General features: G+C 67.1%; 169 protein-coding genes, 1 tRNA gene and 3 pseudogenes. 59 read left to right on the forward strand and 114 right to left on the reverse strand.

The annotated features are described in order from the left end of the window. On the reverse strand, positions 1–701 hold a 701-nt coding region (locus VHD82_RS17460), incomplete at its 3' end, for a polyprenyl synthetase family protein (RefSeq protein WP_325704382.1). A 139-nt stretch (positions 702–840) separates the two neighbouring features. Between VHD82_RS17460 and VHD82_RS17465 the strand changes: the two genes are divergently transcribed. Beyond that, positions 841–2,766, forward strand: a complete 1,926-nt coding sequence (locus tag VHD82_RS17465) for an MDR family MFS transporter (RefSeq protein WP_414637537.1) — start codon at positions 841–843, stop codon at positions 2,764–2,766. 1,126 nt (positions 2,767–3,892) lie between these two features. On the opposite strand, the gene nuoN is transcribed toward VHD82_RS17465, so the two are convergent. From nuoN to VHD82_RS17550, 17 genes are all read right to left on the reverse strand, one after another. Further along, positions 3,893–5,455, reverse strand: a complete 1,563-nt coding sequence (nuoN, locus tag VHD82_RS17470) for an NADH-quinone oxidoreductase subunit NuoN (RefSeq protein WP_325704388.1) — start codon at positions 5,453–5,455, stop codon at positions 3,893–3,895. Next, positions 5,452–7,008, reverse strand: coding sequence for an NADH-quinone oxidoreductase subunit M (locus tag VHD82_RS17475; protein WP_325704390.1), 1,557 nt, complete (start codon positions 7,006–7,008; stop codon positions 5,452–5,454). Before VHD82_RS17475 ends, nuoN begins: the two co-directional genes overlap by 4 nt. Beyond that, positions 7,005–8,900 carry an NADH-quinone oxidoreductase subunit L gene (nuoL, locus tag VHD82_RS17480; RefSeq protein ID WP_325704393.1) on the reverse strand — a complete coding sequence of 632 codons (1,896 nt, stop codon included), beginning with the start codon at positions 8,898–8,900 and terminating at the stop codon, positions 7,005–7,007. The genes VHD82_RS17475 and nuoL overlap by 4 nt, the downstream gene beginning before the upstream one ends. A 67-nt stretch (positions 8,901–8,967) precedes the next feature. After that, positions 8,968–9,267 carry an NADH-quinone oxidoreductase subunit NuoK gene (gene nuoK, locus VHD82_RS17485; RefSeq protein ID WP_325704395.1) on the reverse strand — a complete coding sequence of 100 codons (300 nt, stop codon included), beginning with the start codon at positions 9,265–9,267 and terminating at the stop codon, positions 8,968–8,970. Then, positions 9,264–10,079 carry an NADH-quinone oxidoreductase subunit J gene (locus VHD82_RS17490; protein ID WP_325704398.1) on the reverse strand — a complete coding sequence of 272 codons (816 nt, stop codon included), beginning with the start codon at positions 10,077–10,079 and terminating at the stop codon, positions 9,264–9,266. The genes nuoK and VHD82_RS17490 overlap by 4 nt, the downstream gene beginning before the upstream one ends. After that, entirely contained in the window at positions 10,076–10,354 is a 279-nt protein-coding gene (locus tag VHD82_RS17495; protein WP_325704400.1) for a hypothetical protein, read from the reverse strand. The genes VHD82_RS17490 and VHD82_RS17495 overlap by 4 nt, the downstream gene beginning before the upstream one ends. Next, on the reverse strand, positions 10,351–10,917 hold the full coding sequence (nuoI, locus tag VHD82_RS17500) for an NADH-quinone oxidoreductase subunit NuoI (RefSeq protein WP_325704403.1): 567 nt from the start codon (positions 10,915–10,917) through the stop codon (positions 10,351–10,353). Before nuoI ends, VHD82_RS17495 begins: the two co-directional genes overlap by 4 nt. Next, a complete protein-coding gene (gene nuoH / locus VHD82_RS17505) occupies positions 10,904–12,235 on the reverse strand; it encodes an NADH-quinone oxidoreductase subunit NuoH (protein ID WP_325704405.1) in 1,332 nt (443 codons plus the stop codon). The genes nuoI and nuoH overlap by 14 nt, the downstream gene beginning before the upstream one ends. Further along, positions 12,232–14,706 (reverse strand): NADH-quinone oxidoreductase subunit G, encoded by a 2,475-nt coding sequence (locus VHD82_RS17510; RefSeq protein ID WP_325704408.1) that lies wholly within the window; start codon positions 14,704–14,706, stop codon positions 12,232–12,234. Before VHD82_RS17510 ends, nuoH begins: the two co-directional genes overlap by 4 nt. Beyond that, the gene (gene nuoF / locus VHD82_RS17515) at positions 14,703–15,983 is read right to left on the reverse strand and encodes an NADH-quinone oxidoreductase subunit NuoF (RefSeq protein WP_325704411.1); all 1,281 of its coding nucleotides are present in this window, start codon (positions 15,981–15,983) and stop codon (positions 14,703–14,705) included. The genes VHD82_RS17510 and nuoF overlap by 4 nt, the downstream gene beginning before the upstream one ends. Continuing rightward, entirely contained in the window at positions 15,980–16,696 is a 717-nt protein-coding gene (gene nuoE / locus VHD82_RS17520) for an NADH-quinone oxidoreductase subunit NuoE (protein WP_325704414.1), read from the reverse strand. Before nuoE ends, nuoF begins: the two co-directional genes overlap by 4 nt. Then, positions 16,693–18,006: an NADH-quinone oxidoreductase subunit D gene (locus tag VHD82_RS17525; protein ID WP_325704417.1), complete on the reverse strand. Its 1,314-nt coding sequence runs from the start codon at positions 18,004–18,006 to the stop codon at positions 16,693–16,695. Before VHD82_RS17525 ends, nuoE begins: the two co-directional genes overlap by 4 nt. Before the next feature lie 72 nt (positions 18,007–18,078). After that, a complete protein-coding gene (locus VHD82_RS17530) occupies positions 18,079–18,831 on the reverse strand; it encodes an NADH-quinone oxidoreductase subunit C (RefSeq protein WP_325704420.1) in 753 nt (250 codons plus the stop codon). Positions 18,832–18,837: 6 nt separating this feature from the next. Next, positions 18,838–19,380 (reverse strand): NADH-quinone oxidoreductase subunit B family protein, encoded by a 543-nt coding sequence (locus VHD82_RS17535; protein ID WP_325704423.1) that lies wholly within the window; start codon positions 19,378–19,380, stop codon positions 18,838–18,840. A 4-nt stretch (positions 19,381–19,384) separates the two neighbouring features. After that, the gene (locus VHD82_RS17540) at positions 19,385–19,777 is read right to left on the reverse strand and encodes an NADH-quinone oxidoreductase subunit A (protein ID WP_325704426.1); all 393 of its coding nucleotides are present in this window, start codon (positions 19,775–19,777) and stop codon (positions 19,385–19,387) included. Positions 19,778–20,041: 264 nt separating this feature from the next. Further along, a complete protein-coding gene (locus tag VHD82_RS17545; RefSeq protein ID WP_325704429.1) occupies positions 20,042–21,310 on the reverse strand; it encodes a geranylgeranyl reductase family protein in 1,269 nt (422 codons plus the stop codon). 5 nt (positions 21,311–21,315) lie between these two features. After that, on the reverse strand, positions 21,316–22,011 hold the full coding sequence (locus VHD82_RS17550) for a demethylmenaquinone methyltransferase (protein ID WP_325704432.1): 696 nt from the start codon (positions 22,009–22,011) through the stop codon (positions 21,316–21,318). A gap of 120 nt (positions 22,012–22,131) precedes the next feature. Here VHD82_RS17550 and VHD82_RS17555 point away from each other — a divergent pair, with 120 nt between their 5' ends. Continuing rightward, positions 22,132–23,061, forward strand: a complete 930-nt coding sequence (locus VHD82_RS17555; protein ID WP_325704434.1) for a glycoside hydrolase family 43 protein — start codon at positions 22,132–22,134, stop codon at positions 23,059–23,061. A gap of 123 nt (positions 23,062–23,184) precedes the next feature. Here VHD82_RS17555 and VHD82_RS17560 read toward each other — a convergent pair whose 3' ends face one another. Together VHD82_RS17560 and VHD82_RS17565 are read right to left on the reverse strand one after the other, a co-directional pair. Further along, positions 23,185–24,291 carry a glycosyltransferase gene (locus VHD82_RS17560; protein WP_325704438.1) on the reverse strand — a complete coding sequence of 369 codons (1,107 nt, stop codon included), beginning with the start codon at positions 24,289–24,291 and terminating at the stop codon, positions 23,185–23,187. A 4-nt stretch (positions 24,292–24,295) separates the two neighbouring features. Then, positions 24,296–25,417, reverse strand: coding sequence for a glycosyltransferase family 1 protein (locus VHD82_RS17565; protein WP_325704441.1), 1,122 nt, complete (start codon positions 25,415–25,417; stop codon positions 24,296–24,298). 164 nt (positions 25,418–25,581) lie between these two features. On the opposite strand from VHD82_RS17565, the gene VHD82_RS17570 reads away from it, so the two are divergent. After that, positions 25,582–26,418 (forward strand): inositol monophosphatase, encoded by an 837-nt coding sequence (locus VHD82_RS17570; protein WP_325704444.1) that lies wholly within the window; start codon positions 25,582–25,584, stop codon positions 26,416–26,418. 97 nt (positions 26,419–26,515) lie between these two features. Continuing rightward, positions 26,516–26,896, forward strand: coding sequence for a zinc-ribbon domain-containing protein (locus VHD82_RS17575; protein ID WP_325704447.1), 381 nt, complete (start codon positions 26,516–26,518; stop codon positions 26,894–26,896). A gap of 48 nt (positions 26,897–26,944) precedes the next feature. Here VHD82_RS17575 and VHD82_RS17580 read toward each other — a convergent pair whose 3' ends face one another. The 3 genes from VHD82_RS17580 to menD all read right to left on the reverse strand — a co-directional run bounded on the left by VHD82_RS17580 (position 26,945) and on the right by menD (position 30,695). Continuing rightward, positions 26,945–27,421 (reverse strand): DUF3592 domain-containing protein, encoded by a 477-nt coding sequence (locus VHD82_RS17580; protein WP_325704450.1) that lies wholly within the window; start codon positions 27,419–27,421, stop codon positions 26,945–26,947. 44 nt (positions 27,422–27,465) lie between these two features. Then, positions 27,466–28,971, reverse strand: a complete 1,506-nt coding sequence (locus tag VHD82_RS17585) for a M1 family metallopeptidase (RefSeq protein WP_325704453.1) — start codon at positions 28,969–28,971, stop codon at positions 27,466–27,468. Positions 28,972–29,039: 68 nt separating this feature from the next. Next, positions 29,040–30,695 carry a 2-succinyl-5-enolpyruvyl-6-hydroxy-3-cyclohexene-1-carboxylic-acid synthase gene (gene menD / locus VHD82_RS17590; RefSeq protein ID WP_325704456.1) on the reverse strand — a complete coding sequence of 552 codons (1,656 nt, stop codon included), beginning with the start codon at positions 30,693–30,695 and terminating at the stop codon, positions 29,040–29,042. 57 nt (positions 30,696–30,752) lie between these two features. Here menD and VHD82_RS17595 point away from each other — a divergent pair, with 57 nt between their 5' ends. The 5 genes from VHD82_RS17595 to VHD82_RS17615 all read left to right on the forward strand — a co-directional run bounded on the left by VHD82_RS17595 (position 30,753) and on the right by VHD82_RS17615 (position 34,805). Further along, positions 30,753–31,676: a 1,4-dihydroxy-2-naphthoyl-CoA synthase gene (locus tag VHD82_RS17595; RefSeq protein ID WP_325704459.1), complete on the forward strand. Its 924-nt coding sequence runs from the start codon at positions 30,753–30,755 to the stop codon at positions 31,674–31,676. Positions 31,677–31,683: 7 nt separating this feature from the next. Then, positions 31,684–32,817: an o-succinylbenzoate--CoA ligase gene (menE, locus tag VHD82_RS17600; protein WP_325704462.1), complete on the forward strand. Its 1,134-nt coding sequence runs from the start codon at positions 31,684–31,686 to the stop codon at positions 32,815–32,817. Positions 32,818–32,849: 32 nt separating this feature from the next. Continuing rightward, positions 32,850–32,984: a hypothetical protein gene (locus tag VHD82_RS17605; RefSeq protein WP_325704465.1), complete on the forward strand. Its 135-nt coding sequence runs from the start codon at positions 32,850–32,852 to the stop codon at positions 32,982–32,984. A 24-nt stretch (positions 32,985–33,008) separates the two neighbouring features. Beyond that, the gene (locus VHD82_RS17610) at positions 33,009–33,881 is read left to right on the forward strand and encodes a 1,4-dihydroxy-2-naphthoate polyprenyltransferase (RefSeq protein WP_325704468.1); all 873 of its coding nucleotides are present in this window, start codon (positions 33,009–33,011) and stop codon (positions 33,879–33,881) included. A gap of 63 nt (positions 33,882–33,944) precedes the next feature. Beyond that, positions 33,945–34,805, forward strand: coding sequence for a helix-turn-helix transcriptional regulator (locus VHD82_RS17615; RefSeq protein WP_325704471.1), 861 nt, complete (start codon positions 33,945–33,947; stop codon positions 34,803–34,805). Here the strand turns inward: VHD82_RS17615 and VHD82_RS17620 are convergent. The 3 genes from VHD82_RS17620 to VHD82_RS17630 are packed head-to-tail and all read right to left on the reverse strand — an operon-like array spanning position 34,798 to position 36,661. Beyond that, entirely contained in the window at positions 34,798–35,862 is a 1,065-nt protein-coding gene (locus VHD82_RS17620; protein ID WP_325704474.1) for a PLP-dependent cysteine synthase family protein, read from the reverse strand. The genes VHD82_RS17615 and VHD82_RS17620 overlap by 8 nt on opposite strands. After that, positions 35,859–36,176 carry a DUF4229 domain-containing protein gene (locus tag VHD82_RS17625; protein WP_325704477.1) on the reverse strand — a complete coding sequence of 106 codons (318 nt, stop codon included), beginning with the start codon at positions 36,174–36,176 and terminating at the stop codon, positions 35,859–35,861. The genes VHD82_RS17620 and VHD82_RS17625 overlap by 4 nt, the downstream gene beginning before the upstream one ends. A gap of 11 nt (positions 36,177–36,187) precedes the next feature. After that, on the reverse strand, positions 36,188–36,661 hold the full coding sequence (locus tag VHD82_RS17630; RefSeq protein ID WP_325704480.1) for an Lrp/AsnC family transcriptional regulator: 474 nt from the start codon (positions 36,659–36,661) through the stop codon (positions 36,188–36,190). Between the two features lie 166 nt (positions 36,662–36,827). On the opposite strand from VHD82_RS17630, the gene VHD82_RS17635 reads away from it, so the two are divergent. Then, positions 36,828–37,037, forward strand: a complete 210-nt coding sequence (locus VHD82_RS17635; RefSeq protein ID WP_139095352.1) for a BldC family transcriptional regulator — start codon at positions 36,828–36,830, stop codon at positions 37,035–37,037. A gap of 174 nt (positions 37,038–37,211) precedes the next feature. After that, entirely contained in the window at positions 37,212–37,388 is a 177-nt protein-coding gene (locus VHD82_RS17640; protein ID WP_325704484.1) for a hypothetical protein, read from the forward strand. Positions 37,389–37,392: 4 nt separating this feature from the next. Here the strand turns inward: VHD82_RS17640 and VHD82_RS17645 are convergent, their stop codons facing one another. From VHD82_RS17645 to VHD82_RS17730, 18 genes are all read right to left on the reverse strand, one after another. Continuing rightward, the gene (locus tag VHD82_RS17645; RefSeq protein WP_325704487.1) at positions 37,393–38,472 is read right to left on the reverse strand and encodes an AAA family ATPase; all 1,080 of its coding nucleotides are present in this window, start codon (positions 38,470–38,472) and stop codon (positions 37,393–37,395) included. Beyond that, a complete protein-coding gene (gene ccsB, locus VHD82_RS17650; RefSeq protein WP_325704490.1) occupies positions 38,472–39,452 on the reverse strand; it encodes a c-type cytochrome biogenesis protein CcsB in 981 nt (326 codons plus the stop codon). The genes VHD82_RS17645 and ccsB overlap by 1 nt, the downstream gene beginning before the upstream one ends. Beyond that, the gene (resB, locus tag VHD82_RS17655) at positions 39,439–41,058 is read right to left on the reverse strand and encodes a cytochrome c biogenesis protein ResB (RefSeq protein ID WP_325704493.1); all 1,620 of its coding nucleotides are present in this window, start codon (positions 41,056–41,058) and stop codon (positions 39,439–39,441) included. The genes ccsB and resB overlap by 14 nt, the downstream gene beginning before the upstream one ends. Further along, positions 41,055–41,828 (reverse strand): cytochrome c biogenesis CcdA family protein, encoded by a 774-nt coding sequence (locus VHD82_RS17660; RefSeq protein WP_325704496.1) that lies wholly within the window; start codon positions 41,826–41,828, stop codon positions 41,055–41,057. The genes resB and VHD82_RS17660 overlap by 4 nt, the downstream gene beginning before the upstream one ends. A 67-nt stretch (positions 41,829–41,895) precedes the next feature. Next, positions 41,896–42,468, reverse strand: coding sequence for a TlpA disulfide reductase family protein (locus VHD82_RS17665; RefSeq protein ID WP_325704499.1), 573 nt, complete (start codon positions 42,466–42,468; stop codon positions 41,896–41,898). After that, the gene (locus VHD82_RS17670) at positions 42,465–43,091 is read right to left on the reverse strand and encodes a histidine phosphatase family protein (RefSeq protein ID WP_325704502.1); all 627 of its coding nucleotides are present in this window, start codon (positions 43,089–43,091) and stop codon (positions 42,465–42,467) included. The genes VHD82_RS17665 and VHD82_RS17670 overlap by 4 nt, the downstream gene beginning before the upstream one ends. Beyond that, positions 43,088–44,389, reverse strand: coding sequence for a glutamate-1-semialdehyde 2,1-aminomutase (hemL, locus tag VHD82_RS17675; RefSeq protein WP_325704505.1), 1,302 nt, complete (start codon positions 44,387–44,389; stop codon positions 43,088–43,090). The genes VHD82_RS17670 and hemL overlap by 4 nt, the downstream gene beginning before the upstream one ends. A 25-nt stretch (positions 44,390–44,414) precedes the next feature. Next, complete coding sequence (locus VHD82_RS17680) at positions 44,415–44,777, reverse strand: hypothetical protein (protein ID WP_325704508.1); 363 nt, start codon at positions 44,775–44,777, stop codon at positions 44,415–44,417. A 13-nt stretch (positions 44,778–44,790) separates the two neighbouring features. Further along, positions 44,791–45,210, reverse strand: a complete 420-nt coding sequence (locus VHD82_RS17685) for a DUF3093 family protein (protein ID WP_325704510.1) — start codon at positions 45,208–45,210, stop codon at positions 44,791–44,793. Then, positions 45,207–45,746, reverse strand: coding sequence for a hypothetical protein (locus VHD82_RS17690; RefSeq protein ID WP_325704512.1), 540 nt, complete (start codon positions 45,744–45,746; stop codon positions 45,207–45,209). The genes VHD82_RS17685 and VHD82_RS17690 overlap by 4 nt, the downstream gene beginning before the upstream one ends. Positions 45,747–45,950: 204 nt before the next feature. Further along, complete coding sequence (gene hemB, locus VHD82_RS17695; protein WP_325704515.1) at positions 45,951–46,922, reverse strand: porphobilinogen synthase; 972 nt, start codon at positions 46,920–46,922, stop codon at positions 45,951–45,953. A gap of 64 nt (positions 46,923–46,986) precedes the next feature. After that, entirely contained in the window at positions 46,987–48,519 is a 1,533-nt protein-coding gene (locus VHD82_RS17700) for a bifunctional uroporphyrinogen-III C-methyltransferase/uroporphyrinogen-III synthase (protein WP_325704518.1), read from the reverse strand. Between the two features lie 28 nt (positions 48,520–48,547). Beyond that, a complete protein-coding gene (gene hemC / locus VHD82_RS17705; protein ID WP_325704521.1) occupies positions 48,548–49,507 on the reverse strand; it encodes a hydroxymethylbilane synthase in 960 nt (319 codons plus the stop codon). After that, positions 49,504–50,823 carry a glutamyl-tRNA reductase gene (locus tag VHD82_RS17710; RefSeq protein WP_325704524.1) on the reverse strand — a complete coding sequence of 440 codons (1,320 nt, stop codon included), beginning with the start codon at positions 50,821–50,823 and terminating at the stop codon, positions 49,504–49,506. Before VHD82_RS17710 ends, hemC begins: the two co-directional genes overlap by 4 nt. 3 nt (positions 50,824–50,826) lie before the next feature. Further along, positions 50,827–51,615, reverse strand: a complete 789-nt coding sequence (locus VHD82_RS17715; protein WP_325704825.1) for a redox-sensing transcriptional repressor Rex — start codon at positions 51,613–51,615, stop codon at positions 50,827–50,829. A 178-nt stretch (positions 51,616–51,793) separates the two neighbouring features. After that, entirely contained in the window at positions 51,794–53,323 is a 1,530-nt protein-coding gene (locus VHD82_RS17720; protein WP_325704527.1) for a molybdopterin-dependent oxidoreductase, read from the reverse strand. Positions 53,324–53,359: 36 nt separating this feature from the next. Then, entirely contained in the window at positions 53,360–53,584 is a 225-nt protein-coding gene (locus VHD82_RS17725; RefSeq protein WP_325704530.1) for a glutaredoxin family protein, read from the reverse strand. A 93-nt stretch (positions 53,585–53,677) separates the two neighbouring features. Beyond that, a complete protein-coding gene (locus tag VHD82_RS17730; protein WP_325704532.1) occupies positions 53,678–55,144 on the reverse strand; it encodes an AMP-binding protein in 1,467 nt (488 codons plus the stop codon). 190 nt (positions 55,145–55,334) lie between these two features. Between VHD82_RS17730 and VHD82_RS17735 the strand changes: the two genes are divergently transcribed. The 3 genes from VHD82_RS17735 to VHD82_RS17745 are packed head-to-tail and all read left to right on the forward strand — an operon-like array spanning position 55,335 to position 57,939. After that, positions 55,335–55,943 (forward strand): sigma-70 family RNA polymerase sigma factor, encoded by a 609-nt coding sequence (locus tag VHD82_RS17735; RefSeq protein ID WP_325704827.1) that lies wholly within the window; start codon positions 55,335–55,337, stop codon positions 55,941–55,943. 40 nt (positions 55,944–55,983) lie between these two features. Then, positions 55,984–56,985, forward strand: a complete 1,002-nt coding sequence (locus VHD82_RS17740) for a DUF5667 domain-containing protein (RefSeq protein ID WP_325704535.1) — start codon at positions 55,984–55,986, stop codon at positions 56,983–56,985. A 51-nt stretch (positions 56,986–57,036) separates the two neighbouring features. Further along, positions 57,037–57,939 carry an HAD-IB family hydrolase gene (locus tag VHD82_RS17745; RefSeq protein WP_325704537.1) on the forward strand — a complete coding sequence of 301 codons (903 nt, stop codon included), beginning with the start codon at positions 57,037–57,039 and terminating at the stop codon, positions 57,937–57,939. 161 nt (positions 57,940–58,100) lie between these two features. Here the strand turns inward: VHD82_RS17745 and VHD82_RS17750 are convergent, their stop codons facing one another. From VHD82_RS17750 to VHD82_RS17810, 13 genes are all read right to left on the reverse strand, one after another. Further along, complete coding sequence (locus VHD82_RS17750) at positions 58,101–59,075, reverse strand: lysophospholipid acyltransferase family protein (protein WP_325704539.1); 975 nt, start codon at positions 59,073–59,075, stop codon at positions 58,101–58,103. A 32-nt stretch (positions 59,076–59,107) separates the two neighbouring features. Continuing rightward, on the reverse strand, positions 59,108–60,151 hold the full coding sequence (locus VHD82_RS17755) for an NAD-dependent epimerase/dehydratase family protein (RefSeq protein WP_325704543.1): 1,044 nt from the start codon (positions 60,149–60,151) through the stop codon (positions 59,108–59,110). 185 nt (positions 60,152–60,336) lie between these two features. Continuing rightward, positions 60,337–60,438, reverse strand: coding sequence for a 30S ribosomal protein bS22 (locus VHD82_RS17760; protein WP_017986394.1), 102 nt, complete (start codon positions 60,436–60,438; stop codon positions 60,337–60,339). Between the two features lie 128 nt (positions 60,439–60,566). Beyond that, entirely contained in the window at positions 60,567–60,779 is a 213-nt protein-coding gene (locus VHD82_RS17765) for a helix-turn-helix domain-containing protein (RefSeq protein ID WP_144754305.1), read from the reverse strand. 191 nt (positions 60,780–60,970) lie between these two features. Then, entirely contained in the window at positions 60,971–61,768 is a 798-nt protein-coding gene (proC, locus tag VHD82_RS17770; protein ID WP_325704550.1) for a pyrroline-5-carboxylate reductase, read from the reverse strand. A 20-nt stretch (positions 61,769–61,788) separates the two neighbouring features. Then, positions 61,789–62,610, reverse strand: coding sequence for a thioesterase family protein (locus VHD82_RS17775; RefSeq protein ID WP_414637540.1), 822 nt, complete (start codon positions 62,608–62,610; stop codon positions 61,789–61,791). 5 nt (positions 62,611–62,615) lie between these two features. Beyond that, on the reverse strand, positions 62,616–63,542 hold the full coding sequence (locus VHD82_RS17780) for a proline dehydrogenase family protein (RefSeq protein WP_325704556.1): 927 nt from the start codon (positions 63,540–63,542) through the stop codon (positions 62,616–62,618). Positions 63,543–63,625: 83 nt separating this feature from the next. Continuing rightward, a complete protein-coding gene (locus VHD82_RS17785; RefSeq protein ID WP_325704559.1) occupies positions 63,626–64,417 on the reverse strand; it encodes a sugar phosphate isomerase/epimerase family protein in 792 nt (263 codons plus the stop codon). Next, positions 64,414–66,129, reverse strand: a complete 1,716-nt coding sequence (locus tag VHD82_RS17790) for a hypothetical protein (RefSeq protein WP_325704562.1) — start codon at positions 66,127–66,129, stop codon at positions 64,414–64,416. The genes VHD82_RS17785 and VHD82_RS17790 overlap by 4 nt, the downstream gene beginning before the upstream one ends. Before the next feature lie 156 nt (positions 66,130–66,285). Then, positions 66,286–67,332, reverse strand: a complete 1,047-nt coding sequence (locus VHD82_RS17795) for a Ppx/GppA phosphatase family protein (protein ID WP_325704565.1) — start codon at positions 67,330–67,332, stop codon at positions 66,286–66,288. A gap of 27 nt (positions 67,333–67,359) precedes the next feature. After that, positions 67,360–68,049, reverse strand: a complete 690-nt coding sequence (locus tag VHD82_RS17800) for a response regulator transcription factor (RefSeq protein WP_325704567.1) — start codon at positions 68,047–68,049, stop codon at positions 67,360–67,362. Then, the gene (locus VHD82_RS17805) at positions 68,046–69,245 is read right to left on the reverse strand and encodes a sensor histidine kinase (protein WP_414637538.1); all 1,200 of its coding nucleotides are present in this window, start codon (positions 69,243–69,245) and stop codon (positions 68,046–68,048) included. Before VHD82_RS17805 ends, VHD82_RS17800 begins: the two co-directional genes overlap by 4 nt. 151 nt (positions 69,246–69,396) lie before the next feature. Further along, positions 69,397–70,275 carry an oxidoreductase gene (locus VHD82_RS17810; RefSeq protein WP_325704570.1) on the reverse strand — a complete coding sequence of 293 codons (879 nt, stop codon included), beginning with the start codon at positions 70,273–70,275 and terminating at the stop codon, positions 69,397–69,399. Positions 70,276–70,341: 66 nt separating this feature from the next. Here VHD82_RS17810 and VHD82_RS17815 point away from each other — a divergent pair, with 66 nt between their 5' ends. After that, positions 70,342–70,983: a DNA-binding response regulator gene (locus tag VHD82_RS17815; protein WP_325704572.1), complete on the forward strand. Its 642-nt coding sequence runs from the start codon at positions 70,342–70,344 to the stop codon at positions 70,981–70,983. On the opposite strand, the gene VHD82_RS17820 is transcribed toward VHD82_RS17815, so the two are convergent. Further along, entirely contained in the window at positions 70,980–71,570 is a 591-nt protein-coding gene (locus VHD82_RS17820) for a TetR/AcrR family transcriptional regulator (protein ID WP_325704575.1), read from the reverse strand. The two genes, VHD82_RS17815 and VHD82_RS17820, sit on opposite strands and share 4 nt — an antisense overlap. 64 nt (positions 71,571–71,634) lie before the next feature. Between VHD82_RS17820 and VHD82_RS17825 the strand changes: the two genes are divergently transcribed. Further along, positions 71,635–71,820, forward strand: coding sequence for a hypothetical protein (locus tag VHD82_RS17825; protein ID WP_325704578.1), 186 nt, complete (start codon positions 71,635–71,637; stop codon positions 71,818–71,820). Then, positions 71,817–71,942 carry a hypothetical protein gene (locus VHD82_RS17830; RefSeq protein ID WP_325704581.1) on the forward strand — a complete coding sequence of 42 codons (126 nt, stop codon included), beginning with the start codon at positions 71,817–71,819 and terminating at the stop codon, positions 71,940–71,942. The genes VHD82_RS17825 and VHD82_RS17830 overlap by 4 nt, the downstream gene beginning before the upstream one ends. 54 nt (positions 71,943–71,996) lie before the next feature. On the opposite strand, the gene VHD82_RS17835 is transcribed toward VHD82_RS17830, so the two are convergent. From VHD82_RS17835 to VHD82_RS17860, 5 genes and pseudogenes are all read right to left on the reverse strand, one after another. After that, entirely contained in the window at positions 71,997–72,737 is a 741-nt protein-coding gene (locus VHD82_RS17835; RefSeq protein WP_325704584.1) for a phosphoglyceromutase, read from the reverse strand. 423 nt (positions 72,738–73,160) lie between these two features. Then, a pseudogene (locus VHD82_RS36820) lies at positions 73,161–74,025 on the reverse strand (DUF4349 domain-containing protein). A gap of 65 nt (positions 74,026–74,090) precedes the next feature. Next, entirely contained in the window at positions 74,091–74,606 is a 516-nt protein-coding gene (locus VHD82_RS17850; protein ID WP_325704592.1) for a YbjN domain-containing protein, read from the reverse strand. Next, on the reverse strand, positions 74,603–75,913 hold the full coding sequence (gene mshA, locus VHD82_RS17855; RefSeq protein WP_414637541.1) for a D-inositol-3-phosphate glycosyltransferase: 1,311 nt from the start codon (positions 75,911–75,913) through the stop codon (positions 74,603–74,605). The genes VHD82_RS17850 and mshA overlap by 4 nt, the downstream gene beginning before the upstream one ends. 103 nt (positions 75,914–76,016) lie before the next feature. Further along, on the reverse strand, positions 76,017–77,186 hold the full coding sequence (locus tag VHD82_RS17860) for a L,D-transpeptidase (RefSeq protein WP_325704598.1): 1,170 nt from the start codon (positions 77,184–77,186) through the stop codon (positions 76,017–76,019). 92 nt (positions 77,187–77,278) lie between these two features. Between VHD82_RS17860 and VHD82_RS17865 the strand changes: the two genes are divergently transcribed. Beyond that, positions 77,279–78,013: an SDR family oxidoreductase gene (locus VHD82_RS17865; protein ID WP_325704601.1), complete on the forward strand. Its 735-nt coding sequence runs from the start codon at positions 77,279–77,281 to the stop codon at positions 78,011–78,013. Here VHD82_RS17865 and VHD82_RS17870 read toward each other — a convergent pair. Further along, entirely contained in the window at positions 78,010–79,038 is a 1,029-nt protein-coding gene (locus tag VHD82_RS17870; protein ID WP_325704604.1) for a UDP-N-acetylmuramate dehydrogenase, read from the reverse strand. The two genes, VHD82_RS17865 and VHD82_RS17870, sit on opposite strands and share 4 nt — an antisense overlap. Before the next feature lie 26 nt (positions 79,039–79,064). Here VHD82_RS17870 and VHD82_RS17875 point away from each other — a divergent pair, with 26 nt between their 5' ends. From VHD82_RS17875 to purU, 7 genes and pseudogenes are all read left to right on the forward strand, one after another. Continuing rightward, positions 79,065–79,565: a DUF2505 domain-containing protein gene (locus VHD82_RS17875; RefSeq protein ID WP_325704607.1), complete on the forward strand. Its 501-nt coding sequence runs from the start codon at positions 79,065–79,067 to the stop codon at positions 79,563–79,565. Next, complete coding sequence (locus VHD82_RS17880; RefSeq protein ID WP_325704610.1) at positions 79,544–80,332, forward strand: class I SAM-dependent methyltransferase; 789 nt, start codon at positions 79,544–79,546, stop codon at positions 80,330–80,332. The genes VHD82_RS17875 and VHD82_RS17880 overlap by 22 nt, the downstream gene beginning before the upstream one ends. A gap of 116 nt (positions 80,333–80,448) precedes the next feature. Further along, a complete protein-coding gene (locus VHD82_RS17885) occupies positions 80,449–81,162 on the forward strand; it encodes a GNAT family N-acetyltransferase (RefSeq protein ID WP_325704613.1) in 714 nt (237 codons plus the stop codon). A gap of 77 nt (positions 81,163–81,239) precedes the next feature. Then, a complete protein-coding gene (locus tag VHD82_RS17890; RefSeq protein WP_325704616.1) occupies positions 81,240–81,947 on the forward strand; it encodes a lysophospholipid acyltransferase family protein in 708 nt (235 codons plus the stop codon). Continuing rightward, positions 81,940–82,740 (forward strand): annotated as a pseudogene (locus tag VHD82_RS17895) (DedA family protein); the annotation flags it as partial. The gene VHD82_RS17890 and the pseudogene VHD82_RS17895, both read left to right, overlap by 8 nt. Then, positions 82,628–83,257, forward strand: coding sequence for a maleylpyruvate isomerase family mycothiol-dependent enzyme (locus tag VHD82_RS17900; protein ID WP_414637539.1), 630 nt, complete (start codon positions 82,628–82,630; stop codon positions 83,255–83,257). The pseudogene VHD82_RS17895 and the gene VHD82_RS17900, both read left to right, overlap by 113 nt. Before the next feature lie 36 nt (positions 83,258–83,293). Continuing rightward, a complete protein-coding gene (gene purU, locus VHD82_RS17905) occupies positions 83,294–84,154 on the forward strand; it encodes a formyltetrahydrofolate deformylase (protein ID WP_325704622.1) in 861 nt (286 codons plus the stop codon). Between the two features lies 1 nt (position 84,155). Here purU and VHD82_RS17910 read toward each other — a convergent pair whose 3' ends face one another. Then, a complete protein-coding gene (locus VHD82_RS17910; protein ID WP_325704625.1) occupies positions 84,156–84,905 on the reverse strand; it encodes a hypothetical protein in 750 nt (249 codons plus the stop codon). Between the two features lie 162 nt (positions 84,906–85,067). On the opposite strand from VHD82_RS17910, the gene VHD82_RS17915 reads away from it, so the two are divergent. After that, complete coding sequence (locus tag VHD82_RS17915) at positions 85,068–86,093, forward strand: phosphatidylinositol-specific phospholipase C domain-containing protein (RefSeq protein ID WP_325704628.1); 1,026 nt, start codon at positions 85,068–85,070, stop codon at positions 86,091–86,093. Here the strand turns inward: VHD82_RS17915 and VHD82_RS17920 are convergent. The 3 genes from VHD82_RS17920 to VHD82_RS17930 form a co-directional block, all read right to left on the reverse strand. Next, positions 86,090–87,094 (reverse strand): NADP-dependent oxidoreductase, encoded by a 1,005-nt coding sequence (locus VHD82_RS17920; protein WP_325704631.1) that lies wholly within the window; start codon positions 87,092–87,094, stop codon positions 86,090–86,092. The genes VHD82_RS17915 and VHD82_RS17920 overlap by 4 nt on opposite strands. 86 nt (positions 87,095–87,180) lie before the next feature. Continuing rightward, positions 87,181–87,615, reverse strand: coding sequence for an SRPBCC family protein (locus VHD82_RS17925; protein WP_325704635.1), 435 nt, complete (start codon positions 87,613–87,615; stop codon positions 87,181–87,183). Between the two features lie 47 nt (positions 87,616–87,662). Continuing rightward, on the reverse strand, positions 87,663–88,577 hold the full coding sequence (locus VHD82_RS17930) for an ABC transporter substrate-binding protein (protein WP_325704637.1): 915 nt from the start codon (positions 88,575–88,577) through the stop codon (positions 87,663–87,665). Positions 88,578–88,681: 104 nt separating this feature from the next. On the opposite strand from VHD82_RS17930, the gene VHD82_RS17935 reads away from it, so the two are divergent. After that, positions 88,682–89,365: an ABC transporter permease gene (locus tag VHD82_RS17935; protein WP_325704638.1), complete on the forward strand. Its 684-nt coding sequence runs from the start codon at positions 88,682–88,684 to the stop codon at positions 89,363–89,365. After that, entirely contained in the window at positions 89,362–90,084 is a 723-nt protein-coding gene (locus tag VHD82_RS17940; protein ID WP_325704641.1) for an ABC transporter permease, read from the forward strand. Before VHD82_RS17935 ends, VHD82_RS17940 begins: the two co-directional genes overlap by 4 nt. Here VHD82_RS17940 and VHD82_RS17945 read toward each other — a convergent pair. The 5 genes from VHD82_RS17945 to VHD82_RS17965 all read right to left on the reverse strand — a co-directional run bounded on the left by VHD82_RS17945 (position 90,020) and on the right by VHD82_RS17965 (position 93,566). Beyond that, entirely contained in the window at positions 90,020–91,534 is a 1,515-nt protein-coding gene (locus VHD82_RS17945) for an aromatic amino acid lyase (RefSeq protein ID WP_325704644.1), read from the reverse strand. The genes VHD82_RS17940 and VHD82_RS17945 overlap by 65 nt on opposite strands. Beyond that, positions 91,531–92,082: a YbaK/EbsC family protein gene (locus VHD82_RS17950; protein WP_325704647.1), complete on the reverse strand. Its 552-nt coding sequence runs from the start codon at positions 92,080–92,082 to the stop codon at positions 91,531–91,533. The genes VHD82_RS17945 and VHD82_RS17950 overlap by 4 nt, the downstream gene beginning before the upstream one ends. Before the next feature lie 23 nt (positions 92,083–92,105). Continuing rightward, entirely contained in the window at positions 92,106–92,402 is a 297-nt protein-coding gene (locus tag VHD82_RS17955; RefSeq protein ID WP_325704650.1) for a DUF2516 family protein, read from the reverse strand. A 113-nt stretch (positions 92,403–92,515) separates the two neighbouring features. Beyond that, a complete protein-coding gene (locus tag VHD82_RS17960; protein WP_325704653.1) occupies positions 92,516–93,187 on the reverse strand; it encodes a hypothetical protein in 672 nt (223 codons plus the stop codon). Further along, complete coding sequence (locus VHD82_RS17965; protein WP_325704831.1) at positions 93,165–93,566, reverse strand: helix-turn-helix domain-containing protein; 402 nt, start codon at positions 93,564–93,566, stop codon at positions 93,165–93,167. Before VHD82_RS17965 ends, VHD82_RS17960 begins: the two co-directional genes overlap by 23 nt. Before the next feature lie 151 nt (positions 93,567–93,717). Between VHD82_RS17965 and tgmC the strand changes: the two genes are divergently transcribed. After that, entirely contained in the window at positions 93,718–94,869 is a 1,152-nt protein-coding gene (tgmC, locus tag VHD82_RS17970; RefSeq protein ID WP_325704656.1) for an ATP-grasp peptide maturase system methyltransferase, read from the forward strand. On the opposite strand, the gene VHD82_RS17975 is transcribed toward tgmC, so the two are convergent. Genes VHD82_RS17975 through VHD82_RS17985 form a run of 3 tightly spaced genes read right to left on the reverse strand, consistent with a single transcriptional unit; the run spans position 94,818 to position 96,269 of the window. Further along, positions 94,818–95,492, reverse strand: a complete 675-nt coding sequence (locus VHD82_RS17975) for an AAA family ATPase (RefSeq protein WP_325704659.1) — start codon at positions 95,490–95,492, stop codon at positions 94,818–94,820. The genes tgmC and VHD82_RS17975 overlap by 52 nt on opposite strands. A gap of 16 nt (positions 95,493–95,508) precedes the next feature. Next, the gene (locus VHD82_RS17980) at positions 95,509–95,895 is read right to left on the reverse strand and encodes a zf-TFIIB domain-containing protein (RefSeq protein ID WP_325704662.1); all 387 of its coding nucleotides are present in this window, start codon (positions 95,893–95,895) and stop codon (positions 95,509–95,511) included. An 8-nt stretch (positions 95,896–95,903) separates the two neighbouring features. Beyond that, on the reverse strand, positions 95,904–96,269 hold the full coding sequence (locus VHD82_RS17985; protein ID WP_325704665.1) for a VOC family protein: 366 nt from the start codon (positions 96,267–96,269) through the stop codon (positions 95,904–95,906). A 378-nt stretch (positions 96,270–96,647) separates the two neighbouring features. Between VHD82_RS17985 and VHD82_RS36825 the strand changes: the two genes are divergently transcribed. The 4 genes from VHD82_RS36825 (at position 96,648) to VHD82_RS18005 (ending at position 99,980) form a co-directional block, all read left to right on the forward strand. Beyond that, on the forward strand, positions 96,648–97,094 hold the full coding sequence (locus tag VHD82_RS36825; RefSeq protein ID WP_414637542.1) for a CGNR zinc finger domain-containing protein: 447 nt from the start codon (positions 96,648–96,650) through the stop codon (positions 97,092–97,094). Positions 97,095–97,548: 454 nt separating this feature from the next. Continuing rightward, complete coding sequence (locus VHD82_RS17995; RefSeq protein ID WP_325704668.1) at positions 97,549–98,157, forward strand: PASTA domain-containing protein; 609 nt, start codon at positions 97,549–97,551, stop codon at positions 98,155–98,157. 192 nt (positions 98,158–98,349) lie between these two features. Then, positions 98,350–99,228, forward strand: a complete 879-nt coding sequence (locus tag VHD82_RS18000) for an SMP-30/gluconolactonase/LRE family protein (protein WP_325704671.1) — start codon at positions 98,350–98,352, stop codon at positions 99,226–99,228. Beyond that, positions 99,228–99,980, forward strand: a complete 753-nt coding sequence (locus VHD82_RS18005) for an SDR family NAD(P)-dependent oxidoreductase (protein ID WP_325704674.1) — start codon at positions 99,228–99,230, stop codon at positions 99,978–99,980. Before VHD82_RS18000 ends, VHD82_RS18005 begins: the two co-directional genes overlap by 1 nt. Positions 99,981–99,990: 10 nt before the next feature. Here VHD82_RS18005 and VHD82_RS18010 read toward each other — a convergent pair whose 3' ends face one another. Beyond that, a complete protein-coding gene (locus VHD82_RS18010; RefSeq protein ID WP_325704677.1) occupies positions 99,991–101,274 on the reverse strand; it encodes a DUF445 domain-containing protein in 1,284 nt (427 codons plus the stop codon). A gap of 29 nt (positions 101,275–101,303) precedes the next feature. Between VHD82_RS18010 and VHD82_RS18015 the strand changes: the two genes are divergently transcribed. Next, positions 101,304–102,470: a pyridoxal phosphate-dependent aminotransferase gene (locus VHD82_RS18015; protein WP_325704680.1), complete on the forward strand. Its 1,167-nt coding sequence runs from the start codon at positions 101,304–101,306 to the stop codon at positions 102,468–102,470. Here VHD82_RS18015 and VHD82_RS18020 read toward each other — a convergent pair. Further along, positions 102,467–103,198 (reverse strand): helix-turn-helix domain-containing protein, encoded by a 732-nt coding sequence (locus tag VHD82_RS18020; protein WP_325704683.1) that lies wholly within the window; start codon positions 103,196–103,198, stop codon positions 102,467–102,469. The two genes, VHD82_RS18015 and VHD82_RS18020, sit on opposite strands and share 4 nt — an antisense overlap. 225 nt (positions 103,199–103,423) lie before the next feature. Between VHD82_RS18020 and VHD82_RS18025 the strand changes: the two genes are divergently transcribed. After that, positions 103,424–104,089: a DUF4097 family beta strand repeat-containing protein gene (locus VHD82_RS18025; RefSeq protein ID WP_325704685.1), complete on the forward strand. Its 666-nt coding sequence runs from the start codon at positions 103,424–103,426 to the stop codon at positions 104,087–104,089. Between the two features lie 28 nt (positions 104,090–104,117). Here VHD82_RS18025 and VHD82_RS18030 read toward each other — a convergent pair whose 3' ends face one another. Next, a complete protein-coding gene (locus tag VHD82_RS18030) occupies positions 104,118–104,669 on the reverse strand; it encodes a sigma-70 family RNA polymerase sigma factor (RefSeq protein ID WP_325704688.1) in 552 nt (183 codons plus the stop codon). A 331-nt stretch (positions 104,670–105,000) separates the two neighbouring features. Here VHD82_RS18030 and VHD82_RS18035 point away from each other — a divergent pair, with 331 nt between their 5' ends. After that, entirely contained in the window at positions 105,001–105,834 is an 834-nt protein-coding gene (locus VHD82_RS18035) for a hypothetical protein (protein ID WP_325704691.1), read from the forward strand. Between the two features lie 460 nt (positions 105,835–106,294). Here VHD82_RS18035 and VHD82_RS18040 read toward each other — a convergent pair whose 3' ends face one another. Further along, on the reverse strand, positions 106,295–107,719 hold the full coding sequence (locus VHD82_RS18040; protein WP_325704693.1) for a PLP-dependent aminotransferase family protein: 1,425 nt from the start codon (positions 107,717–107,719) through the stop codon (positions 106,295–106,297). A 60-nt stretch (positions 107,720–107,779) separates the two neighbouring features. Here VHD82_RS18040 and VHD82_RS18045 point away from each other — a divergent pair, with 60 nt between their 5' ends. Continuing rightward, entirely contained in the window at positions 107,780–108,403 is a 624-nt protein-coding gene (locus VHD82_RS18045) for a hypothetical protein (RefSeq protein ID WP_325704696.1), read from the forward strand. On the opposite strand, the gene VHD82_RS18050 is transcribed toward VHD82_RS18045, so the two are convergent. Further along, positions 108,400–108,921, reverse strand: a complete 522-nt coding sequence (locus VHD82_RS18050; RefSeq protein WP_325704699.1) for a Clp protease N-terminal domain-containing protein — start codon at positions 108,919–108,921, stop codon at positions 108,400–108,402. The genes VHD82_RS18045 and VHD82_RS18050 overlap by 4 nt on opposite strands. Beyond that, complete coding sequence (locus VHD82_RS18055) at positions 108,921–109,130, reverse strand: helix-turn-helix domain-containing protein (RefSeq protein WP_325704702.1); 210 nt, start codon at positions 109,128–109,130, stop codon at positions 108,921–108,923. Before VHD82_RS18055 ends, VHD82_RS18050 begins: the two co-directional genes overlap by 1 nt. 61 nt (positions 109,131–109,191) lie before the next feature. On the opposite strand from VHD82_RS18055, the gene VHD82_RS18060 reads away from it, so the two are divergent. The 5 genes and pseudogenes from VHD82_RS18060 (at position 109,192) to VHD82_RS36835 (ending at position 113,509) form a co-directional block, all read left to right on the forward strand. Then, entirely contained in the window at positions 109,192–109,941 is a 750-nt protein-coding gene (locus VHD82_RS18060) for a hypothetical protein (protein ID WP_325704705.1), read from the forward strand. A gap of 69 nt (positions 109,942–110,010) precedes the next feature. Beyond that, the gene (locus tag VHD82_RS18065) at positions 110,011–110,703 is read left to right on the forward strand and encodes a DUF998 domain-containing protein (protein WP_325704707.1); all 693 of its coding nucleotides are present in this window, start codon (positions 110,011–110,013) and stop codon (positions 110,701–110,703) included. Between the two features lie 43 nt (positions 110,704–110,746). After that, the gene (locus VHD82_RS18070) at positions 110,747–112,552 is read left to right on the forward strand and encodes a multicopper oxidase family protein (RefSeq protein WP_325704710.1); all 1,806 of its coding nucleotides are present in this window, start codon (positions 110,747–110,749) and stop codon (positions 112,550–112,552) included. 57 nt (positions 112,553–112,609) lie between these two features. Then, positions 112,610–112,929: pseudogene (locus tag VHD82_RS36830) on the forward strand (alpha/beta fold hydrolase); the annotation flags it as partial. 94 nt (positions 112,930–113,023) lie between these two features. Next, positions 113,024–113,509, forward strand: coding sequence for an alpha/beta fold hydrolase (locus tag VHD82_RS36835; protein WP_414637543.1), 486 nt, complete (start codon positions 113,024–113,026; stop codon positions 113,507–113,509). On the opposite strand, the gene VHD82_RS18080 is transcribed toward VHD82_RS36835, so the two are convergent. Continuing rightward, positions 113,499–113,933, reverse strand: coding sequence for a nitroreductase family deazaflavin-dependent oxidoreductase (locus VHD82_RS18080; protein WP_325704713.1), 435 nt, complete (start codon positions 113,931–113,933; stop codon positions 113,499–113,501). The genes VHD82_RS36835 and VHD82_RS18080 overlap by 11 nt on opposite strands. A 125-nt stretch (positions 113,934–114,058) precedes the next feature. On the opposite strand from VHD82_RS18080, the gene VHD82_RS18085 reads away from it, so the two are divergent. Then, positions 114,059–114,739, forward strand: coding sequence for a TetR/AcrR family transcriptional regulator (locus VHD82_RS18085; RefSeq protein WP_325704716.1), 681 nt, complete (start codon positions 114,059–114,061; stop codon positions 114,737–114,739). Positions 114,740–114,744: 5 nt separating this feature from the next. On the opposite strand, the gene VHD82_RS18090 is transcribed toward VHD82_RS18085, so the two are convergent. The 6 genes from VHD82_RS18090 to VHD82_RS18115 all read right to left on the reverse strand — a co-directional run bounded on the left by VHD82_RS18090 (position 114,745) and on the right by VHD82_RS18115 (position 120,586). Next, complete coding sequence (locus VHD82_RS18090; protein ID WP_325704719.1) at positions 114,745–115,374, reverse strand: phosphoribosyltransferase; 630 nt, start codon at positions 115,372–115,374, stop codon at positions 114,745–114,747. Beyond that, entirely contained in the window at positions 115,371–115,664 is a 294-nt protein-coding gene (locus tag VHD82_RS18095) for a hypothetical protein (protein ID WP_325704721.1), read from the reverse strand. Before VHD82_RS18095 ends, VHD82_RS18090 begins: the two co-directional genes overlap by 4 nt. 303 nt (positions 115,665–115,967) lie before the next feature. Continuing rightward, a complete protein-coding gene (gene tsrT, locus VHD82_RS18100; RefSeq protein WP_325704724.1) occupies positions 115,968–117,626 on the reverse strand; it encodes a tryptophan 2-C-methyltransferase in 1,659 nt (552 codons plus the stop codon). A gap of 84 nt (positions 117,627–117,710) precedes the next feature. Beyond that, complete coding sequence (locus tag VHD82_RS18105; RefSeq protein ID WP_325704727.1) at positions 117,711–118,010, reverse strand: helix-turn-helix domain-containing protein; 300 nt, start codon at positions 118,008–118,010, stop codon at positions 117,711–117,713. Positions 118,011–118,064: 54 nt separating this feature from the next. Then, positions 118,065–119,057, reverse strand: a complete 993-nt coding sequence (locus tag VHD82_RS18110) for an AraC family transcriptional regulator (RefSeq protein WP_325704729.1) — start codon at positions 119,055–119,057, stop codon at positions 118,065–118,067. A 161-nt stretch (positions 119,058–119,218) separates the two neighbouring features. Continuing rightward, entirely contained in the window at positions 119,219–120,586 is a 1,368-nt protein-coding gene (locus tag VHD82_RS18115) for a tryptophanase (RefSeq protein ID WP_325704733.1), read from the reverse strand. Positions 120,587–120,783: 197 nt separating this feature from the next. On the opposite strand from VHD82_RS18115, the gene VHD82_RS18120 reads away from it, so the two are divergent. The 3 genes from VHD82_RS18120 (at position 120,784) to VHD82_RS18130 (ending at position 123,852) form a co-directional block, all read left to right on the forward strand. Then, complete coding sequence (locus VHD82_RS18120) at positions 120,784–122,472, forward strand: GGDEF domain-containing protein (RefSeq protein WP_325704736.1); 1,689 nt, start codon at positions 120,784–120,786, stop codon at positions 122,470–122,472. Positions 122,473–122,615: 143 nt separating this feature from the next. After that, complete coding sequence (locus tag VHD82_RS18125; protein ID WP_325704739.1) at positions 122,616–122,876, forward strand: winged helix-turn-helix domain-containing protein; 261 nt, start codon at positions 122,616–122,618, stop codon at positions 122,874–122,876. A 322-nt stretch (positions 122,877–123,198) separates the two neighbouring features. Then, positions 123,199–123,852 carry a hypothetical protein gene (locus VHD82_RS18130; RefSeq protein WP_325704741.1) on the forward strand — a complete coding sequence of 218 codons (654 nt, stop codon included), beginning with the start codon at positions 123,199–123,201 and terminating at the stop codon, positions 123,850–123,852. A gap of 1 nt (position 123,853) precedes the next feature. On the opposite strand, the gene VHD82_RS18135 is transcribed toward VHD82_RS18130, so the two are convergent. From VHD82_RS18135 to VHD82_RS18175, 9 genes are all read right to left on the reverse strand, one after another. Further along, the gene (locus VHD82_RS18135) at positions 123,854–125,092 is read right to left on the reverse strand and encodes an alanine racemase (RefSeq protein WP_325704743.1); all 1,239 of its coding nucleotides are present in this window, start codon (positions 125,090–125,092) and stop codon (positions 123,854–123,856) included. A gap of 1 nt (position 125,093) precedes the next feature. Next, positions 125,094–126,053 carry a helix-turn-helix transcriptional regulator gene (locus tag VHD82_RS18140; protein WP_325704746.1) on the reverse strand — a complete coding sequence of 320 codons (960 nt, stop codon included), beginning with the start codon at positions 126,051–126,053 and terminating at the stop codon, positions 125,094–125,096. A 64-nt stretch (positions 126,054–126,117) separates the two neighbouring features. Beyond that, on the reverse strand, positions 126,118–127,086 hold the full coding sequence (locus VHD82_RS18145; protein ID WP_325704748.1) for an AraC family transcriptional regulator: 969 nt from the start codon (positions 127,084–127,086) through the stop codon (positions 126,118–126,120). A gap of 175 nt (positions 127,087–127,261) precedes the next feature. Then, on the reverse strand, positions 127,262–128,308 hold the full coding sequence (locus VHD82_RS18150; RefSeq protein ID WP_325704751.1) for a (Fe-S)-binding protein: 1,047 nt from the start codon (positions 128,306–128,308) through the stop codon (positions 127,262–127,264). Then, positions 128,305–129,687, reverse strand: coding sequence for an FAD-binding oxidoreductase (locus tag VHD82_RS18155; RefSeq protein ID WP_325704754.1), 1,383 nt, complete (start codon positions 129,685–129,687; stop codon positions 128,305–128,307). The genes VHD82_RS18150 and VHD82_RS18155 overlap by 4 nt, the downstream gene beginning before the upstream one ends. Further along, a complete protein-coding gene (locus VHD82_RS18160) occupies positions 129,687–130,535 on the reverse strand; it encodes a fumarylacetoacetate hydrolase family protein (protein ID WP_325704834.1) in 849 nt (282 codons plus the stop codon). Before VHD82_RS18160 ends, VHD82_RS18155 begins: the two co-directional genes overlap by 1 nt. A 2-nt stretch (positions 130,536–130,537) precedes the next feature. Continuing rightward, positions 130,538–132,025 carry a M81 family metallopeptidase gene (locus VHD82_RS18165; RefSeq protein ID WP_325704757.1) on the reverse strand — a complete coding sequence of 496 codons (1,488 nt, stop codon included), beginning with the start codon at positions 132,023–132,025 and terminating at the stop codon, positions 130,538–130,540. Then, entirely contained in the window at positions 132,022–132,411 is a 390-nt protein-coding gene (locus tag VHD82_RS18170; RefSeq protein WP_325704760.1) for a RidA family protein, read from the reverse strand. The genes VHD82_RS18165 and VHD82_RS18170 overlap by 4 nt, the downstream gene beginning before the upstream one ends. Further along, a complete protein-coding gene (locus VHD82_RS18175) occupies positions 132,396–133,676 on the reverse strand; it encodes an aspartate aminotransferase family protein (protein ID WP_325704763.1) in 1,281 nt (426 codons plus the stop codon). The genes VHD82_RS18170 and VHD82_RS18175 overlap by 16 nt, the downstream gene beginning before the upstream one ends. Positions 133,677–133,973: 297 nt before the next feature. Between VHD82_RS18175 and VHD82_RS18180 the strand changes: the two genes are divergently transcribed. Then, on the forward strand, positions 133,974–134,756 hold the full coding sequence (locus VHD82_RS18180) for an IclR family transcriptional regulator (protein ID WP_325704766.1): 783 nt from the start codon (positions 133,974–133,976) through the stop codon (positions 134,754–134,756). A gap of 6 nt (positions 134,757–134,762) precedes the next feature. On the opposite strand, the gene VHD82_RS18185 is transcribed toward VHD82_RS18180, so the two are convergent. From VHD82_RS18185 to VHD82_RS18195, 3 genes are all read right to left on the reverse strand, one after another. Then, the gene (locus tag VHD82_RS18185; RefSeq protein ID WP_325704769.1) at positions 134,763–136,781 is read right to left on the reverse strand and encodes a family 20 glycosylhydrolase; all 2,019 of its coding nucleotides are present in this window, start codon (positions 136,779–136,781) and stop codon (positions 134,763–134,765) included. A 610-nt stretch (positions 136,782–137,391) separates the two neighbouring features. Beyond that, positions 137,392–138,309 (reverse strand): DUF4432 family protein, encoded by a 918-nt coding sequence (locus VHD82_RS18190; RefSeq protein ID WP_325704772.1) that lies wholly within the window; start codon positions 138,307–138,309, stop codon positions 137,392–137,394. Between the two features lie 56 nt (positions 138,310–138,365). Further along, positions 138,366–139,466, reverse strand: a complete 1,101-nt coding sequence (locus VHD82_RS18195) for a Zn-dependent alcohol dehydrogenase (protein WP_325704775.1) — start codon at positions 139,464–139,466, stop codon at positions 138,366–138,368. Between the two features lie 1,067 nt (positions 139,467–140,533). On the opposite strand from VHD82_RS18195, the gene VHD82_RS18200 reads away from it, so the two are divergent. The 3 genes from VHD82_RS18200 to VHD82_RS18210 are packed head-to-tail and all read left to right on the forward strand — an operon-like array spanning position 140,534 to position 145,075. Beyond that, positions 140,534–141,541, forward strand: coding sequence for an NAD(P)-dependent oxidoreductase (locus VHD82_RS18200; RefSeq protein ID WP_325704778.1), 1,008 nt, complete (start codon positions 140,534–140,536; stop codon positions 141,539–141,541). Positions 141,542–141,587: 46 nt separating this feature from the next. Then, entirely contained in the window at positions 141,588–143,828 is a 2,241-nt protein-coding gene (locus VHD82_RS18205) for a N,N-dimethylformamidase beta subunit family domain-containing protein (RefSeq protein WP_325704781.1), read from the forward strand. A gap of 26 nt (positions 143,829–143,854) precedes the next feature. After that, complete coding sequence (locus VHD82_RS18210; RefSeq protein WP_325704783.1) at positions 143,855–145,075, forward strand: GNAT family N-acetyltransferase; 1,221 nt, start codon at positions 143,855–143,857, stop codon at positions 145,073–145,075. A gap of 61 nt (positions 145,076–145,136) precedes the next feature. Here the strand turns inward: VHD82_RS18210 and VHD82_RS18215 are convergent, their stop codons facing one another. From VHD82_RS18215 to VHD82_RS18265, 11 genes are all read right to left on the reverse strand, one after another. Continuing rightward, the gene (locus VHD82_RS18215; protein WP_325704786.1) at positions 145,137–146,735 is read right to left on the reverse strand and encodes a D-aminoacylase; all 1,599 of its coding nucleotides are present in this window, start codon (positions 146,733–146,735) and stop codon (positions 145,137–145,139) included. 742 nt (positions 146,736–147,477) lie between these two features. Further along, the gene (locus VHD82_RS18220) at positions 147,478–148,287 is read right to left on the reverse strand and encodes a dipeptide/oligopeptide/nickel ABC transporter ATP-binding protein (RefSeq protein ID WP_325704789.1); all 810 of its coding nucleotides are present in this window, start codon (positions 148,285–148,287) and stop codon (positions 147,478–147,480) included. A 10-nt stretch (positions 148,288–148,297) separates the two neighbouring features. Continuing rightward, on the reverse strand, positions 148,298–149,254 hold the full coding sequence (locus VHD82_RS18225) for an ABC transporter ATP-binding protein (protein ID WP_325704792.1): 957 nt from the start codon (positions 149,252–149,254) through the stop codon (positions 148,298–148,300). 3 nt (positions 149,255–149,257) lie between these two features. Next, on the reverse strand, positions 149,258–150,019 hold the full coding sequence (locus tag VHD82_RS18230; protein WP_325704794.1) for an ABC transporter permease: 762 nt from the start codon (positions 150,017–150,019) through the stop codon (positions 149,258–149,260). 107 nt (positions 150,020–150,126) lie between these two features. Continuing rightward, on the reverse strand, positions 150,127–151,050 hold the full coding sequence (locus VHD82_RS18235) for an ABC transporter permease (RefSeq protein WP_325704796.1): 924 nt from the start codon (positions 151,048–151,050) through the stop codon (positions 150,127–150,129). A 36-nt stretch (positions 151,051–151,086) separates the two neighbouring features. Further along, positions 151,087–152,694, reverse strand: coding sequence for an ABC transporter substrate-binding protein (locus tag VHD82_RS18240; RefSeq protein WP_325704798.1), 1,608 nt, complete (start codon positions 152,692–152,694; stop codon positions 151,087–151,089). Between the two features lie 1,191 nt (positions 152,695–153,885). Continuing rightward, the gene (neuC, locus tag VHD82_RS18245) at positions 153,886–155,121 is read right to left on the reverse strand and encodes a UDP-N-acetylglucosamine 2-epimerase (protein ID WP_325704800.1); all 1,236 of its coding nucleotides are present in this window, start codon (positions 155,119–155,121) and stop codon (positions 153,886–153,888) included. 323 nt (positions 155,122–155,444) lie between these two features. Then, entirely contained in the window at positions 155,445–156,881 is a 1,437-nt protein-coding gene (locus VHD82_RS18250) for an MFS transporter (protein WP_325704802.1), read from the reverse strand. Positions 156,882–156,948: 67 nt separating this feature from the next. After that, positions 156,949–158,091 carry a DegT/DnrJ/EryC1/StrS family aminotransferase gene (locus VHD82_RS18255; protein ID WP_325704804.1) on the reverse strand — a complete coding sequence of 381 codons (1,143 nt, stop codon included), beginning with the start codon at positions 158,089–158,091 and terminating at the stop codon, positions 156,949–156,951. Next, entirely contained in the window at positions 158,088–159,131 is a 1,044-nt protein-coding gene (locus tag VHD82_RS18260; protein WP_325704806.1) for an SDR family NAD(P)-dependent oxidoreductase, read from the reverse strand. Before VHD82_RS18260 ends, VHD82_RS18255 begins: the two co-directional genes overlap by 4 nt. 139 nt (positions 159,132–159,270) lie before the next feature. Continuing rightward, positions 159,271–160,335, reverse strand: a complete 1,065-nt coding sequence (locus tag VHD82_RS18265) for a nucleotidyltransferase family protein (RefSeq protein WP_325704808.1) — start codon at positions 160,333–160,335, stop codon at positions 159,271–159,273. 228 nt (positions 160,336–160,563) lie between these two features. Between VHD82_RS18265 and VHD82_RS18270 the strand changes: the two genes are divergently transcribed. The 9 genes from VHD82_RS18270 (at position 160,564) to VHD82_RS18310 (ending at position 167,610) form a co-directional block, all read left to right on the forward strand. Then, a complete protein-coding gene (locus VHD82_RS18270; RefSeq protein WP_325704809.1) occupies positions 160,564–161,946 on the forward strand; it encodes a helix-turn-helix transcriptional regulator in 1,383 nt (460 codons plus the stop codon). Positions 161,947–161,955: 9 nt separating this feature from the next. Then, positions 161,956–162,684, forward strand: a complete 729-nt coding sequence (locus VHD82_RS18275) for an esterase/lipase family protein (protein ID WP_325704811.1) — start codon at positions 161,956–161,958, stop codon at positions 162,682–162,684. A 137-nt stretch (positions 162,685–162,821) separates the two neighbouring features. Beyond that, entirely contained in the window at positions 162,822–163,076 is a 255-nt protein-coding gene (locus VHD82_RS18280) for a hypothetical protein (protein ID WP_325704813.1), read from the forward strand. A gap of 430 nt (positions 163,077–163,506) precedes the next feature. Next, positions 163,507–163,596: transfer RNA gene (locus VHD82_RS18285), tRNA-Ser, on the forward strand. 68 nt (positions 163,597–163,664) lie between these two features. Beyond that, positions 163,665–163,868 (forward strand): hypothetical protein, encoded by a 204-nt coding sequence (locus VHD82_RS18290; protein WP_325704842.1) that lies wholly within the window; start codon positions 163,665–163,667, stop codon positions 163,866–163,868. Positions 163,869–164,021: 153 nt separating this feature from the next. Then, complete coding sequence (locus VHD82_RS18295) at positions 164,022–164,282, forward strand: hypothetical protein (protein WP_236789917.1); 261 nt, start codon at positions 164,022–164,024, stop codon at positions 164,280–164,282. Beyond that, the gene (locus VHD82_RS18300) at positions 164,283–164,531 is read left to right on the forward strand and encodes a hypothetical protein (protein ID WP_325704818.1); all 249 of its coding nucleotides are present in this window, start codon (positions 164,283–164,285) and stop codon (positions 164,529–164,531) included. 53 nt (positions 164,532–164,584) lie between these two features. Next, positions 164,585–167,251: an FtsK/SpoIIIE domain-containing protein gene (locus VHD82_RS18305; protein WP_325704836.1), complete on the forward strand. Its 2,667-nt coding sequence runs from the start codon at positions 164,585–164,587 to the stop codon at positions 167,249–167,251. Then, positions 167,251–167,610: a hypothetical protein gene (locus tag VHD82_RS18310; RefSeq protein ID WP_325704821.1), complete on the forward strand. Its 360-nt coding sequence runs from the start codon at positions 167,251–167,253 to the stop codon at positions 167,608–167,610. The genes VHD82_RS18305 and VHD82_RS18310 overlap by 1 nt, the downstream gene beginning before the upstream one ends. Here VHD82_RS18310 and metK read toward each other — a convergent pair whose 3' ends face one another. After that, positions 167,611–168,810, reverse strand: a complete 1,200-nt coding sequence (metK, locus tag VHD82_RS18315) for a methionine adenosyltransferase (protein ID WP_325704823.1) — start codon at positions 168,808–168,810, stop codon at positions 167,611–167,613. Between the two features lie 146 nt (positions 168,811–168,956). Further along, a complete protein-coding gene (locus tag VHD82_RS18320) occupies positions 168,957–171,317 on the reverse strand; it encodes an endonuclease/exonuclease/phosphatase family protein (RefSeq protein WP_325704839.1) in 2,361 nt (786 codons plus the stop codon). Positions 171,318–171,320: the final 3 nt, after the last annotated feature.

The following is a 171,320-nucleotide window of genomic DNA, read 5'->3' on the forward strand; positions in this document are numbered from 1 at the left end:
TCGATGTCGATGATGTCGTCGGAGATCTGGAACGCGGTGCCGACGATGCCGCCGAGCCGGCTCAGCCGTTCGACCTGGTCCTCGGTGGCACCGGAGAACGTGGCGCCGAAACGGCCCGACGCGGAGATCAGGCAGGCGGTCTTCTCGTAGATCACCTTGAGGTAGTGGTCGACCGGATCGACGCCGGCGGTGTTGCCCTTGGTCTCGCGCATCTGGCCCGTCACCAGCTGGGCGAACGTCTCAGCGATGATCCGCACCGCGTCCGGGCCCAGCCGGCTCACCAGCCGCGACGCCGTCGCGAACAGGTAGTCGCCGGCCAGGATCGCGATGTTGTTGCCCCAGCGGGCGTTGGCACTGGGCGCCCCGCGGCGCATCTGCGCCTCGTCCATCACGTCGTCGTGGTACAGCGTGGCCAGATGCACCAGTTCGACCGCCGCCGCGGCGGTCACCACGCCCTGGTGATTGCCCTTGCCGAACTGCGCGGCCAGCAGCGTGAACAACGGCCGAAAACGTTTGCCACCCGCTTCGACCAGGTGGGACGCGGCGTCGTGCACCGCCTTGACCTCGCTGCGTGCGGTCTCCCGCAGGAGGTTCTCCACATCGGCGAGGCCGGCCGCCAGCGTGCGCAGCAGTTGCTCATCGGCGATCCGCAGACCCACGCTCGCGCGCAGATCCTCGATGGCGCCTCCCTGAACCGACACGTTCCCCTGCCCTCTCGCACTCCGTCACGGTCTTCACCAGCGTAATGGCAAGGCAGAGCGCCACCGAGGGGCGTTGGCCAAGGGCCTGGGTGACGAACACGACAAAGCTTCGCCCACCATCGGGTGAGGAACGCCCGGGATGGGGGCGCACGCGGTTAGCCTTCCGCCTGTGACCAGCAGGAAGACGCAGAACACCATCGTCGCCGCGATCATGCTCGGGATGCTGCTGGCAGCGCTCGACCAGACGATCGTGTCCACCGCGCTCCCGACGATCGTCGCCGATCTGGGCGGGGCGAACCACCTTTCGTGGGTCGTCACGTCGTACCTGCTGGCCGAAACGATCATGACGGTGCTGATCGGCAAGTTCGGCGACCTGTTCGGCCGCAAGAAGGCGTTCCTGGCCAGCGTGGTGTTGTTCCTGGTCGGCTCGTTCTTCTCCGGCTGGGCCGATTCGATGGTCTGGCTGATCGCATTCCGCGCCGTGCAAGGCCTCGGCGGTGGCGGGCTGATGGTCACGTCGTCCGCGGTGATCGCCGACGTGGTGCCGCTGCGGGAGCGCGGGAAGTACCAGGGCGCGATCGGCGCGATGTTCGGCGTCGCCACCGTGGTCGGCCCGTTGCTGGGCGGGCTGTTCGTCGATCATCTGAGTTGGCGGTGGGCGTTCTACGTCAACATCCCGCTCGGGGTGCTGGTGGTGGTGATCGCCGCGGCGGCGCTGCCGTCGGTCAAGAGCACTTTGAAACCGCGGATCGACTATCTGGGGATTTTGCTGATCGCTCTGGCGTCGACGGGCTTGACGCTGTTCACGAGCTGGGGTGGCACGGAGTACCCATGGGCTTCGCCGACGGTCATCGGGTTGGCCGTCGGCTCGGTGATACTGCTGGCGCTGTTCGTGCTGGTGGAACAGCGGGCGGCGGAGCCGATGCTGCCGATGCGGCTGTTCCGCGGCAGGGTGTTCACGGTCGCTGGCATCCTGAGTTTCGTCGTCGGCTTCGCAATGCTCGGCGGGATCACGTACCTGCCCACGTATCTGCAACGGGTGCAGGGCGCCAGCGCGACGGAGTCCGGGCTCCGGATGCTGCCGCTGATCATCGGACTGATGATCACCACGCTGTCCAGCGGTGTCGTGATCAGCCGCACCGGGCGGTACAAGATCTTCCCGCTGGCCGGCTCGCTGGTGATGGCGCTGGGTTTGTTTTTGCTGTCCAATTTGGACGTCAATACGAGTTTCTGGGTCGCCTCCGGGTACATGATCGTGCTCGGCCTCGGGCTCGGTTGTTGTATGCAGGTACCGACAATCGTCGTGCAGAACACCGCGGACTACGACGATCTGGGCGTGGCGACGTCGGGCGTGAGCTTCCTGCGGACGATGGGCAGCTCCTTCGGGGTGGCCGTGTTCGGCACGATCTTCACCAACCAGCTACCCGCGGTGCCCACTGTTCCGTCCTATGTGGACGCCATCCAGACGATGTTCCTGGTGGCCACACCGATCGGCATCCTGTCTTTCGTTGTGGCACTGTTCTTGAAGGAGGTTCCGCTCCGCGATTCGACGAAGGCCGTGGCTGCGGGCAGCACTGGTTTCTCGGAACCGGGCTCCGGGGATTCGCGGCAGGAACTGGAAAAAGTCGTGGCCGCGGTGTGGCGCAAGCGAAAGGCCGACCCGGGCCCGGCGATCCTCGCACGCTCGGGCGTACCACTGACTCACGCGCAGGGCTGGATGCTGGTGCAGGTGTACCGGCACAGCGTGGACGACGGCTCCGCGACGCTGCACGAACTGGCCGAGCGGACCGAGGTTCCGGCGGGCATTTTCGAGCCCACCGCACGGCAGTTGGTCGACATGGGCTACCTCGCGGAGGCCGAAGGGCACTTCCGTTTCACCGGTTTCGGCACGGAGACGTTCGGCCGCCTGGTGACGGCGTGGCGCGTGTGGCTGCTGGAGTCCCTGGCGAGCTGGGACGAGACCAAGGACCGTGATTTCACCGCCTGCATAGACGAAATCGCCGAGCAGCTGATCAGCAACAGCCGCGAACTCTCCGCCGCCAAACACGCCGCCGTTTCCGCGTAACCCCCTTCCTCACCGGGTCCCCGTCCGCCTTGGCGCGTCCGCCTCGGCGTCCGCCTTCGTGCGTCCGGCGTGACTGACGAGTTGTGGCGCGGTTGGGACCGCTGATTCCGTTGCCGCAGCCGCGTTTCCGGTACCCGGTCGCAAGCGTGGTGATGATCGGGCCGGCTTGGAGGGCATTCTGTATCTGCTGCGTACAGCGATCCGGGGGACCGGTTGCTGCCCACCAAGCTGCTCGATGCGCCGGGCGCGACGTGCTGGCGACGGTTGGCCGAGTGGCAGAAAGCCCAAGTGATCAGTTCAGTTTGAGTGGGTGGACGTGTCGGCCTCACTGGCCCGGCCGGAATGCTCGCAGCTCCGTCGCGCGTCGGCCGACCCTGACGCGTGTTTGCCACGCCAGGTCGCCGTTTTCACCGCATCCATCGCCTTTTCCTGCGCTACATCGGTGTTTTCTCCCCTCCAGTCCGCATGACAGCCGTTCCCGGTCGCATGTTTGTGACGCCAGTCGCCGTTTTGGCGACACCCGTCGATGTTTCTCCGTCTTGTTTCATCACTCCTCCAGTGTTTTGCCGCGCCTGTCGGCCTTTTCGCCGCACCCATCAGTGTTCTGCCACGCCCGTCGGCGCGTCGGTATTCCCCGGCGGGTGCCTGCCGCGCCGGTAGAGCTGTCAAGAACCCGCCGATGTCTCGGGCGCTCCAGCCAGCGTGTCGCCGCGCACGCCGCCGTAGCCCCAAAATCGCCGTATGACCGAACAAGTTGGTGCGTTCGCCGCTGACCTCGGCGCTCCTATCGTTCCGACGCGTGCTCGCCACCCGCGCCGGCCACCAACCCACTGTCAGTCCAAGTCGCGCGCGCCGTCAACCCCAAATCCCGGAAACGGCGAGGTTATCCACACCCACCCAGTTATCCCCAGAATCCAATTCTGTTTCCCACGTCCCGCCCCGAATCAGGCAGACTCGAAGCATGACTCCGAAAACCAAACCCAACCGCCGCGCGGCCAACAGCGAGATCCGCGGCATGTTCGAAGAAGCCCGCAGTCACGGCCTGGCGAGGCGGCACCTGCAAAAGCTGCGCCACCTCACCGAGACCGGCCGACTGCCGTTTCCCTTGGCAGAACTGGAAAAACCGTCAGAAGGCGAACGAGCCCGCCCCGGCCCAGCCGAGCGCGAACGAAGGCACCACACCGAGCAGCAGGGTGATGATCACCCCGAGCGTGATCGCCGCCGTTGTGAAGGCGCCCGGCACGGTCACGGTCGGCCCGTCGGCCGCCGGCTGCGAGAAGTACATCAGCACCACCACGCGCAGGTAGAAGAACGCCGCGACAGCGCTGAACACGAGCGCGATCACCACGAGCGGCGCCATCCCGTCCCGCAGCGCTGCCGAGAACACGACGAACTTCCCGACGAAGCCACTCGTCAACGGGATACCGGCGAGCGCGAGCAACAGGAAGGTGAACACGCCGGCCAGCACCGGAGATCGCTTGGCCAGCCCGGCCCACGCCGACAAATGTGTCGCCTCACCGGAAGAGTCCCGCACGAGCGAGACAACACCGAAGGCGGCCAGCGTGGTGAAACCGTAGGCCAGCAAATAGAACAGCGTGCCGGACAAGCCCTGCTCGGTCATCGCCAGCGTCCCGACGAGCAGGAAGCCGGCGTGCGCGATCGAGGAGTAGGCGATCATGCGCTTCACGTCGGTCTGCGTCAGCCCGAGCACGGCGCCGATCGCCATCGAAAGGATCGCGACGGCCCACAGCACCCCGCGCCATTCCCAGCTCGTCGATTCGAACCCGACGGTCAGCACCCGCAGGATCCCGCCGAACGCGGCCACCTTCGTGCAGGCGGCCATGAACGCGGTCACCGGAGTCGGCGCACCCTGGTAGACGTCCGGAGTCCAGGTGTGGAACGGCCCCACCGAACCCTTGAACAACAGCCCGACGACCAGCAAGCCCATCCCGGCGAACAGCAGCGCGTCGGAGCGGTCCGAGCCGGCGGCGGCGTGCGCGATGTCGGCGAGCTTCACCGAGTTCGCGTAGCCGTAGAGCAGCGCCAGCCCGTAAAGGAAGAACGCCGACGAGAAGGCACCGAGCAGGAAGTACTTGACGGCCGACTCCTGCGACAGCAGGCGCCGCCGCCGCGCGAGCCCACACATCAGGTAGAGCGGCAGGCTCAGCACTTCCAGCGCGATGAACATGGTCAGCAGGTCGTTCGCCGCGCAGAACGTCATCATGCCGCCGAGCGCGAACAGCGTCAGCGGAAACACCTCGGTCTGCATCCCGGTCGAGCCGACCTGGGCCCGGTCCTGGAACGTGCCGGGCCGGATCGATGCCTGTGCCACGAACGCGCCGCCGGGTTCGACGGAACGGTCCGCGATCAGCAGCACCGCGCCGAGTGCCAGTGCCAGCAGCGTGCCCCAGAGGAACAACGCCGGCTTGTCCACCGAGATCGCCCCGGCGAACGTGGTCAGTCCGGCCTTCGGCGAACTGCTCACGTAGATCACGAGCGAGACACCGGCGGCGACAACGGCCAGCAGGCTCAGCACAACCTGCCCCGGCCAGCGCATGTGCCGCGGCAGGAATGCCTCGAACAGCACGCTGACGCAGCCCGCCGCGAGCACGATCAGCACCGGCAACACAGCCGCGTACTCGATCTGCGGCGTCGCGATCTGCCCTTGCTGGGCCAGAACCTGGATCACTTCGCCTGTCCTCCCTGGATGGCCGAAAGGGTGGCGTCCACCGACGGTCCCACCGTGTCCAGCACCGGTTTCGGATAGAACCCGAGTCCGATGATCAGCACGACCATCGGGATCAGGATCGCCAGCTCCTTACCGCCGAGATCCTTGATTGCCTTGCGCGCGCCCAGTTCCGGCGCGATAGCCGTACCTGGGCCGCCACCGGCGCCGACAAGCGCGTCGCCCCGGACCGGCCCGGTCATGATCCGCTGGTACAGCCACAGCACGTAGGCCGCGGCGAGCACCATGCCCAAGGTCGCGAGGATCGCGTACACCGGCTGGGTCTCGAACGAACCCAGCAGTACCAGGAACTCACTCACGAAGGAGTTGGTCCCCGGCAAGGACAAAGTGGACAGTCCCGCGAGCAGCAACATCCCACCCAGCAGAGGAGTCACCTTGTACATACCGCCGTAATCCGAGATCCGCGTCGAGCCACCGCGCGCGATCACCAGGCCCAGCACCACGATCAGCATCCCGGTCGCGAGGCTGTGGTTGAGCATGTAGGTCACCGAGCCCACGGTGGCCTGCTGGGTGAACGCGAAGATGCCCAGCGCGATGAACCCGAAGTGAGCAATGGAAACGTAGGCCACGAACCGCTTCATATCCTGCTGGCCGGCCGCGAGGATCGAGCCGTAGAGCACACCGATCACGGCCAGCACCAGCACCAGCGGCGCGAGCGCCTTGCTCGCGGCGGGGAACATCGGCAGGCAGTAGCGCAGGAAGCCGAAGGTGCCCACCTTGTCGAGCACGCCGACGATCAGCACCGCCACGCCGATGGGTGCCTCGCCGGCCGCGTCCGGCAGCCAGGTGTGGAACGGCACCAGCGGTGCCTTGATGGCGAAGGCGAGGAAAAAGCCGAGGAACAGCCAGATCTGCGTGCCGGTCGGGGCATCCCGCACCACGGTGACGAGGGTGGCCCAGTCGAATGTGCCGTGCCCCAGCTTGTCCGCGGCGAGCGAGTACGCGCCGATCGCCGAGGCCAGCATGATCAGCCCGCCCAGAAAGGAGTACAGGAAGAACTTCACCGCCGCGTACTGCCGGTTCGCGCCGCCGTAGCCGCCGATCAGGAAGTACATCGGGATCAGCATGATCTCGAACAGCACGTAGAACACGAACACGTCGGTCGCGGCGAACACCGCGATGGTCAGCGCCTGCTGCACCAGGATCAACGCGAGGTACCCGCCGGCGCTGCGGCCTTCCGGCAGCTTGTCGGCGGTGCCCAGCGCACCGATCACGATGGGCACCAGGAAGGTGATCACCGCGATCATGATCAGCGCGATGCCGTCGACACCGAAGGAGATGTGGACACCGAAGCTCGGGATCCAGTCCATCGTCGTCGTCTGCTGCAGCCGGGCGCCGCTCGGGTGATAGCTCGCCCACGTCGGGATGATCAGCAGGAACTCGAGGATCGAAAAGACGAGCGCGACCGTCATCGCGGTCCGATCGTTCTTTCGCAGTCCACAAAGGACCAGTGCGCCGACCAGCGGCAGCAGGATGAGGGCCAGTACCCAGGTCATGAGAACCTCACCAACAACAGGGCCGCGACCAGTACGAACGAACCGGCCAGCATGGAAAGCGCGTAGGAACGGACGAAACCTGTCTGCAATCGGCGTAGTCGCCCGGAACCTCCGCCGAGCGCGGCGGCCAGTCCGTTGACAGCGCCGTCAACGCCCCGGCTGTCCAGGTAGACCGAGAACCGGGTCAGCCACATACCGGGCGTGGCGACGAGGGTTTCGTTGAGGGCGTTGCCGTACAGGTCCTTGCGTGCGGCCCGCACCACCGCGGATACGTTCTGCGGCCGCTCCACGGGGGTGTCCCGGCGGCCGACCACGAGCCAAGCGACAAGCACACCCAGTGCGGAAAGGAGAACTGTCAGCCACGGGATCAGCGAATGCGGCAGCACACTGTGCTCGGATTCGGTGAGCTCGCCCAGCGACGGAGTGAGCCAGGCCGAAAGCCGGTCGCCGAGTGAGAAGAACGCCCCGGCGCCGACGGAGCCGATCGCCAGCAAGATCATCGGCACCGTCATCACCGACGGGGACTCGTGCGGGTGGAAGTCGCGGCCGTCACTGGACTTGATGTCCTTCCACCGTTCCTTGCCGAAGAAGGTCATCAGCACCAGACGCGTCATGTAGAACGCGGTCAGCGCCGCGCCCAGCATCGCGGCGAGCCCGAACACCCAGCCGCGCCAGCCTTCCTGACCGAAGGCGGCCTCGATGATCGCGTCCTTGGAGAAATAACCCGACAGGAAGGGGAAACCGATGAGTGCGAGGTAACCGAGGCCGAACGTGACGAACGTGATCGGCATCCGCTTGTACAGCCCGCCGAACTTGCGCATGTCGACTTCGTCGTTCATCGCGTGCATGACCGAGCCGGCGCCGAGGAAGAGGCCCGCCTTGAAGAAACCGTGCGTCAGCAGGTGCATGATGCCCAGCGCGTAGCCGAGCGGGCCGAGCCCGACGGCCAGCATCATGTAGCCGATCTGGCTCACCGTCGAATAGGCGAGCACCTTCTTGATGTCGTCGTAGGCGCAGCCGATGATGCACCCGATCAGCAGCGTCACTGCACCGACCAGGGTGACGATCAGCCTGCCGCTCTCGGTCTCGTTGAAGATCGGGTTCGACCGGGCGACCAGGTACACCCCGGCGGTCACCATCGTCGCGGCGTGGATGAGGGCCGACACCGGGGTCGGACCTTCCATCGCGTCGGGCAGCCAGGCCTGCAACGGGAACTGGCCGGACTTACCGCAGGCGCCGAGCAGCAGCAGGATGGCGATCGCGGTGATCACGCCGGCCGGCGCGTGGCCGATGTTCGCGAACACGCCAGCGTAGGTCACGGTGCCGAGGTACTTGAACATCAGGAAGATCGCGAGCGCCAGGCCGACGTCGCCGACCCGGTTCATCAGGAAGGCCTTCTTCGCCGCGGTCGCGGCCGACGGCCGGTCCGTGTACCACCCGATGAGCAGGTACGAGGCGAGACCGACGCCCTCCCACCCGAGGTAGAGGGTGATGAAGTTGTTGCCCAGCACCAGAACCAGCATGGAGGCCACGAACAGGTTCAGATACCCGAAGAAACGGCGCCGGTTGACGTCCTCGGACATGTAGCCGATCGAATAGATGTGGATCAGCGAGCCGACCCCGGTGATCAGCAGGACGAAGACCAGCGACAGCGCGTCGATCCGGAAGCCGAAGTCCACGGTGAGGTTTCCGACCGGGAACCACGAGTAGAACTTCGTGTCGGCCGGTTTGCCGTCGCTGCCGAAGAACAGCACGAGACCGTAGACGAAGGAGGCGATGACGGTCGCACAGCCGAGCAGATGGCCCCAAGCGTCCGTGCGCTTCCCGCCCGCCAGCAGGATCAGCGCGCCCAGGGCCGGGAACGCGACCAGCAGCCACGATGATGCGATCACTTAGATCCTTTCTGCGGCGCGCAGCGCCTCCGCCACGGAAGTGGAGGGGAGCCGGCGGTGAAGCCTTTCAGTACTTGAGCAGGTTGGTGTCGTCGACCGAGGCCGAACGCCGGGTGCGGAAGATCGACATGATGATCGCCAGTCCGACCACGACCTCCGCGGCGGCGACGACCATCACGAAGAAGGCCATCACCTGGCCGTCGAGGGAGCCGTTGATCCGGGCGAACGTGACCAGGGACAGGTTCACCGCGTTGAGCATCAGCTCGATGCACATGAACACGACGATCGCGTTGCGCCGCACCAGTACGCCGACCGCGCCGATCGAGAACAGGAGGGCCGAAAGCAACAGGTAGTACGTCGGTGTCATTCCGTGGATCCCTTCAGCGCGTGCGCGTCCGGATGGGGTTCGGTGCCCTCGACCACCTTCCGCTCGGCCTCGAGCTGGGCCGTCGGGGTGGACTCGATGATCGCGGACAGCGAGTCCTTCGCCACCGTGCCGTCCGGCAGCAGTGCCGGGGTCATCACCGAATGGGAGGTCGCGAAAACACCGGGACCGGGCTTCGGCGACATGCGCTCGTACTCGCCGCGGAACCGGGCTTCGACGAGTTCCTTCTGCGTGCGACGGCTGCGTTTCTCGGTGAACGCCAGCACCATCGCGCCCAGCGCGGCGGTGATCAGCAGCGCGGAGGTGAGCTCGAACGGGAACAGGTAATCGGTGAAGATCAGGCGGCCGAGGCCGCCGGCGCCGCCGTTCGGCGGGGTGGCCGGTGGCACGTTGTCCAGTGCCCGGATCAGCGCGGTCGCGATCAGCCCGGCGATGCCGATACCGAGGATGCCGCCCCAGAGCCGTTGCCCGCGAAGGACTTCGACCACGGAGTCGGAGCTTTCCCTGCCGACCAGCATCAGCACGAACAGGAACAGCATCATGATCGCGCCGGTGTAGACGATGATCTGCGTGAAGCCGAGGAACGGCGCCTGCTGCACCATGTACAGCACGCCGAGGGAGAACATCGTCATCGCCAGGAAGAGCGCGGAGTGCATCGCGCTGCGGGCGAAGATCAGGCCGAGCGCGCCGAGCAGCGCGACCGGGCCGAGGATCCAGAACGCGACGGCCTCGCCGACCGAGGTGCTCTGGTTCACCGCCTGCGCGAGCACCAGCGTGCTCGTTGCCCCGATCATGAGGCCACCTCCACAATGGACACCGCCGCAATGGACACTGCCGCATAAGGCACCGCCGTTATGGACACCGCCGCATAAGGCACTGCCGCAACGGGCACCGCCGCATCAGACACTGCCGCATAAGGCACTGCCGCATCAGACACTGCCGCAATGGGCACCGCCGCCGACACCGTGGTCGACCGCCGCGGCGCGCGCAACGCCGGGAATGACGCGCGCACCGCCGGGAATGGCGCACGCCGCGCGAAGGCCTCGTCGGCGAGCATCGAGCCGGTCATGAGATCACCTGCTCGTGCGCGGTCTCGACCGTTTCGCCCGCCGGGACGCCGCGGCCTCGCGCGAGTTCGGGACCGTTGACGTAGTAGTCCTGCTCGTCGTCGCCGAGGCGCATCGGGTGCGGCGGCTGCTCCATACCCGGCAGGAGCGGGGCGAGCAGATCTTCCTTGGTGTAGATGAGCCGCTGCCGGTCGTCGTCGGCGATCTCGTAGAAGTTGATCATCGTCAGCGACCGAGTGGGACAGGCCTCGATGCACAACCCGCAGCCGATGCAGCGCAGGTAGTTGATCTGGTAGTCCGCGCCGTACCGCTCGCCCGGCGAATACCGCGCTTCCTCGGTGTTGTCCCCGCCTTCGACGAAGATCGCGTCCGCCGGGCAGGCCCACGCGCACAGCTCGCAGCCGACGCACTTCTCCAGCCCGTCCGGGTGCCGGTTGAGCTGGTGCCGCCCGTGGTAACGCGGCGCGGCAGGCGCTCCGGCCTCCGGGTACTCCTCGGTCGCCACCTTCTTGAACATCATCGAGAAGGTGACCCCGAAACCCTTGAGAGGATCAAACATTCCCATCGGAACTCCCAACCTGGGCGGGTTCGCCGGCAGCCTTGACCCGGCGACGGCCCTTCCTCTTCGCGGCGTTGCGGTCCGGCACCTGCGGCACCTTCAAATCCAGTGGCGGCAGCGGATATCCGCCACCGGTGATCGGTACCCGGTCGTCCTCCGGCGGGCGCCGGTCGGGCACCAGCAGCGCGACCGCGATCGCCACCACGGCCACGATCACCACGCCGATGACGATCTGCGAAGTCGACAGTCCGCCGTTCTGGTGCCGCAGCGCGCGGATCGCCGAGACGATCACGATCCACACCAGGTTGGCCGGCACCAGCACCTTCCAGCCCAGCTTCATGAACTGGTCGTAGCGGAATCGCGGCAGCGTGCCGCGCAGCCAGATGAACCCGAACAACAGCGCGAACAGCTTGATCGCGAACCAGATGATCGGCAGCCAGCCCTTGTTCAGCGGCGAGTCCAGCCCGACGAACGGGAACATCCAGCCGCCGAGGAACAGCGTCGTGCAGAACGCCGAGACGATCACCATGTTCACGTACTCGGCGAGGAAGAACATCGCGAACTTCATCGACGAGTACTCGGTGTGGAACCCGCCGACCAGCTCCGACTCCGCCTCTGGCAGGTCGAAAGGCGCGCGGTTGGTCTCGCCGACCATCGAGATCAGGTAGATCACGAAACTGGGCAGCAGCAGGTAGAAGTACCAGCCGCTCGACTGCGCCTGCACGATGTCACCGGTCGAGAGCGACTGCGCGTACAGCACCACCGCGACGATCGACAGGCCCATCGCGATCTCGTACGAGATCACCTGTGCCGCCGACCGCAGCCCGCCGAGCAGCGGGTACGGCGAGCCCGAGGACCAGCCGGCGAGCACGATCCCGTACACCCCCACCGACGAGCAGGCGAGGATCACCAGCACGCCGACCGGCAGATCCACCAGCTGCAGCACCGTGCGCTGCCCGAAGATCGACACCTCGGGCCCGAACGGGATCGCGGCGAGCGCGATCAGCGAGGGCACCACGGCGATCACCGGCGCGAGGAAGTACACCTTGCGGTCGGCGGTGTCCGGGATGATCTGCTCCTTGAACGGGAGCTTGATCGCATCCGCCAGCGACTGCAGGTACCCGCCGGGGCCGACCCGGTTGGGGCCCGGCCGGTTCTGCATCCGGCCGACGGCCTTGCGCTCCCAGACGATCAGGAAGATCGTCAGGATCGGCCCGATCAGCAGGATCACGACGGCCTTGAGCAGGATCAGCCACCACGGGTCGTCGGCGAGCAGTTCGGCCCTGGTCAGCTGCTCCGGCGCCTGCGCGAGGAATCCCGTCACCGCACACCTCCGCGGATCGACACCACAGACCCATGTCCCGCGCCGAGCGTCGCGCGCACGGCCGAGCCTTCGGAATTCGCGGGCAGCCAGACGACACCCTCGGGCACGTCCGCCACCTCGACCGGCAGCGTGATCTCACCGCTCTCGGTCGAAACCGTCACCGTGTCGCCCAGCCTTCTCGCCGCTTCCGCGGACACGCGCGCGACGACCTTGCGCGCGGTGCCTGCGAGGTGTGGCTCGTCGATCTGGAGCGAACCGTTGTCCAGCAGCTGCCGCCAGGTGGCCAGCCGGGCTTCGCCTGCGGCCGGCGGTGTCGCGGACACCTTGGTGGCCGGCGCGGTGAAGCCGCGACCAGGCGCAACCGAGCCGAGCCGGGCGAAGTCGCCGTACGCGGCGGCGGGCGTCTGGGTGAACAGGTCCGCGTCCATCTCCACGGCCAGCGTGTCCAGGACCCGGCCGTCTCCCAGCGCTCCGGTGTTTTCCAGCGTGATGTCGAAGGCGCGGCGGCGGCCTTCCCAGTTCAGGTAGCTGCCCGCCTTTTCGACATCGGGCGCGATCGGCAGGACCACGTCCGCGCGCTCGGTGACCTCGCTCGGCAGCAGCTCCAGGCTGACCACGAAATCGGCCGCCTCCAGGGCACGCCGCGCGAGCGCCGGGTCGGGCAGGTCGTTCGGATCGACACCGCCGACCACGAGGCCGCTCAGCGAGCCGTCGACCGCAGCGGCCAGAATGCCGCTGGTGTCGCGCCCTGGGGACGAAGAAATCGTTACACCCCAAGCGGATTCGACCTCCGCACGGGCGCCTTCGTCGGTGACCGGACGCCCGCCGGGCAACAACGTGGGCGCCGCGCCCGCTTCGAGCGCTCCGCGCTCACCCGCCCGGCGCGGGATCCACGCGACCTTCGCGCCGGTGCGCGTGGACAGTTTGTCCACCGCCGCGAACAGGCCCGGCACCTCGGCCGCCCGTTCGCCGACCAGGATCACCGCGCCTTCCGCGCCGAGCGCGCTGTGCAGATCCGGGGCGTGGTCCGCGAGCGCGTCGAGCGCTGACGGCTCCGTGCCTGGCGTGCAGGCAAGGAGTTCGCCATAGGTCTTGCGCACCGAGGAAGTGGTCCACTGTCCCAAGTGGACGATCTTGGCGCCGCGCTTCCGGGCCGCCTTGCGCAGCCGCAGGAAGACGATCGGCGCCTCCTCCTCCGGCTCGAACGCCACGGTCAGCACCGCCGGTGCGGCTTCCAACGCCGCGAAGGTGACACCGTTCTCCGGGGTGGTGCCGACGACGCGACCGGCGAGGAACGCCAGCTCCTCGTCCGAATGCGCCCGCGCCCGGAAGTCGATGTCGTTGGTACGCAAGGCAACTCGCGCGAACTTGCCGTACGCGTACGCGTCTTCGAATGTCAGCCGCCCGCCCGCGAGTACGCCGACACCGTGCGAGTCACGCGCCCGCTTCAGCCCTTCGGCCGCCGTCCGCAGCGCCTCTGTCCACGAGGCTTCCTGCAGCACGCCCGCGACGTCCCGGACCAACGGACGCCGGATCCGGCTCTCGGCCGCCGCGTACCGGAACGCGAAGCGGCCCTTGTCGCAGATCCACTCCTCGTTGACCTCGGGGTCGTTGCCCGCGAGCTTGCGCGTCACCTTGCCGCGCCGGAAGTCCGTGCGCTCCGCGCAGCCCGACGAGCAGTGCTCGCACACGCTCGGCGAGGACACGAGGTCGAACGGCCGGGACCGGAACCGGTACTGCGCCGACGTCAGCGCGCCCACCGGGCAGATCTGGATCGTGTTGCCGGAGAAGTACGACTGGAACGGCTGCCCGGAAGACGTGCGAGAAGCCAGATCCAGCACATCCGCTGTCTCAGCCGTACCGATCTGCTGATGCGCGCCGCGCTCCAGCAGGTCGATGAACGGGTCGCCGGCGATCTGCGCGGAGAACCGGGTGCAGCGCTGGCACAGCACGCAACGTTCGCGGTCGAGCAGCACCTGCGTCGAGATCGGCAGCGGCTTGGGGAACGTCCGCTTCTTGTCCACGAACCGCGATTCGGCCCGCCCGTGCGCCATCGCCTGGTTCTGCAGCGGGCATTCACCGCCCTTGTCGCAGATCGGGCAGTCCAGCGGGTGGTTGATCAGCAGCAGCTCCATCACGCCCTGCTGCGCCTTGTCCGCCACGGCCGAGGTCAGCTGCGTTTTGACGACCATCCCGTCGGCGACGGTCATCGTGCAGGAGGCCTGCGGCTTCGGCATCGGCCGCCCGCCCATCTCGACCTCGACGAGACACTGCCGGCAGGCACCGGCCGGGTCGAGCAGCGGGTGGTCACAGAACCGCGGGATCACGGTGCCCAGCCGTTCGGCGGTGCGGATCAGCAGCTCACCCTTCGGCGCGATGACCTCCTCGCCGTCGATCGTGAGCTTGACGTGCCCCTCCGGAACCGGATCGGACTTCGGCTCGGTGTCCTTCTGACTTGGCGCCATCGTCATGCCTGTGCTCCCACCAACTCGCGCTTGTTGCTCTCACACAGTGCGAGGAACTCGTCGCGGAAGTACTTGATGCCACTGGTGATCGGGTTGACCGCGCCGTCACCGAGCGCGCAGAACGAGCGGCCGAGGATGTTGTCGCAGACGTCGAGCAGGGTGTCGATGTCCGACTCCGTGCCGTGCCCCTCGACCATCCGCTCCAGGATCTGCGCCAGCCAGTACGTGCCCTCGCGGCACGGTGTGCACTTGCCGCAGGACTCGTGCTCGTAGAACTGCGTCCACTTCATCACGGCCCACGGCACCGACACGGTCTCGTTGAAGACCTGCACCGCCGTGGTGCCGAGCATCGACCCGGCCTCGGCCGCGCCCTCGAAGTCCAGCGGGATGTCGAGGTGCTCCGCGGTGAACATCGGCGTGGACGAACCACCCGGCGTCCAGAACTTCAGCGGGATGCCGTCCTTCATGCCCCCACACAGCTCGAGCAGCTCGCGCAGCGTGGTGCCCAGCGGGGCCTCGTACTGGCCGGGCAGCTCGACGTGCCCGGAGATCGAGTAGATCTTCGGGCCGGGCGACTTCTCGCGGCCCATCTTGCGGAACCAGTCCGAGCCCGCGTTCACGATGTACGGCGCGCTCGCGATGGTCTCGACGTTGTTCACCGTGGTCGGCGCGGCGTAGAGACCGGCCGCGGCCGGGAACGGCGGCTTGAGCCGCGGCTGGCCGCGGCGCCCCTCCAGCGAATCCAGCAGCGCTGTCTCCTCACCGCAGATGTACGCGCCCGCGCCGGCGTGCACCGTGATGTCGAGACCGAAGCCGGAGCCGAGGATGTTGTCGCCGAGGTACCCGGCACCGTACGCCTCGCGCACCGCCGCGTTCAGCCGGCGGATGCAGTGCAGCGCCTCGCCGCGCACGTAGATGAAGCAGTGGTGCGAGCGCATCGCGTACGAGGCGATGATGCAGCCCTCGATCAGCGAGTGCGGGTCCGCCATCATCAGCGGAATGTCCTTGCAGGTGCCCGGTTCGCCCTCGTCCGCGTTGATCACGAGGTAATGCGGTTTGTCCTCGTTCGGCGGCATGAACGACCATTTCACGCCTGCCGGGAAACCCGCGCCGCCGCGGCCGCGCAGGCCCGCGTCCTTGATCAGCTGGACGAGCTGCTCCGGGGTGCCCGCGAGCGCTTTCCGGATCGCCGTGTAGCCCTCGAGCTGCTCATAGGTCTCCAGCCGCCACGAGTTCGGCGAAAGCCAGCGCTTGGTGAGTACCGGCGTCAGTGGGTCTGTCATTTCTTCTCCACCTCCGGCAGTGCGACGTCCTCCATCACGGGAGCCGTCCAGCCGCGGTCGGCCGCGATCCGGGCCCCGCGCACGGTTTCCACCGCCTGCGACGGACCGTCCACATGGGACCGGTACGTTTCCTCGTCCTCCGGGAAGAACCCGGCGAGCTGCAGCTCCGCGCCCTTGAAGTCGGTCAGCGGCGCGCCCCGCGTCGGCGCGGGCTTTTCCCCGCGCTGCAAGGCTTCCACGAGTTCGAGGGCCGATTCCTCCGACTGGTTGTCGTAGTACTCGTAGTTGACCTGCAGCACCGGCCCGAGGTCGCACGCGGCAAGGCATTCCGCGTGTTCGAGGGTGATCGAGCCCGTCTCTCCCGGCTCGCCGGCGGTCTCCTCGTGGCCGACTCCCAGGTGCTCGCTCAGCTTCTTGTAGATCGCGTCCCCGCCGAGCGCGGCGCACAACGTGTTCGTGCAGACGCTCACCAGGTGCTCACCGCACGGGCGGCGCTTGTACATCGTGTAGAACGTGGCGACCGCGCTGACCTCGGCCTCGGACAGGTCGAGCTGCATGGCGCAGAACGCGATGCCCTCCTGGCTCACATATCCCTGCACCGACTGCACGAGGTGCAGCAGCGGCAGCAGCGCCGACCGCGACTGCGGGTACCGGCCGATCAGGTTCTCCGCCTTCGCCACGATGTCGGCGTCGAAGATCTCGGTTGTGGTCAACGGTCCACTCCCCCCATCACGGGGTCGATCGAGGCGACGGCGGCGATGACGTCCGCCACCAGCCCGCCTTCGGACATCGCCGGCATCGACTGCAGGTTCACGAAACTCGGTTCCCGCACGTGCACCCGCATCGGCCGGGTGCCACCGTCGGACACGACGTGGAAACCCAGCTCCCCGCGCGGCGACTCGACCGGCGCGTACACCTGCCCCGGCGGCACCTTGAAGCCCTCGGTCACCAGCTTGAAGTGGTGGATCAGCGATTCCATCGACTGGCCCATGATCTTCCTGACGTGCTCCAGCGAGTTGCCCATGCCGTCACTGGAGATCGACAGCTGCGCCGGCCACGCGATCTTCTTGTCCGCCACCATCACCGGGCCGGGCTCGGCGAGCCGCTTCGCCACCTGCTTGATGATCCGCAGCGACTGGTGCATCTCCTCGACGCGGCACAGGTACCGCGCCCAGCAGTCCGCTTCCGTCGAGGTGGGAATGTCGAACTCGAACTCGTCGTAGGACGAGTACGGCTCCACCTTGCGCAGGTCCCACGGCAGCCCGGCCGAGCGCAGGATCGGGCCGGTGACGCCGAGCGCCAGGCACGCGTCCACCGGCAGGTAGCCGACGCCCTTGAGCCGGTTGCGCCAGATCGGCTGACCGGTGAACAGCTTGTCGTACAAGGGAAGGCGCTTTTCCATCACCTTGACGAACTCGTCGATCTTCGTGAGCCCGTCGGTCGGCAGATCCTGCGCGACCCCGCCCGGGCGGATGAACGCGTGGTTCATCCGCAGCCCGGTGAGGAACTCCAGCAGGTGCAGCACTTCTTCGCGTTCCCGGAACCCGAGCGTCATCGCGGTGGTCGCGCCGAGTTCCATCCCGCCGGTGGCGATGTAGACCAGGTGTGAGCCGATCCGGTTGATCTCGCACAGCAGCACCCGGATCAACTGCGCCCGCTTGGGCACTTCCACGCCCAGCAGCTTTTCCACCGCCAGGCAGTAGCCCAGTTCGTTGAACAACGGCGACAGGTAGTCCATCCGCGTCACGAAGGTGACGCCCTGGGTCCAGGTGCGGTACTCGGTGTTCTTCTCGATCCCGGTGTGCAGGTAGCCGATCACCGACCGGAGCTGGGTGACGGTCTCGCCCTCCAGTTCCAGCACGAGCCGGAGCACGCCGTGCGTGGACGGGTGCTGCGGGCCCATGTTGATGACCATGCGCTCGTCGTGCTGGGCGTCGGTGAGCACGTCGTCCCAGTCGCCACCGCTGACGTGGTAGACCCGGCCTTCGGTGGTCTCCCGCGATTCCGCGTATTCGGTGCTCATCGCGCCTCCAGCGGTAAGGAGTGCTTCGGCGTGCTCATCGCGCCTCCAGCGGTGAAAAGTGCTTCGGCGTGCTCATGAATACGACCTCCGCTGATCGGGCGGTGGGATCTCCGCACCCTTGTACTCCACCGGGATCCCGCCGAGCGGGTAGTCCTTGCGCTGGGGGAAGCCGTCCCAGTCGTCCGGCATCAGGATCCGGGTGAGCGCTGGATGGCCGTCGTAGACGATGCCGAACATGTCGTAGGCCTCCCGTTCCTGCCAGTCGGCGGTCGGGTACACCTCGACCACCGAGGGCAGGTGCGGATCCTCGATGTCGAGGGTGACCTCGAGCCGGACGCGCCGGCGGTAGGTCATGGAAGTCAGGTGGTACACCGAATGCAGCCGCTGCGGCACGTCCGGGCCGTAGTCCACACCGGACACCGAGCTGCACAGTTCGAAGCGCAGCCCCGCGTCGTCGCGCAGGATCCGGCACGCCTGCACCAGATGCTCCCGGTCGATGTACAGCGTGATCTCGTCGCGGTCGACGGTGATCTGCTGGACCGCCTCGGCCGGGACGCCGTTTTCGCCCAGTGCGGCGAAAAACTGGTCCGCGAACTCGTCGAACCAGCCGCCGTAGGGCCGTTCGGCCGGGGGCGCGGTGTAGGCAGGCAGCCGGAGGCCGCCGTAGCCGGAGGTGTCCCCGCTGTCGTGGACACCGAACATCCCGGCCCGCGCCCGGCCCGCGACCACCGGCTGCGCCGGGCGCGCGCCCTGTGGCTCGAGCCCGCCTTCCGGACGATCGGCGCTGGACTGCTCGCCGCCGGGTACTGGTTTCTCTTCGGACATCCCGGATCACTTCTTCGCGTACTTGATCGACGAGGGCACCAGTTCGGTTCGCTGCCCGGCGCGGAGCGCGGCCCGCTGCGGGCCCATCGGCTCGTCCTGGATCTTGGCGTGCAGCTTGAGAATCGCGTCCAGCAGCATCTCCGGCCGCGGCGGGCAGCCGGGCAGGTACATGTCCACCGGCACGATGTGGTCCACGCCCTGAACCACCGCGTAGTTGTTGAACATGCCGCCGGAGGACGCGCACACGCCCATCGCCAGCACCCAGCGCGGCTCGGCCATCTGGTCGTAGATCTGGCGCAGCACCGGCGCCATCTTCTGGGTCACCCGGCCGGCGACGATCATCAGGTCCGCCTGCCGCGGCGTCGCGCTGAACCGCTCCATGCCGAAGCGCGCGATGTCGTAGCGAGAACCGCCGGTGGTCATCATCTCGATGGCGCAGCAGGCGAGCCCGAACGTGGCAGGCCACAGCGAGTTCTTGCGTGCCCAGTTGACCAGGCCTTCGAGGCTGGCCAAGAGGATTCCGTTGGGGAGCTTTTCTTCCAGACCCATTGCCCTAGTTCCAATCCAGTCCGCCGCGGCGCCAGACGTACGCGTAGGCGAACCCGACGGTGGCGATGAACAGCACGATCTCCACGAGGCCGAAGATGCCGAGCGAATCCGCGGACACCGCGAACGGGTAGAGGAACACCATCTCGATGTCGAACAGGATGAACAGCATCGCGGTGATGTAGTAGGCGACCGGCATCCGGCCGCCACCGACCAGCGGTTGCGGGGAAGGCTCGATCCCGCACTCGTAGGCCTGCAACTTGGCCTTGTTGTACCGGCTCGGCCCGACCAGTGGCCCGAGCAGTACCGAACCCACCGCGAACGCCGCGGCCAGCACGAACAACAGGACCAATGGCACGTACATCGCCGGGCTGGCAGAGGCGCTCTGCGCTACCAACATGTGTCCCACTCCTTCCGCCACACCGCGGTGCTTGTGAAATTGTTCACAAGCTTCCCGTCGAAGTTGTGAAGCGGTTCACAAAGCATGGGGGCAGTGTAGGACGTGCCTCACATTGTTGTCGCGGGGTCCTTCCGATAAGGCAGCCCTAACCTCGCGAAGGCAGAAAAAAGACCGGCAGACGCTAGACCTGGGACAAAAGGTTCAAGATCAGCTGCGGTGTCCGGTTGCACGGAGGGTCAATGTGACGTAACCCACGCGAGATGATCACGCACTGGGCGTAAGACGCGCCGCGAGCGCGATCATCCGGTCCACCGAGTCGCCGCCCTTGGCGTCGTAGCAACCGGAAAGACCCTTGTAGATCAACGGAATCAAGGGGTTGACACGAAGCCCATACTTCGTCGCGACCCGCATGACCTTCGGATGCCCGATGGCCTTGGCGAAAAGATTGCCGAGCCGGTAGTACCCGCCCATGAGCTCCTTCAGTGCCACTGGGTAACCACTGAGCGCCCGTTCGCGGGACGACCCTTCGGGGCGGGCGAGCGCCTGCACGACGAACTCCGACGCCAGCTGCGCCGACTCCATCGCCGACGAGATGCCCTCGCCGTTGAACGGGCTCACCATCCCGCCGGCGTCGCCGAGCAGAAGCAGTCCGTTGCGGTAGTGCGGAGTGCGGTTGAAGCCCATCGGCAGCCCGGCGCCGCCGATCTTGCCGACCGCGTTCTCCTCGCGGTAGCCCCACTCCTCGGGAGTGGAATCCAGCCACGAGCGCAGCAGCGCCCGATAGTCGGTGTTGCGGAAGGCTTTCGACGTGGAGAGCATGCCGAGCCCGACGTTCACCGTGCCGTCACCGAGCGGGAACGCCCAGCCGTAGCCCGGCAACAGCTTGGGGTCACGCGGATCCGAGCGGTCCCAGAGCTCCAGATGCCCCTCGATGAACGGGTCGTCGTGGCGCGGACTCTTGTAGTAGCGCCGCACGGCCACGCCCATCGGCCGTTTGTCATCGGTGTCGATGCCGACGGAGCGGGCCAGCTTCGCATTGACGCCGTCGCACGCGAGCACGAGCGGCGCGTAGTAGCTGACCGGCTTCCTCTCCGGACCCGTCTTGGCCTCGACACCGATCACGCGCCCGGTGCGCTCGTCGGTGATCGCGCCGGTGACCGTGGTGCGCTCCTGCAACCGCGCGCCCGCCTTCACCGCCGCCTTCGCCAGCAGATCGTCGAAGTCCTGCCGGGTGCGGGAAACCCCGTACGGCGGGTAGCTGGTGAGTTCGGGCCAGTCGAGCTCCAGCGTGAGATCGCCGGTGAGGATGCGCAGGCCACGGCTGTGCACCCAGCCCGCGTCGGTGCTCGTATCGATGCCCAGGTCGATCAGCTGCTTCACGCCGCGCGGGGTCAGGCCGTCACCGCACACCTTCTCGCGCGGGAAGACCGTCTTCTCCAGCAGCAGCACGTCGACCCCGGCGCGCGCCAGGTACGTGGCGACGGTCGACCCCGCCGGGCCGGCACCGACGACGATCACCTGGGCATCAGTCATGCCGTTCAGTCTAGAGGTGGCTTGATCGCGCGATGGATGGCGACGACGCCGAACGTGAGGTTCAGCCATTCCACGCTGCGCCAGCCCGCGGCCGCGATCGTCTCGGCGAGCCGACGCTGGTCGGGCCAGGCCGCCATCGATTCGGCCAGGTACGCGTAGGCCTCGGGGTTGGTCGAGGTGAACCGGCCGAGCAGGGTCATCGCGCGCAGCAGGAACTTGCGGTAGAGGAACCTGATCGGCGGGAACGGCGGGGTCGATGCCTCCAGGATCACCAGCCGGCCGCCCGGCCGCACCACGCGCAGAATCTCGACCAGCGCCTCCTTCGTATCGACGAAGTTGCGGATGCCGAAGCTGATCGTCGCGGCGTCGAAGGAGTCGTCGGCGAAGGGCAGGCGCAGCGCGTCGGCCGCGACCATCGGCACGCCGCGGTGCTTGCCGCTGCGCAACATGCCCAGCGAGAAGTCGGCGGCGAGGCACCACGCGCCACTGCGCGCGTACTCGCTTGTCGACACGCCTGTCCCGGCGGCGAGATCGAGCACCTTCTCCCCCGGGCGCGCGTCGAGCACGCGGGAGGTGGTGGTGCGCCAGCGGCGGTCGAACCCGAAGGTCATGAAGGAGTTGGCGCGGTCATAACCAGCCGCGACGCCGTCGAACATGGCGGCGACCTCGTGCGGGTCCTTGTCGAGGTCTGCTCGGGACATAGGTAAAACATAATCCGCAGCCCGCGGTCCGCTCCCCGAGGGCCAGCGCGGTGTGTAACCGGCGCCGGGAATGGCTACGTGAGGCGGGACAGCTCCGACCCCGACCTCGCGAGTGAGTTGATGACGAAGAAATCACTGCGTGCCCTGACCATCGCCGCGGCCGCGCTGCTGCCGCTGACCGGCACCCCCGCCGAAGCCGCAACAGCCCCGAAACTACTGCTCAATCAGGACTTCCCGGACCCCGGCGTGCTCGCCGGGCTCTGGGGTTACTACGCCTTCTCCACCGCCAGCCCGTCGGGACGCGTGCCGATGGCGCGGACGGACGGCGCCGAAAGCAATTGGTCGGTACAAGGCGACGCGCTGACCGGACCGCCCTCGTGGGCCGACCCGGCCAGTCAGTACTGGGCGCCGGACGTCTCGCGCGGACCCGACGGCCGGTACCTCATGTACTTCTCCACCCACACCGCTTCGACCGGGCAGATGTGCATCGGCACCGCGACCGGTGACAGCCCGCGCGGACCGTTCCAGCCGGACAGCGACGCGCCACTGGTCTGCGTCGGCGAGGACCGGTCCGACATCGACCCACAGTCCTTTATGGACATCGATGGGAAGCGTTATCTCCTCTACAAGAGCGACACCGACCCGACGACCATCTGGCTGCAGGAGGTCTCCCTCGACGGCCACGCCCTGCGCGGCGACCGGATTCCGTTGCTGCACGCCGACCGCCCGGAGGAACACGGCGTAGTGGAGGCGCCGTCCTTGGTCCGCTCCGGCTCGCAATACGTGCTGTTCTTTTCCGGCGACTACTTCACCAGCACCGGCTACCACACGTCCTACGCGACAGCACGGAACATCACCGGCCCCTACACGAAATCCGCCGACTCGTTTCTCACCACCGGAACCCTCGGCGGTGCCGTCGACGGGCCCGGCGGTGCGGACGTCGTCGGCGGGCACATCTTCTTCCACGGCTGGCTCTCCAAGGAACACCACGCCCGCGGGCTGTACTCACTGCCGATCCGATTCCATGGCGGCAAGCCGGAGATCGGCTGAATCCCTTGCCATACAGGCAGATGCGGGGCCCGCGCCGGTCCGACCACCGGCTTGCGGAACGGGGAACCCCCATTCGGCCGCCGGGAGGATGCCAGCGAAAGTCCAAAGCGCGACACAAGGCGGTCAGCCCGGAATGACGGAAAGCATTCCGCGCACGGAAGCGGGCCAGGTGAATTCCTCGGCGCGCGCCCGTGCGGCCGCCCGCCGGATCTCTTCCGGGCTTTTCAGTAATCCTGTCACCGCGGACGCGAATGCGAGCGGAAGATCGGCAACGGCCGCGCCGCATCCGGGGCGCACGATCTCACGCAATGCCGAAGAAGCGGAGACTACGACGGGCGTGCCCGACGCCAGCGCTTCCAGCGCCGCCAACCCGAATGTCTCGTGCGGACCGGGAGCGAGTGAAACGTCCGCGCTCGCGAGCAGCCGCGCCACGTCCCCACGATTGGACAGATAACCGAGAAACGTCACGGGTAGCCCACGGGCACGGCGTTCGAGCGCGCGTCTTCGCGGGCCGTCGCCGGCGATCACCAGCCGGACGTTGTCGCCGGACTCGGTCAGCTCGGCGATCGTGTCCACACTGCGTTCTACATGTTTCTCCGGCGACAATCGTCCACAGTGGACTATCAGTGCGTCGGCGCCGACGGCAAGCGAATGCCGCCAGCCGTCGTCGCGCATCCCGGGCGCGAACGCGGTCAGATCCACCCCCAGCGGAACCCGCTGTACGTTCGGCGCCCCGATGCGGTCGAATTCCTCGCGCGCGAACGCGGTCGTGCAGACGACCTTGTCGTAGCTCTCGGCCATCCGGCGGTTGGCCAGATCCGCGGCACGCCTGGCGACCGGACCGGGCACAAGGAACTGCTCGAGCAACCGGTCCAGGCGCTCATGTGAAATGACCATGCTCGGCACGCCTTCGCGTCGCGCCCACGCGCCCATCCCGCGTAGTGTCAACCGGTCCGACACCTCCAGCCGGTCGGGACGCAACACGCGCAACAGCGCGCGGACCCGGTACGGATCGACGGCGCGATAGCCCCCGGTGCCCGGAATCCTGGGCGCCGGCAAGGAAAATCGACGTACCCCGGTGGGCAGCCACTCCTCTGCATACCGGGTGCCGGGCACCACCAGGGTCACGTCGTGCCCGCTGGCGACGTAGCCGGCGCCGAGGTGATGCAGCGCCGTGCGTAGCCCGCCCGATTTCGGTCCGTAGAAATTGGCGAGCTGGACGATATGCATCGCCTCAGGCCGCGCGGGCGGCGCGGCCTGTCACGGCCTCGTAATGCCCGAGGAGTTCGTCGCACACCGCGGGCCAGGTCCGGCCCAGGACCACCTTGCGCGCCTTCTGCCCGAGCCGGGCACGCGGCGCCGGATCACGCAGTGCATCGACCTTGGCGACAAGTTCGGCCTCGAACCCCGGCCGGTCCGCGGGCAGCAGGTATCCGGTCCGGCCGGGCAGCACCAAATCGCGCGGGCCACCGGCGTCCGGCGCGAGCACCGGCAGGCCGGAGGCCATCGCTTCCTGCACCGCCTGGCAAAAAGTCTCGTAGGGACCGGTGTGCACGAACAGATCGAGGCTCGCATACGCCGTCGACAGCTCTTGGCCGTAGCGCGCGCCGAGGAAGGCCGCGCCCGGAATGCGTTCGCGGAGCAGATCCAACTCGGGGCCGTCGCCGACGATCACCGGGCGCACGCCCTGAAGGCCGCCGAGCGCGACGAGCCGGTCGACCTCCTTCTCGGGTGCCAGCCTGCCGACGAATCCGACCAGCAGCTCACCGTTCGGCGCCAGCTCCGCGCGCAACTTCGGATCAGCGTGCTTCGGCGAGAACTTCTCCACGTCCACGCCACGCCCCCACCTGTATACACGTGGTATACCGTGCGTACGCAGGTTGTCGACCGCGTCCGTCGACGGGGCCAGCGTCCGGTCGGCGCGGGAATGCAACCGCCGTACCCAGCGCCAGGCGGCGCGGGCGCCGAGGCCGAGCCCGTACGCGGTGGCGAAACCGGCGATGTCGGTCTGGTAGACCGCGACCGTGGGCACCCGCAGCCTGCGCGCGGCGGCGAGCCCGCGGGCACCGACCACGAACGGCGAGGCCAGGTGCACCACATCCGGGGCGAACGCGGTCATCGCGGTGAGCACGGTTCTGGTGGGCAGGCCGATCGGCAGGGAATTGACCACGGGCAGATCGACCGCCGGGATCCGGACCACCGGGGCGCCGTGGTACCGCGCGGGCCCGGCGAGACCGGGAGCGATGACGAGTACCTCGTGGCCGCGTTCATGCAGGTGTTCCACCACGCGCAGCACGGAGTTGGTCACGCCGTTCACCTGCGGGAGGAAGCTTTCGGTGACGATGGCGACTCGCACGAACCCAAGTTCGCACCCCGTCCGGTTCGTCCGGAGAAGCCCTCGTAACCAGCTTGCGAACGGTGCCGGAACTTCTCGAAGCTCGCTGCAGGTCGGTTTCCCGGGCCACACACTTCATCTCCGCGTAGCGTTCCGGACACTCGGCGCGGCCACACTAGACCGGCGTGACCCTTTTATCCGCACGCCCGTCCCAGCCGGTCGAACCCGGCCTGCTGTCACGAGCGCTCGAGGTCGCCGGACGGCTGGCCAACGAGGCCACCGACGTGATCACCGCTACCGCCGGCCGCGGTGCGCATCCCGGTATCAAGGACTCGCCCTTCGACTGGGTCACCGACACCGACCGGATCCTGGAGCGGCACACCCGCCGCGTGCTCACCGCCGAATTCCCCGGGATTCCGGTGGTCGGCGAGGAGTACGGCGCGGACATCGGCGCCGACGACGCCCCCTACCGCTGGGTGGTGGATCCGGTCGACGGCACCGCGAACTACGTGGCCGGAGTTCCTTGGTGCGCCTACAGTCTCGCGCTGATCGACGCGTCGGGGCCGGTGGTCGGCGTGGTCGCCGACCCGTACCGCGCGCAAATCTACGCCGCCGCCCGCGGGCGCGGCGCACGCGCGAACGGCAAACCCGTCAAGCTGCTGGACCGGACCGGGTTCGAGGGCGCGATCGTGTGCACCGAACTGGCCCGCAAGGGTCCGTGGCCGGGGATGGGACTGTTCATCGAACGCGCGGCCGCCGCGCATGCCGGGGTGCGGGTGCTGGGCTCGGCCGCATTGTCCATCGCGCAGGTCGCGCTCGGGCACGCCGTCGCCGCGGTGCTGCACAGCTATCACGAGTGGGATGTCGCGGGCTCCGTCGCGCTGGCGATCGAGGCCGGCGCCGTGGTGCTGGACCGGCGGGGTGCCGGCACGGCGCTGCCCGCCGACGGGTTGCTGGTCGCGGCACCGAGCGCGGCGGAGGAAGTGCTTTCGTGGTGGCAGGAGACGGCCGTAGTCGTGTGAGCACGGAAAGTCAGAAGGTTGACAGGGGATCTTCACTTGGGGTCGGTGCGTCTCAACGAGACCGGACCCCAATCCCCCGATACTGGAGCGAATTCTCATGATCATCTACGGCTGGCGGCGCAAGATCCTCGAACTGGCGACGGCCACATACCTGTGTGGACAGTGCCAGAACCCGACGGCGCACGCGCTCCGCCGTGCGGTCACGAAGCTCACCCTCTTCTGGATCCCGCTGTTCCCGATCTCGTCGAAGTACTTCACCGTCTGCACCTTCTGCGGAGCGACCAACAAGCTGACCAAGGCCGAGGCCGAGCAGGTCCAGGCGATGAACCAGCCGGCGCCGCAGGGCCCGGTCTCGCAGCAACAGCAGCAGTTCCCGCAGCAGCAACAGTTCCAGCAGCAGCCGCCGATGGGCCGGCAGCCGTACCCGCCGTCGCAGCCGTTCCCACAGCAGCAGCCCGGTCCTTACCAGTCGCGCTGAACCAGGGCACGAAAAACCGGCTGTCCGCCTTCGGGTGGGCAGCCGGTTTTACTTTCCGCTCATGGCCGGCGCTCTGGTCTGGACCTCCGGCGTGGCGTTGCGGCCGCGGTGCCGGATCCACCACAGCAGGCCGATCGCCACGGCCCAGGTGATCAGCGCTGTGCTGCCGAGCGGCAGCAGCGTCAACGTCGCCGTGCGGCCGGCGACGCGCGCGAGCTCCGGGTTCGCGACGTCGTACTCGACCCGCACCAGGTCACCGGCGACGAGACCGCCCGGGTAGAGCACGCCGTTGGCGGGGATGTGCACGATTCCGTCCGAGGTTTCGAACCGGATGATCGTACGGTCCCAGGACACCGAATCCACATGCGCGGTCGCTTCGCCCAGATTGCCGGAAATGGCCTGGTCGTTGCGAATGGCCGCGAGCAGCAGCCCGACGCAGAGCACGGTGATCAGCGACGCGACGGCAAGCACGACACGCCGCCCGATCAGCCGTCGCCGCTCGCTCTTCGTCACACTATCGAGCATAGAGCGCGGGGATGCGGCGGCGGCGGCGGATCGGTCGGAATACCTCAGTACTGCTGCTCGGCTGCCAGTTGCCGGTGGGTGGCGTGGATCTTCGCGAACGACTTCGGCTGGGCCTGCGCGGTGACGGTCGCGGTGCCGTTCGGCCCCGTCGCCGGCTTGCCCTTGGTGAACAGCCAGGTGTTGAACAGCTGGTGCAACGGTTTGCCGGACACCTGCTCGGCCAGGCCGATGAAGTCGTCGATCCGGGCGTCGCCGCCCTTGTGCTGGGCCACCCAGGTCTTGAGGATCGTGAAGAACGCGTCGTCCCCGACTGTCGTGCGTAGCGCCTGCAGTGTCAGCGCCCCGCGGTCGTACACGGCGTCGTCGAACTGGTTGGCCACACCCGGGTCGCCGGGCAGCACCTGCCAGAGCGCGTCGTCGGCCGGGTGCGAGTCGTAGACGTACTGTGCCAACTCGGCCGGTGTGCCTTCGCCCTCGTGCTCCGACCAGAGGTATTCGGCGTAGGAGGCGAAACCCTCGTTCAGCCAGATGTCGCTCCAGCGGCCGAGCGAAACCGCGTCCCCGAACCACTGGTGCGCGTTCTCGTGCGCGATGACCGAGGTGTTGCTGCCGGAGGCGAAGAACTTGCTGCTGTACACCGGCCGCGTCTGCGCTTCCAGCGCGAAGTTGAGCCCGGTCGACACGACGCCGCCCTGCGCCTCGAACGGGTAGGGCCCGAACTGCGTCGAGAGGAACGAGTCGATCTCCGGGGTCCGCTCGACGCTCGCCTTCGCCGCGTCGAGCGAGTCACCTGTCGCCGGGTCGTAGGCGGTGACGAACGGTTTGCCGTCCGGGGTGGTCGACTGGTTGACCTGGAACGCGCCGACCTCCAGCGTCGTGAGATACGTCGCCTGTGGCTGGGTGCTGCGCCAGTTCCACCGCGTCCAGCCCGCACGCTGTTTGGTGGTGCGCACCAAAGTTCCGTTGGAGAGGGCGGACACGTTGTCCGGCACCTCGACCGACACGTCGAAGGTGGCCTTGTCGGTCGGGTGGTCGTTGGCCGGGTACCACCACTGCGAGTTCTGCGGTTCGTCCACGGCCAGGGCGCCGTCGGGTGTCTTCTTCCACGCGGTATAGCCGTCGATGACGACCTTGGACGGGGTGTCGGCGTAGTTCACCACGACGGTGATCGTCTGGTTCTTCGCCAGCGGCTTCGCCGGGACGACCACCAGTTCGCCGTTTTCGTTCGGGTCGCTGTGGAAGGTGGCCGGACTGTTGTTCACCAGCACCGAATTGACGTGCAGCCCGAAGTCGAGGTCGAAGCTGGAGAGGTCCTGGGTGGTCTTGGCCAGGATCGTCGTGGTGCCGGCGAGCTGATCGGTGGCCGGCTGGTAGGTGAGCCGGATGTCGTAGTGCGCGACGTCGTAGCCGCCGTTGCCCGCGTACGGGTAGTACGGGTCGCCGACGCCGGACGCCCCGGCCGCCGGCGCGGCGCTCGCAGTTGCGGTGAGCAGTGTGGTCGCGATGCCAGTGGCGATTGCCCCCAGGCCCGCTCGGGTTCGCAGACGCATGGCCGTGAACGTAGACCGAAACCGACCAACCGGATACGGCAGAAAGAATGGTTCTTACCATTCGGGAGCTAGCGGAGTACGTCCGATACCGCCGCCCGGACGCGAGCATGCAGATCGCGGTGGCGCGAACGGTCCACTCGTACCTCCACGACTCGTAGGCCCGGGACCGGGCGCAGCGCATCGCGGAACTCGTCGAGGCTTTCGGCCAGCCGGTGCGGCACGTTGAAACCCGCGCACAGCGAACCGAGGTCGGCGCCGTGCGGGGTACCGAAAACCCGCTCGAAGGCATCGCTGTGCTCGGGCGCACCCTGTTCCAGGAGCGAGAAAATACCGCCGCCGTCGTCGTTGAGCACCACGATCGTCAGGTCCGGCCGGTCGCCGCCGAGCAGGCCGTTGACATCGTGCAGGAAAGTCAGATCCCCGAGCAGCGCGTACGAATGCCCGCGGTGCACGCTGGCCGCGCCGAGCGCGGTGGACACCGTGCCGTCGATCCCGGCCACCCCGCGATTGCGGTGCACCAGGACGTCCGGCCGCATCCGGCCGGCCAGCGCCACATCGCGCGCGGGGTTCGACGACCCGACCACGAGCAGCGCCTCCGAAGGCAGTGCGTCCACCAGCTCCGCCGCAACGCGCAGCCCGCTCGGCCACGGCTCCCGGCGCAGTGCGGCGCTCACCGCTGCCGTCGCGGCGCTGTCCGCGCGCTGCCAGCTCGCCAGCCACTCCGGGTCGGCCGGCTTGCTCGGCTCGTCGAACCACTGCCCCACCTGCCGGACGTTGTGCGCGGGCGCAGGCCAGTCCGAATCCGGCCGCACCAGCAGCACCTCGACGTCGGCGTCCGACAGCAACGCCTGCACCTGCCGGAAGACCGTCGGCCGGCCGAGGCACAGCACCTGCTCCGGCCGGTGCCGTGCGATGAACTCCTCCGCGCCCAGCAGCCAAACGCCGCTGGTGATCGCGCTCGATCCGGACAGCCCGAGACCGCCGGTCTCCGACACCACCGGCCAGCCGTGCTGCTCGGCCCATTCGCTGGCCGCGCCGACCCCGCTGTCGCAAGCGATCACCAGACCGCAGCGCGCCGAGGGCACCACGAACGACGGCAGCGCCCCGAAATCCGGCAATTCCGTCCAGCGCGCCCCACCCGGCCTGCCGTCCAGCGACTCGAACCACTCCGGGTCGCCGTCGGGCACCAGCGGCTCGCGGAACGGGATGTTGAGATGCACCGGGCCGCAGCGCCATTCGCCGTAGGCGGCGTTCCACGCGCGGCAGATCTGGCTGCGCCAGTAGGCGTTCTGGCCCGCCCGCCGCTCGGCGACCGCGAACTCGTCGAAGTAGCGCACCGCGTTGCCGTACAGCCGCTGCTGCTCGATCACCTGGTTCGCCCCCGCCGCGCGCAGCTCCGGCGGGCGGTCCGCGGTCAGCACGATCAGCGGGACCCCGGCGCGGTCGGCCTCCAGCACTGCCGGGTGGAAGTTCGCCGCCGCCGTGCCCGAGGTGCAGACCAGCGCGACCGGGCGCCCGGTGCGCGCCGCGATGCCGAGCGCGAGGAAGGCCGCGCCCCGTTCGTCGATGCGGACCCGCAGCTGAAGGCGGCCCGCCGTGGCGGCTTCGTGCAGCGCCAGCGACAGCGGCGCGTTGCGCGAACCGGGGCAGAGCACCACGTGGGAGACGGTGTTGCGGACCAGCTCGTCGACGATGACCTTCGCCTGCGCGGTAGACGGATTCACCGGGCGCCCCCCGGTGTGTCGTCCGTCATCATGGCCACACGTCCTATTCTCCCAAACGTGCATGACGCCCAGGTTTCCGAGCTATTCGACCCCGCAGCGTGGACCGAAGTCGAGGGCTTCGGGTTCACCGACATCACCTACCACCGATCCGCCGAGGCGCGCTCGGGCAAGCGCGTCGTCCGTGTCGCCTTCGACCGTCCCGAGGTCCGCAATGCCTTCCGGCCGCACACGGTGGACGAGCTCTACCGGGCGCTGGATCACGCCAGGATGAGCCCGGACGTCGGGTGCGTCCTGCTCACCGGGAACGGCCCGTCGCCGAAGGACGGCGGCTGGGCTTTTTGTTCCGGTGGTGACCAGCGTATTCGCGGTCGGTCCGGCTATCAGTACGCCGACGGCGAGACCTCCGACACGGTCGACCCCGCCCGCGCAGGCCGGCTGCACATTCTCGAGGTCCAGCGGTTGATCAGGTTCATGCCCAAGACGGTGATCTGCGTCGTACCGGGCTGGGCCGCCGGCGGCGGGCATTCGCTGCACGCGGTCTGCGACCTGACCCTGGCTTCCGCCGAACACGCCCGGTTCAAGCAGACCGACGCCGACGTCGGCTCGTTCGACGGCGGGTTCGGGTCGGCGTACCTGGCCAGGCAGGTCGGGCAGAAGTTCGCGCGCGAGATCTTCTTCCTCGGGCGCGAGTACACCGCCGAGCAGATGCACCAGATGGGCGCGGTGAACGCCGTGGTGCCACACGCCGAGCTGGAGGCCGAGGCGCTGCAGTGGGCATGGGAGATCAACGGCAAATCCCCCACCGCGCAGCGGATGCTCAAGTACGCGTTCAACGCGATCGACGACGGGCTGGTCGGCCAGCAGCTGTTCGCCGGCGAAACCACCCGGTTGGCCTACATGCAGGACGAGGCCGTGGAGGGCCGCGATGCCTTCCTGGAGAAGCGCTCGCCCGACTGGTCCGCTTTCCCGTACTACTACTGAGGTCCGCGTGCGTGAGGTCTGGGTCGACGGGTCCGTCGACGAACTGCGGAATGCGCTTGCCGAGGCACTTGACGGTGGCCCCGCGGTGTTGCCCCTGGCGCCCGGCTCGGCGGAGCTGCGGACGGCGATGGCACCCGGCGAGCCGGTCGAACCCGGCACGGCGGTGATCATCGCGACCTCCGGGTCCACCGGCCAACCCAAGGGTGTGCTGCTCTCGGCCGACGCGTTGCGCGCCTCGGCGACGGCGACGCACGAGCGGCTCGGCGGCCTCGGGCACTGGCTGCTGGCGACGCCGGCGCAGTACATCGGCGGTGTGCAGGTGATCGTCCGGGCTTTGCTGGCCGGCAGCACCCTCGCTTCGTTGCCGCCGGGCCGGTTCACAGGTGACCTGTTCGCCGAGGCGGCGGGCCCGGTGCTGGCCCAGGAGGGACCGCGGTACACGGCCCTAGTGCCGACCCAGCTCACCCGGATTCTCGACGCGGGCGGTCCGGGTCTCGCCGCGGCGCGCGCGTTCGACGCGATCATCATCGGTGCGGCGGCGACATCGGGCGGTCTGCGGGAGCAAGCGGCCGAAGCCGGGGTTTCGATCGTGCCCGCGTACGGGATGAGCGAGACAGCCAGCGGGTGCGTGTACGACGGCGTCCCGCTGGACGGGGTACGCGTGGATTTGGCTTCGGATGGCCGGATCCTGATCGCCGGGCCGGTGCTGACGCACGGCTACCGGCTCCGGCCGGATCTCACCGCCGAAGCCTTCGCCGACGGCTGGTTCCGCACCGGTGACCGTGGCGAGTTCGCCGGCGGCAGGCTGCAGGTACTCGGCCGGATCGACGACGTGATCAACACCGGCGGCGTCAAGGTGTCGGCGGCGGCGGTGGAGCGGGCGCTCGCGGGCTGCCCCGGGGTGCGGGATTCCTGCGTAGTGGGATTGCCCGATCCCGAGTGGGGCGAGCTGGTGGCCGCCGCCGTAGTGCCGGATGGGCCGCCGCCGGATGTCGCCGAGCTGCGCGCGGCGGTGCGGGAATCCGCTGGTGCGGCGGCTGTTCCGAAGCGGTTCGAGTTCGTCGAGGCACTCCCGCTGCGCGGCCCGGGAAAGATCGACCGGAACGCGGTGGCGACGCAAATTTTCCACCCGATTGGTTGACACCGTCCGAAAGTCCGATTTCACTCGCTTGCATGATCTCGCTGAAACGCGTCCTCCTCGCCGCGCTGGCGCTGCTGGCGTTGACGGCCTTCGCCGCGCCGGCGGCGTCCGCGGACGAGCCCGGCTCCGGCACCCTCACCTGGTCGGTCCCGCTCGACTCGGAGTGATGCCCGTCCACCACAATGGGTGACATGGCGACAGTCGCAGAGTGGATCGAGGGGGCCCGCCCACGGACCCTGCCCAATGCCGTGGCTCCCGTTGTGGCCGGGATCGGCCTGGCCATCCAGCTCGGCGCCTTCACCTGGTGGCAGTCGCTGCTCGCGCTGCTGGTGGCGCTGTCGCTGATCATCGGCGTGAACTTCGCCAACGACTACTCCGACGGCATCCGCGGTACCGACGAGAACCGGGTCGGCCCGCTGCGGCTGGTCGGTTCCGGTGTCGCCGCCCCGAAGCTCGTGCTGACCGCCGCGCTGGCCTGCCTCGGCCTCGCCGGGGTGCTCGGCCTGGTCCTGGTGATCGCGACCGGCCGCTGGTGGCTGCTGGTGATGGGCGCGGTGTGCATCCTCGGCGCCTGGTTCTACACCGGCGGCAAGAAGCCTTACGGCTACGTCGGCCTCGGCGAGATCGCGGTGTTCGTGTTCTTCGGGCTGGCCGCGGTGCTCGGCACCGTTTACGTGCAGGCAGGGAAGGTCAGCTGGGAGGCCGTCGGCACCGCCATCGCCGTCGGTTGTTTCTCCACCGGCGTGCTGACCGCGAACAACTTGCGTGACATCCCCACCGACCGCGAAGTGGGCAAGAAGACGCTCGCCGTGCGCCTCGGCGACTCCGGCACCCGGCGGTTCTACCTGTTGCTGATCACGGTGCCTTACGTGGTCAGCATCATCCTCGGCATCGCGCACCCGCTGGCGCTGATCGCACTGATCACCGCCGCCATGCTGATCACCCCGGTGAAGGCGATCACCAGCGGCGGGACCGGCCGCGGGCTGATCCCGGTGCTGCGCGACACCGGCCTGGTGATGCTGGCCTGGTCCGTGCTGACAGCGATCGCGCTGGCGCTCAGCTGACCCGGCGTTCCTGGGGATGACAGGACCAGTCACCGGCTGATCCGCGCGCCTAGCCTTGACGGTATGACCGAAGCGAACCCGCTGGGCGACTACCTGCGCGCCCGCCGCGAGCTGGTCACCCCGGAGTCGGTCGGGCTGCCCCACACCGGTCTCCGCCGCGTGCCCGGCCTGCGCCGCGAGGAAGTGGCGATGCTGGCCGGCATCAGCGCCGACTACTACCTGCGTCTGGAGCAGGGCCGCGACCGCAACCCGTCGGCTCAGGTGCTGGAGGCGCTGGCCCGGGTGCTGCAGCTGGACGCGCCCGCCACCGAGTACCTGCAAGGGCTCGGCGCGAGCCGGCCGCGTCGCCGAAAGCGCCGTCCACGGCCCGAGACCGTACCGGCGGGCATCCGGAAACTGCTGGCGACCGTGCCGCTGCCGGGTTTCGTCGAGGGCAGGTGCTTCGACGTCCTCGCGTCGAACGAGCTGGCCGTCGCGCTCTCGCCGCGGCTGGCCGAGGGCGGCAACAGGCTTCGAGACTTCTTCCTCGATCCGGCCGAACAGGCGCTGTTCGGCGACTGGGAAGAGGCTGCGGCCGCACTGATCGCCGGGTTCCGCGCCTCGGTCGGGACCGACATCGACGACCCGCGGTTCATCGAGCTTGTCGGCGAGCTTTCCTTGGCCAGCAACACCTTCCGGACGTTGTGGGCCCGCCACGACGTGGTGCGCCGGCAGGGCGGATCCGTGACGCTGCACCACCCCGAGGTCGGCGAACTCACGTTGTACCGGGAGAAACTCGCGATCACCGGCACCTCGGGCCAGGTCCTCGTCCTCTACCACCCCGAAGCCGGCACGGAGCACGCCGACAAACTCGCGCTCCTCGCGTCCTATGCGCTGCCGGCCCACGACGACGAGCCGGGCCGGATCACCCCGGACCTCAGCTGACCCAGCGGCCGGTGGCCAGGAACTCCCGCATCGTCGCCAGTTCCGGTTCGATGGCCAGCTCGTGCCCGGCAAGCCACTCGTCGTCGTAGTACGTGTGGGCGTAACGCTCGCCGCCGTCGCAGAGCAAAGTCACCACGCTGCCGTGCTGCCCGGCGGCGAGCATTCGTGAAATCAGCTGAAAGGCTCCGTAAAGGTTCGTCCCGGTCGAACCGCCCGCCCAGTGCCCGGTGCGTTCGCGCAACAGCCGGATTGCCGCCATCGAACCGGCGTCGGGCACCTGGATCATCTCGTCGATCACCTGCGGCACGAACGACGGCTCGACCCGCGGCCTGCCGATTCCCTCAATACGCGAAGGCATTCCGGTGCTGTAGTCCATCGCACCGGTCTCCCAGGCGCCGAAGAACGACGAATTCTCCGGGTCCACCACGCAGATCTTCGTGGTGTGCCGCCGGTAACGCACGTACCGGCCGAAGGTGGCGCTGGTGCCGCCGGTGCCCGCGCCGACGACGATCCACGACGGCACCGGATGCCGCTCCAGCTTCATCTGCGCGAACACCGACTCGGCGATGTTGTTGTTGCCACGCCAATCCGTGGCCCGCTCGGCGTAGGTGAACTGGTCGAGGTAGTACGCGTCAGGCGCCGCGCCCAGGCGCTCAGCCTCGGTGTACATCTCGGCCGGAATGTCGACGAAGTGGCAGCGACCGCCGTAGAACTCGATGAGCTGCACCTTCTCGCGGCTGGTCTTGCGCGGCATCACCGCGACGAACTCCAGGCCGAGCATCCGCGCGAAGTAGGCCTCGGACACCGCCGTCGAGCCACTCGACGCCTCGATCAACGTGGTTCCCGGCCCGATCTGGCCGTTGACCAGCGCGTACAGCAGCAACGAGCGGGCCAGCCGGTGCTTGAGCGAACCGGTGGGGTGCACCGACTCGTCCTTGAGGTACAGGTCGATGCCCCATTCCAGGGGCAGCGGGAAGACGTGCAGATGTGTGTCGGCGCTGCGGTTGGCGTCGGCCTCGATCAGCCGGACCGCCTCGCGAACCCAAGCTCGGTTCACTCCTGCTCGCTCGCCTGGGAGACCGGCTCCTCCTGCTCGGCGTCCGTCTCGGACTCGCCGCGCAACTGCGCGCGCAGCTTCGCGCGTTCACGCGCGCGGCGCTCGTTGCGGGCGGCCAGCCCGGCCGTGACCCGGACGTTCAGCTTGCGGAACGCGAGCAGCCCGACCGGCAGGCCCACCACGATGCCGACCGCGAGCGCGACCAGCAACGGAACCTTGACCAGCACCAGGACCAGGGCCACGACCACGATCAGGCCGAACCGGGCCAGCAGGTAAAGAGTCAGGTCACGGGCCAGGTGCTGTCGTTCGCTCACGGCAGTCAAGGCTACGCGCCGTCCTCCGGCGGATCTTCGAGACCGTTGTTGTTCGGCCTGCCCTCGAAGCGGGTGGACAGCACGACCGTGGTGCGCGTGCGGGCCACTCCGGCTATCCGGCGGAGCCTGCCGAGACACCGCTCCAACTCGTCCACTGTGGGCACCCGGACCTTGACCACGAATGCCTCGTCCCCCGCCACCGCGTAGCAGCTCTCGACCTCCGGGAGCTGGCCCAACGCCTCGGCGACGTCGTCGTCCTCGGCCACGTCGGTGGGCTGGATGCCGACCAGCGCGGTGACCCCGAGGCCGACCGTGCTGGGGTTCACGACCGCGTGGTAGCCGGTGATCACGCCGGCGGATTCGAGCTTGCCGACCCGCTCGTGCACGGAGGACGCGGACAGCCCCACCGTTCTCCCGAGCTCCGCGTAGGTCGCCCTGCCGTTGAGCCTCAGCGCCGCGATGATCTTGCGGTCCAGTGCGTCCACAATGGTCACCATAGCCCTGTCCAGGCTGGGCGATTTGTCCCTTACTACCTCTTTACTCTTCGACAACCGTTCGAGTACCTGCCGGGTGAGATGCAACGATTGCCGTGTTGATATGCGGGGGCGAATTGCCTCCGGTATAGCACTGAGGTCGTTAAGGAGGCGGAAAATGACCGCAACCGTCGGAGGGCGTCTGCTGACGCCCGGCGAGGTCGCCGCATTGTTCCGGGTGGACCCGAAAACCGTGACACGCTGGGCGACAGCGGGCCGCATCGGTTCCATCCGCACCCCCGGCGGGCACCGCCGGTTCCGGGAGTCCGAGGTCAACGAGCTGCTCGCCGAGCTGACCACGGACGCCAGCGAGCCGACTCGCGGCTGAGCGCCCGGCACAGCCAGACCCGCGGCCCGGCGTTCGGTGTCCTTTGCCGACACTGCCGGCAGCCGCGGGCCCAGGGGCTGCGGCGAGTTCCGGGGCCAGCCGCCGGGAACCCGACAAAAGGGTTACGCTCGCAGATGCAGTTCCCGCGCCTCAAGCACTCGGAAGGGAGCGAGCATGATCTACCTGCTCGCAGCGGTCGGAGCGCTCACCATCGCTGTCCTGTTGTGGCGTGCCTTCGGGCCGGAGCGCGTCGGCGTGGCCTCCCGCCAAGCCCCGATCGCCCCCGACGACGACCCTGATTTCCTGCGCAAACTCGGTGAACAGCAGCATCGTCCCGACGACGAAAGCTGAAGAACTACTTCCCTGGGAACGCGTCGGCCATCGCGGCGGCCAGTTCCAGCAACGCCATCCTGGTATCCGGCTCGAGGCGGTCGAGTTCGATCTCGGCGCCCTCTTCCAGATGCGGATCGAACGGGATCCGGCAGACAGCCCGCGCCCGCGCCTCGAAATGCGCGGCCAGCTTGTCGAGATCGACCGAGCCGGCCTTCGGGCGCACCGAGTTGATCGTCACGATCGAGCGTTTCACCAGGTCGCCGTAGCCATGCGCCTCCAGCCAGTCGATCGTGGCCGAGGCGCTGGTGGCACCGTCCACCGAACCCGACGAAACCACGACAAGCGCGTCCGCCGAATCCAGCACGCCCTTCATCGCCGAGTGCATCAGCCCAGTCCCGCAGTCGGTGAGCACGATGTTGTAGTAGTGCTCCAGCAGGCTAACCGTGCGCAGGTAGTCCACCTCGGAGAACGCCTCGGAAACCGCCGGATCCTGTTCACTGGCAAGGATTTCCAGCCTGCTCGCGCCCTGTGAGGTGTACGCCCGCACGTCGCTGTAGCGGGTCATCTTGTCCGCGTCGCGCAGTAGGTGGCGGACGGTGGCGGTGGTCTCGATCGGGATTTTCTGCGACAGCGTGCCGCGGTCGGGGTTGGCGTCCACCGCGATCACCCTGTCCCCGCGCAGCGACGCGAACGTGGCGCCCAGCGTGGTGGTGATGGTGGTTTTGCCCACCCCGCCCTTGAGGCTGAGCATCGCGATCTTGAACGAACCCCGCAGCGGCTGGTTGATCCGCGCGATCAGCTCCCGCTGCTTGCGCTCGCCCGGGCTCTCCCCCGGGTTCACCAGCTTCCCGCTGCCAAGGTAAAGAGCCTTGCGCCAACCCGACCGCGGAATGCGCTTGGGCGCCGGGACGTTCGGCCGCTCCGGCGGCCGGACCCGCGAGGGCTGCGGTAGCGGCGGATACGGCGACTGCGGCTGCAGCGGCGGCAGGTTGGGGTCGTACCCCTGCGGCTGCTGGTACTGCGGGCGCCGTGGCGGCTGGGCCGGATGCGGGGTGGAGTCCGTGCGCTCCTCCGAAAAGTAGGGTTCGCGCGGTTGGTTCATCAGCCAACCCCGGCGTAGGAATGCAAGCCCGTCGTGACCAGGTTGACGAAGAACAGGTTGAACACGGTGACCGCGAAGCCGAGCGTGTTGATCACCGCCGCGCGGGTGCCGCGCCAGCCTGCCGTCGCCCGCGAGTGCAGGTAGGCCGCGTAGACCACCCACGCGACGAACGCCGTGGTCTCCTTCGGGTCCCAGCCCCAGAACCGGCCCCACGCCGACTCCGCCCAGATCGCCCCGCACAGCACGCCGAAGGTGAACAGCGGGAACGCCAGGATGGTGGTGCGGTAGGCGACCCTGTCCAGCACGTCGGCGGCGGGCAGGCGCGAGGCGAAGCGGGCGAACTTGCCGTTGCGCTCGTACGCCGTGCGGAACAGGTAGAAGATGCTCGCCACGCCCGGCACCAGGAAGATCCCGGACGAGGTCGCGGCGGCGGACACGTGGATGACGAGCCAGTAGGACTGCAGCGCGGGCACCACCGGGGCGGCGACCGTGTAGAGCAGGGTGCCGCCGATGAACATCAGGATCACGATCGGCAGCAGCATGAACCCGGACAGGTGCCGCACGGTGAACTTGCGGATCACGAAAAGCCAGGTCACCACGGCGATGAACGTCACCGCCATGATGTATTCGTACATGTTGCCCCAGGGCACGCGGTGCGTCGCCAGCCCGCGGAGCAACAGCGCCGCGAAGTGCAGGAGCGCGCCGAGCACCATCAGCGAGGCGCCCATCCGGCCGATCCGCTCGGCACGGCCGCGGCGGCCGGACGGCGTGGCCGGGGCGGGTGGCTCCTCGACGACCTCCGTGGCCGAAGGGCCGCCGGCGCCGGCCAGCTCACGCACCCGGGTGCGTTCGGCCGCGCGCCTGCCCTTCACGCCGAACGACTGCTCGATCAGGAAGAACACCAGTGCCAGCACGTAGATCGCGGTCGCGGTGGTGTAGGACCAGTCGCTGTACTGCGACAACGTTTCATTGACCGGCATGCCTCGTCCTTCTCTTCCCGGTGACCAGCTCGTCCGCGATCCGGACGAACTCCTCGCCATAGCCCGCCTGGTCGGTGCGGGCCAGTCCACCCACCTGCACCACGGTACCGGCTTCGCCCTCGCTCGCAGGGCTGACCCGCAACCACACCCGACGTCGTTTGACCAGCAGTGAAGCGCCGAGCCCCAGCAGCATCGCGACCGCGAACACCAGCACGTAGTCCTGCGTGGGGTCGTGTGAGACCTGCAACGAAACCCACCGCTGCGCCCCGTCGAAGGTGATCTTCGTGCCGTCCGCCAGCGAGACCGACTGGCCGACACTCAGGTTCTGCCTGGCGACCCGCTTGAGCCGCCCGTCGTCGACCATCGACTGGTCGATCTCGAAGATCGACTGGCCCTGGCCTGAGTCGAGGCCGAGATCGCCCTGCATCACGTCGATCGCAACCATCGGGTTGGTCATCGAAGCCGAGGTCGAGGTGAGCACGCCCCCGTGCACCATCCCGGTCGGGGCGAACAGCCCGGTGATCGCGAGCTGCTTGGTGCGCCGCTCGGCCGCGTCGGTGACGCCCGGCGGGTCGAACTTCGTCGCGCCCTCGGACAACTGCGTGGTCGTGTCGGCCGGGCGCCACTGGGTCTTCTGGGTGCGGGTCTCGCCGTTGGGATAGGTCACCGTGAAGATCGGTGTGTACCCGTTGCCCAGCAGGTAGACGCGGTCGCCCGCGGTGCGCAGCGGCGAGTTCACCTCGAGCAGGTAGGGCTTCCAGGTGTTGCTTTCGAGATCAGCGCCGGACTGGTACTGGATGTTCGACTTGTAGGCCACCGGTTCGCCTGCCGCGGTGTAGTCGGCGGTGAAGTCGTTGACCTTGACGCAGAACGGGTCGAGCTGGGTGCCGTCCACGCGCAGCCCGGGGTTGAACGAGTCGTAGGCGTAGACCCCGGAGTTGCAGAACTGGGAACCGTCGGCCTGCACGATGACCTGGCCGTCGTAGCTGTACAGCTTGCCAAGCGCGAACGCGATGATCAGGCCCAGCATGGCGAAGTGGAAGATCAGGTTGCCGGTCTCACGCAGGTACCCGCGCTCGGCGCTGATCGTGCGGACACCGTCGGCCTCTTCCCGCTCGACCGTGCGCCAGCCCTTGAGCCGCCGCCGCGCGCCTGCCAAAACCTCGTCCTCGCTGCGCTCCACCGTGGCTTCGCGGAAGTGCGGCATCCGGGAGAGATTGCGCGGGGTGAGCACCGGCTTCGCCCGCATGGAGCGGAAATAGTCGAAGCTGCGCGGCAGCAGGCAGCCCACCAGCGAAACCATCAGCAGGAAGTAGATCGCCGAGAACCAGACGCTGGAATAGACCGTGAAGAACTGCAACCGGTCCAGCAGGGTGCCCCACCAGCCGTGATCGGTGATGTACTGCGCCGTCTTGTCCGGGTTCAGCGCCCGCTGCGGCAGCAGCGCGCCGGGCAGTGCGGCGAGCGCGAGCAGGAACAGCAGGATGAGCGCGGTGCGCATCGACGTGAGCCCGCGCCAGACGTTGCGCAGGAAGGCGAGCATGCGCTGCAGCGGCGTGACCTGGTACGGCCGCTTCGGCTCGGGCGGGGCCTCAGTCGCGGTCATAGCGGAAGCACCGTGTCCGTCACGAAAGCGTTGCGCAGCCAGCCCATCAGCTCTCCCCACAGGCCGGTGACGAGCAGGACACCGACCACCAGCAACAGTCCCCCGCCGAACAACTGCACGCGGCGGCCGTTGCGGCGCAACCAGTCCGTGGCCCGCACGGCCCAGCGCGCGCCGAGCGCGATCAGCAGGAACGGCAGGCCGAGCCCGAGGCAGTAGACGAGCACGAGCAGGAACCCGCGGGCACCCGCGCTCCCGCTGGCTGTGGCCATCGCCAGCACGCCGGACAGCGTCGGGCCGATGCACGGGGTCCAGCCGAGGCCGAACACCGCGCCCAGCAACGGCGCGCCGAGCAGCCCGCCGCGCGGCACGCGGTGGAACCGGACGTCCTTCTGCAGCGCCGGGATCAGGCCGAGGAACACCAGCGCCATCGCGATGGTGACCACCCCGCCGATGCGCTGCAGCAGATCCTGGTTGCCCAGTACCGCGTCGGCCAGCCACACCAGCGTGCCGAGGCCGGCGACGAACACCACGGTGAACCCGAGCACGAACAGCGCGGCCGCACCGACGACCGAGTAGCGGCCCTTCTTGCGCTCCTCGTCCGCGCTCACAGCCGGCGCGTCGGCGCCGACGAGCGCGGCCAGATAGGCCAGGTAACCGGGGACGAGCGGGACCACGCACGGCGAGGCGAACGAAATCGCGCCGGCGAGCAGTGCGACTCCGGCGGCGAGCAGCAGCGGCCCGGAGGTCGCCAGCTCAGTCACGGAGTTCACTCTGCTGAGGGTAAGCAGTGAGTTTGGCGTGAACTCTTCGGGGCCCTGCTCAGCTGGCCAAACACGGTCATTCCGCGGCCAGTTTCCGCACCAGCGGCTCGATGTCGCTCGCCAGCAGGCTGCGCAGGTAGACGGCGGCCACCCGCTGTTGTTTGTCGATCACGATCGTCGACGGCACGACGTTCACCGGATACCCGGACAGCCGCAGCAGGGACCGGCCCGGCGGGTCGTAGATCGAGGGGTACGTCAGGCCGCGGTCGCGTACGAAGTCCTGCGGGGCGGACTTGTCGTCGTCACGGACGTCGAGCCCGAGCACCTGGACCCCGGACGCCTGCGTTGCGTGGTAGAGCTTTTCCATCTCCGGCGATTCGGTGCGGCAAGGCGCACACCACTGGCCCCAGATGTTGAGCACCACGACCTTGCCCTTGAAGTCGGCCAGCGAGATCTGCTTGCCGTCGTTCATCAGGTCGTCGCCGGAGAGGTTCGGGATCGTCTTGCGGTCGGCGCCGTCGTAGGTGATGTCGGTCTTGCCGCCGGGCGAAACGAACTCGAAGGTACTGCCCTGGGAAACGGCGTCCTTGCCGGTGCTGCAGCCGGCCAGCGCCAGCACCGCGGCCAGTACGAGGACAACGCGTTTCATGCGCCGGTCACCTTCGGGTCGGTGCTGCCGGCCGGCTCGCTGTAGACGATGTCGACGAGTTCCTCGCCGTCGAACACCAGGCTGGTCAGCGAGGCCAGCGAGCACTGCCTGTGGCGCGGGTCGTGCCAGAGCGTTTTGCCTTCGAGGAACCGGCGCAGCGTCCAGATCGGCAACTGGTGTGACACGCACAACGCCTCGTGCCCCTCGGCCGCCGCGCGCGCCCGGTAGATCGCGCCCAGCATCCGGTGCGCGATCTCCAGGTACGGCTCGCCCCAGGACGGCCGGAACGGGTTGCGCAGCTTCGACCAGTGCTTCGGCTGGCGCAGCGCGCCGTCGCCGACCGCGACCCGCTGGCCTTCGAAATCGTTCGCGGCCTCGATCAGCCGCTCATCGGTCTGCACGTCGAGCCGGTGCGCTCCGGCTATCGGCGCCGCCGTCTCCTGCGCGCGCTGCAACGGCGACGCGACGACGTACGTGATGTCGTGCCCCGCAACGGCTTCGGCCACCGTGAGCGCCTGGCGCTGGCCGCGCTCGGAGAGCCGGAATCCGGGCAGGCGGCCGTAGAGGATGTGTTCCGGGTTGTGGACCTCACCGTGCCGGAGCATGTGCACGATCGTGGTCACCGGCTGGCCTCCGCGGCAGCGGCGGCGGCAGCGGGTAACGCGGCCTCGATGACCTCGAACACCGCGTCGTCCATCGCGGCGTTGACGAACCAGGCCTCGTACGGACTCGGTGGCCCGTACACGCCCCTGTCCAGCAAGGCGTGGAAGAACGCGGGAAATCGCCAGGTCTCGGAGTTGGTCGCGTCGTGGTAGTTGCGGACCGGCTCCTCGGTGAAGAACACCGTCACCAAGTTGCCCGCGTACGCGATGTGATGCGCGACGCCCGCGGCAGTGAGCGCTTCGGTGAACAGCGCGCCGAGGCGCTGCGAGTTCTGGTCCAGCGCGCGGTACACGTCGTCATCCGCCGCGCGCAGCGTGGCGAGCCCGGAAGCGACCGCCACCGGGTTCCCGGACAGCGTGCCCGCCTGGTAGACCGGGCCGCCCGGGGCAAGCTTGGCCATCACCTCGCTACGGCCACCGAAGGCCGCGGCCGGTAGCCCGCCGGACATGACCTTGCCGAACGTGTACAGGTCGCCGGCCACTCCGTCGAGGCCGAACCAGCCCGAGCGCGAAACCCGGAAACCGGTCAGCACTTCGTCCATGATCAGCAGCGCACCATGCTGGTGCGCCACCTCCAGCAGCCCGGCGTTGAAGCCCTGGACCGGTGGGACCGCGCCCATGTTGCAGGCCGCGCCCTCGGTGATGACCGCCGCGATCGAATCCGGATTGTCCGCAAAGGACTTTCGCACCGCGTCGATGTCGTTGTATGGCAAGACAATCGTGTCCGCCGCCTGCGCGCCGGTGACCCCAGGCGAGGTGGGCAGGCCGAGCGTGGCGACCCCGGAGCCGGCCTGCGCGAGCAGCGCGTCCACGTGCCCGTGGTAGCAGCCCGCGAACTTGATGATCTTGCTGCGGCCGGTGAACCCGCGCGCCAGCCGGATCGCGCTCATCGTGGCCTCGGTGCCCGAGTTGACCAGGCGGACCTGGTGCACCGGGTCGACGCGGGAGATGATCTCCTCCGCCAGCTCGACCTCACCGACGGTCGGGGTGCCGAACGAGAACCCGGCCGACGCGGCCTGCCGCACGGCGGCGACCACCTGTGGATGCGCGTGCCCCAGGATCATCGGGCCCCACGAAGAGACCAGGTCGACGTAGCGGTTCCCGTCGACGTCCCAGAGATAGGGGCCCTCACCGCGGGCCATGAACCGCGGGGTGCCACCGACCGAGTTGAACGCGCGCACCGGCGAGTTCACGCCGCCGGGCGTCGCGGCAGTTGCCCGCTCGAACCATGCCTTGGACTGATCGACTCCGTGCGTCACGACTGCCAGTCTCCCAAAGGCGGGGTCAGGCCTCGTTGAGGTGGGCTACGTAATCCTCGATGGTCTCGTCCGTCGGCTGCTTCTTCCGCTTCCTGCGATGCTTCGCGCGGATCGCCAGCAGGACTTCGCGCACGGCCTCGACCAGCAGGATCGCCGCCAGCGCGCCCAGGCCGATCGCGGCGGCCATCCAGTTGCCGAGGTAGCGGGTGGAGGTGAGCACCGTGCCGTCGCTGAGGTTGACCGTGAGCGTTTTCACGCCGGCGTGCCAGCAGCGGAAGGCGAACCACACCGCGACCGCGGCCAGGATCAGCTCGACGACCGCGATCAGCGCGCGCCACGGCCGGTGCAGTTTCGCGGGCGGCTGCTGCGGCAGCTGGACGTCGTTCACAGTGACCAGACTCTCACGTCCGCCGCAGCGCGTCGCGCAGTGCCGTCACGTCCTGCGCCCAGGCGAGCACCACGGTGTCGTCCTCGAGCCGGAGCGGCAGTTCGTCGTACTTGCGCGGGGTGCTCCAGCCGCCGCCGAGCACCCTGGCCCCGGTGGGCGCGCCGACGTCGTCCACCTCGGCGATTTGGCTCAGTGGCAAGGACTCACGGCCCTGCAGCAGTTCGGTGGTGGTGACGCGGACGGTCAGGAACCGGCGCCGCGCGTAGATCCACGGCGCCGTGATCGCGGCGAGCCCGATGCCGACCAGCACCCAGGCGACGGTGTGCGTCGCCCCCGTGGCCAGCTCCGCGAGGTAGCCGACGACAGCGAACAGCGGGCCGTAGAGCAGCGCCGTCCACTTCGCCCCGTACTCGACGAACCGCGTCTCGCTCACTTGGCCCTGCGGCTGACTTTCGGGAAGTAAGGGGTGACCTTGGGCAGGTACATGAGGATCAGCGCGACGAGCCCGATCAGGGTGGCCACCAGCGTGACGATGCTCGCGAACTGCACCAGCAGCTGGAACAGCAGGGTGATCACCATCAGCACGGTCAGCACCGTGCGGGCGGACCTCGTGCCCTGGCGCGCCTTCCAGGCGAACAGCACGTACAGCGCGGCGAACGAGACCGCGCCGACGAGCACCACCGCGAACACCACGGTCATCCCGGACCGGATCTGGTCCCCCGTGATCGAGGTGTTGGTGTTGCTGGTGACCAGCTGGTCGATCAGCCTGTCCCGGGCGAGGAACATCAGCAGGTAGCCGACGATGAAGACCACGCCGGACGCGACCCACAGCCAGAACGACACCTGTACCGGCTTGGGCGGGTCCACGACCGGGACCTCTTCGCCCGGCAGGCTCGGCGCGGGCGGCAGGCCCTTGCTGCGGCGCTCGTCGTCCGATTCCGGCTTTTCCGGCTCTTCAGGTGCGGTCACCCACGCAGGATACTGGCCGCCGTCAGAAGCGGCGGAGCCACTTGCGGTGGGCCGTCAGCCGGCACCGCTGCGGGTTCTCAGACGGCTTCTCGCGAGGACAGCGCCGAAGTGGTGAATCGGCATTCATGATGGGGCGATCCCGGAGTGAGAAGTCGTCTGAGGTTCCGCTACCCGCGCCGCCAAGCAAGCCGCACCGGCGAATTGTCAGTCCAGCCAGGCCGCGGCTTCGGTGGCCCAGTACGTGAGGATCAGGTCGGCGCCCGCGCGGCGGATGGACGTGAGGACCTCGAGGATGGTGCGCTCGCGGTCCAGCCAGCCGTTCGCGGCGGCGGCCTCGACCATCGCGTACTCGCCCGAGATGTTGTACGCCGCAACGGGAACGGGCGAAACCTCGGCCGCCGCGCGCAGGATGTCCAGGTACGACAGCGCCGGTTTGATCATGATCGCGTCGGCGCCCTCGGCGACGTCCAGCTCGATCTCGCGCAGCGCTTCCCGCGCGTTGCCCGGATCCTGCTGGTACGTCTTGCGGTCGCCCTTGAGCTGCGAGTCCACCGCTTCGCGGAAGGGGCCGTAGAAAGCGCTCGCGTACTTGGCCGAGTACGCGAGGATGACGGCGTCGGTGTGCCCGTGCTCGTCCAGCGCGGAGCGGATGGCGCCGACCTGGCCGTCCATCATCCCGCTCGGCCCCAGCACGTGCGCGCCCGCTTCGGCCTGCGCCACGGCCATGTCTGCATACACCCGCAGCGTCGCGTCGTTGTCCACGCCGCCGTGCTCGTCGAGCACGCCGCAGTGCCCGTGGTCGGTGAACTCGTCGAGACAGGTGTCGGCCATCAGCACGGTTTCGTCGCCGAGCTCGGCACGCAGGTCCCGCAGCGCGACGTTGAGGATGCCGTTCTCGTCCGTGGCGCCGGAGCCCACCGCGTCCCGGGTTTCGGGGATACCGAACAACATCAGCCCGCCGATGCCCGCACGCACCGCGTCCACCGCCGCCTTGCGCAGCGTGTCGCGAGTGTGCTGCACGACGCCCGGCATACTCGCGATCGGACGCGGCTGATCCGCCCCCTCGGCGACGAACATGGGCAGGATCAGCTGCCGCGGCCGCAGGGTGGTCTCACTTACCAAGCGCCGCATGGCGGGCGTGCCGCGCAGCCGACGGGGACGATGCTCGGGGAACACCCCAACGACGGTACTCCGGCCCGAAAAAGCCCTCCTTCCCAGGGGAAAGGAGGGCCTTCGCGACTCAGGAACGCCTGGTGCGCTTCGCCTTCCGGGGTGGTGGGAGGGCGCCTTCGGCACGCAGTTTCGCGGCGTGCGCGGCCAGCGCGTCGACCAGGTTCGGGATGTCCGCCTTCTCCGGCTGGACATCCACCCGCAGGCCGAACTCCACGGCGGTCTCCGCCGTCTTCGGGCCGATGCAGGCCACCAGGGTCCGGGTGTGCGGCTTGCCCGCGATCCCGACCAGGTTCCGCACGGTGGAGGACGAGGTGAAGCAGACCGCGTCGAACCCGCCGGTCTTGATCATCTCGCGGGTCTCGGCGGGCGGCGGCGCGGCGCGGACGGTGCGGTACGCCGTCACGTCGTCGACCTCCCAGCCGCGGTCGACCAGGCCGGCCGACAGGGTCTCGGTGGCGATGTCGGCACGCGGCAGCAGCACGCGGTTCACCGGGTCCAGGATGTCGTCGAACGGCGGGAACTCCGCCAGCAGGCCCTCGCTGGACTGCTCGTCCTTCGGGATCAGCTCGGGGTTGATGCCGAAGGCGCGCACCCGCTCCGCGGTGGCCTGGCCGACGCAGGCGATCTTCACGCCCGAGAAGGCACGTGCGTCGAGGCCGAACTCCTCGAACTTCTCCCACACCGCGCGCACCGCGTTCGCCGAGGTGAACACGATCCACTGGTAGCGGCCGTCGACGAGACCCTTGACCGAACGCTCCATCTGCGCCGGGCTCCGCGGCGGCTCGACCGAGATGGTCGGCACCTCGTGCGACGTGGCGCCGTGGCTGCGCAGCCTGTCCGCCATCTCACCAGCCTGCTCCTTGGTGCGCGGCACCAGGACCTTCCAGCCGTACAGCGCGCGGGACTCCCACCAGGACAGCTTCGAGCGCTGACCGGCCGCCTCGCCGATGGTCACCACCAGCGGGCCGACCAGCTCGCCCGCGTCCTGCGACAACGTGGCCAGCGAGCTGTCCAGGGTGCGCTGGGTGTTGATGGTGCCGTTGGACGTCACCGCGACCGGGGTGGTCGGCGCCAGGCCGTGCTCGACCAGCGCGCCGGCGGCTTCGGCCAGGTGGCTCGACGTCGCGTGCAGCACGATCGGCCCCGGCATGCCCGCCAGCCCGGACCAGTCCACGTCACTGCGGACGTCGACCTCGGCGTGCGAGCCGCCGAGCGCGATACCGGCATACGCGGGAACCGCGGAGCCGGGACTGACGCCGGGCACGATCTCGAACACGGCGCTGGTCTTGGCCACGGCCTGCACCTCGGCGACCACGGCGGGCAGCGTCAGCGGGTCACCGCCGACGAGCCGGAGTACGAGGCGGCCGGACTTGGCCTCGTTGGCCAGGTCCTTGGCGACCTCGCCTGGTTCGCCGACCGCGGGCCGGACCTCGGCGTCCGCGCTGGCTTGGGCGAGCACGCCGGCAGGCACGTCGGGGTCGGTCACCACGACCTCGGCCTTGGCGAGCAGTTCCTGGGCACGGACGGTCAACAGTCCGGCGTCGCCGGGGCCCGAGCCCACGAACGCGACGCGCCCAGCGGTATTCCGCGCGGGGGTCATCGTGTTTCTTTCTCCAGTGCGATCTTTGTCAACGTGAGTTGCGGCCAGGTCCGGACAACGCTCCGGCACCCAGGTCGAGCAGCTCCGCGGCCACCTCACGGCCGAGTCGCTCCGCTTCGCTCTTTTCGGCCAGCGCTGAGGCCTTGATCATTTCGACGGACTCCCCGTCGAGCCCGGCGGCGGCCGTACCCCGCAGCGAAACGCGCTCGATCACCGAGCCGTCCGCGTCGAGGTCCTCCACCACCTCGGCCAGCGCCCCGACGGGCGCGCTGCAGCCGGCTTCGAGCGCGGCCAGCATGGCGCGCTCGGCCGTCACCGCGACCCTCGTCGCTTCATCGTCCACAGTGGACCGAAGCAGGTGTTCGATGTCCACGTCGTCGACGCGGCATTCCACTGCCAGCGCACCCTGCGCGGGCGAGGGCAGCAGCTGGATCGGGTCCAGGGTCTCGGTGATCTTTTCGGCGAGGCCCAGGCGGACGATCCCGGCGCGGGCCAGTACAACCGCGTCCAGCTCACCGCTCGTGACCTTGCCCATCCGGGTTTCGATATTGCCGCGGATCGGCACGACGTCCAGGCCGAGCCCGAGCGCCCGCAGCTGCGCTGTCCGGCGCGCCGCGCCGGTGCCCACCTTCGACCCGGGCGGCAGCTCACCGAGCGTCAGGCCGTCGCGGGCGACCAGCGCGTCACGCGGGTCTTCCCGCTGCGGAACCGCGGCCAGCACGATGCCCGGTTCCGGCGCGGTGGGCAGGTCCTTGTACGAGTGCACGGCGACGTCGACCTGCTTGGTCAGCAAGGCTTCGCGCAGCGCCGAGGTGTACACCCCGACGCCGAGTTCGGTGACCGGCGTGCTCTTGTCGCGGTCACCGGCCGTGGAGACCTTGACGACCTCGACGTGCTCGCCGGCGGCGCGCAGGGCGTCCGCGACGATGCCGGCCTGGACCAGGGCGAGTGCACTGCCCCTGGTGCCGATCCTGATGGTTCGTGTCACTGGGTTTCACCGTCTGTCTTGGACTGGGGAGTGGGGCTGGCGACCACGGCGGGCGAAGCCGGGTCCAGCTCGAACAGCTCCCGCAGCGCGTTGGCGTAATCGGTGCCCTGCGCGTCCGCGGCGAGCTGCTTGACCCGCACCGTCGGCGCGTGCAGCAGCTTGTCCACGACGCGGCGGACGGTGCGTGCGAGTTCGTCACGCACGCCGGGCTCGAGCTCAGGCAGCCGGTGGTCCAGCCGCAGCAGCTCGGCGTCGACCACCTCGGCGGCCCGCTTGCGCAGCGCCGTCACGGTCGGGGTGACCGCAGCGCTGCGCTGGCCTGCCAGGTATTCGCGCACCTCGTCGAGCACGATTCCGGTGGCACGGGCGATCTGCTTCGCGGACGAAACGCCGCCCGTGTCGTCCATCCGGCGGCGGACCGTCTCCAGGTCCACCACCCGCACGTCAGGCACGTCCGCGACGGCCGGGTGCACGTCACGCGGCAGGCCGAGGTCGCAGATCACCAGCGACCGTCCCGCGCGCGGGAGAATGTGCCCAGCGGTCAGGACGACGTCCTGCGCGCCGGTGCAAGTGACCGCGAGATCGGCCTCGGCGAGCCGGGCCGCGAGCTCGTCCATCCCGGAGGCACGGGCCGGCACGCCCTGCTCCGTGATGTTGCTCGCCAGCCGCGCCGCGTTGTCGTAAGTGCGGTTGACCACCGTGATCCGGCCGATGCCGGCCTTGCGCAGCTGGCTCGCGGACAGCGCGCCCATCGAACCCGCGCCGACGACCACCGCGTGCTTGCCCGCGATGTCGGAGGTCTCGCCCAGCGCCTCGGAAACCACCGAAGCGCCCAGCGTGTCGAGGCCCGTCTCGGAGTGCACCCGCTTGCCGACCCGCAACGTGGTCTGGATCAGCTCGTGCAGGGTGCGCCCGACGGTGCCGGATTCCCTTGCCGTGGCATAGGAATTACGGACCTGGCCGAGGATCTGGGTCTCACCGACGACCATCGAGTCCAGGCCGGCGGCGACCGAGAAGATGTGCTCGACCGCAGCACCGGCGTAGTGCACATACAGGTTGTCGTAGAGGTCCGCGGCCGCGCATCCGGCGTGCTGCGCAAGCACCTCCGACACGTCGGCGAGCCCACCGTGGAACGTCTCCACGACGGCGTAGACCTCGATGCGGTTGCACGTGGACACGAGCATGGCCTCGTTCACATGCGCGCCCTGCTGCAGCTGGTGCAGCACCTTGTCCAGCTCATCCGCGCCGACCGCCACGCGCTCGAGCGTGCGCAGGTCCGCGGTGCGATAGGAAAGCCCGACGGCCAGGACAGACACTTGTTACCGCACCACCATTCCGTTGCCCACCGAGTGGGAGCCGTTCGCGTCGTCGGCGCGCCGGGCGACGTGGAAGGACAGGATCTGCAGCTCCACCGCCAGATCCACCTTTCGAACCTCGATGTGCTCCGGCACCTGGAGCACCACGGGCGCGAAGTTCAGGATGCACTGCACCCCGCCCGAAACCAGCCGGTCGCAGACCGACTGCGCCGCCGTGGGCGGGGTGGCGATCACGCCGATGGAGATCCCGCGCTCGGAGCAGACCTTGCGGATGTCGTCCAGGTGCGAGACCGGAATCCCGCCGACCGGCACACCGACCAGGTCCGCGTCCACGTCGAACAACGCTTCGACGGGAAAACCCCGGCCGGGGAACCCGCCATAATTCGCCAACGCATGACCGAGGTTTCCGATTCCCACCACGGCGACCTTGTGCTGGCGGGTCAGCCCGAGCGTCCGCTCGATCTGGCCGACGAGCACCCGCACCTCGTAGCCGACGCCACGTGTTCCGTAGGAACCCAGGTAGGACAAGTCTTTGCGGAGTTTCGCGGAGTTCACCCCGGCGGCGGCCGAAAGCTCTTCGCTGGCGACGGTGGTCGCGCCCTGCTCGGCCATCGCGGACAGCACCCGCAGGTAGACCGCCAGCCTGGCGACCGCGGCCTCCGGGATGGACTTGGGCCGGACCGGCTCGGAGCCGTTCACGCCGACGGCGGGCATTTCGGCGGTGGGCGCGTTGTCGGCATCGAGTTCGCGCGCGACAGCGGAGCCATTTCGCCGGCCACGCCGTGCCACCACGCTGGCCTCCTCTTCCGACACCGTCAACACCGCTCGCGAACTTTCCCCTTGACCCGGCGAACGAAGTCCGGTTTGATGCCGGGCCGCGCGGGGGGACTGGCAATACGGTAGCCATTTGTGAACGCAGGCACAAAGTCGCTGGTCGCAGGCATGACCAGAGACACACAGGGCACTACAGCTAGTTCGCGGAGAACGTGATGGTCTGCCAGCCGGTTGCCCCGTCCGGGACGACATCCGCGATCTGATCCGTCTGCGTGTAACCCGACTTGTCCGTGGCCCGAACGGTGACGGTGTGCGAGCCCTTCGAGGCGTCCAGCTGGGCCCACCACATCCGCCAGGAGTCGATGTTCACCTCAGTGGAAAGCATCGCGTCCTGCCAGGGCCCGCTGTCCACGCGCACCTCGACGCGGGAAATTCCGGTGTGCTGCGCGAACGCGATTCCGGCCACCCGCACCTTGCCGGGGGCGACGCCGCCGTTGGCGAGGTCGATCCGGGACTCGGTCTTGACCGGCCCCTGCTCCGACCAGCCGCGCTGCAGCCAGTAGGCCTGTTTCGCGTCCCACGTGGTCAGTTCGAGATCGGTCACCCACTTCGTCGCCGACACGTAGCCGTACAGGCCGGGCACCACCAGCCTGGCCGGGAAGCCGTGTTCGATCGGCAACGGCTCGCCGTTCATGCCGATCGCGAGCATCGCGCCGCGGCCGTTCTCCAGCACCGTCGACACCGGCGTGCCCGCGCTGAACCCGTCCGAACTGGTCGAGAACAGCTGCTCGGCGCCCGGCCGGACCCCGGCCTCGTTCAGCAGCCCGGCGAGATCGACGCCGATGAACCGCGCGGTCGAGATGTACTGGCCGCCGACGGGGTTCGACACGCAGCAAAGCGTGATGATCCGCTCGACCAGCGGCCGGTTGCGGATGTCGTCGTAGGAGTAGGTGATCTCCTTGTCCACCATGCCGTGGATGCGCAGACTCCAGTCCTCGGTACGCACCTGCGGCACCACGAGCGCGGTGTCGATCCGGTAGAAATCGCTGTTCGGCGTGATGAACGTCGGGGTGCCGAACTTGGCGAAATCGGCGCCGGCCGGCACCGCGGGCGCGGGTTCGGCGGGCACCAGCGGCCCGACGGCGGCGCGGGAACTGCCCGCGTCCTTACGCGTCCCGACCCATTGCCCGATCACCCCGACCACGGCCGCGCCGGCCGCGGTGATCAGGAAGCTCCGCCTGCTCGCGGAGGTGTCCCCGCGCAACGCGACCTTGTGCAGGATCCGGAAGACGGTGACGCCGGTGAGCAGGCTCATCGCGGGGGCGAAAAGGGCGGCCTGGCCGAGATCCGGCCGGAAGTAGACGGCCACGATGCCGACCACGCCGAAGGCACCGATCAGGAGCTGGCCCGGCAGCGGACGCTGGCGGGAGATCAGCCCGGCGACGATCGCGAGCACGATCATCACCACGGCCATTCCGCTCAACAGCACCGTTTTGTCGGCGGTGCCGAAGGCGCTGACCGCGAAGTTCTTCAGCCAGGTCGGGGTGAGATCGATGGCCGCGTTGCCGACCGCGAGGTACGGCGAGGCGTTGAACCCGACGAACGCGGCCACCACGTGTCCGGCGGCCAGCGCGGCGACGAGCGACAGCACGCCGATCAGCCCGGCGACCGGCGCCGGTAGTTTCGGCGCCGCCTGGATCGGCGCGTCGTGCAGGTCGGTGCTCACGTGTTCATTCTTCGCCCGCCGCCTGCGAAATCACCGTCAGGAAGGGCTTACGAGTGCCTTACGAAGCCGGTCCTCTTCGACTTTCCAGTACCCGTGCTCGACGTCGTCGATCAGGATCACCGGCACCCGGTCGCCGTACTCGGCGCGCCATTCCGGATCCGAGTCCACATCGGCGGTGTTCCACTCGACACCCAGCTCACCGCAGATCCGCTCGATATCGGCCTCAGCCACCTCACACGCATGGCAGCCGACGCGGCTCATGACCGTCACTCGTGTTTTTGCGGGGTTCCGCACCCGTCCGGTCCTCCTCCGCGGCGGATTCCTGCGTCACGCCGCCTCGTGTGGTCCTCGAGCCTATGACCGCAAACGTACGCGCCGCAGTTTCCCGGTGGGCGAATGCGGCAGCGACTCCGCGAACTCGATGGTGCGCGGCACCTTGTACCCCGCCAGCTTCGACCCGCAGTACTCGACGACCTGCTGTTCCGACAACGACGCCCCTTCCGCGGGCACGACCACGGCCTTCACCGACTCGCCGCTGCGCTCGTCGATCACCCCGACCACCGCGACCTCGGCCACCTCCGGCAGCTCGCCGATGACCTCCTCGACCTCCTTCGGGAACACGTTGAACCCGTTCACGATGATCAGGTCGTTGGCGCGGTCCACCAGGTGCAGATCGCCGTCCACGTCGAGGTAGCCGACGTCGCCGGTGCGGAACCAGCCCTCTTCGTCGGGTCCGTGCGAGCCGTCGGGCCAGTATCCGGAGAACAGGTTCGCGCCGCGGATGGAAACCATCCCGGTGCCCGCGTCGTCCTCGACGAACGCGTCGTCGAGGTCGTCCGGGTCCAGTGGCACCTCCTCGGCGAGCCCGTCCGGACCGACCAGCCGCAGCTCGACCCCCGGCACCGGGCGGCCAACCGATCCGGGCTTGGCGTAGCCGGTGACCAACGTGGACGTGACCACCGGCGCCGTCTCGGTGAGGCCGTAGCCCTCGAACACGGCCAGCCCGGTCTTCTCGCGGATCGTGGCCAGCACCTTCGGATGCAACGGCGCGGCGCCGGAGTTGAGCAGCCGGACCGTGCCAAGGCCGGCGCGCAGTTCCTCCGTCGGCAGCGCGGCGAACTCGTTGTACATCGCGGGCACGCCGCCGATCACCGTCACCCGCTGCGCCGCGCACACCTCCAGTGCCTTGACCACGTCGAACCGTTCCGCGAGCACCGCCGTCGCGCCCACCGCGGTGGCGTGTAGGAGGCCGGGGCCGAGGCCGTAGACGTGGAAGAGCGGGATGGCGATGAACACCCTGTCCCGGTGTTTCAGCGTGTCCGGGACCGCGCTGAGCTGCTCGAGATTCGCCAGCAACGCGCGGTGCGAGAGCATCACGCCACGTGCCGGGCCGGTCGTGCCGGAGGTGTAGGACAGCACGGCGATGTCCTCGTCGCCGCCGACGGATTCCAGTGATTCCTCGGACTCCGCCGAGGGCAACACACCTTCCTCGGCGTCACGGCTGAGCACGAGCTTCGCGCCGCTGTGCTGCAGGGTCGTGTCCAGTTCGGGCTTGGGCGCCAAGGGGGAAATCGGCACCGCGATCGCGCCGAGCCGCGCCACGGCGAACAGCGCGGTCGCGAAATCGGCCGACGTGGGCAGCCGCAGCGCCACCCGGTCACCGCGCCCGATGCCCTTCGCGGCCAGTTCCCCGGCCAGGCCGTTGACCGCGGAATCGAGCTGTGACCAGCTGAAGGCCGTACCGGCGGTGGTGTCGACGAGAGCCACGGAGCCGGGCCACTCGGTGGCGGCACTGGCGAGCAGATCGGCGATGTTGCCCATGTCCCCAAGTGTCTCCCTTCCTCCCCCGTCATGGGGAAGCCCGCGGATCGTCGCATTTCCGCAACCGACACCACTACCTACTTCCGGGTAACAACACGTATGCTGCTCAACGCGCCGGAGTGGTGGTGCTCACTCGGGCCGGGACAGAGGAGTCGCCGTGACGAACTGGCTGGTAGCACGCCCACTTGGGCTGCATGTCGGCACGCTCGGGCGCCCGGCGGACGAGCAGCCGGCGGCGTGGGACCTGGTGCACGCGGCGCAGGAAGGCGATACGGCGGCCTTCGGTTCGTTGTACGACCGATACGTCGACGTCGTGTACCGCTACGTCTACTTCCGCCTCGGCGACCGGGAACTGGCCGAGGACATCACCAGCGAAACCTTCCTCCGCGCGCTGCGCCGGATCACGTCGGTCAGCTACCAGGGCCGCGACGTCGGCGCGTGGTTCATCACCATCGCCCGCAACATCGTGCTCGACCACGTGAAGTCCAGCCGGTACAAGCTCGAACTGGTCACCGACGAGGTCTCGGAGTCCGGTTCCGCCCCGTTCGCCGGGCAGAGCTTCGCCGACGGCGCCGGCCCGGAGCAGCAGGCGGTGTCGAGCGCGACGCGGGACGCGCTGTTGAAGTGCATCGCCGCGCTCGGCGAGGACCAGCGCGAATGCATCGTGCTGCGGTTCATCCAGGGGCTTTCGCTGACCGAAACCGCGCAGATCATGAAGCGCAACGAGGGCGCGATCAAGGCGCTGCAGCACCGCGCCGTACGCAAGCTGGCGCAATTGTTACCACCCACCTGGCGTTGAATTCCGTAACACACCCAGGGTCCGACTCGTTTCAGACGACGTGAACGTGCCCGGGTGGTCGGCGCGCGAACTGGAAGTCATTTCCGATTTGCGCGCACTCGGTGACGCGACCCCTGACGCAGCGGCACGGGAACGGATCCGCACCGGAATCGTGAACCGGCTCGCCGACGGGGAGCGCCCACCGAGCAGGCGAAGGCGTGTGCTGGCCGAAGTGCTGGCCGCCGCCGTCGCCCTGATCATCGCGCTCGGCGGGATCGGGCTGCTGCTGTCGCGCAACGCGCTGCCCGGCGACCCGCTCTACGGCGTCAAACGCGCCGGGGAGTCCGCCGAACTCGGGCTGTCGTTCGGGGACAAAGCCAAGGCACAGAAGCACCTGGAGTTCGCGGCGAACCGGCTGGACGAGGCAGGCTCGCTGGCGCACGGAGACACCACGGGCTACCAGGCGACGCTGGCGGATTTCCGGCGTGAGGCCGCCACGGGCACGTCGATGTTCACCGTGCAGGCGATGCAGGCAGGCGGGCCGTCGCTGGACGAGCTGCGCACTTGGGCCGCGCAGCAGAGCGCGAAACTGGCGGCTTTGCGCCCCTCGGTGCCCGAAGCCGCCACCAGCGCGTACACCTCTTCGGCTGAACTCGTCACCCAGATCGGGCTCCGCGCGCAGGGCCTGCTCGACCGGCTCAACTGTTTCGAGATCACCACCGGGGTGCCGGACGGCCTCGGCGCCGTCCCCGCGACGAGCCCGTGCCAGCCCGCCACCGACGCTCTCAACGGCAATCAGCCGCCGTTGCCGCTGCCCGCGCCGGTAGCCCCGTCGTCGGTTTCGGTCGAGCCCGTCCGCACGACTACCCAGCCCACGGCCACGTCGCAGGCCCAACCGACCGGAAAACTGCCGCCCGCGAGCGGCGGCGTGGCGCCCACCGCCGTCAACCCGCCCATCACGGCGCCGACCAGTCCGGCGCTGCCGACGACGGTCCCGACGTTCCCGCCGCTGCTGTCGATTCCGCCCCTGCTCCCGGGCCTTCCCGGGGTGGGGATCGGCTGAGGCCGATCGCTACCCTTTCCACGGAGACAACCGATTCAGGAGGCGGTCTGCGTGTGGCGCGGCAGGGGCAAAGGCCAGGAACTGGAACGACTCGCCACGCTCGCCGGGGAGGCCTCGGCGGATGCCGCGGTGGCGATGGAATCGGTGCGCCTGGAAGGGGTCGAGCCGGTCACGCCACCCGCTCCCCCGGACCTGACCGCGGCTGCTTTTTTCGACGTGGACAACACCATGATGATGGGGGCGTCGATCTTCCACTTCGCCCGCGGGCTGGCCGCCCGCAAGTACTTCACCACCTCGGATCTGGCCGGGTTCGCCTGGCAGCAGGTCAAGTTCCGGATCGGCGGCAGGGAGACCAAGGACAGCGTCAAGTCCAGCCGTGAACAGGCACTGTCCTTTGTGGCCGGTAAGACGGTGCGTGAGATGACGGAGGTCGGCGAGGAGATCTACGACGAGCTGATGGCGGACAAGATCTGGTCCGGCACCCGCGCGCTCGCGCAGATGCACCTCGACGCCGGGCAGCGGGTTTGGCTCGTCACCGCCACCCCGGTCGAACTCGCCGCGATCATCTCGCGGCGGCTCGGGCTGACCGGCGCGCTGGGCACGGTGGCCGAGCACGTGGACGGCGTCTACACCGGCCGGCTGGTCGGGGATCTGTTGCACGGCAGGGCAAAAGCCCACGCGGTGCGGGCGCTGGCGTCCCGTGAGGGGCTGAATCTCCGGCGCTGCACGGCGTACTCGGACTCCTCCAACGACGTGCCGATGCTTTCGGTGGTGGGCACGGCCGTGGCGGTCAACCCCGACGCCGGGCTGCGCGAGATCGCCCGCGCCCGTGGCTGGGAGATCCGCGACTTCCGCACCGGCCGCAAGGCGGCCAAGATCGGCGTGCCGTCGGTGCTCGGCGCGGGCGCGGTGGCCGGCGCCGTCGCGGCGGGGATGGCGTACCGCCGCCGCTGACCTCAGAGCGGGGCGTGGCACGGCAACGTAGCGTTCGAAGGCGAGCCGGTAATACCCTTCCGCCGCGGCGAGTTCGCCCGCCGGCAAGTACGCCCCGGTGAGCGCCTTGCTCGACCCGGCCGTCTCCGGCCTGCTCCTTGACGGGCTGCGGCCGCCCGCGGTCAGCCCTTGAAAACGCTCGCCCGCTGCGAAAGGCGGCGGTAGAGCGACTGCTGGATCGACTCGCGCACCTGGTCGGTGATGCCGAAGACCAGCATCGGATCGTCCACGTCCTCGGGCTCGTAGTCGTCGGTGCGGATCGGCTCGCCGAACTCGATGGTCCACTTGGTCGGCAACGGGATCGCGCCCAGCGGGCCGAGCAGCGGGAACAGCGGCGTGACCGGGAAGTACGGCAGCCCGAGCAGGCGGGCCAACGGCTTGAGGTCACCGATCTTCGGGTAGATCTCCTCCGCACCGACGATCGAACACGGGATGATCGGCACACCCGTGCGCAGCGCCGCCGAGACGAAACCGCCACGGCCGAAGCGCTGCAGGCGGTACCGCGAGGAGTACGGCTTCCCGATCCCCTTGAAACCCTCCGGCCACACGCCGACGAGCTCGCCGGAGTTCAGCAGCCGCTCGGCATCGGGGTTGCACGCCAAGGTCTGCCCGGACTTGCGGGCGAGCGCGCCCAGCAACGGGGTACGGAACACCAGGTCCGCGCCCAGCATCCGCAGATGCCGGTGCGCCGGGTGCTCGTCGTGCACCGCCACGGCCGTCATCACCGCGTCCAGCGGGAGCGTGCCGGAGTGGTTGCACACGATGAGCGCCCCGCCCTCCTTGGGCAGGTTGTCCACCCCGACCGTGGTCACGCGGAACCACTTCTCGTAAAGCATTCGCAACGGCGGCAGCAGCAGGGTGTCGGTCAACTCGGCGTCGAAACCGAACTCGTCCACCGCGTATTCGCCGGTCAGCCGGTTGCGGAGGAAGGTCAGCGTCCGGGTGATCGCGTCGGGCTCGAGCGCGGTCGGCGCCGCCGGGGCATGAGGCAGGTTCACCACCGGCGCCTCGGCCTGACCGGCCGGCTGCGTTCTGGTCGGCTTTCTGTCCTGCGCCCGCCGCAGGGGGATCACCTGGGCTTGCACGCTGCTCGTCACTGGTCCGGCCCCGTTTCCTGTCGTTTCCGGGTTCATCGGGTCTGGCCGGTCGCGGCGGCTGTGAGGACCTTGCCCGCCGCCTCGGCCAGCTGTTGTCCGTCGACGACCGGGCGCAGTCCCGCGCCGCGCACGTAGTCGTCGAATGCCGCCGGCGTCGTCCATCGCGGCCGGTAACCGAACTCCTGCTTGAGCCGGGTGGTGTCCACGACGCGGCCGTAGTTCAGCAGACGCACCTGGTCCGGGGAGAAATCGACCACACGCGCGCCGCGCAGCATCTTGGCGACCGACGGAATGACCGCACGCGGGACTGGTAGCTCAACCCGCCCTGCGCGCCGGATCGCCTGTGACAGGGCGAGTACCCCGTCCGACGCCACGTTGAACACGCCCGGCCGGTCTTCCAGGGTGGCTTTTTCCAATACTGCCAAGGCATCGGCCGAATGGAGTAGCTGGATACGCGCGTCGTACCCGAGCACCGTCGGCACCACCGGGAGCGCGAAATACCGCGCCAGCACGGTGTCCACGTCCGGCCCGATCAGGTTCGCGAAGCGCGCGGTGGTGACGGTGATGTCCGGCCTGCGCCGGGCCAGGCCCCGCACGTAGCCCTCCATCTCGACCGCGTCCTTGGCGTAGCCACTCGTGGACGCCGGGATCAGCTCCGAGTCCTCGGTGAACACGGCCGGCGAACGCGCGCCCGCGCCGTACACGGCGGCCGTGGACTTCACCACGAGCTTGCGCACCCAGGCCGAACGCTGGCACGCGGCGAGCAGCCGCATCGTGCCGATGACGTTGATCTCCTTGATCGCGCCGCGGCGGGCCGGGCCCGCGGGATGGCAGGTGGTCGCGGCGTGCACCACGGTGTCGACCTTCGCGTCGGCGATCACCCTGGCGATCAGCGGGTTGCGGATGTCGGCACGCACGAACTCGGCGTGCCCGAGGCGGCGCCGCAGCTGTTTGCCCGGCGGCGTGGTGTCGACCCCGATGACGCGTTCGACCTCGGGATTGTTCCCGAGACGGGAGAGAAGCCTGCCACCGAGCTCGCCTCCGACCCCGGTGACGAGCACGACTTTGGACGGCATGGAACCCCCTGGCGAAAGGGCTGGTTTCGGCGGCGACGCAGATATTACCCCGGGAACGTGGGCCCAGTCAGCGCCGCTAACACGCTATTAACCCAGGTCACGGGCTGTGTGCGGGCCTCACCCAAATGGCCGCGACCCGCTCGGGTAACCGAGCGGGTCGCGGAGAGAAGCAGTTCGCCTGAGCGTCACTTACCCTGCTTGCGGCGCTGCATCCGAGTGCGGCGCAGCAACTTCCGGTGCTTCTTCTTGGACATGCGCTTGCGGCGCTTCTTGATCACCGAGCCCACAGGGTGCTCCTTCGCGGTTGGTGCTTATTTGACGCTGCCCGGCGCAGCGTCCAGCGGATGGAGCGCAACAGGCGCGAGCGGTTTACCAGGTTACCCGTCGCGCCTGGGGGCGGAGCGCACGCCCCTACCTAACCGACGTCGAAATAGGCGCCTTCCAGGTACTCGTGGACAGCTTTCTCGGGCACCCGGAACGACTTGCCGACGCGAACGGCCGGCAGCTCGCCCGAGTGCACGAGACGGTAAACGGTCATCTTGGAGACCCGCATCAGCGTGGCCACCTCGGCGACCGTCAGGAACTGGACCTGCCCGACAGCGGGCACGTCCTTCTTGTTCGACGGCATAGTCACCGTGCCCTTCGACACGTGCCGTGCCGCGCGGCTTCCCCACCGGCGGTACAGACACGCACGTGCTTTACCTCTGAGAGTAGCGGGACTGCTGGGACCAGTGCGACGCCTGGCGCGAAGATTGGTCCAACCGGGCACCCGAGCCGGGCGAAACGTCGGATTTTCGCCCCCGGCCCGGCCCGCCGGACCTACTTCCCGAGTTCGACCGAGCGGTCCCTGGCGGCCTCGATGGCGGCCAGCAGCGCGGCCCGCACGCCGTGCTTCTCCAGCTCGCGGATCGCGTTGATCGTGGTGCCCGCGGGCGAGGTGACCGCCTCGCGCAGGATCACCGGGTGCTCGTCGGTCTCGGCCAGCATCTTCGCCGCGCCGACCGCCGACTGGATGATCAGCTTCTCCGCGACCGCGCGCGGCAGGCCGAGCAGGATCCCGGCGTCGATCATGGCCTCGACGAGGAAGAAGAAGTACGCCGGGCCGGAGCCGGACAGCGCCGTGACCGCGTCCTGCTGCGACTCGGGCACCTCGATGACCTGCCCGACCGACGAGAGCATCTCCTTGACCAGCGCGACGTGCTCCGGAGTCGCGTGCGTGCCCGGGGAGACGGCGCTCATCGCCTCGTTCACCACCATCGGGGTGTTCGGCATCACCCGGACGACAGGCACGCCTGCGGGCAGCCGGCGCTCGTACAGCGACGTCGGCAGGCCCGCGCACAGCGACACGATCAGCGAATCCGAGCTGACCAGCGGGGCCAGCTCGTCCAGCACCGGCCCGATGTCCTGCGGCTTGACGGCCACCACCAGCACGTCGGCGCGCTTGGCCGCCTCGGCCACCCCGACCCCGGCGACGCCGTACTGCTCGGTCAGCTCGGCCGCGCGCTCCGGATGCCGTTCGGTGAACAGCAGATCCGCCGGCCGACGCCCACTGTGCAGCAGCCCCGACAGCAACGCTTCACCGATCTTTCCCGCACCCAGTACCGCAATCGTCGTCATGTCTGGAGGGTAAGCGGCGACTAGGGAGGCGCCGGAGCGAGGGCGAGCTGCCTCGCCTGACAGACCAGCCGTCCCGCCGAGTCGATCACCGTGGCGTCGGAGTCGAACCAGGATTCCTGCACCGAACGGCAGTCGACCTGGACCCGCAGCCAGCCCGGCGCCGGGCGGGTCCGCAGCAACGCCGTCAGCTGCGCCGTGGGCGCCCAGCCGAAACGGCCCAGGTTGAACACCACCGGCGGGTTCACGTCACCCGCGAGCAGCACGAAGTACGGGTCGGGCAGGCTGTGCCGCGGCCGCACCCACAGCCGGATCCGCGGCGGATCCCCCGCGCGGCCGGCCAGATACCCCACGGTGGCCGGGTCCAGCCGGACATCGCAACCCTTGGCCAGGTTGAACGTGCCCTCCGCGCTGTCCCCGCCGAGCTGGATCGCCCGCGGCGGCGGTTCGGCCGGCATCGGCGGCAGATCGGCCCATTCCGGCCGCCGGACCGGCAACCGCCCGGCGGTGACCGTCGCCTCGACACAGCTGCGCCCCCGCTGCTCCAGCCGCACGGAGACGACCGTGGCGCGGCGGCCGATCTTGCGCAGGTCGGTGCGCAACAGCACCGGCCCGATCGCGGGCGGGCGCAGGAACTCCGCGCTCACCACGAGCGGCTCGGCCGACGGGTCGCCGCGCTCGGCGATCACGGCCGTCGCGGCCTTGGCGATGAGCGCCAGCAGGAACCCGCCGTGTGGGTGACTGCCAATGGCCCATTCGGGGCGCAGGTCCGAGGTGAACGTTCCGTCTCCCAGCGAGCGCACCGCGCAGGCCACCTCGAAGGCCGCGGGGTCGTGGGCTTCCAGTGTGCTCACGAACGGCTGACCAGCGCGCGCAGGAAGAAGGCCAGGTTCGCGGGCCGCTCGGCCAGCCGGCGCATCAGGTAGCCGTACCACTGTTCACCGAACGGTACGTAAACGCGCACGAGCTCGCCCTCGGCGGTCAGCCTGGCCTGCTCACCGGGCCGGACGCCGTACAGCATCTGGTACTCGTACGAGCCCGGTTTGCGCCCGTGCCAACGGATCCGCTCGCCCAGGATGTCGATCAGCCGTGGATCGTGAGTGGCGAACATCGGATAGCCGGCACCGGCCAGCAGGATGTTCGCCGCCCGCACGTACGCCAGGTCGGCCTGGTGCCTGCTGCGCCACGCGACCTCGCGCGGCTCGGCGTACGCGCCCTTGCAGAGCCGCACTCGCGAGTCGGGCACCGCCAGCGTCACGGCGTCGTTTTCCGTGCGGTTGAGCGAAGACTGGAGCACCGCCCCGACCCACGGCCAGGTGTGCCGCAGCTCGTCGAGCGCACGCAGGGTGGCGTCGGTGGTGCGGTGGTCCTCCATGTCGAGGGTCACCGTGGTGGCGCACTGCTCGGCCGCGGCGCAGATGCGCCACACGTTGTCCAGCGCCAGCTTCTCGTCCAGGCACAGGCCGACGGCGGACAGCTTGACGCTGACCTCCGCACGCGCGGCCAGCCCTTCGTCGTAGAGCCGGTCGAGCAGCGTGAGGTAGGTCTGGACGGTCCTCTCGGCCTGGCCAGGGTCGCGCACGTCCTCACCCAGGTAGTCCAGGGTGACGTAGCGACCGTTGTCGACCAGGTCACCCACCACGGTCACGGCGTCGGCCACGGTCTCACCGGCGACGAATCGCTCCACCAGGCCCCGCGTCGCGGGGATGGTGGCCACGGCACGGCGTATCGAGTCGTTGCCTCCGGCGGCCAGGATCAACGAGCGCAGCGGGTTCACGACCGAAACTTTACGTGTTCGTATATCGGAAGCCCATGCTGTCGGACCCAAGAGCGAACGTGAAGTTGATCTTCTTTTCGGACTCAGTGCCCGAGGTGGAACCGGGCGAACAACAGGGCCTCGGCGAGATCCTTCATCCGGTGCGCCGAACTGGCCGCGCGCCGGGTGTTGATCTCCAGCACGACCTGCCCGCCGAAGCCGCCCATCGCCAGCTTCTCCAGCACCTCCGCGCACGGCTGGCTACCGCGGCCGGGCACCAGGTGCTCGTCCTTGGGCACCCCGGTGCCGTCGGCGAGGTGCAGATGCGTCAGCCCGGCGCCCATCCGGTCCACCAGCGCCAGCGCGTCCATCCGCGCGGCGGCCGAATGGGACAGATCCAGCGTGTAGTGCGGATAACCCACGTCCGTGGGGTCGATCGAGGGGCGGAACGCCGACATCCGGGCGTCCCGCTTCCCGCCAGGCGGCCGGACCTTGAACATGTTCTCGACCGCGATCTCGATCCCGCTTTCGGCCTCGAGCTCCGCGATCAGGTCACCGAACGCGTCCCCGTAGCGGCGCTGCCAGCGGAACGGCGGATGCACCACGACTGTGCGCGCCTCCAGGTCCAGCGCCGCCTCGACGCTGCGGCGCAACCGGATCTCCGGATCCGGCGACCACACCCGCTGCGTGATCAACAGCGACGGCGAGTGCACGGACAGCACCGGCATCCCGGTGCGCCGCGACCACCGGCGCAGCTCCGGCACGTTCTGGCTGACCGGGTCGACCCAGACCATCACTTCGACCCCGTCGTAGCCGAGGTCGGCGGCCAGTTCGAAGCCTGTACCCGCGCGCAGCGGCCACACCGACGCGGTGGAAAGCCCGACCGGTGGCGTCAACGCGACAGCAGCAGCAACGCGGCAGGCGACACGGTGACCACGAGGCCGACCAACACCGCCAGCACCATCGTCTGGATGTCGTCCGCGCGGCGGATCTTGCGCACGATCCACACCAGCCCGACGATCACCACGAGCGCGGCGACCAGCGCGGCCGCGGGGATCTGACCCCACAACCAGTTGAAGCCCAGCCAGACGGCCGCACCGCCGAGCACACCCAGCGCGAGCTGGGCGGCCATCGACAGCCACTGCTTCGCCGGCGAAGCCTCGGCGCGCGGCTCGTCGTCCGCGTCCTCATCGTCGTCGACGGGTTCGGCGTCGGACTCGTAGTCGTCGTAGCCGCCGAGCCGTTCCGGCTCCGCTTCGCCGAAGTCGCCGAACTCGTCGACCTCTTCGTCGTCCTCGGCGAACGGGTCGTGGAAGCCGGTGGCCTCCATCGCCTGGTCGTCGAGCCGCGGTGCGGGCGTGAACGCCGAGGGATGACCCTCGGGCAGCACCGGCGGGTTGTACGCCGACGGGTGCCCTTCCGGCAGCACCGGCATGACACCGACTTCGGTGTCCTCCGAGCTGACGTGCTCGCGCTGACGACGCCAGCGCGACAGGCCGGCGGGCGGCGAGTCCGGTGGCACGGCGGCCTCCGGCGGCTTGTCGGCCACCGCTTCGAACTGCTCGGTGTGCGGCTCGGGCTCCGGGCGCTGCCGGGCGGGCGGCCTGCGCGGGCGGCGCGGCGGTGCCGGGAAGGCACCGCTGGCCATGCCCCCTGGCGGGCCGGGGTCCGGCGTGTCCTCCGGGGCGGGCGCGTCGAGCCCGTCGAGCCGTGCGGACAACGAGTTCTGCTGCGGGGCCGGGCGCAACGGCGGCACCTGGCGGGTTTCTTCGGCCTTCGCCGGCTGCTCCGGCTCGGGCGGACGGCCCGGCGGACGCTGGCGCCGCGGCGGCAACGGGAACGCACCCGACTCGGGCGCGGGCGGACGCGGGAAACCACCTGAATCCGGGCCCTTCGGGCGCTGGAACGCACCGGACTCCGGCGCCCCGTTCACCGGGCCGTTGCCGTTGGCAGGCCTGGGAAAAGTGCCGGATTCCGGCGGGCGCTGGAACGCGCCCGACTCCTGCGGGGGCGCGCCGTTGCGCGGGAACCCACCCGGCTCGGGCGGACGCTGGTAGCCGGTACCGGACTCCGGCGCGGGCGGACGCGGGAAACCACCCGAATCCGGGCCCTTCGGGCGCTGGAACGGGCCGGAGTCCTGCGGCGGACGCTGGAAAGCACCCGACTCCTGCTGAGGTGCGCCGTTGGGCCTGCCGAACGCACCCGGCTCGGGCGGCACCGCGCCGTTCGGGCGCTGCGGCTCCGGCGGCACCGCGCCGTTCGGGCGCGGGAAGGCGCCGGAAGGCTGCTGGTTCCCGTTCGGCCGGGCCGGCGGAGGCGGCTGCGGCGGGGCGGGCGGGGCTTCGTTGTCCGGCTTGCGCCGGCGGCCCGAGGGCGGCGGGGCCTGCGCGTCGCCGCCGCGGACCCGGTCGATGATCGCCTGCGGCCCGGTGTCGGAGACGCCGTGGCCACGCCGCGGCGGCTCCTGCTCCCCGCCCGCGGGCGGCGCCTCTTCCGGCTCGTCCGCCGCACGACGGTGGCGGCGCTTGCCCTCGACCTGCCCGCCGTGCAAGGCGAGCAGCTCGGCCACCGTCTTCTGCGAGCGATCCTGTCCGCTCTCTCGACTCATCAGCGTTTCATCCCCACCGCGCGTCCGTGCCTGTGCGGGACACCCGCACCCGATCGGTCCTCCTCCGCGAGCCTCTCCTGCGTCATGCTCGCGTCGTGCGGTCCTCGGTGATCGCGTACCCTGCCCCGGACACGGCTACGGACACGGAACCTTGCTTCACGCATCCCTGCCACCTTTCCACCGTGCCCCGAGGGCTTCGCTCCCGTCCACCGAGCTGCTGTCACCGGTCCTATTCGGCGATGAACTGCGCCATGCTCCCGGAGCAGTGTCGTCGCTACCGTTCGAATGGTCCAGTCGCCGCAGGATCAGACCCTCTCGCAGCGCCCAGGGACAGATCTCCAGTTCTGCCAGCGACAGCGCCCGCATGGCGGCCTGGGCCACCAACGCGCCGCCGACCAGCTGGTGCGCCCGGCTCGAGCTGACACCTTCCAGTTCGGCCAGGTCCGCCGCCGTCATCCGGGAGACGAAGGCGATGAGCTGCCGCAGTGCGGTTTCGGACAGGGTACGGCGTACCCGGGGACCCGCACCGGACGGCGCCGCGCCGGTGAGCCTGGCCAGCGAGCGGAAGGTTTTCGAGGTGGCAACGACCCGGTCCGGCTGCCCGACCTTCGCGACCTTCCTGGTCAGCGGGGTGAGCTGTTCGTCCAGCCACGCCGAGGTGGCGACCAGCTCCGAACGGCTGGGCGGGTCGTGGGAGAACCGCGTGCGAGTGATCCGGCCGGCACCGAGCGGCACGGATTCGGCGAGCTCCGGCTCCTCGTCGATGCCCATCGCCACCTCCAGCGAACCACCGCCGATGTCGAGCACCAGCAGCCGACCGGCCGACCAACCGAACCAGCGGCGCACCGCGAGGAACGTCAGCCGGGCCTCGTCGACACCGGAAAGCGCTCTCAGCTCGACGCCCGTTTCGTCCCTGACTTTCCGCAGTACCTTCCCGGAGTTGGTCGCCTCGCGTACCGCCGAAGTGGCGAAGGCCATGACCTCTTCGCAGCCGAGCCTCGCCGCGGACGTCTTGGCCGAGTGCACGGCCGAGACCAGCGCGTCGGCGCCCGCTTTGGTCAGCTCGCCGGAGTTGTTGATCTGCTCCGCGAGCCGCAGCACCGTCTTCTCCGAGTGCATCGGCGTCGGGTGCGCGCCACGATGGGCGTCCACCACGAGCAGGTGGACAGTGTTGGACCCGACATCGAGTACCCCTAGGCGCACAAAGCCCTACGGTACCCGGCCAGGTGGTTACGTCTCGAACTTGTAACCAAGACCGCGAACCGTCACCAGGTGCCGCGGCGAGCCGGGGTCCGGCTCGATCTTGGACCGCAATCGTTTGACGTGCACATCCAGGGTTTTGGTGTCCCCGACGTAGTCCGCTCCCCACACGCGGTCGATCAGCTGGCCGCGGGTGAGCACCCGGCCCACGTTGCGCAGCAGGTACTCGAGCAGGTCGAACTCCTTGAGCGGCAGCGAGACCTCGCCGCCCTCGACGGTGACCACGTGCCGCTCGACATCCATCCGCACCGGGCCCGCGGCCAGCACGAGCGGCGCCAGTTCGCCCTCGGCCCCGGCCTCGCCGCCGCGGCGCAGCACCGCGCGCACCCGCGCGATCAGCTCGCGGGCCGAATAGGGCTTGGTCACGTAGTCATCGGCGCCGAGCTCCAGCCCGACCACCTTGTCGATCTCACTGTCCCGCGCGGTCACCATGATCACCGGCACCGTGGAGCGCTGCCGCAGCTGCTTGCAGACGTCCGTGCCGCTCATCCCTGGCAGCATCAGGTCCAGCAGCACGATGTCGGCGCCGTTGCGGTCGAACTCCTCCAGCGCCTGCTGGCCGGTGATCGCCACCGCCGCCGTGAAGCCCTCCTTGCGCAACAGGAAGGCCAACGGGTCGGCGAACGACTCCTCGTCCTCGACGATGAGCACCCTCGTCACTGTTTTCCTCCCTGGTCTCGACTGGTCACGACGAGCGGGGTTATCCGCTCGGGGTTCTCGGCGGGCGCGCTGCCGTTGCCGGTCGAACGCTGGTACACCGGCAGCCGCAGGGTGAACGTCGATCCGGTGCCCTGCAAGCTCCACAGCTTCACCTCGCCGCCGTGGTTCGCGGCGACGTGCTTGACGATCGCGAGGCCGAGCCCGGTGCCGCCGGTGGCACGCGAGCGCGCCTTGTCCGCGCGGTAGAAGCGCTCGAACACCCGTTTCTGGTCCTCTTCGGCGATGCCGATGCCGCGGTCGGTCACCGCGATCTCGACCATGCCCTCGTTGAGCCGCCGGCTGACCGACACCGGGCTGCCCGGCGCCGAGTACGCGACGGCGTTCTCCAGCAGGTTGGACAGCGCGGTGACGAGCAGGGTGCGGTCGCCCTCGATGAGCAGTCCGCTCGGCGCGTCGGCGGTGACGTCGATGTCGGCCGACTCGGCGGAGAGCTTGGTCCGCCCGAGCGCCTCCCGGACGACGGCGTCGACCTCGACCACGTTCAGATCGGGCAGCCGCTCGGCGCCCTGCAGCCGGGACAACGCGATCAGCTCGGTGACCAGCGTGCCGAGCCGGGTGGACTCGTGCAGGATCTTGCCGCCGAAACGGCGCACCTCGTCCACGTCTTCGGCGGCGTCGAGCACGGCCTCGGTGAGCAGCGCTATCGCCCCGACCGGGGTTTTCAGCTCGTGACTGACGTTGGCGACGAAATCGCGGCGGACCGCCTCCAGGCGCGCGGCCTCGGAGTGGTCGACGGCTTCGATGACGGTGAACCCGTCCCCGAGCGGGCGCACCTCACCGAGCACCGCGGCCGGCTGCCTGCCGCGCGCCTCCAGCGGGGAGAGGTCGATCTCGAGCTCCTCGTCGGTCTCCACGACCTGCTCCGCCGCCGTGCGGGCGCGCGGGTCGGCGCGGTTGTCCTTGATCAGGCCGAGGATCTCGGCCCGCCGGTTGTGCAACACCATGTCGCCGAAGCGATTGAGCACGAGTACGCCGTTGTTGGACGACCGGACGAGCCGGAGCAACAGTTCGGCGACGGTCGGCCCGACGGGCCTTCGCGTCTCTCGGCGCCGTCTCGACCGGGAAACGAGGAAACCGAGCAGCACGCCTACCAGCAACGAGCCGGCGGCCAGGGCGAGTCCGGCACTCACGCTCACGGCTGAATCGTAAGCATGAAGATGTCCATTTGACCTAGTCTTGGCGGCCTTCTCGTGACGCCTGCGACACCTTCAGCGGCTTTGTTCGCTCCGCATTCAGCCCCCGTTCACCCCCGTGGTGCCGCGCCGTGACACCCGCCCCGATCGGGGCTCACTGGATCGAGTTCAACCGGGCAATCTCCTCTTCGGACAGTCGCAACGCCGCGGCGGCGATGTTCTCCTCGACGTGGCTCGGGTTTCCGGTGCCCGGAATCGCCAGCACGTTGGGCCCCTGATGCAAGGTCCAGGCCAATCGGACCTGCGCGGGCGAGGCGCCGTGCGCCTGCGCGATTTCGGCGACCGCCGGGTGCTCGCCGCCGCCGGCGATGGCGAAGAACGGCACGAACGCCACGCCCTCTTCGGCGCACAGCTTGATGAATTCGTCGTCCTCGCGGCGCGCGGTGAGGCCGTACTGGTTCTGCACGCAGACGACGGGCGCGATCGCCTGCGCCTCGCGGAGGTGCTCCGGGCTCACGTTCGAGATCCCCAGGTGCCGGATCAGGCCCTTCTCCCGCAGTTCGGCGAGCACGCCGAACCGGTCGCCCAGCGAGCCGGTGCCGCGGTCGAGTCCACCGCCGATGCGCAGGTTGACCACGTCGAGGTGATCGCGGCCCAGCTCGCGCAGGTTCTGCTCGACCTGCGAACGCAGGTACTCGGGCCCGTACGCGGTGATCTGGCCGCTGACCGGGTCGAGGCCGGGGCCGACCTTGGTGGTGATGACCAGGTCCTCGGGGTACGGGTCACCGAGCGCGCTGCTGATCAGCGCGTTGGAGGAGTGGATCCCGCGTGCGTAGAACGCGGCGGTGTCGATGTGGTTGACGCCGAGTTCGACGGCGCGGCGCAGCACGGAGATGGCGCGCTCACGCTCGGCGAGGGTGTTCTCGGGCTCGAAGCCCATCAGGCGCATCGCGCCGAAGCCCAGCCGGTTGACGGTGCGGTCGCCGAGCTGCCAGGTGCCCGCCGCGGTGGCGGTGATCGTGTTCGCTGTCATGCCTCCAGCCTCCGGCGGAGATACATTCCACGCCCCCGATTGGCAGTTTGCTGCCAAACTTGACTCATGGAGCTGACGCGGGAAGCCGCGGTCGTCCGTGGCGAGGCCGAGCTGTTCGCCCGCACGACACACCTGTTCGCGACCGCCGACGAGGTCGCCTGCGCGGCCAACGACCTGCACACCTTCGCGGTGTCGCAGCTGCCGGAGGAGGCGCACCGGCACACCGGCGCCGGGCGGATCCGCAAGATGTACCGGCCGGCCGTGCTGCTGGATCCCGACATGGCCGGGCACCTGGAGCACGTGCGGAAGGTGGGCGCACAGGTGCGGATCACCACCGACGAGATCAACGAGACGATCATCCTCGACCAGCGGGTCGCGATCATGGCGGGCGACCGGACGGGCGGCGAGCGCAGCTACGGCGTGATCACCCAGCCCGAGGTCGTGCAAAGTGTCATGTCGCTGTTCAACGCGGCGTGGCGCGCGGCGACGGAGATCGAGGCCTACGACGCGGACTTCGCCGAGGTGCGCGCACTCGCGCCGCAGATACTGGAAGTGCTGGCTTCGGGCTGCAAGGACGAGACGGCCGCCCGCACGCTCGGGCTCGGCCTGCGCACGTACCGCCGCCGGGTCGCCGAGCTGATGTCGGCGCTCGGCGCCACGTCCCGGTTCCAGGCCGGGATGCGCGCGAGGGAGATCGGGCTGATCTAGAGTCGGGCGAGATGTGCCCGCACCACGGCCTCGATCTGGCGCGGTGTAAGGGCTTCCGGGTGTAGCACGCCGTCGAAGCTCAGCCCGTCGAGCAACGCGATCAGCCTGCGGACCTCGAGTTCGAGATCGTCCACTTCGGACCGTTGCAGCACGTGGCGCACCAGGGCGCGGGTGCCTTCGGCGGCCTCACGGGCCAGGTCGGTGAGCGCCGGATCGGTGCGCGCGGCGGTGACGAACTCCACGAAGACGGTGACCTCCGCGCGGCGCTTTTCGTCCAGCGGCAGGAGTTCGCCGAGCAGCCCGACGACGCGCTCCCGCCGCTCGCTCGCGGAAAGCCCTGTGGCAGCAACGAGTTCGTCGGCTCGCTGCCGGATCCGGGCGGCCACCCTGTCGATCATCGAACGCATCGCGAAGCGCATCAGCTCCGCCTGGTTGTCGAAGTAATGCCGCACCGAGCCCACGTTCAGCGCCGCTTCCGCGGCCACCGTCCGCAGCGAAACCCGATGCAGCCCTTCCCGCGCGGCGAGGCGGAACAGCGCGTCGGCAACCTCCGCACGCCTGCTCTCCGGATCCACGATCTTCGGCATGGTTTCTTTTTATCACAACTGTGCTATCTTCTATTTATCACAGGTGAGATACCAAGGGGGTTCCATGGAAACCGTGCTCACGCTCCTGCTGATCCGGTTCGGCATCATCGCCGCCGGCCTCGTCGTGGCCGGGCTGGCACTGTTCGGTGTCGTGCTCCTGCTGCGCCGGTACGGCCGGGGCGAGCAGGCCAGGCAGCTGACCGAGTTCGCCGCCCGGCAAGTGCTCCAGGCGCGCCGGCGGCGGCGATGACGGGCGGCGAGCTGGTCCACCACCTGCTCACCGACCTGCTCGTCAAGGGCGCGATCGGGCTCGCCGCACTGCTCGCCTTCGCGCTCGGCGCACTGCTGCTGTGGCGCAAGCTGGGCCGCTGAGCGCGCGAAAAAGCCCGGCTCCCTTGGGGGTGAGCCGGGCTTTCCCGGTTCGCGTCAGCGGCCCTGCGCGGCGACCGCGGCGGCGGCCTCCTCGGCGGCGGCCGGGTCGAGGTACGTCCCGCCGGCGGTGACCGGCTTGAGGTCCTCGGTCAGGTCGTAGCGCAGCGGGATGCCGGTGGGGATGTTCAGCGCGGCGATCGCTTCGTCCGAAATCCCGTCGAGGTGCTTGACCAGCGCGCGCAGCGAGTTGCCGTGCGCCGCCACCAGCACCGTCTTGCCCGCCCGCAGGTCCGGCACGATCGCGGACTCCCAGTACGGCAGCAGCCGCGCGACCACGTCCTTGAGGCATTCGGTCAGCGGCGCATCGGCCGCGTAGCGAGGGTCGGCGTCCTGGCTGAACTCGTCGCCGCGCTCGATCGGAGGCGGCGGCACGTCGTAGGAGCGACGCCAGAGCATGAACTGCTCCTCGCCGAACTCGTCGCGGACCTGCTTCTTGTTCTTGCCCTGCAGCGCGCCGTAGTGCCGCTCGTTGAGCCGCCAGTCGCGTCGCACGTCGATCCAGTGCCGGTCGGCGACGTCGAGCGCGATGTTCGCGGTCGAGATCGCGCGGCGCAGCAGGGAGGTGTGCACCACGTCGGGCAGCACGCCCTGTGCCGCGAGCAGTTCGCCACCCTTGCGCGCCTCGCCCTGCCCCTGTTCGGACAGGGGCACGTCGACCCAGCCGGTGAACAGGTTCTCCGCGTTCCAGGTGCTCTGCCCATGCCGGAGCAACACCAAGGTCCCTAGTTCGGCCATACTCCGAATCTAAACCGCGACCGGAAGGGTCCCCGCCGCGGGTGGCAGCCTCTACGCACAGTGCGTTACCGCTCGGTAACACGCCCCTTGGGGCAACAAAACGGGTAGTGGATCATGACCGCGCTAAGTGACACTTGCTGCGTTGAGTTAACAGACGTTATGAAGTTCACTCGAATGGAGTAACCAGTAGTCTTGTGATTACTGGTGGACATCTGACAAGTTGACTACGTCCCGCGCCGCTGGATTCCACGCACTCCCCAGCGGCAGCGGGGTACGACCGCAGCTCGTCTCCCCCCTGCCGAGCTGCGGCCCCGCCGGCCCCGTTGGCACTCCCCCTCGCCACCGGGTCCACAGCGGCGGGAGCGTCAGCGGGGCGGCTCGAGTTCGCGACTCCCCCTCCCTCGAGCCGTCCCGCCTGCACCGCTAGGGGGCGGGCTTCGCCCGAACCCGGAACCACCGGCGCCGCAGCGCGAACCACGCCAGCAGCCCGAGCGGAATCCCCAGCACCACCAGGAACGGCAGCACGGCGCCGACCACGTTCAGCGCCCCGCGCCCGAAGCCGAGGAACCCGTGCCAGCCCGACGAAAGCCCGGCGACGAAACCGGACTCGGCCACGGGCGGCGGCGGCACCGGCGACGGCGTGACGGTGATCATGATTGTCGACATGGCGACACTGTTGGCGAGCGCGTTCTGCCTGGCCTGCAAGGACTCCAGATCCGCCTCCCGCGTGCTCACCTCCGACTCCAGCGACGTCAGGTCACTGATGCTCTTCGCCTGGGCGAACAGCGCGCACGCGGTCGAGGCTGCGCTGCGCGGAGTCGATCCGCGAAGCGACATCCACGCTCTGATCCGTCACGTCCTGCACGTTCTGCCGGACGTTGGTCACCTCACCGAGCCTGCTCACCTGATCCACCACGGCGTCGAGCCGGTCACTGGGCACGACAAGGTTCAATGTGGACGAACCCGCGTCCGTGTTCTCCGAGCCCGAGTAACCGCCCGCGGCGACGGCAGCCTGCCGCGCCCGGTCGGCGAACCCGCGCACGTCCGGCGCGACGATCGACAGCTCGGCCGTGCGCACGAGCTGCCGGTCGGTGCCCGAGATCGGCACGGTCGCCTGACCCGGCGCACCTGGCGCGACCTGCTTCTGTGCTCCGCTGTCCGGCGCCGCCTTCGTCGGCGCGATCGCGGGGACACCCGAAGCGCTCTCCGAACCCGCGGAATTCGAGGTGCACCCCGCGGCCAGCGCCAGCACGGCGATCGCCGCCGCCAGCGCGAAGTTCGTTCTCATCCTGTTCTCCCTCCAGCTGTGGCGGGAAGACGGGACGGACGATCAGCCCGGTTGCACCCGATCGGTCACGAATCGGTCAGCGAGCCCGGCTCGTGCGGCCGCGCTGGCTCCACCAGGTGTTTGAAGGCCTGCAGGTTGGCCAGCGACTCGCCACGCGAGACGCGCCAGTCCCATTCGCGCTTGATCGACGTGGCGAAGCCGATCTCCAGGATCGTGTTGAAATCCCCGTCGGCGGCCTCCAGCACCTGGCCGAGGATCTTGTCCAGCTCGTCTTCGGTGACCGACTCCAGGCCAAGCCGCCCAACCAGATAGATGTCGCCGAGGGCGTCGACGGTGTAGTGCACGCCGTAGAGCTTTGCGTTGCGGCGCAACAGAAAACGGTAGACCTCTTCGTGCGCCTCGTCGGGATGGCGGCAGACGAAGGCCTCCACAGCGAAGGCATGCGCCTGCACGATCAGCCAGCAGTTCGTCTGCAGCTTCTTCACCCCGGGCAGGGTGACGAAGTACCGGCCCTCGCCCTTTTTGTCGTACTTGAGGTCTGCACTGTCCAATGTGGACTGGATGACCTTGTCGAGACTCACACCGCCACCTCCCGACGAATCGCGGCGTGGAAGGAATTCGCCGCTGCGCCATAGGTTGCCAGCAATGCGTCCGTCGTGCGCGCCCAGGAGAACCGCTGTGCGTGCTGCACGGCGTTGTCCGCCAGTTCGGCGCGCCTGTCCGGCCGCAGTGCCACGCTGCCCAGCGCACCGGCCCAGTCGGCCGCCGTGTGTGTGGGCACCAGCAAACCCGACACGCCGTGCGCGACGGCGACCGGCAGCCCGCCGACCTCAGCGGCGACCACCGGCGTGCCGCAGGCCTGCGCTTCCAGCGCCACCAGCCCGAACGACTCGTTGTAGCTCGGGACCGCGACCACGTCCGCGGCCCGGTAGACCTCGGCGAGCAGGTCCGAGTTCTGCGGCGGCAGGAACACGGTCTGGCGCTCGATGCCCAGCTGCACAGCCAGTTCCTTCAACGCCTGCGGCTGTTCGAGCCCCGAGCCGGACGGCCCGCCGACCACCAGCACGACCAGCCGCTCACGCAGTTCCGGCCGGTGCTCCAGCAGGTGGGCGGCGGCGTGCAGCAGCACGTCCGGCGCCTTGAGCGGCTGGATCCGGCCGGCGAAGGCGAGCACCACGGCGTCGTGCCGGAGGCCGAGCTTGTGCCGGGCCTGCGACTGCGACCCTGGCGTGAAGCGCCCGAGATCCACGCCCGGCTCGACGGTGTGCACCGCATGCGGGTCCGCGTCGTACAGGCCGACCAGCTGCCGCGCCTCCACCGGCGTGTTCGCGACCAGGCAGTCGGCCTCGGCCACCACCTGCTCCTCACCGATCACGCGGGTGCGCGGCTCCGGGCTGTCGCCCTCGGCGAGCGCGGCGTTCTTGACCTTGGCCAGCGTGTGCGCAGTGTGCACCAGCGGCACGCCCCAACGGTCCCGCGCCAGCCAGCCGACCTGCCCGGACAGCCAGTAGTGCGAGTGCACGAGGTCGTAGTAACCGGGCTCGTGGAAGGCCTCGGTGCGCAGCACGCCCGAGGTGAACGCGCACAGCTGCGCGGGCAGCTCGTCCTTGCCCAGCGGCTCGAACGGGCCTGCCGGGATGTGCCGCACCAGCACGCCCGGCGCCAGCTCGGCAACCGGCGGCTGCTCCGACGACGTCGCCCTGGTGAACACCTCGACGCTGATCCCGCGCCGCGCCATCTCGACTGCCGTGTGGGTGATGTAGACGTTCATCCCGCCGGCGTCCCCGGTCCCCGGCTGCTCCAGCGGCGAGGTGTGCACGGACAGCACCGCGACCCTGCGCGGCCAAATCGTCGAGGTCTTCCGTGATCCGCGCAGCGAGATCGTCACCCTGTTCACTCCCGTGTGTTGCCTGCGTCCGCGCAAAGGCGGAGGAACCGCCTCCAACAACAACCAGGCGGCCCCTCGACATCTTCCCCAACCGGGTTGCGGACTACAGCGCGGACTTCCCCTGCCAGGCCGACCAGCTGACGAACCAGTCCGCCACGTCCGAATTGACCGGACTGCCCAGCCGGGAGCCGGTGATCTCGACCGGATCGCCGATCAGCGCCGAGTCGAAGAAGCTCTTCGCGTCGGCCTCCAGCAGGTTGACGCAGCCGTGCGAGTTGTTGGTCTTGCCGATCGCGGCCGCGTTGTCCTGGTTCTCGTGGATGAACTCGCCGTGGTTGGAGATCCGGCAGGCCCACTTCTTGTTGACGTTGGTGTAGCCGTAGCGCGCGTTGTCGAAGATCGCGTGCGGCTCTCTCGTCATCACGATGAACGTGCCGTTGGGCGTGTTGCGGTTCACGTCGGAGTCCAGCCCGTTGCTGCACGGGAAGCTCTTGGCCAGCGAGCCGTTGCGGTAGACGTTCATCACGTGGTCCGGGGTGTGGATCTTGACCACCTGGTTGCGGCCGATCTTGAATTCGCTGGTCACGTCCGCCCGCGCGTACGCGCCACCGCCGAGATCGATTCCGTACAGCTTCGCGCCGACGGTGACCTTGGTACCGGCGGGCCAGTACTCCTTCGGCCGCCAGTCCACCTGCCGATCCGACAGCCAGCCCCACGAACCCTGCACGGTCTTGTCGGTCTCCAGCGTCAGCGCCTTCTCCACCTCGGCCTTGTTCTTGACGTCGGTGGTGAACTTCACGCTCACCGGCATCCCGACGCCCACTTCGGCATCGTCACCCGGGTTGACCGTGACCCGGACCTGGTTCGCCGGCGACAACGTGGCGAAGCTGCCGGCGAGCTGCACGGGCTTGTTGTCGCTGCCTGTGGCGCTCGCGGCGTACGTGTACGTCTTGCCGTAGCCGAGGGTCTCGCTACTGGTCCAGACCGTGCGGTCGGCGTTGAACGAACCCGCGACCGCCTTGCCGTCGGCGTTGGTGAGCTTCACATCGGTCAGCGAGCCCCCAGTGACCTTGACCGTCACGGGCTGCAGCACCGGGACGTCCTTCGCGTCGATCGCCGGTTCCGCCGTGAGTTTCGCCACCGGCTGCGCGGGCGTGGTCTGCCCGCCGTCGCCGGTCACGCCCCCGCTGCCCCCACCACTCGAGCACGCCGCCGCGACCGCCCCCGCGCCCGCGACCAGCACGCCTTTGACCAGCGTCCGCCTTTCCAACACGAAAACCTCCGCACTCCGTCGTTCCCCGACAGCCTCACCGGTGCCGGGGCTCCCCGCGTTACCGACGCTCCCCCGCTGGGAGTATGGGTGGCATGAGCAAGCGAACCGCAGTGATCACCGGGGCCAGTGCGGGAATCGGCGAAGCCACCGCCCGCGCGCTGGCGGAAGCCGGTTTCCACGTCGTGCTCGGCGCACGCCGACAGGACCGCCTGGAGAAGTTGGCAGCCGATTTGTCCGGTACCGCACATGTACTGGACGTGAGTGACCCCGCGTCGGTTGCCGCTTTTGTCCAGCAGATCCCAGAATGCCATGTTCTGGTCAACAACGCGGGCGGCGCTCGCGGCCTCGAACGGGTTGTCGACGCGGACGAAGACCACTGGCGCTGGATGTGGGAGGTCAACGTCCTCGGCACGCTCCGGATGACGAAGGCCCTGCTGCCGAAGCTCATCGCGTCGGGCGACGGGCACGTCATCAGCGTCACGTCGATCGCCGCGCACGAGTTGTACGAGGGCGGCGCCGGCTACACCTCGGCCAAGCACGCCCAATCCGCCCTGCACCGCACGCTGCGCGCGGAGCACCTCGGCGAGCCGGTGCGGATCACGGAGATCATCCCGGGCATGGTCGAGACCGAGTTCTCGGCCAACCGCTTCGACGGAGACACCGAGCGCGCCGCGAAGGTCTACCAGGGCATCACGCCGCTGACGGCGGACGACGTCGCCGAGGTGATCGCCTTCGCCGCCACCCGGCCTTCACACGTGAACCTGGATTCGATCGTGCTCAAACCGCGCGCCCAGCTCGACGGCACCCGGTCACACCGGGACAGCTAGATCGCGCAGTTGATCAGCAGGGGCTCGGGGTGGAGCGTGACGCCGAAGCGTTCGCGGACGCCGTCGCGCACCTCACGGGCCAGCGTGAGCAGGTCCTCCGTCGTTGCGCCGCCGCGGTTCGTCAACGCCAGAGTGTGCTTGGCGGACAAGGAAACCCGGCCGCCCGGCCCGGGGTAACCCTTGTCGAAACCGGCGTGCTGGATCAGCCAGGCGGCGGACAGCTTCACGCCGCCGTCCGCCGGGTAGCGCGGCGCGCCCTCGCCGAGGCGCGCCAGGACCGGGGCCGCTTCGGCGTCCGGGATGATCGGGTTGGTGAAGAAGGATCCGGCGCTCCAGGTGTCGTGGTCGGCCGGGTCGAGCACCATCCCCTTGCCCCGGCGCAGCTCCAGCACGGCCTTTCGCGCGTCGGCGGCGGGCACCCGGTCGCCCAGTTCCACGTCCAGCGCGCGGGCAAGTTCGGCGTAGCGGATCGGCGCCGACAAGCCGTCCGTGCGCAGGGTGAACCGCACGCTGAGCACGATCCCGGCGTCGGTGCCCTTCAGCACGCTGGTCCGGTAGGCGAAGCCGAGTTCGGCCGCGGTCATCGTGCGGACCTCGTCCGTGCGCCGGTCGTACAACTCCACCGAGGTCAGCAGGTCGGCGACCTCGCAGCCATACGCGCCGACGTTCTGGATCGGCGTCGCGCCCACCGAGCCGGGGATCCCGGACAGGCATTCGAGCCCGCCGAGCCCGGCCTCGACCACGGCCGCGACGAACTCGTCCCAGTTCTGCCCCGCGGCGACCTCGACCGAATCGCCGTCGACCCGCCAGCCGCCGGTGGCGATCTTGATGACGGTGCCGTCGAACCCGGCGTCACCGATCACGAGGTTCGAGCCGCCGCCGAGCAGCAACACCGGTGCACCGGCGCCGCGCACGGCCGCGAGCAGCTCATCTGTGGTCTCGGCGACGACGAAACCGCGCGCCGGGCCACCGAGGCGCAGTGTCGTGTACTCGGCGAGGACGTTCTGGGTTTCGACTGGTGCCACGGGTCCAAACGGTACTGTGTCGTGATATGCCATCCCGTATCGAGCACCGCGCCGAGTTCACGCAGAGCGTGTCCGAGGTGTTCGCCGCCCAGTCCAGTGAACCGGCGCTGCGCGCCCGGCTGAACGAGATCGGCGGCGACAACGCGGCCTTGCTCGACTACGCCGAGATCCCCGGCGGGGTGCGCTTCCAGCTGCGCCAAGGCGTCGGCGCGGAAAAGCTGCCCTCGGCGGTGCGGAGCCTGCACCGCGGCGATCTGTTCGTCGACAGGCAGGAAAGCTGGACCCTGAACGGCGAGACGGCCGTCGGCACGGCCAAGGCCACGGTCAGCGGGGTGCCCGGCGAGATCACCGCGCGCACCGCGCTCAGCTCCGAGAACGGCAAGACGGTGCTGCGCATCACCGGCGAAGTGAAGATCCGCATCCCGATCGTCGGGGGCAAGCTCGAGGGCTTCGTCGCTGATCAGATCACCAAGCTGCTCGCCCGCGAAGCCGAGTACTCGGCCCAGTGGCTCGCCGAGCGCCACTAGGAACGCCGACCCGAGGAACCACCAACCCGAACCGCCTGCGCCGCGTCGATCGCTGGCTGGCGGGCGCGCCGCAAGTGTCCACAGTGCTGCGTCGCGCCACGGATCCGCTGGTGGTGGACCTGGGGTACGGCGCGTCCGGGATCACCGCTTTCGAACTCGCACAGCGGCTGCGTGCGGGGCACCCGCGCGTGCGCGTGCTCGGGCTGGAGCTGGACCCCGATCGCGTGGCCGCCGCGATGCCGCTCGCGCAGCCGCCGTGGCTGGAGTTCCGGCGCGGCGGATTCGAACTGGCCGGCACCCGGCCGGTGCTGGTGCGCGCCTTCAACGTCTTGCGGCAGTACGCGGAGGACGAGGTCGCCGGGGCGTGGCAGACGATCGTCGACCGGCTCGCGCCGGGCGGCCTGCTCGTCGAAGGCACGTGTGACGAGATCGGGCGGTTGTGTTCGTGGGTCACGGTTTCCGCAGCGGGTCCGCACCGGCTTACGTTGTCCTACAAGCTGAGCACCCTGGACCGGCCGTCCACTGTGGCCGAACGACTACCGAAAGCGCTCATCCACCGGAACGTTCCCGGCGAGCCCGTGCACGAGTTTCTGTCCATATTGGACTCCTGCTGGGCGGCGGCCGCACCGCACAGCGCGTTCGGCATTCGGTTCCGTTGGCTGGAGACAGTGCGTATGCTCACCACTCGCTGGCCGGTGCTCGACGGCACGCGCCGCTGGCGGCTCGGCGAGCTGAGCGTTCCGTGGCACACCGTCGCACCACTGTGAATGGGGATAGCCCCACTATCGAAGCAGGGCGCCCCGGTACGGGTGATCCCGGAGTTCTCCCCGATATAGCACGAAACCTCTGTTGAACAGCCGTTCTCGCGGGCCACGATCACCGCATGACAACCTTCGTCGAAACCGAGAAACAGTACCGGGCGGTGATCACCCGGGACCCGGGAATCGTCCGCGAATGCCAGGAACTGCGGCAGCGCGTCTTCTCCACCGAATTCGCCGCGGAATCCGACGCCGACGAATTCGACGAGGTCTGCGAGCACCTCGCGGTCCTGAACGAGGGTGAAGTCGTTGGCACGTATCGGATGTTGTTGCCCGGCAGCAGTAATCGACTGTATTCGGAGGGCGAGTTCACCCTCGACGCACTGGCCCCGCTGCGGCCGGAGCTGGTCGAGACCGGCCGCTCCTGCGTGCATCCGGAGCACCGGTCGGGCGCGGTGATCAACCTGATGTGGTCGACGATGGGCAGGTACGTGCGGGCCGCGGGGTACCGGCATCTGGCCGGCTGCGCCTCGGTCTCCCTCGCCGACGGCGGTGCCGCGGCGGGCACCACCTGGCGGTTGACCCGGGAAAAGCACTTCGCGCCGGCCGAACTCCGCGTGGCCCCGCGGCAGCCGTGGATCCCGCGTCAGCGCACCGACGGGCGCACGACGTATGCCGGGATTCCGCCGCTGCTGCGCGGGTACCTCCGGCTCGGCGCCTGGGTTTGCGGGCCGCCTTCGCACGATCCCGAGTTCGACTGTGCGGACTTCTTCACGCTGTTGTCCTTCGACCAGGTCGGGCCGCGCTACCGGCGTTACTTCTTCGGAGACGGCGAATGAACACGTGGGCCATCTATTCACCGTGTACACCGCACTGCGTCACCCAGCCGCGACCTTCGGTCACGACAATTCGATCCGTGCGCAGATGGCAGGCGGTGACCTCGGTGCTGGCCGGGACTTCCGCCGCCGTACGCCGGCGAGAGCTCGGCGCGCAGGCCCGGCGGCTGCTTTCGGAGCTGGACATCGACCTGTCGGCGAACACGGACCGCCTCAGCGTGCCGGGTGAGCGCGGCACGCTGCTGGTCGCGAACCACGTGTCCTGGCTGGACATCGTCGCGGCGCTGGCGATCGAGCCCGTCGGTTTCCTTGCCAAGCGGGAAATGCGCGAGTGGCCGGTGCTCGGTGGGGTCGCGGTCCGCTGCGGCACCACATTCATCGACCGGGACGAACTGCGGGGGCTCCCCTTCGTCGTTTCGGATCTGACGTCGCTGTTGCTGTCCGGGCGGTCGGTGCTGGTGTTCCCGGAGGGCACGACGTGGTGCGGCCACTGCCGGTCGGCGGACGGGCTGCCCGGCGGGGTCTTCCGGCGCGCGGCTTTCCAAGCGGCGATCGACGCGAGCGCGCTGATCCGGCCGGTCACCTTCGAGTACCACCAGGGCGGGGAACCCAGCACGGTGGCGTCATTCGTCGGCACCGACACGTTGTTCACCTCGCTGCGCCGGGTCGTGCGGGCGGACGGGCTGGGTGTCCGGGTCACGGCGCAGCCGGCATTCGCCCCGGACGGCGACCGCCGGGCACTCGCGGCACGGGCGCGGATGGACGTCCACCAGGTCGCGCATGTTTGAGTTCCTGGAGAGGATCACCGGCCTACTGCAGGAAACCCTGGATTCACCGTGGCTGTGGCTGATCGTCTTCCTGGTGGCGGCGCTGGACGCGCTGCTGCCGTTCATGCCGAGCGAGACCACGGTGGTCACGGTCGCCGTGCTGCTCGGGGCAGACTGGCCGAAGCTGGCGCTGCTGGTGGTGGTCGCGGCGGCCGGCGCATTTGCCGGTGACTGCCTGTCGCACTGGATCGGACGCCGGGCCGGGCCGCCGGTGATCGCGCGGCTGCAGCGGGGCGAAGCGGGCCGAGCGCGCTACGCGTGGGCGCGCACGCAAGTGGATCGCCACGGCGCGCTGTTGATCGTGGCCGGCCGCTACCTGCCCGGTGGCCGGGTCGCCAGCGGACTGGCAACCGGGAGTATGGGTGTGCCGTGGGCCCGATTCGCCGGACTGGACGCGCTGGGCGCTGGTATATGGGCTGTATACAGCGTGTTCATCGGTTGTGTGGGAGGCGTGGGCTTCGCGCACGAACCGGCCAAGGGGCTGCTGTTGTCGTTCGGGCTCGGCCTGCTGGTGGTGGGCCTGATCGAGGTCGGCCGCCGGTTACGCTCGCGGCATGCAGCACGAGGAATTCGTCGCAGTGATCAGGGAACAGTCGAGCGCGTTGAAGACGGCGGCCGTCGCGGCCGGGCCGGACGCCCCGGTGCCCACCTGCCCAAGGTGGACTGTGCGCCGGCTCGTCGGTCACCTCGGGCGCGTGCAGTCGTGGGTACGGTCGGCGCTCGCCGACCCGAGCGGGACCGGCGTGGAACGCGGCCGTCCGCCTGAGGACTGGGAAACCCTGCTGGCCTGGTTCGACGAGCAGTGCACGGAGATGACCGCGGCGATGGCCGACCCGGACGCGCCGGCCTGGCTGCCGTTCGACCGGTACCCGAAGGTCGCGGCGTCGTGGGCGCGGCGACAGGCGCACGAGGCGGCGATCCACCGGCTCGATGCCGAGCACGCACTGGCCGCGGAACCGTCGATGGTCTACGACGCGGAGCTGGCCTCCGACGGGGTCGACGAGCTGATCAACTGGATGGTGCCGAGCCGGGCGGACTGGTCGAAGTCCACCGCCAGCGGCACGATCGCGTTGTATGCAACCGATACACAACGTGCATGGCGGGTCGAACTGACGCGTGGCGCCCCGCCCCGGGTGGAACCCACCGAAGGCACCGGTGATCTCACCATCACGGGCACCGCGGACGCCCTGTACCGCCGGGTGTGGTCCCGACCCAGCAACGCCACGGTCACCGGCGACACCGGGCTGCTGGAGCCGATCGCCTCCCCCTGACGCAAGCACAGCGGCACTACCAGGGAAGATGTCCTGGTGTCCGAACGACGTTATGTGATCACCTTCGGCTGTCCCGACCGCACCGGCATTGTCGCGCGCGTGTCTTCGTTCCTCGCGGACGCGGGCGGCTGGATCGTCGAGGCGGCCTACCACACGGACCCGGACACCGGCTGGTTCTTCACCCGCCAGGAGGTCCGGGCCGATTCCCTGCCGTACGACGTGGACGAGTTGCGTACACGGTTCGCCGAGGTCGCGAGCACCCTGTCGGCGGAGTCGAACTGGCGCGTCGAGGACACCGGGGTGCGCCGCCGCGCCGTGCTGCTCGTGTCGAAGGAAGGGCACTGCCTGTACGACCTGCTCGGCCGGGTCGCGTCCGGGGAGCTGGACGTGGACGTGCGCGCGGTGATCGGGAACCACGATTCGCTGGCCGGAATCACCCGCGCGCACGGAATTCCCTTCCACCACGTGCCTTTCCCGTCCGGGGACAAGGCGGCGGCCTTCGCCGAGGTGCGCAAGCTCGTCGAGGAACACGATCCGCACGCCATCGTGCTCGCGCGGTTCATGCAGATCCTGCCGCCGGATCTGTGCGCCGCCTGGTCCGGCCGTGCATTGAACATCCACCACAGCTTCCTGCCGTCGTTCGTCGGTGCGCGGCCGTACCACCAGGCGCACCGTCGCGGCGTGAAGCTGATCGGCGCCACCTGCCACTACGTCACGGCCGACCTCGACGCCGGGCCGATCATCGAGCAGGACGTGATCCGCGTCGACCACGGCGACACCGTGCCCGACCTGGTGCGCAAGGGCCGGGACATCGAGAAGATCGCACTGGCCCGCGGGCTGCGCTGGCATCTGGAGAGCCGTGTTCTCGTGCACGGCAACCGGACCGTCGTCTTCTGAGTCAGCCGAAGACCAGCCAGGTACCGGCGACGAGCACCGCGTATACCGCCACGGCGGCCCAGACGATCCTGGTGCGCCGGCGTTCCGGCCAAGGGGTGAAACGCAGCAGCCAGGCGAGCGCGGGCAACACCAGGATTCCGTGCATGGCAACGAAATGCACGGGCTTGAGCGCCCCGGCCGTGGTGTAGGCGAGTTGTGGCTGTCCGCCGCGGGAAAGACTCACCCCGTCGGCGATCATGATCGCGCCGACTCCCAGTGAGACGACCAGAACGACCAGCCCGGCACGCAGGGCCAGCAGCATGCTCGGCGTGAGCCCGCTGCTCGACCGCAACGCGACCACAGTGAACCCGAGCACGGTCGCGAGGATCACGCCGCCGCCCAGCGCGAGCATCATCGAGACCGCCGAGTCGAACCCGCTCTCGAAGTTGAAATGCGACGGCACCCGGCGCCACACCTGCATGGTCACCAGCGTCACTTCCACCACGCTGACCGCGGTGAACAGCCCGAGCAGCACCGTGCGGGTCCGCGACCGCATGGTCAGGAACGACGTCGCCCACGCCAAAGTCGCCAGCGTGAGCCCGAACGAAAGCCCGAAGGTCATCGCCTTCCGGTAGGACAGCGGCCCTTCCCAGGTCGTGCCCGACGCGATGAGCACGACCAGGTGCACGAGCCCGCTCGCGAAGAGGACAGCGGCAACGGCATATGCGACCCGCTCCACCCGACGGCCGCGGCGCACTTCCTGAACAGTCATGCGGAAATCGTCCGCGCGAACGCGTCGCGCGTCGTCCGTCGAGGATCGGCTTTCCGGCCTACGTCCGGTTCCGTACCGGCGCGGTCCATACCACGGCCAGATGTGAATCATTTTCTGGTAATACTGCGCGACCAGAGTGTTTCCGACGGAAGGAGAATCCCGATGAGGTTCGTCCGAGCACTGACGCTCTCGCTGGCCGCGCTGCTGCTCGTCGCCCCGCAGGCGACGGCGGCCGATACCGGCTCGCTGAAACTGTCCCAGGCCACCACGGTCGGTGTGCACAACACGTATACACAGGATGCCTACCCGTATCTCGCGCAGGCGCTCGACGCCGGCACGTCGATGGTCGAACTCGACGTATGGGACAACATCCTCACGAAGACCTGGCAGGTCAGCCACGAAAACCCGGTCGGGAACGACAACAACTGCGTCTCGGCGTCCAACGGTTCGAACCTCTACACCGGCGACCGGAACCAGGCGCTCGGGGCGTGCCTGTCCGACATCCGCTGGTGGCTGGCCGCGCATCCGGACGCCGGCCCGGTCGTGGTGAAGGTCGAGCTCAAACTCGGGTTCGACGACCGCGACGGCATGGGCCCGGACGAGTTCGACTCCTACGTCAAGGCCAACGCCGGAGACGCCCTGTTCACCCCGGCCGGCCTGCTCGGCTCATACTCCACTTTGGACGATGCGGCGAAGGCGAACGCTTGGCCCACGCGTGCCGCGCTGGCGGGGAAGATGATCCTCGAAGTCATCCCCGGCACCGTCGAGCTGGCGAACCCGACGGACACGCTGCATACCGACGTCGAATACGCCACGTATCTCAAGAACCTGCACGCAAGCGGCAATCTGGCCAAGGCGACCGCGTTCGCGAGCGTGCTCGGCGCGTCCTCGGGCGACCCGCGCACGCAGTACGCGGACGCCTCGATCCGGCCGTGGTTCGTGTTCTTCGACGGCGACGCGAGCAAGTACGTCGACGGCGGTATCGACACCTCCTGGTACGACACCAACCACTATTTCCTGATCATGACGGACGCGCAGAACGTCGCACCGGCCATCGACGGCACGAACCCGACCATCCAGGAGGCGACAGACCGGGTCACGCTGCTCGCTTCGAAACACGCGAGCGTCGTCAGCTCGGACTGGCGGAACCTGACCACCGTGCTCCCGCTGGTGCTGCCGCGGGGTTAGACGCGGACGAGCATCTTGCCCGTGTTCGCCCCATCGAGAAGGTCGAGGAAGGCTTGCGGCGCATTGCGCAGGCCTTCCACGATCGTCTCCTCGTACCGCAGCTTGCCGTCGCGCACCAGCGGGGCGACCTCGGCGATGAACTGCTTCTGCAGGTCGAAATGGTCACCGACGAGGAATCCTCGAATGGTGAGCCGTTTGCCGACGATCTTCGTCAGATTCCGCGGCGCGGCAGGCGGCTCGGTCGCGTTGTAGAGGGAAATCATCCCGCAAACGGCGAACCTGGCGTGCGGTTTGGCCGATTCGATGGCGGCCTCCAGATGCTCGCCGCCGACGTTGTCGAAGTACACGTCGATGCCGTCGGGCGCCGCTGCCGCCAGCTGCTCGGCGACCGGAGCGTCCTTGTAGTTGAAGGCTGCGTCGAAGCCCAGGTCGTCGATCAGGTGCTTGACCTTGGCGGACGAACCGGCGCTGCCGACGACCCGTTTGGCACCCTTGAGCTTGGCGAGCTGACCCACCACCGAGCCGACCGCCCCGGCCGCGCCCGACACGAAAACCGTGTCATCAGACCGGAACTCCGCCACTTCGAGCAGACCGGCGTACGCGGTCAGGCCCGTCATGCCAAGCACCCCGAGGTACGTGGTCACCGGCGCCGCGTCCGGATCCACCTTCGATACGCGCTGGGCGTCGACCACCGCGTGCGAACGCCAGCCGAGACCATGCAGCACGGTGTCACCCGGCCGGAGTTCGTCCACAGTGGATTCGAGCACCTCGCCGATCGCGCCACCGAGCATGGCCTTGCCGACCTCGTACGGCTCCACATAGGACTTTGCCGCGCTCATCCGGCCGCGCATGTACGGGTCGACACTGATGAACAGGTTCCGCACCAGCACCTCGCCCGGAGCCGGGCTGGGCAGTTCGGTGTCCACAATGGAAAAGTTCTCCGGCGTCGGCCGCCCCGTGGGGCGGGAGGCGAGCCGGATCTCGGTCGCGGTGGTGCTCACCGTGGAACTCCCTACGTCGATGGCGTATGGGGTGATACCCACACGCCATCGACCCTAAGCGAGTTCCACGGCAGTCGCGTGGCGGCTCAAGCGAGCTCGGCCAGCTTGCCAAGCACGCCGTCGTAGATGCGCTTGAGACCGCCGGGCGCGAACGTCTTCTCGAAGAAGCCGCCGATCCCGCCGGCACCCTGCCAGCTGGTCTCGATCCGCACGACACTGCGGTCACCCGACGGGCGGACCGTCCAGGTGGTGACCATGGTGGAGTTGGCGTCGGTCTCCACCAGCGTGCCGGGCTCCGGCTCGGACACGGTGGCCGCCACGTCGCGCACCCGCTTCGAGGTGGCCTGCAACTTCCAGCGCGCCTTCGTGCCCGCACCGGTGCCGCCTTCGGTGACCTCGTAATCCCGGTACTGCTCGGTCAGGATCTTGGGCCGGGTGTCGGCGTAGTCGGCGACCAGCGCGCGCACCTTCTCCGCCGATGCGTCGATCGTCCGTTCCGCGACCGCCGTGACCTTTGCCATCTTCACTCCCCGATTCGTCTTGGTCGTTTCGACCGCGACTCTAGTAATCAGGCGAGGCCCTGTTTGCTCAGCCAGTCCTTCGCGACGTCGGCGACGGCGTCACCGTCCGAATCGACCTGCTTGTTCAGATCGCGCAGCTCGTCGGTGGTGAGCTTGGCGCTGACCGCGTTGACCGCGGCCTTGAAGTCGTCACCACGCGCGTCGAGCACCTTCTTGTTCACCGCGGGCACGATGTTCTCGGTGGCCACGATGCCCAGGTCGTCCTGCAGCACGGTGTACGACGGGTCATCGGCCAGCGGGCTCACCGAGTCGACCGGGATGACGGTGACCGCGCCCGAGTCCAGCTGGGAGCGGCGGGGGCCGGCTTCCTGGATGCTTGAGAAGGTGACGTTGAGCTTGTAGGCGTCACGGAAGCCGATGAAGCAGTTCGACCTGGTCTCGCACTCCGGCGGGCCGCCGAGCACGACCTTGTCCAGCTTCTTCAGGTCACTGATCTTGGTCAGGCCCTGGGACTTGGCCAGGTCGGCCTTCACGATGTAGGTGTTCTTGTTCTCCGCCGGGGCGTAGTTGAGCAGCTCGACGCCCGAGGGCGCGAGCAACTCGGCGAGCTTGGCGTGCTCGGAGTCGGCGTCCTTCGGGGCGTCCTGGTTGAACCCGGAGCTGATCGCCGCGCCCTGGTACTCGGGGATGAACTGCAGCTCGCCCGACTTGAGCGACGGGTACACCAGCTCGCGGGAGCCGATGTTGAACTGGCGTTTGACCGGGTAGCCCTTCGCCTCCAGCGCCTGCGAGTACAGCTCGGCGAGGATCTGGCTGTCGGTGAAGTTGAACGACGCCACGACGATCGGGTCGCCACCCTTGCTGGGCGCCGCGGACTGGCCGCTGCCACCACCACAGGCGGCGAGACCGAGCATCGCGGCAGCGGCGACTCCCGCGATCTTCAGGCTCCGGGTCCAGCGCATGGGTTCTTCCTCCCGTTCGAAACGACATGGAGGACCCTAGCGGCGATCACCGACAGAAACCACATACTGAGAAATCCACCATCGCGCGGCCCTATGCTTCCCGGGTGGGTGCATACGTGCTGGCCGAATCGTCGCGGCCGCTGTTCGAGTGGCGGTGGGTGGAGCGCAACGCCGACAACATCGTCCAGCGATTGGGCGAACACCTCGCGCTGACGGCGACCGCGCTGGGCGTCGGGCTCATCGTTTCGATCGCGCTGGCGGTGCTGTCCCTGCGCTGGCGGTGGTTCTACCCGGTGGCGCTGTCCACGGCGGGCGCGCTGTACGTGATCCCGAGCCTCGGCGCGTTCGCGTTGCTGGTGCCGTTCTTCGGGCTGTCGTTCACCACGGCGGTGATCCCACTCGCGACGTACACGCTGCTGATCCTGCTGCGCAACATCGTGACCGGCATCCAGCAGGTGCCCGGCGACGTGCGTGAAGCGGCAGTCGGAATGGGCTTCACGCGGGCGAAACTGTTGATGCGGGTGGAACTTCCGCTCGCACTGCCGGTGGTGATCGCCGGGCTGCGGGTGGCGGCGGTGACCACCATCGGGCTGGTCACGGTCACGTCGATGCTGGGCATGGGCGGGCTCGGGTACTTCATCCGCCAGGGCATCCAGACCGCGACGCCGAACCCGACCGCGATCATCGTCGGCATCGGCTTGTCGATCGTGCTGGCCGTGGTGGTGGACTTCCTGCTGTGGCTGTCCGAACGGGCGCTGGCCCCGTGGGCCAGGAAGGGGCGCGCGTGAGCAACATCTTCGCCGAGGCGTGGGATTGGCTGGGCGAGCCGAACCGGTGGAGCTGGTCGGACCCGGCCGGCATCCCCTACCGCACCCTGGAGCACCTCGGATTTTCCGCGCTCTCGCTCGTGGTGGCGGCCGCTCTGACGATTCCGCCTGCGCTGTGGCTGGCGCACTACCGGCGAGCCGCCTTCCTGGCCAGCAGCGTGGTGAACATCGGCAGGGCGATCCCGAGCTTCGGGCTGATCATCCTGTTCTGGTACCTGGCGAGCCGGTGGGAGCTGGACACGTCGTTCTGGCCGCTGCTGATCGCGCTGGTCGCGCTCGCGATGCCACCGTTGTTCACCAACACCTACGCCGGGGTGATCTCGGTCGACTCGGATGCCGTCGACGCCGCGCGCGGCACCGGCTACCGGGAACGGCAGATCATGTTCGGCATCGAGCTGCCGCTGGCGCTGCCGGTGATCCTGGCCGGCGCGCGGGTCGCGTTTCTGCAACTGGTCGCCACGGTGGCGATCGGCGCGATCGTCAACAACGGCGGTGGGCTCGGCCGGTACATCGTGGACGGGTTCGCGCAGGGCGTCGGCGGTTACGGCGAGATCCTCGCGGGCGGCGTGGCGGTGATCGTGCTGGCGCTGCTGTGCGAGGGCGCGTTCAGTCTCCTCACGCGTTGGGCCGTGCCGCGGGGTCTGCGGCTGGAGACTGCGCGGCAGGCGCAGGTGTTGTGAGCTCCGGCAGCGCCGCGACGAGGCGTTCGAGCTCCGGACCCAACGGCCGGTCCGCCACGACCGGCGGCACGATCCCGCCGATCCAGCGATAGGTGTCGGCGAGCCCGGGCGCGGGCGTCGTTATACGCATTGTATGCGCCTGGTATGCGGTGATCAGCTCACAAGCGGTGATCACGTCGAGGTGCACAAGCGTTGTATGCAACTGGTATGCAGCGGCGGAGGCGAAGACCTGGACGTCTTCCTGCCCAGCCGACGTATCAAGCGAACCGAGCGATGCGGGCGCGATTTGTATACGCATCGAATGCAGCTCGCCCACCGCGCGTTTGTGCAGCGGTGCGAGGCCGGCATTCGGCCCCGGCTCGGGCGTCAGCTGCGCGGGCAGCCCGCTGAAACGTTCGTCGAGCATCCGGTGCATGCGTTGCACGCTCACCTCGGCCACATGCATGAGCGCAGCCTTCACGGCGTCCATCCGCAGGCCCAGCTCCGCGGCGTGAAAGCCGGCTGTCGAGACGAACTCGCCGGCCAGGAAAGCGGGAGAATCCATTGGCGCGCCAAGGAAGCGCAGCGTCGCATCCTCCAACTCGGCGAGCGTCCGGCTGGCGTAGGCGATGGCCTGTGGTCCGACACGAACAGACACCGGCGCCTGCACGACATCGTCCCGCCGCACTCCGCCGTCGGTCGGATCCCGGACGCGCGCGAGCACATCCGCCAGCACCTGGTCGTTCCCGGCCAGCTCGGGCCGGTAGATCCCGCGCGGCGCACCCAGCGCGTCGACGGCCAACGCCGTGCATACAAGTTGTCTACCGACGGCTTCCGAGGCTTGGGCACCCAGCAGAACCGCCTGCGCGACGGCGAGCGGCGAGCCCTGGATGAAGCTCACGCCTTCCTTGGGCCCGGGGCGATACGGCTCGACGCCTCGATCGGCCAGTGCCTTGCTCGCCTGCACTTCCCGCCCGTTCTCCAGCACCGTGCCGACGCCGAGGACCGTCTGAAAAGCGTGGGACAACGCGAGAATCTCGCCGGCCGACCCGAGACCGGTGGCCGGCACGGCCGGCACGAAATCGTCGTTCAGCCTGGCGACGAGGAACCGCGCGGCGTCCGCGCTCGCCGCTGTCTCCGGGGCCAGAAAACCGCGTAACCGCACGGCGAACAGCGCCCGCACTGCCTCCGGCGAAAGCCACGGCGGCCCGCCGACCGCACGGCCGACGAGCAACCTCGCCTGGTGCTCGGCCTGTTCCTCCGCGGTGAGCGAGGTACCGGCCAGGCGTCCCATCCCGGTATTCACGCCGTATACAGGTTGTGTACGGCCGTTCAGCGCGGCGAGCATCGCCTGCCGGCGGGCAGCGACGCTCTCCAGCAGACTCTCGTCGAGACTTACCCGCGCGCCCCGGGCGATCTTCCGGATCGCCGCCGGATCCAGGTCCTCCGGACCGCGGACGAAGATCGTCACCCGACCGGCTTGGCCAGGTTTTCGATGACCTCCGCGCTCGGCAGCGAGGCCAGCGCGGAACCGGTGATCAACAGCTTGCTGCCGCGGATCCCGCTGCCGATGACCAGCTGCGGCGCGTCGGCCACGGCCTTGTCGATCAGGATCGGCCAGTCGGCGGGCAGGCCGACGGGCGTGATCCCGCCGTACGCCATCCCGGTCAGCTCGACTGCCTCGTCCATCGGGGCGAAGGAAGCCTTGCGCACGTCCAGCCTGCGCTTGATCACGCCGTTCACATCCGCGCGCGTCGTGGCCAGCACGAGCGCCGCCGCGAATCGCACCTCGCCCGCCCGTTTCCCGGCGACGACGACACAGTTCGCGGAGGCCGACAGCGGCGACGAGTAGGCCTCACAGAATGCGGCGGTGTCCGCCAGTTCGGGATCGATCTCCACGACGGCGACTTCCGATTCGTCCAGCGATCCGAGCGCCTTGGCCACAGGTTCGGCCAGCAGATCGGCCCGCTCGGACACCGGCTCGACGGTCAGCGTGCCGGCGATGGTCCAGTTCGTCATGCCACGAGGTTAGCGGCGGTGTGCTACCAGTTCTTCCCGCGCCGCTGCACTTCGATCAGCTTCGGCCGGACGTCGACCATGTACACGAGCACGGCGACGATCCCGGCCAGCCAGAAGATGGTGCCCGCGCCGCCGAACCCGAACAGGCCCATCGCGACGGTGCCCGCGCCGGTGATCGCCAGCCAGATCGGCTTCGTCTTGCGTTCGGCGGCCGTGAACGCGTCGGAACGCTGCAGGAGCGCATGGAAGAAGGCGACGAGCCCCACCAGGGTCCCGGCCCAACCGATGATCAGCATGATCCACTGCGCGATTAACGGCACTGTTCCAGCCTACGTCCCTTCACCCCCACGAACCCGCACACCTGTGACCAGAATGCCACGAAAGGCCCGTCCGGCACACAGCGTGTGCCGGACGGGCCTGCCGGTGAAACGGGTTACTTCGCGGTCTTCGGGCCGGTGGTGCCGCCGTTCGCGGGCTTCTTCGCGGTGGCGGTGGTGCGCCGCGTGGTGCTCGCCGGCTTGGCGGCCGGAGTGGTCTTGGGAGTGGTCTTCTCCTCCACGACGACCTCGGCGTCGACGATCTTGTCCGCGACGTCGTCACTGGCCTCGGCGACTCCCTCGGCGACCTTCCTGCCGCTTTCGCGGGTCTTCTTCTCGGCCAGGCCGAGCAGCTCCTCGACTCGCTCACGGGCCTCGGCGCCGACCTCACCGACACGACCCTGCGCCTGGTGCAGCGCCTCTTCGACCTGCTCCAGCACGCTCTTCACGCGCGGCTCGGCCACGAACTTGTCCCAGGCCTGCTCGCCGTTCTCGGCCAGCTTGCCGTACAGCTTCAGCGCGGCCTCGGTGTACTCGTCGATGAGCTTGCGCAGCTCGGCCGGGTCCAGCTTCTCGCGCAGCGAGGTGACCTCGGTCGGCAGCTCCTCGATGTTCTTGCGGGCCGCCTCGCCGCCCTCGGTGACGCGGGTGCGCGCCTTCTCGACGGCGTCGGCGAGCGCCTGGCTCGCCAGGCTGCCGGCGCCCAGCGCGGCGAGCAACGGGGTGCGAAGCTGCTCGACTGCGGTGTTCACGGCCTTGCGGACGTCATCGGTCCTCGTGCTCGGCATGATCTTCACTCTCCTTTTCCGGGAGATCAGGTGTGTGGTTGTTCTCGCGCCGGAACGACTCGTAGACATCGAGCAACACCTGTTTCTGCCGCTCGGTGAGCTCGGTGTCGGCGCGGATCGCGTCGGTCACCGGCCCGCCGTCGGGCAGATCGAGGATTCCGGCTTGCACGTACAGGGCCTCTGCGGAGATCCGCAGGCCCCGGGCGATCTGCTGGAGGATCTCCGCGCTGGGTTTGCGAACCCCGCGCTCGATCTGACTCAGGTACGGGTTGGACACTCCGGCGAGCTTCGACAGCTGGCGCAGCGAAATCTTCGCGGTGTTGCGCTGCTGGCGGATGTACTCGCCGATGTCGGAGGCGATGTGACCGACCTTCTCCATCGGCCCAGCCTGCGCGTTTTCGAGGTCTCCCTCGTCCGGCATCTGGCTCATCTCCTCGCGACACCTCCAAGCTATACTTAAGTGCTAGCTATTGCAAGCACCCTGCTTGCAACCTTAGGGGGTGACTTGAGTCACCGACTAAAGTGGGTGGATGGAAAGCGCCGTACGGGCACGCCGACGGCTCACCGGCGCCCTTCGCCGTGCGGGCGCGCTGTCCGACCCCGCCTGGATCGACGCGTTCCGGCAGGTCCCCAGGCACGCTTTCGTGCCACGCTTCTTCGTCACCGAGGGCCGCGAATGGGTCGCGGTGGACAGGTACGACCCGGGCTGGCTTCGCGCGGTGTATTCCGACCGGGTGCTGGTCACCCAGCTCGACGAGGATCCCGGCGCCTGGCAGGCCGCGCGCCGCTCCGGGCCGATGGCCGGAGTGCCGACCTGTTCGTCCAGCATGCCGTCGATCATGGCGATCATGTTGGAGGAACTCCTTGTGAGTTCCGGGAATCGGGTGTTGGAGGTGGGCACCGGGACGGGGTACAACGCGGCCTTGCTGACCCACCGGCTCGGGTCCGCCCAGGTGTCCACAGTGGACGTGGACGGTGAGCTGGTGCGTTTGGCCCGCGACCGGCTCGCGAGTTGCGGCTACCGGCCCCGGTGCGAGATTCGTGATGGCGCGCAAGGATTTCCGGAGCAGGGCCCCTACGACAGGGTGGTGTGCACCTGTTCGGTGTCGACGATCCCCCAGGCCTGGCTCGATCAGACGAAGCCCGGCGGGCTCGTGGTGACCACGTTGAACCGGCCCATCGGCGCCGGCCTCGTGCGGATCACTGTCGCCGAAGACGGCACGGGCTGTGGACAAGTACTCGCCCGCGACGGCCGGTTCATGCCGCTGCGAGCGCACCGGCTCACCGAACCCGGGTGGCTGCTGCGGAAAGTGCAGCCCAACGGCGACGCTCCCCGGACGACACCCCTTTCGGTGCGCGCCACGCTCAATCCGTCCAGCAGGTTCGAGTTCTTCGCCGGCCTGGCGTTACCCGAGGTCTCCCCCGCCCTCTATCCCGCTTTCCCGGACGCCACGTTCCTTGTGCACGCGGACGGTTCGTGGGCCCGGCATTTCACCACCAACGGCCGTTATCTGGTTACCCAGGGCGGTCCGCGTCGCTTGTGGGATCTGCTCGAATACGCCTACGCCGACTGGCAGGAACTGGGCGAGCCGTCCCGCGACCGTTTCGGCGTCACGATCACGCCGGAACGTCAGGAACTCTGGCTGGACGACCCGGCGTCGAAACACGTGTGGCCGTTGTAGGGGTGACTGTGGATTCCTTTGCGGAACCACAATTCGGTGTGCTCGGCGGCCGTGTCGAGATCGGCGTCGGTGGTGTCGAACAGCTGCACCGGCGGGTCGAAAGTGTTGCTGCGCAACCATTCGCTGAATTCCAGCGTTTCGGCGATGCGGGGCTCGTCCCACTCCCGCCAGGCCGGCCGAGCCCGTAATCGTCGCGCAAGCGCCTCCGGTGACGCGACGAGCGCGAGGTAGTGAATCTCGGTGAAGAGCACGCGCTCAGGCAGTCGTTCGAACTCCGGCGGGACGACCGTTCCGCACAGCACCACCGGTTTGCCGTTCTGATGGATCATCGCAGCCATCCGCAGCCAGGCGGCACGGAAGGCTGGGTGCCCGTCCACATCGTCGCGCAGCCCGGCTGTCCACAACACGTCCTGTTCAAGAACGACCGCGGCACCGGCCAACCGCTCGGCGAGCAGAGGTCCGACCGTGGATTTCCCGCCTCCGCTTGGCCCGGTCAGCGCGAACAGCGGCAGTCGGTGGAATGGCCAGCGGCGACCGCACCGGACGCAATGCCGCGTGGCGCCCTCGACGAACGGCACGTCGGCGCGGTCACCGCAGGCGGGACAGATCCGTGGATCGAGCATCGGGTGGGTCGAGCGCTCAGTCGAAGAGGTTTTCGAGGAAGCTTCGCTTGCGCTGCCCCCGATACGGCCGGGGCGAATCGCCATACCCGCCGCGGTACGGACGTGGGGAGTCGGCATGTTCGCGATAAGGCGATGGCGAATCCCGGTGCCCGCGATAGGGCTGCGGCGAATCCGCGCGGTAGTGCGGCTGATGCCCCGGGGTCGGCCGATACGACGGGCCTCGACCGTAGGCCGGGTCGCCGTCGTAGGGCGGCGGCGCGCCGTAGTAAGCGCTTTCCGCACCCGCGATCTGCTCCAGCTCACCGCGGTCGAGGAAGATGCCGCGGCAGCCTTCACACTGCTCGATGTGCACGCCGTTCTTGTCGACGGTCCGCATTACGTTCTGACATTTCGGACAAATCACACCGAACTCTAGCAAGCGCAGAGGCAGAACGGGTGCCCGATGGGATCCGCGAACACCCGGAAGGTCTCGGGCTTGTTGTCGAGCAGCTTGGCGCCGAGCGCGAGCGCGCGCTTCTCGCCCGCGTCGAGGTCGTCGATGCCGAAGTCCACGTGCAGCTGTTGCGGAACGTCCTGACCTGGCCATTCCGGGGGCCGGTAGCCCTCGACGCGCTGGAACGCGAGCTGGACACCGTTCGGGCCGGTGACCGTCACCCATTCGCCGTCGTCCTCGGTCTCGGGTTCGGGCCATTCGAGCAACGCCGCGTAGAACGCCGCCAGGGCCTGCGGATCCGGGCAGTCGAACGCAACGCAACGGAACGTGGGCACGGCCGTCATGAGACGACTCCCTTCGGGTAACCGGTGAAGACATTATGGAGGTTAGGTCAGCGAGGAGCAACCGCTGTTCTGCCTACACTGGTTACCGTGACTGCTCTGTCCACAGACGCCAAACTCGTCGTCGACTTCCTCAATACCCTCGATGTGGAAGAAGCAACCGATGTGCTCGACCTTGCGTCGAGCTGGCGGCGGTGGACAGCGGACCGCCGCCTCGCGCCGGACGCGCTCCCCGCCGCAAGAGCCGCCCGCGCCGCCCTTCGCGCCGCCGTGGGCGATGTCGCGGGAGATGGTGCCGGAGCTGGGACGGTAGATATCGCGGGGACTGCGGCCGGCAACGAGACGGGGGCTGCCGAGGGAGCTGCGGTTGGCGATGGAACGGTGGCCACGGGAGCTTCGGTGCGCGTTGGGACGCTAGATATCGCGGGAGCTGCGGGCGTCGGAGGTGGGACGGGAGACCCTGCGGGAACTGCCGGTAGAAACGAGGCGGGGGCTGCGGACGTTTCCGGAGCTGCGACCGGAGACAAGATGGGGGGCGCGGTAGCGAGCGCCGAGCACACGCCGTTCCCCTTCGCGGCTGCCGTGCGGATCGAACTGGGAGCCACCGGCCCCGAACTGGTCACGGCGAGTGCCGTCGCCGAAGTACTGGCAGCCGCCACGAGACTCGCCGTACTGGGCGACTGGCCCCGCCTGAAAATCTGCCCCGCCGACGATTGCCGGTGGGCCTTCTACGACCGGTCGCGGAACCGGTCCCGGACCTGGTGCTCGATGCAGGTTTGCGGGAACCGCGAAAAGGCCCGCGCCTGGCGCGAGCGGGCGGGGCAGTAGCGGCGGGGTGCTGGCCAGGCGGCGGCTGAGCGAAAGTAGCGCGCGGCGGGGGCCGCGGCGATGGCTGAGCAGCGCGGATGGCGAGAGTTGCGCGGCGGACCGGGGCGGCAGTCTTATTGACGATCGCGGAATGGCGCGGCGTGACGCGGCGATAGTGGCATGGCGAGGCGGGGCTGGGCGCAACAGTCGCGGCAAAAGCTGCGCGACGCTCGTAGGACGGCTGCGGAACGGCGGCGAGCAAGCCGCGCGAAGCGCGCAGGGCGGTATGGCCACTACAGGCGGTGTGGCGGTGTGGCGGTGTGGCGGTGTGGCGGTGTGGCGCAGCCATGCCAGTGTGACGCAGCAAGGCAGTGTGACGCAGCGTTGCAGTGTGGCGCAGCGTTGCAGTGTGGCGCGGCGTTGCAGTGTGGCGCGGCGACGCAGTGTGGCGCGGCGACGCAGTGTGGCGGAAGCTATGCAGAGCGGCGCAGCAAGGCAGCAGCGAGAACCCAACGCAGGCCGGCAGCGCAGCAAGCTAAAGGGGGAAGCGGTGCGCACACGCTTGGCAAAGATCGCAATCGCAGCGGCGGGGCTCGTGAGGGTGGGGCACCGGAAGACTCGCGGCGCGGACTGCGCCGAAGGCGGGCGGACCGCTGTGGCCGGTGCCGAACAAAAGCCGCAGTCGGGGCTCGCGACGTTCAGGCTCGGGCTTGCCGGCGTTGTCGGCCTCGTCGCCGTTGGGCTTGTCGGGTGTGGGGCCGCCGGGGGTCCGGCGCCGGCATCCACAACGTCGCGTGTGGACACGGCGGTTTCCGCCGGTACATCCACGCCGACGGCCACACAGACGGGCGCCGAGAAGTTGATAACTGTGCCGGACGTGTCCGGGATGAACCATCAGCAAGCCCAGGACACGATGCAGGCCGCGGGGCTCTACAACCTGCGCGAAGTGGACGGAAAGGGCCTCGGCCGGGCATTGGTCGTCGACCGCAACTGGGTGCAGGTCGCTCAGGATCCACCGGCGGGCACCCGAGTGCCGGGCGACGCCGTGATCACCTTGACGGCGGTGAAGTACACCGACAGGTGATCAAGCCCGAACGAGTTACCCACAGATGGTGCTGTGGATAACCCCGTCTTCTGTGGATAACCTCGGGAACCGCTGGTCAAAGGCCTCGGTGGAATTCACAGCCGGGGTCGATTTTCGACGGGTGTGGATTGATCTTCTGTTCTGTTAGCCTGAAACGACGATTTCATTGAGAAAACCGACCACGGTGGTGACATGGGCGGAATCTCTGCTTCCGAAGCTTCCGAAGTTGTCGTACAGGCCGAACCGGTACTCGACGTCGTGGCCGAACTGGGCGAATCCCCGCTCTGGGATCCGGCCATCGGGCTGCGCTGGCTCGATATTCCCCAACGAAACCTGCACACACTGACCCTGACGGGAAAGCATCACGTCACGAGGTTGTCCACAAGAGTGACGGCGGTGAAACGCGGCCCCGGCACGCGGCTACTCGCGGTGACAGCCAACGGTTTCGGGCTCCTCGATCCGGAGTCCGGCGCCGCCGAAGAACTCGCGCACGTTGTGGATGCCCCGGTCTCGATGAACGACGGCGCGATCGATCCACAGGGCCGCGGTTGGGCAGGCTCTGCCGTCCGCGACGGCAGCGGCCGGGGTGCGCTCTACCGGTTCGACGGCCGGACGGCGAGCGCGCAGCTCGGCCGGATCGCCATGTCGAACGGCCTCGACTTCTCCCCGGACGGATCGGTGCTCTACCACGTGGACAGCACCGCCGGAACGCTCAAGGCCTGGGAGTTCGACCAGGGTTCGGGAGAGCTCGGCGATTCCCGGCTGCTCCGGAAAGTCCCGGCGGAAGTGGGGCTGCCGGACGGGTTGACCGTCGACGCGGACGGGGCGGTCTGGCTAGCGGTCTGGGGCGCGGCCCAGGTGTGGCGGATCGATCCGGTCACCGGCGAGACGACGGCCACCGTCGAGGTGCCCACGCCATGTGCGACCAGTTGCGTCTTCGGCGGCCCCGAGCTGACCACCCTCTACGTCACCACAGCGAATCATGAGGCCCCGCCCGGCGGCGGTCTCCTCTACGCCGCGGATGTGCCCGCACGCGGCCGCCTTTCCCATCGTTTCTCCGGAGGTGCCTGATGAAGGTCGCACTGATAACCGGCGCTTCGCGCGGAATCGGCGCCGCCGCCGCCCGGCGGCTCGCGGCGGACGGGCTGGCCGTCGCCATCAACAGCTATCCGGACGAAACCCTGATCACGGCGGCGAAACAGCTCGCGGACGACATCCAGGACGCGGGCGGAGAAGCGATCGTGCTGCCCGCCGACATCACGGACTCCCACGCTGTGGACAAAATGTTCACAGCCTGCGAAGAGCAGCTCGGCGAAGTCAGTGCGCTCGTGCTCAACGCGGCGGCAACCGGACGCCAGCCGTGGGATTCGATCACGGAATCGGCCTGGGACAACGTTTCCGCGGTCAACCTCCGCGGCGCTTTCCTGTGCTCCCGGCGGGCCTTCGGCGACGGGCAAGGCCCCGACAGCGGCACCGTCGTCGTCATCAGCAGTGTGCTCGCGAAGCTCGGCGCGCCGCAGTCTTTGCATTACGCGACAACGAAAGCAGGCCTGCTCGGGTTCACCCGCTCGCTCGCGAAGGAGCTCGGGCCACGCGGGATCCGGGTCAACGCCGTGCTGCCCGGCGCCATCCAGACCGAGGAAGAACTGGAGAGCTTCCCCGACCAGGAGGCCGTCCGCCAGGACGCGCTTTCCCGCCAGTTCCTCCAGCGCCGCGGCCTCGCCGTCGACGTCGCGGGCACCATCAGCTTCCTCGTCGGGCCGGACAGCGGGTTCATGACCGGCCAGACGCTCAGCGTCGACGGCGGCTGGGTGCTGCTCTGACCGCCGAAACTCAGAACAGCAGCTCGGCGATCGTGTAGATCACGAGGCCGGCAAGTGCGCCGACGACGGTGCCGTTGATGCGAATGAACTGCAGGTCACGGCCGACCTGCAGTTCGATTTTCCGGGACGTCTCCTCGGCGTCCCAGCGTTCCACGGTATCGGTGATGATCGTGGTGATCTCGCGCGAATAGTTGGTCACCAGGTACGCCGCGGCACCCTCGACCCAACCGTCCACTTTGGACCTCAAGCCGTCGTCGGTGACGAGGCGGCCGCCGAGGGCCGCCAGGCCTTCCCGCACCCGCAGCCGCAGCTCGCTCGACGGATCCTCGGCCGCTGTCAGCAGCATCCCCTTGGCCGTCGTCCATGCCGAACCGATCAGCTTCTGCACATCCGGGTGGTCCAGGATCTGCTGCTTGACCTGCTCGGCCCTCGCCATCGTGTCCGGGTCCTGCTGCAGGTCCTGTGCGAACTCGTTGAGGAACTTGTCCAGCGCCAGCCGCATCGGGTGGTTCACGTCGGTCTTCACCGACCAGGCGAACGAGAGCACCTCGCCGTACACCTTGTCGGCGAGCATCGAGTCCACGAACTTCGGCGACCAGCTCGGCGCCCGGTCGGACACGACGCGCAGCACGGTCTCGTGGTTGTCCCGCACCCATTCGTACGACCTGTCGCACATCAGATCGACCAGCTTGTAGTGCGCCCCGTCGGTGAACACCTGCGCGAGCAGCTTCCCCAGCGGCGGCCCCCACGGCTTCTCCACCACACGCCGCACGACGGCCTGCTCCAGTACCGCCTGCACGTCCTCGTCGCGCAGCACCTTCACCGCGCCGCGAACCACCGTCGCCAGTTCGGAGGTTACGCGCTCCGCGTTGGCCGGTTCGGCCAGCCATTCCCCGAGCCGCCTGGCTATTTCGGCGCGGCCGAGCTTGTCCCGGACCACCTGTTCGGACAGGAAGTTCGCGCCGACGAAGTCGCCGAGGCTGCTGCCCAGCGCGTCCTTCTTGTTCGGGATGATCGCGGTGTGCGGGATCGGCAACCGCATGGGATGCCGGAACAGGGCGGTCACCGCGAACCAGTCCGCGAGCGCGCCGACCATGCCCGCTTCGGCCGCGGCGCGCACGTAGCCGACCCAGCCGGACCAGCCGGCGGCCTGTGCCCAGCTCGTGAGCGCGAACACGACGGTGGCGCCCAGCAGGAAGGCCAGCGCGACCAGCTTCATCTTGCGCAGACCGCGCCGCTTGACCTCCTCGTTGGCGAGGCCACCCGGCGGATCGGCAGGTGTCAGTTGCTCCACACCGCCATTGTCCGTGAGGATCGGGGATTATGCGTGCACCAGCTCTCGTTCCCCGGCTCCGGCCGTTCACCTCGACCATTTTCGCCGAGATGACGGCGCTCGCCGTCCGCACCGGGGCGATCAACCTCGGCCAGGGCTTCCCGGACACGGACGGCCCCGCCGGGATGCTCGACGCGGCGAAGGAAGCGCTGTACGGCGGCGCCAACCAGTACCCGCCGGGCCCGGGGCGGCCCGAGCTGAGGGTGGCGATCGCCAAGCACCGGCAGCGCTACGGGCTGGAGTACGACCCGGAGACGGAGATCCTCGTCACGGCGGGCGCCACCGAGGCCATCACGGCCGCGCTCCTCGCGCTCACCGAGGCCGGTGACGAGGTGATCGTGATCGAGCCCTACTACGACTCCTACGCCGCGGCGGTCGCGATGGCCGGGGCGACGCGCAATGTCGTCCCGCTGAAGGAGAGCCAGGACGGCCCGTTCGTGCTCGACGTGGACGCGCTGCGCTCGGCCGTCACACCGAAGACGCGGGCGATCCTGGTGAACTCGCCGCACAACCCGACGGGCACCGTGTTCACCGAGGCCGAGCTGAGCGCGATCGCGGATCTGTGCGTGCGCAACGACCTCGTCGCGATCACCGACGAGGTGTACGAGCACCTGGTGTTCGACGAGGGCACCCACCGGCCGTTGGCCACCTTCCCGGGAATGCGCACCCGGACGGTCTCGATCTCCAGTGCGGGCAAGACGTTCAACTGCACGGGCTGGAAGATCGGCTGGGTGTGTTCGACGCCGGAACTCGTCGGCGCGGTCAAGGCGGCCAAGCAGTTCATGACTTTCGTGTCCGGCGGCCCGTTGCAGCCGGCCGTCGCGTACGCACTGGAGCACGAGCTGCCGTGGGCCGAGGAGCTGCGCACGTCGCTTGCGGGCAAACGGGACAAGCTCTCGGCCGGGCTCGCCGAAGCGGGCTTCGACGTGCATCCGAGCTTCGGCACGTACTTCGTGTGCGCCGACGTGCGGCCGCTGGGCTTCGACGACGCGGCCGAACTCGCCTGGCAACTGCCCGAACGGATCGGCGTCGCCGCCGTGCCGGTGAACGTGTTCGCCGACCATCCGGAGGACTGGAAACACTTGCTGCGCTTCGCGTTCTGCAAGAAGGACGAGGTGCTCGACGAGGCGATCGCGAGGCTGCACAAGCTCGGTTAGGGCTTGTCCTCCGGGGCTTCGGCTTTCGTATAGAGGATTTCGCGAGCCTGCTCCGCGGCGCGGGCGATGCTCTCGGCGACGAAGTCGACGAAGCGGGCGATGTTTTCGAGGCGGACGGCGGCCGGGGTGCCGGAGCCGAGGACGTGGACGCCCTGCCGCGCCGTCTCGGCGAACTGGGCGTTGGACCGGGCGCCGGCGATCATCGACTGGTACCAGACGTCGTCGTCGACGACGTAGCGCTCGCGGCGGCCTTCCTCGCGGTCCCGGCGGATGAGGCCCTGGCTTTCCAGGAATGCCACCGCTTTCGAGATCGACGCCGGGCTGACCTGCAGGTGCCGGACGAGTTCGGGCGCGGTGAGGCTGCCCGTGTCGGTGATGTAGAGGCAGGTCAGCACGCGGGCCGTCATCTTGGGCAGGCCCGATTGCATGAGGTACGTCGTCAACGTTTCCTCGTACTCGCGCACGGTCTCGGCGTCGCGGCCGTGGGCCTGCGGACGCGCCTGCTGCCCGCGAGGCGCCGCCTGCCGACGCCGATGCGCGCGGCGTTCGGTGGCGCGATGGGCCAGGTCGGCGCGGTAGCCGGTGGGGCCACCGTTACGCATGACCTCACGCGTGATCGTCGAGGTGGGCCTGTCGAGACGCCTGGCTATCTCCGCATACGCGAGGCTGTCGGCCAGGCCCAGCGCGATCTGCTGACGTTCCTGCTGGGTGAGCCTGCCTCCGGGCATTGCGATCTCCTCCGTGCTCTCTCGGTGCCACCAGCATAGCGTTCACATCCATCTCATTGCAACGATCAGATCTTTCGTCGTTGCGTTAGATTCGAATCCATTGCAACAATTTGGGCTCCTTGAACTGCTGAAACGCTACTTATATGCAACGATCTTGTTGTCAGATTCTCGAACGCAACGTAGCGTTTCCACTATCAGAAACAACGAGCACAGGAGCTGAGCACAATGCAGAACTTCACCACCTCCGCCCCGATCACCACCGTCCTCGATATCCCCGCCGGGCGCGTCCAGTTCATCGCCGCCGACCGGGCCGACGCCACCGTCGAGGTGCGGCCGGCGGACGCTTCGAAGAGCCGCGACGTGAAGATGGCTGAGCAGACCGCGGTCGAATTCGCCGACGGCGTCCTGCACATCGAGGCCTCGCCGAAGAACCAGATCCTCGGCGCCGCCGGCTCCATCGAGGTGACGGTCCAGCTGCCCGCTGGTTCCCGCGTCGAAGCGAAGGCGGCCAGCGCCGAGCTTCGGGGCGTCGGACGGCTCGGCGACGTCACCTACGAGGGCGCGCAGGGCGAGGTCAAGATCGACGAAGCCGCGAGCGTCCGGCTCACCAGCCACGCCGGTGACGTCTCTGTCGGTCGCCTCAACGGCCCCGCCGAGATCACCACCGGCAAGGGCGACATCCGGATCGCCGAAGCGACGAGCGGCAAGCTGGTACTGCGGACCGAGGCAGGCGACGTGGTTGTCGACGCCGCCGCCGGGGTTTCCGCCGCGCTGGACGCCGGCACCTCCTACGGCCGGATCCACAACTCGCTGAAGAACTCCGACGGCACGGCGGGCCTGCACATCCACGCGACCACGTCGTACGGCGACATCACCGCCCGCAGCCTGTGACGAGCGGGCGTCCACAGTGGACGCCCCGCTAGGCATGGTCGTAGCCCTGCGCCGCGAGCAGGCGGCGCAGGCGATCCAGCACGCGACGGCGCAACGGGCCGACGCTGCCGACCGGAATTCCCAGCTGCACGGCGATTTCCGCGTGGCTGGCGGGCGGGGTCCGGGCCAGCAGGTGCACCAGTTCACGATGCCGCTCCGGCAGCCGTTCGACCGCCTGCCAAAGTGCCCGGTCCCGCTCGGCGGACAACAGGGACAGCTCGGGCGACGGCCCGGCGGCGGGGCTTTCCCTGTCCGGGCAAGGGATCTCCCGCTCGCGGGCCCGCAATACCCGCAACGCCTGCCGTCTCGCCGTGGTGGCCAGCCAGCCAGGCAGCTTCGCCGGATCACGCAGCCCGGCCGGCAGCTGCGCCAACGACAGCCAGGTGTTCTGGCAAACGTCGAACGCGTCCGCTTCGCCGAGGCGGTACGACTTCGCGACGGCGACGACGAGCGCGGACAATCCGCGGACCAGTAGTCGCCATGCCGCTTCGTCTCCGCCGAGGGCGCGGGCGAGCAACTCGCCGGGATCGGCTTCGGGCACGACCTCGTCTCCTGTCTCCCCAGTCGGTCACTGTGCGAAGTTCAGACGCGACACTGCGCGTGACGGCTCCCGGAATGACGAGGTCAGCTACGGGTTGAGTAGTCCTACTCACGGCCTCGGGCAACATCCAGGGCGCAAAAAGCGATACCCAGAGTGATCAAGTTCTGGTTAGATGCACGCAAGCCGGTAAGTCTTTTCGGCCGTCTGGGGTGGATCGAAACCTTTCGAGGTGAAACACTCGCCAGCGATGCTAGAAAGAGGCCGGTTTCCCGAGATCAACAACCTGGTCTGAAGAAACTTCAGCAGTGTCGGTTCGAGGTGCGCTCGGATCGTGGCCCGGACGGTGGTGATGGCGGTGACGGACGCGGGAATCGCGCACCGCGCCGTGCCGCTGTGGGCAAAACTGCTACTGGCCACCGGATTCGCCGTCGCCGGCTGGTTGCTCAGCGCGATGCTGGGCGGGTACACGGCTTCGGCCGACGAGGCCACCACCAACACCGACGACACCGCCGTCCAGCCTGCCGCTCAGCAGGGCCTGCTCGGGTTGCTGAACACGACGGTCACCACGCTCACGAACACGGTGCACTCCACCGTGTCCACCACGGTGACCACGCTGACCAGCACCGTGAACCAGGTGACCGCAGCCGTCACGACCACGACCAGCGCCGTGGTCACCCCCGTCACCACCGCGCTGTCCACACCGGTGGCCACGACCACCAAGAAAACGAGCACGGCGGATGAGCCCGCCACGAAGGTCCAGACCAAGGCCGACACGACCACCGAGCAGGTGGCCGCGGCCTCGGCGCACGCCGCAACCGAAGCACCGGCACCCGCCGCAGCGCCAGTCCACGCGGCTCCGGCGCAACCGCAGACGGTGAAGCAGCGGGAGCCCGTGGCACGGCAGGTCGTGCACGCGCCCGTGTCGGCTACCGTCGTCACCGTCCAGCCACGCGACGACTCGCCGGCGCCCGCGCCGGCGTCACCGGCCGGCCAGGTCTGCGGAATCAGCACCGCACACGACGGTGGCAACCACAGCAAGCATCCGTTCGCGATTCTCGGCGCCTGCACCGGCACCGCACCGCTGGCGGCCATCGGCGCACCGCGCCGGGACGCCTGTGAGGAGAACAGCCGCGACGCGGCGCTCCCCACCACCTCTCCCGACTGATCCCACCCCGGTCCCACAGGCGAACCGCGTCCAAAACAAGATCAACTTTGCGCGTTTTCCTTGTTTTCAGGGGTTTCTCATGCACGACACCATGCTTCCCGACCGGCCTCTCGCGCCTGGCCGGTTCGGGCTCCGGTCCCGGTTCCGCGGTGCCCTGGTGGCGCCGGGACCGACTCCGGGTACGCGCCGGGCGTTCCTGCTCACCGCGCCGAGCAGGAACAACCTCCCGGTGCGCGCCTAGTCACGGGTGCGCGGCCGGCACGTCGAGGGGCGGTGCCGGCCGCAATCCCGTGGCACTCCCCGCCCTACCGGGCGGGGCCCGCAGCCGGTGCGCTGGACGAGTCGACCGCGACAACTCTTCCCTGGGAGTGGCGGTCCTCTCCAGCGCACCGGCTGTTCTCTTGTTGGCGGACAGATTAGCCCGAACGGACGCGGCACGTGAGCCGTTCAGTGGAATTTCTCAGCGCACCTGGATTTCGCCGCCCACGGATTTCCCTCGAACGGCCGCCTCGGCCAGCGCCAATCGGCGGACTGCCTCGCGAAGTCGTTCGGGCGGCTGCGAAAACGGCAGTCTGATCCAGCGCTCCAAGCCCCCGTGCGCGCCGAAACGCGAGCCGGGCGCCAGCTGCAGACCGTGCCCGGCGGCGGCCACCGCGAGCCTGGTGCTCATCGGCTCGGGCAGCGCGCACCACAACCAGAACCCGCCGGACGGCAGCCGGAATGTCCACTCTGGACAGTGCTCGCGCACGGCCGCGGCGAGCACGTCCCGTTGCGACCGGACCTCCTCGCGCCGCAGCCGCAGCGGTTCGGGGTCCGCGAGCAGTTCGGCCAGCACGAGCTGCTCGAACACCGGGGAGCCGAGATCGAGGCCGAACCGCGCGGACGACAGCCGGGCCAGCAGATCCTCCGACGCCCGGATCCAGCCGATCCGTAAGCCGCCCCAGTAGGCCTTCGACGACGTGCCGACGAGGATCGCCCAGTCACCGGCGGCGAACGGCCGCGGCGCGGGGCCGCCGTCGAGATCGAGTTCGACCAGTGTTTCGTCGATCACGGCCGGGGTCCGGGACGCCGTGAGCATCGCGGCGAGCCGTTCGCGGCCCTCGTCGTCCAGCCGCAGCCCGGTCGGATTGTGGAAGTCCACGATCAGGTACGCCAGCCTCGGGCCGGCCTGCCGGAGCGTGGCCTCGATCCCGTCGAGGTCCCAGCCGTCGCGGTCGAGCGCGACCGGCACCGGAATGGCGTGCGCGGCGCGGATGGCCTCGAGCGCGTTGGCGTAGGTGGGTTGTTCGACGAGCACGCGGTCGCCAGGGCCGGCGAGCATCCGCAGCGCGAGCACGAACGCGTGGTGCGCGCCGTTGGTGATCATGATCTGCGACGGCGACGTGGGCAGCCCGCGTTCGGTGTAGCGGGCCGCGATGCGTTCGCGCAGGATCGGTAACCCGCGATCGCCGTAGCCCGGGCTGACCAGTTCGTCGGCGAGGAGCACGCGCGCAGCGTCGAAGGCCCGCGTCATCCCCGAAGCCGCGGACGGCGAGGCGCAGACGAAGTCGATCAAGTCGGTGCTGTCCGACGAAGCGGGGTTGATGCCACGATGGCGCTGGGGCGAGGTGATCCACGAACCGGAACCTCGACGGCTCTCGACGAGACCGCCCTCGCGCAGCCGGTCGAGGGCGGAGCCGATCAGCGTGCGGCTCGCGCCGAGCGCGTCGGCGAGCTCACGTTCGGCGGGCAACTGGGTGCCGACCGGGAGATGACCGTCGAGCACCTGGAGTTCGATGGCCGAGGCGAGGTCCGTCGCGCCGCGCCGGGAACGGCGCCAGTCGCCCAGCAGGGCGGCCAATCGGTGCCCCGAGATCCGGCCACCGAGGACAGACGCGGAGTTCATAAGACCAATTCTTGCATATTGGCTCTGTCAAATCAGGCCAATCTCCAGCATTCTCAGCAGGTGGCTTCAATAGATCTCGGTCCGGTGAGCGTGGCGGTCAGCCCCCTCCGGCGGCTGCCCCAGCTCGTGGGCGGGCTGGCGCTCTACGGGTTCAGCATGGCGATGATGACAAGGGCCGGGCTCGGCCTCGACCCGTGGGACGTGCTGCACGAAGGGATCATGAAGCGCACCTCGCTGACGTTCGGCACGGTGGTCGCGATCGCGTCCGTCGGGGTGCTGGTGCTGTGGATCCCGCTGCGGCAGCGGCCCGGGATCGGCACGGTGCTCAACGTCATCGTGGTCTCGGTGACCGTCGACCTCGGCCGGGCGGTGCTGCCGCAGCAGACCGAGCCGGCCTGGCAGATCGTGGTGCTCATCGGCGGGATCGTGTTCAACGGGCTGGCCACGGCGGCTTACGTCGGCACACGGCTGGGCCCTGGCCCGCGAGACGGGCTGATGACCGGACTGTCGGCGCGGACCGGGCGTTCGGTCCGCCTGGTCCGCACCGGGATCGAGGTGGCCGTGCTCGCGGTCGGCTGGCTGCTCGGCGGCACGGTGGGCGTGGGCACTGTGCTGTACGCGCTGGCGATCGGCCCGCTGGCGCAGGCCTTTTTGCCGCTCGTCGTTTACCGCGCACGAAGCTAGGTAAGCGCTTCCCGCAGCTTCGCGGTGTCGACGTCGAAGCGCGCGAGCACGTCGGCAGCGGGACCGCGCTGGAGGGTGAGCGCGATCAGGATGTGCTCGGAGCCAAGGTGTTTGCCACCCGCCCTGATCACCTCCTTCAGGCACAGTTCCAGGGTTTTCTTGGAGTCGTCGGCGAACGGCAGATGCCCCTTGGCGCTGAACCGTTGCGCGAACGCTCCCGGGCCGTGCGCTTCTTCGACGCGTTCGATGATCCGGTCGACGTCGATGCCGAGTTCGCCGAGTGCCTGCGCGTCGGCGTCGGTGATGCCGCCGCGTCGCCGCACCCGTTCGATCTCGTCGGTGACGTCGGCGGCCGGCACGTTCAGACGGCCGAGCAGCTGCACCGCACGGCTTTCGGGCGCGCCGACCAGCGCGGCGAGGACGTGCAGCGTGTCGACCGCCGCGGCATGCTGCTCGATCGCGCTGTGATGCGCCTTGGTGACCACTGCGCGGGCGTCGTCGGTGAACCTCTCGAACATCAGTTCCTCCCGTACTTCTTGTGCACTGCCTGCCGGCTCACCCCGAGCTCGGCGGCGATGTCCTGCCAGGACCAGCCGTGCACGCGTGCGCTGCGCACCTGCACGGCCTCGAGCTGCTCCAGCAGCCGGCGCAGGGCGGCGACGGCCCGCAATCCCACCCGGGGATCACGGTCGCCCGCGCGGGCGGCCAGGTCGGTTGCCTCAGTCATGCTGTCAACGTACGTTGACAGCTGGCGCGTGTCAACTGAAGTTGACAGTTAGGGTCGGGGAATGCCTACGATCAAGGTCGCCGAACAGGCGGGCGTCGGCACGGACGGCAGACCGCGCCCCAGCGAGGATCACGTGGTGTTGCTGGAGAACGCCGTCGTGTTGCTCGACGGAGCCACCGCCCTGAGCTCGGACGAACTGTCCGGCGGCTGGTACGCCGGGCTGCTGGCCAAGCAACTGACCGATGAGCTGCGCGCCCACCCGGATGACGAGCTGCGCACGGTGCTCGCGCGCGCGATCAGCACCGTCGCCGAGGCGCACCGGTTGCGGCCAGGGTTCTCCCCGTCGAGCACGGTCGCGATGGTGCGCTGGCGGGGCGACCAGGTGGACGGGCTCGTGCTCGCCGACAGCCCGATCGTCGCTTTTGGACGGTCCGGAGCCGAGGTGCTCGCGGACGACCGGCTGGTTTCGTTGCGTAGACAGGGAAAACTGGTCACCGGCGCTGACGTCCGGGAACAGCGGAACAACGGGTTCTGGGTGGCTGAGGCGGATCCGCTGGCGGCGTCGCAGGCTTACTGTCGCGCCTGGACGGGACTCGACGCGGTACTGCTGGCCACCGACGGCGTCTCCGTCGGGGTCGACGACTACCACCTCTTCGACTGGCCCGAGGTGCTGGAACTCGTTCGTGCGCAAGGACTGCAGGCCGCACTCGACACCGTTCGCGCCGCCGAGGCCGCCGATCCCGACGGCACGAGGTGGCCGCGCGCCAAACGCCACGACGACCAGGCTCTTGTACTGGTGGAGTTCCCTTAGTCGGCTCAGGGTAAAGATCAGGGAGTTCTCCTGATCACCTGGACGTGCGGCCGGGCCAGGCTGTTCGGCATGGGGATCGCAACCGAACCGGGGGACAGAACCAGGCCTTGGCTGATCACCGCGGGTGCGGCGATCGCCTGGGCCGGTTTCACGTGCGTCGTCCTGCACCTGGTCAGCGGGCGCAATCCCGTCACCGACACGCTCTCCAGTTACGCCTACGCCAACGGCGGCGAGATGCTCGGCGCCAGCATGCTCGCGCTCGCCGTCGGATCGCTGGCCCTGCTGGGCGCGTTGTGCGCCGCGCGTGCGGCCGGCGGGCTGACCCGTCTGCTGTTCGGCACGTGGTCTGCCGGGCTCGCCACCGCCGCCGTCTTCCGCGCGAGCTACCCCGAACACTCGAACCCGCTCAGCGGGCAGATCCACCTTTACTCCTGCATGCTCGCGTTCGTCAGCCTGCCCGCGGCCGGTTTCTCTTTGCTGGACAGGTTTTCCGGCGCCGCGCGGAAACAGCTGGCCCGGCTGACCGGATTCGCAACCGCGGCGCTGGCCCTGTTCGGCGTCACCTACGCGCTCCCCTGGCTCATCCCCATCGGCCTGGTCCAGCGCACCGCGCTCGCCACTGATCTAGCGCTGCTGTGCGGGATTCTCGTGCTGATCGCGAAGAACGCCTGTATCCAAGCCGCCACCACCCCCTCTTTAATCGACGAGGCCGGACTCTCCGACGACCGGCCTGCTGGGGGCGGGGGAGTCGTCGTGCGCTGAGTGACCGCGCGCCCTCCCCTGCGCAAAACACGGGAGGAACTCGATGACCGAAGTCATCACCGAACGAGAAACCCTTGTCACCGCACCGAATTTCGGGCTCACCAAGTTTCTCGACCCGCTACGGGTGCCGCCGGTGCTGCGGCCGCACCTGTGGTGGAAGCAGGACGATCTCACCGTCACCATGCGCCGCACCGCCGTCCAGCTGCACTCGCAGCTGCCGGAGACGGAAGTCTGGGCCTACGACGGGCATTTCCCCGGCCCGACCATCGAAGTGCGCAGCGGGAAACGGCTCCGGGTGTCCTGGACCAACGAGATCGAGGGCAAAATGCCGCTCGTCGCGGTGCAGGGCCCGATCGCGCAGGCACCGGGCAACGGGCCCGGCGGATACCGGGACGCGGACGGGAATCTGTTGCCCGGCTTCGAAATCATCGACGGGGTGCCCGACCTGCCCGCGTGGACGGTGGTGCACCTGCACGGCGCGATGACCAACGCGGGCAACGACGGCTGGGCGCACAACGCCGTCCTCAAGGGATTTTCCCAGCTCACCGAATATCCGAACGGCCAGCAGGCGACCACCATGTGGTACCACGACCACGCGATGGCGGTGACCAGGTTCAACGTGCACACCGGGCTCGCCGGGATGTACCTGATCCGGGACGCCGAGGAGGACGGGCTGGAACTGCCGCACGGCAGGCACGAGATCCCACTCCTGCTCACCGACCGCAATCTCGACACCGACGCGGACGGCGCGCTCACCGGGCAGCTGCTGTTCAAGATCCCGGTCGCGCCCAGCGGTGCGCCGATCCCGTTCACCGGCCCGTTCAACCTGGTCAACGGCACCATCTGGCCGTATCTGGACGTCGAACCGCGCTGGTACCGCTTCCGCGTGCTCAACGCATGCAACTCGCGGTTCTACCGGCTGAACCTGGTCGACGAAACCGGGGCGGTGCACAACGACGCGGTGCGGATCATCGGCACAGACGGCGGCCTGCTGCCCGCGCCCGCGGAACTGCCGACGCCCGGGCTGACGCTGGCGCCGGCGGAGCGGGCGGATCTGCTGATCGACTTCAGCAAGTTCCCCGGGCAGTCGCTGCGGCTGACCGACACGAGCGTCACCGGTCCGACCGAACCGGACCTGATGCAGTTCCGGATCGAGGACAGCCACCGGCACGATTCGTTCGTACTGCCGGAAAAACTGTCCCGCTCGTACGTGCGACTGGTGCACGGCACCACCGTGCCCGAGGATCACGGCCACGTGTTCGTCGGCCTGGTGCCGCCCGGCACGGCGGGTGAGCCGCATCCGCAGATGTGGGAGCTACAGGAAGTGGAGGAACCACCGACGACGTTGCCCGCGGCGGGTTTCATCCAGCTCACCGACCCGTCGACCGGCGCGGTGCGCACGTTCCAGAAGGTGGCGCAGCTGTTCGACGACACCACGACGTTCTTCATCGACCATGGCCGGTGGGCGGTGTGGAACCTGGTGCACCTCGGCGGGCCGACGCATCCGATCCACATCCACATGTCGCAGTTCCAGGTGCTGACGCGCAAGCAGCTCGACACGCAGGGTTTCGACACCATTGTGGGCGGTACGAGCGTCCCGCTGCCCGCACCGGCGGACGGCAGGCCGATCGAGAAGTACGAAGAGGGCTGGAAGGACACTTTCCAGGTGCAGGCGGGCGAATGGGTCACCGTCGCCGGGCGGTTCCTCGGCGCCACCGGAGAGTTCATGTACCACTGCCATCTGCTGGACCACGAGGACAACGGGATGATGCGGCCCTTCGTGGTGCATCCGCCGGAGGTCGCGAAGTTCCACCTGCATCCTGGCGGCGGCGGGCATCACGGGCACTGATCCTGCGGTAAGAACGGCGTGATGGACTCTTTCGTGGCGACCGTGAACGGAATCCGGATGCACTACCGGCGGGCCGGGGAGGGTCCGCCGGTAGTGCTGCTGCACGGCTGGCCGCAGACTTCGGCGTGCTGGCACAAGATCGCCGACGAGCTGGCGGCCGAGTACCCGGTGCTCGCGCCGGATCTCCGTGGCTACGGCCGGACAAACCGGTGGGCGGCTACGACAAGCGGACGATGGCCGCCGACATCTCGGAACTGGTGCGGGGCCTGGGTTTCGAGCGGGTCAGCGTGGTCGGGCACGATCGTGGGGCCAGGGTGGCGCACCGATGGGCGCTCGACCGGCCGGACGAGGTGGCCCGGCTCGCCGTGCTGGACATCATCCCGACCAGGGCGATGTGGCAGCCGATGGACGTGGTGATCGGGCGGGGTTACCAATCCGGCCAAAAGCAGGCGGACACTGTCCGCAGCCGAAATGCTGGTAGAAACCCATTTCCGCGTGGCTGTGGTCGGCTTGGTAACGACCGGCACAGTACTGGCACTGTTTGTTTCATCTGCAGCCGGAACTGCTGGCGGGCCGGGACATCGCCAGGTATCTGAACTACTTCTTCGAACGCTGGACCTATCAGCGGCACGGCCTGGAAAACGTCGAGGAGTACCTCCGCGCCTTCTCCGCGCCTTCTCCGCGCCGGGTGCGCTGCGGGCAGGGTTCGACGACTACCGCGCGTCCTTCCCCACCGACGCCGAGCACGACGAAACCGGCGCGGGGCGGAAACTGGCGATGCCGGTGCTCGCGTCGCGGGGCGACACGGGGTTGCCGGCCAAGCTGCCCACGCTCGACATCTGGGGCGAGTATGCGGCCGATGTGACTGGGGTCGAACTCGCTGAGTGCGGGCACTTTCTCGCGGAGGAACAGCCGCGCGCGGTGCTCGACCACCTCCGCGCCTTCCTCACGCGATGATCCGGAAGATCGGATGGTTCGGGGCGATCTCGCGCAGCTTCTCCTCCGGCGCCTTCGCGTCCACGCCGTTGAAGAACATGCCGACCTCGAACTTCCAGCGCTTGAGGTAGGCGCGCAACAGGGCGGGCTTCTCGTCGTCGGGGAGCTCGGCCGCACGGAAGGTCTCGATCCGCCTGCCGACCCGCAGCTGGCCTTCACCCGCTACCCGCAGGTTGCGCACCCACTGCGTCTGCCCGCGCGGCGCCACCAGGTAGCGCTCGCCTTCGAAGGTCAGCAGGTTGACCGGGTTCGACCGCAGTTCACCGCTTTTGCGGCCGCGGACCGACAGTACGCGGCTGCCCAGCAGGCTCACGCCGCGCTCGGTCAGCCACTGGACGGTGTTGTGCATGAACTGCTCGCCGGTGCCGCGCTTGATCTCGTTCATCGGATCTCCTCAGATCTTCGAGAGCGGTGCTCTCTGTTGAGATCAGTGAACACCGCACAGTCTGTCGTGTCAAGAGCAGTGCTCTCGAATTTGTTCGTCGCTCTCAGAGGTGGCACACTGAGCGCATGACAGCCATCCGGACCGCCCGGGACCGCGCCCGGGCCGAGCTGACCCAGGAAATCAAGGACGAGGCACGGCGCCAACTCGGGGAAGTCGGCGCGCACGGGCTTTCGCTGCGCGCCGTGGCCCGGGAGCTCGGCATGGTCTCGTCCGCGCTCTACCGGTACTTCCCGAGCCGCGATCACCTGCTCACCGCGCTGATCGTGGATGCCTACAACGCGATCGGCGAAGCGGCCGAAGCAGCCGAAGACAACGGCCGGACGCCGGTCGAACGCTGGTGCGCGATCTGGGACGCGACCCGCGCCTGGGCGAAGGCACATCCGCACGAGTACGCGTTGATCTACGGCTCGCCGATCCCCGGCTACCAGGCGCCGCAGGACACCACGGCGCCCGCGGCCCGCGTCGCACTCGCATTGGTGCGCGTGATCAAGTCGACCGAGCTGAAGGTGCCCCGCGAAGGACCGAGGCTGAGTGCGGAATTGAGTCGCCAGGCGAAGGCGCTGACCGAGGCGCTCGAGGCCGACCTGGCACCGGGCGAGGTCGGCCGCCTGGTAATCGCCTGGACCCAGCTCTTCGGACTGATCAGCTTCGAGCTGTTCGGTCAGTACGTCGGCTCATTTGACCCGGCGGATGAGTTTTTCGCTTACACCGCAAGGCAAATGGCACAGTTCGCCGGAATGTCCTGAGCGGCTCAGCGCACGGTCACGCCGAGCAGGGCGAGGACCTCGTCATCGGATGTCGGGCGGAAATCGGCGTACCACTCGCCGACGGCCCGGAAATTGGCCGGTTGTACCACGGAAATGACCTCGTCGACCTCGCCGGCGTCGGCGTCCTTCGCGGTGACCGGCGCCGCGAACACCAGCCGACGCGGCCCTTCCCGGCGGATCGACCGGGCCGCGGCACGTGCCGTGACGCCTGTCGCGAGCCCGTCGTCGACCAACAGCACGTCACATCCGCCACAGGCCAGCGGGTTTCGCCCACCGAGGTAAACGTTTTCTCGCCGCCGCGCTTCGGCCTGTTCGGCACCACGCGTTTCCCGCAATGCTTCCGGCGTCAGCCCGAGCGCCCGCAGGGCGTGGCCCTCGTAGACAGTGTCACCGGACGCGGTCACGGCACCGACCCCGAACTCGGGATGCCCCGGCGCACCAATCTTCCTGGCCACGACGACCTCCCACGGCGCGTGAAGCACCTCCGCGACGGCTTGAGCCACCACAACCCCACCGCGTGCGATGCCGAGTACGACCGGCTCGTGCCATTCGCGCCGCGACAGCTGCTCCCCCAGGCGGAGCCCGGCGGCGCGACGGTCCGGGAACCTCGTCATGACTGTCGGCGATACCCGGTCCTCCCGAGGGAGAAACCTCGTACCACCAGCACGAAATCCAGCAGACAGCCGACGGCGACGATGGACAGCACGCCGGAAAGCACCCACAGATCGAAGACACCGAACAGGACCGCGACCGCCAGGCACAACACGACGGCCGACAAAGCGAGCGCGAGACGGGTGCTGTTCGCCCTGATCGCCGCGGCGTCTTCGCCCGCCGGATGCGACTTGCCGGACTTCGCACGCGCCTCGAACTCCGCGCGCGTCAGGGCCATCTCTCGCAACATCATGCCGCGCGGGGTACCCGGCTCGGGCCTTTCGCACACCTCGCGCCCACTGTCCTAAGTGGACGAAATGGCGACTACCTGCGAAAACTCCGTTGCAGGGGACCGAAAAGCCGGATGCGCCGGCCGGCCACTTCGACGCTGAAGTGGCCAACCGGCACACCCGGACCGAGACCGCCAGAGGCGGCACGTTCGACTTGCCAGGACCTCGTCGTCCGGCAACCTCGGCAGAGTTTACATAAAACTTGCGTTCTGACTTGTTCCTGTATTCAAATCGAGACCCCTTGGCTGTATACGAGCTGTATACAGTCAGGCCGCACCGTGCATGATCTCGTGCCGTTGCGGCCAGTGCGACCAGAACGCCCCGGTGTAGCCGAGCTGGATCAACCGCAGCAGGAAGGGGTTGTCGGCGTAGTTGTTGTCGTCCTCCGTGATCCCGGGCAGGGTCGGCAGCATGACCCGGTGCAGCTCGGACTCGGGCACCATCTGCCACAACAGTTCCACTGACTTCTCCCAGCGCCCGTTGGGCCGGGCGAAGGTCGCCGGGTCCTCCGGCAGCTCCGGCGAGAGGAAGTAGACCGGGCGGAACCGGCCTGCTTCGTCGAACACGAACTGCCGCTCGTACTCGACCACGCTCGCGCACTGGGTACGCGGTTTGAGCACGATCGGCGCGAGCGCGGAATCCGACTGCAGCCCTGGCACCGTGCGCACGCCGTCACACTGCGCGGCGAGCTGGATACCAAGCGGTGAATAGGGAAACGCGCGAATCCCGAGGCTGTACCCGGCCACCGTCACGTCCAGTGCGAGGGTCTGCTCGACGGCGTCCCGCATCGTCTCCAGTGTTTCGCCCGGCATCCCGAGCAGCACCTCGACCATCACCGGCAGGTTGTATTCCTTGGTGCGGGCCACGAGTTTCTCCACATCGGAGAAGTCGTAGTACCGCCGCCCACCGCCGGTGACCTTCCAGTCGTCGAGCATCTCCTCGCGGACATGGTCCGGCGCGAGGTTGATCCCCGCACAGCCGGCCTGGACCAGCAGTTCGAGCAGCTCGTCGTCGAACGGCGTCGGCTGGGCGTAGATCCACAACCGAAGCTGCCGCAACGGGGTGTGCGGATCGGTCTCCCGGCGCCGGACCACCTCGCGCAGCACGTTCTTGCTGTGCGCCACGGCCAGGTTGAACTCACTATCGGTGGTATGCAGATCGTATACACCTTGTGCACACAGTGCTTCCATCTCGTCCACCACCGCGTCCACCGCGCGCCGGGTGAAGTGCGTGCCCTTTGCGTCCGGTTCCACACAGTGTGCGCACGAGTAGGCACACCCGTTCTTGGTCAGGATGTTGCCGAGCCCGCCGCCGCGGTAGTAGCGCAGGTTGTCCACCTTCAACGCCGTCCCGGACCTGCGGGTATACGAGGTCGCGGTGTTGAGCGGGGAGAAACCCGCCTTGCTCCGGCGGCTCGCGGCGTTGATCGGCACCTGCACCACCCGGCCGCCACCGCGGTTGAGCAGCAGGCCGGGCACGGTCTCCGGCGCTTCCCCTTGGTAGAGCGAATCCGCCAGCCGCACCAAAGTGTTCTCGCCCGGCCCCTTCACGCCGAACGGGATGTCGAAGAAGTCGACCAGCGCGAACGGCATGGACGAGAAGCCCACTCCGCCGGCGACGATCGGCGCGGCCGTGTTCGCCTTGATCTCCTCGAAGATCGCCAGGTGGTCTTCGAGGAAGACCCGTTGCTGCTGGGCATAGATCGTGTCGGTGTTGCGCACCGTCACACCGACCAGCATCGGCTGCCTTGTCGCGAAGTACTCACGCAGGACGAGCCACCAGTCATCACGGCGGAAGGTCAGGTCGACGACCTCCACCTCGTAGTCGGCGGACTCCAGGGAAGTGGTCAGGATGTCCAGTGCGTACGGAGTGATCGGGGGGTGGACGAGGTTCGGGTTTACCAGGGTGATCAACGATTTGGCCATACGGACTCCCACTCCAAAAATGAAACAGGTTTCCCCGCTGGCGAAATTGTGCCTTGTATGAGACGGGAAGTCAGGGGGCCATTTCTACCGCTGCCACCTGAGCTCTTTGGCCAGTCGCGCGGAGTCGCGAAGCTGCTCGGGGGCCAGGTCGAGGACGACGCCGAGCCAGCGTTGCCAGTACGGCCCCGGTACACGTTTGCCGCGCTCCCAGCGTGACACTTCATCCCGCCCCAGGCTCTCGTTCCCGGAAGCGGCGGCCAGTGCGTCCGCGAGGTCGTACTGGGTGAGGCCACGCTCAAGGCGAGCCGACCGGATCAAATGGCCGATCGGCAGGCAATCGCCAGGTCTGGTTCGAGAACCCACGGCAATCTCGCGGGTCAACATGCGTTTGACGTTAGGGTGCGGACCTGAGGCGAACGATCCGCGGGACGAACACTCTTATCCCTTTCGCGCATGCTGCCGACTCAGTGTCTGCTTTGGCGATTCGCCGAAACGCTCCCGGTAAACGGCCGCGAACCGACCGTGATGAGCGAGCCCCCACTTGCTGGCGATCTCACCGACCGTCGTCGTGTCGCTCTGCGCCGCACACAGTTCGTCGTGCACCCGCTGCAGCCGTACACCGCGCAGGTACTCGCTCGGCGACGAGTCCAGCTGTTCCCGGAACGCCTTCTGCAGTGCGCGCACGCTGACGCCGGCGGAACGTGCGAGGCTGGCCGGCGTGTGCGACCACTCCGGGTGACCTTCCATCAGGTCGACCGCGATGCCCAGCAGCCGGGAGGGCACCGGCCGGTCGTCCCCGTTGAGCATGGCCGTGTAGTTGTGCGGCTGCGCCAGCAGCAGGCCGGTGATCAGGTTCTGCTCGAACTGTTCCATCGCAAGCGGATGCGCGAGCATACTGTCCGGCCGGTCGAGGTCGGCAACGCTGTAGGACAGCGCGTCATACCAGGTGCGCGCGTATCCCCTGGTGACGTCCATGCCGAGCTGGAACCGGATCGGCTCGCGCAGCGCGCCGTCGATCATTTCCGACAGCCGCGCCTCCACCGCCGCGCGCTCCACCCGGAGCACGAGATTCCCGCAATCGGCGGACAAGCGCATGCTCAGCGGTTCCGTCGGCGAAGCGACACAAATTCTGTCACGCGATGCTTGAACCTGTTCGAAACCGCTCTGAAAAGTGCCCTTTCCTGTTTGCGGGGCCAGTACGGCGAAGAAACTTTCGAGCTCTCCCGGATTGACCCGGACATCCCAGCCATAGGCCACATAGGTGACCGCGATATTGCGCAGTCGCCGACAGTGCATGAAGGCATTGAGCCGGGCGTTCGGGCCGACCGTGTCCATTCGATGCGGACAGAAGATCTTCGTGACCTGCGCACGGGTGTCGTCAAGGTCGCCGGACTCGAAGAGCCGGTATCTCTCCAGCGGTAACAGCGTCATCGTCCCGGGCAGTCGTGTCGATCAAGTTCAGGCGAGGTCGACTCCCACACACCTCCAGTCTCTTACTCTCCGACTTTTCCGGCAAAAAAAGTACCGACGAACGGGTGTAGGTTTGCCGACTGCAACTTGCAGCCCGTTAGAAGATCCATACGGTGCGGTTATCAGAGTGGCGCGAGTACAGCCGTGAACTGCCGTAATGCCCCACCCTGCCGCTCAATTCGATAACCGCGCAGCTGCGCACTCTTTGCGCACACTTCCTCCGTCGCGTCGACGACGTACTCCAGATGGCTCGCGGTGTAGACGCGGCGTGGCAATGCGAAACGAACCAGTTCGCGCGGGGCCGGGATGTCGGGGCCGCCGTCGGGGTTGCGCCGGCCGAAAACGAGCGTGCCCAGTTCGCAGACCCGCACCGCACCGGCGAGATACAGCTCGTTGGCGAAGGCGGTCGCGGGCAGTTGTTGCGGCGGGATGTGGTCCAGCAACAGGCCCGCGTCCACATACACGGCGTGACAACCGGTCGGCTGCAACACCGGCAGACCGGCCAGCCCGAGCTGCTCGCCGAACCAGCGCGCCGTGTCCGCCCGGTACCGCAGGTAGTCGGGCTCGGTCACTTCGAGCAGGCCCTGTGCAAGCGCTTCCAGGTCGCGGCCGGCGAGCCCGCCATAGGTCGGGAAACCCTCGAACGCGATCAGCTGCTCGCAACATCGCGAAGCCAGCTCCGCGTCGCGCAGCGCGATCAGCCCGCCGATGTTCGCGATACCGTCCTTCTTGAGGCTCGCCCAGCAGCCGTCGGCGAGGTCGAACATCATCCGCGCGATCTCCCGCGGGGAGCGCTCCGCGTAACCGGTCTCGCGCTCGGTGATCAGGTAAGCGTTTTCCGCGAACCTGGAGGCGTCCAGATACAAGGGAATACCGTGCTTGTCGCAGAGCTTCCGGGCGCCTTCGATGTTGAGCAGCGACACCGGCTGCCCGCCGTTCGCGTTGTTCGTCACCGTCATGACCACACAGCGGATCCGGTGCCCGGACCGGCCCGCGAGCAGTTCGGTGAGCGCGTCGAGATCCAGATCCCCGCCGAACTGGTTCACCACTCCTTCGTAGGCGGGCACCGGCAGGTCGACCGCTTCGGCCCCGGCGGCCTCGACACTGGCTTTGGTGCTGTCGAAATGGGTGTTGCTGACCGAGATGTCGCCCAGCCGCAGCACGTTGCCGAGCACGATCCGTTCGGCGGCGCGGCCCTGGTGCACCGGCAGCACTTCCGGATAGCCGGTCAGGTCGCGCACGACGGATTCGAACCTTTCGAAGGAGCGCGCTCCGGCATAGGATTCGTCGCCGGACAACATGGCGGACCACTGCGCCGCGGACATGGCAGCGGTTCCGGAATCGGTGAGCAGATCTATCGTGATGGTCCGCGCGGGCACCTTGAACAGGTTGTAGCCGGCGGCCGCGAGCGCGGCGCGGCGTTGCTCGGGAGTGGGGAACGGGATCGGCTCGACGGCCTTGATGCGGAACGGCTCCATAAAGGACGGCATACGTGAACTCCTAGCGCCGGTGCGGCCCAACTACTCCAGAGTGACCGCCCGACTACCGATTAGGTAGGGGCCAGTTCGCCGTTGGACAATCACCAAAAACGTGACACGAGCCACATTCTTTATCTGAACGTTATTCGCATGTAACCATTGAGGCACGGTTTCCCGGAAGGCCGATCCGGAAGGGCGAAAATCTGAACGTGAAGGCTTCCGTCGAGCAGGTCCGGTTCGCGTTACAGCCGCTGTACAGCCTGCAAACAGGTGGAATCGTGGGCGTGGAGGCGCTGGCGAGGCCGGTCCGCGGAAACATCGGCGAACTGCTCCGGCATGCGCAGCGAAAAGGCCGGCTCGTCGCCGTCGACGTCGGTTTGGCCACACAGGCCGTTATGTCCGAAGCGTCGCATGAAACGCTCCTTCCGCTGCATTTGAACCTGACCGCCGCTTCCGTGGCCGCGCCGCAACTGGTTCTCGAACCGTTGCTGGAGACGCTCGGCCGCGCCGGCAGGCGCACCCGCGAAGTGGTGCTCGAGGTCGGCACGCCGTTCCACGGGGTTCCCGCCAATGCCCTGCTGGTAGGAGCGCGCCGGTTCACGGAGCTGGGTTTCCGGCTCGCCTTCGACAATCTGGGCCACGGCGACCTGCCGCTCAACCTGCTCGCCGACGCCCGGCCGGACATGCTCAAACTGGACCGCGTCACGCTGGACCGGCTGCGGTCGGACACCCCGACGATCGCGCTCGTCGAGGCGCTCGCGCTGTTCGCCGCGCGCACGGACATTCGCCTCGTGGCAACCGGAATCGAGACCGAAGAAGAACTCTCGGCGGTGCAGCAGCTCGGAATCCTTACCGTACAAGGAAATCTCTTCGCTCCGGCAAGCGAACACGGCGTCCCGACCGGCTTGACCACCCAGCCTGCGCCCCCGCCAGCGCCGAAAATACCGTCGAGCGGGCCGAAGGTGGATGACTTCATGCATGACGCGACGACGGTGTCGGCCGATTCGACGTGCGAAGAAGTGCGGCGCGTACTGCTGGATCAGGACGCGGTGAACGGGCTCGTCGGCCTGGACGAGCGCGGGCGGCCGCGCTGGTCCATCGACCGCACCCGGTTCCTGCTCGAACTCACCGGCCCGTTCGGACATGCCCTGCACGCGCGACGCCCGGCGGCCCGGCTCGCCGATCAGCCCCGCACCATCCGTACCGGCGCCGGCGCGCTCGAACTCCTCGATCTGGTGGCGGAGAACGACATCGGGCGCAGCAACGACGACATCGTGGTGGTCGACGGGCAGGGTCGCTGCCTCGGCGTGGTGCTGGTGCACGAAATCGTGCGCGGGGTCGCCGAGGTCAAAATCGAGCAGGCGGCGGCGCTCAACCCGTTGACCAGACTGCCCGGCAGCGACACCGTGGCCCGCGAAGTGGACCGGCGCCTCGAGCTCGGCGAGCCGACAGTCGTCGCCTGGCTGGACGTAGATTCGTTCAAGGCGGTCAACGACAACGAGGGGTTCGCGGCAGGCGACGACCTGATCCGCGCGCTCGGCCGGACGCTCACGAAGCTCAGCACGGAACTGCGCAGTGTCACGGTGAGCCATGTCGGCGGCGACGACTTCCTCATCGCCTGCGATATCGACGAAATCACCGCTGTGGCGGAAGCATTGGTCGACCAGCCGTGGTCCGCGGAGGACAGGGCCGTCACGGTTTCGCTCGCGACGATCGTCTGCGCCGGCGACGTGACGCGAGGCTATCGGGAAGTGTCACGGTTGTTGGCGCCGTTGAAGCAGCGCGCGAAAAAGGTGCGCGGTTCCAGCTGGGTGAACGGCTGGCCGGGAGCACCCCGGCCGGAAGTCCTGCGCGGCCGCGGCAAACACGCGAAAGCCGAGCCGGTACCCGCCCATTAGAGTGAAGGCGGATAATCGGTAAACGAATCCACAGTCGATACCCTTTGCGTTTCACCGCGGTCTACCGCGCGGGTGCAGCGATACGCCGTTGAAGGGCGCACCCTCGGAAAAAGCGCAGTTCAGGCGGTTCTAGCGTTGTTCCCGTGAACGTGCCCAAATTCGAGCCGGGCGACACTCCCGGCTACGTTTACGAAATGATGGCGAACCATCTCGCGGCCCGGATCGAGGCCGGTGATTTGGCGCCGAACACACCGCTGCCGTCCGAGCGGCGACTGGCCGAGGAATACGGGGTATCGCTGGGCACTGCCCGGCACGCCACCAGGCTGCTGCGCTTTCGCGGCCTGGTGGTCACGATCAGGTCCAAGGGGTCCTATATCGCCGACCGGCGTCCACGCGAATGGTGAAAGAATCATGGAGACAGCGCGACTACCACCCAATCGGGTTAATTCGTGGAGTGGCGCGGACACGCGGCGCGACCACCATCCTCGCGGCCGAACGCGAGTGATCATGCAAATCCCCAGCATGTTGTGGCAGCGGACCGGACGACTTCTGGAATATTTCACTTCCGCTGCTATTCTGAGAGAGATGCTGTACGGAACGTGGTCATTGACTAACACCGCGAATTTCACTACAACGGTGCGGGTGCCATCAATCGGAGATCATCTGCCCACTTCCACCTGGTCGTGCAGATGCACGTGCAATCAGAATCGGGGCCGGTGAGCGACCGTGATTCCCGATCTCCCCGCCAATCCCCTTTCCATCGAACTCACGATCTCGCACCGTCGCTTCTGGTGGCAGATCGACGATGAGGACGAACAACCGGAGCAATGGCATGTGTCCGCGGATGTCACCGCACTCGACATGTGCCCGGACGAACTACGCCACGTCGGCGACATCTCGCTGGTGATCGCGGATCTCACCAAGGAACGCAATCTGCTCGATTCCGTGGTGCTCGGCGAATGGGCGCTGGAGTTCATCGCGGAGACGGTGATCGACCCCGACCAGGGCAGGCTACATCCGGAGCTGGACGCGGAAATCGCGCCCGGGCCGCCGCGAATGGTGATCCTGCGCCGGATCGAACTCCTGGAAGCCTGGCGCGGGCATGGTCTAGGTGCCTCTCTGATAGCCAGCGCGCTGCGTATTCTCGCGCCGGACGCGCGAATCGGCGCCTGCCGCGTTTCCCCCTTGGATTTCCCGTGCCCCGGCGACCGCGTTTCGGCCGAACTCGCCAGCGTGCGCGCCGGCACGATGCTCGAACGGATCGGTTTCCACCGCTGGCGCGGGGTGCACGTGATCGACCTGCGCAACCCGGCCCTGCTCGACGCGCGAATGGATCTACTCGACCAGTGGTGGCCGGAATCCGACAGCGGCGACCGGTGACTCAGAACAACGTCTGCGCGGTGCCGAGTACGCGGTAGTCCTTGTCCACAACGGGAAACAGCCGCCATTTGTCGAACGTCGTGCACGGATGCGAAATCCCGAAGCCGACCCGGTCCCCCACCTCGAGCAAGCCCCGGAAATACGCGTGCTGGTCGTTGCAGGCGAAAATCTCCCCCGGCGGCGCCGGTTCGATTTCCGTGCAGCCTCTCCGCAATCGGTGCAGCGGCACCGGAAACCCGGAATCCAGTCCCGTGTCGCGTTTTCCGAAGTCCAAAATGGCCAGTCCCGGCTCGGGGCTGGACAACACACTCGCCCACAGTTCCAGGCTCGGCCGCAGCGGCAGCGCCTCGTATTCGGTGCCGATCAGGCTACGAAGCCGCTGGTACGCCAGGGAATCGTGCGTCACGTAGCAACCACTGCGGAGCACCACGCGAATCGGGCGCCCGGCCTGCCATTCCGGGCCGAGCACGTCCGCGACCAGCTCGATGAACGCGCTCCCGCCGACCGTCACGATGAACTCGCCCCGTGCGGGCAGCATCCCGTCGGCGAGATCCCGCAGCCGGCGCAGGTACGTGCGGACGCGTTCGAGCAGGTGGGCGTCCGGCTCCCCGCCGATCACGCCCTCGAACCCGCCCACCCCGGCCAGCTCCAGCACCGGCGACGCCGCCACTCGCTCGGCAAGCGCGAGCGCTTGGGCGGCGTTCCTGGTACCTGTCCGGCCACCGGCAATCCCGAACTCGATCAGCACCGGAAACGGGCGAGCGCGCCCGTCGAGCCGCTTCTCCAAAATATCGATGCCTTCGGTGGAGTCGACGTAGCAATAACCGGCGAAGCCCGGATCCGCCGACATTTCTTCGGCGAGCCAGTCGATCGCGTGCGGTTCGACAAGCTCGTTCGCGAGCAGGATCCGCTCCGCGCCGAGATCGCGCAGCGCTATCGCCTGACTCGGCGTGGCCACGGTCAACGCCCAGGCGCCGTGCTCGATCTGCGCGTTCACGATCTCCGGCGACATAGTCGTTTTCACGTGCGGGGCGAGCGAAATTCCGCGTTGCGCGCAGAACTCCCGCAAGGTGGCAAGATTGTGCCGAAGGGCGTCGTGGTCGAGCATCAACAGCGGGGTCAGGAAGTTGAGTACGCCGGACCGGCCTGCCACGCCGGCGCCGGGTAGCCCGATCATCGACGGCGGGAAACCCTTGTGCTGAGCCGAGATCCTGGTCTCTGGAAACCGCAGTGGGCGCACTCTAGTCCTTTCCGGTGCGGCGCAGCGTATCTGCGGGCCACTCCCCGAATCGCTTGCGGTACCAGCTGCGGAATTCGGTCCCGTTCCGGAAGCCGTGCTTGCGCGCCACGGTCGCCACGTCCATTTCGCCCGCCCGCGCTCCTTGCAACACGCCATGCACCATGTCGAGCCGGACGCCGCGGAGATACATGTGCGGGAACTGGCCATTCGCCCACTGGAATGCGCGGATCAGTTCGGGGTAGGTTACGCCGGCCTGCACCGCGTAGCTTTCCATCGAGTCCTTTCCCAGCGGGTTCGTGTCCATGAGCAGTTTGACGAAGTCGACGATCGCACGTGACTTCTCCGCCGACGGGACCGCGCTCAACGCGTCGGTGTACTGGTGCGGAAGCTGCCGCAGCAGCCAGTCGACGAGCCTTTCCTCGACGAACCGGTCCAGCCGTTGCGCATTCTGGTGACCGAGGTAGCGCGCTACGTGCCTGGTCACCGGCGCGTTGTTGTCGGCGACGAACGCGGGCACCGCGCCGAAGGTGAGCAGGCCGACCGCGTCGCGGCCGAGTAACGCGAGGGCGCGCGCCCGGACCAGCCACAGCGGTAACCGGACCACCCGGACGACACAGTCACCGGAGAGGCAGATGGCGAATTCCTGCTGGGGCCCGGCCGCGAGCACGGCACGCCGGTTGAGCTCCAGACAGCTGCCGTCGAGCTGGCCGACCGCGTGCCCCGTCAGCACCAGCACCGCCGTGTAGTCCTCACGCAGACCTTCGAGGTGGACCTGCGCCGCGCAGCGGTAACCAAGGAACCCGGCGGTGCTCGCGAACCCCTTTTCCGCGCGCATCCACATGTCCAAGGTGCCCTGCGTGATCCGCAGGTCATGGTTGCCGAGCACCGTCGAGGCCATCGCGCGGGCGTGCTCTGCGTCCGGGGTACGTCCGTAGGAAAAAGCCGGATCCACCGTGATCACCAGTTTTCGGTAAACAAAATCAGGATTTCATAGGGGGTCAGGCTAACCGCGTGGGATGCACTCGTCAACGGAACAGTGTCTGTTGTGGATGCTCGTGGTAGATCGCGCGATAGAGCCTGGTGAAACCGGGATCGGCGAAGCCCCATCGCGTCGCGATCTCCTGCACCGTGACCTCACCGGGATACGCCCAGCGAAGATCGAGATAGGCCCGGTGCAACCGGGCCAGGACAAGCTGCTCCGAAATAGAGCTGTCGATATACTGCCGGAATGCTTCCTGCAACGCGCGCACGCTCACGTCGAATCGCGCCGCGATACTCGATTCGGTATGCGGTTCTTCCGGCACGGACTCGATGAGATCGAGAGCTTCCCGGAACATGCGCGGCGAAACGGGGCACGGCCGCGCGGCCAGGATCTCGGTATAAGTGTTGCCCTGCAGGTAGATCAGGTCCGAGACCAGGCGTTCCTCCAGCCACGGCAGGCTCATCGAATTCGGGAACCAGACCTCCGGACGGGCCACCGACGACATGAACTCCATCAGCATGCGATGCCAGCCGCGGGCGCGTTTCGAGGTCACGTCCAGCGCGAGGCGGAACGAAATCCGCCACGGAATCTCCATGCCGAGCAGGCTCCCCATCGTGCGCTGGACGAACGCCCAGTCGATGCGGGCGAGGACCAGCTCGGTGTTCCTCGACAGTTCCATGTACAGCGGCTCGTGGGGATCGGTGACGACCATCAGCCCTGGCGTGGAGACCACGGCGCGGTTACCGTTCCGCACCAGCGCGCGGCCGCGGAGCGGGATCTGGAGAGCGGTGAAGGTCCGCGTGCAGCCGGGATCCACGTTGACCGGCGGGCCGTACCGGACGAAGTTGAACACGAAGTGCCGAGACCCGCGGGAGTTGATGATCGCGTCGAGCGGCTCCGCACCACCTGCCAGCGACAGCCCGTGCCTGCACATGATCCGGCTCAGCTGATCCCGCATCTCGTCGAGGTCGTGCGACCTGAGCACATTGAACCGAGCAAGTGGGTGTTCCATCACTCGTCCCTTTGCGACAGTATGTTGCGCTGCTAAGGAAATTACGTCGACGGCCTCGGGCAAAGCTCGGCGCGAAACCGAAATGGACATTTTACACAGCCAAACCCATTCGGGCTGCTGAGTTTACCCCATATTGGCGATCCGGCAAGTAGTGACAACGACAGAGAGTAGAAGATCAATTTCGCGCGTCCGCCAGTAACTCGGCCAGCGGCACCGCTCGCACTTTCGATCGTCGTTTTCGCAGGCCTTGGCGCAATTGACGCAGGCAGCCCGGGTTCACGGCCACCACGAAATCGATCTCCGCCGCCTCGATCGCGTCGAGTTTCGTGGCGAGCACGCGGCGACTGTCCTTGGGGCGCAACAGGGAATACGTCCCCGCGGCACCACAGCAATCGCCGGCACCGGGAAGTTCCACGTAGTCAGCGACAGCCGCGAGCAGTTTGCGGGGTTCCGCCGTGACACCGAGCGCGTTGCGCAGATGACAGGAATCCTGCAGCCCGACGCGGGCACGGCGGCCACGCACCCGCACTTCGCCGTCCGGGCGATAGCCGACCTCGACCAGCCATTCACCGAATTCCCGCACCCTGTCCCTGCCGAGCCGCGCAGCCAGGTGCGCGGCACAGCCACCCGCCGTGGTGATGATCGTGCCGGGCAGCTGTTTTCCCAGTGCCACAGCCATTTCCGCACCCTTTTCGGAGTCACCGTTGTGCGCGTGCAGTGCCCCGCAACAACCTTGTCCGCCGGGCACCGAGATTCCCGGCGCGAGCCGCCGCACGGCGCGGCTCACCGCCGGGTACAGACCTCGTTCCACACAACCGAGCATCAATGAATGCACCTCGCCCCCGTTACCGCGCGCATGCCGACGAACCATGCCCTGTAATCGAAGCACCCATTCGCGGGACACGACGGCCATCAGCGCCCGTGCGAGCAGGGGGCGATTTCCGCCCTGCCACTGGACATCCCGCCACTGTTCGAGCAGATCGCCATACTGCACACCGGCGGGGCAGACCGGCTCGCACGCCCGGCAGCCGAGGCAGAACGACGACTGTTCGGCCAGGGTCGGATCGGTCGTGTCCAGCTCTCCCGTCTCGAGCGCGCGCATCAACGTGATCCGCCCACGCGGCGACGACGCCTCCTCGCCGGTCAGCCGGTACGTCGGGCACGCGGGCAAGCAGTAGCCGCAGGAAATGCAGCGATCCAGCAGTTCCTTGTCGAAGATCACGAGCCGACCTTCCCGGGATTGAGAATGCCTGCCGGGTCGAAGGCGGTCTTGATCCGGCGCAGCAGCCGGACCTGTGCCACCCCGAGTCGTTCGGTGAGATACGGCAGTTTCGCCGCTCCGACACCGTGTTCGCCGGTGATGGTGCCGTCCAACCGCAGCGCGGTCGAGAAGATTTCGGCGAACGCCTTGTGCGCCCGCTCCACCGCGTCGTTGTCGTCGGGGTCGAGCACGCAGGTGGGATGGAGGTTCCCGTCGCCGGCGTGCCCGAAGGTGGCGATCAGCAGACCGAACCGCTGGGCGATCTCGTCGATGCGGTCGACCATCTCCGCCAACCGCGGCCGCGGCACCGTGACGTCCTCCAGGATCGTCAGGGAACCGAGGCGGGACAGCGCGGGCAGCGAACAACGGCGTGCAGCGAGCAACGCGTCCGAGCGGGCGACGTCCTCGGCCAGCGTCACCTCCAGCGCACCGGAATCCGCGCAGATCTTCCGCAGCCGCACCAGGTTCCCGGCGACCACTTCGATCGGCCCGTCGTCACCGAACAGCAGCAGCGCACCCGCGTCGGTGCGCAGGCCGAGTTTCGCGTAGTCCTCCACCGCGCCGATGCACTTCTGGTCCAGGAATTCCAGCGTGGCAGGCACTATCCCGGCGGAGATGATCGCGGCCACCGCGCGGCAGGCGTCGGACAACGTCTCGAAGTACGCGATCCCCGTGCCGACTTCCGCGGGTTTCGGCAGCAACGCCACGATGATCTCGGTGAGCACGGCCAGCGTGCCCTCCGAGCCGGTGAGCAACCTGGTGAGGTCGTAGCCGGCGACGTCCTTCCACAGCCGGCCGCCGGTGTGGATGACCTCGCCGGTCGGCAACACGGCCTCCAGCCCGAGCACGTAGTTCCGGGTGACCCCGTACTTCAGCCCGCGCAACCCGCCCGCGCAGGTGGCCACGTTGCCGCCGACAGTGGAGGTGACCCGGCTACCGGGATCGGGGACGTACAACAGATCCTGCGCCGCGGCGGCGTCCGCGAGCCGGGCCGTGGTGACGCCCGGCTGCACACGCGCGAGCAGCTCGTCACCGCTCACCTCCAGGATCCGCGTCATCCTGGTCAACGCCAGCACGATCCCGCCCGCCAACGGCACCGCTGCCGCGCACAGATTGGACCCGGCCCCGCGCGGAACCACCGGAATCCGGTGCGCAGTGGCCAGTTTCAGTACCTCGGCGACCTGTTCAGTGGTGCGCGGGAACACCACGACATCGGGCACCGCGCGGAACAACGGCGTGGCGTCACGCGCGTACGCCGCCAGCTCCCCCGGGGCCCGGCGCACGCCATCGGCGCCGACGATCTCCGTCAGGGCTTCGAGCACGCCGGCGGAAAGTTCCATCAGGCCTGGTCACACTCCGTACGCTGGCGGCCGAGCCCGGCCACCTCGACCTCGATGACGTCGCCCGCGCGCAGGTACTCGAACCGGCCCGACAACGCGACGCCTTCCGGCGTCCCGGTGTTGATCAGGTCGCCCGGTTCGAGCACGAGGAACTGGGACAGGTTCCAGATGATCTCGTCCACGGAGAAGATCATGTCCGTCGTTTTCGAGTCCTGGCGCGGCTCCCCGTTCACCCACGAACGCAGCTCCAGGGCCTGCGGGTCGGGCAGCTCGAACCCCGGCACGAACCAGGGCCCGACCGGGTTGAACGTCTCGCAGGACTTCCCCTTGGACCACTGGCCGCCCGGCCTGCCGAGCTGGAACTCCCGCTCGGACACGTCGTTCGTCGTCACGTACCCGGCAACGCACGCCCGCGCCTCGGCCAGCGTTTCCAGGTAGCGCGCGGGTTTCCCGATCACCACGCCGAGCTCGACCTCCCAGTCGGTCCGGGTGGAACCGCGCGGGATCAGCACGTCGTCGTACGGGCCGACCACGGTATTCGGCGACTTGTGGAACAGGATCGGCTCGCCCGGCGGTTCCGCGCCCGATTCCGCCGCGTGCGCCGCGTAGTTCTGTCCGATACACAGGACCGCGCCGGGGCGCGAGATCGGCGCACCGACCCGCAGCCCGCTGACGTCCAGTACGGGCAGCTCGCCCGAATCCAGCGCCACCCGCGCCCGTCGCGGCCCGTCCCCGGCGAGGAACCGGCCGTCGATGTCAGCGGCCAGCGGGGTCAGGTCGTAATGGCGTTCGTCCTCGCACACGACCGGCCGCTCCGCGCCGGGCGGGCCGACCCGCATGAACCTCATCGTCATGATTGCTCCGGAAACTCCGCATCTTCGAAGGGGTACAACGGTTTCGCCCGGTTTTGGTAGGTGAAGCGGTCCAGGCCCATCGCGGTCACCCCGTCGGTGTCCACGACCACGAGCCGCTTCGCGATCGGCCCGTACGCGGCCCGCGGCGAGTTGACCCCTTTGGCCACCACGATCCGGTAGCCCGCCGGGTCGACACCGACGCTCAGCAGCTGCTGCAGGCTGGAGTTGATCACCGCTTTCGAGTTCAGCACGAGCGTGTGGCCATGGGTGGTCTCGAAAACCGCCGTCGGACCGGCATCGAAGAACCGGAATCCGGAATGGGTCGGCGTCGGCTCCTCGAAACGTCCGTCCGACACCGCCCGAACGTGGCCGACGACGCTGACCGGCCGGCCTGCGGAATGCGTGTGCTTCGCGCCGACTTCGAGCCGGAGCCGCGCACCGACGCCCGCCTCGATGCACCGTTGGGCGGACTCGGGATCCCACAGCGTCTGCACCAGTGAATCCATCCCGCGTTTCACCGCGGCCGCGAGGATCTCCGTGGAATCCCCCGGCGCGCCACCGCCGATGTTGTCCCCGACGTCCAGCAGAACGACCGGCCCGTCGGGCGTCTCGGCGACGATGTCCAGCGCTTGGTGCACGGTGATTCCCTTGGCCTGCAAGGAAACTCGCTGCTCCCATATCGAGCGGGCCAGCTCTCTCGCGGCGGCTTCGGCCTTCGCCCGGTCGCCGTCGTGGATGGCGATGCAGGACATCCCCATTTCCGCCACGTCCGCGTAAGGGAAGCCTTCCACGACGCTCGCCGACAACATGCCGGGCCGGGCCGCGAGTTCACGCGCCTTCGCCACCAGATCCGCCATCGGCTGCTCGGCGGTGTCCTGCCGGGCGATGTTCACCACCAGCGGCAGCCGGACGAGCGCCTGCTCGGGCCGTATTTCCCTGCGCGCGGCCGCCGCCACGAGCTTCGTACAGTCGACCGCGCGAGCACCGGGGTCGACGTGGGGATTGGTCTGGTAGACGAGCGTGACCGTGAGCTCGTCGATCAGCTCCTGGGAAACGTTGGCGTGCATGTCGAGCACCGCGCCGACCGGCACGTCCGGGCCGACCACCGAACGCACCCGCGCGGCGATTTCCGCGTCGGCGTCGGGAAAATGCTCGGCGACCGCGGCCCCGTGCACGTTCAGCAGCACCCCGTCCCACGGGCCCTGGCGCACCAGCCGCTCGATCATCTCGCCGACGAGCGATTCGAAGGCCTCGCGGGTGATCGAACCGGTGGGCGTGACGAACGCGGCGAGCAGCGGCACCAGTTCGATGTCCAGCTGCTCGCAGGCGACGAGATACCCGCCGTACGTCGTGGCAGAGCCGGCGTACTGCTCGACGATCTCCTTGCCCCGGAACACTCCGCCGTCCTCGAACAGGCGCAGGTCCGCAGGCAGCGGGGCGAAGGTGTTGGCCTCGTGGAAAAGCCCGAGTGTGGCGAATCTCAACTCGGTCCGCCTCCCGAGAATGCCACGACGTCGATCTCGAACTTCACCACGTCGCCGAGGCAACTGGTGAGCGTGGTGCGCGCGGGCAGCGGCTCGGCGAAGTACTCGCGGTAGATCCGGTTGTACTCCACGAGATCCGCCGGGTCCTGCACGTATGCGCCGACCTTGACCACATCGGACAGTCGCAGGCCGAGCCCGCCGAGTATGCTTCGCACGTTCTCGATCGAGCGGCGCATTTCCTCTTCGAACGTGCCCGGCACGATGCGGCCGTCCTCGTCGACCGCGGCCTGCCCGGACAGGAAGACGAAGTCACCGGCGCAGTAGTACGGCGAGAAACTCGTGCCGCTGCGGGCTGCGCTGACCGGCCGCGTCATCGGCTGGTCCATGAGGCCAGCGCCTTGTCGAACCGGGTGAGCGCCGCGTCGAGCTCGCGCTGCCCGTGCGCGGCCGAGACGTACCAGACGCCGCGGCCGGCGACCCACAGGCCGTGGTCGACCAGCGTGCTCGCGAGTTTCTCGTAGCGCGCGAGGTCGAGCTGTTGCAGTGTGCGGTAATCCGTCACTTCCGCGTCGCCGAAGGAAACGTGGAACGCCTGCGGGAGGCCCGCCACGCGCAGCGGCAGTTCGTATCCCGTGCCGATGTCCAGCAGGCCGTCCATCAACGCCTTGCCGTGCTGGGCGACGCGTTCGTACGGCGGGTCGTCGATCAGGCTGGAGACCGAAGCGACGACGGCGGCCGTGGCCATCACCGAGGAGTTGAAGGTGCCGGAGTGGTTGACCTCGCCGGTGCCGAAGCGGTCCATCAGGTCCTCGCGGCCGACCAGCGCCGCGACCGGGAACCCGCCGGCGATCGCCTTGCCGTACGTGGCGAGGTCGGGGGTCACACCGTAGCGCCCGGTCGCGCCGTCGATCCCGAGGCGGAAACCTGAGATCACCTCGTCGAAGATCAGCACGATGCCGTACTGGTCGCAGAGCCTGCGGACCCCTTCGAGGAAGCCGGGTTTCGGCTCGATCACGCCCGCGTTGATCATGAGCGGCTCCATGACGACCGCGGCGATTTCCTCGCCTTGGCGCGCGAGCGCGTCGGCGACCAGGTCGAGGTCGTTCCACGGCAGCAGCACGAAATCGTCGAGGTGGCCGGGGAGCTGGCCCTTGCTGGCGGTGCCCCAGCGCCCGTCCCGGTTGGCGAGCAGCACGTTGTCCAGCCAGCCGTGGTAGTGCCCCTCGAAGCGGATGATCTTCGTGCGCCCCGTCGCCGCGCGCGCGAGCCGGAACGCCGCCTGCACCGCTTCGGTGCCCGTCATGCTGAAGCGGATCTTGTCCGCCCAGCCGACCGCTTCGCAGACCAGTTCCGCCGCGCGGACTTCCAGTTCGTGCTGGCCGCCGAAGATGACGCCGTCGCGGCAGGCGCGGAAGACGGCGTCCACCACCTGGCGGGGCGCGTGGCCGAGGAAGTTCGGGCCCTGGCCGAGGAGGTAGTCGACGTAGTCGCGGCCGTCCACGCTGTAGAGCCAGGCGCCCTGTGCGGAACGGATGAACTCGCGCGAGCCCGCGAGCCGGACGTTGGAGTGCACGCCGCCGGGCGTCCTCTTGAGCGCGCGCTCGCGAAGCTCGTTGGACTGCTTGGGCTCCTGCGGCTCGTCGTTGTCCATCGAACGTCCCTTCGACACCTGTCGCACTCCCGATCCGTCAGGACCGGGACTCCTGGAGTTTCATCTAGTGAAACGGCAGATCTGCCAGATGTGTTCACGGTAGGACTGGGGGTGGTTCGCGTCAAGGGGGCCACCAGGACCACCCGGACCCGGTGATTGAATCTCCGGACGGGCCGAAAAGTGTCTTCTGGCCCCCTGACGCAGGGGTTCCGGTGGCGGTAGCATCTGAAACGCAAACGTTGACGCCCGAAACGAGGTAACAAAGTGGCCCGGCGCAGGAAGCAAGATCCCGATGAGATGACCACTGGAGAACACGAGGCGCCAGAGGAGGAACGCGATTACTCCGTTCGCGCCGTGGAACGTGTCTGCCTGATCTTGAACCTGCTGCAGGAATCGGTCGACGGGATCACGCTGAACGAGGTTGCCCAGACCACCGGCCTGCCGAAGTCGTCGGCCTTCCGTTACCTGTGGACGCTGGAAAACCACCGTTATGTGGAGCGCGATGAGGACGGCGGCCTGTTCCGGCTGGGCCTCGGCTTCGTCGGCATGCAGTCCCGGCACCTGGAGATCCTGCGCGAGCGCGCGCGGCCGTCCCTGGAGCGCCTGCGCGACGAGTTCGACGAGACAGCGAACCTGGGGCTGCTCGATGGGGACCACATTATTTATCTGGACATCGCGGAGAGCCGGCGGGGCGTGCGCCTGGCCGCGTCGAGGGGCGACCGCGACCCGATCCACTGCACGGCCCTCGGCAAGGCGATCGCGGCGCAGCTGCCCGAGGACCGGGTGCGGGATCTGCTGCGGGATGCCGGCCTGCCGAAGCGGACGGGCAACACGATCACCGCGGAAGAGGCCTATTTCGAGGAGCTGACAAAGGTCCGCCGCCTCGGCTACGCCGTCGACGACCGCGAAAACGAGGACGACGGCCGTTGCGTCGCCGCCCCGCTGCTCGGCACCCACCTTCCGGTGGCCATCAGCGTGAGCGGCCCGTCCTCCCGCTTCAGCCTCGCCGAGGCGAAGAAGGTGGCCAAGACACTGATCGAAGTCGCTTCAGGCATCGCGACGAATCCGGTCACGGCGTAAGGGGAATCAGATCAGCCACGGATACCAAGGGGCGGATTCCAGCAGGTCTTTCTGTTCGCGCAACCTCCGTATCGCAGGCTTGATCTCGCGGACGAACACCCAAAGTTCGCGTAGCACGATCGGCACTAGGTGCGCTGGCTTGCCGCTCGCGACCGAACGCAGCAGCGAGTCAGCGCTTTCGAAAAGCCGAGTGAGTTCGCTCTCATCCGGCTCAGTGGGTTGCCGGACCACCGCTAGAACATCAAGGAACAGTTGCAACGTGGCGGCTGTGCGAAGCATCTCTTGACGCCAGACGTCGACGGGATTCCCCCACAACGAGTCGTCACGCCCTGTAGGCATCCGCGCGACGGCCTCTTGGAGGGTATCTGCCGTCTGCCGGACGACCTCGACCAACGGTAACGCCGTCAGAGCCACAGCACGGAACTGATCATCCGGATACGAGGAATCTCTCGAATTCGCACTGGAGAAGAATGGCAATATTTGCTGAATGACGTACATCATTAGCGGATAGCAGGCCGTGATAGTGCCGGCCAATGACAGCGCGGACTCGGCCTCATCGACGGCACCAGGACAAATTCTGGCAGCCCAACGCTGCCGGAACCCAGTCATCCCGCGTGAACCTTCGAAGTTCCACGACAGATCGGCAAGCCCTGCGTAGTTCTCACAGTCCGCCGGATCTCCAGAGCCGTAGGCCAGCACACCGGTAGCTCCGCCAGCGATCCCGCGACGCAGCATCGAGTCGATATTCGAAAGAAAGTCCTGATGAAAAAGGAATGGTGCAAGTCCAGTTGTCGGGCAACACCAACCCTCGGCCCGCTCCGTCCGCGGGCGTGGGACCGGATCATTGTATTTCCACCATGCAATGACGGGGCTCGGAAGTCTCTCCGCTTCGAGACGGTCGAGGTATTTGTCCAACACACCTTCGCGCACCAGCGAGTCCTGCCAATGGATCATCTTGACGTCGAACTCCGCCAGCACCTGACCGACCTGCACGAAGTACTCGATGAGCATCTCGCCGGCCGTGAGGTCACTGCATCCGGGGCACGAACAATACGGGGTGACCAGCCTATCCCGGTCCAATGGATCCACGTTCTTCACGGGATAGTATTCATCGCCGGCGACGTGTAGCTTACGAATTCCGTTCGGCACCAAGTGTCGGATGGTGAGACCGCGCACGAGGCAACGCAAGGAATTTCTGGCCGCTTCCTGCGACACGCAGTATCCATAACCGGTTCGTTTCCCTGCAGTGTCGCGTGCAGACAGGTCTGGAACCACCCGAGGGATGAGCGATGAATGCCCCGGCCCGCCGAGGTGCGGAATTACCTCGACGCCAAGCTCTCTCGCATGATTCACGACTTCACCGAAGAAGTCCTCACTGAACATGCGAGGCACATAGTTGTGTTCGACCTCGTCACCAGTGGCCGGATCCCAAGAAAGCAGATGCTGCGGGGAAACCGCCTCGGGGAATTCAGTCAACGGGGTGAACAAATACTCGCTTCGGTCACCACCGTGATGAATGTCCCAGCAACCGTATATCGAAACTCCCACCGTGTTGAACTTGAACCGCGCCACCCGGTCGAGGAGCGCTTTCCAGTCGTCCAGTCCCATCAGATCGGTTCCGCCAAACGACTCGATGAACACGCCGCGAGTCGACAAAGTCGGACAGTCATCGATCTGCAGCGCTGGGAGAGCGCCGCCGCCAGCACCGTCCCAGAGGTCGACAATGGTCCGCATCGCTTGGAGGGCACCCAGCGATGAACTCGCACCCACCTGAATGCCACCGGACCCTACAGACAGGTGATACCCCTCGGCCACGACGTCGGAATCGACGAAGGTCAGCGGCAGCATCCTCCCCCCGGCAGAGCCTGCCATCAAAGATGCCAGCCGGATAATTTCCCGCCGATAGCGCCCCAGCCCAACCGGGAGTCGAGCAATCGACAATTTTCGCACCGCAATGTCAGGTCCGTCACGAACCAATATCCGCGGTTGCGGAATCACACCATATTCCAACGAGTTTTTGTCCACCAGTATCCCATTCATTGTGCCAAAACCACATCGCAGAATGCGATACTAGCGAAAGTCCCCCATAATTCAACGGGGCCGATTTGCGCTACGCCGGCCCAGCGCGACGGAGACACCGCTTCACCAAATCGTCCATCCATCATCTACGATGACTTCGACGCCGGTCATGAAGCTCACCTTCGCCCGCTCCGAGAGTAGTTTGTCGGCGTACCTGTCGACTTGATCAATCCTGGAGAAACTGTGTTGACACGCACGCCGAGCTTGGCCGTGGCGACCCCAAGCGCGAACACTGAGGGCTCGCCCTCTTCCGAAGCCATACCAGCATCAACGACGAGAGTCTCCCTGGACCGTCATACAGCGCGCCATCCGACGAGTACACAACGCGCGTCCGGATTCGCTGAGCGGTGAAATCGCACGGTCAATACTTGTCCCCGCTCCAGTGACGACGACCAGGCTCGCAGTCGTTGATGTCATTGCAGCCCTCCTGAAAGAACGAGGAATCGGGCAGATCTCGTACCTGGGAACTCCGGCAGCTCCGCGAGGCGTGCCCAAGCGGTTGGCCATGGGACGCCGACCTCAGTCAGCCTCGGCCGACGTCCCATGCATGGCCACCTCATTGCTCGTGCGCCCGGAGCGTCAGGGCTATCTCGGTTCGATCACCCGGCTTCAGGTGAAGCGAGCTGTCCTCGTTGGCATGAGCTTTTAACATCGGTACTGTCGATGGCTCCACTGCGAGCACGCCACGGTTTGACGCTCCCGGATACACCCATATATGCAGGTACCGCAGTACCGTGGATTCCCAGCTCAACTCCAGCACCGTGCCTGAAGCGGGTGTTCTCAGCTCAATCGCGATCGTGCTGTTCTTCTGGATCTCCAGCTCGATCGTTTCTTCAACACCACCCAAATCGTCTGTCACCATCTCTCCGTCGAGCAGCACTTCAGGTGGCCGACCATTCCGAAAAGGGAAATTGAAGTGGTATAGCAACTCGAGCGGTTCCCGCACTTCACCACTGTTCGTCACCACGTCGCGCACTTCGACTGCTCCCGTGCCGGCGCGGGTGCTGACTGTCCGTTCGAGCTCGAGCAAGCAGCCGAACGAGCCCGGCTCGGATATACGTGCGGTCGCGGCCACGGCCGGCACTCCGTCTAACGAGGTCTCCCAGCGACCGAGCACTTCGGCACGCTGGTGGGAAAAACGACCGTGCAGCCCGTGCCCGTTTCGCGGTTGACCGACGTGGCGCAGACCACAGGTGGTGAGTAGCCCACCAGCGAAACTTCGCAACCATTCAACCCCGCTGACGTTGGGCGTCGGCAGCGCTTCTCTACTCGGATCCGACCACGCGATCGGAACACCCCGCCACCACGCCTGTGCTATGTCAAAGCCACGGTCCGGAGAAATCCGCAGATCGATACCACCCTCAACACGCATTTCCACCTGACGGGCACCGGTCGCCGGACCGTTGGTAAGCACGCTCTCTCGCACCTCACAACCAGGCAGGTGGCCGCGTACAGTCACCTCCTGGCCCATCATCGACATATCCTTCCGACGCCGCGGCATGCGTCCCACCAGCCTGTCCGGCCAAACGATCAGATCCTGTCGAAGACAAGCAGCCCACGAAGATCGAGACCCTCAGCCAACGCCGTCGATGCCTCGTTCACCTGGTCGACCGGGTAGCGACGACTGATCAGTTCGTCCAATTTGAGCTTGCCGGCGAGGTACAGGTCGACGAGCTGTGGAAACGCCACGTGCGGATTCGACGATCCGTAACGCGAGCCCACGACTCGGCGTTCACCTGTCAGCAGGTGGAACGGGTCGACGGCGACGGACTCTCCGACACGCGGCCCTCCCACGAACACGCAGGTACCGGACTTCCCCAGTGCAGCGATGGCCTGCTCCATCACGGTCGTGGATCCCACAGCGACGATGGTGTAGTCGGCACCTCCACCGGTGAGATCACGGACTGTGTCGACAACATCCGCCTGATCGGCTCGGATCGTCTCCGTGGCACCCAGTCGCCGTGCCATCTCCAGCTTGTGGTCCACGACATCGACCGCTATCACCGGGTTGGCCCCAACCAAAGCAGCACCTTGGACGGCGCTCTGGCCGACGCCGCCACATCCGAACACGACGACACTGTTGCCCGGCCGCACGCCGGCGGTGTTCGTCACAGCGCCGAGCCCGGTCGTGACAGCACACCCAATGAGCGCTGCCTTGTCCAGCGGCATATCCCTCCGGATCGAAACCGCTGCACTCTCGTCGACGACGATGTACGGGCTGTAGGTGGACGGCCCCATGTGAAACACAGGGTCGCCGTTCATCCGAAACCGCGGTGTGCCGTCACTCATGCAACCCGGAACGAGTATTCTCTCGCATAAACCTGGCCTGCCCGAGGTGCAGAAACGGCACCGACCACAGCTCGGGGCCCACGAGACGATGACATGGTCACCTGGCCGCAGCACGGAACCACCGGGTCCAACGGCGTCGACAACCCCGGCGCCCTCGTCGCCGAGGATCGTGGGAAGTGGAACATCCCCGAAGGATCCGTCCGCATGGCTGAGACAGCTGTGACAGATTCCAGCGGCAGCCATGCGGACACGAACCTCACCCTGCTTGGGCTCTTCGAGAACCACTTCCTCCATAGTCTGTTCACCCTTGACCCGGTGAAGGACAGGCGCCAGGAACTCCATCAAATGCGTTTCCTTCCTGATCAGTGCGATGTTGGGACCGAGATCGACTCGCTTCAGCTACGAGGCATGTATCGGTGGTGTCGGCCGGGAGCCACTCATTTCCTGGAGAACTTGGCCGACCCTGCACCGCAAGGAAGGCTCAGCGTGCGGGGAACAGGAATGGGCGCGGCGGTTACAGCGCGCCCACGCCCAGCAGACTGAGGCCCTCGGCCTCGCGTCCACGAGAATTTCCGGTCTGACGACATGAGGCAACGCGCTAATGACGGACGGAACTGAAATCATACGGAACCAGCAGCATGTCCCGCGGGATTCCTGCAACGTCCGGAGCGTCTCGACACGTAAACGGCACTGAGTGCCACGGACGATTCGTCTCCCATCAGCCGCCGCAGCGAGGCCGACCCCGATCAACATCATTTCGTTAGGGAAATCATCTATTTCAATGTAGAAGAGCAGGTTACCTGCGCTGGTCGTACGAGACAAGCCAACAAGCCCGAATCCCAGCCGCGTCCACCCATCCGTCATCCCTCGTCGCCCCGATGCTTTCGCGAGCAAGTCACCCGAACGGGAACGGCTTCGTCCTCGACAAGGAAGACCTCCTCGGCTGTCTGGCAGTCACGTACCGCGAGCTGCCTCGCCCGCATCCCCAGCCGACCAAGGAAGAGCATCCACGACCCTAACCAACGGGCGTCACCCCACCAGAAGAAAACCCACGTACGGAAGCGAACGACCAGTCGTCGAAGCGGTGGGGGTAACGAGTGGGACCCCGCTCCCCTGGTACTTCTGCCGGCGTCAGCCCGTGGTCGGCGGTTGAACTCGCTGCCTGCTTCACAAGGACGGCACTCAATAGCCTTGTTCGAGGAATCGGAAAACTCGCGATTCGCAGCCCCAACGGTTGCCCAAATACGCTTCGAATCCAACAGAATGGGTCGCCGAAACCCTGACAATACTTACATCGGAAAACCGCGAAAAGCCTTCCGAAGTACGGATCACGTCAAGATACGATTCTTATGTCTTGGCGGGCTTTCAACTGAGCACTTACCGATCGAAAATGAAAAAAGAGGAAACAGATGACCACTTTCTGCGTGACCGGCGCCAACGGCCGCATCGGCCGGGTTCTGATTGAAGAACTGACCGACGCGAGCGAGCATCGGGTTCGTTGCATGGTTCGCCCCGGCGACCCTTTTGCCGACCGATTGGGCACCAGCGTGGAGGTGGTGGAGGCATCGCTGACCGATGGTGACGCCATCTCCCATGCCGTGTCGGACGCGGACGTGGTGGTGCACTTGGCGGCTCAGATGGCCTTGGCGGACACGCCGATCGAGCAGTACTACGACATCAACGTGATGGGGACATTACGCGTACTCGAGGCGGCCGTGGACCGAGCACATCCCGCCAGGCGCTTCGTGTACGCGAGTACGGACGCCACTTACGGCCCGATGCGCCCAGCTTTCACACCGATCACGGAGGACCACCCACAAATCCCGGGGGACTATTACGGGACATCGAAGTTGCTGTGCGAACAGTTGGTGCGCAACTACGGCACACTTCACGACCTTCCTTACACGATTTTGCGTTTTGGCACAGCCCTGGCACCGCACGAGTCCGTGTCCTGGTTCCGCCTCGATTGGTTGCGCGCATTACTGAGTTCGCAGATCTCCATCGGCAGGCGAAGCAACATCTGGCAGTTGTTCGACGAGGTTGATGACGTCATGGGATCGCTGGAGCGACAGGTCGGTGGACGTACGGACAATCCTGCGGTAGTGGTTGTGGGCCCGAGTGGCGAACCGTGGTCAATGCAGATGTCAGATGTGCGCGACACAGTCGCGGGAACGTTGCTGTCATTGGAACATGATCGTGCGGTAAATGAAGATTTCAACATCGTTGGGCCAGGTACGACGACATTTTCAGAAGGCGCAGCCGTCGTGGCAGATCAGTACGATTTGGACACGGTCACAGTGGAAATGCCGATGACGATGGCATTCGAATTGTCAATTGACAAAGCGAGTCGCCTGCTAGGATACAAACCGCAACATGACTTTGCTTCGATGGTCAAAACTGGCGCTCAGAACGGTTAGCGACATCCAATGAACAGGACGCGATTCATCCTTTCGGACTCGTGACATGGAAGACTATCTCGTTGGTTATACCGACCGTTTCTCGGTTCGCCCGGGTCAGTCGCTGGCTTGCATGGTTTCGACCACTTCTGCTCGTTATGTCGCGGAAATCGTGGGGCCCTTACCTCGACCCGGAGCTCCCGATGTCTGGACATACGACGATCTGACCGCTGTTGAAGGTGTATCGAAAATCGAGGGGGCAGGACGACAGCAACACACGCAAGGCGGCTCATTCGCACATGTCGCAGGCCTGGGAAACGATCTGCGCGAACTCCGCCGCCTACGAGTCTCGCTGTGGTGCCAGCCGACCCTGCTCCCAGCACGCTCGGACCAAGTAGTACTCGGCAACATCGATCCGGAATCTCACACAGGCTGGGAACTCACCTTGACCACCACCTCGTACGCGGCGGTGCGAGCCGTGGGCACGGCCCGGGCTGTCGAGGTGTCTGTTCCATTGAAGGACGACGCTGCCCGCTGGTATCATTTGGAATTCGACTATGACTCGACATCCAGGCAGCTGATATTGACATTGATAGGGCCTGGCCGCTCCGAGCCGATCTCGGCCTCTGTCGTGTGCGAGCCGGATTTCCTCCGCCAGTGCGCTGACGACTTGGTCGTCGCCGCACGTCGCACGTCCGATCGCGACTCGGATGTCCGGGTGTCTGCAAACTTCACCGGCAAGATCGACAGCCTTCATGTTTACGGATTGGACTCGAAGGCTGCGGACTGCCAGGATTTGCTTCTGTCGCACTGGCGCTTCGGTGAAACGCTGACCACCGAATGGGTCGCCGACACCGGTCCGATGTCGCGTGATGCGCGGCTTGTCAATTTTCCGACTCGCGCGGTGCGCGGCCATCTCTGGGATGGTTCGTGCACCAGGTTTGCTGATGCGCCCGAACAGTACAGTGCGGTGTATTTCCACGCGGACGACCTAGGCGGCGCGGGCTGGGACCGCGACCTCGAAATCCAGATCCCAGCAGACCTGCGCACCGGGGTCTACGGCGTGCGGTGCACCAACGAGAGTGCCGGCGACCTTCTGCCGTTCGTCGTGCTGCCCGGATCCGACGACCGGCGCCCAGCCACCGTCGTCGTGCTGCCATGGCTCACCTATTTGGCGTACGGAAACAGCCGTAAGGGATTCGCGCAGGAATTTCTGGACTCGGCTGGACTCGAACCCATAGCCGACCTCGTGCCTGAGGTCATGCTGCAACATCCCGAATGGGGTAAGTCGCTCTATGATGTGCATGAGGATGGCAGCGGCGTGGTGTACGCGTCATGGCAGAGACCGCTGCTCGATGTCAGGCCCTACTACCGGAACTGGTTAACCGGCGGTCCACGGAATTTCAGCAGTGACATGTACATCTTGTGGTGGCTCGACCACCTCGGCGTTCCGGTCGATGTCATCACCGATCGCGAGCTGGACGCAGACGGTGCGGCCGCTCTCGTTGATTACGAAGTCGTCTTGACCGGGAGCCATCCCGAGTACGTGACCCAAGGGATGCTCGACGCCTTGTGCCACTACACGGAGACGGGTGGAAACCTGATGTATCTGGGTGGCAACGGCTTCTACTGGGTGACGTCGATACATCCGAGCCGGGCCGACGTGATCGAGGTCCGACGGGGCTACGCGGGCACGCGGGCATGGACCTCTCATCCCGGCGAGACCTACCACGCAACGACCGGCGAACAAGGTGGTCTCTGGCGCCATCGAGGGCGCCCACCGAACGAGCTCGTCGGTGTCGGTTTCAGTGCGCAGGGTTGGGACAAGAAAGCGGCTTTCTACCGCCGCACCGCAATTTCGTTCGACCCTGCCTACGACTGGGTGTTCCGGGATGTCGACGACGAGCGTATCGGCGACTTCGGCCTAGTCATGGATGGCGCCGGAGGTGATGAGATCGACCGGTACGACGCGATGCTCGGTGGGGCAGACGCCGCAGTGTTGGCCTCGGCGTGCGGTAACTCCGATCGTTACTGCCTGGCTGTCGAAGACGTCATGGAGTCGACTACGGAGATCACGGCGTCAACGAACGAGAAAGTTCGCGCTGACATGGTTCTGATGCGGACCTCAGGTGGCTCCGTGTTTTCCGTCGGTTCTATGGGATGGGTCCCGGCGCTTCCCGTCAACGGATTCAAGAACAACGTAGCAACGGTGACCGAGAACGTCCTCAGAGCTTTTCTAGATAATCAGGGCGGAGCTGGAACGACCTCGGCGGCACGAGACACCACAATCCGAAGGAAGCGTTCATGAAAATATCGTTACCCACCGGTTGTGAAATGGTCGAAGTGACATCGGCGGACTACCCTGAGTGGCTGGACCAGGTCTTCCTCGGCTTCGGACACGAACCCCCACGGGACCCCCAGATCCTCGATTACCTTATGTCCGCCCGTCGCCACGACCACGCGGTAACCGTGACCAAGAACAACGCATGTGTAGCCACCGTAGGCGCGTTCGCTTTCGACATGGTCATGCCAGGAGCGCAGACGATTCCGGTCGGTGCAGTCGCCAGCGGGACAGTCGTTCCCGCCATGCGGCGGCAGGGACTGCTCGCCGCAATGATGGTCGACCTGCACAACTGGTGCAGGGAAACAGATCTGGCAGCCGCGGTCGGCGTGGTGGCCGAGTGGCCGCTGCATGCGAGGCGCGGATATGGGCCTGCGGCGTGGCACGAGTCATTGGCGATCGATGTCCCAGGCGCAGGCTGGCGCACAGACCTCGATAACGGCGCAACTGCCTCCTACGACCTTCCCCGTGCCAAGGCACCTCTGTTCGCACGTCGTCTCTTCGAAGCCGGGGCACGGTCTACCCCCGGGCAGGTCATTCCCACGCCCAGCTACTGGGAGCGCTTCGACCTGGCTGAGGACGATTCGCTGCTGGATGCCTTGCTTGGGTTGGCTGACGAGAACGCAGGTGTCCAGCGATGCGCCGCCGCAGGCGAAGACGGGCTGGTCGTCTACCGGGAATCGGCAGGGACCGGTGGTCAGGTGCTGCACGTAACCGATTTCCTGGCGACGACCGCGTCCTCGTCCGCGACACTGTGGCGGCACTTGCTGTCTCTTCCTGATGTCAAAGAGATCCGAGTCTCCCGGCATCCGGTGGACGACCCATTGCGCTGGTGGGTCGTCGACGCTCGGCGGCTTCGTCCAGATCGCCAGGACGGGCTCTGGCTTCGCCCGTTCGACGTCCCGAAGCTGCTCAACACGCGGTCCTGGTTCGGGAACGGCAACTTGGTCCTGTCGGTGCACGATCGTGAAGGCTACGCGGAAGGAACTTTCCGGCTCGAGGTCGTGGCCGGCCGAGGCAGCTGTTCGCGCAGCGAATCCCACCCTGACCTGGAGATGGACGTGTCCGCTTTGGGCGCGATCATGCTTGGCGGGGTTTCAGCCACGAGCCTCACACGGAGCGGCCGGATCGCGGCTCACCGAATGTCATCCGCTCAACTCTGGGATTCGCTGGCGAAGTCCGAACGAGAACCCTTTCTCGCTTACGGTTTCTGAATGTGGTTGGCGTGCCCGACTTGACGGAGGTGGGCCACGATGCGGACGTGGTGCGACGCCGTCACCCTGCCCGTCGCAGAAACCTGCCTGGCCGGGACTGAGTCTGCCGGCCGTCCTCGACCACGAACTCGCCGTTGACCAAGACATGGACGACACCTATGGGCGGGAGGGTCGGATCGAAGAATGTAGCCTGATCGACGATCCTTACGGGATCGAACACCGCGAGGTCCGCGAAGGCGCCTTCCTCGACGCGACCGCGATCAGCAATCTTCAGCCGGTCAGCGACAACTCCGGTCATCTTGTGGACAGCATCGCCGAGACCGAGGGTCTGCTTGTCCCGCACATAGCGGCCGAGGATCCGGGGGTACGTGCCGAACGACCGGGGATGTGGCTTCCGCCCTTGCTGCTCGAAGGGGAATGCCATCCCGTCGGAGCCGATGGCCGCCAGTCGGTGCGCCAGGAAGACCGACATGTCCTCTTCGGTCCGATAGAACAGAACGATGTCGACGCTGTTGCCGTGCCTGAGACACAGATCCAGTACCACCGCGGCCGGATCCACCCCGAGCTCATCAGCGATCCGCTCGATGCTCAACCCGGTGCACCACGTGTCAGGTGCACCCGCCCTGCTGACAACAACCCGGTCCCAGATCCAGGGAATGCCGCCGAAAAAGCCTGTACTGAGTTCGGCCTCGGCACGGGCCCTGGTCGATGCGGAAGACATACGTTCACGCAATTCTTCGGTTCCGCCTTCCTGAACCCAACCAGGAAGGTACTGGACCAATGGTGATGAGGACGCGGCATAGGGATACACGTCGAACCCCACGTCCAAGCCTTTGCTCTCGGCATCTTCGAAGAGTGCGACCACACGATCCGCCTGTCCCCAGCGAGCTGGTTCGTTGATCGCCAGATGAGAGAACTGCAGACGTACGCCGGCCGCGGTCGCGGTCGAGAGGGCGTCCCGGATGTCTGGGAAGTCCTCGCCGACCGGTGAACGCGAATGTGTTGCGTACAGCGCGTCGCGGCCTGCTACAACTTTGGCCAGTTCGCACACTTCGTCAGGAGAGCCGAACGACGACGGGACGATCGTGAGTCCGGTCGACATGCCAAAAGCACCTTGGTCGAGGCTCTCGGCCAGGAGCGAGCACATAGCCGCGAGCTCTGCGGCAGTCGCAGATCTCTGGTCAAACCCCATCGCTGCGATCCTGATGGCGCCGTGACCGACAAGCGGCGCGACATTGAGGGCCGGTGCTCCGCCGTTCGAAAACTGATCGGCATATCCGTCCAGGTCTCGCCAGTCCAGATCCAGGCCTGCGGTGTCGCCGATCCAATCCAGATGATCTCGGTGCAGGGACAGGCGTTCCGACGCGAACGGAAACGCCGAGATGCTGCAGTTCCCGGTCACTTCAGTGGTGACGCCTTGCAGCACCTTGCTCGCACCCGCTCGGTCGTGCAGCAGGGTCAGGTCGGAATGGGTGTGGATGTCGATGAATCCGGGGCAGAGCACCAAGCCTTGAAGATCGCACTCCCTGGCGGCCGGCAGATCCGGCAGGATCCCGACTGCAACGATGCGATCGGACCGAATGGCCACATCCGCCAGAGTCGGAGGCGCGCCGGTGCCGTCAACGAGGGTGGCCCCACGCAACAGGAGATCAACATCCATCGGATCCTCCAACAACGGGCAGTCACGGTGACCCGGTGCGCCGAACAGCGGCAACCGCCTGGGCCAAGATACCGAGAATCGCGCCCAGGCCCGCCGCGCGGCCAGGTGGGATCGGACTTGGCATCAACTCTCTAAGTGTATGCATGTAAGTAAGCACGCCGGCCGTCGTGAGGCAAGTGATCACCAACGCCGTGGGTTCCGGTGCAGGACCCGGGTCCGGACACTGGTTCGCGCACAGCCGCGGGTACAGAAGCGATTCACGGGCTTCGACGCCCAGCCGTGCGCTTTACTTCGCGGCGAGACCTCTTGGTCAATTTTCACTGAGTAAGTCGAACATTCAGCTTGGCGAATCACCCGGCTCGAACCCCGGCAGTCGTGTCTCGGTCGCCACTCCCACGCTTCCAGGCCCGCGCGATCACGGTGTCGCACCTGTCAGTTGGAGCACGAGCAGAGCCATGGCAAGCGACTTCTCCGCGCCCGGTGGCTTGCCGGTCCCGGACCATGCCCAGGAACGGGTTCGTCATGGCAGCCATCGCACCGGATTCGTCACGGACTTCCCTGTGGCGTGAACCGTCAGACCGTCGAACAATCGCCTGCTCCGAAGGACCGAGGTTTGCCAATATGCTATCGAGCGAGGCCGTCGTGAACAGGCGAACCTTCGGATCCCATCAGCGTCCGATCCAAGCGGCTTGTCCACGAAGGCCGACAGGCCGACTCGCAACATCAGTGCAGCCCACTGGAATCAAGCCGTCCTGGACACCGCAACAGGGACAGCGAGGTCACAATCTTGAGTCGATTGCACCAAGTCATTGACATAGGAATCGCGAGACTCATCCGGCATAAGTAGCTGGTCCATTGACCCTGAGAAAAGAACTTCGCCCTTCCGCAGTACCACGACGTCGTCGGCGAGAATTTTCGCCACCGCCAGATCATGTGTGACCAGAACAGCGGCAAACCCGCTTTTCCGTTGGAGGTCGAGGAGCAAATTGATGATCTGCGCCTGAATAGACACATCCAGCGCCGCAGTAGGCTCATCGCAGAGAATCACCTGCGGGCTTGGGGCGAGCGCACGTGCAATAACGATTCGCTGGAGCTGGCCGCCGGAGAACTGCGCAGGACGTTCGCCTGCCCGCCTCGCACTGATGCCCACCAGCGTCAGCAACTCCTCCACGCGCGCCTTTCGACCGGCTCGCGACATACCCCGCAGCGGCTCGGCGATACTTGACCCGATCGTCCGCATCGGATCAAGGGCGTCTCGCGGATTCTGGAAGACCATCTGAACCGGGTTCGTTTTCCCGTGGCGCAGCTTCAACGGCCGCCCGTCGACGCGGATCGTGCCAGAGGTAGGTTCTTCGAGTCCTGCGACACAGCGGACAATAGTCGTCTTGCCCGCACCGCTCTCGCCAACCACGGCAAGGGTTTTACCAGGTTCAACCGCGAACGACACTGCCGAGACCGCCAGGTGGGCGGACCCGCCCCGTCGACCCGAAAAAGCCTTACAAAGATCGACAACCTCTATCGCCAATCCGCCAGATACGTGCGTCTCGCTCACGACAGTCCTCCTATCCCGGAAAATGGCAGGCGACTTCACGGCGCCCAATTTCCATGAGCGCCGGCCCTTCCGCCGCACACTTCTCGGTAGCGCGTCCACAACGCGGATGAAAATGGCAACCCGATGGCCATTCGCCTGCCAGCGGAGGTTCACCAAAAACCGTTGGCAACTTCTGCCGCTTGCCACGATCAAGACTCAACGAGCACGAGAGGAGGGTTGCGGTGTACGGATGAGCTGGCGCACCGAGCACGTCCGTGGTTACTCCCTGCTCTGCCACCCGTCCGGCATACATCACCACAAGGCGGTCACAGAACCGACTCACCAGATTCAGGTCGTGAGATATGAGCAGGATGCCAACGTCGTGGTCTCTCGCGATCCTCTGCAACAGTCGTAGCGCCGCAACTCGGTTCTGACCATCGAGGGCCGACGTCGGCTCGTCTATCACCAGAAGACGGAGTTCCGGCATCAAAGTCAGGGCAAGGGCCGCCCGCTGGCACATACCGCCGGACAACTCATGCGGGTAACGACGGAAGAGCGTATCCCCGTTGCCCAACCCAAGGTCTTCGCACAACATACGAGCCCTGACCTCTGCCGCCGTCTTCGACATCAAGCCGTTGCTTACGACCGCTTCCACGAGCTGTGCGCCAATGCGCTGCAACGGGTCGAACATTCCGACCGGGTTCTGGAACATCAGACCCGCGGTCGTGCCAAGGCGACGAGCGAGCTGCTCTGAATCAGATACGTCGAGTATCGCTCCATCACTGTATTGCAATTGACCCGACCCCTGCAGTCCGCGAGGCAGGAGGCCGAGCGCCGCGCGCGCCGTGAGAGTCTTTCCCGCGCCGGTTTCACCCACAAGTCCCAGCAGTTGGCCTTGGTACAGAGTCAAGTCAACGCCGGAAATCAATTCCGCGGAACGGGCTGTAGTGACGGTCAGGTTCTCGACTTTCAAAGCAATGTCAGTCATGCGTCACCCCGTCACATTCACTCGAAGTCGGTCTCGTAAGCCGTCTCCGACCAGGTTGGCCGCAACAACTAGAAAAACCACAAAGAAGCCTGGCACAGTTGCGACCCACCAGGCACTGCCGAGCTGATCACGGCCTTGTGAAATCATGTACCCCAAACTGACAGTTGGCGGAGTCAAGCCTAATCCCAAGAACGATAGCGCCGCCTCGGACAGAATTACAAATCCTATGTGCAATGAAGCAAAGACAACGATCGGGGTTGCCGACGCCGGCACAAGGTGGCCGAACAAAATACCAGTCCTGCGAGCGCCGGCCAGCCGTGCGGCTGCAATGTACCCCCGTTGCCGTTCCACCAGGACCGTAGCCCTGACCAACCGCGCATAGGGAACCCAGCTGACTGACGCCAATAAGACGATCATGCCGACCATAGTCGCGTGGATGACCATCGACGCAGCCAGGAATATCACAAGTGGTGGCACTGCGAGTTGAAGGTCGACAAGCCGCATCAGCACGGCATCGATCCAACCTCCCGAGTAGCCTGCCCAGGCGCCGACAAGGACCCCAACAAACGCACTTACGAAAACTACTGCACAGCCGATTATCAAGGATGTCACGACGCCACGTGCACACCACGCGAGCAAGTCACGTCCGAGCACATCCGTGCCAAGCAGGTGCCCCTCGGATAATGGCGGAACAGCACCGACCGATAGATCCTGCTCATTCGGATCACCTTGAGTGAAATATGTGACGAAAACGAGGAAGGCCAAGAGTCCGAAAACTATGATTCCCGAGCGCAGGGACGCGACCCCTGGCTTAGCCCGCTCTTGCGCGGACCGCTTCTCAATCCTGGTGACGCGACCGGATAACAGCATCCTCAGCCTCCCGCCCGAACTCGCGGATCATTGGCGAACATGATTACGTCCGCAATCAAGTTCAGCAAGACGTAGAACAGCGCAACAACTATTATTATTGCCTGAACCACTACGAAGTCTCGAGCAAGTACCGCGGAAACCACCAGGTTGCCGATGCCTGGCCAGGAAAATATTGTTTCCACAATAATACTTCCGGAAATAAGGTAGCCAAGCTGTAGCGCAATATAGTTACTTGCAGGACCCAAAATTCCTCGAAGTGCATGTCGGAACATTATTCTGTTTGTCGATATCGCCCGGGAATGCATTGCCTCGACGAATTCACTGGACAATACCTCGAGCAACTGGCCCCTGAACAATCGATACATGATCGGAATAACCGGCAGGGCCAGCGTCGCAGCCGGGAGCACGATCGAACTTGGTCCGTAGAAACCGAAGCTTGGAAGCTTACCCAACTTTACGGAGAACAGCAGAATCAGCATCAGGCCGAGCCAGAAGTCTGGAACCCCCTGGAGCACGCCAATGGTACGGCGAACCACGCGGTCGCCAAGCATGTCCGGGCGACGAGCGCCGAGCATCGCCAGCGCGAGACCCACGAATACGGCGACCACTATGGCGACAAGTACAAGAATCAGAGTGTTTGGAAGCGCGGTAAGGACACTTGATATGGCCCCCTGATTTGTCCTATAGGACACACCGAAGTCGCCGACGAAGATCCTCGAAATATAATGCATAAATCGATAGAAAAGTGGCCGATCGTAACCAAGTTGAACATTCAAAGCGGCCCGTTGGTCGGCGGTTAGGAACGGGCCACCGATCACGTCGGAAGGCTTCCCGATAACATTCGTCAAAAGGAAACTGATGAGGACGGCACCCAGAACGACAACCAGCCCCTGCAGTATCCTCGTCACAAAGTAGCGAAGTGTCACAGGACCCCTCCCTCGGCACGTCGTACGAGATCAGCTTTACAAGAATAAAACTCCATAATTCGGCGCGAATCCGTCCTGTGGAGTTTTGTACCCGTGGACGGACGACTTATGCGCGTCTATGGCCATGACTGTGTACAAGGGAATAGCCGGTAGCTCCTGAGCATATTTCTCTTGTATCTGCGCGATTACGGCAGATCGCTCAGGGCCATCAGCCATGTTCGACATCTGTTCGACCAGATCATCGGCCGCCTTGAACCCAGAAATTGCCTGAATTCGCTGGGTTTCGAAAACAAACGGTCCACCGTTCACCCAGCCCAAATCACCGCATATGGCATGGTATTTGATATGCGCAGGATCAGCCAACTCTTTGGAAACCTGACCTATCGGTTCTTGGGTAACCGTCAGGTTGATGCCGATCTTTTGAACCATGCCGCTAATCGCCTCTTCGACTCGGTCCAAGTTCGCACCGAGTCCTGGCGCCCAGACAATTTCCATATTGATCGGTGTGGGCAGGCCGCTTTCGTTGATCAGTTGCTTGGCCCGATCGAGGTCCACGGGGTACTGCGTCGACGGCGCCTTATATCCGTACAAGCCTGGCGGCATGATGCTGTCGGCTGCCTGGGCGACACCACCGAGGATCGATTTCACGATCGCATTCCTGTCGATCGCGAAAGATATGGCCTGCCTGACTTTGATGTTACTAGCAGGACCGGTACCACTCAAAAAGAAGATCAACTGATCCTGAGTCCAGGCCAGTTTCTGACTGACGACAAGGCTGGGGTCAGACTTCAAGCTGGCCGAATCAGACGGTGTCATGCCCAGCACCAGGTCGACGCTGCCGGATTTCAGTGCCGCCGCTCGCGCCGAAGCATCGGGAATGATTTGAAATCGGATCTGTTCCAGATATGGCCCCGGGCCACGGTACTCGGTGTTCGCTGAGAGCACGACGTTCTGTGCCACGGTATAGCTGATGAATTTGTAAGGGCCAGTCCCCGTTGGAGTCTTTTTCACTGCGTCCGGTCCCGCATCGAGGAGCTTAGGCGAAATGATCCTTATAAAAGTCGAATTGCGCCCTAGATCCGGCATAGGGCTTTGACTCGTGATGCGTATGACGTTCGGGTCCGAGTCGTCATATTTTGCATTCTTGGGAACAAGATTTGCCCAAGTGGCTTCGGTTCTTCCATAGTACTCATAGGATTTTCGAACGGCAGTAGAAGTCAAAGGTTCGCCATCGTGGAACTTTACCCCTGGATTCAGGGTGAACGTCCATTCACGAGCGTCCGGCGAAGACTCGAACTTGGCAGCAAGGCTTCCTTCGATATCACTCGTGTCCCCACTGAAACGTGTGAGACCCTCATAAACGCTGTTCGCGATGATCCCAAGATCTTGTCTGTCCGCGGCGACGGTCGGGTCGAGACTCAACGGCTCGCCGTTGCCCGCGATATTGAGGATTCCTATCGGACGTGCAGGAGGCACATCATTTCCGGACGATGCCTGCTCTGGGCTTCCGAGAGAGCACGCGGCCAGGCCCTGTGCACCGACAGCGCCGATCGTCGAGAACATCAGTATCTTGAGCACATCGCGACGCGTCGCGCCCGCAGCGGACGGCGGAAAATCGACATCACGGGCTAATTTGTCGGCCATAACTTCCTCACAGTGATTTCAGTTAACAGCGCATGGACTACTAAACCTCACCCCTGAAGAGGAATACGTTCTAGAATCGGATTGTGGCGCACCCGATTTGGCCACGGAGGCGAAATTATGTTCTGGCGTGTGCTCCAGCAACCGACCGCGTAATCCGGAAGCGACTCCGATGCCATGATCATTGGCGCGTCGGCCTTCGCCCCCTCCAACGCAGGCCAGTCAACCGACGTATCAGTCGAACCGACCCAGCCTGCTGCACGAGCAATCAGCACCGTAGGCACTCGAGCACCTCACATTCGGAGTAGACCGGCAAACGGCCAGACGGCGCTTTCGGCGTGTCCCTGCTGACGCCCACACCCTCGTCAATGCGAGTACCACTCACCTGTCGTCAATATGAAATACTAGTCTCACTGGTCGAAATCAAGAGTGAATGGTGGACGACGTCATGTCAAGGGGAGGCCCCTCCGGCGAGTCGAGACTCGGCCTGACCACGGGTGCTCCCTCAGCCGCCCGTCACTGCGGCGACATCGTCACGTGCTGGACAGCGCTTGCTCCAGGAATACGCTGTGTGCTTACTTACATACCTACAACCACTGCGCCTGGACCGCCAAGCATCTGACGTACGGCAACTTCGACGTCCCGTGTCACCGCACCCCGGCTACTACTGCGGTGGCGGCGGCCGTTGTCATAGGAGACCCAGACCGATGTCGATCTTCTTTCCGCGTTGGCGCGACGGGCGAGATCGGTGGAAGGCCACCGACATCGTCGGCTCGTAGTGATCACCTGGCCGCCGTCGGATCGTTACACGCCCCTGGCTTCGTGGACAAGACACTCATTCCGATATCGGCCTGTTGCTGATGCAGGCAGCGAGAGCAGGGCCGTCGGTACATCACCGAGTTGGCAGACGCTTCGCGTTACCTCAAGCACCAACGCACCGTCCTCTACGCCGAGCCGTCTCGATCTGGCAAGGCGATATCATCGATCACGGCCTGACCTCGTGAAAGTCCGGTGGTTGCGCGGCAACCTCAGGCCGAGGACTCGCTGGCGGCACCTTCGCCTGACAAACGTGCCAGGCCACACCAGCACATCAAGCCGCGAGTATTGACTCGCCAATCTTCCGGACCGCGACACCAGAGATGCCCGACCGGCCTAAACGACTCATCCTTAGGCACTCCCATTACGCTGCCAAAATCAACAAGCCTCAGTCTCGGCAATCTTATTGAATGACTTTGCCAAAACTTTTCTGCCCCTCAGATTTTTCAAGGTTTCAAGGATAACGTCATTGTCGTCATCCGGGTCCACAAAACAGGGATTACGTGGATTACTCTTCCCAATAGAGAGTGCGCGCTTAATTCCCGAAGTTATTTCGGTCGCGTCACACGCCACGTCGACCACCGAGCTCGCGCGGCGGCGACCGGCCTGTCGTGATCCGACATTCACGCTTGGTACGTGTAGTCCTGGCGCTTCGATAATCCCGCTCGAGGAGTTCCCGATCACGGCGTCGCTGTAACTCAACAGACTCATGTAGCGCCGCCGCCCAAGCGATGATATGAAGGCAGCACGATGCGCCGTCCGCGAGACGTAATCCTTGATCGCCGAGGAAATGTAGCTTGAACCTATGTCAACATTTGGCGATGTGAAAATAAGGGTAGAATTCGTGAATGACTCGAGGCCTGACAGAAGCTCCTCTATGCCAGTTCGCGTCTCCGCTTCATCAGCCGTAACCGGATGAAAAGTCACCGTGAAGACGGGCGGACGAAGTGGCAGCCCGACCACTCGTTCAACCTCCTGCCGTGACAGGAGATCACCGATCGCAAGCCTCGCGCCGACAACATGCACCATTGCCGGATCCTCGCCCATCTGGACCACTCGCTCTCGGTCAGCGGAGTCAAGAACGAAGTGGACATGGGCCAATTTCGAGATGGCGTGACGGGCGCGTTCATCGATCGACCCATAGGTCAACTGCCCACCACCAATGTGGGCGATCACCACCGGGTGGGGCAATGCGGCCACCGCAGCGGCCAGTGTTTCGTACCGGTCACCGACAACCAGTAGCACGTCCGGCCGCAGCCGCGAAAAGGCTTCCGTGTAACCAATTATGGCCAAGCCGAGGGACTTTCCGACTCCAGTCGGTGTCTCGCTCGCCAACACCATCTCAATCCGCTCGTCTACAGGCACGCCGTCCTGTTCAATCTCATGCACAGTCATTCCTTGGCTGTCCACGAGGTGACCGCCTGAAGCCAAGACATGCAGCTGGATATCCGGGTCGTCGTGCAGACGCCGTAAGACGCCGGATAGATGGCTGTAGTCAGCTCGCGAACCGGTGAACGCACACACGCGGATCTGCCTTGTGACAGACAACTGCAACTCCCAGTCGTTGCGGTGAGGCAACAAGCCCTGCTCACCGAGGATATGGCATTCGCGCACTCACTCCGGCCAGGCATGACTTTATTAAACGGCTAAAAACCATTGCAGACAGCGAGTTCAACCGCCGGACTCACAACTGCCGGAAAATACTAATTCTCACCTCGCTATCCGTATCGGCCGGCACCGGGTGCCTAAATAAATTCTCTATCTCGCACACGAAATACCAGTGCTCGCGAAGGGTTATCAGGCGAGATATCGACCGCGCCCCGGAATCAGATCGTGCACCCAGTCGGCGTGATCGCACCGACGAGTTCGCTGCGCGGCACGACTAATGAAATCTTACTCACTGGCGTCGTTTAGCCACTCCGATCAAAGCAGGAGTGTCAAAGGCCTGGAGTAAGCTTCTTTGCTCTTTTCCTCCGTCCAATCACCAGCACCGCGATCCCCAACAGCGCGACTACGGCCGCACACCAGACCGATGCTACGGAGAATCCCCTTGCCGTCTCGGCTCGATCGCCGGTCGAACCGTTTGCAGTGACACTTGCAGCGATAGTGCTGAATAGAGCACTTCCCAATGTCGCCCCGACAAGCTGCGATGCTGTGACCAGACCCGACGCGGCGCCGGCATTCCCGAGCCCTACGCGCCGAGTCGCGGTGTCCATTACTGCAGGCATCGCGATGCCGACTCCCGCACCGATGAGCAATTCCGCAGGAAGGATGAGGACCAAGTAGGACGCAGAATCCGTCAGGTGCCCCAGGAAGAACATCGCGATCGCCACAAATAACAGGCCGCTGAGCATCCTTGATCTGGGCGCGACTTGTTGCCGCAAACACCGGAACGCAAATGTCGATATTACAATGTTTGCTGCTAGGATCGGCACCAACGCGAGCCCGGTGTTCAACGCACTGAGACTCAATACTGTCTGGAGATAGTAGGTCACAAAAAGAAGCATTCCGTACAAGCCGAAGCTGACCGCTCCTCCCGCGACAAACGCAGCGATCCGGGCGCTGCTCGCAATGACCTGGCGAGGAAGAAGAACGTCGTGCCCGCGTACATGTCTTACCGTATAGGATCCCAGCAAGACAACACCCATGGCCAGCGATCCGACTCCACTCGGCAGTCGCCATCCGTACGCCGCCACGTCGGTCAATGAATAGATGATCAACGCTATTCCGCCACCGCTCAGCAGGGCTCCCAGCCAATCAAGATCGACACTATGGCGCAATTCATCGACGTTCAACACGATCCAGGCGGCCAACGTCGAAAGCACGGCTATCGGAATATTAATATAGAGGCACCATCGCCAGTCGAGAAACTCTGTCAACGTTCCGCCGAGCACGGTCCCCAGTGCGGCACCACCGGCAATCAGGGCGTTGAAGATACTGAACGCTCTTGCTCGATCTGCGCCTGCCGGATATGACACAGACAGTACCGACAGGGCAGCAGGGGCAAGAGTGCCAGCGAGCGTGCCTTGCGCTACGCGCGCAACGATGAACATCCACGTCTCACCCGCGGCACCGCCGAACGCCGAGGCTGCCGCGAATCCGAGAACACTTGTGATAAGCATTCGCTTACGACCGAATCTGTCGGCGAACCGGCCGCCGAGCAACAACGTCGCACCAAACGGTAGCGTGTACGCGCTAATCGCCCATTGCCTTGTCATGTCCGACATGCCGAGATCACGTTGCAGTGTGGGCATCGCGACGCTGACCACGGTCACGTCGATATTTACCATCAGATGGGAGATGCCGACCACCCAGAGCGCGATCCACTTCCTTCGCGCGGTCACCGACTCGATTTCAACCTGCTCGGTAGTCATGAGATATCTTCAACTGTCCCGATTCTTGTCATAAAATTCAGTGACCAGTTCTCGAATGGCTGGCAGATCATCTCAATGAATCAATTAGGTTTACGGCCACTCTTCGTATTTCGTCGGCTGTCAAGTCGACAGAACTCGGGAGCGACAGGCCCCGATCGTAGATACTGTCTGCCACTCCTGCGCCCAAGCGTGCGACTGTGCTGTATGGCTTCTGCTGATGTACAGGCGGCCATAGCTTCCTGGCCTCAATTCCTTGTTCACGTAACCTGTCAGCGACAACAGACGGCCCGAAGCAATTAAGATCCAGAAGGATCGAGTGCAACCAATAAGAGGGGTTCGCCCAGTCAGCCACAGGCGCGCATTTCAATGGCAACCCGGCCAGCAGCTGACGATAAATGGCTGCATTATGCCGTTTGATGTCCAGCACTTTGGACAGTCGTTCCAACTGGGCGAGCCCGAGCGCGGCTGCGATATTGGTCAGCCTGTAATTGTACCCGATCTCATCGTGGCGATAGTCGCCATCGGATTCTTTCGCCTGGGTTGTCAAATATTTCGCCTTAGCCGCCGATGGCTCGTCGTTACTCACGATCATCCCGCCGCCGCCGCTGGTGATTATTTTGTTACCGTTGAACGAGAAACATCCAAAATCACCTACGGTGCCGACTTGACGGCCGGCGGCTGGCCCTCCTGTCCAGGAGGCACCCAGCGATTCCGCGGCATCTTCGACAATCCGGATTCCGAATCTCTCGCGCAGGTCTAGTAGAGGCTCTATGTCAGCCGGGTGGCCAAGGACATGCACCACTTCGATCACATCTGGTATCCGGGCTCCGGCAGCCGAGCGCCGCACGACTTCATCATGCAGAAGCGCTGTATTCATATTCCAAGTTTCAGGTTCGCTATCGACCAGCATAAGATCGGCACCGGTGTAGGAAGCCGCGTTGGCCGACGCTATGAACGTGAAGTCCGAAACCGCCACCAGACGACTCGGCGCCGCCCCAGCCAGACGCAAGGCCACGTGCAGAGCGGCTGTGCCGCTCGCGCAGGCCACTGCGTGCCCAACGCCGACCGCTGCAGCGAACTTCTGCTCGAATCGACTCACGAACGCGCCCACGGACGATACGAATCCGCTGCGGACACACTCGTTCAAGTACTCCGCCTCGTTGCCCGCAAGAACAGGCACGGCCAACGGTATCTTGCGATAGGCAGTCACCGTTGGTACCTCGAAGCGCGGATCCGATCGACACGTGTGCGTAGCCAATCAGCCGTCAGTTTCAGTCCACTGCGCAGGTCTGTACGCGGGCTCCACCCGAGCAATTCAGCAGCTCGCGCGGGCTCGGAGAGCAGCACTTGCACTTCGCTGTTGTCGGGCCGGATCCGCGCCTTGTCGTCAACGGCCTTCGCATCAGAGTCAGTGACCTCGCAGCACAAGTCGAACAACTCGCCTATCGATACTGCATGCCCAGTCCCGAGTTGGATCAGCGATCCGGGCTTGTCAGCTGAATTGGCCATCCGCACAAAGCCGTCAACAGTATCATCTACAAAAGTGAAGTCACGCTTGGGCGAAAGACTTCCGAGACGCACCTCCCGACATCCCGTCAACAGTTGGCCAAGGATCGTTGGGATTACGGCCCGCGCTGATTGCCTCGGGCCGAAAGTATTAAATGGGCGCAAGGTAACGACATTGACGTCGAAGGAACGCGCATATGCCTCACAAAGTTGGTCGGCGGCGATTTTTGACGCGGCATATGGCGACTGGCCGCACAACCTGTGACGCTCATTGATCGGGACTGAATGTGGAGTTCCGTATACCTCGCTCGTCGAGGTGTGCACCACCCGGGTCGAACCATTGTCCCTGGAGGCTTCAAGCACGTTTAGTGTCCCGTTGACGTTGGTTTCAATAAACGAGGAAGGCGCCTGGTAGCTATAGGGAATCGCAATCAACGCGGCCAGGTGGAAAACCGTCTCAACTCCGCGTGCCGCCTCTCGGACGGAGCGTGCATCACGGATGTCACCAAGGCGGATGTCGATTTGATCCACAGCATTCTGATCTAATTCATCGAGCCAGCCGTAGGACCCGTTGGAGTTGTAAACACAGAAGGCACGTACATTTGCACCTTCCCTGATCAGCCGTTCCACCAGATGGCTTCCGATGAAGCCATCTGCGCCGGTAACAAGGACACGTTTGCCTGAAAAACCATTCACAGACTTTTTCCGTTCATTGATGTTCTTCGTCCGGGCGCCAATGGCCATCGATGACCGGTGGTACGTTGTTGCCTGCCGGCTCGACTGCAATGGGCTTAGTCTCAAATATAGACACAGCGAAATATGCCGGGGAGGAGTCCGGTTCAAGCGGGTTCTCGCATCTTCGGATATCGGCTTCAAGTGTCAGTTACACCTGACCACGCGCCTGAGCAAGCTCGGCTGGCCGGCCGATATCCTGCCAGTCTTCCTGCAGCGACCAAAGGCCTACCTTGTCTCCAGCTACCAGGCATTGGTCGAAAAGCTTGGTGATGGGAAACAGTTCGGCGCGCGGAATCCGCGAAAGAAGTCGGGGTTCGATTACGTATATGCCGGCATTGACAGCCCACGAGCGCGTCGGCTTCTCAACGATCCGCACGAGCTGGCCGCCAGCGGACTCGAGTACGCCGAATGGAACCTGGTGTTCGTACTCGCTTACTGCGATCGTGGCCGCAGCCCTCAGTTGCCGGTGCGCCTCCAGGAAAGAATCAACCGAGAAGCTGGTAATCAAGTCGCCGTTCATCACAAGAATTGGCGCTTGCGGGGTATAACCCAGGTCTTCGAGCAACCGGAGCGGTCCTCCGGTGCCGAGTGGGGTATCCGTCTCCTCACGTAAATACTCGATGGAACAGCCGAATTTGGATCCGTCGCCGAAATGCTTTTCGATAATATCTGCCAGATAATTGACTGAGAGAAATATTCTCTCAATACCAGAGCCGACAAGGTGGAGCACAAGACGTTCGAGAATTGGTCGGCCGGCGACGGGTAACATCGGCTTCGGCATGTTCTTGGTCAACGGCCCGAGTCGGGTGCCCTTACCGCCAGCCATGATCACGGCCCAGTTCTCACAAGGACGCGGCCCGATCACGGCATCATCAACGTGTATGCCAGTCACCCGCCCTCGCGGGTCGAGCACCGGTACTTCGTGCAACTTGAGGGCGTGCATAAGGTCCAAGACCTCCGCGCGACTCTCTGTTGCGCCAACCTGGGCTCGCGGCTTCCGCATGATCGTTCTTACGGTGTCCGTCAGATCCGAGCCGCCGAGAAGCGCTTTCCTGATGTCCTCTTCCGTGACAACACCGACGAGTAGCCCACCCGGCTTCACGACGAAGACGCTCTCGACACATAGCTGGTCGATGATCGACAGTGCTTTTCTGACGGTTGAGTCCTCAGAGATCAACAACTCTGAGAACTGCAAATTCAGGTTCGTCACCATCAGTCACTCCCTGATCTCTAAGACTGAGATCCAGGCTCACCGTGCCCCCACGGTGGCAGCCAGGGGGCGGGTTTCATCCGTCCTGACCCCCTCAGGCGCCGACCTGCGGGCCGAGCGGCACCGTGCGCCAAATCGCCAAAGGCGTGCGCAAAACGTACAGCCGAGGGGGTCACAGCGGAGCTAGCGTCAGAGCTTCCCAAGGGCCAACGAGGGAGCACGGAGCCAATCATGGAAGTGGATTTCAACCAGCCGATCTCACACGTCATCCGAGCGGCCCGGCGTCGGCGGCAGCTCAGCCAGTACTCGCTGGCCCGCGAGCTCGCCACGGTCTCCGGTCGCCCCACCATCACCCGCGACCTGGTGGCTCGCTGGGAACGTGGGCACCAGATCCCCCGGCTCGGTACCCGCCAGTGGCTGGCCGTGGTCCTACAGGTCCCGCAGGAAAGACTCGACATCGCGGCCGCGGCGGCGCGGCGCCGAAGTCGGTTGGGGCACGCGGTTGTCACGGAGAACGCTCCGGCATCGCCCGGCCCGGCCCGCCGCGCGCAGGGCACGCCGGCGCTGCTGCCGGTGTTCCGTTCCCGTGTCCAGGCCGGGATCCTCGCGGCGACACTACTCAACCCCGACCGTTCGTTCAGCCTCACCGAGCTGGCCGAACACGCCGGCAGTTCGCTGGCCTCGGTCGACAAGGAGAACAAGCTCCTCGAGAAGGCCGGCATCCTGACCAGCCGCCGCGAGGGCACGATCCGGCTCATGCGTGCGGCCGGCGACCGCGGCCCGCTGGTCGGCCCGCTCACCGAGCTGATGCGGCTGACCTACGGAGTCCCCCAGGTCGTCGGCGAGGAATTCGGCTGTGTGCCGGGCGTGGCACGGATCGTCGTTGGTGGCGTGTGGGCGGACCGGTTCGCGGGCATCGCCGGCCCGTCGCCGGAAAGCATCGAGCTGCTCATCGCGGCCCAACCGGGCAAGAACCTCGACAGCCGTGCGCTCACGACCGCCGGGCGGCGCACCGAGCAACGGCTCAAGCGGCCGGTGCACTTCTCCGTCGTCCCGCTCGAGCAGGAGATCGACACACTGAAGATCCCGCGCCAGCGCCCTGGCCACCCGGTCGTCGAGGTCGCGCCGATCCGGCCGCGCGTGGTACCGCAGATCGCGGGCGTCGAGCTGGACGGGCAGGACGTCGTGCGCAGGCTGATGCGCACGGGCCAGCTCGAACTCGTCAGCGGGCCCGCCGCGAGCAGCCAGCCGTTCCTGCAACTGGCCAGCAAGCACGCGGCAGCGGCCGAGCACCTGACCGACGCCTCGCCGGACTCCGCGTTCGTGCTGCTCGCCAAGGCTGCCCAGCTCATCGGCTCCGCTCTCCTTGCGCAGCAAGGCATCCGCGCTTCCGCGTCGGCGCCGGACCACGTGATCGGCACCGTCGTCGCCGCCCAGTTCGGGCACCAGTTCGCCCAGGTCGAGATGCTCCGGCAGCGCTCGCGCGAACTGGACGCCCCGACCAGCCGCGACAGCCACGTCGTACCCGCCGAGGCCAAGACGTACCTGGGCACGGTCCGTTCGCTGCTGGCCGCGACCGCCGAGATCATGCCCAAACTGGGCCTGTTCAGCTGAGGTGACGACATGCTGCGCACCGCAGCCGCCGAACTGGCAAGCGTGCTGACCCACCTCGTCCGCTACCCCTCGGGCATCGGCCACCGGTGGCCGGCCGTCCCGGTTTCCGAACGCAGACCGCTGGTGGTCCTGCCGGGGTTCGCGGACAACGCCTCCATCTTCACCGAGCTCAAGGCAGCGCTCGATGCCCGGCGCGCCGGGTCGGTCGTCTCGTTCGGCTACAGCCCGCTGGTGGGCAACGTGCAGACGGCGGCGGCCCGGCTTGCCGAGCAGGTGGAGCTGTTGTGCGAGGTCAGTGGTGCGGCCAAGGTCGGCGTCGTCGGGCACAGTCTCGGCGGGCTGATCGCGCGGTATTACGTGCAACGGCTCGGCGGGCACCAGCGTGTCGAAACCGTCGCCACCCTCGCGACCCCGCACAACGGAACCCTCGCCGCCTGGCTGCCTTCGCCGCTGCCGCTGGTCCGCCAGCTGCGGCCGGGCAGCGAACTGATGACCGAACTGGCCGAGCCCGCGCCCGGCTGCACGACCGAGTTCGTCGCCTTCGGCGGCGATGGCGACCAGATCGTGCTGCCTGCCCGCAACGCCCGGCTGACCCACCCCGACCTGCGGGTGCGCAATGTGGTGGTGCATGGTGCCGGGCACCTCGGCATTGCCGCACACCGGCAGGTCATCGACGAGATCTGTGCACTGTTCGAACCAGTGGATCCGGTCGAGGTACCGATGCCGCGATCGGCTTGACCGTTCGTCGACAGCAGCCATAGACTGTTTCACTGACCGAATTTGACGTACCGGCAAAAGAAACACTAGTCGAAGCGTCAGTGACCCGACCACCGCTCGTTCTGGCCACTGAAGGTGACTGGAAGGCGGTCACGAACATGAACAACACGCTCCCCCGCCGAGCACTGGCGATGTTGAGAGCGGCCGCGGCCGGCCGCGCGGAGATGACCTGCAGCTGCGAACCCGACCTGTTCATCGACGGTCTTGCCTGCTGCGACCAGGTGACCGCCCGGCTGCTCGCGCACACCGGTCTCATCCGCCCCGCCCGCCCCGGCACCCTGGGCCAGCGCGTCCCGGTGCGGCTCACCGCGGCGGGGCACGCGGCCCTGCAGGCGACTCCGGAAGCGGCCTGAGCAGTCGATCTTCCCGGTATGTTCGCCGGATGACCACGTCCGGGTTGGCCGCCATCGAGCCGTCCCCACTGCGCGTAGATCCGGGCAATGGCAAGGGAATCGCCGAACTTTCGCTCCAGGCAAGGCTTTCCGACATGATCGCGGTCCCGGTTCGCCGGCACCTGCTGCCCGGGTTCGCGACGAACGTGCGGGATTCCTTCAGCGCCGAGGCGATCGGCGAAGCCTCGGCCGAACAGAGTTCCCTGCGAAATCGAGGAGGTCGAGCCCGTCTTCGATCTCCAGCCGAACGTCGGCGCCTGCGGCGAGACGTGCGTCGAACACGGGAGGGCCACCAGCAGGCAGTGCGCGGCGTTTCGCGGGGTCAGCAGTTCCACCGCGAGGCCGGACCCCGTAACCGCTGGTCGAGCCGGGCTCCTGTACCCTCTCCCACGGAGGATTGGCCGAGCGGCCTAAGGCGCACGATTGGAAATCGTGTTGGGTGTAACAGCCCTCACGGGTTCGAATCCCGTATCCTCCGCCAGCTGAAGGTGAAACGCCGGGCACCCGCTTCATGGGTCGCCCGGCGTTTTCCGTACGCGGGTGCCCGCGATGATGGCCCTCGCGGGAGACGTGGCCGGCCAGCGGATCCTGGCCGGGGGCAGGCTGATCGCGTCCGTCGACCACCCCTTCACCGCCGCCGGTTTCCGACTTGCCGTCATCAGCGAGCCGCAGCCCGACCCGGCCGCCCGTGAGCTGTTTCCCGACGGCTTCGTCGTAGCGGCCCCACCAGACGTCGACAAGTCGGCCCGGTAGCAATTCCCGGCCAGATCCGAGTGGGTTTCGGGCATTTCTCACCCGAACGGTCTAGTGACCGCCCTCATAGCCGGATCGACGCTACCGATAGTTTGGTAGCAGTCGCCGAGAACGGCGACCGAAGAACCGATGATCCGAGGAGAACCCGCGCCAATGGCCGGAGTGGAAGAGATCCGCGCTGGGATAGCGATGGCGAACGAGAAATGCAACGCCAGCGTCGCCGCCCTGCAACAGGCCGCGCAGGCACTGGAAGAAGCACAACAGATCCTCGGGCAGGTCACGTCCGGCAGCACCCAGCCGGAGGTGACCCAGGCGCACGGCCTGCTCGCCGAGGCAGTGCAGGGCATCAACGGCCAGCAGAGCACGATCCAGGCGGCCGTCTCGTCGGCCGAGTCGTACTCCGCCCGGCTGTAGATGTACTCACTCTCCGAACTGCATGCGCAACTGAGCGCATTCCGTGCCAAACTGGCTGAGGCAACCGAACACACCAACCGCGCGGTGGAGCTGCTTGATGAAGCTCGCGAAACGATCGTCACCGCTTTCGAGCAGGCGGAGCCGTGGGTGCCGCCCGAGCTCGCCGTCGCCGAGGACCGGCTCCGCCAGGATGTCGACCGCCTGGTCGCGGCCGACGACCTGGTGAACGGCTACCAGGCAAGACTGTGAAGCTCGGCAGGTCCAACGAACAACGCGGGCGGGTGCTCACCGCCCTCGGCAACATGCGTCAGCAGCTCGGGCTGGTGCTCGGTGCGGCCCGCTCCGCGCGGGAATCGGCCGAGACCAACCTGGCACGCCTGGAGCTCGAGCGCCGGATCCTCGAGGTCGGCATCTCGCGGGCGAGCGCCGACCAGGAGCTGGCCGACGCGTTGCGCAGCCCGGCGATGGCCGGTGTCCGGGACCAGCTCAACGCGGTGCACAACGCGTTCTACGCCGACGCCGGCACGGTGCCCGCCCGGCTGCGCGAACTGGTCGAACAGGTCGCGCCCGGCCCAGCGAGCCGGCCACCCAGTGACTGGCTCGGCCGGATCGGCACCGAAAACCTGACACCACCGCCACTCTGGCGGATCGGATCGTCCACAATGGACTCCAACGGGCCGTTTCCGGTGGCAGTCCCCCTGCTGGAGGAATCGCACCTCGCCATCACCACCGCGCCCAAGACCAGGGCCGCGGTGGAGGCGATGGTCGAAGGCCTGCTGTTGCGCGTGCTCAGCAGCATGGAGCCCGGCGCGGTCCGGGTACACCTGTGGGACGTGGGGCAACTCACCGCGGTACTGCCCAACCTGTATCCGCTCAGCCGCACCAGCGCGGTCACCGTCTACGACCCGGCGCGGCTGGAGGATCTGCTCGACGAGCTCGCCGGGCATATCCGCCGCATCCACGCCCAGACCATGCAGGCGGGCCACCATTCCCTGCGCAGCATGCGGGAATCGCTCGGCCAGCGCACCGAACCGTGGCGGATAGCGGTGCTGTTCGGCAACGGCGAGGAGTGGGCGCGCGAACCGTTGCGTGAGCTGCGGCGGATCGCGGGCGGGGCACTGGCGGCCGGGATCTCGCTGATCGTGGTCGATCTGCCGACGGTGCTCGGCGGCGGCGTGGAGAACATCCGGCTGCTCGACGACCGGCACGCGGTGACGAGCATGACCGGCTCGGAGATCGTCGTCGACCTGGATCCGCCGATCTCCGCCTCCGACGCCGGCGGCACGGCGAGCAGGCTCGCCGAGGCCCTGGTCGCGCGCCAGGGCGGGCCGCGCTCGTTCGCCGATCTGCTGCCGACCGAACGCGGTCAGGAGAGTTCGGCGCGGGAACTTCGCGCCCCGGTGGGCTTTTTCGAGGGTGACCCGGTCGAGGTCGTGATCGGCGACGGCAGCCCGCACGCGCTGATCGGCGGGCCGAGCGGTTCGGGCAAGACGAACTTCCTGTACGCGCTGATAGGCAGCCTCGCCGCCCGCTACCCGCCCGACGAGCTGGCGTTGTATTTGCTGGACTTCAAGGAGGGCGTCTCCTTCGCGGGGCTGGCGCCCGGCAGGCGCGACGCGAGCTGGCTGCCGCACGCCCGGCTGATCGGGGTCAACGTCAACACCGACCGCGAGTTCGGCTTGGCGCTGCTGCGTTTCCTCGCCGACGAGCTGCGCCGGCGTTCGGCCGCGGCCAAGGAACACGAAGTGACCGACCTCGCCGCGCTGCGCCAGCAGGATCCGGCCGGGCACTGGCCGCGGATCGTGGCGATCATCGACGAGTTCCAGTATCTGTTCGCGGGCCGGGATTCGGTGACGAACCAGGCCACGGCGCTGCTGGAGGACATCGCCCGCCGTGGCCGTGCGCAGGGCATTCACCTGATCCTGGCCAGCCAGGACATCGCCGGGATCGACGCGTTCTGGGGCAAGCCCGCGGTGTTCGAGCAGTGCACACTGAGGATCGCGATGCCGAAGGCGCGCCGCGTGCTCGCCGAGACGAACAACGCCGCGGTGGCCGCCCCGAAGTGGCACTCGGTGATCAACCACGACTCCGGGGTGGCGCACGGCAACCAGCTGGCGCACGTGCCCGACGCCAGCGGCAAGGACATTTTCGCTTCCCTGCAAAGGGAACTGTGGGAGCGCTACGCCGACGAGCACCAGCGCCCCCGGCTGTTCGACGGGGCGCACTCGCCGGTGCTGGAGCAGGTGCCGGCGTATGTCTCGTTGACCCCAGGCGTGCGGCCGCATGCGCTGCTGGGCCAGTCGATCGACGTCGAGGACATCGCGTGCTCGTTCGAGCTTTCCCGCTCGCCGGGCCGGAACCTCGCGGTGCTGGGCACGGCCGCGGCGGAAGCACTATCCATTATGGACGCCGCCGCGCGGTCGCTGGGCCGCCAGTTCGCGCCCGAGGACGTCGAGTTCCTGGTGTGCTGCCTCGTGGACAGGTGCAGGCCCGCGGTCGAACAGGTCGTCGACGGGCTCAAGGCGGACGGCCACCTGGTGGAGCAGCTCCGTGAGGACGAGCTGGCCGCGCGGATGGTGCGGCTCCTCGAAGAGCCGGCCGCGCACCCGCGGCTGTTGCTGCTCTACGGCGTGGACGCGGCGCTGCCGACGCTGGAGGCCAAGAAGCCGGGCGAGCTCAAGAGCGGGCTCGACCATTTCCGCGCCGTGCTCAAGCAGGGCCCGACCAACGGCGTGCACACGCTGGGCTGGTGGCGCAGCACGGCACGGCTGAAGGACACGCTCGGCTTCGGCGGCCCGGACGACATCGGCGCGTGGGCCGCCCTGGATGTGCAGGGCAGCGAGCTCAGCCAGTTCGCCGCCGGGCAGGTGGTGCACTGGTCGCCGCGCCCGGGGCGCGCGCTGTTCTTCGACCGCAGCACGCACGTCTCGCCGGAAGTGATGATCCCCTTCGACCGGCCGGAGCACTGATGACGTCACCAGCCATGCGCTACAAGGAAATCGTCGGCCTTGCCGGGAAGGCGGCCGAGGATCTGCGCGCCTGGGAGCTGCACCGGGTGGACGAGCTGCAGTCGGAGATCGCGGGCGCGTCCGCGGGCGTCGCCGCAGCGCAGGAACGCGAGCAGCGCGCAATCAAGACGGCGCAGCACTGGTGGCGGATGGCGCGGGACAACGTGTCCCGGCTGCCCTGGCTGGAGGTCGCCGAAGATCCGGAGCCCGCGTTGAACGCGCCCGCGTCCCGGCTCGACAGCTACCTCAACGAGGTGAAACCGCTCTACCAGGAACTCGTGGACGCCGTGCTGCGCCTTGGCTGGCGCGCCCGGCGCTGATCACGCCTTGGCCGCGTCCTTCAGCGCCGCCGCCCGGTCCGTCCGCTCCCACGGCAGATCCAGGTCCGCGCGACCGAAATGGCCGTACGAAGCCGTTTGCGCGTAGATCGGGCGCAGCAGGTCGAGGTCGCGGATGATCGCGGCCGGGCGCAGGTCGAACACCTCGGTCACGGCGCCCTGGATCCTGCCCGGGTCCACCTGCTCGGTGCCGAAGGTCTCCACGAACAGGCCGACCGGCGCGGCTTTCCCGATCGCGTAAGCCACCTGGAGCTCGGCGCGCTCGGCGAGCCCCGCGGCGACCACGTTCTTGGCCACCCAGCGCATCGCGTACGCCGCCGATCGGTCCACTTTGGACGGATCCTTGCCGGAGAACGCGCCGCCGCCGTGCCGGGCCATCCCGCCATAGGTGTCGACGATGATCTTGCGCCCGGTCAGCCCGGCGTCGCCCATCGGCCCGCCGACCACGAACCGGCCGGTGGGGTTGATCAGGATCCTGGCTTCGCCCACGTCCAGGCCGAGTTTCGCCACCTCGGGCCGGATCACCTGCTCGATCAGGTCGGGCGTCAGCATGGCGTCGAGGTCGATGCCCTCGGCGTGCTGGCTGGAGATGACCACGGTGTCCAGCCGCACCGGCGCGTCCCCGGCGTATTCGATGGTCACCTGCGTCTTGCCGTCGGGGCGCAGGTATGGCACCGCGCCGCTCTTGCGGACCTCCGTCAGCCGGCGGGCCAACCGGTGCGCCAGCGCGATCGGCAACGGCATCAGCTCGGGGGTGTCGCCGCAGGCGTAGCCGAACATCAGCCCTTGGTCACCGGCGCCCTGGCGGTCGATCTCGTCGAGCGCGTTCTCCAGACGGGACTCGTACGCGGTGTTCACGCCCTGCGCGATGTCCGGGGACTGCGCGCCGATCGCGACGTTGACCCCGCAGGACGTGCCGTCGAAGCCCTTCGCGGAGGAGTCATAGCCGATGTCCAGGATTTTCGCGCGCACCAGCGTCGGCACGTCCACGTACGCCTCGGTGGTCACCTCCCCGGCCACGTGCACCTGACCGGTGGTGATCAGCGACTCGACCGCGACCCGGCTGCGCGGATCCGCGGCCAGCAGCGCGTCGAGGATGGTGTCGCTGATTGCGTCACACATCTTGTCGGGATGGCCCTCGGTCACCGATTCGCTGGTGAACAGGCGTCGGGTGGCAGTCACGGTGCCGTCTCCTTCTCGTGATGCGTGCGTCGCCTAGGGATCGGCAACCACGCGGCCGTGTTACAGCCCGGCCGCGTGGCAATCCCTGACACGACGCACGCCACGTCGAGTGAAACCCGAACGAGACGGCCTGTCGAGATCCGAATTCAGCTGCACACCCCTGGCTTGAACCGGACGATCTGCGGGTCGTGGTCGCTGGCCTGGGTGGCGAACTCGGAGTTGATGTGCACCACGTCGTAGTCCACGTCGCGGGGGCTCTTCGAGGTGAGAATGTGGTCCAGCACCTGGGAATTGCCCTCGTAGACATAGCTGTAGCGCTCGCTGGGCGGGAGCGTCCCGATGAGGTCGGTCAGCGTTCCGCCCTTGGTGAGCGTCTGCACCGCCGGGGAGAACTGGTAGTCGTTCAGGTCACCGGCCACGATCACGTTGGCATTCCGGTCGGCCGCGAGGATCTGGTCCACGAACCCGCGCAGCACCTGGGCCTGCTGCCCGCGCTGTACCTCGGAACTGCGCGTCGGCGGCTGGTAGCGGCCGTGTGTCGGCTGGTCGCCGCCCTTGGAGTTGAAGTGGTTCGCGATCACGAACACCGTCTGCCCGTGGAAAACGAACTCGCCTGCCAGGGGTTTGCGACTGTCGGTCCACGCTGCGTTCGTCGGGTCCACGCGACCGGGCGAGGCTGACAGGTGCGTCTTGCCGCGCTCCGGCACCACCGAGACCGCGGTGGTCGCATCCCCGCCCGGGCGGTCCACAAAGGACACTCGCTTCGGGTTGAACAGGAAACCGACCCGGATGTTCCCGCCTGGCTCGCCGCCGTCCGTGCGGTCCTGCGGGTCGATCTCACGCCATTCGTAGCGTGGCCCGCCGGCGGCGGCGATCGCGTCGGTGAACTTCTGCAGCGTCTGGTCCGCCGCGACCACTCCGTCGCCGTTGCCGTCGGCGCCGTTGTTGTCCTGGATCTCCTCCAGCGTGACCACGTCCGGCGAGCGCAGGTTGTCCACGATGCCGTGCGCCAGCCGGTCGAACTTGTCCTGACTGTCCACAGCGGACAGATTCTCGACGTTGTAGGTGGCCACCGCGAGTTCGTCGCCGCGCTGTTTGCGGGTGACCTCGGGTTGCGTGCCGCCGTCCTTGACTCCGCCGAGAACGGTCGCCTGCAGGGTGTAGCCGCCGAAGGAGTCGTACTCGACCGGGCCGGTGGTGATGCCGGTCAGCGTGTCACCGGTGTTGACGACCGGGAAGGGCCGCTGCGCGAACGGAATCAGCGACTCGACCTTGAGCACCCCGGTGTTGTTCTGGTCGTAGCCGGAGTAGACGGTGCCACCGCGGGCGTCCGGGTGCTGGTTCGGTTTGGTGGTCACGTAAAGCTCGTTGTAGGCCGTGGTCGGGCCGACCACGCGAGCGTCGGAAATGCTGACGTTCTCGCCCTCGTGCGCTTCCCAGAAGTCCAGGGAGTACTTGGCGGGTTCCAGCGCGAGGCCCTCGATGTTGCCGCCGATCTGTGGGGCCAGCACTTCCGGGACGGTGTCCGGATTGATGACAGTCGGTGCCGGCAGGGGATTTCCGCTCGACTGGATCGTCCACTGTGGACCGGCCAGCTCGGTGGTCGACTGGTAGATCGAGTTGTTCGGGTCGTCCGGGTAGTACTCGCTGACGGTGCCGCTCGCGGTCACCGCGTCCCCGACGGCGACCTGCGGTGTGGTCGAACCGGTGAAGACGAACAGGCCTTCGCTGGTGCGCGGATCGGTGTCGGGCTGGGGGTCGGTGAACCAGAAACCGCGCGAGGAGCCAAAAGTTCGCAGCGCGGTGACGACACCGGTCACGCCGGTGACCTTCTGGCCCTTGAGCGGGGAAACCCTGGTGGTGCCCTGGATGTCGTGGATACGCGCGGCGACCGGCGGGGTGCCGCCACCCGGAGTATCGCCGTTTCCGTTGACCGGGGTCGGCTCCCCGGCGGTGAAGTCGGCGGAGTTGTCGTCGGTGTCGGCGCCGGTACGCGAGACGGAGGTGGTGTTGCTCGCCGCCGGCGCCGGGTTGGTCTCCCGGACGACGGCCGTGCCGTAGCCGACGAGGTCGTGGATCGTGGTGTCCGCGGCGCAGTCGGCGGCAGTGAGGCAGGTCAGCGCGGTGGTGCCGTGCACGAGCGCGACCGTGCCCGCGCCGGCCGCGAGCGCGATGCTGCCCGTCGCATCCGGTGTCGGCAGCTCGACGGTTCCGCCGGCGCCCTTCGACTCGCCGACGAGGTAGCGGCCTCCCGCGGCGACGCTCCCGGTCAACGGCGTGACCTGCCATTTGCTCGACGCGCTCGGTGACGCGGGCAGGTACTGCACGCTCCAGCCGTCCAGGCTCGCCGCGCCGCTCGCGTTGGTCAGCTCGATGAAGTCGCTGGTGAGCGTGGCCCCGGCGTTGCCACCGCCGCCGTAGACCTCACCGATCAGGACGTCGGTGCTCGGCGTGGCCAGCGCGGGGGTGGCGACCCCCGCGGCGGCGATCGTCAACGCGGCGAGCACGGC

The sequence above is a fragment of the Amycolatopsis sp. genome (genome assembly GCF_035546795.1).
Lineage (GTDB): Bacteria > Actinomycetota > Actinomycetes > Mycobacteriales > Pseudonocardiaceae > Amycolatopsis_E.

Coding starts and splice junctions, on each gene's coding strand:
- VHD82_RS17810 (WP_325704570.1), bottom strand. CDS start 70,275: ATGACAGCGAACACGATCACCGCCACCGCGGCGGGCACCTGGCAGCTC.
- VHD82_RS18025 (WP_325704685.1), top strand. CDS start 103,424: ATGCAGAACTTCACCACCTCCGCCCCGATCACCACCGTCCTCGATATC.
- VHD82_RS18015 (WP_325704680.1), top strand. CDS start 101,304: ATGCGTGCACCAGCTCTCGTTCCCCGGCTCCGGCCGTTCACCTCGACC.
- VHD82_RS18200 (WP_325704778.1), top strand. CDS start 140,534: ATGACCACTTTCTGCGTGACCGGCGCCAACGGCCGCATCGGCCGGGTT.
- VHD82_RS18105 (WP_325704727.1), bottom strand. CDS start 118,010: ATGTTGACCCGCGAGATTGCCGTGGGTTCTCGAACCAGACCTGGCGAT.
- VHD82_RS18160 (WP_325704834.1), bottom strand. CDS start 130,535: ATGAGGTTCATGCGGGTCGGCCCGCCCGGCGCGGAGCGGCCGGTCGTG.
- VHD82_RS18020 (WP_325704683.1), bottom strand. CDS start 103,198: ATGCCCGGAGGCAGGCTCACCCAGCAGGAACGTCAGCAGATCGCGCTG.
- VHD82_RS18145 (WP_325704748.1), bottom strand. CDS start 127,086: ATGGAACACCCACTTGCTCGGTTCAATGTGCTCAGGTCGCACGACCTC.
- VHD82_RS17475 (WP_325704390.1), bottom strand. CDS start 7,008: ATGACCTGGGTACTGGCCCTCATCCTGCTGCCGCTGGTCGGCGCACTG.
- VHD82_RS17615 (WP_325704471.1), top strand. CDS start 33,945: ATGACCGAAGCGAACCCGCTGGGCGACTACCTGCGCGCCCGCCGCGAG.
- VHD82_RS18095 (WP_325704721.1), bottom strand. CDS start 115,664: ATGATGTTGCGAGAGATGGCCCTGACGCGCGCGGAGTTCGAGGCGCGT.
- VHD82_RS18005 (WP_325704674.1), top strand. CDS start 99,228: ATGAAGGTCGCACTGATAACCGGCGCTTCGCGCGGAATCGGCGCCGCC.
- VHD82_RS18260 (WP_325704806.1), bottom strand. CDS start 159,131: ATGGCCATTGGCGCCCGGACGAAGAACATCAATGAACGGAAAAAGTCT.
- VHD82_RS18190 (WP_325704772.1), bottom strand. CDS start 138,309: ATGATGGGCCAGGAGGTGACTGTACGCGGCCACCTGCCTGGTTGTGAG.
- VHD82_RS17645 (WP_325704487.1), bottom strand. CDS start 38,472: ATGAACCAACCGCGCGAACCCTACTTTTCGGAGGAGCGCACGGACTCC.
- VHD82_RS17540 (WP_325704426.1), bottom strand. CDS start 19,777: ATGTTGGTAGCGCAGAGCGCCTCTGCCAGCCCGGCGATGTACGTGCCA.
- VHD82_RS17605 (WP_325704465.1), top strand. CDS start 32,850: ATGATCTCGCTGAAACGCGTCCTCCTCGCCGCGCTGGCGCTGCTGGCG.
- VHD82_RS18070 (WP_325704710.1), top strand. CDS start 110,747: ATGACCGAAGTCATCACCGAACGAGAAACCCTTGTCACCGCACCGAAT.
- VHD82_RS17555 (WP_325704434.1), top strand. CDS start 22,132: ATGACGAAGAAATCACTGCGTGCCCTGACCATCGCCGCGGCCGCGCTG.
- VHD82_RS17960 (WP_325704653.1), bottom strand. CDS start 93,187: ATGCCGAGCACGAGGACCGATGACGTCCGCAAGGCCGTGAACACCGCA.
- VHD82_RS17525 (WP_325704417.1), bottom strand. CDS start 18,006: ATGAGCACCGAATACGCGGAATCGCGGGAGACCACCGAAGGCCGGGTC.
- VHD82_RS36835 (WP_414637543.1), top strand. CDS start 113,024: ATGCTGGTAGAAACCCATTTCCGCGTGGCTGTGGTCGGCTTGGTAACG.
- VHD82_RS18170 (WP_325704760.1), bottom strand. CDS start 132,411: ATGGACCAGCCGATGACGCGGCCGGTCAGCGCAGCCCGCAGCGGCACG.
- resB (WP_325704493.1), bottom strand. CDS start 41,058: ATGACCGCGACTGAGGCCCCGCCCGAGCCGAAGCGGCCGTACCAGGTC.
- VHD82_RS17790 (WP_325704562.1), bottom strand. CDS start 66,129: ATGAGTCGAGAGAGCGGACAGGATCGCTCGCAGAAGACGGTGGCCGAG.
- VHD82_RS18090 (WP_325704719.1), bottom strand. CDS start 115,374: ATGACGAGGTTCCCGGACCGTCGCGCCGCCGGGCTCCGCCTGGGGGAG.
- VHD82_RS17820 (WP_325704575.1), bottom strand. CDS start 71,570: ATGCCGAAGATCGTGGATCCGGAGAGCAGGCGTGCGGAGGTTGCCGAC.
- VHD82_RS18110 (WP_325704729.1), bottom strand. CDS start 119,057: ATGACGCTGTTACCGCTGGAGAGATACCGGCTCTTCGAGTCCGGCGAC.
- VHD82_RS17755 (WP_325704543.1), bottom strand. CDS start 60,151: ATGCCGTCCAAAGTCGTGCTCGTCACCGGGGTCGGAGGCGAGCTCGGT.
- VHD82_RS18240 (WP_325704798.1), bottom strand. CDS start 152,694: ATGGCCGACAAATTAGCCCGTGATGTCGATTTTCCGCCGTCCGCTGCG.
- VHD82_RS18060 (WP_325704705.1), top strand. CDS start 109,192: ATGCCTACGATCAAGGTCGCCGAACAGGCGGGCGTCGGCACGGACGGC.
- VHD82_RS17545 (WP_325704429.1), bottom strand. CDS start 21,310: ATGACTGATGCCCAGGTGATCGTCGTCGGTGCCGGCCCGGCGGGGTCG.
- VHD82_RS17995 (WP_325704668.1), top strand. CDS start 97,549: ATGCAGAGCGGCGCAGCAAGGCAGCAGCGAGAACCCAACGCAGGCCGG.
- VHD82_RS18055 (WP_325704702.1), bottom strand. CDS start 109,130: ATGACTGAGGCAACCGACCTGGCCGCCCGCGCGGGCGACCGTGATCCC.
- VHD82_RS18265 (WP_325704808.1), bottom strand. CDS start 160,335: ATGGTGACGAACCTGAATTTGCAGTTCTCAGAGTTGTTGATCTCTGAG.
- VHD82_RS17550 (WP_325704432.1), bottom strand. CDS start 22,011: ATGTCCCGAGCAGACCTCGACAAGGACCCGCACGAGGTCGCCGCCATG.
- VHD82_RS17700 (WP_325704518.1), bottom strand. CDS start 48,519: ATGACCCCCGCGCGGAATACCGCTGGGCGCGTCGCGTTCGTGGGCTCG.
- VHD82_RS17835 (WP_325704584.1), bottom strand. CDS start 72,737: ATGGCCGAACTAGGGACCTTGGTGTTGCTCCGGCATGGGCAGAGCACC.
- VHD82_RS17585 (WP_325704453.1), bottom strand. CDS start 28,971: ATGCGTCTGCGAACCCGAGCGGGCCTGGGGGCAATCGCCACTGGCATC.
- VHD82_RS17885 (WP_325704613.1), top strand. CDS start 80,449: ATGACAACCTTCGTCGAAACCGAGAAACAGTACCGGGCGGTGATCACC.
- VHD82_RS18290 (WP_325704842.1), top strand. CDS start 163,665: ATGATGGCCCTCGCGGGAGACGTGGCCGGCCAGCGGATCCTGGCCGGG.
- VHD82_RS17640 (WP_325704484.1), top strand. CDS start 37,212: ATGATCTACCTGCTCGCAGCGGTCGGAGCGCTCACCATCGCTGTCCTG.
- VHD82_RS17830 (WP_325704581.1), top strand. CDS start 71,817: ATGACGGGCGGCGAGCTGGTCCACCACCTGCTCACCGACCTGCTCGTC.
- VHD82_RS17610 (WP_325704468.1), top strand. CDS start 33,009: ATGGCGACAGTCGCAGAGTGGATCGAGGGGGCCCGCCCACGGACCCTG.
- VHD82_RS17535 (WP_325704423.1), bottom strand. CDS start 19,380: ATGGGTCTGGAAGAAAAGCTCCCCAACGGAATCCTCTTGGCCAGCCTC.
- nuoK (WP_325704395.1), bottom strand. CDS start 9,267: ATGACACCGACGTACTACCTGTTGCTTTCGGCCCTCCTGTTCTCGATC.
- VHD82_RS18115 (WP_325704733.1), bottom strand. CDS start 120,586: ATGCCGTCCTTTATGGAGCCGTTCCGCATCAAGGCCGTCGAGCCGATC.
- VHD82_RS18180 (WP_325704766.1), top strand. CDS start 133,974: ATGACCACTGGAGAACACGAGGCGCCAGAGGAGGAACGCGATTACTCC.
- VHD82_RS17765 (WP_144754305.1), bottom strand. CDS start 60,779: ATGCCGTCGAACAAGAAGGACGTGCCCGCTGTCGGGCAGGTCCAGTTC.
- VHD82_RS18080 (WP_325704713.1), bottom strand. CDS start 113,933: ATGAACGAGATCAAGCGCGGCACCGGCGAGCAGTTCATGCACAACACC.
- VHD82_RS17495 (WP_325704400.1), bottom strand. CDS start 10,354: ATGACCGGCTCGATGCTCGCCGACGAGGCCTTCGCGCGGCGTGCGCCA.
- VHD82_RS18280 (WP_325704813.1), top strand. CDS start 162,822: ATGAACAACACGCTCCCCCGCCGAGCACTGGCGATGTTGAGAGCGGCC.
- VHD82_RS17725 (WP_325704530.1), bottom strand. CDS start 53,584: ATGAGCCGCGTCGGCTGCCATGCGTGTGAGGTGGCTGAGGCCGATATC.
- VHD82_RS18155 (WP_325704754.1), bottom strand. CDS start 129,687: ATGGAACTTTCCGCCGGCGTGCTCGAAGCCCTGACGGAGATCGTCGGC.
- nuoF (WP_325704411.1), bottom strand. CDS start 15,983: ATGACAGACCCACTGACGCCGGTACTCACCAAGCGCTGGCTTTCGCCG.
- VHD82_RS17665 (WP_325704499.1), bottom strand. CDS start 42,468: ATGAAACGCGTTGTCCTCGTACTGGCCGCGGTGCTGGCGCTGGCCGGC.
- VHD82_RS18085 (WP_325704716.1), top strand. CDS start 114,059: ATGACAGCCATCCGGACCGCCCGGGACCGCGCCCGGGCCGAGCTGACC.
- VHD82_RS18250 (WP_325704802.1), bottom strand. CDS start 156,881: ATGACTACCGAGCAGGTTGAAATCGAGTCGGTGACCGCGCGAAGGAAG.
- ccsB (WP_325704490.1), bottom strand. CDS start 39,452: ATGCCGGTCAATGAAACGTTGTCGCAGTACAGCGACTGGTCCTACACC.
- VHD82_RS18210 (WP_325704783.1), top strand. CDS start 143,855: ATGGTCGAAGTGACATCGGCGGACTACCCTGAGTGGCTGGACCAGGTC.
- proC (WP_325704550.1), bottom strand. CDS start 61,768: ATGACGACGATTGCGGTACTGGGTGCGGGAAAGATCGGTGAAGCGTTG.
- VHD82_RS17910 (WP_325704625.1), bottom strand. CDS start 84,905: ATGACTGTTCAGGAAGTGCGCCGCGGCCGTCGGGTGGAGCGGGTCGCA.
- VHD82_RS18300 (WP_325704818.1), top strand. CDS start 164,283: ATGTACTCACTCTCCGAACTGCATGCGCAACTGAGCGCATTCCGTGCC.
- VHD82_RS17965 (WP_325704831.1), bottom strand. CDS start 93,566: ATGGAGAAGGTCGGTCACATCGCCTCCGACATCGGCGAGTACATCCGC.
- VHD82_RS17560 (WP_325704438.1), bottom strand. CDS start 24,291: ATGCATATCGTCCAGCTCGCCAATTTCTACGGACCGAAATCGGGCGGG.
- VHD82_RS18205 (WP_325704781.1), top strand. CDS start 141,588: ATGGAAGACTATCTCGTTGGTTATACCGACCGTTTCTCGGTTCGCCCG.
- VHD82_RS17875 (WP_325704607.1), top strand. CDS start 79,065: ATGCCATCCCGTATCGAGCACCGCGCCGAGTTCACGCAGAGCGTGTCC.
- VHD82_RS17950 (WP_325704647.1), bottom strand. CDS start 92,082: ATGACGAACTGGACCATCGCCGGCACGCTGACCGTCGAGCCGGTGTCC.
- VHD82_RS18305 (WP_325704836.1), top strand. CDS start 164,585: ATGCGTCAGCAGCTCGGGCTGGTGCTCGGTGCGGCCCGCTCCGCGCGG.
- VHD82_RS18225 (WP_325704792.1), bottom strand. CDS start 149,254: ATGACTGACATTGCTTTGAAAGTCGAGAACCTGACCGTCACTACAGCC.
- VHD82_RS18310 (WP_325704821.1), top strand. CDS start 167,251: ATGACGTCACCAGCCATGCGCTACAAGGAAATCGTCGGCCTTGCCGGG.
- nuoI (WP_325704403.1), bottom strand. CDS start 10,917: ATGGGAATGTTTGATCCTCTCAAGGGTTTCGGGGTCACCTTCTCGATG.
- VHD82_RS17930 (WP_325704637.1), bottom strand. CDS start 88,577: ATGCGCTGGACCCGGAGCCTGAAGATCGCGGGAGTCGCCGCTGCCGCG.
- VHD82_RS17490 (WP_325704398.1), bottom strand. CDS start 10,079: ATGATCGGGGCAACGAGCACGCTGGTGCTCGCGCAGGCGGTGAACCAG.
- VHD82_RS18050 (WP_325704699.1), bottom strand. CDS start 108,921: ATGTTCGAGAGGTTCACCGACGACGCCCGCGCAGTGGTCACCAAGGCG.
- VHD82_RS17635 (WP_139095352.1), top strand. CDS start 36,828: ATGACCGCAACCGTCGGAGGGCGTCTGCTGACGCCCGGCGAGGTCGCC.
- VHD82_RS18175 (WP_325704763.1), bottom strand. CDS start 133,676: ATGGACAACGACGAGCCGCAGGAGCCCAAGCAGTCCAACGAGCTTCGC.
- tgmC (WP_325704656.1), top strand. CDS start 93,718: ATGGAAAGCGCCGTACGGGCACGCCGACGGCTCACCGGCGCCCTTCGC.
- VHD82_RS18295 (WP_236789917.1), top strand. CDS start 164,022: ATGGCCGGAGTGGAAGAGATCCGCGCTGGGATAGCGATGGCGAACGAG.
- VHD82_RS18040 (WP_325704693.1), bottom strand. CDS start 107,719: ATGAACTCCGCGTCTGTCCTCGGTGGCCGGATCTCGGGGCACCGATTG.
- VHD82_RS17985 (WP_325704665.1), bottom strand. CDS start 96,269: ATGACGGCCGTGCCCACGTTCCGTTGCGTTGCGTTCGACTGCCCGGAT.
- VHD82_RS17465 (WP_414637537.1), top strand. CDS start 841: ATGGGGGCGCACGCGGTTAGCCTTCCGCCTGTGACCAGCAGGAAGACG.
- VHD82_RS18065 (WP_325704707.1), top strand. CDS start 110,011: ATGGGGATCGCAACCGAACCGGGGGACAGAACCAGGCCTTGGCTGATC.
- VHD82_RS17915 (WP_325704628.1), top strand. CDS start 85,068: ATGAGGTTCGTCCGAGCACTGACGCTCTCGCTGGCCGCGCTGCTGCTC.
- VHD82_RS17925 (WP_325704635.1), bottom strand. CDS start 87,615: ATGGCAAAGGTCACGGCGGTCGCGGAACGGACGATCGACGCATCGGCG.
- tsrT (WP_325704724.1), bottom strand. CDS start 117,626: ATGGCCAAATCGTTGATCACCCTGGTAAACCCGAACCTCGTCCACCCC.
- VHD82_RS17825 (WP_325704578.1), top strand. CDS start 71,635: ATGGAAACCGTGCTCACGCTCCTGCTGATCCGGTTCGGCATCATCGCC.
- VHD82_RS18275 (WP_325704811.1), top strand. CDS start 161,956: ATGCTGCGCACCGCAGCCGCCGAACTGGCAAGCGTGCTGACCCACCTC.
- VHD82_RS18195 (WP_325704775.1), bottom strand. CDS start 139,466: ATGGAGTTCCTGGCGCCTGTCCTTCACCGGGTCAAGGGTGAACAGACT.
- VHD82_RS17815 (WP_325704572.1), top strand. CDS start 70,342: ATGGAGCTGACGCGGGAAGCCGCGGTCGTCCGTGGCGAGGCCGAGCTG.
- VHD82_RS17510 (WP_325704408.1), bottom strand. CDS start 14,706: ATGACGATGGCGCCAAGTCAGAAGGACACCGAGCCGAAGTCCGATCCG.
- VHD82_RS17865 (WP_325704601.1), top strand. CDS start 77,279: ATGAGCAAGCGAACCGCAGTGATCACCGGGGCCAGTGCGGGAATCGGC.
- VHD82_RS17975 (WP_325704659.1), bottom strand. CDS start 95,492: ATGCTCGATCCACGGATCTGTCCCGCCTGCGGTGACCGCGCCGACGTG.
- VHD82_RS17530 (WP_325704420.1), bottom strand. CDS start 18,831: ATGTCCGAAGAGAAACCAGTACCCGGCGGCGAGCAGTCCAGCGCCGAT.
- VHD82_RS17580 (WP_325704450.1), bottom strand. CDS start 27,421: ATGCTCGATAGTGTGACGAAGAGCGAGCGGCGACGGCTGATCGGGCGG.
- VHD82_RS17730 (WP_325704532.1), bottom strand. CDS start 55,144: ATGGGCAACATCGCCGATCTGCTCGCCAGTGCCGCCACCGAGTGGCCC.
- VHD82_RS18215 (WP_325704786.1), bottom strand. CDS start 146,735: ATGGATGTTGATCTCCTGTTGCGTGGGGCCACCCTCGTTGACGGCACC.
- VHD82_RS18270 (WP_325704809.1), top strand. CDS start 160,564: ATGGAAGTGGATTTCAACCAGCCGATCTCACACGTCATCCGAGCGGCC.
- VHD82_RS17575 (WP_325704447.1), top strand. CDS start 26,516: ATGATCATCTACGGCTGGCGGCGCAAGATCCTCGAACTGGCGACGGCC.
- VHD82_RS18000 (WP_325704671.1), top strand. CDS start 98,350: ATGGGCGGAATCTCTGCTTCCGAAGCTTCCGAAGTTGTCGTACAGGCC.